The 230686-nt window shown below is 41.2% G+C and carries 253 protein-coding genes, 2 other RNA genes, 2 pseudogenes and 3 riboswitches (2 of these 260 only partly in view); of the genes and pseudogenes, 208 read left to right on the top strand and 49 right to left on the bottom strand.

The window, feature by feature from the left end; genetic code table 11:
* The 8 genes from MKY18_RS10650 to lysA all read left to right on the top strand — a co-directional run.
* Positions 1 to 215, top strand: the 3' end of a protein-coding gene (locus tag MKY18_RS10650) for a stage V sporulation protein AA (RefSeq protein ID WP_034661143.1). The gene continues 406 nt to the left of window position 1, outside the view; the window shows 215 of its 621 coding nt (coding positions 407–621); the start codon falls outside the window, past its left edge; the stop codon is at positions 213 to 215.
* Positions 205 to 621, top strand: a complete 417-nt coding sequence (locus tag MKY18_RS10645; RefSeq protein WP_044141069.1) for a stage V sporulation protein AB — start codon at positions 205 to 207, stop codon at positions 619 to 621. The genes MKY18_RS10650 and MKY18_RS10645 overlap by 11 nt, the downstream gene beginning before the upstream one ends.
* A gap of 19 nt (positions 622 to 640) precedes the next feature.
* Positions 641 to 1093 carry a stage V sporulation protein AC gene (spoVAC, locus tag MKY18_RS10640; RefSeq protein ID WP_065098331.1) on the top strand — a complete coding sequence of 151 codons (453 nt, stop codon included), beginning with the start codon at positions 641 to 643 and terminating at the stop codon, positions 1091 to 1093.
* Between the two features lie 12 nt (positions 1094 to 1105).
* Entirely contained in the window at positions 1106 to 2122 is a 1017-nt protein-coding gene (gene spoVAD / locus MKY18_RS10635) for a stage V sporulation protein AD (RefSeq protein WP_044141070.1), read from the top strand.
* The gene (gene spoVAE, locus MKY18_RS10630; RefSeq protein WP_007501045.1) at positions 2122 to 2472 is read left to right on the top strand and encodes a stage V sporulation protein AE; all 351 of its coding nucleotides are present in this window, start codon (positions 2122 to 2124) and stop codon (positions 2470 to 2472) included. The genes spoVAD and spoVAE overlap by 1 nt, the downstream gene beginning before the upstream one ends.
* A gap of 6 nt (positions 2473 to 2478) precedes the next feature.
* Positions 2479 to 3087, top strand: a complete 609-nt coding sequence (locus MKY18_RS10625) for a stage V sporulation protein AE (protein WP_003216039.1) — start codon at positions 2479 to 2481, stop codon at positions 3085 to 3087.
* Complete coding sequence (locus MKY18_RS10620) at positions 3032 to 4513, top strand: spore germination protein (RefSeq protein WP_106067110.1); 1482 nt, start codon at positions 3032 to 3034, stop codon at positions 4511 to 4513. Before MKY18_RS10625 ends, MKY18_RS10620 begins: the two co-directional genes overlap by 56 nt.
* A gap of 116 nt (positions 4514 to 4629) precedes the next feature.
* The gene (gene lysA / locus MKY18_RS10615; RefSeq protein WP_065098330.1) at positions 4630 to 5955 is read left to right on the top strand and encodes a diaminopimelate decarboxylase; all 1326 of its coding nucleotides are present in this window, start codon (positions 4630 to 4632) and stop codon (positions 5953 to 5955) included.
* Positions 5956 to 5994: 39 nt separating this feature from the next.
* Here lysA and MKY18_RS10610 read toward each other — a convergent pair whose 3' ends face one another.
* Entirely contained in the window at positions 5995 to 6879 is an 885-nt protein-coding gene (locus MKY18_RS10610; protein ID WP_003215933.1) for a DUF1002 domain-containing protein, read from the bottom strand.
* A 320-nt stretch (positions 6880 to 7199) separates the two neighbouring features.
* Here MKY18_RS10610 and MKY18_RS10605 point away from each other — a divergent pair, with 320 nt between their 5' ends.
* Entirely contained in the window at positions 7200 to 7637 is a 438-nt protein-coding gene (locus tag MKY18_RS10605) for a peptidylprolyl isomerase (RefSeq protein WP_003215505.1), read from the top strand.
* Positions 7638 to 7673: 36 nt separating this feature from the next.
* On the opposite strand, the gene MKY18_RS10600 is transcribed toward MKY18_RS10605, so the two are convergent.
* Positions 7674 to 8930 (bottom strand): MFS transporter, encoded by a 1257-nt coding sequence (locus MKY18_RS10600; RefSeq protein ID WP_065098329.1) that lies wholly within the window; start codon positions 8928 to 8930, stop codon positions 7674 to 7676.
* A 250-nt stretch (positions 8931 to 9180) separates the two neighbouring features.
* On the opposite strand from MKY18_RS10600, the gene MKY18_RS10595 reads away from it, so the two are divergent.
* The 7 genes and pseudogenes from MKY18_RS10595 to MKY18_RS10565 all read left to right on the top strand — a co-directional run bounded on the left by MKY18_RS10595 (position 9181) and on the right by MKY18_RS10565 (position 13467).
* A complete protein-coding gene (locus tag MKY18_RS10595) occupies positions 9181 to 9762 on the top strand; it encodes a TetR/AcrR family transcriptional regulator (RefSeq protein ID WP_065098328.1) in 582 nt (193 codons plus the stop codon).
* A gap of 156 nt (positions 9763 to 9918) precedes the next feature.
* Complete coding sequence (locus MKY18_RS10590) at positions 9919 to 10152, top strand: DUF2164 domain-containing protein (protein ID WP_003215556.1); 234 nt, start codon at positions 9919 to 9921, stop codon at positions 10150 to 10152.
* A gap of 224 nt (positions 10153 to 10376) precedes the next feature.
* The gene (locus MKY18_RS10585) at positions 10377 to 10721 is read left to right on the top strand and encodes a hypothetical protein (RefSeq protein WP_003215701.1); all 345 of its coding nucleotides are present in this window, start codon (positions 10377 to 10379) and stop codon (positions 10719 to 10721) included.
* A gap of 103 nt (positions 10722 to 10824) precedes the next feature.
* Positions 10825 to 10966, top strand: a riboswitch (FMN riboswitch).
* Between the two features lie 254 nt (positions 10967 to 11220).
* A complete protein-coding gene (ribE, locus tag MKY18_RS10580) occupies positions 11221 to 11871 on the top strand; it encodes a riboflavin synthase (protein ID WP_065098326.1) in 651 nt (216 codons plus the stop codon).
* 11 nt (positions 11872 to 11882) lie between these two features.
* Positions 11883 to 12461 (top strand): annotated as a pseudogene (ribB, locus tag MKY18_RS10575) (3,4-dihydroxy-2-butanone-4-phosphate synthase); the annotation flags it as partial.
* A 74-nt stretch (positions 12462 to 12535) separates the two neighbouring features.
* The gene (ribE, locus tag MKY18_RS10570; RefSeq protein WP_012010433.1) at positions 12536 to 13000 is read left to right on the top strand and encodes a 6,7-dimethyl-8-ribityllumazine synthase; all 465 of its coding nucleotides are present in this window, start codon (positions 12536 to 12538) and stop codon (positions 12998 to 13000) included.
* Between the two features lie 113 nt (positions 13001 to 13113).
* Entirely contained in the window at positions 13114 to 13467 is a 354-nt protein-coding gene (locus MKY18_RS10565) for a GNAT family N-acetyltransferase (protein WP_003215830.1), read from the top strand.
* Between the two features lie 24 nt (positions 13468 to 13491).
* Here MKY18_RS10565 and MKY18_RS10560 read toward each other — a convergent pair whose 3' ends face one another.
* Together MKY18_RS10560 and MKY18_RS10555 are read right to left on the bottom strand one after the other, a co-directional pair.
* Complete coding sequence (locus tag MKY18_RS10560; RefSeq protein WP_044141077.1) at positions 13492 to 14016, bottom strand: DUF309 domain-containing protein; 525 nt, start codon at positions 14014 to 14016, stop codon at positions 13492 to 13494.
* Between the two features lie 87 nt (positions 14017 to 14103).
* Positions 14104 to 14196 (bottom strand): YjcZ family sporulation protein, encoded by a 93-nt coding sequence (locus MKY18_RS10555; RefSeq protein WP_012010430.1) that lies wholly within the window; start codon positions 14194 to 14196, stop codon positions 14104 to 14106.
* Between the two features lie 208 nt (positions 14197 to 14404).
* Between MKY18_RS10555 and MKY18_RS10550 the strand changes: the two genes are divergently transcribed.
* The 15 genes from MKY18_RS10550 (at position 14405) to MKY18_RS10480 (ending at position 28215) form a co-directional block, all read left to right on the top strand.
* Positions 14405 to 15163: a segregation/condensation protein A gene (locus tag MKY18_RS10550; RefSeq protein ID WP_106067109.1), complete on the top strand. Its 759-nt coding sequence runs from the start codon at positions 14405 to 14407 to the stop codon at positions 15161 to 15163.
* On the top strand, positions 15153 to 15746 hold the full coding sequence (scpB, locus tag MKY18_RS10545; protein WP_034661126.1) for an SMC-Scp complex subunit ScpB: 594 nt from the start codon (positions 15153 to 15155) through the stop codon (positions 15744 to 15746). The genes MKY18_RS10550 and scpB overlap by 11 nt, the downstream gene beginning before the upstream one ends.
* Positions 15747 to 15859: 113 nt before the next feature.
* On the top strand, positions 15860 to 16339 hold the full coding sequence (locus MKY18_RS10540; RefSeq protein WP_065098324.1) for a YpuI family protein: 480 nt from the start codon (positions 15860 to 15862) through the stop codon (positions 16337 to 16339).
* Positions 16340 to 16452: 113 nt separating this feature from the next.
* Positions 16453 to 17604, top strand: a complete 1152-nt coding sequence (locus MKY18_RS10535) for a D-alanyl-D-alanine carboxypeptidase family protein (RefSeq protein WP_065098323.1) — start codon at positions 16453 to 16455, stop codon at positions 17602 to 17604.
* On the top strand, positions 17592 to 18179 hold the full coding sequence (locus tag MKY18_RS10530) for a nucleoside recognition domain-containing protein (protein ID WP_012010425.1): 588 nt from the start codon (positions 17592 to 17594) through the stop codon (positions 18177 to 18179). The genes MKY18_RS10535 and MKY18_RS10530 overlap by 13 nt, the downstream gene beginning before the upstream one ends.
* Before the next feature lie 4 nt (positions 18180 to 18183).
* The gene (locus MKY18_RS10525; protein ID WP_003216139.1) at positions 18184 to 18720 is read left to right on the top strand and encodes a spore maturation protein; all 537 of its coding nucleotides are present in this window, start codon (positions 18184 to 18186) and stop codon (positions 18718 to 18720) included.
* A gap of 137 nt (positions 18721 to 18857) precedes the next feature.
* Positions 18858 to 19592, top strand: a complete 735-nt coding sequence (rluB, locus tag MKY18_RS10520; protein WP_065098434.1) for a 23S rRNA pseudouridine(2605) synthase RluB — start codon at positions 18858 to 18860, stop codon at positions 19590 to 19592.
* Positions 19593 to 19682: 90 nt separating this feature from the next.
* A complete protein-coding gene (locus MKY18_RS10515) occupies positions 19683 to 20213 on the top strand; it encodes a thiol-disulfide oxidoreductase ResA (protein ID WP_106067107.1) in 531 nt (176 codons plus the stop codon).
* A gap of 1 nt (position 20214) precedes the next feature.
* Positions 20215 to 21894 (top strand): cytochrome c biogenesis protein ResB, encoded by a 1680-nt coding sequence (locus MKY18_RS10510; protein WP_106067106.1) that lies wholly within the window; start codon positions 20215 to 20217, stop codon positions 21892 to 21894.
* Positions 21878 to 23056, top strand: coding sequence for a c-type cytochrome biogenesis protein CcsB (ccsB, locus tag MKY18_RS10505; protein WP_050943828.1), 1179 nt, complete (start codon positions 21878 to 21880; stop codon positions 23054 to 23056). Before MKY18_RS10510 ends, ccsB begins: the two co-directional genes overlap by 17 nt.
* An 87-nt stretch (positions 23057 to 23143) precedes the next feature.
* A complete protein-coding gene (locus MKY18_RS10500) occupies positions 23144 to 23866 on the top strand; it encodes a response regulator transcription factor (protein ID WP_003215596.1) in 723 nt (240 codons plus the stop codon).
* Positions 23863 to 25644 carry an ATP-binding protein gene (locus tag MKY18_RS10495; RefSeq protein ID WP_003216141.1) on the top strand — a complete coding sequence of 594 codons (1782 nt, stop codon included), beginning with the start codon at positions 23863 to 23865 and terminating at the stop codon, positions 25642 to 25644. The genes MKY18_RS10500 and MKY18_RS10495 overlap by 4 nt, the downstream gene beginning before the upstream one ends.
* Before the next feature lie 202 nt (positions 25645 to 25846).
* Positions 25847 to 26455 carry an RNA polymerase sigma factor SigX gene (gene sigX / locus MKY18_RS10490; protein WP_003215976.1) on the top strand — a complete coding sequence of 203 codons (609 nt, stop codon included), beginning with the start codon at positions 25847 to 25849 and terminating at the stop codon, positions 26453 to 26455.
* Complete coding sequence (locus MKY18_RS10485; protein ID WP_065098318.1) at positions 26367 to 27470, top strand: sigma X negative regulator; 1104 nt, start codon at positions 26367 to 26369, stop codon at positions 27468 to 27470. Before sigX ends, MKY18_RS10485 begins: the two co-directional genes overlap by 89 nt.
* 100 nt (positions 27471 to 27570) lie before the next feature.
* Complete coding sequence (locus MKY18_RS10480) at positions 27571 to 28215, top strand: M23 family metallopeptidase (protein ID WP_106067104.1); 645 nt, start codon at positions 27571 to 27573, stop codon at positions 28213 to 28215.
* A gap of 35 nt (positions 28216 to 28250) precedes the next feature.
* Here MKY18_RS10480 and serA read toward each other — a convergent pair whose 3' ends face one another.
* On the bottom strand, positions 28251 to 29825 hold the full coding sequence (serA, locus tag MKY18_RS10475) for a phosphoglycerate dehydrogenase (RefSeq protein WP_044141087.1): 1575 nt from the start codon (positions 29823 to 29825) through the stop codon (positions 28251 to 28253).
* Positions 29826 to 30112: 287 nt separating this feature from the next.
* Positions 30113 to 30244: riboswitch (FMN riboswitch) on the top strand.
* Between the two features lie 144 nt (positions 30245 to 30388).
* Here serA and MKY18_RS10470 point away from each other — a divergent pair.
* Entirely contained in the window at positions 30389 to 30970 is a 582-nt protein-coding gene (locus MKY18_RS10470; RefSeq protein WP_012010414.1) for an ECF transporter S component, read from the top strand.
* A gap of 34 nt (positions 30971 to 31004) precedes the next feature.
* Here MKY18_RS10470 and MKY18_RS10465 read toward each other — a convergent pair whose 3' ends face one another.
* Positions 31005 to 31253 carry a ferredoxin gene (locus MKY18_RS10465; RefSeq protein ID WP_003215700.1) on the bottom strand — a complete coding sequence of 83 codons (249 nt, stop codon included), beginning with the start codon at positions 31251 to 31253 and terminating at the stop codon, positions 31005 to 31007.
* A gap of 267 nt (positions 31254 to 31520) precedes the next feature.
* On the opposite strand from MKY18_RS10465, the gene MKY18_RS10460 reads away from it, so the two are divergent.
* The 17 genes from MKY18_RS10460 to fni all read left to right on the top strand — a co-directional run bounded on the left by MKY18_RS10460 (position 31521) and on the right by fni (position 47548).
* Positions 31521 to 32573: a helix-turn-helix domain-containing protein gene (locus MKY18_RS10460; protein WP_278175483.1), complete on the top strand. Its 1053-nt coding sequence runs from the start codon at positions 31521 to 31523 to the stop codon at positions 32571 to 32573.
* Positions 32566 to 34074: an ATP-dependent DNA helicase RecQ gene (locus tag MKY18_RS10455; protein ID WP_342497510.1), complete on the top strand. Its 1509-nt coding sequence runs from the start codon at positions 32566 to 32568 to the stop codon at positions 34072 to 34074. Before MKY18_RS10460 ends, MKY18_RS10455 begins: the two co-directional genes overlap by 8 nt.
* Positions 34071 to 34712, top strand: coding sequence for a CPBP family intramembrane glutamic endopeptidase (locus MKY18_RS10450; protein ID WP_044141090.1), 642 nt, complete (start codon positions 34071 to 34073; stop codon positions 34710 to 34712). The genes MKY18_RS10455 and MKY18_RS10450 overlap by 4 nt, the downstream gene beginning before the upstream one ends.
* Positions 34657 to 35418: a LysM peptidoglycan-binding domain-containing protein gene (locus MKY18_RS10445; protein ID WP_278175478.1), complete on the top strand. Its 762-nt coding sequence runs from the start codon at positions 34657 to 34659 to the stop codon at positions 35416 to 35418. Before MKY18_RS10450 ends, MKY18_RS10445 begins: the two co-directional genes overlap by 56 nt.
* A 64-nt stretch (positions 35419 to 35482) precedes the next feature.
* Positions 35483 to 35935, top strand: coding sequence for a DUF2663 family protein (locus MKY18_RS10440; protein WP_003215549.1), 453 nt, complete (start codon positions 35483 to 35485; stop codon positions 35933 to 35935).
* Positions 35936 to 36022: 87 nt separating this feature from the next.
* Positions 36023 to 36811 (top strand): metallophosphoesterase, encoded by a 789-nt coding sequence (locus tag MKY18_RS10435; RefSeq protein ID WP_050943977.1) that lies wholly within the window; start codon positions 36023 to 36025, stop codon positions 36809 to 36811.
* A 165-nt stretch (positions 36812 to 36976) separates the two neighbouring features.
* Entirely contained in the window at positions 36977 to 37558 is a 582-nt protein-coding gene (locus MKY18_RS10430) for a genetic competence negative regulator (protein WP_050943836.1), read from the top strand.
* 195 nt (positions 37559 to 37753) lie between these two features.
* Complete coding sequence (locus MKY18_RS10425) at positions 37754 to 39028, top strand: Glu/Leu/Phe/Val dehydrogenase (RefSeq protein ID WP_012010406.1); 1275 nt, start codon at positions 37754 to 37756, stop codon at positions 39026 to 39028.
* A gap of 124 nt (positions 39029 to 39152) precedes the next feature.
* Positions 39153 to 40145: a YpdA family putative bacillithiol disulfide reductase gene (locus tag MKY18_RS10420; RefSeq protein WP_340911782.1), complete on the top strand. Its 993-nt coding sequence runs from the start codon at positions 39153 to 39155 to the stop codon at positions 40143 to 40145.
* Positions 40146 to 40278: 133 nt separating this feature from the next.
* A complete protein-coding gene (prsW, locus tag MKY18_RS10415; RefSeq protein WP_044141093.1) occupies positions 40279 to 40941 on the top strand; it encodes a glutamic-type intramembrane protease PrsW in 663 nt (220 codons plus the stop codon).
* Positions 40942 to 41068: 127 nt separating this feature from the next.
* A complete protein-coding gene (gene sleB, locus MKY18_RS10410; RefSeq protein WP_106065510.1) occupies positions 41069 to 41980 on the top strand; it encodes a spore cortex-lytic enzyme in 912 nt (303 codons plus the stop codon).
* Positions 41981 to 41996: 16 nt separating this feature from the next.
* Positions 41997 to 43346: a germination protein YpeB gene (gene ypeB / locus MKY18_RS10405; protein ID WP_044141095.1), complete on the top strand. Its 1350-nt coding sequence runs from the start codon at positions 41997 to 41999 to the stop codon at positions 43344 to 43346.
* Between the two features lie 102 nt (positions 43347 to 43448).
* Positions 43449 to 44096 (top strand): flagellar brake domain-containing protein, encoded by a 648-nt coding sequence (locus MKY18_RS10400; protein ID WP_044141096.1) that lies wholly within the window; start codon positions 43449 to 43451, stop codon positions 44094 to 44096.
* Positions 44097 to 44159: 63 nt separating this feature from the next.
* Positions 44160 to 44342 carry a YpfB family protein gene (locus tag MKY18_RS10395; protein ID WP_034661090.1) on the top strand — a complete coding sequence of 61 codons (183 nt, stop codon included), beginning with the start codon at positions 44160 to 44162 and terminating at the stop codon, positions 44340 to 44342.
* A gap of 71 nt (positions 44343 to 44413) precedes the next feature.
* Positions 44414 to 45091, top strand: coding sequence for a (d)CMP kinase (gene cmk / locus MKY18_RS10390; RefSeq protein WP_044141097.1), 678 nt, complete (start codon positions 44414 to 44416; stop codon positions 45089 to 45091).
* 223 nt (positions 45092 to 45314) lie between these two features.
* Positions 45315 to 46466 (top strand): 30S ribosomal protein S1, encoded by a 1152-nt coding sequence (gene rpsA / locus MKY18_RS10385; RefSeq protein WP_003215529.1) that lies wholly within the window; start codon positions 45315 to 45317, stop codon positions 46464 to 46466.
* A 14-nt stretch (positions 46467 to 46480) separates the two neighbouring features.
* Positions 46481 to 47548, top strand: coding sequence for a type 2 isopentenyl-diphosphate Delta-isomerase (fni, locus tag MKY18_RS10380; RefSeq protein WP_185108477.1), 1068 nt, complete (start codon positions 46481 to 46483; stop codon positions 47546 to 47548).
* Positions 47549 to 47600: 52 nt separating this feature from the next.
* Here fni and MKY18_RS10375 read toward each other — a convergent pair whose 3' ends face one another.
* Positions 47601 to 47732 carry a YpzI family protein gene (locus tag MKY18_RS10375; RefSeq protein WP_003215762.1) on the bottom strand — a complete coding sequence of 44 codons (132 nt, stop codon included), beginning with the start codon at positions 47730 to 47732 and terminating at the stop codon, positions 47601 to 47603.
* A 348-nt stretch (positions 47733 to 48080) separates the two neighbouring features.
* Between MKY18_RS10375 and MKY18_RS10370 the strand changes: the two genes are divergently transcribed.
* The 36 genes from MKY18_RS10370 to ypjB all read left to right on the top strand — a co-directional run bounded on the left by MKY18_RS10370 (position 48081) and on the right by ypjB (position 79605).
* Positions 48081 to 48455 (top strand): hypothetical protein, encoded by a 375-nt coding sequence (locus tag MKY18_RS10370; protein WP_342497509.1) that lies wholly within the window; start codon positions 48081 to 48083, stop codon positions 48453 to 48455.
* A complete protein-coding gene (locus MKY18_RS10365) occupies positions 48452 to 49336 on the top strand; it encodes a YIEGIA family protein (protein ID WP_003215905.1) in 885 nt (294 codons plus the stop codon). Before MKY18_RS10370 ends, MKY18_RS10365 begins: the two co-directional genes overlap by 4 nt.
* Before the next feature lie 6 nt (positions 49337 to 49342).
* Positions 49343 to 49537: a hypothetical protein gene (locus tag MKY18_RS10360; RefSeq protein WP_342497508.1), complete on the top strand. Its 195-nt coding sequence runs from the start codon at positions 49343 to 49345 to the stop codon at positions 49535 to 49537.
* A gap of 159 nt (positions 49538 to 49696) precedes the next feature.
* The gene (der, locus tag MKY18_RS10355; protein WP_003215663.1) at positions 49697 to 51007 is read left to right on the top strand and encodes a ribosome biogenesis GTPase Der; all 1311 of its coding nucleotides are present in this window, start codon (positions 49697 to 49699) and stop codon (positions 51005 to 51007) included.
* A 14-nt stretch (positions 51008 to 51021) separates the two neighbouring features.
* A complete protein-coding gene (locus MKY18_RS10350) occupies positions 51022 to 52059 on the top strand; it encodes an NAD(P)H-dependent glycerol-3-phosphate dehydrogenase (protein WP_003216041.1) in 1038 nt (345 codons plus the stop codon).
* 267 nt (positions 52060 to 52326) lie between these two features.
* Positions 52327 to 52530 (top strand): DUF2768 domain-containing protein, encoded by a 204-nt coding sequence (locus MKY18_RS10345; RefSeq protein ID WP_034318888.1) that lies wholly within the window; start codon positions 52327 to 52329, stop codon positions 52528 to 52530.
* 18 nt (positions 52531 to 52548) lie between these two features.
* A complete protein-coding gene (locus tag MKY18_RS10340; RefSeq protein ID WP_185108479.1) occupies positions 52549 to 53274 on the top strand; it encodes a hypothetical protein in 726 nt (241 codons plus the stop codon).
* Positions 53275 to 53478: 204 nt separating this feature from the next.
* Positions 53479 to 54957: a stage IV sporulation protein A gene (gene spoIVA, locus MKY18_RS10335; protein ID WP_003215616.1), complete on the top strand. Its 1479-nt coding sequence runs from the start codon at positions 53479 to 53481 to the stop codon at positions 54955 to 54957.
* Between the two features lie 374 nt (positions 54958 to 55331).
* Positions 55332 to 55610, top strand: coding sequence for a non-specific DNA-binding protein Hbs (gene hbs / locus MKY18_RS10330; RefSeq protein ID WP_003215863.1), 279 nt, complete (start codon positions 55332 to 55334; stop codon positions 55608 to 55610).
* A gap of 190 nt (positions 55611 to 55800) precedes the next feature.
* Entirely contained in the window at positions 55801 to 56370 is a 570-nt protein-coding gene (gene folE / locus MKY18_RS10325) for a GTP cyclohydrolase I FolE (protein WP_003215789.1), read from the top strand.
* Positions 56371 to 56394: 24 nt separating this feature from the next.
* On the top strand, positions 56395 to 56625 hold the full coding sequence (mtrB, locus tag MKY18_RS10320) for a trp RNA-binding attenuation protein MtrB (RefSeq protein WP_003216082.1): 231 nt from the start codon (positions 56395 to 56397) through the stop codon (positions 56623 to 56625).
* 114 nt (positions 56626 to 56739) lie between these two features.
* Entirely contained in the window at positions 56740 to 57507 is a 768-nt protein-coding gene (locus MKY18_RS10315; RefSeq protein WP_003215666.1) for a heptaprenyl diphosphate synthase component 1, read from the top strand.
* Between the two features lie 3 nt (positions 57508 to 57510).
* Positions 57511 to 58215 (top strand): demethylmenaquinone methyltransferase, encoded by a 705-nt coding sequence (locus tag MKY18_RS10310; protein WP_034661076.1) that lies wholly within the window; start codon positions 57511 to 57513, stop codon positions 58213 to 58215.
* 24 nt (positions 58216 to 58239) lie between these two features.
* Entirely contained in the window at positions 58240 to 59202 is a 963-nt protein-coding gene (gene hepT / locus MKY18_RS10305) for a heptaprenyl diphosphate synthase component II (protein ID WP_044141101.1), read from the top strand.
* Positions 59203 to 59332: 130 nt separating this feature from the next.
* The gene (ndk, locus tag MKY18_RS10300; protein ID WP_003216015.1) at positions 59333 to 59779 is read left to right on the top strand and encodes a nucleoside-diphosphate kinase; all 447 of its coding nucleotides are present in this window, start codon (positions 59333 to 59335) and stop codon (positions 59777 to 59779) included.
* Between the two features lie 145 nt (positions 59780 to 59924).
* Positions 59925 to 60704: a protein-glutamate O-methyltransferase CheR gene (locus MKY18_RS10295; RefSeq protein ID WP_342497507.1), complete on the top strand. Its 780-nt coding sequence runs from the start codon at positions 59925 to 59927 to the stop codon at positions 60702 to 60704.
* 73 nt (positions 60705 to 60777) lie between these two features.
* Positions 60778 to 61950: a chorismate synthase gene (aroC, locus tag MKY18_RS10290; protein WP_342487362.1), complete on the top strand. Its 1173-nt coding sequence runs from the start codon at positions 60778 to 60780 to the stop codon at positions 61948 to 61950.
* Positions 61950 to 63041: a 3-dehydroquinate synthase gene (aroB, locus tag MKY18_RS10285; protein ID WP_342497506.1), complete on the top strand. Its 1092-nt coding sequence runs from the start codon at positions 61950 to 61952 to the stop codon at positions 63039 to 63041. Before aroC ends, aroB begins: the two co-directional genes overlap by 1 nt.
* Positions 63038 to 63421, top strand: a complete 384-nt coding sequence (gene aroH / locus MKY18_RS10280) for a chorismate mutase (protein WP_058014812.1) — start codon at positions 63038 to 63040, stop codon at positions 63419 to 63421. Before aroB ends, aroH begins: the two co-directional genes overlap by 4 nt.
* Positions 63422 to 63652: 231 nt before the next feature.
* A complete protein-coding gene (gene trpE, locus MKY18_RS10275) occupies positions 63653 to 65200 on the top strand; it encodes an anthranilate synthase component I (protein WP_342497505.1) in 1548 nt (515 codons plus the stop codon).
* Entirely contained in the window at positions 65172 to 66194 is a 1023-nt protein-coding gene (trpD, locus tag MKY18_RS10270; RefSeq protein ID WP_342497504.1) for an anthranilate phosphoribosyltransferase, read from the top strand. Before trpE ends, trpD begins: the two co-directional genes overlap by 29 nt.
* Positions 66187 to 66939, top strand: a complete 753-nt coding sequence (trpC, locus tag MKY18_RS10265) for an indole-3-glycerol phosphate synthase TrpC (RefSeq protein WP_044141107.1) — start codon at positions 66187 to 66189, stop codon at positions 66937 to 66939. Before trpD ends, trpC begins: the two co-directional genes overlap by 8 nt.
* A gap of 5 nt (positions 66940 to 66944) precedes the next feature.
* Complete coding sequence (locus tag MKY18_RS10260) at positions 66945 to 67604, top strand: phosphoribosylanthranilate isomerase (RefSeq protein ID WP_217012304.1); 660 nt, start codon at positions 66945 to 66947, stop codon at positions 67602 to 67604.
* Entirely contained in the window at positions 67585 to 68784 is a 1200-nt protein-coding gene (gene trpB / locus MKY18_RS10255; RefSeq protein ID WP_095117833.1) for a tryptophan synthase subunit beta, read from the top strand. Before MKY18_RS10260 ends, trpB begins: the two co-directional genes overlap by 20 nt.
* Complete coding sequence (gene trpA / locus MKY18_RS10250) at positions 68781 to 69584, top strand: tryptophan synthase subunit alpha (protein WP_106067092.1); 804 nt, start codon at positions 68781 to 68783, stop codon at positions 69582 to 69584. Before trpB ends, trpA begins: the two co-directional genes overlap by 4 nt.
* A gap of 10 nt (positions 69585 to 69594) precedes the next feature.
* Positions 69595 to 70692 carry a histidinol-phosphate transaminase gene (hisC, locus tag MKY18_RS10245; protein ID WP_106067141.1) on the top strand — a complete coding sequence of 366 codons (1098 nt, stop codon included), beginning with the start codon at positions 69595 to 69597 and terminating at the stop codon, positions 70690 to 70692.
* A gap of 113 nt (positions 70693 to 70805) precedes the next feature.
* Positions 70806 to 71921, top strand: coding sequence for a prephenate dehydrogenase (locus MKY18_RS10240; RefSeq protein ID WP_106067140.1), 1116 nt, complete (start codon positions 70806 to 70808; stop codon positions 71919 to 71921).
* Between the two features lie 10 nt (positions 71922 to 71931).
* Entirely contained in the window at positions 71932 to 73218 is a 1287-nt protein-coding gene (aroA, locus tag MKY18_RS10235; protein WP_106067091.1) for a 3-phosphoshikimate 1-carboxyvinyltransferase, read from the top strand.
* 291 nt (positions 73219 to 73509) lie between these two features.
* On the top strand, positions 73510 to 74781 hold the full coding sequence (locus tag MKY18_RS10230) for a tetratricopeptide repeat protein (RefSeq protein ID WP_065098301.1): 1272 nt from the start codon (positions 73510 to 73512) through the stop codon (positions 74779 to 74781).
* A gap of 75 nt (positions 74782 to 74856) precedes the next feature.
* Entirely contained in the window at positions 74857 to 75396 is a 540-nt protein-coding gene (locus tag MKY18_RS10225; RefSeq protein WP_003215573.1) for a ReoY family proteolytic degradation factor, read from the top strand.
* A 61-nt stretch (positions 75397 to 75457) separates the two neighbouring features.
* Positions 75458 to 75904, top strand: a complete 447-nt coding sequence (locus MKY18_RS10220; protein WP_106067090.1) for a YpiF family protein — start codon at positions 75458 to 75460, stop codon at positions 75902 to 75904.
* 144 nt (positions 75905 to 76048) lie between these two features.
* Complete coding sequence (locus MKY18_RS10215) at positions 76049 to 76555, top strand: ubiquinol-cytochrome c reductase iron-sulfur subunit (protein WP_007500911.1); 507 nt, start codon at positions 76049 to 76051, stop codon at positions 76553 to 76555.
* 2 nt (positions 76556 to 76557) lie between these two features.
* Positions 76558 to 77232 (top strand): menaquinol-cytochrome c reductase cytochrome b subunit, encoded by a 675-nt coding sequence (gene qcrB, locus MKY18_RS10210; RefSeq protein ID WP_003215804.1) that lies wholly within the window; start codon positions 76558 to 76560, stop codon positions 77230 to 77232.
* A 42-nt stretch (positions 77233 to 77274) separates the two neighbouring features.
* Positions 77275 to 78042, top strand: a complete 768-nt coding sequence (locus tag MKY18_RS10205; protein WP_003215888.1) for a menaquinol-cytochrome c reductase cytochrome b/c subunit — start codon at positions 77275 to 77277, stop codon at positions 78040 to 78042.
* 100 nt (positions 78043 to 78142) lie between these two features.
* Positions 78143 to 78736, top strand: a complete 594-nt coding sequence (locus MKY18_RS10200) for a DUF1405 domain-containing protein (RefSeq protein ID WP_065098299.1) — start codon at positions 78143 to 78145, stop codon at positions 78734 to 78736.
* Between the two features lie 65 nt (positions 78737 to 78801).
* The gene (gene ypjB / locus MKY18_RS10195) at positions 78802 to 79605 is read left to right on the top strand and encodes a sporulation protein YpjB (RefSeq protein WP_106067089.1); all 804 of its coding nucleotides are present in this window, start codon (positions 78802 to 78804) and stop codon (positions 79603 to 79605) included.
* Positions 79606 to 79636: 31 nt separating this feature from the next.
* Here ypjB and MKY18_RS10190 read toward each other — a convergent pair whose 3' ends face one another.
* Entirely contained in the window at positions 79637 to 80509 is an 873-nt protein-coding gene (locus tag MKY18_RS10190) for a YitT family protein (protein WP_003215598.1), read from the bottom strand.
* A 137-nt stretch (positions 80510 to 80646) separates the two neighbouring features.
* Between MKY18_RS10190 and MKY18_RS10185 the strand changes: the two genes are divergently transcribed.
* The 18 genes from MKY18_RS10185 to MKY18_RS10100 all read left to right on the top strand — a co-directional run bounded on the left by MKY18_RS10185 (position 80647) and on the right by MKY18_RS10100 (position 96866).
* A complete protein-coding gene (locus tag MKY18_RS10185; RefSeq protein WP_003215805.1) occupies positions 80647 to 80982 on the top strand; it encodes a nucleotide pyrophosphohydrolase in 336 nt (111 codons plus the stop codon).
* Between the two features lie 5 nt (positions 80983 to 80987).
* Entirely contained in the window at positions 80988 to 81791 is an 804-nt protein-coding gene (gene dapB / locus MKY18_RS10180) for a 4-hydroxy-tetrahydrodipicolinate reductase (RefSeq protein WP_058014826.1), read from the top strand.
* Between the two features lie 17 nt (positions 81792 to 81808).
* Positions 81809 to 82228: a methylglyoxal synthase gene (mgsA, locus tag MKY18_RS10175; RefSeq protein WP_050943855.1), complete on the top strand. Its 420-nt coding sequence runs from the start codon at positions 81809 to 81811 to the stop codon at positions 82226 to 82228.
* Complete coding sequence (gene bshB1 / locus MKY18_RS10170; protein ID WP_058014827.1) at positions 82215 to 82919, top strand: bacillithiol biosynthesis deacetylase BshB1; 705 nt, start codon at positions 82215 to 82217, stop codon at positions 82917 to 82919. The genes mgsA and bshB1 overlap by 14 nt, the downstream gene beginning before the upstream one ends.
* A 2-nt stretch (positions 82920 to 82921) precedes the next feature.
* A complete protein-coding gene (bshA, locus tag MKY18_RS10165) occupies positions 82922 to 84067 on the top strand; it encodes an N-acetyl-alpha-D-glucosaminyl L-malate synthase BshA (protein WP_113767358.1) in 1146 nt (381 codons plus the stop codon).
* A complete protein-coding gene (locus MKY18_RS10160) occupies positions 84060 to 85262 on the top strand; it encodes a CCA tRNA nucleotidyltransferase (RefSeq protein WP_185108490.1) in 1203 nt (400 codons plus the stop codon). Before bshA ends, MKY18_RS10160 begins: the two co-directional genes overlap by 8 nt.
* Positions 85235 to 86218, top strand: coding sequence for a biotin--[acetyl-CoA-carboxylase] ligase (locus MKY18_RS10155; protein ID WP_185108492.1), 984 nt, complete (start codon positions 85235 to 85237; stop codon positions 86216 to 86218). The genes MKY18_RS10160 and MKY18_RS10155 overlap by 28 nt, the downstream gene beginning before the upstream one ends.
* Positions 86219 to 86416: 198 nt before the next feature.
* Entirely contained in the window at positions 86417 to 87256 is an 840-nt protein-coding gene (gene panB, locus MKY18_RS10150) for a 3-methyl-2-oxobutanoate hydroxymethyltransferase (protein WP_065098293.1), read from the top strand.
* On the top strand, positions 87253 to 88119 hold the full coding sequence (gene panC / locus MKY18_RS10145; RefSeq protein ID WP_185108494.1) for a pantoate--beta-alanine ligase: 867 nt from the start codon (positions 87253 to 87255) through the stop codon (positions 88117 to 88119). Before panB ends, panC begins: the two co-directional genes overlap by 4 nt.
* Positions 88112 to 88495 (top strand): aspartate 1-decarboxylase, encoded by a 384-nt coding sequence (panD, locus tag MKY18_RS10140; protein ID WP_034620444.1) that lies wholly within the window; start codon positions 88112 to 88114, stop codon positions 88493 to 88495. Before panC ends, panD begins: the two co-directional genes overlap by 8 nt.
* A gap of 113 nt (positions 88496 to 88608) precedes the next feature.
* Positions 88609 to 91401: an ATP-dependent DNA helicase DinG gene (gene dinG / locus MKY18_RS10135; RefSeq protein WP_185108496.1), complete on the top strand. Its 2793-nt coding sequence runs from the start codon at positions 88609 to 88611 to the stop codon at positions 91399 to 91401.
* 132 nt (positions 91402 to 91533) lie between these two features.
* Positions 91534 to 91704: a YpmA family protein gene (locus MKY18_RS10130; protein ID WP_003215469.1), complete on the top strand. Its 171-nt coding sequence runs from the start codon at positions 91534 to 91536 to the stop codon at positions 91702 to 91704.
* Between the two features lie 12 nt (positions 91705 to 91716).
* On the top strand, positions 91717 to 92202 hold the full coding sequence (gene tseB / locus MKY18_RS10125) for a cell wall elongation/penicillin-binding protein regulator TseB (RefSeq protein WP_065098290.1): 486 nt from the start codon (positions 91717 to 91719) through the stop codon (positions 92200 to 92202).
* A 115-nt stretch (positions 92203 to 92317) separates the two neighbouring features.
* On the top strand, positions 92318 to 93610 hold the full coding sequence (gene asnS, locus MKY18_RS10120; protein WP_185108498.1) for an asparagine--tRNA ligase: 1293 nt from the start codon (positions 92318 to 92320) through the stop codon (positions 93608 to 93610).
* A gap of 98 nt (positions 93611 to 93708) precedes the next feature.
* Positions 93709 to 94413: a DnaD domain-containing protein gene (locus MKY18_RS10115; RefSeq protein WP_065098288.1), complete on the top strand. Its 705-nt coding sequence runs from the start codon at positions 93709 to 93711 to the stop codon at positions 94411 to 94413.
* A 17-nt stretch (positions 94414 to 94430) separates the two neighbouring features.
* Positions 94431 to 95093, top strand: a complete 663-nt coding sequence (gene nth, locus MKY18_RS10110) for an endonuclease III (protein ID WP_034661035.1) — start codon at positions 94431 to 94433, stop codon at positions 95091 to 95093.
* Positions 95090 to 95599: a YpoC family protein gene (locus tag MKY18_RS10105; protein ID WP_185108500.1), complete on the top strand. Its 510-nt coding sequence runs from the start codon at positions 95090 to 95092 to the stop codon at positions 95597 to 95599. The genes nth and MKY18_RS10105 overlap by 4 nt, the downstream gene beginning before the upstream one ends.
* A 116-nt stretch (positions 95600 to 95715) precedes the next feature.
* Positions 95716 to 96866, top strand: a protein-coding gene (locus tag MKY18_RS10100; protein WP_185108217.1) for an IS3 family transposase whose coding sequence is annotated in 2 segments (ribosomal slippage) — positions 95716 to 95989 and positions 95989 to 96866 — 1152 coding nt in all. Because the reading frame shifts where the segments join, the coding sequence is not laid out codon by codon here.
* Positions 96867 to 96924: 58 nt separating this feature from the next.
* Here MKY18_RS10100 and MKY18_RS10095 read toward each other — a convergent pair.
* Positions 96925 to 99639, bottom strand: a complete 2715-nt coding sequence (locus MKY18_RS10095; protein WP_185108935.1) for a PBP1A family penicillin-binding protein — start codon at positions 99637 to 99639, stop codon at positions 96925 to 96927.
* A 43-nt stretch (positions 99640 to 99682) separates the two neighbouring features.
* Entirely contained in the window at positions 99683 to 100294 is a 612-nt protein-coding gene (recU, locus tag MKY18_RS10090) for a Holliday junction resolvase RecU (RefSeq protein WP_044141132.1), read from the bottom strand.
* Between the two features lie 46 nt (positions 100295 to 100340).
* Between recU and MKY18_RS10085 the strand changes: the two genes are divergently transcribed.
* A complete protein-coding gene (locus MKY18_RS10085) occupies positions 100341 to 101297 on the top strand; it encodes a DUF2515 domain-containing protein (RefSeq protein ID WP_185108933.1) in 957 nt (318 codons plus the stop codon).
* A 23-nt stretch (positions 101298 to 101320) separates the two neighbouring features.
* Here MKY18_RS10085 and sspM read toward each other — a convergent pair whose 3' ends face one another.
* Complete coding sequence (gene sspM / locus MKY18_RS10080; RefSeq protein ID WP_012010346.1) at positions 101321 to 101425, bottom strand: acid-soluble spore protein SspM; 105 nt, start codon at positions 101423 to 101425, stop codon at positions 101321 to 101323.
* Between the two features lie 196 nt (positions 101426 to 101621).
* Here sspM and MKY18_RS10075 point away from each other — a divergent pair, with 196 nt between their 5' ends.
* From MKY18_RS10075 to MKY18_RS10065, 3 genes are all read left to right on the top strand, one after another.
* On the top strand, positions 101622 to 101855 hold the full coding sequence (locus MKY18_RS10075) for a DUF5446 family protein (protein WP_223251159.1): 234 nt from the start codon (positions 101622 to 101624) through the stop codon (positions 101853 to 101855).
* 57 nt (positions 101856 to 101912) lie between these two features.
* The gene (locus MKY18_RS10070) at positions 101913 to 102284 is read left to right on the top strand and encodes a YppE family protein (RefSeq protein ID WP_044141136.1); all 372 of its coding nucleotides are present in this window, start codon (positions 101913 to 101915) and stop codon (positions 102282 to 102284) included.
* Between the two features lie 106 nt (positions 102285 to 102390).
* The gene (locus MKY18_RS10065; RefSeq protein WP_065098283.1) at positions 102391 to 102843 is read left to right on the top strand and encodes a YppG family protein; all 453 of its coding nucleotides are present in this window, start codon (positions 102391 to 102393) and stop codon (positions 102841 to 102843) included.
* A gap of 20 nt (positions 102844 to 102863) precedes the next feature.
* Here the strand turns inward: MKY18_RS10065 and MKY18_RS10060 are convergent, their stop codons facing one another.
* Positions 102864 to 103283 carry an Hsp20/alpha crystallin family protein gene (locus tag MKY18_RS10060; RefSeq protein ID WP_003215994.1) on the bottom strand — a complete coding sequence of 140 codons (420 nt, stop codon included), beginning with the start codon at positions 103281 to 103283 and terminating at the stop codon, positions 102864 to 102866.
* A gap of 167 nt (positions 103284 to 103450) precedes the next feature.
* Here MKY18_RS10060 and MKY18_RS10055 point away from each other — a divergent pair, with 167 nt between their 5' ends.
* The gene (locus MKY18_RS10055) at positions 103451 to 103957 is read left to right on the top strand and encodes a PTS glucose transporter subunit IIA (protein WP_003216086.1); all 507 of its coding nucleotides are present in this window, start codon (positions 103451 to 103453) and stop codon (positions 103955 to 103957) included.
* 52 nt (positions 103958 to 104009) lie between these two features.
* On the opposite strand, the gene MKY18_RS10050 is transcribed toward MKY18_RS10055, so the two are convergent.
* Positions 104010 to 105128, bottom strand: a complete 1119-nt coding sequence (locus MKY18_RS10050; protein WP_065098282.1) for an NADH-dependent flavin oxidoreductase — start codon at positions 105126 to 105128, stop codon at positions 104010 to 104012.
* A 154-nt stretch (positions 105129 to 105282) separates the two neighbouring features.
* Here MKY18_RS10050 and MKY18_RS10045 point away from each other — a divergent pair, with 154 nt between their 5' ends.
* The 12 genes from MKY18_RS10045 to pbuX all read left to right on the top strand — a co-directional run bounded on the left by MKY18_RS10045 (position 105283) and on the right by pbuX (position 118238).
* Positions 105283 to 107529: a DEAD/DEAH box helicase gene (locus tag MKY18_RS10045; RefSeq protein ID WP_106067083.1), complete on the top strand. Its 2247-nt coding sequence runs from the start codon at positions 105283 to 105285 to the stop codon at positions 107527 to 107529.
* Positions 107530 to 107552: 23 nt separating this feature from the next.
* Positions 107553 to 108800 (top strand): ribonuclease H-like domain-containing protein, encoded by a 1248-nt coding sequence (locus MKY18_RS10040; RefSeq protein ID WP_283923786.1) that lies wholly within the window; start codon positions 107553 to 107555, stop codon positions 108798 to 108800.
* 315 nt (positions 108801 to 109115) lie between these two features.
* Positions 109116 to 109352 carry a spore coat protein CotD gene (gene cotD / locus MKY18_RS10035; RefSeq protein ID WP_080984739.1) on the top strand — a complete coding sequence of 79 codons (237 nt, stop codon included), beginning with the start codon at positions 109116 to 109118 and terminating at the stop codon, positions 109350 to 109352.
* Between the two features lie 49 nt (positions 109353 to 109401).
* Positions 109402 to 109944: a DUF1273 domain-containing protein gene (locus MKY18_RS10030; protein WP_221450818.1), complete on the top strand. Its 543-nt coding sequence runs from the start codon at positions 109402 to 109404 to the stop codon at positions 109942 to 109944.
* 75 nt (positions 109945 to 110019) lie between these two features.
* The gene (gpsB, locus tag MKY18_RS10025) at positions 110020 to 110325 is read left to right on the top strand and encodes a cell division regulator GpsB (RefSeq protein WP_044141143.1); all 306 of its coding nucleotides are present in this window, start codon (positions 110020 to 110022) and stop codon (positions 110323 to 110325) included.
* 61 nt (positions 110326 to 110386) lie between these two features.
* An RNA gene (gene rnpB, locus MKY18_RS10020) (RNase P RNA component class B) lies at positions 110387 to 110770 on the top strand.
* Between the two features lie 110 nt (positions 110771 to 110880).
* Positions 110881 to 112035, top strand: a complete 1155-nt coding sequence (locus MKY18_RS10015) for a class I SAM-dependent RNA methyltransferase (RefSeq protein ID WP_065098229.1) — start codon at positions 110881 to 110883, stop codon at positions 112033 to 112035.
* Positions 112036 to 112140: 105 nt separating this feature from the next.
* A complete protein-coding gene (locus MKY18_RS10010) occupies positions 112141 to 112338 on the top strand; it encodes a hypothetical protein (RefSeq protein ID WP_003215966.1) in 198 nt (65 codons plus the stop codon).
* Positions 112339 to 112412: 74 nt separating this feature from the next.
* Positions 112413 to 114350: an ATP-dependent DNA helicase gene (locus tag MKY18_RS10005; RefSeq protein WP_265208206.1), complete on the top strand. Its 1938-nt coding sequence runs from the start codon at positions 112413 to 112415 to the stop codon at positions 114348 to 114350.
* 128 nt (positions 114351 to 114478) lie between these two features.
* A complete protein-coding gene (locus MKY18_RS10000) occupies positions 114479 to 115984 on the top strand; it encodes a carboxypeptidase M32 (protein WP_003216050.1) in 1506 nt (501 codons plus the stop codon).
* Between the two features lie 136 nt (positions 115985 to 116120).
* A riboswitch (purine riboswitch) is annotated at positions 116121 to 116220 on the top strand.
* 117 nt (positions 116221 to 116337) lie between these two features.
* Complete coding sequence (gene xpt, locus MKY18_RS09995; RefSeq protein ID WP_065098227.1) at positions 116338 to 116922, top strand: xanthine phosphoribosyltransferase; 585 nt, start codon at positions 116338 to 116340, stop codon at positions 116920 to 116922.
* Positions 116919 to 118238: a xanthine permease PbuX gene (gene pbuX, locus MKY18_RS09990; RefSeq protein ID WP_065098226.1), complete on the top strand. Its 1320-nt coding sequence runs from the start codon at positions 116919 to 116921 to the stop codon at positions 118236 to 118238. Before xpt ends, pbuX begins: the two co-directional genes overlap by 4 nt.
* A 62-nt stretch (positions 118239 to 118300) precedes the next feature.
* On the opposite strand, the gene MKY18_RS09985 is transcribed toward pbuX, so the two are convergent.
* Positions 118301 to 119155 carry a polysaccharide deacetylase family protein gene (locus MKY18_RS09985; protein ID WP_065098225.1) on the bottom strand — a complete coding sequence of 285 codons (855 nt, stop codon included), beginning with the start codon at positions 119153 to 119155 and terminating at the stop codon, positions 118301 to 118303.
* A gap of 307 nt (positions 119156 to 119462) precedes the next feature.
* On the opposite strand from MKY18_RS09985, the pseudogene MKY18_RS09980 reads away from it, so the two are divergent.
* The 7 genes and pseudogenes from MKY18_RS09980 to MKY18_RS09950 all read left to right on the top strand — a co-directional run.
* Positions 119463 to 119789: pseudogene (locus MKY18_RS09980) on the top strand (IS5/IS1182 family transposase); the annotation flags it as partial.
* A gap of 313 nt (positions 119790 to 120102) precedes the next feature.
* The gene (locus MKY18_RS09975) at positions 120103 to 121203 is read left to right on the top strand and encodes a 3-oxoacyl-[acyl-carrier-protein] synthase III C-terminal domain-containing protein (RefSeq protein ID WP_340911279.1); all 1101 of its coding nucleotides are present in this window, start codon (positions 120103 to 120105) and stop codon (positions 121201 to 121203) included.
* Positions 121200 to 121709, top strand: a complete 510-nt coding sequence (locus MKY18_RS09970; protein WP_126741485.1) for an isoprenylcysteine carboxyl methyltransferase family protein — start codon at positions 121200 to 121202, stop codon at positions 121707 to 121709. Before MKY18_RS09975 ends, MKY18_RS09970 begins: the two co-directional genes overlap by 4 nt.
* 64 nt (positions 121710 to 121773) lie before the next feature.
* A complete protein-coding gene (fbpC, locus tag MKY18_RS09965; RefSeq protein WP_306172627.1) occupies positions 121774 to 121881 on the top strand; it encodes a Fur-regulated basic protein FbpC in 108 nt (35 codons plus the stop codon).
* A gap of 133 nt (positions 121882 to 122014) precedes the next feature.
* Entirely contained in the window at positions 122015 to 125614 is a 3600-nt protein-coding gene (locus tag MKY18_RS09960) for a dynamin family protein (RefSeq protein ID WP_342497503.1), read from the top strand.
* A gap of 41 nt (positions 125615 to 125655) precedes the next feature.
* Positions 125656 to 125919, top strand: coding sequence for a YpbS family protein (locus MKY18_RS09955; protein WP_265208210.1), 264 nt, complete (start codon positions 125656 to 125658; stop codon positions 125917 to 125919).
* Between the two features lie 275 nt (positions 125920 to 126194).
* Entirely contained in the window at positions 126195 to 127082 is an 888-nt protein-coding gene (locus MKY18_RS09950) for a 5'-3' exonuclease (protein ID WP_106065474.1), read from the top strand.
* A 138-nt stretch (positions 127083 to 127220) separates the two neighbouring features.
* Here the strand turns inward: MKY18_RS09950 and MKY18_RS09945 are convergent, their stop codons facing one another.
* The 3 genes from MKY18_RS09945 to MKY18_RS09935 are packed head-to-tail and all read right to left on the bottom strand — an operon-like array spanning position 127221 to position 128477.
* Positions 127221 to 127346, bottom strand: coding sequence for a small, acid-soluble spore protein L (locus MKY18_RS09945; protein ID WP_265208211.1), 126 nt, complete (start codon positions 127344 to 127346; stop codon positions 127221 to 127223).
* 44 nt (positions 127347 to 127390) lie between these two features.
* The gene (locus MKY18_RS09940; RefSeq protein ID WP_113768501.1) at positions 127391 to 127786 is read right to left on the bottom strand and encodes a reverse transcriptase-like protein; all 396 of its coding nucleotides are present in this window, start codon (positions 127784 to 127786) and stop codon (positions 127391 to 127393) included.
* 1 nt (position 127787) lies between these two features.
* Positions 127788 to 128477, bottom strand: coding sequence for a queuosine precursor transporter (locus MKY18_RS09935; protein WP_003215661.1), 690 nt, complete (start codon positions 128475 to 128477; stop codon positions 127788 to 127790).
* Positions 128478 to 128571: 94 nt separating this feature from the next.
* On the opposite strand from MKY18_RS09935, the gene MKY18_RS09930 reads away from it, so the two are divergent.
* The 3 genes from MKY18_RS09930 to MKY18_RS09920 all read left to right on the top strand — a co-directional run bounded on the left by MKY18_RS09930 (position 128572) and on the right by MKY18_RS09920 (position 129779).
* Positions 128572 to 129243 carry a ribonuclease H family protein gene (locus MKY18_RS09930; RefSeq protein WP_265208212.1) on the top strand — a complete coding sequence of 224 codons (672 nt, stop codon included), beginning with the start codon at positions 128572 to 128574 and terminating at the stop codon, positions 129241 to 129243.
* A 1-nt stretch (position 129244) separates the two neighbouring features.
* The gene (locus tag MKY18_RS09925; RefSeq protein WP_003215998.1) at positions 129245 to 129427 is read left to right on the top strand and encodes a zinc-finger domain-containing protein; all 183 of its coding nucleotides are present in this window, start codon (positions 129245 to 129247) and stop codon (positions 129425 to 129427) included.
* 169 nt (positions 129428 to 129596) lie between these two features.
* On the top strand, positions 129597 to 129779 hold the full coding sequence (locus MKY18_RS09920) for a hypothetical protein (protein WP_003215507.1): 183 nt from the start codon (positions 129597 to 129599) through the stop codon (positions 129777 to 129779).
* Positions 129780 to 129824: 45 nt separating this feature from the next.
* Here the strand turns inward: MKY18_RS09920 and cspD are convergent, their stop codons facing one another.
* On the bottom strand, positions 129825 to 130025 hold the full coding sequence (gene cspD, locus MKY18_RS09915; protein WP_003215784.1) for a cold-shock protein CspD: 201 nt from the start codon (positions 130023 to 130025) through the stop codon (positions 129825 to 129827).
* 259 nt (positions 130026 to 130284) lie between these two features.
* Between cspD and MKY18_RS09910 the strand changes: the two genes are divergently transcribed.
* Positions 130285 to 130986, top strand: coding sequence for an AIM24 family protein (locus MKY18_RS09910; protein ID WP_044141159.1), 702 nt, complete (start codon positions 130285 to 130287; stop codon positions 130984 to 130986).
* A gap of 34 nt (positions 130987 to 131020) precedes the next feature.
* On the opposite strand, the gene MKY18_RS09905 is transcribed toward MKY18_RS09910, so the two are convergent.
* On the bottom strand, positions 131021 to 132172 hold the full coding sequence (locus MKY18_RS09905) for a diglucosyl diacylglycerol synthase (RefSeq protein WP_044141160.1): 1152 nt from the start codon (positions 132170 to 132172) through the stop codon (positions 131021 to 131023).
* A 228-nt stretch (positions 132173 to 132400) separates the two neighbouring features.
* Positions 132401 to 133309 carry a homoserine O-succinyltransferase gene (gene metA, locus MKY18_RS09900; protein WP_113768498.1) on the bottom strand — a complete coding sequence of 303 codons (909 nt, stop codon included), beginning with the start codon at positions 133307 to 133309 and terminating at the stop codon, positions 132401 to 132403.
* Positions 133310 to 133447: 138 nt separating this feature from the next.
* On the opposite strand from metA, the gene MKY18_RS09895 reads away from it, so the two are divergent.
* From MKY18_RS09895 to MKY18_RS09840, 12 genes are all read left to right on the top strand, one after another.
* Positions 133448 to 135130, top strand: coding sequence for a formate--tetrahydrofolate ligase (locus MKY18_RS09895; RefSeq protein ID WP_342497502.1), 1683 nt, complete (start codon positions 133448 to 133450; stop codon positions 135128 to 135130).
* A gap of 74 nt (positions 135131 to 135204) precedes the next feature.
* Complete coding sequence (locus tag MKY18_RS09890; RefSeq protein WP_003216059.1) at positions 135205 to 135687, top strand: glutathione peroxidase; 483 nt, start codon at positions 135205 to 135207, stop codon at positions 135685 to 135687.
* Between the two features lie 13 nt (positions 135688 to 135700).
* A complete protein-coding gene (locus tag MKY18_RS09885; RefSeq protein WP_268455163.1) occupies positions 135701 to 136312 on the top strand; it encodes an HD domain-containing protein in 612 nt (203 codons plus the stop codon).
* A 30-nt stretch (positions 136313 to 136342) separates the two neighbouring features.
* Complete coding sequence (locus tag MKY18_RS09880) at positions 136343 to 137479, top strand: conserved virulence factor C family protein (RefSeq protein WP_106067077.1); 1137 nt, start codon at positions 136343 to 136345, stop codon at positions 137477 to 137479.
* A 306-nt stretch (positions 137480 to 137785) separates the two neighbouring features.
* Positions 137786 to 139462 (top strand): dihydroxy-acid dehydratase, encoded by a 1677-nt coding sequence (ilvD, locus tag MKY18_RS09875; protein WP_044141166.1) that lies wholly within the window; start codon positions 137786 to 137788, stop codon positions 139460 to 139462.
* An 81-nt stretch (positions 139463 to 139543) separates the two neighbouring features.
* Entirely contained in the window at positions 139544 to 139978 is a 435-nt protein-coding gene (locus MKY18_RS09870; protein ID WP_003215999.1) for a BrxA/BrxB family bacilliredoxin, read from the top strand.
* 66 nt (positions 139979 to 140044) lie between these two features.
* Positions 140045 to 140842 (top strand): class I SAM-dependent methyltransferase, encoded by a 798-nt coding sequence (locus MKY18_RS09865; protein WP_268455167.1) that lies wholly within the window; start codon positions 140045 to 140047, stop codon positions 140840 to 140842.
* Positions 140843 to 141066: 224 nt separating this feature from the next.
* Positions 141067 to 141684, top strand: coding sequence for a YpjP family protein (locus MKY18_RS09860; RefSeq protein WP_044141170.1), 618 nt, complete (start codon positions 141067 to 141069; stop codon positions 141682 to 141684).
* Positions 141685 to 141702: 18 nt separating this feature from the next.
* Positions 141703 to 142230 carry a phosphatidylglycerophosphatase A gene (locus MKY18_RS09855; RefSeq protein WP_044141171.1) on the top strand — a complete coding sequence of 176 codons (528 nt, stop codon included), beginning with the start codon at positions 141703 to 141705 and terminating at the stop codon, positions 142228 to 142230.
* A 107-nt stretch (positions 142231 to 142337) separates the two neighbouring features.
* Positions 142338 to 143132 carry a thymidylate synthase gene (locus tag MKY18_RS09850; protein ID WP_044141172.1) on the top strand — a complete coding sequence of 265 codons (795 nt, stop codon included), beginning with the start codon at positions 142338 to 142340 and terminating at the stop codon, positions 143130 to 143132.
* On the top strand, positions 143129 to 143614 hold the full coding sequence (gene folA / locus MKY18_RS09845) for a type 3 dihydrofolate reductase (RefSeq protein WP_044141173.1): 486 nt from the start codon (positions 143129 to 143131) through the stop codon (positions 143612 to 143614). Before MKY18_RS09850 ends, folA begins: the two co-directional genes overlap by 4 nt.
* A gap of 19 nt (positions 143615 to 143633) precedes the next feature.
* Positions 143634 to 144257 (top strand): acyltransferase, encoded by a 624-nt coding sequence (locus MKY18_RS09840; protein ID WP_044141174.1) that lies wholly within the window; start codon positions 143634 to 143636, stop codon positions 144255 to 144257.
* Positions 144258 to 144292: 35 nt separating this feature from the next.
* Here the strand turns inward: MKY18_RS09840 and MKY18_RS09835 are convergent, their stop codons facing one another.
* Both MKY18_RS09835 and MKY18_RS09830 read right to left on the bottom strand, forming a co-directional pair.
* Positions 144293 to 144931, bottom strand: coding sequence for a hemolysin III family protein (locus MKY18_RS09835; protein ID WP_044141175.1), 639 nt, complete (start codon positions 144929 to 144931; stop codon positions 144293 to 144295).
* A gap of 14 nt (positions 144932 to 144945) precedes the next feature.
* Entirely contained in the window at positions 144946 to 145914 is a 969-nt protein-coding gene (locus MKY18_RS09830; RefSeq protein WP_113768493.1) for a sigma 54-interacting transcriptional regulator, read from the bottom strand.
* A 181-nt stretch (positions 145915 to 146095) separates the two neighbouring features.
* Here MKY18_RS09830 and ilvA point away from each other — a divergent pair, with 181 nt between their 5' ends.
* The 7 genes from ilvA (at position 146096) to ypmT (ending at position 150924) form a co-directional block, all read left to right on the top strand.
* The gene (ilvA, locus tag MKY18_RS09825) at positions 146096 to 147364 is read left to right on the top strand and encodes a threonine ammonia-lyase IlvA (protein ID WP_278175253.1); all 1269 of its coding nucleotides are present in this window, start codon (positions 146096 to 146098) and stop codon (positions 147362 to 147364) included.
* Between the two features lie 36 nt (positions 147365 to 147400).
* The gene (locus tag MKY18_RS09820; RefSeq protein WP_003215729.1) at positions 147401 to 147652 is read left to right on the top strand and encodes a YpmP family protein; all 252 of its coding nucleotides are present in this window, start codon (positions 147401 to 147403) and stop codon (positions 147650 to 147652) included.
* Positions 147653 to 147839: 187 nt separating this feature from the next.
* Positions 147840 to 148682: a DegV family protein gene (locus MKY18_RS09815; RefSeq protein WP_003215944.1), complete on the top strand. Its 843-nt coding sequence runs from the start codon at positions 147840 to 147842 to the stop codon at positions 148680 to 148682.
* Between the two features lie 24 nt (positions 148683 to 148706).
* Positions 148707 to 149297, top strand: a complete 591-nt coding sequence (locus MKY18_RS09810) for an SCO family protein (protein WP_044141179.1) — start codon at positions 148707 to 148709, stop codon at positions 149295 to 149297.
* 69 nt (positions 149298 to 149366) lie between these two features.
* A complete protein-coding gene (locus MKY18_RS09805; RefSeq protein WP_065098210.1) occupies positions 149367 to 150128 on the top strand; it encodes an SGNH/GDSL hydrolase family protein in 762 nt (253 codons plus the stop codon).
* 9 nt (positions 150129 to 150137) lie between these two features.
* Positions 150138 to 150704, top strand: a complete 567-nt coding sequence (locus MKY18_RS09800; RefSeq protein WP_113768492.1) for a YpmS family protein — start codon at positions 150138 to 150140, stop codon at positions 150702 to 150704.
* Between the two features lie 22 nt (positions 150705 to 150726).
* The gene (gene ypmT / locus MKY18_RS09795) at positions 150727 to 150924 is read left to right on the top strand and encodes a protein YpmT (protein WP_044141182.1); all 198 of its coding nucleotides are present in this window, start codon (positions 150727 to 150729) and stop codon (positions 150922 to 150924) included.
* A gap of 30 nt (positions 150925 to 150954) precedes the next feature.
* Here the strand turns inward: ypmT and MKY18_RS09790 are convergent, their stop codons facing one another.
* The 3 genes from MKY18_RS09790 to MKY18_RS09780 form a co-directional block, all read right to left on the bottom strand.
* Positions 150955 to 151620 (bottom strand): DUF4397 domain-containing protein, encoded by a 666-nt coding sequence (locus MKY18_RS09790; protein WP_342497501.1) that lies wholly within the window; start codon positions 151618 to 151620, stop codon positions 150955 to 150957.
* A 119-nt stretch (positions 151621 to 151739) separates the two neighbouring features.
* Positions 151740 to 152000, bottom strand: coding sequence for a hypothetical protein (locus MKY18_RS09785; RefSeq protein WP_044141184.1), 261 nt, complete (start codon positions 151998 to 152000; stop codon positions 151740 to 151742).
* Positions 152001 to 152054: 54 nt separating this feature from the next.
* Complete coding sequence (locus tag MKY18_RS09780; protein ID WP_012010292.1) at positions 152055 to 152486, bottom strand: MarR family transcriptional regulator; 432 nt, start codon at positions 152484 to 152486, stop codon at positions 152055 to 152057.
* Between the two features lie 137 nt (positions 152487 to 152623).
* Between MKY18_RS09780 and msrA the strand changes: the two genes are divergently transcribed.
* Together msrA and msrB are read left to right on the top strand one after the other, a co-directional pair.
* The gene (gene msrA / locus MKY18_RS09775; RefSeq protein WP_044141185.1) at positions 152624 to 153160 is read left to right on the top strand and encodes a peptide-methionine (S)-S-oxide reductase MsrA; all 537 of its coding nucleotides are present in this window, start codon (positions 152624 to 152626) and stop codon (positions 153158 to 153160) included.
* Complete coding sequence (msrB, locus tag MKY18_RS09770; protein WP_065098207.1) at positions 153157 to 153588, top strand: peptide-methionine (R)-S-oxide reductase MsrB; 432 nt, start codon at positions 153157 to 153159, stop codon at positions 153586 to 153588. Before msrA ends, msrB begins: the two co-directional genes overlap by 4 nt.
* A gap of 51 nt (positions 153589 to 153639) precedes the next feature.
* On the opposite strand, the gene MKY18_RS09765 is transcribed toward msrB, so the two are convergent.
* Complete coding sequence (locus MKY18_RS09765; protein WP_113768491.1) at positions 153640 to 154668, bottom strand: SDR family NAD(P)-dependent oxidoreductase; 1029 nt, start codon at positions 154666 to 154668, stop codon at positions 153640 to 153642.
* Positions 154669 to 154911: 243 nt separating this feature from the next.
* Here MKY18_RS09765 and MKY18_RS09760 point away from each other — a divergent pair, with 243 nt between their 5' ends.
* Positions 154912 to 155634, top strand: a complete 723-nt coding sequence (locus MKY18_RS09760; protein ID WP_113768490.1) for an acylneuraminate cytidylyltransferase — start codon at positions 154912 to 154914, stop codon at positions 155632 to 155634.
* Positions 155635 to 155662: 28 nt separating this feature from the next.
* Here the strand turns inward: MKY18_RS09760 and MKY18_RS09755 are convergent, their stop codons facing one another.
* Both MKY18_RS09755 and MKY18_RS09750 read right to left on the bottom strand, forming a co-directional pair.
* On the bottom strand, positions 155663 to 156625 hold the full coding sequence (locus tag MKY18_RS09755) for a DUF3880 domain-containing protein (RefSeq protein ID WP_342497500.1): 963 nt from the start codon (positions 156623 to 156625) through the stop codon (positions 155663 to 155665).
* Between the two features lie 15 nt (positions 156626 to 156640).
* Positions 156641 to 157042 carry a hypothetical protein gene (locus tag MKY18_RS09750; protein ID WP_065098203.1) on the bottom strand — a complete coding sequence of 134 codons (402 nt, stop codon included), beginning with the start codon at positions 157040 to 157042 and terminating at the stop codon, positions 156641 to 156643.
* A gap of 207 nt (positions 157043 to 157249) precedes the next feature.
* On the opposite strand from MKY18_RS09750, the gene cgeC reads away from it, so the two are divergent.
* The 12 genes from cgeC (at position 157250) to MKY18_RS09690 (ending at position 166508) form a co-directional block, all read left to right on the top strand.
* A complete protein-coding gene (cgeC, locus tag MKY18_RS09745; protein WP_065098202.1) occupies positions 157250 to 157570 on the top strand; it encodes a spore maturation protein CgeC in 321 nt (106 codons plus the stop codon).
* 17 nt (positions 157571 to 157587) lie between these two features.
* Entirely contained in the window at positions 157588 to 158883 is a 1296-nt protein-coding gene (locus MKY18_RS09740; protein ID WP_342497499.1) for a glycosyltransferase family A protein, read from the top strand.
* A gap of 158 nt (positions 158884 to 159041) precedes the next feature.
* Positions 159042 to 160418, top strand: a complete 1377-nt coding sequence (locus MKY18_RS09735) for a sigma 54-interacting transcriptional regulator (protein WP_268508430.1) — start codon at positions 159042 to 159044, stop codon at positions 160416 to 160418.
* 117 nt (positions 160419 to 160535) lie between these two features.
* The gene (gene ablA / locus MKY18_RS09730) at positions 160536 to 161936 is read left to right on the top strand and encodes a lysine 2,3-aminomutase (RefSeq protein ID WP_044141193.1); all 1401 of its coding nucleotides are present in this window, start codon (positions 160536 to 160538) and stop codon (positions 161934 to 161936) included.
* Between the two features lie 2 nt (positions 161937 to 161938).
* Entirely contained in the window at positions 161939 to 162220 is a 282-nt protein-coding gene (locus tag MKY18_RS09725) for a YokU family protein (protein WP_012010281.1), read from the top strand.
* Positions 162221 to 162299: 79 nt separating this feature from the next.
* Positions 162300 to 162524 carry a YozE family protein gene (locus MKY18_RS09720; RefSeq protein ID WP_044141194.1) on the top strand — a complete coding sequence of 75 codons (225 nt, stop codon included), beginning with the start codon at positions 162300 to 162302 and terminating at the stop codon, positions 162522 to 162524.
* Positions 162525 to 162668: 144 nt separating this feature from the next.
* On the top strand, positions 162669 to 163349 hold the full coding sequence (locus tag MKY18_RS09715) for a hypothetical protein (RefSeq protein WP_012010279.1): 681 nt from the start codon (positions 162669 to 162671) through the stop codon (positions 163347 to 163349).
* A gap of 250 nt (positions 163350 to 163599) precedes the next feature.
* Entirely contained in the window at positions 163600 to 163770 is a 171-nt protein-coding gene (locus MKY18_RS09710; RefSeq protein WP_003216084.1) for a YozD family protein, read from the top strand.
* 50 nt (positions 163771 to 163820) lie between these two features.
* A complete protein-coding gene (locus MKY18_RS09705) occupies positions 163821 to 164429 on the top strand; it encodes a phosphatase PAP2 family protein (RefSeq protein ID WP_113768486.1) in 609 nt (202 codons plus the stop codon).
* A 54-nt stretch (positions 164430 to 164483) separates the two neighbouring features.
* Positions 164484 to 164801 carry a YodL domain-containing protein gene (locus MKY18_RS09700; protein ID WP_044141196.1) on the top strand — a complete coding sequence of 106 codons (318 nt, stop codon included), beginning with the start codon at positions 164484 to 164486 and terminating at the stop codon, positions 164799 to 164801.
* A 112-nt stretch (positions 164802 to 164913) separates the two neighbouring features.
* Positions 164914 to 165609 (top strand): purine-nucleoside phosphorylase, encoded by a 696-nt coding sequence (deoD, locus tag MKY18_RS09695; RefSeq protein WP_012010274.1) that lies wholly within the window; start codon positions 164914 to 164916, stop codon positions 165607 to 165609.
* Between the two features lie 68 nt (positions 165610 to 165677).
* The gene (locus tag MKY18_RS09690) at positions 165678 to 166508 is read left to right on the top strand and encodes a M15 family metallopeptidase (protein ID WP_044141197.1); all 831 of its coding nucleotides are present in this window, start codon (positions 165678 to 165680) and stop codon (positions 166506 to 166508) included.
* Positions 166509 to 166558: 50 nt separating this feature from the next.
* Here MKY18_RS09690 and MKY18_RS09685 read toward each other — a convergent pair whose 3' ends face one another.
* On the bottom strand, positions 166559 to 166810 hold the full coding sequence (locus tag MKY18_RS09685) for a hypothetical protein (protein ID WP_003216113.1): 252 nt from the start codon (positions 166808 to 166810) through the stop codon (positions 166559 to 166561).
* A 92-nt stretch (positions 166811 to 166902) separates the two neighbouring features.
* A complete protein-coding gene (locus MKY18_RS09680; RefSeq protein WP_044141198.1) occupies positions 166903 to 167601 on the bottom strand; it encodes a class I SAM-dependent methyltransferase in 699 nt (232 codons plus the stop codon).
* A 151-nt stretch (positions 167602 to 167752) separates the two neighbouring features.
* On the opposite strand from MKY18_RS09680, the gene MKY18_RS09675 reads away from it, so the two are divergent.
* On the top strand, positions 167753 to 169138 hold the full coding sequence (locus MKY18_RS09675) for a S41 family peptidase (protein ID WP_044141199.1): 1386 nt from the start codon (positions 167753 to 167755) through the stop codon (positions 169136 to 169138).
* Between the two features lie 243 nt (positions 169139 to 169381).
* On the opposite strand, the gene MKY18_RS09670 is transcribed toward MKY18_RS09675, so the two are convergent.
* From MKY18_RS09670 to MKY18_RS09660, 3 genes are all read right to left on the bottom strand, one after another.
* Positions 169382 to 170875 (bottom strand): sodium:solute symporter, encoded by a 1494-nt coding sequence (locus tag MKY18_RS09670; protein ID WP_185108247.1) that lies wholly within the window; start codon positions 170873 to 170875, stop codon positions 169382 to 169384.
* Positions 170875 to 171078 carry a DUF3311 domain-containing protein gene (locus MKY18_RS09665; RefSeq protein WP_185108249.1) on the bottom strand — a complete coding sequence of 68 codons (204 nt, stop codon included), beginning with the start codon at positions 171076 to 171078 and terminating at the stop codon, positions 170875 to 170877. Before MKY18_RS09665 ends, MKY18_RS09670 begins: the two co-directional genes overlap by 1 nt.
* A 237-nt stretch (positions 171079 to 171315) precedes the next feature.
* Positions 171316 to 171933 (bottom strand): nitroreductase family protein, encoded by a 618-nt coding sequence (locus MKY18_RS09660; RefSeq protein WP_044141202.1) that lies wholly within the window; start codon positions 171931 to 171933, stop codon positions 171316 to 171318.
* 139 nt (positions 171934 to 172072) lie between these two features.
* Between MKY18_RS09660 and MKY18_RS09655 the strand changes: the two genes are divergently transcribed.
* Both MKY18_RS09655 and MKY18_RS09650 read left to right on the top strand, forming a co-directional pair.
* Positions 172073 to 172405, top strand: coding sequence for a winged helix-turn-helix transcriptional regulator (locus MKY18_RS09655; protein WP_044141203.1), 333 nt, complete (start codon positions 172073 to 172075; stop codon positions 172403 to 172405).
* Between the two features lie 75 nt (positions 172406 to 172480).
* Positions 172481 to 172696: a hypothetical protein gene (locus tag MKY18_RS09650; RefSeq protein WP_044141204.1), complete on the top strand. Its 216-nt coding sequence runs from the start codon at positions 172481 to 172483 to the stop codon at positions 172694 to 172696.
* A 40-nt stretch (positions 172697 to 172736) separates the two neighbouring features.
* Here the strand turns inward: MKY18_RS09650 and MKY18_RS09645 are convergent, their stop codons facing one another.
* Entirely contained in the window at positions 172737 to 173210 is a 474-nt protein-coding gene (locus MKY18_RS09645) for a hypothetical protein (RefSeq protein ID WP_003216069.1), read from the bottom strand.
* Between the two features lie 86 nt (positions 173211 to 173296).
* Between MKY18_RS09645 and rarD the strand changes: the two genes are divergently transcribed.
* From rarD to bshB2, 4 genes are all read left to right on the top strand, one after another.
* Positions 173297 to 174211: an EamA family transporter RarD gene (rarD, locus tag MKY18_RS09640; RefSeq protein ID WP_044141205.1), complete on the top strand. Its 915-nt coding sequence runs from the start codon at positions 173297 to 173299 to the stop codon at positions 174209 to 174211.
* 78 nt (positions 174212 to 174289) lie between these two features.
* Positions 174290 to 174571: a hypothetical protein gene (locus tag MKY18_RS09635; RefSeq protein WP_003215525.1), complete on the top strand. Its 282-nt coding sequence runs from the start codon at positions 174290 to 174292 to the stop codon at positions 174569 to 174571.
* Entirely contained in the window at positions 174568 to 174918 is a 351-nt protein-coding gene (locus tag MKY18_RS09630; RefSeq protein WP_342497498.1) for a YojF family protein, read from the top strand. Before MKY18_RS09635 ends, MKY18_RS09630 begins: the two co-directional genes overlap by 4 nt.
* Positions 174919 to 174936: 18 nt before the next feature.
* Positions 174937 to 175602, top strand: a complete 666-nt coding sequence (bshB2, locus tag MKY18_RS09625; protein WP_012010261.1) for a bacillithiol biosynthesis deacetylase BshB2 — start codon at positions 174937 to 174939, stop codon at positions 175600 to 175602.
* A gap of 46 nt (positions 175603 to 175648) precedes the next feature.
* Here bshB2 and MKY18_RS09620 read toward each other — a convergent pair whose 3' ends face one another.
* Positions 175649 to 177010, bottom strand: coding sequence for an MATE family efflux transporter (locus tag MKY18_RS09620; RefSeq protein WP_113768484.1), 1362 nt, complete (start codon positions 177008 to 177010; stop codon positions 175649 to 175651).
* A gap of 58 nt (positions 177011 to 177068) precedes the next feature.
* Positions 177069 to 177194 carry a hypothetical protein gene (locus tag MKY18_RS09615; RefSeq protein ID WP_258395179.1) on the bottom strand — a complete coding sequence of 42 codons (126 nt, stop codon included), beginning with the start codon at positions 177192 to 177194 and terminating at the stop codon, positions 177069 to 177071.
* Between the two features lie 78 nt (positions 177195 to 177272).
* On the opposite strand from MKY18_RS09615, the gene cdaS reads away from it, so the two are divergent.
* The 7 genes from cdaS (at position 177273) to odhB (ending at position 187479) form a co-directional block, all read left to right on the top strand.
* The gene (cdaS, locus tag MKY18_RS09610; RefSeq protein WP_113768483.1) at positions 177273 to 177899 is read left to right on the top strand and encodes a sporulation-specific diadenylate cyclase CdaS; all 627 of its coding nucleotides are present in this window, start codon (positions 177273 to 177275) and stop codon (positions 177897 to 177899) included.
* A gap of 404 nt (positions 177900 to 178303) precedes the next feature.
* Positions 178304 to 179599, top strand: a complete 1296-nt coding sequence (locus MKY18_RS09605; RefSeq protein ID WP_185108864.1) for a peptidoglycan endopeptidase — start codon at positions 178304 to 178306, stop codon at positions 179597 to 179599.
* Positions 179600 to 179674: 75 nt separating this feature from the next.
* The gene (locus MKY18_RS09600) at positions 179675 to 180253 is read left to right on the top strand and encodes a superoxide dismutase family protein (protein WP_106065440.1); all 579 of its coding nucleotides are present in this window, start codon (positions 179675 to 179677) and stop codon (positions 180251 to 180253) included.
* 89 nt (positions 180254 to 180342) lie between these two features.
* Positions 180343 to 181221 (top strand): MoxR family ATPase, encoded by an 879-nt coding sequence (locus tag MKY18_RS09595; RefSeq protein WP_003215912.1) that lies wholly within the window; start codon positions 180343 to 180345, stop codon positions 181219 to 181221.
* An 11-nt stretch (positions 181222 to 181232) separates the two neighbouring features.
* On the top strand, positions 181233 to 183149 hold the full coding sequence (locus MKY18_RS09590) for a VWA domain-containing protein (RefSeq protein WP_065098195.1): 1917 nt from the start codon (positions 181233 to 181235) through the stop codon (positions 183147 to 183149).
* A 224-nt stretch (positions 183150 to 183373) separates the two neighbouring features.
* Positions 183374 to 186208: a 2-oxoglutarate dehydrogenase E1 component gene (gene sucA, locus MKY18_RS09585; RefSeq protein WP_106065437.1), complete on the top strand. Its 2835-nt coding sequence runs from the start codon at positions 183374 to 183376 to the stop codon at positions 186206 to 186208.
* Between the two features lie 14 nt (positions 186209 to 186222).
* A complete protein-coding gene (odhB, locus tag MKY18_RS09580; protein ID WP_342497497.1) occupies positions 186223 to 187479 on the top strand; it encodes a 2-oxoglutarate dehydrogenase complex dihydrolipoyllysine-residue succinyltransferase in 1257 nt (418 codons plus the stop codon).
* Between the two features lie 34 nt (positions 187480 to 187513).
* Here the strand turns inward: odhB and MKY18_RS09575 are convergent, their stop codons facing one another.
* The 4 genes from MKY18_RS09575 to MKY18_RS09560 all read right to left on the bottom strand — a co-directional run bounded on the left by MKY18_RS09575 (position 187514) and on the right by MKY18_RS09560 (position 192886).
* The gene (locus tag MKY18_RS09575; protein WP_106067071.1) at positions 187514 to 188464 is read right to left on the bottom strand and encodes a bile acid:sodium symporter family protein; all 951 of its coding nucleotides are present in this window, start codon (positions 188462 to 188464) and stop codon (positions 187514 to 187516) included.
* 146 nt (positions 188465 to 188610) lie between these two features.
* Complete coding sequence (locus MKY18_RS09570) at positions 188611 to 189432, bottom strand: superoxide dismutase (protein ID WP_065098192.1); 822 nt, start codon at positions 189430 to 189432, stop codon at positions 188611 to 188613.
* Positions 189425 to 191299 carry a prenyltransferase/squalene oxidase repeat-containing protein gene (locus tag MKY18_RS09565; RefSeq protein WP_113768480.1) on the bottom strand — a complete coding sequence of 625 codons (1875 nt, stop codon included), beginning with the start codon at positions 191297 to 191299 and terminating at the stop codon, positions 189425 to 189427. Before MKY18_RS09565 ends, MKY18_RS09570 begins: the two co-directional genes overlap by 8 nt.
* A gap of 102 nt (positions 191300 to 191401) precedes the next feature.
* Positions 191402 to 192886 carry an aldehyde dehydrogenase family protein gene (locus tag MKY18_RS09560; RefSeq protein WP_065098190.1) on the bottom strand — a complete coding sequence of 495 codons (1485 nt, stop codon included), beginning with the start codon at positions 192884 to 192886 and terminating at the stop codon, positions 191402 to 191404.
* A 213-nt stretch (positions 192887 to 193099) separates the two neighbouring features.
* On the opposite strand from MKY18_RS09560, the gene MKY18_RS09555 reads away from it, so the two are divergent.
* From MKY18_RS09555 to MKY18_RS09520, 8 genes are all read left to right on the top strand, one after another.
* Entirely contained in the window at positions 193100 to 193312 is a 213-nt protein-coding gene (locus MKY18_RS09555) for a DUF6501 family protein (RefSeq protein ID WP_003215772.1), read from the top strand.
* A gap of 49 nt (positions 193313 to 193361) precedes the next feature.
* Entirely contained in the window at positions 193362 to 193499 is a 138-nt protein-coding gene (locus MKY18_RS09550; protein ID WP_223250615.1) for a DUF4025 domain-containing protein, read from the top strand.
* A 449-nt stretch (positions 193500 to 193948) separates the two neighbouring features.
* Positions 193949 to 194287 carry a PH domain-containing protein gene (locus MKY18_RS09545; protein WP_024422682.1) on the top strand — a complete coding sequence of 113 codons (339 nt, stop codon included), beginning with the start codon at positions 193949 to 193951 and terminating at the stop codon, positions 194285 to 194287.
* Positions 194288 to 194461: 174 nt separating this feature from the next.
* Complete coding sequence (locus tag MKY18_RS09540; protein ID WP_065098189.1) at positions 194462 to 195109, top strand: SDR family oxidoreductase; 648 nt, start codon at positions 194462 to 194464, stop codon at positions 195107 to 195109.
* 91 nt (positions 195110 to 195200) lie between these two features.
* Positions 195201 to 195701, top strand: coding sequence for a TraR/DksA C4-type zinc finger protein (locus tag MKY18_RS09535; protein WP_065098188.1), 501 nt, complete (start codon positions 195201 to 195203; stop codon positions 195699 to 195701).
* A 132-nt stretch (positions 195702 to 195833) separates the two neighbouring features.
* Positions 195834 to 196019, top strand: a non-coding RNA gene (gene ssrS / locus MKY18_RS09530) — 6S RNA.
* A 133-nt stretch (positions 196020 to 196152) separates the two neighbouring features.
* Positions 196153 to 197934 (top strand): DNA helicase RecQ, encoded by a 1782-nt coding sequence (recQ, locus tag MKY18_RS09525; RefSeq protein WP_065098187.1) that lies wholly within the window; start codon positions 196153 to 196155, stop codon positions 197932 to 197934.
* Positions 197935 to 198190: 256 nt separating this feature from the next.
* Positions 198191 to 198982: a 3D domain-containing protein gene (locus MKY18_RS09520; protein WP_003216022.1), complete on the top strand. Its 792-nt coding sequence runs from the start codon at positions 198191 to 198193 to the stop codon at positions 198980 to 198982.
* 154 nt (positions 198983 to 199136) lie between these two features.
* Here MKY18_RS09520 and MKY18_RS09515 read toward each other — a convergent pair whose 3' ends face one another.
* Positions 199137 to 199643: a hypothetical protein gene (locus MKY18_RS09515; protein WP_080773011.1), complete on the bottom strand. Its 507-nt coding sequence runs from the start codon at positions 199641 to 199643 to the stop codon at positions 199137 to 199139.
* 204 nt (positions 199644 to 199847) lie between these two features.
* On the opposite strand from MKY18_RS09515, the gene MKY18_RS09510 reads away from it, so the two are divergent.
* From MKY18_RS09510 to prpB, 4 genes are all read left to right on the top strand, one after another.
* The gene (locus MKY18_RS09510) at positions 199848 to 200387 is read left to right on the top strand and encodes a DUF420 domain-containing protein (protein ID WP_003215636.1); all 540 of its coding nucleotides are present in this window, start codon (positions 199848 to 199850) and stop codon (positions 200385 to 200387) included.
* A gap of 168 nt (positions 200388 to 200555) precedes the next feature.
* Positions 200556 to 201698: a citrate synthase gene (mmgD, locus tag MKY18_RS09505; protein ID WP_342497496.1), complete on the top strand. Its 1143-nt coding sequence runs from the start codon at positions 200556 to 200558 to the stop codon at positions 201696 to 201698.
* Between the two features lie 2 nt (positions 201699 to 201700).
* A complete protein-coding gene (locus MKY18_RS09500) occupies positions 201701 to 203137 on the top strand; it encodes a bifunctional 2-methylcitrate dehydratase/aconitate hydratase (protein ID WP_342497495.1) in 1437 nt (478 codons plus the stop codon).
* Positions 203138 to 203150: 13 nt separating this feature from the next.
* Positions 203151 to 204068, top strand: coding sequence for a methylisocitrate lyase (gene prpB, locus MKY18_RS09495; protein WP_044141294.1), 918 nt, complete (start codon positions 203151 to 203153; stop codon positions 204066 to 204068).
* 232 nt (positions 204069 to 204300) lie between these two features.
* Here prpB and MKY18_RS09490 read toward each other — a convergent pair whose 3' ends face one another.
* The gene (locus tag MKY18_RS09490; protein WP_044141293.1) at positions 204301 to 204963 is read right to left on the bottom strand and encodes a lysozyme family protein; all 663 of its coding nucleotides are present in this window, start codon (positions 204961 to 204963) and stop codon (positions 204301 to 204303) included.
* Positions 204964 to 205060: 97 nt separating this feature from the next.
* The gene (locus MKY18_RS09485) at positions 205061 to 206386 is read right to left on the bottom strand and encodes an APC family permease (protein WP_044141292.1); all 1326 of its coding nucleotides are present in this window, start codon (positions 206384 to 206386) and stop codon (positions 205061 to 205063) included.
* A gap of 186 nt (positions 206387 to 206572) precedes the next feature.
* Here MKY18_RS09485 and czrA point away from each other — a divergent pair, with 186 nt between their 5' ends.
* Positions 206573 to 206902 carry a Zn(II)-responsive metalloregulatory transcriptional repressor CzrA gene (gene czrA, locus MKY18_RS09480; protein ID WP_007500691.1) on the top strand — a complete coding sequence of 110 codons (330 nt, stop codon included), beginning with the start codon at positions 206573 to 206575 and terminating at the stop codon, positions 206900 to 206902.
* Between the two features lie 34 nt (positions 206903 to 206936).
* Here the strand turns inward: czrA and MKY18_RS09475 are convergent, their stop codons facing one another.
* Complete coding sequence (locus MKY18_RS09475; protein ID WP_044141291.1) at positions 206937 to 207461, bottom strand: hypothetical protein; 525 nt, start codon at positions 207459 to 207461, stop codon at positions 206937 to 206939.
* A 118-nt stretch (positions 207462 to 207579) separates the two neighbouring features.
* Here MKY18_RS09475 and MKY18_RS09470 point away from each other — a divergent pair, with 118 nt between their 5' ends.
* The 7 genes from MKY18_RS09470 to MKY18_RS09440 all read left to right on the top strand — a co-directional run bounded on the left by MKY18_RS09470 (position 207580) and on the right by MKY18_RS09440 (position 213599).
* The gene (locus MKY18_RS09470) at positions 207580 to 208512 is read left to right on the top strand and encodes a YafY family protein (RefSeq protein WP_065098182.1); all 933 of its coding nucleotides are present in this window, start codon (positions 207580 to 207582) and stop codon (positions 208510 to 208512) included.
* 54 nt (positions 208513 to 208566) lie between these two features.
* Positions 208567 to 209040, top strand: coding sequence for a GyrI-like domain-containing protein (locus MKY18_RS09465; RefSeq protein WP_065098181.1), 474 nt, complete (start codon positions 208567 to 208569; stop codon positions 209038 to 209040).
* 37 nt (positions 209041 to 209077) lie between these two features.
* A complete protein-coding gene (locus MKY18_RS09460; protein ID WP_065098180.1) occupies positions 209078 to 209797 on the top strand; it encodes an MBL fold metallo-hydrolase in 720 nt (239 codons plus the stop codon).
* A 3-nt stretch (positions 209798 to 209800) separates the two neighbouring features.
* Entirely contained in the window at positions 209801 to 210373 is a 573-nt protein-coding gene (locus tag MKY18_RS09455) for a TetR/AcrR family transcriptional regulator (RefSeq protein ID WP_065098179.1), read from the top strand.
* Positions 210374 to 210525: 152 nt separating this feature from the next.
* Positions 210526 to 211407 (top strand): membrane protein, encoded by an 882-nt coding sequence (locus MKY18_RS09450; protein WP_044141286.1) that lies wholly within the window; start codon positions 210526 to 210528, stop codon positions 211405 to 211407.
* Positions 211370 to 211975, top strand: a complete 606-nt coding sequence (locus tag MKY18_RS09445; RefSeq protein ID WP_113768472.1) for a DUF4166 domain-containing protein — start codon at positions 211370 to 211372, stop codon at positions 211973 to 211975. Before MKY18_RS09450 ends, MKY18_RS09445 begins: the two co-directional genes overlap by 38 nt.
* The gene (locus tag MKY18_RS09440; protein WP_342497494.1) at positions 211968 to 213599 is read left to right on the top strand and encodes a YndJ family protein; all 1632 of its coding nucleotides are present in this window, start codon (positions 211968 to 211970) and stop codon (positions 213597 to 213599) included. The genes MKY18_RS09445 and MKY18_RS09440 overlap by 8 nt, the downstream gene beginning before the upstream one ends.
* Here the strand turns inward: MKY18_RS09440 and MKY18_RS09435 are convergent.
* Entirely contained in the window at positions 213589 to 214068 is a 480-nt protein-coding gene (locus MKY18_RS09435) for a site-2 protease family protein (protein WP_003216048.1), read from the bottom strand. The two genes, MKY18_RS09440 and MKY18_RS09435, sit on opposite strands and share 11 nt — an antisense overlap.
* 231 nt (positions 214069 to 214299) lie before the next feature.
* Between MKY18_RS09435 and csaA the strand changes: the two genes are divergently transcribed.
* From csaA to MKY18_RS09420, 3 genes are all read left to right on the top strand, one after another.
* A complete protein-coding gene (gene csaA / locus MKY18_RS09430; protein WP_044141283.1) occupies positions 214300 to 214635 on the top strand; it encodes a chaperone CsaA in 336 nt (111 codons plus the stop codon).
* A 513-nt stretch (positions 214636 to 215148) separates the two neighbouring features.
* Positions 215149 to 216540 (top strand): MFS transporter, encoded by a 1392-nt coding sequence (locus MKY18_RS09425; protein WP_065098176.1) that lies wholly within the window; start codon positions 215149 to 215151, stop codon positions 216538 to 216540.
* 23 nt (positions 216541 to 216563) lie between these two features.
* A complete protein-coding gene (locus tag MKY18_RS09420) occupies positions 216564 to 218171 on the top strand; it encodes a glycoside hydrolase family 43 protein (protein ID WP_340960991.1) in 1608 nt (535 codons plus the stop codon).
* Positions 218172 to 218215: 44 nt separating this feature from the next.
* On the opposite strand, the gene MKY18_RS09415 is transcribed toward MKY18_RS09420, so the two are convergent.
* Positions 218216 to 219376 (bottom strand): ROK family transcriptional regulator, encoded by a 1161-nt coding sequence (locus MKY18_RS09415; protein WP_065098174.1) that lies wholly within the window; start codon positions 219374 to 219376, stop codon positions 218216 to 218218.
* Positions 219377 to 219589: 213 nt separating this feature from the next.
* On the opposite strand from MKY18_RS09415, the gene xylA reads away from it, so the two are divergent.
* The 3 genes from xylA (at position 219590) to MKY18_RS09400 (ending at position 223239) form a co-directional block, all read left to right on the top strand.
* The gene (gene xylA / locus MKY18_RS09410) at positions 219590 to 220927 is read left to right on the top strand and encodes a xylose isomerase (protein ID WP_065098173.1); all 1338 of its coding nucleotides are present in this window, start codon (positions 219590 to 219592) and stop codon (positions 220925 to 220927) included.
* Between the two features lie 35 nt (positions 220928 to 220962).
* Complete coding sequence (gene xylB, locus MKY18_RS09405; protein WP_185108878.1) at positions 220963 to 222462, top strand: xylulokinase; 1500 nt, start codon at positions 220963 to 220965, stop codon at positions 222460 to 222462.
* Between the two features lie 90 nt (positions 222463 to 222552).
* The gene (locus tag MKY18_RS09400) at positions 222553 to 223239 is read left to right on the top strand and encodes a glycoside hydrolase family 11 protein (protein ID WP_126741847.1); all 687 of its coding nucleotides are present in this window, start codon (positions 222553 to 222555) and stop codon (positions 223237 to 223239) included.
* Positions 223240 to 223288: 49 nt separating this feature from the next.
* Here MKY18_RS09400 and MKY18_RS09395 read toward each other — a convergent pair whose 3' ends face one another.
* Entirely contained in the window at positions 223289 to 225325 is a 2037-nt protein-coding gene (locus MKY18_RS09395; protein WP_342497493.1) for a molybdopterin oxidoreductase family protein, read from the bottom strand.
* A gap of 130 nt (positions 225326 to 225455) precedes the next feature.
* On the bottom strand, positions 225456 to 226652 hold the full coding sequence (locus MKY18_RS09390; RefSeq protein WP_342497492.1) for a cytochrome P450: 1197 nt from the start codon (positions 226650 to 226652) through the stop codon (positions 225456 to 225458).
* A gap of 423 nt (positions 226653 to 227075) precedes the next feature.
* On the opposite strand from MKY18_RS09390, the gene proC reads away from it, so the two are divergent.
* From proC to MKY18_RS09375, 3 genes are read left to right on the top strand one after another with little or no spacing between them, the layout of a single operon-like run.
* Complete coding sequence (gene proC / locus MKY18_RS09385; protein ID WP_185108699.1) at positions 227076 to 227921, top strand: pyrroline-5-carboxylate reductase; 846 nt, start codon at positions 227076 to 227078, stop codon at positions 227919 to 227921.
* 27 nt (positions 227922 to 227948) lie between these two features.
* Positions 227949 to 229067 (top strand): glutamate 5-kinase, encoded by a 1119-nt coding sequence (gene proB / locus MKY18_RS09380; protein ID WP_044141275.1) that lies wholly within the window; start codon positions 227949 to 227951, stop codon positions 229065 to 229067.
* An 18-nt stretch (positions 229068 to 229085) separates the two neighbouring features.
* A complete protein-coding gene (locus MKY18_RS09375; RefSeq protein ID WP_065098169.1) occupies positions 229086 to 230354 on the top strand; it encodes a glutamate-5-semialdehyde dehydrogenase in 1269 nt (422 codons plus the stop codon).
* A 58-nt stretch (positions 230355 to 230412) separates the two neighbouring features.
* Here the strand turns inward: MKY18_RS09375 and MKY18_RS09370 are convergent, their stop codons facing one another.
* Positions 230413 to 230686, bottom strand: the 3' end of a protein-coding gene (locus tag MKY18_RS09370; protein WP_065098426.1) for a GNAT family N-acetyltransferase. It continues 296 nt past the right edge of the window; only the last 274 of its 570 coding nucleotides appear in the window; its start codon lies off the right edge, out of view; it ends in the stop codon at positions 230413 to 230415.

Below are 230686 nucleotides of genomic sequence, written 5' to 3'. Positions count from 1 at the left end.
GAAAAACGGTTGAGCATCCTTATTTATTGCAAATTCCATATAGCTTCGGTCTAGGCTTTGGCATGATTTTATTTTTCAATCATGTATTTAAAAAGCGTTTAAATGAAGAACCAAGTCCGCTCGAAGTGGAGATGTTTAAATATCAGCTCGATCTCGATCATTATGTCGCCCTTAAAGAAAATAAAGAGACAATGAAAGATATCCATGATCGGTAAGTGGCTTTTTGTCGCGTTAGTTGGACTTGGCGGCGGTTTAACGGTAGGAGCAGGATTTGTAGCATTTCTCACAGTGCTTGGCATCATCCCTCGTTTAATGCAATTAACGAAAACGCAGCGCTTCATACAAGGATACGAGGCAGCTGTCATCACCGGGGCGGTCGTTGGCGGCTGGGCAACCTTGAGCGAGGTGCATTTGCATTTATCCAAATGGCTGGCGCTCCCGATCGGTCTTTTGGCTGGCATTTTCGTCGGCATGCTTGCGGCTGCGCTGACTGAAGTATTAAATGTACTTCCTATATTAACGAAAAGAATTGGAATGGACGGGAAAATTGTTTTGCTTCTCATGGCCATTGTCTTAGGCAAAGTATTTGGTTCACTATTCCATTGGCTGATTTATATTTAAAAATTTGGAGGGAACAACCGTGTCGAGTTTAAAAGAGAACTATCCATCTAAGGTGAAAACGTATCAGCCCAAACCTCCTTATGTCCTCAACTGCATCAAGGCTTTTCTTGTTGGTGGATTGATCTGTGCCATAGGCGAGGGGCTGCAAAATTTCTATATTCACTTTTTTGATTTTAATGAAAAAACAGCAGGGAACCCAACAGTGGCGACCCTCATTTTAATTTCTTCTATATTAACTGGTATCGGTATTTACGATAGAATCGGCCAGTTTGCCGGAGCGGGATCGGCTGTTCCGGTGACAGGATTTGCAAACAGTATGACAAGTGCTGCCCTTGAGCATAGAAGTGAAGGGCTTGTTTTAGGGGTTGCCACCAATATGTTTAAGCTTGCTGGGAACGTCATTGTATTTGGTGTCGTTTCGGCATATGTCGTAGGGATCATTCGATACGTCTTGGAAAAGATGTTTTCGTAGGAGGAATGAAACGTGAAACTAACAGGTAAACAATCTTGGGTTTTTGAGCACAAGCTTTACGTCAATGCAGAGGGAACAGCTGCAGGGCCGAAAGAAAAAGAAGGACCGATTGGTCATTTAATTGATAAAACGTATGACGAAATCCATTGTGATCAAAAGAACTGGGAAATGGCTGAAAGAAAACTTATGGAAGATGCGATATCCAGTGCTTTATCAAAAGCAAATTTACAAAAAAGCGATATTGATCTATTGCTGGCAGGAGATTTACTCAATCAAAACGTCACAGCAAACTATGTGGCAAGAGAATTGAAAATCCCGTTTCTTTGTTTGTTTGGGGCATGCTCAACCTCAATGGAATCGGTCGCCATTGCGTCAGCACTCATTGATGGCGGTTTTGCCAATAGAGCCATTGCAGCGACAAGCAGTCATAATGCAACGGCAGAACGCCAATTTCGTAATCCAACAGAATACGGGGGACAAAAACCAGATACAGCCACAAGTACCGTCACTGGTAGCGGGGCCGTTATTATTAGCCAAGAGCCCTCTCCAATTCAAATTACAAGCGCTACAGTAGGCAGGGTGATGGATCTTGGAATTACAGATCCATTTGACATGGGATCGGCCATGGCTCCGGCAGCGGCAGATACCATCAAGCAGCATTTAGAAGACCTCGGAAGAACGGTGGACGATTACGATCTGATTTTAACAGGGGATTTATCTGGTATTGGTTCACCAATTTTAAAGGATCTTCTGAAGGAAGAAGGCATTCAGCTTGGGAGGAAGCATGATGATTGCGGTTTAATCATCTATACACCCGATCAAAATGTATTCGCTGGTGGGAGCGGCTGTGCTTGTTCAGCTGTTGTGACATTTAGTCACATTTTTCAAGAAATGAAAGCAGGAAATCTGCAAAGAGTACTCGTTGTGGCAACCGGAGCGCTTCTAAGTCCAATGATGGTCCAGCAAAAAGAGACCATTCCAACCATTGCGCACGGTGTCGTATTTGAGCGTGCAGGAGGAGAGAGCTAATGGATTATCTTATCGCTTTTGTTGCAGGCGGACTTATTTGCGTCATTGGCCAGCTTTTACTAGACGTACTCAAACTTACGCCTGCACATGTCATGACCACCTTTGTTGTGGCGGGTACCATCTTAGACGGATTCGGTATTTATGATAAATTTATTGAATTTGCAGGTGCGGGCGCAACCGTACCAATCGTCAGTTTTGGTCATAGCTTGCTTCATGGGGCGATGCATCAGGCAGATGTACACGGGTTCATCGGAATCGGGATCGGTATTTTTGAATTAACTTCTGCTGGAATTTCAGCTGCGATTTTATTCTCGTTTATTATCGCTCTTATCTTTAAACCGAAAGGATAACCTAATATGGGGCAAAGACGGAAAGTCATTTTAGTGACAGACGGAGATATATATGCTGCCAAAACCATTGAGCTTGCTGCTAAAAATGTCGGTGGGCGATGTATTTCCAGCTCAAAAGGAAATCCAAGCAAACGAACAGGACCTGAACTTGTGCAGATGATTTTAAAAACGCCGAATGATCCAGTGTTTGTCATGTTTGATGATTCTGGTCTGACAGGTGAAGGAACAGGGGAGATAGCGATGAAGCATGTGGCGCGTCATCCTGAAATTGAAGTCATTGGGGCGATCGCCGTTGCATCCAAAACACATCAAGCTGAATGGACAAAGGTTCATGTTTCCATTGACCGGGAGGGTGAACTGACAGAATACGGTGTCGACAAGCATGGTCTTCCTGAGATGGAGCCTCATAAAATGAGTGGAGATACCGTGTATTGTCTTGATTCGCTCGATCTTCCGTTTGTTGTTGGAATTGGAGATATTGGCAAAATGGGACGGAAAGATGATCTGAGCAAAGGGTCTCCGATCACAATGAAAGCAGTCGAATTAATTTTAGAAAGGAGTGGTTTCCATGAAGAAAGACAAGGTAAACGTGTACCGAGATCCGAAGAAAAATGAAGATTACTTTAAAGAAAATGTCGGAATGGGTCTCAGCTTTGACCTTGGCGTGCGGAAAATTTATATACACGATCAGGAAATCCAACTTTACTATGTAAATGGACTGTGTGACACACAGTATGTCATCTACTTATTAAAAGAGCTAGTTGAAATCAATGACAACGAACCTGAATCAGATGACATGGCTCGTGTGATTGAGAATCGTCTTGTTAATCAGCAGGTCTCAAAGGTTGAAACACTTGATGAAGCGGTAGACCAAGTGCTGTCGGGCCTTGTGGCAGTTGTAGTTGAAGGTGAAAACTACGCATTTATCATTGATGTCAGAAGCTATCCTGGCAGAATGCCAGAGGAGCCGGATACAGAAAAGGTTGTCCGGGGCGCAAGAGACGGTTTTGTTGAAAACATTATTGTCAATACAGCACTCATACGAAGACGGGTGCGAGATGAAAAACTGAGATACAAAATGCTCAAAGTAGGCGAACGTTCGAAAGCGGATGTATGTGTTTGCTACATTGAAGATATTGCGGACCCAGATCTTGTCGATATCATAGAGAAAGAAGTGTCAGGAATCAAAGTCGACGGGCTAACGATGTCTGATAAAACAATTGAAGAATTCATTATTAAACAAGGATACAATCCCTTTCCCCTTGTACGTTACACTGAGCGTCCAGATGTCGCCGCTAACCATATACTAGAAGGGCATGTCATCATCATTACGGATACATCTCCTAGTGTCATCATTACGCCAACCACCATTTTTCACCACGTTCAACATGCAGAAGAATACCGCCAAGCACCCGCAGTTGGTACGTTCCTAAGATGGGTACGCTTTTTAGGCATTTTATGTTCAACGTTTCTTTTACCAATTTGGTTTCTGTTTATCCTTGAACCAAGTCTTCTGCCAGATCATTTAAGCTATATTGGCTTTAACAAACCGTCCCATATTCCAGTGATTTTACAAGTATTTCTAGCTGATTTTGGGGTGGAATTTTTAAGGATGGCTGCAATTCATACGCCAACCGCATTGTCGACCGCCATGGGGCTGATTGCGGCTGTTTTAATTGGGCAAATTGCCATTGATGTCGGTTTATTTACACCAGAGGTTATTTTATACGTCTCACTAGCGGCAATTGGTACATTTACAACCCCAAGCTATGAGCTGAGTGTCGCCAATAAGATTGTACGACTCATCATATTAGCGCTCGTGGCGATCTTTAAGCTGAATGGACTCATCATTGGTTTTACGTTGTTACTCATCTACTTAACATCCATTCGTTCATTGCAGACGCCTTATATGTGGCCATTTATTCCTTTTAATGGGAAGGCTTTGTGGCAAGTGCTGATTCGGACGTCTGTTCCTGGCTCAAAAGTAAGGCCAAGCATTGTTCACCCTCAAAACAGATCAAAAATTCCGCCAAATTCTTAACGCTCATTGAAAGTGGCTGAAGATTGTGATATTGTATTTTTAACTTTGAGAAACGGCAAAAAGGCAGCTCACGCAGCTGTCTTTTTTCAGCCGAGGCGGAGAAAGAGGGAATGACATTGTATTTACACGGCACTTGCAGACAAAATGAACTCGGTCATTTAGAAATTGGTGGTGTTGATGCCGTTTCTTTAGCTGAAACGTATGGGACACCACTTTATGTATATGATGTGGCTTTAATACGGGAGCGTGCAAAAAGCTTTCAAAAAGCATTTATAGAAGAAGAGTTAAAAGCGCAGGTAGCATATGCGAGTAAAGCATTTTCCTCCATCGCGATGTTTCAGCTTGCCAAGGAAGAAGGATTATCTCTTGATGTCGTATCAGGCGGGGAGCTTCACACAGCCATTTGCGCTGGGTTTCCGGTAGAAAAAATTCATTTCCATGGCAACAATAAAAGTAGAGATGAATTAAAAATGGCGTTAGAGCACGAGATCGGCTGTATCGTTGTAGATAATTTTTACGAAATGAAGCTCATTGAAGAGCTTGGTCAAGAGCTGTCAAAACAGGTGAAAGTGCTGCTGCGTATCACACCAGGTGTCGAAGCGCATACGCATGATTACATTACAACAGGCCAAGAGGATTCCAAATTTGGCTTTGACCTTCACAATGGACAAGCAGATGAAGCGGTGAAACAAGTACTTGGATCAGAAGTGATCGAGCTGTTAGGCGTTCATTGCCATATTGGTTCACAAATATTTGATACAGCTGGTTTTGTCCTTGCAGCAGACAAGATCTTTTTGAAGCTGGATGAATGGAGAGAATCATTTGGTTTTATTTCGACCGTGTTAAACTTAGGCGGCGGCTTTGGCATCCGTTATACAGAAGAAGATGAACCACTTCCTGCGACAGAATACGTCGAGAAAATTATCCAAGCTGTAAAAGAGAACGTGACACGCTATGCGTTTGATATGCCGGAGATTTGGATTGAGCCAGGCCGTTCTCTTGTTGGTGACGCAGGGACAACGCTTTATACGATCGGTTCATCAAAACACGTACCTGGCATTCGCGATTATGTTGCGGTAGATGGGGGAATGAGTGACAACATTCGTCCAGCTTTATATCAAGCGAAATATGAAGCGGCAAGTGCCAACAAAATGAGCCAATCGCACAATCAAACAGTTTCTATTGCAGGGAAATGCTGTGAAAGCGGAGATATGCTTATTTGGGATATCGATCTGCCAGAGTTATCACAAGGAGATTTATTAGCTGTCTTTTGTACCGGAGCTTACGGCTACAGTATGTCAAATAACTATAACCGCATCCCGCGCCCGGCTGTTGTATTTGTAGAAGACGGGGAAGCGCAGCTTGTGGTTGAACGTGAAACATATGCGGATATTGTCAAACTTGATTTACCGTATCAATCAAAAGTGAAATCATCTACGTAAAAAAAGCTGCCTGTACATCAGGCAGCTTTTTATAATGACTTATTTTCCTCCAGTAAATACAGAGACGATCGCGTTCCAAATGGAGACAAAGAAATCCCAAATCTTTTGAAGTAGGTTTTTCCCTTCATCTGATTCTATGAATTTCGTAATCTTGTCTTTTGCTTTATCGATTTGAGATCCTACCTGGTTCCAATCGATATTGATGTTCTTCATTTTATCGAATAGAGAAATAAGCTGATCCTTTTGATCTTGCGTTAGATTTAAGTTTAAATCAGAAGCAGCCTGATCCACTTTTTCTTCTACTTCTTTTGTTGTTTTAGGGACACCATTTTTCGCAATGTCATCCTTGATTTTTGCGATAAGGGCAGAAGCATTGTCTTTCCCGATGGAGTCACCCAATTTAGACGTTGTCACAAGCTCTTCGTTTGCTACCTGCTTCACATCTTCTGGAATGGCTTTGTCGCTAGACACTTCATAGGCTTTTAATAAACCCGTCAGTGCGGCTGTACCAGAAACTTCAAACGGTGCAGTCACAACAACCTTAGCATCCTTGACACCGGCTGTCATTAAAGCATTTAAATACATCTCGTCTGTAATGGTCTTGATGTTATGTGTATCCACAGTCAGACCAGTACCTGATTTTTCAATGGTGATAGATGAAGATGATAATGCTCTCGTCCCGATAGAAGAACGGGGGATATACTTTCCTAAATATTCATGCTCTTCTTTATTGGTTACTTCAATTTTTGTCGCATTTTCAGGTGGATTCAACTCGTCAAGCACCTTCTGGCGATCAGCCGGAGTTAAGTCTTGCCCAAGTGTGACGATGACATCGCCGACAGCTGCATCCGCTAAGCTGACTTTTGGCGCACCAATGAGGAAAAGGAGCGCTGCCATCATACTAAGCATTGATTTTTTAAACATGTTGACCTCCTTCAAGTCGAAAGGGTTCCTCTTTCAAGAGAAACTCATCTTTTGAGTACACGTAAAGAAATGTACTCCATCATATAGACGTAACAAATCGATTCGACGTTTCAATTTTCTTTTTAAGATGTTTTCCTTTTCCAAAAAATAAAGACATGTTGCTCATTCTGTCACCAATTTAATAGGAAAAAAGGATCAAGCTCTTCTATTGTATCAATCCTAAGAAAAGAGGTAAATCACAATCAAGAGCAGGGGATGTTTAACATGACCGAAAATGTGCTATAATGAGCGTTGTTTAACCTGAAAGGAGAATGTGAAAAATGGCGAAAAAAGGATACATACAACTAACGAATGGTAAGAAACTTGAGTTTGAACTATACCCAGAGGCTGCTCCAGGTACAGTAGCAAACTTTGAAAAATTAGCGAATGAAGGCTTCTACGATGGATTGAAATTCCACCGCGTTATCCCAGGCTTCGTAAGCCAAGGTGGCGATCCAAACGGTAATGGAACTGGTGGTCCTGGTTACACAATTAAATGTGAAACAGAAGGGAATCCACATCAACACGAAAGAGGTTCATTATCAATGGCGCATGCTGGTAAAGACACGGGCGGTAGCCAATTCTTTATCGTCCATGACCCGCAGCCGCACTTAAACGGTGTTCACACTGTTTTTGGCAAAGTAACATCTGGTATCGAGGCTGTTCTAGATATGGAACAAGGCCAAGGAATGGAAAAAGTCGAAGTTTTCGATGCTTAATCCAAAACACCGCTTAAACGCGGTGTTTTTTTATTATCAATCTGATTTTACGGTTATTTGTTCCGTGAGGCGGTAGGTGATGAACCAATATAAAAGGGCAATGGCGCTGACAGAGGCGCCAAATAAACATACTCCGCTCCAGCCATTGTTTGCGTATATGCTAGTGGAAGCAATGGAACCAGTCGCACTGCCGATGGAGTAAAAAATCATATAAGCAGCAGTGAGCCGGCTTCTCGCCTCAGGCAGCACTGTGAAAATCATACTTTGGTTGGTCACATGTACGGCCTGCACAGATAGGTCAAGAATAATAATACCGATGATTAATAAAATAAGTGAATATTCAGTGAAAAAGATAAAAAACCATGAAACGAATAATAGGACAAGGGCTATACAAGTTGTTAATTGTCCTAAGCCTCGATCAGCAAGGCCTCCAGCCCGAGCCGCGCCTAATGCACCAGCAACTCCGGCAAGACCAAATGCACCAATCGCCGTATGTGAAAGATTGTATGGCGAGCTGCTGAGAGGCAGCACGAGCGAAGTCCACAACGTGCCAAACACGATAAAGATCAGTAAACCCAGAATGCCTCGGATGCGAAGAATTCGTTCTTGTCTGAACAATGTAAACATTGAAGCGAGCAGCTTCATATAGGATATAGACGCTCTCTTGCTGGCAGTGCGCGGGAGATACCGGTATAACACAGCGGTTATGATGAGCATCATAACCGCAGACACGAGATAGACTGACCTCCAGCCGGCGAGATCAGTTAGTACACCAGCAAACGTTCGTGCGAGAAGAATACCAATCACAATGCCACTTTGAACCAAGCCCACGATACGGCCTCGTTCTTCAGGAGCAGCCCATGTCGCTGCGAACGCTACGAGTACCTGAGTGACCACAGCAAGCATGCCGACGGCAGCCAGCCCTATAAACAGGACGGTGGCAGTAGGGGCGATGCCGACTAGAATCAGAGATAACACGGATACTAGCATCTGAGCCATGATGAGCCGCCTTTGATTGAACAGATCACCAAGTGGTACGATCAGTACCAGTCCTAGTGCATAACAAAGCTGAGTAATCGTAATGACGATGCCAATGGATGAATAGGAGATGCCAAACTCGGATGCGAGGGAGTCTAATAACGGTTGTGCAAAGTATATGTTTGCAACTGCCATCCCGCAGGCTGACGCAAAAAGCAGAACCATATAGCGAGTCATCGCTTGTTTCGGTTTGTTTTGTAAATGAGTCGTTTCTAATTCAAGATGTTCTATGGAAGTGATTTTTTCTTTCACCATGCATGTCGTCGTCTCCTTTTGTACTAAAAAGTATAATATACTGATCGGTATATTATGATTCTGGTTAAGGATAACCAACAAAACATTTTAAAGTCAATACTTTCATCTTGAAAGAGGAAGGCAATTTGACAATCATACGTCGATAAAATAAAATTATAATATACCGATTGGTAATCAAATAGAGAATAATATCAAAAAATAGATGTCTGACTTTGTGAAGAAATTTTAATGTTGAAATGAGGAATTGCTGATGGTTCGACAACGGGAATTTGACAAGGAAAAAGCGTTGGATGAGGCAATGGTGCTTTTTTGGGAAAAGGGGTATAGGGCCACTACATTAAGTGATTTGACTGAAAAAATGGGAATACAGCGGCCAAGTTTATACTCAGCGTTTGGAGATAAAGAGGAATTATTTGAGGCCGCATTACGCAAATATACAAAGCAGCATGCTGCTCATATTCGAACAAAACTTCAAAACAATCTTTCTGTCAAGGAAGCATTTCATGCATTATTTGCAGATTTAATAGACGAGGAATATAGAGATGGTCCGAGTAAAGGGTGTTTTTGCATCAATACAATAGTGGAACTTGCGCCACACGAAGAGAAATTTGAAATTCTTACAAGAGAGCATCAGATGTATCTTTCCGTCATTTTCGAAGAAAGAATTGTTCAAGGTATTCGCTCGGGTGAGCTCAAAAGAAGCCTGAATGCTAAAGCTTTAGCACAAACACTGGTCGTTTCTTTCATTGGACTGACCGTCCTCATGAAATCTCGTCCAGAGCGTTCATTTGTAGATCATTCTGTAGCGACGATACTTTCCATATTAAAATAATGACAACATGCTATGGCATCCTCCTACTATAAGAGTGATGGACAAAATTCGATTTTGTGATATGATAAGAGAACAAACATTCGTATTTGTGGGTGTCGCCACATTGTCAGTACAAATCTAAAAAGCGGGTCATGCTGAAAGAAAGCAGGAGATAATTTGAAACCATTAACAAAAGAAGAAAAAAATCAAATGATGATTGCCATTCAGCGTTATTTTGCCGAAGAACGAGAAGAAGAAATTGGTGAATTAGCAGCCATCAATATACTAGAATTTATCACAAAAAACCTTGGAAGCTATTATTATAATCAAGGGGTTCGTGACAGCCGGAACATCGCTGTTCAGAGATCGCAATTGTTAGAGGAAGATTTATTCGCACTCGAAAAAAGATGATCATTAATGATGTGTACCTTGCTAACCGATAAAGAGGAAAGAGACCCCCTTAATAAAGAACGCATATTCGTATCATATGTAATGATGAAAAGGTGGAACCAAAGGTCCATCTCAATCGTTATATAAGTAACCATTAATGGAAATCAGCTTTTTTGGTTTTATTTCATCAAAAGAAGGAATAAAACATACAAATAGGCGAAGTGCAGATGATGGAGGTTCTAAATATGGGGAAAATTAAATTGAAAATGGCCATCTTATTTGTTTTACTGCTTTGTTTAGGTGCAGGTTATTTATACATGAATGGCATGAAAATTGAAGATGTGCCAACAGCCATTGGTGAAAGCTTAACAAATAATGATAAAGATTATACCATCTATGAATATACCATTACGAAAATTGACGGAGATGAATATTACGGTCAAGCAAAAAACGGCACAAAAATCATTTTTAGTGGAAAGAAATTCGAAGATGATGTGGCCGACTTGAAGAAAGGTGATCGTATTAAAGCCTACTTTAGTAATGAAAAGAGAATAGATGGTCTTATAAAAGTAGTAAAAGTCGTTAATTAACAAGTCTCCTTTCCTATAAGGAGGCTTTTTTGTGAGAAATCTTGATTGTTGCATTTGACAACAAGGATCGCTATAATAGCCCCAAGGACAGCTAAATATCGATTGTATCCTTCGGGGCAGGGTGAAAATCCCGACCGACGGTAATAAAGCAAATGCTTTACAGCCCGTGACCCGTTAATTTATTAACGGTTGATTCAGTGAAAAGCTGAAGCCGACAGTGAAAGTCTGGATGGGAGAAGGATAAAGAAAGCTATGAACAAAAAATATTTGTTGATCATAGTTTTATTTCTGATGCAAAAAAGCCAAAGCCCCGGAATTTATTCCGGGGCTTTCTGTATGTACATGTAGTTAATAGACCGGCATGCAGTGTTTATTAGGTGATCCCTCATCTACCTTGTATGGACCATAAAAAGCGACGAAGGTGCTCAATCGATCACATGTCCCTAACATCGCTTTTTTATAAAGTGAGAAATACAAATGAAAAGAAAGGGAGGATCACATGTTTACGGGGATAATTGAAGAAGTAGGCACGGTTCAGTCATTAAGCAAAAAGTCAGCAGATGCCATGGAAATTGTCATTCAGTGCAGCCGTGTGCTAGAAGATGTTCACCTTGGAGACAGTATTGCGATCAATGGTGTATGTCTTACAGTCACAAGCTTTACAAAAGCACAGTTCACAGCAGATGTGATGCCAGAGACGGTCAAAGCGACATCACTGGATCAGCTGACATCAGGCAGTCCAGTGAATTTAGAGCGGGCCATGTCCTCGAATGGACGATTCGGCGGTCATTTTGTCTCAGGACATGTTGACGGGACAGCAGTCATTACCCGAATAGAAAAGAAAAGTAATGCCATTTACTATGATTTAGAGATGGAAAAGACCCTCACAGATATGCTCACGCAAAAGGGTTCGATCGCAATAGATGGTGTCAGCTTAACCATTTTCGATTTGCAAGATTCACACGTCACAGTCTCTATTATTCCCCATACGCTTGAAGGAACTATTTTCCCGACTAAATCTATGGGAGAGATCGTGAATATAGAGTGTGACATGATCGGTAAATATATTTATCGCTTTTTAACAAAAGAACAAGGCGAAAAGCAGCCATCCCGATTGACCCCATCATTTTTAAAAGAGCACGGATTCTAGGAGGCGATTGTATGTATCATTCAGTAGAAGAAGCAGTAAATGCTCTAAAAGAAGGAGAAATCATTATCGTTGTGGATGATGAAGACAGAGAAAACGAAGGAGATTTTGTGGCACTTGCTGAGCATGCCACGCCTGAAGTGATTAACTTTATGGCTTTACATGGAAGAGGCCTCATTTGTACACCGGTCCATGCGTCGATTGCCAAACACCTGAACCTGCATCCAATGGTAGAAGAAAATACAGATGCTCACCATACAGCATTTACAGTGAGCATTGATCATGTAAAAACGACGACTGGTATTAGTGCTTTTGAGCGCTCTACGACTATGCTTGCCATGTTAAATAAAGACGCAACACCAGAAGAATTTGCCCGCCCAGGTCATGTATTTCCGCTCATTGCAAAAGAAGGCGGTGTACTAGAAAGACCAGGTCATACGGAGGCGGCAGTAGATCTTGCGAAACTGGCAGGTTCAGAGCCAGCGGGTGTCATATGTGAAATTATGAATGTAGATGGCTCAATGGCGCGCGTTCCAGAACTAAAAGAGATCCAAAAACAGCACGGTTTAAAAATGCTGACAATAGAAGCATTGCAGACCTATTTAAATAATAAAGAAACAGCAACGATCGAAACAAAATAAAAATCACAAAAAAGGATGATCAACATATGAATACAATACAAGGGCATGTAGTAGCAGAAGGACTAAAATTTGCAATTGTCGTCGCAAGATTTAATGACTTTATTACAAGTAAACTGCTTGATGGAGCAGAAGATACATTGCTCAGACACGGAGCAAACGGTGACGATATTGATGTCGTGTGGGTACCGGGTGCTTTTGAAATTCCGTACATGGCAAAAAAACTCGCTGAAACAGAGAAATACGATGCCGTCATTACACTTGGAACTGTAATCCGGGGCGCAACAACTCACTACGATTATGTTTGTAATGAAGCCGCTAAAGGAATTGCTCAAAGTGCCATGTCAACAGGGGTACCGATTATCTTTGGTGTACTAACAACAGAATCCATTGAACAAGCTATCGAAAGAGCCGGTACAAAAGCTGGAAATAAAGGCAGCGAATCGGCTGCAGCTGCCATTGAAATGGCGAATCTCAACCGTACCTTTCGTTAATTTAGTGAAAAAGAGTTTAAAAACGGTATAAAAATGTTTATAATGTGTGATGAGCAAATGATTCGTGAGACATTTGCTGGACATAAGGATAATTTGAATATTGAGGGGTATATATGTTAATTCGTTATAAGAGGTCTTTTGAAAAAATTGCCATGGGGCTACTCTCCTTCATGCCGGGTGAGAAAGACGTCAAACAGCTTCAGCAGACGATGAAGTCATATGAAATGGATGAAAATCGGCAGCTGTTCCTTTGGAAAGATGGCGAGGATATCGTAGGTGCTATTGGTGTGTTGAAAACAGACGACCAAGTACAAATCGAGCATATTAGTGTGAATCCATCCCATCGAGATCAAGGAATCGGCAAGGAAATGGTTTTAGCCGTGGAAGAGGTATTCAAAACCAAAACACTCATTCCAAATGAATTAACGCAAGGCTTCTTTCATAAGTGTCACAGCGAAACAAACTAAATATCACACATGTAAAAGCAGAGGCTACAGTCCTCTGCTTTTTTTACGTTCGATTTGCTTTTTTCGTTCAAGCAATACATCTGTCCGGTCACGCAGTCTATGTTTTTCGATCAAAAATGTGTGGGATAAGTTGCTCTCCTGACCAAAGATCAGTCCTTCTTTTTGAGCCGTTTCTTGGCATAGAGACAGGAGCGCTTCATCTTTAATCGGGAGCATCACACTTTCGTAGGGCATGTCTTCAGCCATTTTCTTCTTCAGCGTTCTCAGAAGTTTGAGAAACGCCTCATCATCCAGACCGAGGTTCGATAATACGGGCCGGTTTGCTTCCAGCAAGTGGAGGCTATTTGAAATGAGCCGTTTTGCACCTTTTCCATTTCCCCGTCTTTGATGATACAAAGCAACGGCAAGCTGAATGAAGCCAACCCAATATTCTTTGCGCTGCTCAGGCGGGTCTTCCTTCCAATACTCCTCAAGAATTTCATGACACTCAAAATAATCTCTTGTCGTATGAAATTCATGTAAAAAAGCCACGTACGCTTCAGGATACACAGTGGTCATCTCCTTTTCCACTCTCAGTCTAACATATTGAAAAGAAAAGAAGAAAGAGCGCCCTTCGTGAAAGGACGCTCTGTTTCTTTAATAAACCCAAGCCGCGCCAACGATGATCAGCAAGATGAAAAGCACGACAATAAGCGCGAAACCTCCGCCAAAGTTATAGCCATCTCCCATAATGATACGGCCTCCTTTTTCATCAGTTCTGTTTACAATGGTATTCTATGTATAAATGCCCTGAGTGGTATGGGCGAAACCACTGTTTTTCTTATTTCGCCTAGGACATCATGGTCGAAATTATATTGGACGAGAGCTTTATCCTGTCTTATACTAAAGGTTAGCCGGTGAAACGGTACTTAGAAGACAGTAGAAATGGTGAGAAAAAATGCTGGAATATCAGGTGAAAATAGATTCGTTTGAAGGTCCTTTGGACTTGCTTTTACATTTAATCAACCGGTTGGAAATTGATATTTATGATATTCCCGTTGCTAAAATTACGGAGCAGTATTTATTATATGTGCATACCATGAGGGAGCTTGAACTTGATGTGGCAAGTGAATATTTGGTGATGGCTGCAACCCTCCTGAGTATTAAAAGCAGAATGCTCCTTCCGAAACAAGAGGAAGAGCTATTTGATGAAGACCTGCTTGAAGAGGAAGAGGACCCTCGAGAAGAGCTGATTGGCAAACTGATTGAATACCGAAAGTATAAAGATGCAGCACAAGAACTAAAGGAACGCGAGGAAGAAAGGCAAAATGCCTTTACAAAACCTCCGAGTGATTTAAGCGAATTTGCAAAAGAATCGGAAGCGAAGGACACAAACCTGCATGTCACGGTGTATGATATGTTAGGTGCGTTCCAAAAGGTATTGAACCGAAAGAAAATAACGAAACCAGCACCATCTAGGATTACAAGACAAGAAATCCCGATTGAAGACAAAATGAATGAGATTATGAAACATTTAAAAAAAACGAAAAAGCGGACCAATTTCATGACTCTATTTCAACATGATCAAAAGGAGCACCTTGTCGTGACGTTTCTTGCTGTTCTTGAATTGATGAAAAGTCATCAAATCATGTTAGAGCAGGAAGGAAACTTTGAAGACATTTATATAATAGGGAGTGAAACGATTCATGACGCTTGATATCGTGAATTGGAAAGCCATCATAGAAGCGCTGCTTTATGCAGCAGGTGACGAAGGCTTAACAAAAAAACAGCTCATGTCTGTTCTTGAAGTAGAAGAGGCAGCGTTACTCGACATGATGTCTGCCGTAAAGGAAGAGTATCAAAAACAAGAACGTGGAATTGAGCTCATTGAATATGCAGATTCTTATATGCTGCTGACGAAAAAGGAATACAGCATTTATTTGAAAAAATTAGTCGAGACCCCATCCAAAGGTTTGTCTCAAGCAGCACTTGAAGTACTCGCAATCGTTTCTTATAAACAGCCGATCACACGCAGTGAGGTAGAAGAAATCAGAGGAGTCAAATCAGAGCGGGTGCTCCATAGTTTAGTAGCCAAAGCGCTGCTCTGTGAAGTTGGACGTGCCGATGGCCCTGGGCGAGCAATTCTTTATGGGACAACACCTACCTTTTTAGAGCAGTTTGGCTTAAAGGCATTGGATGAATTACCGCCGCTTCCAGAGAATGTGGAAGCAGATGGTGTACAAGAAGAAGCTGATCTATTTTTTGAAAACTTCAATCAAACATTTGAAGAAATAAAATAGTTCAAAAGAATGAAAAATGTATGATAAAATATAAAAAAGATTTTAGGTCTAACATCTATTGATGTCAGATAAAATGGTCATAAAGCCATGAGGGGAAGGTAAACACAAAACAAATGGCACATATGAATGTAAAGGCTCAAGTTGATCAAGCAGGCGTCTTTTTATCAAAGGTTGCAACTGAAATGAATGGTTTTCTGAACGAAGCTACCTTATCAAGTATGAAACGATTAAACCCTGAAGCGGAAGCCTATTATTGTGACATATTGAATACATTACGGAAGCTTGCAGTGTACAGCGAGGATGCAGCGGCAATTTGCAGGAAAATCAGCCAGCAACAGACATTCCCGCAGCAAGCCGCGCAGCAGACGCTTCACCGTATTTATCATCAATGTATTGAAGAGTTTTTCACGCCGAAAAAGGATACATGGTATGAAGACAGCCGTTCCGCATATACAGGAAAGAGCAGCATTGTTTTCCACCATGAAGTATCCGCTGAGATCAAACGATTATTTTCTTCATTAGAAAAAGATTTTTTAGCGATGAGAGAAGAGCTAGAATATACGACATCTCATCAGCAAATGAAAATGGTATAAGCAAGAGGAAAAAGCGTCTCTACATTATAGAGACGCTTTTTTTATGGACGAGGCATCATAACTTTTTCAGCCGCGCATACACTTGTACAAAACGGACAAGGACGTGAATGAACATGCCCTATTTAAAAATTGGAACAGCAGTCCTTCTTCTATTTACACTCTTACTGCCTTTTTCCTCACATGCCAAAGCAGATATGTCATTATCGGTGAGTGCAAGAAGCGCCATTTTAATAGATGGACAGTCAGGCAGAGTCCTATTTGGAAAGGACGAGCATGAAAAAAGAAGAATCGCCAGTATTACGAAAATTATGACGGCAGTATTAGCCATTGAATCAGGAAAAATGAAAGACACCGTCAAAGTATCAAAGCGCGCGATTCAAGCAGAGGGCTCATCGATTTATTTAAAAGAAGGGCAGAAGGTGAGCCTAGAAGACTTGACATACGGACTTATGCTGCGTTCTGGAAATGATGCAGCTGTTGCCATTGCAGAGCATGTGGGCGGCAGCTTAGAAGGATTTATTTTTATGATGAATCAAAAAGCATCTGAACTAGGAATGGAGAATACGAATTTTCAAAATCCGCATGGACTCGATGATCATAAACATCATTATTCATCAGCCTATGACATGGCTATCTTAACAAAATACGCCATGGAGCATAAACAATATCAAAAAATTGCGGGCACGACTTTCTATAAAGCGAAAACGATGGAAGGCTATTGGAAAAATAAAAACAAGCTACTCACCGGATTATACAAATATTCAACTGGTGGGAAAACGGGGTATACGAAGCTTGCAAAACGGACACTTGTCTCTACTGCGGCAAAAGGGGATGCGGCGCTGATCGCTGTGACCATTAATGCGCCAGATGATTGGAAGGATCATATCTCTATGTTTGAATATGCATTTGATCACTATAAAACATACGAACTTGCTGAAAAAGGAAGACTCGCTTCATTAAAAGGAACCTTTTACGAAAAAAAGGCATTTATCAAACGTGATGTGGACTATTTTTTAAATGAAGATGAGAAAAAACTAGTAGAAATTGAAACGGAAATGCTTACTCCTCAAAAGAAGTGGAAAAAAAACGCCGAAACCATCCCAGATGTTGTAGGGCAAATGACGTTTTTATTAGATGGTCAGGTGATCGAGCAAGTACCGATTTTTTATGAAAATAAACGAAATCGAATGCCTCAAAAAAGCTTCCAAGAAATGTTTAAGTCTGTCTTTCAGACATCTATAGGCGGATCTTCATGGTCAATCTAATTTGGGTATTCCTCACTGTCATCGGTCTTGTGTATGCGATGTTCAACGGAACGATGGAGGAAGTAAACGAAGCTGTATTTAAGGGCTCAAAAGAAGCAGTGACCATTTCAATTGGTTTGATTAGTGTCCTCGTTTTTTGGCTCGGACTGATGAAGATTGCAGAAGAGGCTGGTCTGTTAAATTTCTTTAGTAAATTGTGCCGTCCCTTTATTTCAAAGCTATTTCCGGATATTCCGCCTAACCATCCCGCGATGGGATATATTTTGTCCAACCTTATGGCGAATTTCTTTGGGCTCGGGAATGCCGCTACACCGCTTGGGATTAAGGCGATGGAGCAGATGAAAGCATTAAACGGCGGGAAAAATGAAGCAAGCCGGTCCATGATTACATTTTTAGCGGTCAACACATCCTCTATCACACTCGTGCCAACAACCGTCATTGCGATTAGAATGACCTATGGTGCAGATCAGCCAACAGACATTGTAGGACCAACCATTTTGGCGACACTCATTTCAGGAATCGGTGCCATTCTCATTGATCGCTATTTCCACTATCGCAGAAGCAGGCGGGGGTGATCTCGTGTCATTTATTAACTGGCTGTCACTTGCTTTGATCCCACTGATCATCGCAGGAATTTTAATTGCGGGGACCATTAAAAAGGTACCGACCTATGAAACATTTGTTGAGGGCGGGAAAGAAGGTATTCAAATTGCCTTTTCAATTATTCCTTATTTAGTCGGCATGCTCGTGGCCATTACGATATTCCGCGCGTCTGGTGCGCTTGATTTTGTCATGGGACTGTTAAAACCCGTGTTTACAGCGATCGGCTTCCCGGCAGAAGTGGTGCCGCTTGCGTTTATTCGTCCGATATCTGGCACGGCTGCACTCGGGATGACATCAGACCTCATTGCGACATATGGACCAGATTCTTTTATCGGACAGCTCGCAGCTGTCATGCAAGGGTCAACTGATACCACTCTCTACATTTTAACGGTCTATTTTGGGGCAGTCGGTATTAAAAAAATGGGAGATGCGCTGAAAGTAGGTCTGTTAGCGGACCTCATTGGAATCATTGCATCTGTCATCATCGTCAGTTTGTTATTTAGCGGCGCCTAAAGAGGCGCTTTTTTGTCTTTCAATGGATGGGAAATTGCTTTTTAGCTGAAATTAAACAGACGAATCGCTTATTTTTCCACGAATGCTTGTTTGTTTTAAGTCAAGCAAGTAAGATAGTACATGAGGTGAAAGACAAAATGGAACGTTTACAGAAAGTAATTGCACATGCCGGCGTCGCTTCTAGACGAAAGGCAGAAGAATTAATTAAAGAAGGACGAGTTACCGTTAATGGTAAAACAGTGACAGAGCTCGGAGTAAAAGTGGGCTCTTCAGATAAAATTGAAGTCAACGGATTAAAGCTTGAAAGAGAAGAACCGGTTTACTTTATGCTTTATAAACCGCGCGGCGTCATTTCAGCTGCCGAGGATGATAAAGGACGTAAGGTTGTCACAGATTTCTTTGATGACATCCCGCAGCGCCTTTATCCAATCGGCCGCTTAGATTATGATACGAGCGGTTTGATTTTAATTACAAATGACGGGGAATTTGCCCATAAGCTCATGCATCCGAAATACGAAATTGATAAAACATATGCAGCGAAGCTAAAAGGCATCCCATCAAAGGAATTGCTTAGAAAGCTAGAAAAAGGGATTATGTTAGATCATAAAAAGACTGCACGTGCTCGTGCCAAGATGCTTTCTATCGATAAACGAAAGCAGACATCTATTGTTCAATTAACCATTCATGAAGGCAGAAACAGACAAGTGCGCCGCATGTTTGAAGCGATCGGTCATGATGTGTTAAAGCTAAAAAGAGAGCAATATGCGTTCCTTCATATTGAAGGTATGAGACCAGGAGACCGCAGAGAATTAACACCGCATGAAGTAAAGCGCCTGAGAGCAATTGCAGATCACGGGAAAAGCGCTTTTTAATTTTCACATAAACTTCAAAAAATGAAGAAGCATCAAAAGAAGGAGAATGCTATAATTTACCTGAATGTCTATGGGGAAGGGGTACTTCAGATGAAAAAAAGACGGTTTTTCATAAGGACGGGCATTCTCCTCGTGATGCTTGCTGCACTATGTTATACCATGTATAACTCAGTATTTGCCAAACAGGATCGGGTCAAAGAAGGATCTATTGCGCCAAACTTTGTCCTTCAATCTGTGGATGGGGAACGGATTGAACTAAAGGACTTAAAAGGCAAAGGCGTCTTTCTTAATTTTTGGGGGACCTGGTGTGGTCCGTGTAAACAAGAATTTCCTTACATGGCAAATCAATATGAAGTGTTCAAGGATCGCGGTGTGGAAATTGTTGCAGTCAATGTTGCAGAATCCAAGATTGCCGTGAAAAATTTTATGGAATCCTATGGCGTGAATTTTCCTATTGCCATGGACAAAGATCGTCAAGTAACAGAGGCATATGATATTGGACAACTACCAACCACGCTTTTAGTTAATCCTGAAGGCAGGGTAATCAAAGTCATAAAGGGAACCATGACAGAACGTCAAATCTATGATTATATGAATTTGATTAAACCAAAGGGGTCATAGAATGAAAGAGGTAAAATGCGAGTGTGGACATATTAATCCAATCGGTACTGTTTTATGTGAATCTTGCGGGAATCCTATTGCGACTAAAGAAAAAAACTCTTCAAAGCTGCTTGATATGAGATATGACGGCAGTGCGAGACGCTCGCAAACATACAACAAAACGATTGTTGATAAAGTATGGAACTTTTTTTCTTCCGTTAAGGTGGGTGTGTGGCTGATTGTCATCACACTGCTTGCTTCCTCATTAGGAACGATTTTTCCGCAGGAGCGATTTATTCCGCCAGGTGCATCTGCTTCCACCTATTATGAAGAGCAATATGGGTCGTTTGGCAAGCTGTATTACATACTTGGATTCCATGATCTTTATAATTCTTGGTGGTTTTTAGCTTTAGTTGCATCCATCGGAATCTCCCTTGTCATTTGCAGTCTCGATCGGGTTATTCCTCTTTATCGAGCACTCAAAAACCAAGGGGTTATCAAAAAAGAAGGCTTTATGAGAAGACAGCGTCTGTTCAGTGAGACAGATAAAACGTTAGATCAGCATACATATGAAGGCATCAAGAAAGCAATGAAACAAAAGCGTTACCGCGTGCGAGAAGAAAACGGACATATTTTAGCGGAAAAAGGCCGCTTCTCACGCTGGGGCCCTTACGTCAATCACATTGGACTAATCATCTTTCTCATTGGATCAATGCTCCGGTTTGTCCCAGGCATGTATGTGGATGAAACGCTGTGGGTTAGAGAGGGTGAAACTGCCCCAATTCCAGGCACAGATGGTCAATATTTTTTGAAAAATAATGCATTTTCAATTGACCGCTATGAAACTGGAAATGAAAAAGAAGTGTTTGAGAATGCGATTGAAAGAGCTGGCGACGGTCAAGTAGTGAAAAGTTATAAAACCGATGCCACTTTATACAAACGTGAAGGGGAAGTTGTGTTTGGTGAAAAGCCCAAGCTGAAGCAGGTATCAGAACACGATATTAAAGTGAACGAACCGCTCAAGTTTGATCAATTCTCACTATATCAAGTGGATTTTAAACAAAATGAACTCGATCAAATGGTCTTTCAGCTGATTCGTAAAGATACAGAAAAATCTTTCGGAACAGTGAAGATTAATTTGCTGGAGCCTAAGTCAGAATATGATCTTGGTAGCGGTTACAAAGTCAAAGTGATGAGCTATCTCCCTGATTTTTATTTTGACGATGATGGAACACCGAGTACGAAAACAAGGAATCCAAATAATCCTGCTTTCGTGTTTGAAATGGTTTCTCCTGAAAAGCCTAAAGGTGAAAAAAGCTTTGTGGCGATTCAAGAGACAGTAGAGGGCTCTGATAATAACCTATATAAAATGAAGTTTGATCGAGTGGAAACGAAAAACGTCACGGGATTGACGGTGAGAAAAGATTTAACTCTTGGGGTGCTCATCGTAGGCGGGATCATCTTCATGATTGGTGTCGTGCAGGGGATGTATTGGCAGCATAGAAGAATTTGGCTGTCTGCAAAGGATGGAAAAGTATTTGTGGCAGGACACACAAACAAAAACTGGTTTGGCTTAAAGTCTGATCTTGGCGTGTTACTAAGTGACAGTGGCATCAAACAGCCAGTTGATCAAAAAGAACTGCCTGATACAACAAGTATCAGCAAAAGCAAGGGGGAAGGATTAGATGGCAGCAGTCAGTGAAAACCTGTTATTTGCAGCTTTTCTATTGTATTTAGCGGCAGTTCCTTTTTTTGGTGGTGCCATTAAAGGAAAAAAGAAAGTTGATGGACCGCGCAGGAATAAGGCGGCACTTATCGGCATTACGCTCACCATCATCGGTTTTTTAAGTCAATTTGGCTACTTTATTTCAAGGTGGATGGCGTCTGGTCATGCACCAGTCAGTAACTTGTTTGAATTCACAACGGCTTTTGGCATGATGCTTGTGCTCGCATTCATCATTTTATATTTTGTGTATCAAGTGTCGGTACTTGGTTTATTTACACTTCCAATCGCTTTATTGATTATTGCCTATGCAAGTATGTTCCCGTCTGATATATCACCGCTAATTCCTTCATTACAAAGTAATTGGCTTTATATTCACGTGACAACAGCAGCACTAGGGCAAGCCATTTTAGCGATCAGCTTTGTGGCAGGTGTCATCTTCTTATTAAAGCATGTCGATCAAACAAAGCCAGGGAAGAAGACATTTGGTTTGGAGCTCGTCATGTTTATGATTGTTGTTACACTTGCATTTATCGCAGTCACGTCCATCTTTAGAATGACAGGATACGAAGCAAAATTTAATTGGGTCGATAAAAATAAAGAGGAAAGTGTGATGGTCTATGAGCTCCCGGCTCTAGTTGGACCTCATAAAGGAGAGCTTGTGACGCAAGATCGTTTGGAACCGTTTGTTGATTTGCCGCCTGTTTTTTCAGGAAGAAAGGTCAATACGGTGTTATGGTCATTCGGCACGGGGCTGATTTTGTATGGACTGATTCGCTTGATCATTCGCAAACGACTGAGCGCTCTGCTTCAACCGCTCGTGAAACAAGTGAACCTAGATTTAGTCGATGAAATTGGATACAGAGCTGTTTCCATTGGTTTCCCTGTATTTGCGTTAGGCGGGCTCATTTTTGCAATGATTTGGGCGCAAATTGCATGGACTCGGTTCTGGGGCTGGGACCCGAAGGAAGTATGGGCTTTGATTACGTTTCTCTTTTATGCAGCCTACCTTCATCTTCGCTTATCCAGGGGCTGGCATGGCGAAAAGTCCGCTTGGTTAGCTGTCATCGGATTCGCCATCATTATGTTTAATCTCATCTTTGTCAATCTTGTGATTGCAGGGCTTCATTCTTACGCGTAATCACATGAAAAAGGCCAACTTTTTATGAATCGATTCGGCTTTTTGTTAAAATGAATGTAACAACGGAGAAAGCAGGAGGATTGTCTAATGGAACACACAACTCAAACGAAAATATTAGTCGTAGATGATGAGGCAAGAATTCGCCGCCTTTTAAAAATGTATTTAGAACGTGAAAATTATGAAATCGATGAAGCTGAAAATGGAGATGAGGCTATTCAAAAAGGACTCCAAACAGATTATGATCTCATTTTGCTCGATTTAATGATGCCTGGCACAGATGGGATCGAAGTGTGTAATCAAATTCGAGACAAAAAAGCGACTCCAATCATTATGCTGACGGCAAAAGGAGAAGAAGCCAACCGCGTGCAAGGGTTTGAAGCAGGTACGGATGACTACATCGTCAAACCTTTTAGCCCACGTGAAGTTGTTTTACGTGTGAAGGCATTGCTCAGAAGGTCTTCTCAAACGTCTTATCTCAATACTGGTACAACAACAAAAGATGTACTTGTGTTTTCTCATCTTTCAATTGACCACGACGCGCATAGAGTGACAGCTGATGGCAAAGAAGTCAGTCTCACGCCGAAGGAATATGAGCTTTTATATTTCCTTGCGAAAACACCGGATAAGGTTTATGACAGAGAGAAGCTGTTAAAAGAAGTATGGCAGTATGAATTCTTTGGAGACTTGAGAACAGTCGATACTCACGTCAAACGACTTCGCGAAAAGCTGAATAAAGTGTCACCAGAAGCTGCGAAAAAAATCGTGACGGTATGGGGTGTCGGGTACAAATTTGAGGTCGGCGCTGAATGAAACTGTGGAAAAGTGTCGTTGGAAAGCTATGGTTAACCATTCTCTTCCTCGTCCTAATCGTTTTATCTATTTTAACCGTGCTTCTTTTAGAGTTTATTGAAAATTACCATGTAGAAGAAGCAAAGTCAGATTTAACGCAAATGGCAAATAAAGTGGCGGTCATTTTAGAAAGCCACGACGATCAATCGCTCGCAAGGTCGATTACATCAGAGCTTGCTGACAAATTGACGAGTATTGCGATTATCCAAGAGGACGGGCTAGAGTGGTATTCGTCTGAAAAAGACGGGAAGCTTCCTGCGATTACAAAGAAACAAATTGAAGCAGACGGTGATTTGAATCAAGCGCTAAAAGATCGTAAAAAAATCAGTAAACGTGCAGAACCAAATGCAGGCAATCATAAAGATGAACGAATTGTTGTCGGTGTTCCATTTGAGGCAAACGGAAAAAAAGGCATGGTCTTTCTTTCTCAATCATTACTTGCGGTAGAGCAAACAACAAAACATACGACGCGTTATATCTTCCTAGCAGCCGGAATTGCCATTGTTCTGACCACTATATTCGCTTTCTTCTTATCAACACGTGTCACCTATCCTCTTAGAAAGATGAAAGAGGGAGCACAGGATCTGGCGAAAGGGAAATTTGATACAAAGATTCCTATATTAACGCAAGACGAAATTGGAGAACTGGCCATCGCCTTTAACCAAATGGGCAAGCAGCTTAAATTTCATATCACAGCTTTAAATCAAGAAAAAGAGCATTTGTCCAATATTTTAAGCAGTATGGCCGATGGTGTGATCACCATCAATATTGATGGAACGATCCTCATGACGAATCCTCCTGCAGAACGATTCTTGCAGGCATGGTATTACGAGCAAAATATGAAGATCAAAGATGGAGATGAACTGCCTCCAGAAGCGAGAGAACTATTTCATACAGCCGTCAGTACGGAAAAAGAGCAAATGATTGAAGTCACACTGCAAGGACGTACTTGGGTTCTTCTCATGTCTCCGCTTTATAATCAGCAGGACGTTAGGGGAGCAGTTGCGGTCCTTCGTGATATGACAGAGGAACGAAGACTTGATAAGCTGAGAAAAGACTTCATTGCCAATGTCAGTCATGAACTTCGTACTCCAATTGCAATGCTGCAAGGATATAGTGAGGCGATTGTAGATGATATTGCTGGCTCAGAAGAGGAAAAGAAAGAGATTGCGCAAATTATTTACGACGAATCACTTCGAATGGGACGTCTTGTGAACGATCTTCTAGACCTAGCGAGAATGGAAGCTGGCCATATTACACTTAATCTTGAATCAACAGATACAGAAGAGCTGACCGAGAAGATTTACCGCAAGTTTCTTGGCATAGCAAAAGAAAAGCAAGTTGATCTCACATATGACATTCAAGTGGATGAACCGTACTTTGTACTCGATCCGGATAAGATTGAACAGGTGTTTACGAATCTCATTGATAACGCGATTCGTCATACACCAGAGGGCGGAGAGGTTCACTTCTCGGTTCAATCGGTGGAAAGCGGTTTGAAAATGGATGTGAAAGATTCAGGAAGCGGAATCCCAGAAGAGGATCTGCCATTTATTTTCGAACGTTTCTATAAAGCGGATAAGGCAAGAACAAGAGGGCGTTCTGGTACTGGACTTGGCCTTGCGATTGTGAAGAACATCGTAGAAGCACATCAAGGTTCCATTCATGCACATAGCAAAGCGGGTACAGGTACACACTTTACCTTTTATATTCCGAGAAAAAAGCAGGAACTCGTCTAATCCTGACGAAGAATCTTGTTACATGAGAAACACTTCTTTTCGAAAGAAAAAGAAGTGTTTTTTTTATTTTCATATTTTTAAGGAGAAGTTAAACAAAAAGCCCTTCCCAAATTGTCGAACTTGTAATATATTTGTCATAAAGTTGTAATGTAACGTTTTGTAAGAGTCACTCGACAAAAATAAGTGAACGGAGGGGTTTCCTATGCATGAAACCTTTCAAAAAATATATGATTCGTACCATCAAGATTTGTACCAGTTTTTATTTTATATGGTTAAAGATAAAAATCAGGCAGAGGATCTCGTTCAGGAGGTTTACATCCGGGTACTTCACTCATATAAAACTTTTGAAGGAAGAAGCAGCGAGAAAACATGGCTGTTTTCAATTGCAAGGCATGTGGCAATTGATTGGTTTCGCAAACAGCAAACCATTAGACAACGGGTACTCGGCACGTTTGATTGGGATAAGCAGGATGTTAAGGACCCAGACTTGCTCCCAGACGAACTGGCTGTACAAGATGAAAATGTAAAAGAAATCTATGCCGCACTTGATCAGTGCACGATTGATCAACGAGCTGTCATCATTTTAAGATTTATCCAGGGCTACTCAATCATGGAGACGGCAAAGGCGCTAAAGTTCTCGGAAAGCAAAGTCAAAACAACGCAGCACCGAGGCCTGAAAGTGCTCCGAAAACATATGGAGCTTTTGAAGGAGGAGCTAGTGAATGAAAACGAACAGGTCCGATTGGAGCGAAGAACGAATCAAGGTGTTACTAAGTCAGCTTCCAAAGGTGGAGGACAACCGTTCATCTAAGCAGATATACCAGCAGATGCTGATGGCAAGCGGGCAGAAAAAGAAAAGTGCCAAATGGATCGGTCCAGCGGTCGCAACCGTTGTGGTTTTATTTATGGCGTTTTTAATTTCTCCTCATTTATTTCAGCCGGCTGCTCAAGATCAGCAAATGAAAATGGATTCAAGTGCTGACAAAAGTCAGGTGAACGCCACATTAGAGGCGGTCAAACAGACAGATGGGCCCTCACACGTTGTGTCTCGTAAGCAGCAGCAAAAGTATATGACCATCGCATACATAGATGAATCAACCTCTCAAGTGGTTCCAATTAGCATTGAAAAAGAGGATGAGTATGATCATTTGCAGGATATGGTGAACACATATGAGCAGGTGCAGCTGCCTGAAATGACAAAACCTCTTCAATCTTATATGGATATGGTGGACCTTCGCGAAAAAGGAGATACACTTATTTTTCAATTAAAAAGTGATTTGTCCCTTGATACGTTAAAAGAAGCCAACCGGTTTAAAGATATGGTAAAAGAAACGCTAAAATGGAGCAGGTATAAGCAGGTGCAAGTCAAGACAGCCAAAGGGTCTCACCTTCAATTAGGAGCAAATGGACGCATTGGAACAATATCGATTGAAAAACAAACAAAACACGCTTATTATGTTTTAGAGAATAAGAGCGGGACTTTTTTGGTGCCTTCAAAAACGCACTATTCATCGTATGAAGATGCGGTAGAAGCTATGAAGCGTACAAGCGATGCAGGACTTGATCCACTAATTAAAGACGAACCGATTAAAGAAGTGACGTCTAAAGGAAAACATGTGACCATTACGTTTGGAGCATCAGCGCAATTATCGGACTCAAATGATCATATTTTACTTATTGAAGGTCTGCTGCTCTCAGCGAAAGATTTTGGTTTTACAGAGGTCACCATTCAACAGGCGGGAACAGATCAAGTTGGTCCGTATGAATTAGAAGAACCGATAGAGGTGCCGGCTCTGCCGAATCCAGTTGTCATAAAAGACCGTTAAAGGACGCGAGAAATTGCGTTCTTTTTTGATGTATAGAAAATAGCTTCCTTGCTGTATACTAAGCTGTCATAAAAAGAACCTCAAAGAAGGGGAGTCACTGATGAAAAGGTATTGCTTCATATGTGCCAGCTGTTTTTTGATGGTCTTTTCGCCTGTTGCTCATGCACAGGAAACAAGCGAATGGGTGGAGCCGATAAAAGGAGAAGTCACAGATTTGTTTGGGACAAGAGGCGGCTCGCACAAGGGATTAGATATAGCTGCGCCAGAAGGAGAATCCATCTTTGCTGCAAGTGAAGGTGTGGTCTCGCGTTCGTATGTATCTGCTACATATGGCGAGGTTGTGTTTATTCAGCATCCAAATGGATATGAAACCGTCTATGCACATTTACACGAGCGTTTTGTTAAAAAGGATGACCATGTAGAAGCAGGACAGCCGATCGGCATTATCGGCAACACAGGGGCGTCTAGAGGCACTCATTTGCATTTTGAGGTGCACAGGGGTCATTGGTCAGTCAGCAAAGAAGATGCGGTAGATCCACTCACAATCATTGCAGTGGATCGCTTCCAAGAGCCGGCTCTACATGTAAACGGACAAGAGAACAATACATATCTCATTAAACAAGGAGATACCCTTTGGTCGATTGCAAAGGCGCATGAGATGACTGTGGAACAATTGAAGCAGATGAATGAGCTGACCACTCATCTCATCCGAACGGGAGATCGTTTAATGGTTTCAAAAAAATAAACCTCATGCATGTGCATGAGGTTTATCATGATTTTTTATAGGTCGATCAGACGGACAGAAAGTATATCTTGCACTTCGGTTAATTCTTTAACAATTTCGTCCTCGAGATGCTTGTCGAAAGAAAGCATCATAATGGCTTCGCCGCCTTTTTCTTTACGTCCTACCTGCATTGTCGCAATGTTAACATCATGATCGCCTAAAATTTGTCCAACCTTTCCAATTACACCAGGTGCATCAGTATGCTGGATGTAGACAAGGTGTCCATCTGGATAAAAATCAATATTAAATCCATTAATGGAAACAACGCGTTCTCCTAAATGCGGGATATAGGTTGCTTTTAGAGTAAAGGTTGAAAGGTCGCCTTTGACTTCAATAGAAATGCTGTTTTCGTAACCAGATTCGCTAGAAGAAATCTTTTCACTAAAGCTAATGCCGCGTTCTTTTGCCACCATTCCAGCATTGACTTCATTTACAGTCGAATCAACACGCTCTTTTAAAAAGCCTGACAGAAGACTTTTTGTAATAAAGGATGTTTCGAGTTTTGAAATAGAGCCTTCGTAAGAGATGCCTACTTCTTTTACCGGTTCTCTCATTGATTGAGAGACAAGACGTCCGAGCTTCCCTGCAAACTGATGATAAGGCTGAATTTTTTTGAACTCGTCTTTTGTCATCGCTGGTAGATTAATAGATGACATAACAGGGAGTCCTTTTGCAAATTGAAGTACTTCTTCAGATACTTGCGCCGCCACATTTAATTGTGCTTCCTTCGTCGATGCGCCAAGATGCGGAGTCGCAATGACGAGCGGATGGTCTACAAGCGGATTATCAGTAGGAGGTTCTACTTCAAATACATCGAGTGCAGCTCCTGCAACATGGCCGCTTTCAAGCGCTTCAAGAAGGTCGCGCTCGTCAATAATACCACCGCGTGCACAGTTCACTAGGCGAACGCCTTTTTTCGTTTTTGCAATTGTTTCTTTATTGAGAAGTCCTCTTGTTTCTTTTGTTAACGGGGTATGTACAGTGATAATATCTGATACTTCGAGTACTTCATCAAGTGATTTGGCGTTGACACCGATTTTTTCTGCGCGTTCCTTTGTCAGAAACGGGTCAAATACGTTGACTGTCATGCCAAATGCTCTTGCACGCTGGGCAATTTCGCTTCCGATTCTGCCAAGTCCAACAATCCCAAGAGATTTTCCATAAAGCTCTGCACCAACATAGGCACCTCTGTTCCATTCTTTTGATTTCACAGAAATGTTGGCTTGTGGAATATGACGCATGAGCGAAGAGATCATCGCAAATGTATGCTCAGCTGTGGAGATCGTATTACCGTTTGGTGCATTGATGACAATGACGCCATGCTTGGTTGCTTCATCAATATCAATATTGTCTACTCCCACACCGGCACGGCCGACAATTTTTAATGAAGTCATTTTTTCATAAAGCTCTTTGGTCACTTTCGTAGCACTTCTGACAAGTAAGGCATCAAATGTGTGTAATTCATCTTCTGCTTCTGTTACATTTTTTTGGACAATTTCAACAAAATCTGATTCTAAAAGTGGTAAAAGACCATCATTGCTCATCTTATCTGAGACTAATACTCGAAACATCGTAAGATTTCCTCCTAAAATAAACGTCATAAATATCTGATAATTTACCATATTCCTTTTCACTGTGTCAATCAAATTAAAGCAGTAAAGCGAAAAAGAAAACACGAACATTTCTTGGTGTCTTTATAAAGAATGGACACCTTTAAACAAAAGATAACCAATTTTTTCGTATTTGTCATTATAATTTTTAAGTTTTTTACGTTTTCTTAAAACTGATCAAATTGCTCAGGATTTTTATCTGTACAAATGCTCATATATCATATATAATGATGTCGAATTGAATAATGATCAATCTTCGGGGCAGGGTGCGATTCCCTACCGGCGGTGATGAGCATAGTCTCTAAGCCCGCGAGCCTTTTTTGGCAGGATTCGGTGTGATTCCGAAGCCGACAGTATAGTCTGGATGGGAGAAGATGGAGGTTCGTAAACGTTGAAAACTTGGTTTTTCACACGTTTATTTGTCTAGCCTAAATTCCCCGCTCCTGTTTTCATGAGCGGTTTTTTTGTGGCTGAAATTGAACAATCCTCTTTTCGAAAGATTTGATCGAAAAGGAGAGAGAATATTGAATCAAAGTAAAGTAAAACGTTTAGTCGTCACCAGTATGCTTAGCAGTATTTCGTTTGTGTTAATTTTATTGGATTTCCCTTTCCCAGGGCTTCCAGCGTATTTGAAAATTGATTTCAGCGATATCCCAGCGATTATTGCGATTTTAATTTATGGGCCAGGTGCAGGAATTGCCGTTGAGGCATTAAAAAATGTTCTGCATTATCTCATTCAAGGCAGTATGTCCGGCGTTCCAGTTGGGCAAGTCGCGAACTTCATTGCAGGCACACTATTCATCTTACCAGTCGCCTTTATGTTCAAAAAAATTAAATCAGCAAAAGGAATGGCTTGGTCAATGATCATGGGTACATTACTTATGACTGTGATGATGAGCATTTTAAATTACTTCTTATTCCTGCCAGCTTACACATGGTTTTTAAACGCACCTGAACTATCAGATCATGCGCTCAAGACGACCATTACAGCAGGGATTTTACCTTTTAACTTTATTAAAGGAATCATCATTACCATCGTATTTAGCTTCATTTTTGTGAAAATGCGTCCATGGTTTGAAAATAAACGCCGACTTCAAAATAGTTAATATAAAAAAAGCCCCTGCTTAAGGGGCTTTTATACTATTCATGCTTAAGTGGATCACCCTCGAAAGATTCGTCCGCAACTTTGATTGAGTCAGTTGGACATCCTTCAAATGCATCAAGCATATCTTCTTCAAGTACTTCTGGAACTTCTACAGTCCCTTGGTTGTCGTCAAGCGTAACAAATGCAATGCCTTCATCATCATAATCATAAATGTCTGGAGCAGCTGCACCGCATGCGCCGCAAGCAATACATGTGTCTTTGTCTACAATTGTATATTTTGCCATGTTAAAAAAATACCTCCCAAATAGTTCGATGGAACACATGGTTTAACTTTTTTAGTTTCACCGATAAAAAACAATTTCCTCAAACCTTATTGTAATGATTTTAAATTCACATTTCAACTGTAAAGTGATTGAGAATGCTTATCACATAAGGGTTTGTTCATAACTTTCCCCTATAAATTGAGTTTAAACATTTCTTCTTGTATGAAATCTGTTAAAATAAAGGGAGAAAATATTCGAATTTTGTCAGGAAGACAGGTGCTTTGATGAATGACTCTTCATTATTTGGATGTCATGTTAATGGACAGCGTATATAAATTGAACGGCGAACGCTCCATTAGTGCTGTCTACCATCTTTTTAAAGGAAAAAAATCATCTCAAACCATACAGGATGCCAGCTTGTTTGAGCTTTCCAGGTACTTCGGCTGTTACCCGGGATTTACGAGAGATCAGCTGAATCGTTCTGCTTTAAAGCTTGAAGAGAAGCACTATATTAGAAAAACCGATGAGACACTGAGTATCACTGAAGCAGGGCAGCGAATGCTACACCAACATTTTTCTGAAAAACCGATGCCTGCATATTTTCATGGTGCAAAATATCATGATAAAGCAAAGATGCTATGGATGAGGCTCTCTTTACTTGTACAAGTGCTTTCTCACCATATGGCTGGATCACATCAATATGTTCCAATACAAAGAGATGTCTCGGTTCAAAGCTGGACGAAATCTTTTTTGAAACAGCATCAGCAGAAAAGCAAGCTTTCAGAAGAGCTGCATCATGAACTAGAAAAACTCCTAATGAGCCTAAGTGATCACGAGGCACTGATTTTTGTTTACTCATTGACCTCAAATGAACGAATCGGGCGTACGTATCAGCAAATGGCGGAGTGGATGAAAGAAGATGTGTGGTATGTGTACTTGCTTTTTTGGAATGTACTCCATTATTTTATTCAATCTGCCCAAAAAGGTGAGGCGCCGATTTTGCAGCAGCTCGTAGGTGACCTTGAATTTAAACGCGTGTTAACAACTTCTACTCACAAAACACTTGAGCTTGTCCAAAAAGGATTTGATATTGAACAAATTGCTCACATTCGTTCATTAAAAAAGGCAACGATTGAAGATCATATCGTGGAGCTGTCGATACATGAGCCAAGCTTTTCAATAGATCCCTATGTGAGTATAAAAGAGCAGCGGGAGATCCTTGCTGTAGCCAGAGAGTTGCAAACAAATAAAATGAAGCTGATTAAAGAAAAGCTCGAGCATCCATTTACTTATTTTCAAATACGCTTGGCACTGACAAGGATGGTGAAAGCAAATGGATAAGCTTCATCAGACGCTCATGCGATACTTTGGCCACGACACATTTAAAGCAGGTCAAGAGGACATTATTCGAAGTGTACTGCATCAAAAAGATACGGTTGCCATGCTGCCTACTGGTGGAGGAAAGTCGCTTTGCTATCAAATTCCCGGTTATATGACAGACGGGTTGGTTCTGATTATTTCGCCGCTTTTATCGCTTATGGAGGACCAAGTAGAACGAATGAAAATGCGCGGAGAAAAACGAGTAGCGGCGCTTAATAGCACATTGTCTTTTCAGGAGAGGCGACATATCATTCGGCATTTGCCATCATATAAATTTCTATTCGTCGCACCTGAGGCATTAATGTCAGAATTGCTGCTAGAACAGCTCAAATCGATGCGTATTGGTCTGTTTGTCGTCGATGAAGCGCATTGTATATCAGAATGGGGGCATGATTTCCGTCCTGAATATTCGAAGCTTGGAGAATGGAGAGAAGCGTTAGGTCATCCTGTGGCTTTAGCTCTTACAGCTACAGCAACGAAACAAACGCTAAAAGATACTGTGCAAACGCTAAGATTGCAGCATCCAGACTTTCATATACATTCCGTCAACCGCCCGAACATTGCCTTAGTCAAAGAAATGCACGAAACGAAAGAAGCAAAAGAGAAACGGGCTATTGAGCTTGCGGATTTCCTGCAAGGACCAGGCATTATTTATTGCCCGACCCGGCAAATGACAGAAGAGCTTGCTCTCTGTATGAAACAAAAAACCAATCAGCGTGTTGAGTTTTATCATGGCGGAATGGATGCAGGAGAGCGTATGCTCATTCAGCAGCAATTTATCAGCGGTCAGCTTGATCTCATTTGCTGTACGAGTGCTTTTGGCATGGGAATTGATAAAGCAAATATCCGATTTGTCATTCATATGAGCCCTCCGCAATCGATTGAAGCATTTATGCAAGAGATTGGAAGAGCGGGAAGGGACGGGAAAAATAGTGTGAGCATTCTTTTATATACAGAAGAGGATGCAGATATTCAGCAACACTTGATCCAAACAGAAGGATTTGACGAACCAGAAATTGATTTCTATTTAGCACAACTGACTCAAATGCAGACAAATGATGAAAAAAAATTACGTGCACGATTGATGGAAACAGGGCTTCAGGAGACGCGTGCAAGAATGCTGACGCACTATTACATGATGCATGAGTCCGAACAGCGCCCGGCAATTCTGATGAATCTAAAAGAAAAATTGCAGGACAGGCAAACAGAAAAGCTGAGAAAAGTGTGGCAATTTAAAGAGCGGGTCATGGATCATGACTGCTTTAGACAATCTCTGTTATCATACTTTCACGAACAGCTTGATCAAACAGAGCGCGCGTCCTCTGATGATTGCTGCTCTTCTTGCGGACTGAACCTGTCTGATTATGAAAAAAAAGAACAATCATTGGAGCTGAATGAAATGAAACACTGGAAGACTGTGCTGGATCACATGTTTCATCTGACAAAAGAGGCGCAGCATTGATTGAACAACATCGCCGAATCATTGAAAAATTAACCGATCGACAAGTCGTAGAACAGCTGTATTTCACGCAGCTGCTCATGCTTATCGTTTCTTTTTTACTAGGCATATTTATGTTCGATCAATGGACGGATTTTACAGCCCTTTGGCAGATTCAGGATATGCGCATTCTAACATATGGAATTGGCGGTGCATTGCTCGTCATTATTATAGATGCAATTGTCATGAAGGTGTTTCCCGCTCATATGTATGATGATGGCGGTTTAAATGAAAAGATGTTCAAAAACCGAAGCATCCCGCATATTGTTTGGTTAGCACTACTCATTGCCTTTTCAGAGGAAATACTATTTCGCGGAATTGTTCAACAGCAATTTGGGCTTGAGATTGCCAGCATCGTGTTTGCGCTTCTTCACTTTCGCTATTTATCAAAAATACTCTTGTTTATCCTCGTGGTTTCCATTAGTATTTTTTTAGGACTTTTATACGAGTGGACGGGGAATTTATTTGTTCCTGTCATGACACATTTTGTCATTGACTTAGTCTTTGCTTGTCAAATTCGTTTGAAATATAAGGGGAGGGATGAACATGGAAGAAATGTCGAGAATGCAGAGAAAGAAGGAGCAGCTGACAAACAACCATGACGACAATGTAGAGGAAATTCTTGAAGAAAAAGTACATCCTTCTGATGACTCTCACTTTCCTACGCGAGAAGACTTTCATGAATATAAGAAGCAGCGTACGAAAAAAGTGCGCAATCCTTTGTTTACGACATTGGCTATTATCTTTCCTATCATCGTCATCACTGTTTTCTTTCTATTGATCTACTACACTTCAAAGGAAATTAACGATAATAACAATCAGGGTGTATACATTGATAAAACCTCAAGTGCTGACACAGACCCAGTTCCGTCAGCACTAGCCGAAACAAAAAATGACGCAAACGCTGATAAAGCGGATGCGTCTGATGAAGAGAAGAAAAAGAAAGATGAAGAAAAAGAAAAGAAGCGATCAAAAGAAAAAGCAGAGCAGAAGAAAAAAGAAAAAGCTGCTAAAGAGAAACAAGAGCGTGAAAAAGCCGCAGCTGCGAAAAAGCGTGAACAGCAGCAGCTAGCCCTCCAAAAACAGCAAGAAGAGAAAAAACGAAAAGAAGCCGAAGAGAAAAAGAATCAGGAAGAAAAGCCAGTTCGTGTCGTGCAGCATACTGTTGGACCAGAGGAAAACCTGTATCGAATCTCGATGAAATATTACAAAAGCCGATCGGGTGAAGAGAAAATAAAAGCTTATAATCATTTAAATGGGAACAGTGTATACAGTGGTCAAGTACTCAACATTCCATTGGAAAACTAATTACCTGACATGAACGAATGAAAAAGCACATACATATGTAGAAAAAAGGGACAGGGTGTATGTGATGACTTTGCACGCAATCAGCCGCTATATGGATCAGCCGACACAGAAAATGATGGAAACGTTGATCAAAAGAAAGCACAAATATGAGGGCTTTGCCAAGCAGTGTAAAAGGTGGCAATGGACAGCCCTTTTGTCGCTGGCGATTCTTTTGTTTTATTTTGTGATAACGGCAAATAAGGGAGGCTCTCTTCAGCCAGAAGCGATGATTGCAACACTGCTCGGTCATGAGGTCTTTCTATTTTGGATAATGGCTGAGGTGTTTGCTTTTTATGCTTCTTATTATTATAAGAAAAAAGAAGAAAAGGCTGAGGATGAATATCATCGCCTCAGATGTGAGATTATACAAAAAAGCACAGACTTATGGCCGCAATCAGACCAGTGGAAAGAGCGTGAAGCGGTTTTTCGCTATATGCAGCAGCAATATGACATTAATCTCTATTATGAAAGTAAATAAATGTGTAAAAAGACGTTTTAATAGTTGAAACGTCTTTTTTCATTCAAGCGTCTTATGAACGACACATATGCAAGGGAGCCATTTATGATGAAATATGCCATCGGATTTACTGCCGCCATTGCGGCTGTTACAACAGGTGTGTGTGTAACGGCAAAAATGGTGAAAACGGCAAAACAAAACAACATCAAAAAGCATTACTTTACAATAGAAGCACTTCAATCAGATCGACCAGCAGTGATTTTCTTTATTTCTGATACACACCGCCGGCTGATTAGTGACTCATTATTAGCTGAGGTCACACAAGAAAAACCGGATGTCATTATGATAGGCGGGGACTTAGCAGAAAAAGGTGTACCCTACGCCAGAATTGAAGAAAATGTGAAACGTTTATCAAGAATTGCGCCCGTTTATTTTGTTTGGGGAAATAATGATCACGAGCTGCACCAGCAAAAGCTTAAAGAGATTCTTCATGCTTACGATGTGACGACTCTGCAAAATGAAACAGCTGTGTGGGATTTCGAAGGCCAGTCAATCAAAATTGGAGGCATCGATGATATTCGGCTTGAAAAGGCGGATTATGAAGCGATACGACCTGAGTTTGTGAAAGATGACGTAAATATTCTCTTATCACACAACCCAGATGTACATCATTTAATGAGTGAAGATGAGGGGATCGACCTTGTTCTGAGCGGTCATACGCATGGAGGTCAGATTCGAATTGGGAAATTTGGTCCGTATGAAAAAGGAAGAACAGGTCAGGTCAAAGGCGCATTTTTTCTCATTAGTAATGGCTATGGAACAACAAAGATTCCAATGCGTCTCGGGGCAGAACCGGAAACGCATCTGATCTATTTAATGCCTGTCAAAACGCGATGACTTGCTGCGCCCTCAATATTTTCCATAAAAGTCACCGTAAGCATAGCTTCATGCTTGTCTTCCGTCTTGACACAGTGTAAACTGAATACAAAATTAAGAACCTATGACTCATCATCTCATATACTACAGTATGATGTGTGTTTAGAAGAGGCAGGAGGGAACGTTATGCGACTGGAGCGTCTGAATTATAATAAAATCAAAATTTTTCTCACACTAGATGACCTGACAGACCGGGGTCTTACGAAAGAAGACCTTTGGAAAGATTCGTTCAAAGTCCATCAGCTGTTTAAAGACATGATGAACGAAGCGAATCAGGAGCTCGGTTTTGAAGCGAGTGGACCGATTGCTGTTGAAGTATTTTCACTTCAGGCGCAGGGGATGGTCGTCATTGTCACAAAGAGTCAGCAGGATGATGCTGATGATGATGAGTTTGATGAAGATTACATTGAGATGCAAGTCAAGCTCGACGAGAGTAATCATGTGCTCTATCAATTTGCCTCGTTTGAAGATGTGATTCAACTGTCCCATAGTTTAAGTCGTATTGGACTTTTAGGGGGTACAGTTTACCATTATGAAGGTCAATATTTTCTCAGCCTAGATGATTTTGAAGAACTGTCTGCTGATACGGTTATTTCCATTTTAGCGGAGTTCGGTTCACCTACGACATTAACGATTCATCGGCTAAAAGAATACGGAAAAGTGATCATGCAAGATGATGCAGTGAAAACGATTCAAATGTATTTTTAATCACTTTTTTCTATTATATTTAATACTGTTGTGATGAAACAACAGTATTTTTTTATATCCTTTTTATATTTATAAACGCTGATATTTTATTTTGATAAAAAACGTTTTTTACCTTTGCTTTACCAGTACGAAGGTGTATACTATTGCTTGAAAGGGAGCAGTAGATCATGAAAGATTTCTAGGGGGTTTATTTTAATGGCAGCCGATCAAAACGCCGCTCATAACGCAGAAGATAAGCTAGATGTTTTAAAGTCAACTCAAACCGTCATACATAAAGCGCTAGACAAATTAGGGTATCCGCAAGAAGTGTATGAATTGCTGAAGGAGCCAATTCGTCTATTAACTGTGAAAATTCCAGTACGAATGGATGATGGATCAGTGAAAATTTTCACTGGTTACCGCGCGCAGCACAATGATGCTGTCGGACCGACAAAAGGCGGTATTCGTTTCCACCCGAACGTTACTGAAAAAGAAGTAAAAGCGCTTTCAATTTGGATGAGTTTAAAATGTGGTATTGTGGATCTTCCTTATGGCGGAGGAAAAGGCGGTATTATCTGTGATCCAAGAGAAATGTCATTTAGAGAGCTTGAAAAACTGAGCCGCGGCTATGTTCGCGCAATCAGTCAAATCGTTGGTCCAACGAAAGATGTACCAGCACCAGATGTGTTTACAAACTCTCAAATTATGGCATGGATGATGGACGAATATTCTAGAATGGATGAATTTAACTCGCCAGGATTTATTACCGGAAAACCAATTGTTCTTGGAGGATCACACGGACGTGATACTGCAACAGCAAAAGGTGTGACGATCTGCATCAAAGAAGCGGCGAAGAAAAAAGGAATTGACATTAGCGGGGCACGTGTTGTCGTACAGGGATTCGGAAATGCAGGAAGCTACTTGGCTAAATTCATGTATGATGCCGGAGCGAAAATCGTAGGGATTTCAGATGCTTACGGCGGGTTATACGATGAAGATGGTCTTGATATTGACTACTTGCTTGACAGACGTGACAGCTTTGGAACGGTTACTAAATTATTTAACGATACCATCACAAACCAAGAGCTGCTTGAGCTCGATTGTGATATCTTAGTACCTGCAGCCATTGAGAACCAAATCACTGAAGATAATGCGGCAAACATTAAAGCTAAAATTGTCGTAGAAGCAGCGAATGGTCCAACGACACTTGAAGGAACAAAAATTCTTTCAGATCGTGGAGTACTGCTTGTCCCAGACGTACTTGCGAGTGCGGGTGGTGTAACGGTTTCTTACTTTGAATGGGTGCAGAATAACCAAGGGTTCTACTGGACTGAAGAGGAAGTCGAAACTCGTTTAGAAGATATGATGGTGAAATCATTTAATAATATTTATGAAATGGCGCAAAATCGCCGCATCGATATGCGTCTTGCAGCATATATGGTCGGCGTACGTAAAATGGCTGAAGCTTCTCGATTCAGAGGCTGGATTTAAGCGGCTCATTTGCATCGTGCCTTAAAATCTCCTATCCTTAAATAGGAGATTTTTTTTATGGAATGGAACAACTCATGAAACAGCTAGCAATTGTTATTGCATTGAAACGACAGGAGTGGAACAAATGAAACAAGAAAAAGCGATCATAATAGGAGGCGGCCCATGCGGGTTATCAGCTGCCATCGCATTCAAGCAAATTGGAATTGATGCACTTGTCATTGAAAAGGGGAATGTCGTCAACAGTATTTATCATTACCCAACACATCAAACCTTTTTCAGTTCAAGTGAAAAGCTTGAGATTGGTGATGTCGCGTTTATTACTGAAAATCGCAAGCCTGTTCGTATCCAGGCACTTTCTTATTATCGAGAAGTAGTCAGACGAAAAAGCCTGCGTGTACATGCCTTTGAAAAAGTGAACGCTGTGACGAAAAAAGACGGTCATTTTACCGTGAGCACATCAAAAGACGACTATGTATGTGATTATGTCGTGATTGCTACTGGCTACTATGACCATCCAAACTATATGAATGTCAAAGGGGAAGACCTTCCACATGTGTATCATTATTTTAAAGAAGGACACCCATACTTTGATAAAGATGTAACGGTGATCGGCGGGAAAAACTCAAGTGTCGATGCTGCGCTAGAACTTGTGAAATGCGGAAGTAGAGTCACTGTACTTTATCGAGGAACTGAATATTCATCTAGCATCAAACCTTGGATTTTGCCAGAGTTTGAAGCACTTGTGCGGAATGGAACGATTCGAATGGAGTTTGGAGCGCAGGTGAAGGAAATTACAGAAGAAGAAGTGATTTTTACTAACCAACAAGAGCAAACGGAGCGAGTGAAAAGTGATTATGTTTTTGCCATGACAGGCTATCATCCAGATCATTCTTTCTTAGAAAAAATGGGTGTGACAATTGATCAAGAATCAGGCCGACCAGCATTTGATGAACAGACGATGGAGACAAACGTAGAAGGTATTTTCATCGCAGGAGTGATTGCAGCTGGAAATAATGCCAATGAAATTTTCATTGAAAACGGGAGATTTCATGGGGGGCTAATTGCAGAAGAAATCAACAAAAGAATGAACGATAAAAAAAGAACTGGATCCTTCTAAGGGATTCGGTTCTTTTTGATATAAAATGGGATTATATAGAAAGTAATTTTCATAAAAATGGGCTCGAGTCATATAAAAAAAGGGTAAATCATGGTACGATAATGAAGGATAATGTAGGGAAAGAGGTCTGGTTATGATCGCAATCATCTCAGCAGGTTTAGCTCCCGGCATCGCACTTTTAAGTTATTTTTATTTGAAAGATCAGTACGACAATGAGCCGGTACACATGGTCATCAGATCTTTTATGCTAGGTGTTATACTTGTGTTTCCAACCATGTTTATTCAATATGTCCTTCAAGAGGAGCATATCACAACGAACCCTATCTTGATTTCATTTGTGACGTCGGGCTTCTTAGAGGAATCTTTAAAATGGTTTATTTTAATGGTCAGCGTCTATGCGCATGCCCAATTTGACGAACACTATGATGGAATTGTATATGGAACCAGTGTCTCACTTGGTTTCGCAACACTTGAAAATATTCTTTATTTGGTCGGTCACGGAGTTGAATATGCATTCACCCGTGCTTTATTACCCGTCTCAAGTCATGCTTTATTCGGTGTTGTGATGGGATTTTATATCGGCAAAGCCCGCTTCTCTGATAAAAAGGAGCAGCGCAAATGGCTGATCCTTTCTTTAACGCTTCCTGTGCTTTTTCACGGCCTATATGATTTCATATTGTTAGGAATGAAAAATTGGGGATATATCATGCTGCCATTCATGATTTTTTTGTGGTGGTTTGGCCTGCGAAAAGCAAAAAAAGCTCGTTCAGTGAAAATGGTGCAAAATTTAATGTAGAAAACGTCTTATCAGTTGATAGGGCGTTTTTTTGTCTTTTCATCCATTTCTCTCCTGTGATGAATGTATAAAAATAGGGATTGGAAGAAATATATATTCAAACATCAAAAGTACAGGAGGATCAAATATGGACAAAGCTCGTTTCATGAAACAAATCGTCCTTATCTTCTCAATCGTTCTACTCGCAACCTCACTGATGACAACTGAAAAAAGTGAAGCCTTCACCAGTCAAGTCATCCAGCGTGGTGCGACAGGAGAAGATGTAGTCGAGTTGCAAGCACGGCTCCAATACAATGGCTTTTACAATGGCAAAATTGATGGTGTATATGGCTGGGGAACGTACTGGGCCGTTCGCAACTTTCAAAGCCAATATGGTGTAAAAAAGGTCGACGGACTTGTAGGTAAACAAACAAAAAGCCTATTAGTTCAAAAGACAAAATACTATAAAGACTTTGTTCAGCAGCAGCTGCAAAAGGGGAATGAGTTTACCCATTATGGCGGGAAACCTCTTGATCAGCAAACAAAAGCTCCTGCGAAAAGAAGCTCACAAAAAAAGACTGCTCAAGGTGCAAAAGAGAATCAAAAAAGTCAAAGCGGAGCATCTGGAAAGTCTGCGAAACAGTCAGGTAATCAGCAAGCAAATCAAACACCGAAACAAACGGCAGCCAACATGCCAGGTGGTTTTTCTAGTAATGATATTCAGCTCTTATCACAAGCGGTTTATAGTGAAGCAAGAGGTGAGCCGTATGAAGGACAGGTGGCGATCGCTGCCGTCATCTTAAACCGTTTGAACAACTCGACTTTTCCAAATACAATCGCAGGAGTTATTTTTGAACCGCTTGCGTTTACAGCTGTGGCGGATGGTCAATTTTATATGTCACCAAATGAAACTGCAAAAAAGGCTGTGTTTGATGCCATTAACGGCTGGGACCCGTCTGAGAGCGCCGTCTATTACTTTAATCCTGATACAGCAACAAGTCCATGGATTTGGGGAAGACCACAAATTAAACGAATCGGGAAACATATTTTCTGCGAATAAAAAGAGGTGTAAATAAATGATCAGAGGAATATTGATTGCCATTTTAGGAATTGCTGTCATCTCAACAGGTTATTGGGGCTATAAAGAGCATCAAGAAAAAGACGCAGTGCTGCTGCACGCAGAGAACAACTATCAGAGGGCCTTCCACGATTTAACGTACCAAGTGGATCAGCTGCACGACAAACTTGGGGCAACGCTTGCGATGAACAGCCAATCGTCGATTTCACCAGCACTTGCAGATGTATGGAGAATGTCATCAGAAGCACATAACAATGTGAGTCAGCTTCCGCTCACATTAATGCCTTTTAACAAAACGGAAGAATTTTTGGCGAATGTCGGAGACTTTAGCTACAAATCATCAGTTAAATCCTTATCAGATGAACCATTAAACAAAAATACGCACAAAACCATTTCGTCCTTATATCAACAAGCATCTGATATCCAAAACGAACTGAGACAAGTGCAGCATCTCGTCCTCAACAAAAATTTAAAATGGATGGATGTTGAAATGGCACTTGCTGATGGTGACCGAAAGAATGATAACACCATCATTGACGGCTTGAAAACAGTCGAGAGAAATGCAGATGCATTTGCAGATGTCGATCTCGGACCGACAAATGTGTCGACAGAAGCAGAAACACGCGGCTACAATCATTTAAAGGGCAAAAAGATTTCAAAGAAAGAAGCGATACGCATTGCTCAGCAATTCGCACCTGATCATAATCAACATTTTAAGGTGAGAAAAAGCGGAAGCAAAACCAATCGAGATGTGTACAGCTTATCGATGTCAGATCCTGATAGTAAAGCGAATTTTTATTTAGACTTAACTGAAAAAGGAGGACATCCAGTCTACCTTCTTCAAAATCGAGACGTGAAAAAACAGAAAATCAGTTTAAATCAAGCATCAGAAAAAGCACTCAGCTTCTTAAAGAAGCAAGGATTTGATGCAGAGTCATTCCATTTAGATGAAAGTGCGCAATTTGATAATATCGGTGTATTTACCTATGTACCTCTTCAAAAAAATGTACTGCTTTATCCAGATAGTATACGCATGAAGGTCGCATTAGACGATGGTGAAGTGGTTGGATTTTCAGCGAAAGACTATTTAACGAATCATAAAACAAGAGACATCAAAGCACCTAAAATCTCGCAAAAAGAAGCGAAGAAAACGCTCAATCAGCATGTAAAAATCGAAGATACTCATGTAGCGATTGTTCAAAACGATATGTCAGAGGAAGTTTTATGCTATGAGTTCCTTGGAACGATAAAAAATGATACGTACCGAATGTTTATTAATGCGGATACTGGAAAAGAAGAACGAGTAGATAAACTAAAAAACGCAGAACCTATATATAAAGACCTATAGAAAAGGAAGCGAGGAAAAGGCGAATAAGCCTTTTCCTTTTGTTTTATACATGGTTTAATATAGGAGAGGATATGATTTCACAGATGAAAAGAGTGATGAGGAATGTTACAAATAGGGGATGCAATCACAATTGAATATGTCAATGAGAACAAAGAAGTGAAAACTGCAAAATCGAAAGTTTTGGAAAATAATAACGATGATATTTGCATTAATTATCCAGCTGATAAAGAAACGGGACGCACGATCTATTTAAACCAGCAAACAGAAATCACCGTTTTCTTTTTCGATGAAAATCAAATTCCATACAAATGTACAAGCGAAGTCATTGGGAAGAGGAAAGAAGATATTCCGATGATCGTCATTTCCATTCCCCCAAAAGAAGAAATGATTCGGCTTCAGCGTAGAGAATACCTGAGAGTCGATACAATGGTCAAAACCACGATCACGCAAACAGGTGAAGCATCCTTTGACACGTTTATTGTCAATATGAGTGCTGGCGGCTTAGCAATTGCTGTTCCTGAGGGTGTCTCATTGAAAGAATACGGAGAAGTGATCACAGAGTTTGAACTTCCGCTGAAAGAGCCTGTCAAAATTAAAGCGGTTGCAGAGATGAGCCGAGTCTATCAAGATGAGCAGACTGGCAAAACAAGAGCGATCATGGAGTTTTCTGAGATCACAAATGACCACCAGCAACACATTATGAAGTACTGCTTCCAGCAGCAGCTTTTAACACGTGTAAAAAAAGCATAAGAATAAAGGATGTTAAAAGCTTCCATACTAGAGGTGATAGAATCTAGCGTGGAGGCTTTTTGTATGAAGACAATGGAAAGATGGTTATTGAAAGCGGTGCTCATTCAGCTTGTCTTATTATTAGCCGTTCAGATCACACTTCATTTGACGAAAGGAGAACTATTTTTGTCAAAAGTCGTGCAATACGAGGGTGTAAATAACATGAGCATTGAAGATTGGATCGAGACGTTTAAGCAGAAGGATTGATAGAAAATTCCCCCGTTTGACCGGTGATCGTGTTACAATTTATAAGGGAGATTCAATCAAGGAGAGGTATTATGAAAAAGAAATTATCTATCGCAATTGACGGTCCTGCTGCAGCAGGAAAAAGCACTGTGGCAAAAATTGTCGCAGCAAAAAAATCATATATTTATATCGATACAGGTGCCATGTACCGTGCGATTACGCTTGCGGCACTTCATCATGGTGTAGATCTTGAAGACGAGCAAGCACTTGATGCATTACTGAAAAAAACGGTGATTGAACTTGTCTCAACAGACGAGGGTCAAAAAGTTCATCTAGACAATACCGATGTGACAGAGGAGATTCGCACTGACCGCGTGAGCAACCAAGTATCGGTTGTCGCAAAGCACAGAGCTGTTCGGGAAGAAATGGTCCGCAGGCAGCAAGAGCTTGGTAAAAAAGGCGGTGTCGTGATGGACGGAAGAGACATAGGTACGCACGTTCTTCCAGATGCCGAAGTGAAAATTTTCTTGCTTGCATCTGTAGAAGAAAGAGCAAAACGCCGCTTTGAAGAGAATCAGAAAAAAGGCTACGATGTCAATTACGATCAGCTGATCGAAGAGATTGCAAGACGTGACAAGCTTGACTCTGAGCGCGAAGTTTCGCCGCTAAAGAAAGCGGATGACGCCATTGAAATTGACACCACTTCTCTTTCCATTCAAGAGGTAGCAGGTAAAATTTTAGATGCAGCAGACCGTGTGGAGAAACAGTAAGAAATTTTAGAAAACTTTTATAAGTTAGAGGTTTATCTCTTGACAAACAAGGTCTTTTATTAGAAGTTTATACTAATACTATTTTTATTGATCATTCAAGCAATTCTGTTGATTTGAATGTTTCTATAATACATACTCGGCTGGTAATCATCATGCTTAAGACACATATTCACCCAGTCGTTTTAACTAAGCTGTGTAGGTTTGGACCAAGGAGGTTATCGAAATGACAGAGGAAATGAATCAAATCGATGTTCAGGTACCAGAGGTTGGAGATGTAGTGAAAGGGATTGTTTCTAAAGTTGAGGACAAGCATGTCAATGTAGATATCGTCAATGTGAAACAGCCTGGGATCATCCCAATCAGTGAATTATCAAGTCTTCACGTTGAAAAAGCATCAGATGTCGTGAAAGATGGCGACGAATTAGAGCTTAAAGTAACAAAAGTCGAAGACGATGCTTTGATTTTATCGAAACGTGCTGTTGATGCAGACCGCGCTTGGGAAGACCTAGAGAAAAAGTTTGAAACAAAAGAAGTATTTGAAGCTGAAGTAAAAGACGTTGTAAAAGGTGGTCTTGTCGTAGATATTGGTGTGCGTGGATTTATTCCTGCATCTCTTGTAGAAGCGCACTATGTTGAGGACTTTTCAGACTACAAAGGTAAAACACTCTCACTTGTCGTGGTCGAACTTGACCGCGAAAAAAATCGTGTGATTCTCTCGCATCGTGCAGTAGTGGAGCAAGAGCAATTAGACAAAAAGCAAGACTTCCTGCAAAAGCTTGAGGTTGGCAGTGTGATTGATGGTAAAGTGCAGCGCCTTACTGATTTTGGTGCATTTGTAGACATTGGCGGCATTGATGGATTGGTTCACATTTCTCAACTATCCCATGCGCATGTTGAAAAGCCATCTGACGTAGTGGAAGAAGGCCAGGAAGTCCAGGTCAAAGTACTTGCTGTTGATCGTGATAACGAGCGTATCTCACTATCTATTAAAGAAACATTACCAGGACCTTGGAGCCAGATTGGTGAAAAGGTAAAACAAGGTGATGTGCTTGAAGGAACTGTTCAACGTCTTGTGAGCTTTGGTGCATTTGTTGAAATTCTGCCAGGCGTCGAGGGACTTGTGCATATTTCCCAAATCTCTCATAAACATATCGGTACGCCGCATGAAGTCCTTGAAGAAGGGCAGACTGTGAAAGTAAAAGTGCTTGATGTGAATGAAGATGAAGAGCGCATTTCACTAAGTATCCGTGATTTAGAAGAAAACCCCGAAAAACAAATCGAAGAGAATTATCGTCAATATCAGGCGAAAGAAGAAAACACAAGTGGATTCCAGCTTGGTGACCTGATCGGAGATAAGCTCAATAAATTAAAATAATTTGGTGATCAAAATTGACGCGAGCAGAAAGAAAGAAACAGCATATTGAACATGCCTTGTCCACTGGACAGCATGCAGCAACAGGTTTAAAAGATGTTTCCTTCGTTCACGCCAGTTTACCAGATCTTGCGACATCACAAATTGATACACATACAACAATTGGCGGACTGACTTTCGGTTCGCCAATTTTTATCAATGCAATGACTGGCGGGGGCGGAAAATCGACCTATGAGATTAATCGCTCTTTATCGATCGCAGCGAAGGAAACCAATATTCCGGTGGCAGTTGGATCACAAATGGCTGCACTGAAAGATAAAGAAGAAAGACGTACGTATGAAGTTGTTCGTAAAGTTAATCCAGATGGAATTGTCTTTGCGAACTTAGGCAGTGAGGCAACGATGAAGCAAGCGAAGGAAGCCGTTGAGATGCTGGAGGCCAATATGCTCCAGATTCATTTAAATGTGATTCAAGAGATTGTCATGCCTGAAGGAGACCGTGATTTCAGGGGGGCACTTGAGCGCATCACAGCCATCAATGAATCAGTTGGTGTGCCTGTTGTCGTAAAAGAAGTTGGATTTGGCATGAGCAAGGAAACGGCCAAAAAGTTATTTCATGCTGGGGTTGCGGCCGTTGATGTAGGCGGATTTGGTGGTACGAACTTTTCTAAGATCGAAAATCTTCGACGTCAAAAAGCACTTCATTATTTTGATCAATGGGGGATTCCAACTGCAGCGAGTCTTGCTGAAGTACATACAAGTTTTCCAGATCAAACGGTTTTAGCCTCCGGAGGTATACAAGACGCCCTTGATGTAACAAAATCAATTGCTCTTGGCGCATCCGCTGCTGGTCTAGCTGGCTTTTTCTTAAAATCACTGACTGACGGAGGGGAGAGCGGTCTCATCGCGGATGTTATAGATCTTCAAGAAGATGTGAAGATGATGATGACAGTCCTTGGCGTGAAGACCATTGAAGAACTGAGACAAACCCAACTTGTCATTTCAGATGCAACAAGTCATTGGCTCAAAGAAAGAGGCATCGACACAACGTACTATAGTTTAAGATCAAATAAGAAAAAGGACTAAAAGCAAGTTTAGCCCTTAAACATCTAAGGCATGTGGTTATCACATGCTTTTTTTATTGATTTCTTTTTCGCGCGCTATCTGGACCTTCTAATGCTGTTGCCCCTTTATAATGAATGGATTGATCACGGTCAGATTCCACTCTTTTTGATGCCTTTAAACGTTTTTCCTGTCTATCTTTTCCCATCATACATCCCTCCTCAACCATTAGGGTGTCACCTCTTGTTTATTTCATACAATGCCCAAAGTGATCCCTTACGTTTAAAAATTGGGGATTTTCCCATAATGTAATTGAGGTGATGAGACGTTGGAGGCTTTGTACTATTATTGGTCCATATGGTTCGTTTGGATTATCGTGACATTTATTATGGAAAAAAGCTCATGGCGCAATGTACTAGGTGTCTTTGTCCTTGTCCAGATTATATGTAGTCATTTCATGATATCCATATTTGATATGAGCCTAAATGCAGGATACTTGATGACCTTTTTATATGCATGTGCGGGTTTCGTTATATGCCGCTCTGGTCATCGAATAATGAGAATCATACAATTAGGTTCTATGGTAAGCGCATATGCCTTTTTTATGATTTTTGCATTATATGACCCGGTTTGGTTCACGCTAATAAAAGTGGATTGGGTCGTATTTGCCTTGTTGATCTTGATGTCTTTGACATATGGACATCATTTCACAGAACGAGTCACCTTATGGATGATGTCTGTATGTCTTGGCGAAGCCCTTTATGCGCTCACGATTCACCGCCTGACATCATCGATTGTCATAGGAGATCTCTCTTTTCTATCCCTTGTTGTTCAAGGGTCTATCTTCCTATTAGGTGTCGATCAGCTTGAAAAGCTCTTGAACGCCCGTTCATCTAGAAAACCAGTAAAAGGGGCTGCAAAATCAACATGACGGATTATACGTTTCCTGTGATTATTGGTGTCATCTTTGGGATGGCGGCCAGGCTTTATATGTTAAGAACAGATTACCGACAATACCCTACATATATTCATGGACAAGTGATTCACATTGCGCTTGGTTTTATCGCTTCAGGACTTGGTGCGATCATTATGCCAGCACTCATTCAGGAGGAATTTACGGCGATTACCTTTCTCACGCTGGCGGCCACGCAATTCAGAGATGTCCGCAATATGGAAAGAAATACGTTAACTCAAATGGATTCATATGAGCTAGTCTCAAGAGGCAGTACATATATAGAAGGTATTGCCATTGCCTTTGAAAGCCGAAATTATATTGCGATTCTCACGGCACTGATTACGACCACAGCTTGTATTTTCTTCTCGCTCGTTATTGGGACAGTGGTCGGTATTCTTTGTTTTTTCTTGGCAAAGCTATTAATGTCTGGCAGCCAATTAAAGGATATCGTCAACATACAAAAAGGAGAGCTTCGCTTTGATGGGGCAGGGCTTTATGTGAACGATATTTACATCATGAATATCGGATTGCCCGAAAAGCAAAAGCTCATATTAGAGCATGGGATGGGCTTTATTTTGACACCGAAAAATTTCAACGCAGCCACAACGATTGCCAACCTTGGGCAGCGGCAAGCCATTTTATTTGATTTATCCAATGTACTTGGTGTGTATCGCGACTCTGGTGAACCATCCCTCTGTCCGCTCGCAAAGCGTGATTTGAATAACGGCACACTTGGTGTGTTCATTTTACCGCAATGGTATCGTGAAGATTTGGCTGTCCGTGTATTAGAAGAAGTACCCATTTTAGAAAATGCCATCAGAATGCCGACAGAGTTCATAAAAAAGAAAGTGAGGTAATAGGGCATGACGAACACCATTGAACAATTTATACTCGCTGTGGCTACAACAAATAAAGAGCGGGTCATGGGCGGTACAGCCGTTTTTTTCTGTGAAAATAAAGAAGAACTCGACATGTACGCCATGAATTTAGAGGCCATTTTAGATGGAATTGCACACGGAATTGGAGAAGATCTTTACTTGATTGTCAAACATTTTTAAGTTATTCATTGTGGTCTGATTAAAAATTGATATAATATATAAGTTGAACCCTTCATGTTTGAAGGGTTTATTTCATAAAACTGAATGAAAATTTTAAATCCCGGTTGAAACATGATGATGAACATATTGAATCGCGGCTGGATTGAAAGGAAGGGTACTATGGGTAAACCTGTCGTAGCCATTGTTGGAAGGCCCAACGTTGGAAAATCTACAATTTTTAATCGAATCGCAGGCGAAAGAATATCGATTGTAGAAGACACACCTGGTGTAACAAGAGATCGAATTTATAGCTCTGCTGAATGGTTAAATTATGACTTTAACTTAATAGATACTGGTGGAATTGATATTGGAGATGAGCCATTTTTAGCGCAAATTCGCCATCAGGCAGAAATCGCAATGGATGAAGCGGATGTCATCATCTTTATGGTAAATGGCCGAGACGGTGTGACATCTGCGGATGAAGAAGTCGCAAAAATTTTATATCGCACGAAAAAGCCAGTTGTACTTGCTGTCAATAAACTGGACAACCCTGAAATGAGAAGTGACGTGTATGACTTTTATGCACTAGGGTTTGGCGAGCCATATCCGATTTCTGGAACGCACGGATTAGGTCTTGGTGATCTACTTGATGCAGTTGCAGAACACTTTAAGAACTTACCAGATACGCAGTATGACGAACAAGTTGTCCAGTTCTGCTTAATCGGTCGCCCGAATGTAGGGAAATCTTCTTTAGTGAATGCGATGCTCGGAGAAGACCGCGTCATTGTCAGCAACATCGCTGGTACAACAAGAGATGCTGTCGATACGATGTTTACGTACAATCAGCGTGACTTTGTCATTGTTGATACAGCAGGTATGAGAAAAAAAGGAAAAGTATACGAAACAACAGAGAAATACAGTGTGCTTCGTGCATTAAAAGCCATTGATCGTTCTGATGTTGTCGCTGTTGTTCTTGATGGTGAAGAAGGTATTATTGAACAGGACAAACGTATTGCAGGCTATGCACACGAAGCTGGTAAAGCCGTTGTGATCGTTGTGAACAAATGGGACGCTGTTGAAAAAGATGAGCGTACGATGAAGGAATTTGAGCAAAACATTCGTGAGCATTTTCAATTCTTAGATTATGCACCTGTCTTGTTTATGTCTGCTCTCACGAAAAAGAGAATTCATACGTTAATGCCGTCCATTATTACAGCTAGTGAAAATCATGCGATGCGCGTTCAAACGAATATTTTGAACGATATCATCATGGATGCAGTAGCCATGAATCCAACGCCGACTCATAATGGACAGCGCCTGAAAATTTATTATGCGACACAGGTGGCAATTAAGCCTCCGTCCTTTGTTGTGTTTGTAAACGATCCAGAGCTTATGCACTTTTCCTATGAACGTTTCCTAGAAAACCGCATTCGAGATGCGTTTGGTTTTGAAGGAACACCGATTAAAATATTTGCGAGAGCTAGAAAATAAAAAGGGTGAGCAGAATGAAGAAAATTTCAGTACTTGGAGCAGGAAGCTGGGGAACAGCTCTTGCTCTTGTATTAGCTGATAATCATCATGATGTACACATGTGGGGACATAGACAAGAGCTCATTGACCAAATCAATGAGAAACATGAAAATCATGATTACTTGCCAAATGTCGCACTGCCAGCGTCTATCCAGGCGACGACAGACATGAAGCAGGCGTTAGAGGGGACAGACGCTATTATTGTCGCTGTGCCAACAAAGGCCATTCGTGAAGTGTTGAAGCAGGCAAATGAGCTGATCACATCGAAAGTGCCGTTTGTCCATGTCAGTAAAGGGATTGAACCAGATACACTTCTTAGAATATCTCAAATGATTGAACAAGAAGTCCCAGATGAGAAAAGAGAAGCTGTCGTCGTCTTATCAGGACCGAGCCACGCTGAGGAAGTAGGCTTGCGTCATCCGACAACTGTCACTGTCTCATCAGAAAATATTGAAGCGGCTCAATTTGTTCAAGATTTGTTCATGAACAACAACTTTAGAGTATACACAAACCCTGATGTGATTGGTGTAGAAATTGGCGGCGCACTGAAAAATATCATTGCTCTTGCGGCAGGGATCACAGACGGGCTTGGGTATGGTGACAATGCGAAAGCGGCGCTCATCACTAGAGGACTCGCTGAAATCGCACGTCTCGGTACAAAAATGGGAGGGAATCCTCTGACATTTGCCGGCTTAACGGGCGTTGGAGATTTGATCGTGACATGTACAAGTGTTCATTCACGTAACTGGCGCTGCGGAAATCTGCTTGGTAAAGGGTATAAGCTTGAAGAAGTGCTTGAAAAAATGGGGATGGTTGTCGAAGGCGTCCGTACAACAAAAGGCGCTTATCAGCTCTCCAAAGAATACAAGGTCAGCATGCCGATTACAGAGGCGCTTTACCACGTCCTGTTTGAAGGGAAAAAGGTCGACGATGCGGTCGAATCATTGATGGCACGTGTGAAAACACATGAAATGGAAGACCTTGTGAACATGTTTGAGAATCAAACAAAATAAATGGAAGACTGAACTTAGGCATGTAGAGGATGCAAGAAGGGGAAGACTTGCATAACATAGCAATGAAGTTTGAATAGAGCTTTGCCTCTACAGAATGAGGAAAAATAGTCGACCTAATGACTGAAGCAGAGTCCCCCTCTTTGCTTCAGTTTTTTTTATGTGCTTTTTTCTGAATGATTGGAAAAATGATTGATATTTACCTTATTTTTGGTTTAGAATGAAATATAAACGCTTACAATTTGTTCGTTTTAAAGGGGGACAGGCACGATGAGTTTTGCTTTAATCAAGATGTGGTTTGCACTTGGTTCAATGGGGCTCATGTTTTTAGCTGTAGTAACCATTTATTTCAGTCGATTTAAGCTGAAGAGTCGGTTTCTTAAAATAACAGCCTCGACCGTCGCATACAGCTTGATGCTGATATCAGGTATCATTGTGTTTTTAGTTGTATTTAGCGGGCCGGTCAATGAATAAAGAAAAAGGAAGAATGTGATGATCAAAGCAAAAGTCAGTGTCACGTTGTTAGCACTTATTTTACTAACAGGATGTCTGTATCCAGAAAATCGCAAAACTGAAAACCGTGTGCCATATGAAGAGCAGCTGCAAAGCGTTCAGACAGCAATTGAGGAATTTCAAAAAGCAACAAATGGTCTTTTGCCGATTGAAACGAAAGAAGCAGACACGCCGGTTTATCAAAAGTACGTCATCGACTTTAAGCGCTTGTCACCAAGATATTTACACGATGTACCGTCGACATCTTTTGAAGGCGGGGGTGAATATATGTATGTCCTCACAGACGTCGAAAAAAAACCAACTGTGAAACTACTTGATGTCAAAATGACGCAAACCATCAGTGAATTACGGCTTAGAATCAAAATATATCAAGATGAACATACATATCCGCCATACGGCAAAGTAGTATCAAACAATTTATATACGTTAAATGAAAAAAAGCTAGGCTTAAAATCGCCGCCTACGGTCATGAGCCCGGTGACAGGGAATTCCCTCCCATTACTGATTTCATCAAATGGCGAAATCTATGTGGACTACCGCAGTGACTTTGCTCATATTTTGAAGAATACGAAACAAAAGCTGAAATCAGGTGAAAACATTCAAGATGTCTATTGGCAGGAAACCCCGTTTGTACCCGCGTTTTCTGTCCCATATACCATCAACAAAAAAGGTGAGCCTGACTTTTTAGAAAAAAAGACGTCATAAACAAGAATGAACCTTTTTCCTCTGCATATAAATGAGGAGAAAGGTTTTTTTATGGCTAAACATACTCTCAAAACAAAAAAGGTGTCATATTCAAATAGGACAACGTCATACACATATATTGTCCAGACACCTTTCAAGCAAGTTTGATTGAAGAATAGAGTATTTTATTTGAAAACGAGGATAGCAAGTCCGGGAGGGGATCACTTGGAAAAAGTCGATATTTTCAAGGATATCGCTGAACGAACAGGAGGCGATATATATTTAGGAGTCGTTGGCGCTGTTCGTACAGGGAAATCTACGTTTATTAAAAAGTTTATGGAGCTCGTGGTGCTCCCGAATATCAATAATGAGGCAGATCGTGCAAGAGCACAGGATGAATTGCCGCAAAGCGCAGCAGGAAAAACCATTATGACCACTGAGCCAAAATTTGTACCGAATCAAGCGGCATCGATTCATGTGAGTGACGGTCTTGATGTCAACATCAGGCTTGTCGATTGTGTAGGATACACAGTCCCTGGTGCGCGCGGATATGAAGATGAAAATGGTCCAAGAATGATCAACACGCCGTGGTATGAAGAGCCAATCCCGTTCCATGAAGCAGCGGAAATTGGCACACGCAAGGTCATTCAAGAGCATTCTACCATTGGTGTTGTGATTACAACGGATGGTTCTATAGGAGAAATTCCAAGACATGATTATATTGAATCTGAAGAACGTGTGATTGATGAACTCAAAGAGGTTGGAAAGCCGTTTATTATGGTGATCAACTCTGTGAGACCCTATCATCCTGAAACAGAGGCGCTGCGGCAGGAACTGAGCCAAAAATATGATATTCCAGTACTCTCCATGAGTGTAGAAAGTATGAGAGAGCAAGACGTCCTTAGTGTGCTTCGTGAAGCATTATATGAATTCCCAGTCCTAGAGGTGAATGTCAACCTTCCAAGCTGGGTCATGGTGCTGAAAGAAGATCATTGGCTGAGAGAAAGCTATCAGGACTCAGTGAAGGAAACCGTAAAGGATATTAAAAGATTAAGAGATGTTGACCGTGTTGTTGGCCAGTTCAGTGAATTTGACTTTATTGAAAGAGCGGGCTTAGCAGGGATTGAAATGGGTCAAGGGATTGCGGAGATTGACCTGTACGCCCCAGATGATCTATATGACCATATTCTAAAAGAAGTGGTTGGTGTAGAAATTAGAGGGAAAGACCATCTCCTAGAGCTCATGCAAGATTTTGCGCATGCGAAGACAGAATATGATCAAGTATCAGACGCCTTAAAAATGGTGAAGCAGACGGGATACGGAATTGCGGCCCCGGCCTTGTCAGATATGAGTTTAGATGAGCCAGAAATCATAAGACAGGGCTCGAGATTCGGCGTAAGACTAAAGGCGGTTGCACCATCGATTCATATGATTAAGGTAGATGTAGAAAGTGAATTTGCACCGATTATCGGAACAGAGAAACAAAGTGAAGAGCTCGTCCGCTACTTAATGCAAGACTTTGAAGATGATCCGCTTTCGATTTGGAATTCAGATATATTTGGGCGCTCACTCAGCTCCCTTGTCAGAGAAGGCATTCAAGCTAAGCTGTCTCTGATGCCAGAAAATGCAAGATATAAACTGAAAGAAACACTTGAAAGAATCATCAACGAAGGATCAGGTGGTTTGATCGCGATTATTCTATAGCATGTGAGACCTCTCATTGACAGGGGTCTTTTTTTGCGTAAGGAATGAGTCATAAAAAGACAATTGTATAAAGATTAGTCAGATTCAGGCTGAAATTAGGAATATTCGTTCGTAAAAGTGCCCTTAATCCTTGACGAATAAGGATTCTTCCCTTTAAAATGCTTGATATGGTATTTCATATGTGTTAATCTACTTACAGAAAATCTTCACTTTGTTGGACAAACATTCCTTCAAAGAGTTGTTTTCTAATGAAAAGCCATGTATACCGCTTTCTAGACGCTCTTTTTTTCGAAAAAAGTGTATAGAAAGAAGATGAATTGTGAAGAAATGATAACAATCTACTGAATGCATATTTTTGGGAGGAGGTGAAAGGCATGAACAAGACAGAACTTATTAACGCGGTTGCTGAAGCAAGCGAGTTATCTAAAAAAGACGCGACAAAAGCAGTTGATTCTGTTTTTGATACAATTTTAGATGCACTTAAAAATGGTGACAAAATCCAACTTATCGGTTTTGGTAACTTTGAAGTACGTGAGCGTTCAGCTCGTAAAGGACGTAACCCACAAACTGGTGCAGAGATCGAAATCCCTGCAAGCAAAGTACCTGCTTTCAAACCAGGTAAAGCACTTAAAGACGCGGTGGCAGGTAAATAATCGTTATGTGTAATGATCCTATTGTAGGAGTTATACATATACAGTTTCACACTGGTCTAGAAAAGCCCCTTTCATAAGGGGCTTTTCCTTTTGAATCAAAAGGTTCGTTTAGAACGCTCTCCTTTGCTTTTAGGATCTGAAGTGTGCTAGAATCTGATTGAAATGTAATCGCCTTTGGAGGATATAATACATGAGTGAAATAAATAAAGAACTAATCGAACACGCAGTACGCGATATATTAAAAGCCATCGGAGAAGATCCAGATCGTGAAGGACTTCTTGATACCCCTAAACGAGTAGCAAAAATGTATGAAGAAGTGTTCTCGGGATTAAATGAAGATCCAAAAGAACATTTTAAAACCATTTTTGGTGAAGACCACGAAGAACTCGTTCTTGTAAAAGATATTGCTTTCCATTCAATGTGTGAACATCACCTTGTACCTTTTTACGGAAAAGCGCATGTCGCTTATATTCCGCGCGGCGGAAAAGTGACAGGACTTAGCAAGCTTGCAAGAGCTGTAGAGGCTGTTGCCAAACGCCCGCAGCTTCAGGAACGCATCACATCAACCATTGCAGATAGTATGGTGGAAACACTCAATCCGCATGGCGTGATGATTGTCGTTGAAGCAGAGCATATGTGTATGACGATGCGCGGAGTGAAAAAGCCAGGCGCAAAAACAGTGACTTCAGCAGTACGCGGTACATTTGCAAATGATGCAGCGGCAAGAGCAGAAGTGCTTTCCTTTATTAAAAACGACTAATTCAATAGATGGAAGGTGAACAGATTGAGTGAAAATAAAGCATCTGATTTTGTAGTGATTAAAGCCAATGAAAATGGTGTAAATGTCATCGGCTTAACTAGAGGCTCTGATACAAGATTTCACCATTCCGAAAAGCTCGATAAAGGTGAAGTCATCATTGCACAATTTACTGAGCATACGTCAGCGATCAAAGTAAGAGGCGATGCTGTCATTCAAACAAGCTTCGGGGAAATTCAAAGCGAAGCAAAGAAATAAATACTTGAATGCACTTGATAGCATAAAAGTGAGAGCTGATATGGTATAATAAATCTCTATACAATGTGCAGGGCTACATATGAAACTGTAATTTTTGGGACAAGGGTGATATCTTTGCAAGACATCTACGGAATTTTATCTAATCTAAATATAAAATTAAATAAAAAGCTTTCTCATCCTTATTTGGCGAAACATTTACGTGCGCCACTCATCGATGAAGATAAGCTCCTTCTTTTTCATGCAATGTTTGATGAAGCTCAAATTGATGCAGAGAAAAAAGAAAATTATATTTTAACGGCGATGCTTGTGCAAATTGCCCTTGATACCCATGACGAAGTCACAACTGCTGCAGCGATCAAACAAGACGAATTCAAAAATCGTCAGCTGACTATCCTGGCAGGAGACTATTTCAGCGGTCTCTATTATTCTCTTCTCTCTGACATGAAAGACATCTACATGATTCGCACGCTCGCAACGGCGATCAAAGAAATCAATGAACATAAAATTAGACTGTATGATCGATCCATTCAAGATGCGGCGCACTTTTACAAAAGTGTAGCAACGGTTGAGTCTGCGTTATTCCAAAGGGTTTCTGAGCATTTTCAATTAACGCATTGGAATGAGATTGCAAGTCGTTTCCTTGTTTATAAGCGTTTCATGAAACAAGCAGAAGATGACAAACATTTAAAACTTTTTTTGAACGATAGCTATACGGACGCCTATACATGTTTTGACAACTTTGAGAATGAAGGCTATGAAAAGGCCAAACGATCAATCAAGGAGCATCTTGTTTCATCTCCGGTCGTTCAAAAAGAGCTATTAAATCGCCTGGATCATATGAAAAATGAACCTGCGTATCATCAGAAAGTGGAAGAAGGGTAAGTCATGCAGCAATCAAAAGAACAGCGAGTACACGGTGTATTTGAAAAAATTTATAAAAACTATGATCAAATGAACTCCGTCATCAGCTTTAAGCAGCATAAAAAGTGGCGCGATAAAACAATGAAACTGATGAATGTTCAAAAAGGAGCCAAAGCATTAGACGTATGCTGCGGAACAGCCGATTGGACCATTGCGCTTGCTGATGCTGTAGGCGAAAAAGGTGAAGTCAAAGGCCTTGATTTTAGTAAAAATATGCTGAGTGTTGGAGAAACGAAGGTGAAGACTGGGGGCTATAATCAAATTGAATTGCTTCACGGCAATGCGATGGAGCTTCCTTTTGAGGATAACACATTTGATTATGTCACGATCGGTTTTGGCCTACGGAACGTCCCTGATTACTTAACAGTGCTAAAAGAAATGACAAGAGTCGTGAAGCCTGGTGGAATGGTTGTCTGTCTAGAGACATCACAACCTGAAATGATTGGGTTTAAACAAGGCTACTATGTCTATTTCAAATACATCATGCCGCTCTTTGGTAAACTGTTTGCCAAAAGCTATCAGGAGTATTCATGGCTTCAAGAATCAGCCAAAGCGTTCCCTGGCATGAAAGAACTGGCGGCTCTTTTCGAAGAGGCGGGTCTGTCTGATGTCTCGTATCATCCATTTACGGGCGGTGTAGCAGCAACACATATCGGAAAGAAGCTTTGAATAAACGATATTTGGGTGAAAATAATGAAACTAAAAGCAATGATCTCTTTTTTAAATCATGATATCGATATTATTGAAAAAGAGCTTGAACAAACAGTTCGCTCTGATTATGCATTATTAAGTGAAGCGGGTCTTCATTTGCTGCAAGCGGGCGGAAAACGAATCCGCCCCGTTTTTGTTCTCCTTTCAGGCATGTTTGGCGACTATGACATTAATAAAATTAAATATGTTGCCGTTGCGCTTGAGCTCATTCATATGGCATCGCTCGTTCACGATGATGTCATTGATGATGCAGAGCTGAGAAGAGGCAAGCCAACGATTAAGGCAAAATGGGACAATCGAATTGCCATGTACACAGGAGATTATATGTTTGCAAGATCTCTTGAGTATATGACAAAGATCAATCACCCAATGGCGCATGAAATTTTGTCAAAGATGGTCGTCGAGCTCTGTCTTGGTGAAATCGAGCAAGTGAAAGATAAATACAATATGGATCAAAACCTGCGTACATATTTAAGAAGAATCAAACGAAAAACAGCCTTGCTCATTGCAGGCAGCTGTCAGTTAGGTGCGATAGCAGCAGGTACAGATGAGAAAACACATAAAGCCCTTTACTGGTTTGGCTACTATGTCGGGATGTCCTATCAGATCATTGATGATGTGCTTGATTTCACATCAACTGAAGAAGAGCTTGGTAAGCCTGTTGGAGGAGACCTTTTACAAGGAAATGTCACACTCCCGGTCTTATATGCACTGAAGAATCCTACACTCGAAGGACAATTAAAGCTGATTAATAGTGAAACAACAGAAATGCAGCTAAAGCCTGTGATTGAACACCTCAAACAAACAGATGCGATCGACCGCTCGATTCGAGTGAGTGAAATGTATTTGAAAAAGGCATTCGAACAGCTAGACAAACTTCCTCGAGGACGAGCGAAAACGTCACTCGCTTCCATTGCCAAATATATTGGAAAACGAAAATTCTAATCAACATATTGTTGATTGGTTTTTTTGTGAAATTTTTTGTCAAAAATTGATTATTATATAAAAAAATGATACGATCACTTTGTAACAATGTAAGCCTATACATACATAAACGACGGGGTGGAGAACGTATATGGACAAAACATTTCTTATGGTCAAACCTGATGGTGTGGAAAGACAATTAATCGGTGAAATTGTGTCAAGATTCGAAAAAAAAGGGCTTCAGCTTGTTGGTGCAAAACTAATGAGTATTCCAAAAGAAGTAGCAGAAACACATTACGGAGAACATAAAGAAAAACCATTCTTCGGGGAATTGGTTGACTTTATTACGTCAGGACCAGTATTTGCAATGGTATGGCAAGGTGAGCAGGTAGTAGATGTCACAAGACAGATTATCGGCAAAACAAACCCGAAGGAAGCGCTTCCGGGCACAATAAGAGGAGACTATGGATTGACGGTTGGAAAAAACATTATCCATGGCTCAGACTCACCAGAAAGTGCTGAAAGAGAAATCAACTTATTCTTCAAACAAGAAGAACTCACAAACTGGGATCAAACCATCTCAAGCTGGATTTATTAAAATTTAAGCCAAGGTGTTCATCAAATGAGCACTTTGGCTTTTTTTATATGAATATTTCTACACGAAATTTCGCATGAGATGATACAAATTTTCGATAAAAACAGCTATACTAGGACAAAGATAGATGAGACAGGAGAGGACTTTGATGGATCAATATCAAGTATTTGTCGGAAAATGGAAAAAACTAACCGGGGTGGATCTGAATTTATATAAAGAAGCACAAATGAAACGAAGATTAACGTCACTTTATGATAAAAAAGGATATAGAGATTTTGAAGCGTTCGCGGCTGCCCTTGAAAAGGATAGAGCACTATTAGACGAGACGATGGATCGAATGACGATCAATGTGTCAGAATTTTACCGAAACTATCAGCGCTGGGAAGTGCTTGATCAAAAAATTCTTCCGTTGCTTTTGAAAAACAGCGGGACCCTAAAAATATGGAGTGCAGCATGTTCGACAGGAGAGGAGCCGTATACACTCTCAATGCTGCTATCAAGCCATCCGCTTGTGAAGGACTTCCAAATTATTGCAACTGATATTGATGATAAAGTGCTGCAATCAGCTCAAAAAGGAAAATATCATGAACGATCACTGCAAGAGGTACCAGATCAAATCAAGCAAAAATATTTCACAAAAGAAGATTCTTCATTTTACACTGTGAAGGATGAGGTGCGAAAGCACATTCAATTTAAAAAACACAACCTTTTAGCAGATCCTTATGAAAAACAGCTTGATCTTATCGTGTGCCGAAATGTCCTTATCTACTTTACAGAAGAGGCAAAAGAAGAGATTTACATGAAAATGAGCAGCAGTTTAAAACCAAATGGCGTATTATTTGTTGGTTCAACTGAACAAATTTTTCACCCAGAAAAGTTTGGACTGACATCTGCCGATACTTTCTTTTATCAAAAGAAGGGGTTGTAGCTGACTTTTTAGCAGTAAGTGTGTTATCATAGTTTTACTTAAAAGCGTTAATGCGATGAAGGGAGATCGAGTCATGAGATACTTAACAGCAGGTGAATCACATGGTCCACAATTGACCACAATTATTGAAGGCGTTCCGGCGGGACTTTACATAGAGCAGGATGACATCAACTATGAATTGGCTAGAAGACAAAAAGGCCACGGCCGCGGCAGAAGAATGCAGATTGAAAAAGACCAAGCAAAAGTGTTAAGTGGTGTTCGCCACGGGAAAACATTAGGTTCTCCTATTGCACTTGTCGTTGAAAACAACGACTGGAAGCATTGGACAAAGGTGATGGGGGCAGAGCCGATCACAGAAGAAGAAGAGAGTGAAATGAAGCGTCAAATTTCACGCCCTAGACCAGGACATGCGGATTTAAATGGTGCGATTAAATATGGACATCGTGATATGCGTAACGTATTAGAGCGTTCATCAGCCCGTGAGACAACCGTTCGCGTAGCAGCAGGCGCAGTCGCTAAACAAATCTTGGCTCATTTAGGAATCAAGGTAGCTGGCCACGTTCTTGAAATTGGCGGAGTGAAAGCAGCTCATACGGCATATGAATCGATTGAAGATTTGCAAAAGGTAACGGAAGAGTCACCTGTTCGCTGCTACGACAGTGAAGCAGGTCAAAAAATGATGGATGCCATTGATGAAGCGAAGAAAAACGGTGATTCAATTGGCGGTATTGTGGAAGTCATCGTTGAAGGAATGCCGATTGGAGTCGGAAGCTATGTTCACTATGACCGCAAATTAGACAGCAAGCTTGCAGGTGCTGTTCTGAGTATCAACGCTTTTAAAGGGGTCGAATTTGGTATTGGCTTCGAGGCGGCTTCTAAAAATGGTAGTGAGGTCCATGATGAAATCATCTGGGATGAAGAAAAGGGCTATACGAGAAAAACAAATCGCTTAGGTGGTCTTGAAGGCGGAATGTCAACTGGTATGCCAATTGTCGTAAGAGGGGTCATGAAACCAATCCCAACGCTTTACAAACCGCTTCAAAGCGTTGACATTGAAACAAAAGAACCTTTCTCCGCAAGCATTGAGCGTTCTGACAGCTGTGCTGTTCCTGCCGCAAGTGTTGTCGCAGAAGCAGTCGTGGCTTGGGAAATCGCCAATGCTGTAGTGGAGCAGTTTGGCCTTGATCAAATTGACCGCATTAAAGAAAATGTTGAAAAAATGCGCCAGCTTCAGAGGGAATTTTAATGAAAACACTGGAAGTTAAGACGTCTTCAGCCACTTATCCTGTATACATCGGTGATGGGATTAAATGCAATATCGTCGACTTGATGACTTCCACGGGGCATTCCTATACGAAGCTCTTAATCGTGACAGATACAGCGGTTGATGCCATTTACGGCGATGAAATGATTCGATTACTTAAGCAGAAGTGGTCTGTGCATAAAGTGGTTGTGCCAAGCGGAGAGCAGTCGAAATCTTTTGCTGAGTTTGAGCATATTCATACGAAGGCTATTCAGTTTCAGCTGGATCGCTCCTCGTGCATCATTGCGCTTGGAGGCGGCGTAATTGGCGATTTGGCTGGCTTTGTTGCTGCTAGCTATATGAGAGGCATTGATTTTATTCAAGTTCCGACGACACTACTGGCACATGACAGTGCAGTTGGCGGGAAAACGGGGATTAACCACCCGCTCGGTAAAAATTTAATCGGTGCGTTTCATCAGCCGAAAGCCGTGATCTATGATACGAGCATGCTTGAGACTCTATCTCAAACTGAAATGAGGTCAGGCTTTGCTGAGGTCATCAAACATGCCCTCATTTCAAGTGAAGACTTTTTATCAGAGCTGATGTCTATTCGTTCTTTGGCGGAATGTTCAAAGAGCGAGCTGGCACATATGCTGTATCAAGGGATTGAGGTCAAAGCGTCGATTGTTCAAAAAGACGAAAGAGAACAAGGCGTGCGTGCATTTTTGAATTTAGGTCATACACTTGGGCATGCCATTGAAGCAGAGTATGGATACGGCGTTATTACGCACGGAGATGCTATTGCAATCGGCATGCAGTTTGCGCTATATGTGAGCGAAAAGAAGCTGGGACTCAGCCTCAATCGGACGGAACTAAAAGAGTGGATGAAAGGACTCGGATTTCCGGTACAAGTCACTCAAGATATTTCCACGAAAACATTTGTTGACCGGATGATTGGTGATAAAAAGGCAAGAGGCGGAACCGTTCAATTTGTTTTATTAAAGGAGGTTGGGGAGGCTGTCTTGCAGTCTTTCACAAAAGATGATCTGCATCAATGGCTCGAAGAATGGAAACGGGAGGAGGGATGTCTATGATGTTTCGCGGGATACGTGGGGCTACAACTGTGAAAGAAGATACAGAAACAGAAGTGTTAAATAAAACGAAACAGCTGCTAGAAGCGATTATTTCAAGAAATCAAGTAGATCCAGAACGTGTCGTGCAGATCTTAATTTCAGCTACACAAGATATTCACTCCGTTTTTCCGGCAAAAGCCCTTCGTCAGTTTGAAGGGTGGACGTATGTGCCTGTTACTTGTATGCAGGAGCTGGACATTCAAGGCGGTCTTAAGCATTGTATTCGCGTTTTAATGACGGTCCAAACAGACACAAAGCAGGAAGATGTGCAACATGTGTACTTGGAAGAAGCTGTGACGCTTCGCCCTGATTTACAGTTGACAAAAAACAAGGAATTATAATACGATATGAACAGCCGAAGTTTACACACAGGTGTAAACGGCATTGCAAGTTTAGAGAAGATGAGAATGAGACTAGGGTAGTTGAGATGAGTAGAGTTGAGCAGAGATACGATACGTCTATTTCATCATACTGCCTAAAAGAGCACCCCTCTTTTAGGCTTATTTCGTATACTCATACAAACCCTCTATATGTCCCCTCATTCTCCTTAATCCCATTTAAGGAGTGTGTTTATGAATTCCCAATCAAATTTGACCCAATTTTTAAGGGACAGCGAGTCCCACAAAACGATTCCAATTGTTGAAACCATTACAGTTGATACGCTCTCACCGATTCAAATTGTCGAAAAACTCAAGCAAGATATTGTGTATCTACTAGAAAGCAAAGATGAGTCTTCTAGCTGGTCGAGATATTCCTTCATCGGATTACATCCTTTTTTAACCTTACACGATGACCAAAACGAATATATTGCACGTGACGCTGCTGGGCAGGAGGTCATGAAAAAACAAGAACTGAAAGACTTATTAGACTGGATGAAAGGGCAATATCAAATCAAGACACCGGACGTTGACATCCCGTTTACAGGCGGGGCAGTTGGGTACTTAAGTTACGATCTTATTCCAAGCATTGAACCCTCTGTCAGGCCTCACCTAAGCGCACCAACGACAGACAATTGTACTCTATTTGTCTGCCAAACGATGATTGCCTTTGATCATGAAACGAATCATGTTCATTTTATCCAATACACCCAGCTAACCGGAAATGAAACAGAAGACGAAAAAATACGAGCTTACAAAGAAAATCAAAAGCGGCTTGAACAGATGATTCACAAGCTCCATACAAAGGTCGATATGAAAGAACTGATTTTATCAGGGAATATGAACGAATCACCGTCCTTTGAACATGTGACATCAACCTATGAAAAAACACAATTTCTAAAGGACGTAGAAACAATCAAAGAATACATTCGAGCGGGTGATATTTTTCAAGGCGTACTCTCACAGCGCTTTGATATCCCAGTGTCAGTGAGTTCATTTGAATTATACCGTGTGCTTCGCATTGTGAATCCATCTCCATACATGTATTTTATGAAATTAAAAGACCGTGATTTAGTCGGAAGCTCACCAGAACGATTAATTCATGCCAAAAATGGGCACCTAGAAATTCATCCAATTGCAGGCACTAGAAAAAGAGGAGCAACAAAAGAAGAGGACGCCGCACTGGCAAGAGAGCTGCTAGAAGATGAGAAAGAAAAAGCAGAACATTACATGTTAGTAGATCTAGCCAGAAATGATGTCGGCCGCGTAGCAGAATACGGCAGCGTGTCCGTACCGACCTTTACAAAAGTTGTGAACTTTTCACATGTCATGCACATCATTTCCATTGTGACAGGGAAGTTAAAGCAGGATACACACCCAGTTGATGCACTCATGTCCGCATTTCCAGCAGGCACATTAACAGGGGCACCGAAAATAAGAGCGATGCAATTATTAAATCAAATGGAGCCTGAGCCAAGAGAAACGTATGGCGGCTGTATTGCCTATATTGGATTCGATGGTAATATCGACTCTTGTATTACCATTCGCACCATGAGCGTCAAAGATCAGACCGCTTCCATACAAGCAGGCGCTGGCATTGTCGCAGATTCTGTTCCAGAAAATGAATGGGAAGAGACGTGTAACAAGGCAGGAGCGCTTCTGAGGGCCATTCAGCTTGCTGAACATATTTTCTCAGAAAAGGAGAGTGTGCAGGATGAATCAGCGACTATCAGCTCTTGTTAACGGAGGCTTCCTATCAGAAAATGAAGCACATAGACTAATGTATGATATGATGAGCGGCTCTTTAACAGATGCTGAAGTCGCTGCAAGTCTATCGATTTTAGCGCATAGAGGAGAAACAGCTGAAGAAATGACAGGCTTCGTGAGGGCCATGCGGCAAAAAGCAGAACCAGTGGAAAGGTCGCTTGATGTCGTTGACACATGCGGCACAGGAGGCGATGGACTCTCCACATTTAATATATCAACTGCAGCTGCTATTGTAGCTTCCGCCGCTGGTGCTAAAATCGCAAAACACGGAAATCGTTCAGTCTCTTCAAAAAGCGGAAGTGCCGACGTGCTAGAGTGTCTTGGGATTCACATTCAATCCACTCCAGAAGAAACAAGAAGGCAAATACAAGAAAAAAACATGGGCTTTTTATTTGCACCACTGTACCATTCATCTATGAAACAAGTAGCAGCAGTCCGCAAACAGCTTGGCTTCAGGACGGTATTTAATCTATTAGGACCGCTTTGTCACCCGATGCAAGCCAAAAAGCAAATCATCGGTGTGTATGCAAAGGAAAAGGCAAAATTAATGGCGGAAGCCCTTGCTCCATTAGAGCCAGAGCATGTCCTGTTTGTATGCGGGGAAGACGGGCTGGATGAATTAACGATTACAGCCAATTCATATGTGATTGAACTCAAAAAAGGTGCCATGACAGAATATACGCTAAACCCAGAAGACTTTGGACTGGAAAAAGGATACTTATCAGATATTCAGGTCCAATCACCGGAAGAGAGCGCGAAATTGATTCAGAATATATTGAATCATCAAACAGAAGGGGCGCCGCTTCATATTACAGCTCTGAATGCAGGCGCGGCTTTATATATCGCAGGCAAGTCAGAAAGCCTCATGGCAGGAACATTAAAAGCATTAGAAACGATAAAAAACGGAGCAGCCAAAGAACAATTGGCTCGTTTAAAACAAAAAACGAAAGAGGAAGAGATCTATGCTTAATCAAATTATTGCACGCAAAAAAGAACATATCCAAACGTTGCAGTTACCTCATGATGGACACTATGAAAGACGATCATTTAAAGAAGCACTCATGAACCCTCACCGCTCGATTGGGCTGATTGCTGAGGTGAAAAAGGCTTCTCCTTCCAAAGGAATCATTCAGCCGAATTTTGATCCTCTGCAAACAGCAAAAGCATACGAAAAATCGAATGCTGATTGCTTATCAGTCTTAACAGATGAACCATATTTTCAAGGGAAGAACGAGTATCTTTCATTAATTAAAGAACACGTCGCACGTCCAATTTTAAGAAAAGACTTTATCATCGATTCAATACAAATAGAAGAGTCAAGACGTATCGGTGCAGATGCCATTTTATTAATTGGAGAAGTACTTGAACCGCAACAGCTGTATGAATTCTATGCTGAAGCGAAGGAAAAAGGACTAGATATTCTTGTTGAAGTTCATGCAGCAGATACACTGGAACATATCTTAAACCTATTCACCCCCGAAATCATTGGCGTGAATAACCGAAATTTAAAGACATTTAAAACAACAGTTGAGCAAACAAAAGAGATTGCACCACTTGTTCCAAAGGATGTCTTACTAGTAAGTGAAAGCGGTATTCAGACATTTGATGATCTAACCTTTGTCAAAAAACATGGAGCGAGTGCTGTCCTTGTAGGTGAATCATTAATGAGAGAACCCTCACAAGAAAAAGCCGTTCAGACGTTATTTGGAGAATGACCACGATGAAGCCTTTTTTAAAATATTGCGGGGCGGTCTCACTAGAAGATGTAGAATGCATTGCGCAATCTCAAGCAGATGCGATTGGATTTATTTTTGCTCCAAGTAAAAGACAAGTCGATCCAGATCAAGTGAAACAATGGCTCAACGAGTCGCAGTGCAGGAAAAAGATTACGGGTGTATTTGTAAATGAAAAAATCCAAAAAGTGTGTGACATCACAAAGCATATTCCTTTAGATATCGTGCAGCTGCATGGAGATGAAACAAAAGAGGATGCAAAAGAAATAAAACAACAAACAGGAGCGGTAGTGTGGAAAGTCTTTCATCACGATCGCAATATAAAAGAAACACTTGATCAAATGACGGCATTTGCGCCGTTTGTCGATGGTTTTCTCATTGATGCGAAAGTAAAAGGGATGAGAGGCGGTTCTGGCACAGCTTTTACATGGGAAGCGGTACCTGTATACAATCAGCAAGCGAAACGACTGGAGAAGACATGCATCATTGCAGGCGGAATAACACCAGAAACACTGCCAGAACTTCTTGCCTATGGCCCAAAAGCGATCGATCTTTCAAGCGGCATAGAAGAAAACGGGAAGAAAAGCAGCGCTAAGATCAAAGCGCTCGAAGAAAGGATGTTAAACGATGTACGCATATCCAAATGAGCTTGGCAGATATGGAGAATTCGGAGGGAAATTTGTTCCCGAGACGCTCATGCAGCCACTTAAAGAAATCGAACAAGCATTTAACGAATTAAAAGAAGACCCAGCTTTTAAGCAAGAATATCTTTCTCTATTGCAAAACTATTCAGGCAGACCGACTGCGCTGACATATGCTGATCAATTATCTGCATACCTCGGCGGCGCAAAAATCTATTTAAAAAGAGAAGATTTAAACCATACAGGTGCTCATAAGATCAACAATGCACTTGGTCAGGCACTGCTTGCAAAAAAAATGGGGAAATCAAACATCATCGCAGAAACAGGCGCTGGACAGCACGGAGTAGCAGCTGCAACGGTGGCCGCCAAGTTTGGATTATCGTGCACGGTATTTATGGGAAAAGAGGATGTGGAGAGACAATCTCTCAATGTATTCCGAATGAAGCTCCTTGGCGCTGAAGTCATACCTGTCACAAGCGGAAACGGCACATTAAAAGATGCAACGAACGAAGCGATCCGTTATTGGGTCCAGCACTGTAGTGATCATTTCTATATGATCGGTTCAGTTGTAGGACCTCATCCATATCCCCAAATCGTCAGTGAGTTCCAGCGGATGATTGGTGATGAAGCAAAAGAGCAGATGCTTAAAAAAGAAGGCAGGCTCCCTCATAAAGTCATTGCTTGTGTCGGCGGCGGAAGTAATGCTATTGGAATGTACCGAGCGTTTTTGGATGATGAGATTGATTTGATTGGTGTAGAAGCGGCTGGAAAAGGAATCGATACGCCGCTTCATGCAGCAACCATTACGAAGGGGACAAAAGGGGTCATTCATGGGTCTTTGACCTATTTAATCCAAGACGAATTTGGCCAGATTATTGAGCCCTATTCCATTTCAGCTGGTCTAGATTATCCCGGGATCGGACCAGAGCACGCATATTTACATGCGAGCGGACGCGTTCAATATGTGAGTGCTACAGATCAAGAAGCACTGGATGCACTAAAGCTGCTGACAGAAAAGGAAGGAATCCTGCCAGCGATTGAATCAGCACACGCTTTAGCCAAGGCGTTTGAGATGAGCAGGACAATGAGTGAAGATGAAATCATCCTTGTCTGCCTGTCAGGAAGAGGAGATAAGGATGTGCATACATTAATGAATGTGCTTGAAAGTGAGGGCAAAACCAAATGATCACATTTCGATTAGAGCAAGACGAGAAATTATTCATCCCATTTATTACAGCAGGGGATCCGTCAGAAGAAATCACGATCGATTTAGCTTTGTCCCTTCAAGCAGCCGGTGCACATGCGATTGAGCTAGGTGTTCCTTATTCCGATCCGCTAGCAGACGGTCCTGTCATTCAAAGAGCCTCCAAAAGAGCTCTAAATCATGGCATGAATATCGTAAAAGCGATAGAATTAGCAGGGAAGATGAAAAAAAACGGTGTAAAAATTCCTGTAATTCTATTTACGTATTATAATCCTGTGTTACAATTAGACACAGAATACTTTTTCGCTTTACTGCGCAAAAATCATATTTCGGGACTCTTAACACCCGACTTGCCTTTTGAAGAAAGCAGTGAGCTGCAAAAGAACTGTCAAACATATGACATTTCATATATTTCGCTCGTTGCACCAACCAGTAAGGAACGATTAGTAAATATAGTAGAGCAGGCAGAAGGTTTTGTGTATTGTGTTTCATCTCTTGGTGTAACAGGTGTCAGACAAACCTTTGACGAATCGATTACTGATTTTATTCAACAAGTGAAACAGCTGAGTCACATACCGGTTGCGGTCGGTTTTGGTATCTCAACAAGAGAGCAGGTAGACGCAATGAATAAACTGAGTGACGGCGTCGTTGTAGGCAGTGCACTTGTAAAAAAAATTGAAGAACTTCAGGATCAATTGTTAGCAAGTGATACTCGTCAAGACGCTTTAAGAGAGTTTGAAACCTATGCAAAAACATTTAGTCCCCTCTATTCATTCAAATGAGGTGAAACTTTTGCAAATCAAAGATCAATTAAAACAACTAAAACCGTATCAACCTGGGAAACCAATTGAAGAGGTCAAAAAAGAATATCAATTAGACAAAATTGTGAAATTGGCTTCAAATGAAAACCCTTTTGGATGTTCCGCTCATGCAAGAGAGGCGATACAAGCTGAGCTTGAACATTTAGCGATCTATCCAGATGGATACAGCGCAAGTTTAAGAACAGAGCTCGCTGAGTTTCTTCAAGTAAATGAAAAACAATTAATATTCGGGAATGGCTCAGATGAACTTGTGCAAATTATTGCTAGGGCATTCCTTGACCAACATACAAATACCGTCATCCCAGCTCCGTCTTTTCCGCAATATCGTCACAATGCGATCATTGAGCGGGCAGAGATTCGAGAGGTGCAGCTTTTAGACGGAGGAGCTCACGATCTGAAGGGCATGCTGGATGCGATTGATGAGAACACGAAGGTCGTCTGGGTATGCAACCCGAATAACCCGACGGGAAATCATTTGTCAGAATCTGAGCTTGTGGCGTTTTTAGATCAAGTACCAGCTCATGTGCTTGTAGTACTAGATGAAGCATATGTCGAATACGTTCGTGCGGAAGACTTTCCGAACAGCTTATCTTTATTACACAACTATCAAAATGTTATCGTACTCCGTACGTTTTCTAAAGCGTATGGACTGGCCGCGCTTCGAGTAGGCTATGGCATTGCATCAGAAGAGTTGATTACTGCGATTGAACCAGCGAGAGAGCCGTTTAATACGAGTCGTATCGCTCAGGCAGCAGCTCGTGCAGCGATAAAAGATCAGGACTTCATTCAATCATGCAGACAAAAAAATGAAGCAGGTCTCAAGCAATATCAAGAATTTGCTGACCGTTTTGGACTATTTATTTATCCGTCTCAAACAAACTTCGTGCTGATTGATTTTAAAAGAGATGCAGATGAATTATTCAATGCATTATTGAAAAAAGGCTACATTGTTCGTTCTGGTAAAGCACTTGGTTTTCCAACGTCTTTACGTATTACGGTCGGAACAATGGAGCAAAATGCAGAAATTCTAAGTACACTTGCTGATTTAATGCAAGGCATTCGTGCGTAGCATAACCATAAAGTCATATCCTTTTACAGGATATGGCTTTCATTGTACCAACCTCATACATATAAGCTGTTGAAATGGCTTTTTTAATTTTCGCGAAAAAACAGGTGATGAACATGAATGATGCAAATGAAACAATATTAATCGCTGGACTTGGTTTAATTGGAGGTTCCATCGCACTGTCGATTAAAAAAGAGTATCCTCATAAAAAAATTGTTGGATACGATGTGTCCAAAGAACAAATGGTTGCAGCAACAAAGCTGGGTATCATTGATTTAGCAGCTGATTCATTTGCGGCAGGTTTGGCTGAATCTGCGACTATTATTTTGGCAACACCAGTTCAGCAAACAGTCAAGATGCTTCGTGATATTGCAAACTCTGGAATTGAGAGAGAGCTCACAATTACCGATGTTGGCAGCACAAAGCAAAAGGTCGTCGATTTTGCTGAAAAAACGCTTCCTAAGCACTATCAATTTATTGGTGGACATCCAATGGCAGGCTCTCACAAGTCAGGTGTTATAGCAGCGAAAGACTTTTTATTTGAAAATGCGTTCTACATTTTAACGCCGGCAAAGGAAACAAACCGCGAGGCTGTTGATCGTTTGAAGGGCTTGTTAAAGGGGACAAATGCTCATTTTATTGAGATGACCCCAGAAGAACATGATGGTGTAACAAGTGTGATTAGTCATTTCCCTCATATTGTTGCAGCCAGCCTTGTGCATCAAGCACATCATTTTGAAGAACAATTCCCACTTGTCAAACGGTTTGCTGCTGGAGGCTTTCGTGACATTACACGTATTGCTTCAAGTAATCCTGCAATGTGGCGAGATATCCTTCTGCACAACAAAAACAAGATTTTAGACCGGTTCCATGAATGGAAAAAAGAGATCGATCGCATTGAGGCCTTTGTACAGCAAGAAGACGCTGAAGGCTTGTTCTCTTATTTTCAAGAGGCAAAGGAATATCGTGATGGACTTCCTCTGAGGAAAAAAGGTGCCATTCCTGCTTTTTATGACCTTTATGTGGATGTTCCAGATCACCCTGGGGTCATTTCGGAGATTACAGGACATTTAGCAAATGAGAGCATCAGTATTACGAATATCCGTATTATTGAAACGCGGGAAGACATTAATGGGATTTTGCGCATTAGTTTTCAAACGGAAGACGACCGTAAACGTGCAGAGATCTGTATAAAAAATAGAGCGAATTACGATACATTTTATGCTGACTGAGGTGACAAAGATGAAAATTCATAAACATGCTCCTATGAATGGAGTCATTCATATTCCAGGTGATAAATCCATTTCTCATCGATCAGTGATGTTTGGAGCAATTGCTGATGGGACGACAGTGGTGAAAAACTTTCTCCCTGGAGCCGACTGTTTAAGTACGATTGATTGTTTTAGAAAAATGGGCGTTGAAATTGAACAAAAAGGGACAGATGTTGTGATCCATGGGAAGGGACTGAAAGAGCTCAAGGAGCCGTCTGACGTCCTCGATGTCGGGAATTCTGGTACAACCATTCGATTAATGATGGGAATATTAGCTGGTTGTGAGTTTCACAGTACACTGATCGGTGATGAGAGTATTGCTAAAAGACCAATGCAGCGAGTAACAGGTCCACTTAAACAACTAGGAGCGAAAATAGATGGCAGAGCAAACGGCGAGTATACGCCGCTTTCTATTCGTGGCGGCCATTTAAAAGGTGTCTCATATGAGTCTCCGGTGGCAAGCGCCCAAATTAAGTCCGCTGTCCTTTTAGCAGGTCTTCAAGCAGAAGGAACAACAACATTAACTGAACCGCATAAATCAAGAGATCATACAGAAAGAATGCTCTCTATGTTTGGTGTGAAACTAGACGAAGATGAACAAAGTGTTTCTATTGAAGGTGGTCAAACATTAAAAGCAACAGATATATTTGTTCCTGGAGACATCTCCTCAGCTGCATTTTTCCTTGTTGCTGGATCTATTGTTCCTAACAGCCGAATTGTCTTAAAAAATGTCGGGCTAAACAAAACAAGAACGGGTATTATTGATGTTCTGAAACTAATGGGTGCGAATCTTGAGATCAATGAAGTAGATGCAAAAGGCGGAGAGCCATATGGCGATTTAACGATCTCTACCTCTTCATTAAAAGGCATCGAAATTTCTGGTGATATGATTTCAAGACTTATCGACGAGATTCCAATTATAGCGCTTCTAGCGACACAAGCAGAGGGAACAACGATCATTAAAGATGCTGCTGAGTTAAAAGTAAAAGAGACCAATCGAATTGATACAGTCGTGTCAGAACTTAAAAAACTAGGTGCTGATATTGAAGCAACAGATGATGGTATGAAGATTCATGGTAAAACCACACTTCAAGGCGGCGCTGTCGTGTCAAGCTACGGAGATCACCGAATCGGTATGATGCTTGGGATTGCCGCATGTATCACAAAGCAAGCTGTTGAGATTGAAGATACAGATGCTGTACGCGTCTCATACCCGAATTTCTTTGAACACATTGAATACTTAACCAAAACAGTCTGAGGATGTCCTCAGGCTTTTTCTTTCCTTTTGCATATTTGTAAGGAATATAGCATAGCTTGTCTCAAGATGAAACCTGGAAAAAAATCATTTTATCTGATCAAAAAATGAATTTCAGGTGTTTTCAGTTTACAAAACTTCCGTTTCGTAAAGGATGAAATGAAAACCAGTCTTTAAAACACAAAAATGGGTTCATTTTAAAAGTGCAACATATTTGCTGGATGAGTACCTGTCGATTATGATATGAAGTAACAATAGTTTAGGTTTTTGGAAAACAGAAAGGAACGGTTTGATTTGAATAGTTCATTACAAGAAGCCATAAAATTAGTTGAGGCGGGTGAGACTGAAAAAGGACTTCAAACACTTGCTCAGGCTGAAAAGCATTTGCATGATGAAGAAAAGGCGCAGGCAGCTCAGTTATATTATGATTGGGGAGATATCGATAAAGCGAGAAATCTCATCAGTGATTTACATGATTTATATCCAGAGGAAACAGGGTTAACATGTTTTTATGCAGAACTGCTGATTGACTCTGATGAAGAAGAAAAGGCGATTTCGGTATTAGAGACGATTCCTGAAGATGATGATGCCTATCCAGAAAGCCTACTGTTAATGGCAGATTTGTATCAAATGCAAGGACTATTTGAAGTCAGTGAACAAAAGCTCTTAAAAGCAAAAGAGATGCTTCCGAATGAAGCCATTATTGATTTTGCGTTAGGTGAATTGTATTTTTCTCAAGGTCTTTCAAAGAAAGCGGCCGACTATTTCTACAAGGTCGCAGATCAACAACATGAGGTTGGCGGCGTCAATGTTTATCAGAGGCTCGCTGAATCACTCAGCACAGCTGGAGAATTTGAAGATGCGCTTGAATGGTACGAAAAGGCAGTGAAAGGTCAAACAGATCCGAATACACTTTTTGGCTACGGATTTACAGCGATGAGGGCTGGTCGAACGAAAACAGCCATTCAGCAGCTTTCAGAACTAAAAGATATTGATCCATCTTATTCGTCTCTATATATGCCTTTAGCGAAAAGTTATGAGGAAGAAGGACTATATCACGAGGCTTTAGAGGTAGTAAAAGAGGGTATTAAAATTGATGAGTATAACAAAGAATTATATTTATATGGTGCAAAGATTGACTTGAAAAATGGGGATTCAGAAGATGCGAAAAAGCTACTTCAAGAAGCACTTGCTCTTGATCCGGGATATATTGAAGCGATTCAAACATTGCTCGCGATCTATTTAAATGAAGAGCTTTTTGATGAAATTTTGGATGTCATAAAAGAGGTTAAAAGCTTTGGGGAAGATGATCCAAAATGGAATTGGTATGCTGCATCTGCATCTGTTGGACGAGAAGAATACAAAGAAGCAGCTGAGTACTTCAAGCTGGCTCTGCCTGATTTTGATGAGGAACGTGACTTTTTATATGAATACGCATCGTTCCTTTTAGAAGAAGGCAGACAAAAAGAAGCATTGCCGCTATTACGCAAAGTTCTTCAGAAAGATGGCACGAATGAAGAAATCGAAGAAACGATTTTAAGAATTGAAGACGAAATTTCCTTATAGTTTGCAGGAATGAAGAACTGGTTTGTTGAATAATTCATGTATAGCAATTTAATTTACGATAGAGGAGGGAATAACATGCAGACCCCTGTTTCTGTCAATGAAAAGAAGGAATTCATCCGGTGGTTTTTAAACCATTATCAGTTAAAGCGAAGAGAGTGTGTTTGGATATTAAATTATTTAATGAGTCACGACTCTTTGATGGAAAAGGTTCATTTTGTAGAGCAAGCAGAATTTTGCCCAAGGGGAATCATTATGTCAACACACTGTGTGGATGAAGTTCCCTTTAGATTTTATAAAGAGAATATCATGACGACAGATGCTGAAAAGTCATTCCATGATATTCGTTTGAATAAACAGCAAGATTTGTTTATTCAATTGAATTTCCGTTCTGCTTATCGTTCGCCGGAATATGCAGCTGTGCTTGAAACAAATCCTCATATTCCAAAGGATCTTTATGAGAACGAAAAAGATAAGGATCTTGCGGAGAAAGTGCTTGAACACTCGATCGCAACTTTCCAAAAAGAACGACTTATGAAAGAGATAGATGAAGCACTTGACCGTCATGATCAAGAAACATTTAATAAGTTAGCAAGAGAATTAAGCCTATTGTCATAAACTGAACGAATAAGCCTTGCCCTATCCAGGCAGGGCTTATGTCATGAAAGAGGGGAAATAGATGAAGTTTCAAGCGGAGGATGCAGATCGCTTTTTGCAATCTAGAGATTACATTGATACCGCTATCATTCCATTAGTTGGAATAGATGTGAATCAAATCAAACAAACCGTATCTTTAGGGGAGTTTACCATTCTTGTAACAGAGGAACTTGAAAGACAGCTGAAAGGGCGGGTCTTTCTTTTTCCACCACATACATATGTAGAAGCCAATGACCGAAAACTAGAAGACATCTTCACGATGAAGCAGTCGCTAGAAGATCATTTTCAGCATGTTGTGTTGATCTCATCTGATCACCAATGGAAAGAGCATGCGGCGGTTAGTGAATCACTATTTTTGTTAAAGGCGGTTCCGCTCGAGCATTTAAAGGTAGAATTAAAGCAAAAAATTGTTCAAGACAGTGTAGAACAAATTTTGAACTTTTTGTTACAAAAGTGGAACCCTTCATAAAAACCCTTACATTTGCATTGTACATAGCTTTTTAGGCTGTTGACCTTGTGAATAGATTGATATATTATGAGGGTGTCCTAGTTTTATGAAATTTTTTCTAATTCAGTTATAAAGTAGCTGACGACCTGAGGGGGGGAGAAAAAAATGAGCGAGAAGAGACATGGAGTGTCCAGACGTCAATTTTTGAATTACACGTTGACCGGCGTGGGGGGATTTATGGCCGCTGGAATGCTCATGCCTATGGTTCGCTTTGCGCTTGACCCTGTGCTAAAAGGAACAGAGGATCAGGATATGGTTCAAGTTGTCAGTGTAGATGAACTGACGAAGGAACCGAAGCGCTTTGACTTTAAAATTGATCAAGTAGATGCATGGTATGAGTCAAAGGAATCTAGGTCAGCATGGGTGTACAAAGAAGGGGATGAAATTGTCGCTTTATCGCCTATCTGTAAACATTTAGGATGTACAGTGAACTGGAACAGTGATCCGAAAAATCCAAACAAATTTTTCTGCCCATGCCACTATGGGCTGTACGACAAGGATGGTACAAACGTACCCGGAACTCCGCCACTTGCACCGCTTGACCATTATAAGCAGCAAGTGAAGGACGGATACCTCTATCTTGGAAAAGCTGTGCCGAAAGGGGAAGGGTAACGATGCTTAACAAGATTTATGATTGGGTAGATGAGCGGCTAGACATTACACCAATATGGAGAGATATTGCGGATCATGAGGTGCCAGAGCATGTCAATCCAGCACATCATTTCTCCGCTTTTGTGTACTGTTTTGGCGGTTTAACGTTTTTTGTGACAGTCATTCAAGTCCTTTCGGGCATGTTTTTAACGATGTATTACGTGCCGGATATTAAAAACGCCTGGGAATCTGTCTATTATTTACAAAATGAAGTGGCATTTGGTCAGATTGTCAGAGGGATGCACCACTGGGGTGCGAGTTTAGTTATTGTCATGATGTTTTTACATACGCTAAGGGTCTTTTTCCAAGGGGCGTATAAAAAGCCTAGAGAGCTCAACTGGATTGTTGGTGTGCTCATTTTCTTTGTGATGCTTGGACTTGGTTTTACAGGTTATCTCTTGCCATGGGATATGAAGGCGCTATTTGCAACGAAGGTTGGTCTTCAAATTGCAGAAGCGACGCCTTTCATTGGTAAAGAGATCAAAACGCTGCTTGCAGGTCATCCTGACATTGTAGGGGCACAAACGCTGACGAGATTTTTCGCTATCCATGTCTTTTTCTTGCCAGCGGCATTATTTGGGCTGATGGCTGCCCACTTTATTATGATTCGTAAGCAAGGAATTTCTGGACCGCTATAAAAAATTTGCGTTTGATGAATGTTCAATGAGGAGGGGATGACTTTGCATAGGGGAAAAGGGATGAAGTTTGTCGGAGACTCTAGAATTCCGGCAGAAAGAAAACCTAACATACCTAAAGACTATTCCGAATATCCGGGAAAAACAGAAGCCTTTTGGCCGAACTTTCTTTTAAAGGAATGGCTTGTAGGTGCCGTTTTTTTAATTGGATTTCTTGTCCTAACTGTGGTTCATGCACCTCCGCTTGAGCGGATGGCTGATCCAACAGATACCGGCTATATTCCGCTGCCAGACTGGTATTTCTTATTCTTGTACCAGTTATTAAAATATGAATTTGCTGCAGGTGGCTATACGGTAGTTGGTGCGATGATTATGCCTGGGATTGCGTTTGGTGCACTGTTGCTCGCACCATTTCTTGATTCTGGTCCTGAACGCAGACCGTATAGAAGACCGGTTGCAGTGGGGATGATGATCCTTGCAGTCGGCGCAGCAACATATTTAACGTGGGAGTCTGTTGCTACTCATGATTGGGAAGCAGCGGCAAAGCAAGGTGAAATTAAGAAAGAAGCAGAGATTGATACCTCAGCGGAAGAGTATAAAATTTATCAGGAGCAGACATGTATCTCCTGTCACGGGGATAACATGCAGGGCGGAGCAGCCGGGCCGTCACTTGTTGACAATGGTCTTGCACCTGAGGAGATCGCTAAAATCGCTGTTGAAGGTAAAGGCAACATGCCTAAGGGTATCTTTAAAGGCAGCGATGAAGAACTTGAAAAGCTGTCTAAATATTTATCTGAGGTCAAATCTAAATAATTCAGTTGTTTAAATGCAAGTACAAGGATATACTCAAAAGAGAAAAAGCTGGCGCTGTCAGCTTTTTTCTGATTTTAATAGATCGTGAGTGAAGAGACGTATGAGATGGATTCAATATCTGCTAGCCACACGCTATATGCTTGTGCTAGTCTTGATGATCAATTTCCTTGGCACTGTGTACGGCTACTATTGGTATATTCCACAGCTTGTAGAGACGCCGGCTATCTTTTTAGCTTTTGTTCCAGACAGTCCAACGGCAAGCTTTTTCTTTTTATTTGTTCTACTTGCGTTTTTGATGAAACGAAACGCTCCTTATTTTGAAGCACTTGCCCTCGTGACCTTAATTAAGTATGGGTTATGGGCTGTAGGAATGAATATCTTTGTCCTTTTATCTGTGGATGATTTTCCGTGGGAAGGGTACATGCTGATTGGGTCCCACTTTGCGATGGCGGTTCAAGCCGTATTGTTTGCACCGTATTATCGTTTTAAAATGCGTCATTTGGTGGTAGCTGGCATATGGATTTTACATAACGATGTGATTGATTATGTATTTGGTATGATGCCGCGTTATTCTATGCTGTCTGCCTATACAAACGAGATCGGCTACGTCACGTTTTGGTTAAGCATTGCCGTTCTTCTTGTTTCATATTATCTCGTCCTATCGAAAAAATCGGTCAAGCTCGAACTCCCTTAACAATCTTGGTCTAACCTTGTCCTTTTCTTCATACGCTGTATGGAGAAGGGCTAGGAGGGACTTGCATGAAACGAAAGCCAATCGCGATGATTCTATTATTTTTTCTCGTATTACAGCCATCTGTTGCCAAAGGGGAGGAAACAGCCGCTAGTGTGCTGCAAGAATTAACGGAACTATCAGATTCAATCTTTCAATTAACGAGACAAGCCAAATATGATGAGGCGTTACAGGTCGCATTGTATGTTGAAAAGACATTTAAAGCTGAGAATTGGCGCGGAACGCTGACAAATACGCAGATTCGGCAAATTACAGTTGGCTATCAAGATATCATAAAAGGGCTGCCGCAGGAAGAATTGAATGAGCGCGAAAAGCTTCGTTATGCCTCTCAGTTTAGAATGCTGCTCGATGCGATCCAGTCAGACTCTGAGCCTCTTTGGGGTTCGCTGGAGAAGCCCATTATGGGGTCTTTTCCTACGTTGAAAAAAGAAGTGAAGGATCCGGAGTCAACGACGTTTTATGAAACTTGGAATGAGCTGGTTTCTTTATACGATATGATCTATCCGAGTTTAACCATTGATGTTTCGCCTGAAAAGCTGCAAACGATTAAGCAGCATATGGAAGTGATTGAGCAAGGTGAATTTTTAAAAGCATCAAGTGGGACAAAGCTTGAGCGCCTCACGAAGCTTGAAGAAGATTTATCGAGTGTGTTTGCCCACGTTGATCAAGATGAGGCTGACCCATCGCTTTTATGGGTCATTTTAACAACAGGAAGCATCATTTTATTAACGTTAACGTATGTTGGATTTCGGAAATACCGCGCTGAAAAAGAGAAGAAGCAAAAGCGACAAGTTGATTATCCGAAATCATAAAAAAAGAAGCACCATTTTTGGGCTTCTTTTTTTAATGCGGATTGAGCGGCTTTTTGTGTTCATCTAATGTGAAGCCTTCACCAAGCACATCATGCACGTCACTGACGGATACAAACGCATGAGGATCGACTGAGGTCACGACGCTTTTGAGATGGACAAGTTCATTTTTCGGGACGACGCAATAAAGAACGTTGCGTTCCTGTTTTGTATAGGAACCGACCCCTTTTAAAATGGTCACACCCCGCTCCATTTCCTCTGTGATTTTCTTTTGAATGATGTCATCTTTTTCAGATATGATCATGGCGCCTTTGGCTGCGTAAGCGCCTTCTTGCATGAAGTCAATGACCTTCGCAGCAACAAATACTGCGACGAGTGTATACATGGCTTCTTTGTAATTTAAATAAGTAAGAGAAATCGTAATGACGCAAGCGTCGAAGATGAACATTGTTCGTCCCATAGCCACCTGATAATGCTTGTTGATGAGTCTTGCGATGATGTCCACACCGCCTGTAGTACCGCCGAACTTAAAGATGATCCCGAGGCCTGTTCCGATAAACACACCAGCAAAGAGCGCGGCTAGGGCCAAATCGTGCTGGAGAGGCATATGTATTTGAAAGCGCTGGAAAATGGCAAGAAAGACAGAAAGACTGACGGTCCCTACAATTGTATAAGTAAACATGGTTCTGCCGAGCATTTTCCAGCCGATAAAAAAGATCGGAATGTTTAAGACAAGGTTTGAAATGGATGGGTCAATGTGGAATAGAAAATATAAAAGCAGTGTAATACCTGTAAATCCGCCTTCCGCCAAGTTGTTCTGCATATTAAAATGAACAAGACCGAAAGAAAAAATCGCAGATCCTATTAAAATAAAGACGATATTTTTAAGACGAATTTCTTTTAGCAAGAGACCACTCCTTTTTTTGCTTAGACAGCGATAATATTATATGGTATGGGAGAGAAACAAGCAAACTGAGTTTTAAACATTTGTCAAATATTTATGATTTCGCTAACATGTAAGAGATGGATAGGAGGATGAGCTTCATGACGAATGAAAAAACGCTGCGTCACGTGCAGCAAGAAGTAGATGATTACATAGGACAATTTAAAGAAGGCTATTTCAGCCCGCTTGCCATGATGGCCCGTCTGACAGAAGAATTAGGTGAGCTAGCAAGAGAGGTCAACCATTACTATGGAGAAAAGCCGAAAAAAACAACGGAAACAGAAAAAAGCATGGAAGAAGAAATTGGCGATGTGTTGTTTGTGTTAACATGTCTCGCTAATTCACTAGATATATCACTAGAGGAAGCACATGATCGTGTGATGCATAAATTCAATACAAGAGACAAAGACCGCTGGACGAAAAAAGAAGGGAAGTAGAGACGATGACGAACCAAACCATCAAAGTAGTAATCGCTGGAGCAAGAGGAAGAATGGGGATAGAAGCTGTGAAGCTGGCAGAAGAAACGAGCCATTTTGAGCTTGTGGCAGCCCTTGATCACGCGCACGAAGGAAAAAAATTATCTGATGTGATTCATACGACATCTGAGGCGCCGATTTATACAGATATTGATGTGTGTCTTTCAGAGACAGCACCTGATGTATTAATTGATTTGACGACACCAGAAATCGGGAAAGTACATACAAAAAAGGCGCTTGAACATGGCGTGCGTCCAGTCGTCGGAACCACTGGTTTTTCTGAAGCTGACCTGAAAGAGCTACAGCAATTAACAGAAGAAAAGGGCATAGGCTGTATTATTGCGCCAAACTTTGCTGTCGGTGCGGTCTTAATGATGAAGTTTGCCAAAATGGCAGCGAATTACTTTCCTGACGTTGAAATCATTGAGCTTCATCATGATAAAAAACTAGATGCTCCGAGCGGTACTGGGCTTAAAACAGCTGAAATGATTGCAGAAGTCAGAGAAAGCAAAAAGCAAGGACATCCAGAAGAAAAAGAATTAATCGAAGGTGCACGAGGCGCAGATTATGACGGTATCCGTCTGCACAGCGTAAGACTTCCGGGTATGATCGCACATCAAGAAGTACTGTTTGGGATGGACGGACAGACGCTCACCATTCGTCATGATTCTTATAATCGTGCCTCATTTATGTCAGGTGTAAAGCTTTCAGTTGAACAGGTTATGCACATTGATCAGCTCGTCTATGGTTTAGAAAATATCATCGACTAATAAGGAGTGGATTCCTGATGAACATTGCTTTAATCGCTCACGATAAGAAAAAAAGTGACATGATCCAATTTGCCATTGCGTACCGTGATATATTGGCAAATCATACACTTTACGCAACAGGGACAACAGGTTTGAGAGTGAAAGAAGCGACGGGGCTTCCCATTCATCGTTTCCAGTCAGGGCCGCTTGGAGGAGATCAGCAGATTGGTGCTTTAATTGCTGATAATGCAATGGACCTTGTACTCTTTTTTAGAGACCCGCTTACCGCGCAGCCGCATGAACCAGATGTATCTGCACTCATTCGGCTTTGCGATGTGTATACCATTCCACTTGCCACCAATATGGGGACCGCTGAAATTTTAGTCAGGAATTTAAATAAAGGTACGTTTGATTTTCGAGATGTAGCAAAAAACGGAGGAACAAATGAAACGACTTGATATCCTTGCATTCGGAGCCCATAGCGATGATGTAGAGATCGGTATGGGCGGAACGATTGCAAAATACGTAAAAAAAGGGGCGCGTGTCGGGATTTGCGACTTGACCCAGGCCGAATTATCTTCGAATGGAACGGTAGAGAGCCGTAAAGAGGAAGCAAAAGCGGCTGCCGCCATTTTAGGCGTGTCAACGAGAATCCAGCTCACGCTGCCAGACAGAGGGCTTTATTTAAATGACGAAGCAATGAAGGACATTGCGGGCGTGATTCGTACATACAAACCGAAACTAATTTTTGCTCCGCATCACCAAGATCGGCATCCAGATCATGGTCATGCGGGCTCACTTGTAGAAGAGGCTGCTTTTTCGGCAGGTATACATAAATTTGAAGATTCATACAAGCAGCCAGCGCATAAAATAAGTCAGATGTATTATTACATGATTAACGGCCATCATCGTCCAGATTTTGTGATTGATATTTCTGAGGAAATGCACCAAAAGATTGATAGCTTACATGCGTATCAAAGCCAATTTGTGAAATCGGCGAATTCGGTTGAGACACCTCTTGTGAACGGCTATATTGATTTTGTGAAAATGAGAGAGTCTATGTATGGAAGGGAAGTCAATAAAGCTTATGCAGAAGGGTTTATCACAAAGAAACCACTTTTGATCGATGACGACTTACTTGGGGGGTAATTATGAAAAAACTGAAGGTCGGAATCACTTGTTATCCAAGTGTCGGCGGCTCGGGCATTATTGCGACGGAACTTGGAAAACGTTTAGCTGAAAAAGGGCACGATGTTCATTTCATTACCTCAAGTATTCCGTTTAGGCTCAATAAAGTGTATCCGAATATTTATTTTCATGAGGTGAATGTCAATCAATACGCTGTTTTTCAATATCCGCCTTATGACCTTGCATTAGCAAGTAAATTGGCAGAAGTCGCAAAACGAGAGAAGCTTGATATTATTCACGCGCATTATGCGGTGCCTCACGCCGTCTGTGCGTACTTAGCGAAGCAAATGACGGGACACACAGTGAAAGTCGTTACCACGCTTCACGGGACGGATATTACGGTTTTAGGCTATGATCCATCTTTAAAGGAAGTGATTCGGTTTGCCATCGAATCATCAGACCGGGTAACAGCTGTGTCGCATTCATTAGCTGCACAGACGTATGATCTGATTAAACCGGATAAAAAAATTGATACGATCCATAATTTCGTCGATGAGCGTGTGTATTTGCGTGAAGATCATGAAGTGCTGAAGAAACATTATGGTCTCATGCAGGACGAAAAGGTCATCATCCATGTATCGAACTTCCGAAAGGTAAAGCGGGTGCATGACGTGATTCATGTCTTTAAAAAGATTTCTGACCAGGTGCATGCAAAGCTGCTGCTGATTGGTGATGGTCCTGAAAAGTCTGTCGTATGCGATCTTGTGAAAAAGCTGGAACTAACTGATCGTGTGTTGTTTTTAGGAAAGCAAGAGAAGGTAGAGGAGCTTTATTCAATTAGTGATTTGAAGCTGCTGCTTTCTGAGAAGGAGAGCTTTGGGCTTGTACTTCTTGAAGCAATGGCCTGCGGTGTCCCTTGTATTGCAACAGATGTTGGCGGAATACCAGAGGTCATTGCACATGGAGAGACAGGATTTCTTGTCCCGCTCGGTGATATAGACGGGGCAGCAAAACATGCGGTGTCGTTACTCAAAGACAAAGCGCTTCATGAGCAAGCGTCAGCGGCGGCCCAGTCTAGCGTTCAAGCCCATTTCTCTTCTGAAAAAATAGTGAGTGAATATGAAGAGCTTTACCTAGAATTGATCGAAGGTGATGATGAACATGAATGAACCATTCACACATGCGATCCCTATTTTACATACACTGCACGAACATGGGCATCAGGCTTACTTTGTCGGCGGAGCAGTGAGAGATGTCCTTTTAGGCAGGGAAATCGGAGATATCGATATAGCAACCGATGCAACGCCTGATATGGTCGAGTCTTTGTTTGAAAAAACAGTTGATGTTGGCAAAGAGCATGGCACTGTCATTGTGTTACATGATGGGATCAGTTATGAGGTGACGACGTTTCGAACTGAATCAGAATATGAAGATTTTCGCAGACCGAAAGAAGTGGCGTTTATCACATCCTTGAAGGAAGACCTTTTAAGAAGAGATTTAACGATCAATGCGATGGCCATGGATATAAATGGGGAGATCATTGACCATGTAGGAGGCAAACAGGATATTGAGCGGAAACGAATTCAAACCGTAGGAGATCCTGCGTGCCGCTTTCAGGAAGATGCGCTTCGTATGATGAGAGCGGTCCGTTTTTTAAGCCAGCTTGGCTTTGATCTCGCTACAGAAACGGCTGAAGCAATGGAAAAAGATAAGCACCTCCTTGCCAACATATCCGTTGAACGCAAAAAGATTGAAATGGAAAAGCTTTTAAAAGGCCGTTATTGTGAGCGGGCGATCAAAGTGCTCATTTCTACCAAATTGTATGAAGAATTGCCGGGTCTCAAAAAGGATTGTCTGCAAGAATCCTTTCAGTCATTTCCGTATTATTTACTGGATGGACTGGAAGAAGTATGGGGGGCTGTCATCCATTTGCTTGGCTTAGATGAAGCGGAGGCTGTGCTCTTCTTAAAAGAATGGAAGCTGTCAACAAAGCTTTTGAAAGACGCTGTGGCTATTAGTCAATACGTCGATTGTGACTGGAATGCGGAGAAGATGTTTGAGGCTGGTGAACACGTGCTCTTATCTAGCTTGAAGATCTCACAGCTAATACATGAGCGTCGCATTTTCTTTGACGAGCTGGAGGCAGCGAAGCGTTCTTATGATGCACTGCCGATTAAAACGCTTCAAGACCTCGCTGTTTCAGGAAAAGATTTAATGGCCTTTCGGCAAAAGACATCAGGAAAATGGATCGCAGAAGAGCTTGATTTGGTGAAAAAAGCCGTTCTGCAAAATCATTTAGAAAACCGAAAAGAAGCCATAGAGGAGTGGCTTACAGCATGCGATCAGCAATTAGAAAACGATTAATTGAACTATTTACAGCATCTAGCCAGGATTTTGTCTCGAGTCAGCAAATTTGTGATGAGCTTGGCTGTTCTCGAACGGCTGTCTGGAAGCATATAGAGGACCTCAGAAAAGAGGGGTATGAGGTAGAAGCCGTCAGAAGAAAGGGATATCGCCTGCTACGTAAACCGGACAAAATCAGTGAGGACGAAATTCTGTTTGGTCTAGAAACAGAGAGCTTTGGCAGGCACATTTATTTTCAGAAAGAAGTCGCCTCCACCCAGCTGATTGCCCATGATCTTGTAAATGAAGGTGCGCCCCACGGCACGATCGTGGTCAGTGATCATCAGACAAACGGGAAAGGCCGCCTTCAAAGAACGTGGCATTCACCAAATGGGACAGGCATTTCGATGAGTCTCATTCTACGCCCTGAAATTCCGCTGCACAAAGCGCCGCAGATGACGCTTTTGGCATCTGTAGCCATCGCAGAAGCCATTGCAGAGCAAACAGGACTCAGTCCCTCTATTAAATGGCCAAATGATATTTTGTTAAAAGGGAAAAAAGTTGTTGGCATTTTGACTGAATTAAAAGCAGAGGCGGACCAGGTTCATGCGGTGATTATTGGACCGGGCATAAATGTGAACCAAACGGCAGATGACTTTCCGGATGAACTAAAGGATGTCGCCACGAGCCTGCGAATGGAACTGAATGAAAAAGTGGACCGTGCTGCGCTCATCCAACAGATCATGTCCACATTTGAAAAAAGGTATGCTGATTATATGAAGCATGGATTTGCGCCCATTAAACAATTATGGGAATCGTTTGCGATGACGATCGGTCAGCATATTGTAGCCCGCACCGTCAATGGGCAATACACTGGAAAAGCGCTCGGAATCAATGGAGAAGGTGTTTTATTGCTTGAAACGGAGGAAGGGATCCAAAAAATCTACTCCGCAGACATCGAGATCAAGTCAACTTAAGTGGAACACCCGGCACATTTTTGATATACTTCGTGTGGACAGTATCTGAAAAAGAGCTGTACCTGTTAGAAACAAAAATTTGATAAATTTCTGCCTTGATCCTAAGGGACTTGGACAGAGGGATGATTCGCCGCGCATGAGAGTTCAAAACATGTGATGTGAGGCAAGCCATTTCCTCTCCAGAATGAGGAGGAACAAATGAAGACAAAGCTAGATTTTTTCAAAATGAAAGAACAAAATGAACCGATTGTAATGCTGACAGCATACGACTATCCATCTGCAAAGCAAGCAGAAAAAGCGGAAGTCGACATGATCTTAGTCGGTGATTCACTTGGGATGGTTGTACTTGGACTCGATTCGACAGTACAAGTCACGATCGATGACATGATTCATCACACAAAAGCAGTGAAAAGAGGCGCAAAAGACACATTTATTGTGACGGATATGCCATTTATGTCTTACCATTATTCATTAGCAGAAACATTGAAAAACGCAGCACGCATCATGCAAGAAAGCGGTACGGATGCCTTAAAGCTAGAAGGCGGAGAAGGAGTTTTTGAATCCATTCAAGCTCTCACAAGAGGCGGGATTCCTGTCGTCAGTCATTTAGGCCTCACACCTCAGTCAGTTGGAGTACTTGGCGGGTATAAAGTGCAAGGAAAAGACCACGAAAGTGCGCAGAAATTGATTGAAGACAGCTTGAAATGTGAGGAAGCTGGTGCGATTGCACTTGTGCTTGAATGCGTACCTGGTGAACTGACAAAACGAATTACCGACATGCTGAAAATTCCTGTGATCGGGATTGGTGCAGGGGCTGAGGCAGACGGACAAGTTCTCGTTTACCATGATGTGGTAGGATACGGGGTGTCTAGAACACCTAAGTTTGTGAAACAATACGCGCAAATTGATACTGTATTAGAAGAAGCGCTTATTCAATATACGAAAGAAGTAAAAGCACACACATTTCCAGAAGACAAGCATACATTTCATATCAAAGAAGAAGTCCTTGATGGTTTATATGGGGGTATCAAAAAATGAACGTTGTCACCCATATTCACGAGTTGAAGGAATTGATCAAGCTGCATCAAGAAAAACAGCATTCCATCGGCTTTGTCCCAACGATGGGCTTTCTTCATGAAGGACATCTGACGCTTGCGAAAGAAGCAAGGGATCAAAATGACATTGTGGTAATGAGCATCTTTGTCAATCCTTTGCAGTTTGGACCGAACGAAGACTTTGAATCCTATCCAAGGGATATGGAAAGAGATCAGCGCCTTGCAGAAGAAGCAGGGGTAGATATTTTATTTACACCTGATGTGAAAGAAATGTATCCAAATGAACCATCGATCACGATGACGGTTCAAAAGCGGACTGATGTCTTATGTGGGAAAAAACGCCCAGGACATTTCGACGGTGTTGTGACTGTGCTTACAAAGCTATTTCATCTTGTAGCACCAACAAATGTATACTTTGGTCTAAAGGATGCACAGCAAGTCGCTGTGATCGATGCGATGATCAAGGATTTCTTCTTTGATCTTCATCTTGTCTCAGTGCCGACAGTTAGGGAAGAAGACGGTTTAGCGAAAAGTTCAAGAAATGTGTACTTGTCTGATAAAGAAAGACAAGATGCTCCTGCTTTGTACCGCGCATTAAAAAAAGGACAGTCAGCGGTTGAAAAAGGTGAACGTGACATCAGTCGCATTTATCAGTTGATAGAAGAAGAAATTCTTCAAACGAGCGGGGAAATTGATTATATTGAGATTTACTCCTATCCAGAGCTTGAGCCGCTTCAGCAGTTAGCAGGTCAGGTCATCATTGCGATTGCGGTGAAATTCTCACGGGCAAGACTGATTGATAATGTGATATTCCATGTTCCTGAAAGCGGTGAAAAGCATGTATAGAACCTTTATGACTTCTAAACTTCATAAAGCGACAGTAACAGAAGCAAACTTACATTATGTAGGAAGCATCACCATTGACGAAGATTTACTTGATGCGGCAGGTATGATGGCAAATGAGAAAGTACAGATTGTCAATAATCATAATGGCGCGAGGCTTGAAACATATATTATTCCCGGTGAAAGAAAGAGCGGTGTCATTTGTCTAAATGGCGCAGCAGCAAGATTGGTTCAGCCGGGGGATGAAGTGATTATTATCGCTTATGGGATGCTTTCAGAAGAAGAAGCAAAGACACATACACCAAAAGTGGTCGTGTTAAATAAAGAAAATCAAATTGAACAAATGATTGGGCAAGAGCCTGCGAGAACGATTTTATAACGCATGCTGCAATGAAACAGAACAGTTTAAGAAAAGGAGCTGTTCTGTTTCAGCTATTTTTGCCCAGAGCGTGTTTCACTTCGAGTGGAACGAGGAATTGAGGTGTCCATTTTATGGCCGATCAAAGGTTTGTTGTCGTTGATATTGAAACCACCGGAAATTCACCTAAAAAGGGTGATAAAATCATTCAAATTGCTGCGGTGGTCATTGAAAATGGACAAATTGTCGAACGGTATTCAAAATATGTGAACCCGGGAAAAGCAATCCCTGGATTTATTGAACAGCTGACAGGCATTCAGCAGCATATGGTAGACGATGCAGTGTTTTTTGAGGACATTGCCCAAGAGGTGTATGATCTCATTCAAGGCGCTTATTTTGTTGCGCACAATGTTCATTTTGACTTGAATTTTTTAAATGATGAACTAAAAGCATGCGGGAAAAATGAGCTGGATGTGCTAGCGATTGATACAGTTGAAATTTCTAGAATTCTTTATCCAGAGCTTGAAGGCTATAAGCTCACTGAATTAAGCGAAGAGCTCATGCTTCCACATGACCACCCGCACAGGGCGGATAGTGATGCGGAAGTTACTGCCATGTTATTTTTAACCTTACTACATCAATTAACACATACACCGCCAAATGTGCTAAAGCAGCTGCGTAGATTATCCTCTTATCTCTTAAGTGATATAGGACTTTTAATCCAGCAGCTTGAAACGAGTGATGCTAGACGCGAAGATTCTTTGGTAGAAGTCGGCTCTTTTGCTGTAAAAGATGTGACCAATTCTGAAAAGGATACGACAGATTCAGTAGGGGAAGACGATGAACAACTGTTTGAGGAGATCAAAAAGAAGCTTCCCCAAACAGTGGAAGGTTATGAAGTAAGAGAAGGCCAGCTCAAGATGATGAATAAAGTGAGAGATGTGTTTCATGAAAGAGCTTATGCTTTAATTGAAGCGGCACCAGGTATTGGAAAAACGCTCGCATACCTCATACCCGCTGCATTAGAAGCAAAGAAATCAGGAAAACCTGTCATTATTAGTACATATTCCATTCTTTTGCAGCAGCAAATGCTTCAGCGTGATGTGCCGATTTTAAATCAATTGCTTCCATTTGATCCAGCAGCCTGTGTATTCAAAGGTCGGGCGCATTATATTTGTTTAGATAAGTTTGAGCATGTGCTACATGAGGAAGATGATAACTATGATGTGGTCTTAACGAAGGCGCAAATATTAATGTGGCTCCTTGTGACAGAAACGGGTGATTTATCTGAACTAAATTTACCGTCGGGAGCTGCCAATATAAAAGACCGAATTTCGTGTGTGCACATGCCGTTTACATCGAAAAAGCGCCGCTTTAAAGAATACTGCTTTTATGAGCGTGCGAAAAGAAGGGCCAAAACAGCCGATTTAATTTTAACGAATCATCGCCTGCTCTTATCACAAACGGAAGCATCATCTATCTTTCAGCATGCTGACGTATATGTGATTGACGAGGCTCACCAATTTGAGAAAACAGCCAATGAAACGCTAGGGGATAGTGCGTCGTATATTCAGCTTCATGCGAAATTAACGCAGCTTGGCTCCATGCAGGGCGGTCTGTTAAAGAAGCTCAAAAAGAGATTTCACGGTGCCGGCTTACAGACGGACACCTTTATCGAAATGGATGAGTATCTCAATCAGCTTCAACTGGAAAGTGACGCCTTCTTTAGTACCGTTCATTCTTTTGTCAAAAGGACAAAACCAAAAGCAGACATCAATCGTCTCATTCATAGAGTCCGTCATCAGTCGAAGCATGCGCAGTGGAAACGGATTAAAGAGACGGCAAGTAAGCTTTGTTCCTTGTTAATTGCTTGTGAAAAGCTATATGAACAGCAAAAAAACGAGCTTCTTCAAAAAAGTGATCAGCTGACAGAGCACTTTGCGTTTGAAGCAGAGGAATACGATCAAGTGATGTCGTTTATGCATACATTTTGCAGTACGCTGTACCGATTCATTTTTGAACCGAAAAACGATGAAACGGTTTGGATTGAGATCGATGCAAAGGGTGCCAAAAATGCTGTCTTTATGCATGCACAGCCGCTAGATACTGGAGAGCTTTTAGCGGATCGATTTTTTATGAACAAAAAAAGTGTTGTCCTCACATCAGGGACACTCACAATCAATGGTCGCTTTGATTATTGCTTAGAACGATTTGGTCTGCAGGATTTTTATCCGCATCTTGTACAGATTGAGTCACCGTTTGAACTTGAAAAACAGCTCAAGGTAATCGTACCAGCTGATATGCCGCCGATTACGAATCGTGATGAGCGCGACTATGTAAAGCAATCAGTACGGTACATTAAGATGATGGAAAAGCAACAACAAGCGAAGATATTGGTGTTATTTAATTCACATGAGATGTTAAAAGCAGTATATGATGAACTGAAAACAGAAGGGATGCAAGCCGCCCTTTTTGCTCAAGGTCTGACGGGCGGTAGCCCTGTTAAATTAACGAAGATGTTCAAATTAGCAAAACATGCGATTTTACTTGGTACGGGTAGTTTTTGGGAAGGTGTCGATTTTCCTGGATCAGAGCTGACAACAGTCATTATGGCACGTCTCCCGTTTCGGCCGCCTGATTCACCGCTCATTGAAGCAAAATGTGATGCCGCTAAAAAACAGGGAAAGAACCCGTTTAAAGCCGTTGCTCTCCCAGAAGCTGTGTTAACCTTTAAACAAGGTGCAGGACGCTTGCTGCGCTCTGAAAAAGACATAGGGACATTGCTCATTTTAGACCGCCGAGTGAAAACCGCGTCATATGGAAAGCTATTTTTAGAATCACTCCCTCATGCGCCGGTCCACGAGATGTCAAAAGAATCACTTGAGGCGTATATAGAGAAACTCAACAACGAAAAGCCGCTGTCATAAGCGGCCTTTAGCTGGTGTGGGTTTGGAGTTAATTTATCGTAACGGCTTTTTGTGTTCCGTTGTAAAAATAGTATCGGTTCCCGCGCCGAAAAGTATGACTAACAATATTTACGTACCGAGGAGGAATTAGAAGTGGAAAGTAAAATAGAGGTACTTTCAACTGTTCACATTAAGCATTCAGAGGACCTGTATAAAATTGTTGACTTATTGAACAGAACGCTAAAAAGAGAAGATCTCATGTTTGGATTGGCATTAGATCAAGAAGATCAAAATCAAGCGATATTTACAATATATCGCACATAGGGGAAGCTTGACATGAAAAAAATAGTTTGGATCATTTCATCCGTTGTGGCTCTTGTTTTGCTCATTGGCATCATCAGCTTTACGTGGATTTATCAGATTGCCATGGGGCAAAAAGAACAAGGTCATGAGGCGGCGATTGAACGAGCAAAAAAACAAGCAAACATCGTACAAGTGGAGCAAGTAGAAACCTTTGTCGGAAAAGAAAAACAATTTATTGTTGAAGGGAAAAACAAACAAGACGAAACAACCTATGTTTGGGTACCTGCCAGCAAAAAAGAAAAAGTGATTGAAAAAAAAGCAAAAGAAGGCATTACCTCAAATCAAGCAGTACAAGCCGTTCAAAAGGAGAACACGGTCTCTAAGCTAAAGGACGTTCAATTAGCAAGAGAAGGTGACGTACTCCTTTGGGAAGTGACGTACTTAAATGAAAACAATCAATACAGCTTTAGCTATGTCGACTTCTCGACAGGACACGTGGAAAAAAATGTAACACCATAGTTTCTCCTGTCTTGCGTTGACCATGCTGATTTAGAACGGTTATAATAAAATGTATGAAAAAAGAATCACACCTATCGAAAAGGTGAGTTTCTTTCTGGCTTTGGAGGGAATTATGTTGAAAACAACGATTAATCAAGTGTTCAAACATGTCGATGAAGATGTAACCATCGGCGCATGGATTGCCAATAAACGTTCAAGCGGTAAAATTGCATTCTTGCAGCTGCGTGACGGGACAGGCTTTATTCAAGGAGTCGTAGTAAAAGCAGAAGTGGAAGAGGAAGTCTTTAAGCTTGCGAAATCAGTTACTCAAGAAACATCTGTCTATGTGACAGGACAAGTGACAAAAGACGAGCGTTCACCTCTTGGTTTTGAATTGCAAGTGAAATCCATTGAAGTGATTCACGAAGCAACTGACTACCCGATTACACCAAAAGAGCATGGAACAGAATTCTTAATGGATCACCGTCATTTATGGCTTCGTTCTAAAAAGCAGCATGCCATTATGAAAATTCGTAACGAAATCATTCGTGCTACATATGAGTTCTTCCATCAAGAAGGTTTTGTGAAAGTAGATCCGCCAATTTTAACTGGAAGTGCACCTGAGGGCACAACGGAGCTGTTTGCGACGAAATATTTTGATGAAGATGCGTACCTTTCTCAAAGTGGACAGCTTTACATGGAAGCTGCGGCAATGGCACTCGGAAAAGTATTCTCATTCGGACCAACATTCAGAGCAGAAAAATCTAAAACAAAACGTCATTTAATTGAGTTTTGGATGATCGAGCCTGAGATGGCTTTTGTCGAATTTAATGAAAACCTTGAGTATCAAGAAAATTATGTGACTCATGTGGTTCAAAGTGTACTTGAAAACTGTAAAGTGGAACTGCATACACTAGGCCGTGATACAGCAAAATTAGAAAATATCAAAGCACCATTCCCGCGCATCACTTACGATGAAGCAATTAAATTCTTGCAAAAAAAAGGATTTGACGATATTGAATGGGGAGATGACTTCGGCGCGCCTCACGAAACAGCGATCGCTGAAAGCTACGATAAACCGGTGTTTATCACTCATTATCCAACATCATTAAAACCATTTTACATGCAGCCTGCACCAGATCGTGATGATGTCGTTCTTTGTGCAGACTTGATTGCACCAGAAGGCTACGGAGAGATCATTGGCGGTTCTGAGCGTGTCCATGATCTAGAGCTGCTTGAAGCAAGATTGAAAGAACATGGGCTAGATCAAGAAACATACAAATGGTACACAGAATTAAGACAATATGGTTCTGTACCGCATTCAGGTTTTGGTCTTGGACTTGAACGTACAGTTGCTTGGATTAGTGGAGCGCCGCATGTGCGTGAAACCATTCCTTTCCCAAGATTATTAAACCGTTTATATCCTTAAGACGTGAAAGCCTCCAACATATGGAGGCTTTTTCAAACGTTTTTTGAAGGGGCACGTGAAATAAAACGTGATATACTTAAAGTGAAGAGGTGTATCCGATGAATAGGCAGCAATTTATTAATATGCAGCAAATGGGTTTGACCAGTTTGCCTAATTTGCTGATTGCTCATTATGAGCAGTTAGGACTGAATGAATCACAAATGATGGTGATGCTTAAGATTAAAATGAATGAAGAACAAGGTGTGTTCTTTCAAACATTTGAAGAGCTATCCCATGGCATGACCATTTCAGCTGAAGAGTGTGCGTATATGGTTCAGCATTTAATTCAAAAAGGATTTATTTCGATTCAGCCGTTTGAAGATGGGTCTGGTATTCAGCATGACCGTTACTCAGTTGAGCCTTTATGGGGCGTGCTGTATGACTTTTTAGAGGCAAAACAAGCGAAGGAAGGTCAAAAACTTCACGTACAGGCTGAAAAATCTTTATATGCTTTATTTGAAGATGAATTTGGCAGACCGCTCTCTCCTCTTGAAGGAGAAACACTCTCGATCTGGATGGATCAAGATCATCATGATGCTGAAATGATTCGCCTAGCATTAAGAGAAGCGGTTTTATCAGGAAAATTAAATTTCCGTTATATCGACCGAATTCTGTTTGAGTGGAAAAAGAAAGGGCTGAAAACAGCGGAAGAAGCAAAAGAGCATAGTCAGCATTTCCGTTCTCAGCAAAAAACGCCACCTTCAAAAGAAGAGACGTCAACATATAAGCGACAAGTTCCTTTTTATAATTGGCTGGAACAATAACCAATAAAGGAGAAGTCATGTTATCAAAAAAACAAATCAATGAATGTTTAGATATTATAGGAGATATGTTTCCAGAGGCTGAGTGTGAACTTGTTCATTCGAATCCATTTGAACTTGTGATCGCTGTAGCACTCTCTGCGCAGTGTACAGACGTGCTTGTCAACAAAGTGACCAAAACGTTATTTCAAAAATATCAAACACCAGAAGATTATTTAAGTGTACCGCTTGAAGAATTGCAGCAAGATATTCGTTCGATTGGCCTTTATCGAAATAAAGCCAAAAACATTCAAAAGTTGAGCAAAATGCTGATTGAAGAATATGGCGGCGAAGTACCAAAGGATCGGGACGAGCTTGTGAAGCTTCCTGGGGTGGGCCGGAAAACAGCAAATGTCGTCGTTTCAGTCGCTTTTGGGGTGCCGGCAATTGCAGTGGATACACATGTAGAACGTGTCAGCAAGCGACTGGGAATCTGCCGCTGGAAGGATTCTGTTCTCGAAGTAGAACAAACCTTAATGAAAAAAGTGCCAGAAGAAGATTGGTCTGTGACGCATCACCGCCTGATCTTTTTTGGTAGATATCACTGCAAGGCGCAACGTCCGCAGTGCGAGTCTTGTCCGCTTCTTGATATGTGTAGAGAAGGGCAGAAGAGGCTGAAAAAAGGATTGGTGAAGCTGGCATGAGCGGGGCAGTTGTTTTTTCCTCATATGTCGAAAAACTAAAAGGGAAAAAGGTAGAGATGAAAGGCGGTCGAGTAGACATACTTAGAGATCATCCACTCGCATATGATCTATCATCAGAACCTTTAACAGATGAACTTCCATGGCAGAAAACAGAAGAATTTGTTCCTGTGATGTTCGAACTGTGGAATGAATTAAAAGAAAAAATGCTTCCTCGTTTTCAAACAAGAAAGTCCCGGTGTGAAGAAGATGATATGCTGCAAGGGATTGTCAGTATGATTGCGATGTTTTACTGGATCAAAGGGGAGAGACTGCAAACGCTTGATTGGGAACATATTAAGAAAGAGATATTTCCTGTTGCTCCTATTAATTGGACAGAACGTTTAGAGTTCATTTTGCTAAAACCGACTCAATATCACTGCTTCATTCAACTGGACGAGCTATACACAGAACTAAAAAAGCAGTATGGAAAATATGAAGCACTTAAAAAGATTAGACAAAACCGTTAAAAAAAAGCACTTGCCATATAGGGAACTGACCCCATAAGATGAGACAAATAAAAAACACCTTCAAGTTTGAAAATGGATCGTTGTGATCCGAAATAAAACATGGAGGTGTTTTTTCTATGGGGACAAGAGTGAGTTATCCGGTTGAAGTCAAACAGAAGGCTGTAGAAATGAGATTGGCAGGCGTACCTATGAAAGAGATCATGCAGAAATTGAATATCAAGAATAAGACGCAGGTTCAGACATGGGTGAGGTGGCATAAAGCTGGGGATACACACCGGTTCGAACAGCCTGTTGGAAAACAATATACCTATGGAAAGGGTCCCGAGTACTCTTCCGAATTAGAGAGACTGCAGGCAGAAAATCGCTATTTGAGTCAACAGAATGAAGTTTTAAAAAAGTACAACGAATTGGAAAGGAAGTTGATAAGGAAACGTCAATCAAACTGGTAGAAGAATTGTGCAAAACGATGACGGTACAGGACATCTGTGTCCATTTAGGCATCTTACGTACTTCGTATTATAGATGGAAAAAGGATCTGACTCAGAATCATTCTAAAAGACAACTAGAGAAACAGGTCGGCACGTTGTGCCGAAAGCACAAATATCGATATGGTTATCGAAAAATCACAGCTATACTAAAAAGGAGAATGCGTATTAACCATAAAACTGTTCAACGCATCATGCAGAAAAACCAGTGGCAATGCCGGGTTAAAATGAAAAAGCGTAAGAAGAATGGGCAGCCCTATGCCGTGGCCAGTAATATACTGGATCGGAACTTTCAGTCTGATCGCCCTCTTGAAAAACTAGTAACGGACATCACGTATTTGCCTTATGGACAGAAACAATTGTACCTTTCCAGTATATTGGATTTATATAATGGAGAAGTGATTGCTTTTACGATTGGTGATAAGCAGGACACAGACTTTATCTTAAACACACTTAATCAGCTCCCAGCACTGCCTGAGAATTGCGTGTTACATAGCGATCAAGGTTCTGTGTATACATCTTACGAGTATCAGAAAGCTGTTCATATAAAAGGCATTACCATGAGCATGTCCCGTAAAGGGACGCCCGCTGATAATGCCTCCATCGAATCGTTTCATTCCTCACTAAAGTCTGAAACGTTCTATCTTAACAGGATTGACCGCACTACGACCAGCATCGTAGAACGCACTGTCAAAGAATACATTTATTATTATAACAACATTCGTATTCAAACGAAACTAAACAACCAATCACCGATAAACTATCGGCAATTGGCTGTATAAAGGTGTTTTGATCCCTGTCTCAAAAACGGGGGTCAGTCCCTAGGCAAGTGCTTTTTCATTATTCATTTTCTTTTCGATTAGGAGAAGTTGATTGCGAACTTGAGTTTTGAGAGTTCGTTTTCGCATCATCTTTCTTTTTATCTTTATTGTCAGTTTGTGAGTTGCCGTTCCCATTTGTACTGTCTGAGCCATCATCGGCAGAACCATTATTTCCGTTTTCCGTATTTCCGCCTTGATCCTGATCCTTATCTTTGTCTGGATCTTTTTTATCATCTGGCTTTTGCTCATCAGTGCCTGGGGGTTGATTTTTGTTATCGTCAGTCTGGTCTGTCTGCTCGTCATCAGGCTGCTGCGGTTCTTCTTCTTCTTTGTTCTCATCATCTGCTTTTTCTTCCTCATCTTCATCATCCTTGATGGTGAGGAAGGTAGAAGCTGCTTTACTTGTGACATCCTCTACAGTGGCTGTCACTTGGAATTTATAAGTAGAGCCAGGTTTTACACCAGAGATGACGGCTTCTTTAGCAGAACTGTTTTGAATCTCTTTATAGCCGCCGTTATCAACCGCTTGTTTTACATTAAATGTAGCATCTGCGTCGTCATCATAGCCCCAAGTCAGTGTGATGGATTTTTTCTCTTCATCATACACCGCTTTTAAGTCAGAAGGCTTATCGGCTTCTTTTTTCTCATATGTGTCAGACACTTTTGTCGGAACCGTACCTTTGACAAAGTATTCTGTTGTCTTCTTCTCACTAGGTGTATTTGGTCCGGCTAATTTAGCTGGATCTGATCCTTTTTCAACCGTAGCTTCAACGACACTGTCTGGTTTTTCAAATGAGCCGCTTCCATCATCAATTTGAGAAATTAATCGCTGGAAGACAAGTTTGGCAACACGCTGTTCATAATCTGTGAGCCACATTTTGCCGTCCGCATCTTTGGAGTTACCGATCCCAGTCCAAACGGCTGCTGTATATTGCGGCGTATAACCAACAAACCACGAATCTTTCGCACCGCCAGAAGGAATATTGTATTTATTGATATCATCTTGTGTAAAGTTCGTTGTACCTGTTTTACCAGCTACTTGAACGTTCGGTACTTGTGCAAGTGTACCAGTTCCAGATTGGACAGCAGTTTTCAGCATATCTGTAACCATAAAGGCTGTGTAATCACTCATAGCCGCTTTGGAATCTGGCGTAAGGTCCAGCTTTGTACCGTCATTAAATTCAACAGACTTGACAGCATGCGGTTCGTTATAATATCCATTATTACCGAATGCACTAAAGGCCCCAGCCATTTTTAGAGAGGACACGCCATCGTCAAATCCACCGATTGAGTAAGACTCAGGAATGTCAGACGGTAAGTCCATACCTAAATTATTGGCGAATTGAACGGCATTGTCTGTCCCAGCTTCTTGGAAAGCTTTTAGGGCAGGGATGTTTCGTGATTGTGCCAAAGCACTTCTTATCGACATTTTCCCTAAATGTCTTCTGTCAAAGTTATTAATTGGTGTACCGTTTGAGTACGTATACGGTGCATCATCAATTTGCTGATACGTTGACCATTTTTTGTTTTCAATGACTGGACCGTAATCTAAAATTGGTTTGATTGTTGAACCTGGCTGGCGTTTTGCATCAGTCGCATAGTTAAAGCCGCCGGCTGGTACATCTCGTCCACCGCCAATAGCTCGGATCTCACCATTTTTCGTATCAAGCAAGGTAACACCTGCCTGCATACCTTTCGTAAATCCAACTGAATCCCCATTGATAATATCATCTAGGTGATCCTGTGCTTTTCGATCGAGTGAAGTATAGATTTTTAATCCATCTGTAGATACATCTACTTTGGCTTTTTTCTGTACTTCTTCCATGACTTCTTCAATGTAAGCAGAATACTTACTTGAGTTTTGCTTCTTATATTTATCAGCAGGGATGACAGTTTTGCTGACAGGGGTTGCTTTTGCAACATCATAGTCTTTCTCTGAAATATAGCCTTGTTTTTTCATGAGCCCTAACACGATATTGCGGCGTTTTTCCGCTGCCTCAGGATTTTTCACTGGGTTATAAGCAGAAGGACTCTGCGGCATACCTGCAAGTGTGGCAGCCTGTGCAACCGTTAGTTTATTTAAATCTGTCACGCCGAAAAATTGTTCAGCCGCTTTCCCAACACCGTAAGCATAAGGTGAGAAGAAAATGCGGTTTAAATACATTTCTAAAATTTCATCTTTAGAGTACTTTTGCTCAAGTTGAATCGAGAGCCATACTTCCTGTACTTTACGTTTTAACGTTTTTTGATTGTTAAGTAGAGTGTTTTTCACAACTTGCTGTGTAATTGTACTTCCACCTTCAGCTCCAAAACCGTCCTCGACGTTTGCGACAAGGGCACCGCCAATACGGATTGGGTCAATCCCGTGGTGTTTATAAAAACGTGCATCTTCCGTTGCGATAAATGCTTCTTTTACCACATCGGGTATATCTTTAATCGAGACATACGTTCTTTTTTCCGCACCGACTTCTGCAAACACTTTCTTGTCTATGTCATAAAGCTTTGAAGAATACGGTGTTTTGAGCTTACTATCATCAATTGAAGGAGCGCTCGATGCAAAAACGGCAAAAGTTGTGATTCCGGCTACTACACAAAGAAGACCGATCACGAGTAAAGATAAAAATATTTTTTTAAATAGGCCTGTTTTCTTTTTGCCTTTTTTGTTCTTTTGCTTCTTATTGTTTTCTTGACTTGCTTTACGTCGCTGTTCACGACTTGTAAATTGATCAGACATCACATCTCAACCTTTCGTGTTAAACCTTTTTCGAACGTCATTGCTACTCACTTTCATCCGAAAAATGAAGTGTCTCCACTACTTTAATATAATCAATTCTTGGCGAATATCCAAGTGTCATTAAGTGGCCGGCTTCCATTAATTCGTCTTTACTAATGGATTTCCGGCCGTTTAGCTTCTGCCGCTCCCAGAAGAAAAAGAGATCTGAAGCGGGCAAATAATAAACGGAGCCAAATGCGGATATAATAACGAAACAAATACCGCCTTGCTTTTCAACCTGTTTCATATGCTCAATTTGATGGTCGTGAAAATTTTTGAGCGGAAACGAGGTAGTGCTTTTGGTTTCCTTTGCTTCAAAATCGATATAGCGCCCTTTGTACACTCCATTATAGTCTGTTGTGGATGATTGTTTAAAATAGGCTTCTTTGATCACAGCAGCGCTTCTTTTTGGATAATCCACATTCACAATTTGAACGGGGGTAGGCTTTTTATGAATGACTGCGATCCCGTTGACCAAATAGTACTGGTTGGTTTCATTTAAGTCAGCCTCAAGCGTCATCCCGCGGTTACTATAAGAGGATTCGCCGCTGATTCTTTTTTTTGTCCCAATTGGTTGAATGGGCTGATACGATTTTCCGTTTGGATACCGAATCATCAAGTTTCAGCCTCCTTTTAATGCATTTTGTATTGGAGAGATACCTATGTTGTCACAAGAAGAGCACATCATCACTCAGCATATATTGCGTGAAACGAAAGTGAAAAATAAAGACAACCTGACGAGGACAAATGCTTATAAGCGCTTTTATGACCGTCATCCAGAGATGAAATGGTCGCTGCTTGCTTCCTTTGTCTCGAGAAATGCTGGATGGTCTATGACGGATTTAAAGGGCGAGCTCTTCCATCCAGGTTTAACAGATCAGCAGGGGCACCTTTTTTTCACAGCATATGAAAGAGCGAATTGGCTGATATTTTCGGATGCTTACCCTCAGCTTCTTTTGTATGAATGGTCTAAGCGGTGCGGCAAACCCTTGTTCCATCTGCTTCCGTATTTTTCTGTATCTCGTTTTATGAGCACTGAGTGGGAACGTTTTTGGCTAAAGCGTGACAGAGAGCGCCTTCTTTATGCACTCATCATAAATGAACAATATACTATACAATCTCCTATTATACAAAATCCTCTTCTGAAAAAGAATGTTTTTCACTCGATTCAATATCTGTTTAGCGAGTGGGGACATTTTCAAACCGTTGTTTTTCCAACGGTGGACGGGCATTTGTACGGGTTAACCATACGGAAGTTTTCCCACGTAAAGGAGCGTATTTCATTAGGGAAAAAACTAGCGAAACTATTATTTCGGGCCGATTTATTTTCGGATTTTTATCATTTTTTGCATACTGTTCCGCATACCGGATCACGGTTTGATTTTGAGCCGTTTTTAGGGATCGCTAGAAGGTCAACACCTTTTCTTCGAACTGTTTATCCAGTGATGACACATTCATTAGACGATCAAAGAGAAGATTGGTTTCAAAAGAAATTGAGCCCATCTTTGTTTGATGCAGAGACGTTGCCAAAACAAATTGAGCTGACCAACTGGTATTTTCATAAAAAAAGACAGCTTCGTTTTCTTTTCTCATTAGAGCACTATTTTTTGCATAAATAAAAAGCAGGGGGTACCTGCTTTTTTTACGTGGATGGTCGATTAGGACCGCCGAGCTTTTTATCAAGCTGATCTGTACTGTTTTCTTTCCCTTTTGGCTTTTGCTCTTTTGGTGCTGGCTGCTTTTTCATGAAATCTACCTCCTTTGTCCTTAGAATTTACACAATCGGACGCAATCATACAAAGAAGGACAAGCAGATGTCGAAAAGGAAGAAATAGCGCTCATCTACACTTAGATTGGCGATTTGCTTCTAGTTTTGTCATGTGTGAAGGAGGGTGTGAAAGAAAAGAGAATGTAACGAGAGACGATAAAGGAGGAATCTGATGATGAGCGAATTTGTATCAAAAGAATCCATTTTGCAGTTATTAGAGGAAATCGAGCGAAAAATTGATGCGGTGGAAGAAGAGCTGTCTCTTGCTGTGAACGAAACAACACGTGCAGCCATAGAGGAGCAAGAACAAATGATAGACCGGCTTGAATCAGAAGTAAAGGACTGTGAAGTGAAGATTCACGCAGCTGAGTATCAACTGGCGGCAAGACCGGCATACCACGCAGGGTAGCTTTCTATTTGAGCAATAAGTAAACGTTTGATAGGATGGTTCATAGAGGTGAACACTTTGGATAATCAAACATTACTTGAACATACACAAGAGCTGAGAATATGGATCGAAGAGGCGTATGAGCAGTACCAAAAGGGAAAGGCTGAAGAGGAATACCCCGTATATGATTTTCACACAGAAATTCAGCCGGCCGTTGAGACATTTGATCAGAAAATGGAAGAGTGGCTCACTGCTGCGATCTCGTTTATTCATCTGGCGAAACCTAGATATTTACACGAAGAACAGCTTGAAGCCGTCAAAGAAAATGGGAAAGAGGTTGTCCTGCAATCTTATTTTGGCAAACAGCATGCACCCCGTGTGAAAAATTTAGTTGAGTCAGTGATTTACACCCTGAACCTTTTAATAGAAGAAATCAACAAGCGCAGCTGAAGACATCGCTGCGTTTTTCTTATGGTTGCTTTAGGCACATCTTCTGCTTTTCATCATAATATATGAGTGACAAGACTATGTGTTGAGAGCGAGAGGAGCGAGATATATGATCCCTTATTCAAACCAGCAGCCGTATGAATTCAATCCATTCAATCAAGGGCCATTTCCGTATCCAGAAATGCAGCAGCAGCCTCCGCAGCCTCCAGAATATTTCATGCCGCCACATCAAGGTGGCATGAGCCAGGCATCACCTGCTGTCTATCAGCCGCCTTATGGATACCAAGAAAATGTGCCGCCTTATCAGCCGCCCGAAGCAATCAATCAACCCCAGATGCAGCCACCAGGCATGATGCCCATGCAGCAGCCTATGAACCCTTATCCTTTGCCCAGACCGCAAAAACAGCAATCATCTCAATTTAAAAGTGTGCTATCGCAATTCAAAAAAACGAATGGACAATTCGACTTTAACAAAATGTTTGATACAGCTGGGCAAATGATGAGTACGATGAATCAAGTAGGCTCATTAGCGAAAGGATTTACGAGCATTTTTAAAGCATAGTTAAAACCCAATAGAAGGATCTATTGGGCTCTTTGCTTTGGTGCCGTCACACGAAGCGTTTGATCTTTCCACACGCTTTTCATGTTCGTTTCATCTATTTTTGCCGGCATTAAAATGGTTTTTGTAAAGCTCGAATACGAGGAAGTTGTATCCGTTTTAATTGTTTCCTGCACGGATAAGTGTAAATATTGGGCTTTTACTTCTAGCGCGATATCGCCTTCGACAAAATGGTCTGGAAATTGGATTGCGATATACACAAACTGCTCATCCTCTGTCACATCGGTCGTAATCGATGCAAGTGAATGCGATGTGGTCATGAGCGCCTCCGCACTATTTAATATCTCATGAAACGGGGAGGATGCGAAAAATTGTTCAATCGCTTCATAGAGAATATCTTCATTTGCCAGCAATTCATGTTTCTTTTCGCCTTCATGTTCCATTTGAATCACCTCTCATCTACAGCCTATGCAGAAAGGACTCAGGCGGTTATCAATTGATGAGAGGAAAAAATTATGATTAAATAGTGTTGAATGAAGCAAGGTGTATGAGTGCAGCGTTTCATACACGGAATAGATCTAGAAGCAAAGCTTGAAGGGAGCAATTGACATTGCTGAAAAAATTATTCGGTTTCGGGAAAAACCAAGATGATGTAAAGGAAGAAATCATTTATTCTCCAGCTGATGGAGAGTTAATGGATATGACGGATGTACCAGACCCTGTTTTCTCTCAAAAGATGATGGGAGACGGCGTAGCAGTCAAACCAAATAGTGGCACGATTGTGTCACCAGTAGAGGGTGAAATCATTCAGCTCTTCCATACAAAACATGCAATTGGCATTCGAACACTCTCAGGGCTTGAGCTTCTGATTCATATCGGACTTGAAACAGTGGGATTAAATGGTGAAGGATTTGAAGCGCACATCAAAGAGGGAGATAAAGTGAAGATCGGTGACCCTCTCATTACGTGTGATTTAGAACTGATTGAAGAGAAAGCGGCAAGCACAGTGACACCGATTGTCATTATGAATGGAGACTTGATCGAGCATCTCGATAAAGAACCAAAGGGATCTGTTGAAAAACAGACATCTAAGCTTTTTACCGTTAAATTGAAATAATCAGGACACAAAAAAACTACCCAATCGTTTGAGGGTAGTTTTTTTGGTGACATTAATCTTCCATCGGAACCCAGCCTTGACTTGCTTCCATAACAGACCACAATCCTTCTGGAATCAAATATTGATCTTTTTGGCTTCGTTTAATGACAGTTTCAATCTCGCTTTCTCTGCCTTCTTTAATCTTCTTTGCCCAATCTGGGTCGACGATCAGCTCACGTGCGATAGCGATAAGCGGAATTCCTTGGTTATAGGCACTTAGTGCATCTTCGGCTGTAATGACGCTGCCTACACCGATGAGCGGAAGGGTATCGCCGCAGCGATCTTTTAGCAGCTCCATACGGGTCTTATCCGTATCTGCACCGCGTCTTGCTTTAGAGTCAATCTCCATTAAAGAGATATGCAAATAATCAAGGTTTTTAGTTTTAAGAACATCGACTAAGGTAAACGTCTCTGTCATCGTTAAACCAGGCGTTTCTGGTTCTTCAGGGGATAATCGATATCCAAAGATAAACGGTTTTTTCGCATGCTTTTCGATTGCTTCTTTCACTGCATCCACAACAGCGATAGGGAAAGCTAGACGCTTTTCTTCATTTCCTCCCCACTGATCTGTCCGCTGGTTGCTATGCGGAGAGTAAAATTGCTGTAATAGATAACCGTTTGCACCGTGGATTTCCACGCCGTCAAATCCTGCTTCGACCGCTCGTCTTGCCGCTTCTTTAAAAGAGTCAATGATATGGACAATTTCCTCTTCTTTTAAAGCGCGTGCAATCTGCTTTCCATCTTTAAACACATCACTTGGCGCAACCACATCACCATTTGGAACTAAGTGAGGGAGAGCCTGAGAGCCGCCGTGATGAATTTGAATGATGGCTTTTGTTCCCTTTGCCTGAATCGCAGAAGCTAGTTTTTTCAGGCCGGGTATATCTTCATCTCTTGCGATAGAAGGCTGTCCTTCAAATGCCTTACCATCTGGAGTCACGTTCGCACATGCTGTAATCACCATGCCCATATCACTAGATCTAGCTGTAATGAAATCAATTTCCTCTTTAGAAATAGTGCCATCCTCGTGAGAACCGAAGTGTGTCATTGGCGCAACGACTAACCGGCCATTAATAGACGCACCTCCTGGAAACGTAAATGGTTCAAATAATGGCTCAAAATCTTTTTTCATACGATTTCCTTCTTTCTTGAAATGTTTTCTCATCTGAAGTGTAATTGATATGGTTACATGCAAACAAATAATTTGCTCAAAAAAACATATCGAAAATTGTCGTCTAGTCATGCAAACAAATATTCGGTACACTATGTAAGAGAGGTGATGCGATATGAAAAAGAAAACAATGAACGAACTCATAGAAGAATTAAAAAAAGACGAACAGGTAGAACATTGGCATGAAATTGAAGCGAAGCCTGCACAGACCTCTCCGGTTCCTGAAAGAGTGAACGAAAAGCTGAAAAAGGCGCTTGAGAAACGAGGCGTGAGCGAACTCTACATTCATCAAAAGGAAGCCTTTGAACGTGTGATGGACGCAGAGCATGTGGTAACTGTCACACCAACAGCTTCAGGTAAAACACTTTGCTACAACCTGCCAGTCCTTCAGTCGATCGTAGAAGATCAGACAAGCCGCTCCCTTTATTTATTCCCAACAAAAGCGCTCGCACAAGACCAAAAGAGTGAACTTAACGAGATCATCCACGAGATGGATGTTCCGATTCATAGTGAAACATATGACGGAGATACCTCTCCCGCCATTCGGCAGCGAGTCAGACAAGCAGGACATATTGTCATCACAAACCCAGATATGCTACATTCAGCCATTTTGCCTCATCATACGAAATGGGTCAGCTTGTTTGAGAATTTGAAGTATATTGTCATTGATGAGCTTCATACATATCGAGGCGTATTTGGCAGTCATGTGGCCAATGTCATTCGCAGGTTAAAACGAATTTGTGCATTTTATGGAAGTGATCCGATTTTCATTTGTACGTCCGCAACGATTGCGAATCCAAAAGAGCTTGCGCAGCAGCTAACGGGAAGCAAGATGCATTTGATTGAGCGAAACGGGGCACCAAGCGGTAAAAAGAATTTTGTGTTTTACAATCCACCAGTTGTGAATAAACCACTAAATATTAGACAAAGTGCCGCCACTGTCGTTAATCAACTGGCTAAAACTTTTTTAAAGGAAAAAATCCAAACGATTGTTTTTGCTAGAAGCAGAGTAAGAGTTGAAGTGATTTTAAGTCATATTCAAGAGCTAGTGAAAAAAGAGATCGGCCCAAAATCAATTCGTGGATATCGCGGAGGCTATTTACCAAAAGAGCGGCGTGTGATTGAAAAAGGATTGAGAGAAGGAGACATTCTAGGTGTCGTCAGTACGAACGCACTAGAATTAGGTGTGGATATAGGTCAGCTAAAGGTCTGTATCATGACCGGGTATCCTGGCAGTGTAGCGAGTACATGGCAGCAGGCTGGCCGTGCTGGAAGGCGTCATGAGGAAGCACTTATTATTATGGTGGCAAGCTCCGCACCTCTTGATCAATATATTGTCAGACACCCTGAATATTTCTTTAATAGACCACCTGAAGCTGCCAGAATTAACCCTGAAAACCTCATTATCTTAGTGGATCATTTAAAATGTGCATCCTACGAGCTTCCGTTTCGGGAGGATGAACAGTTTGGCGGTATGGACGTAGAAGAGATTTTGCAATACTTACATGAGGAAGGCGTTCTCCATTTTAGCGGGAATCGGTATTATTGGTCAGATCAATCGTTCCCGGCGCATGGCATCAGCCTTCGATCTGCAAGCCAGGAAAATGTCGTGATTGTGGATCAATCAGATGTGGCAAATGTTCGGATTATTGGAGAGATGGATCGATTCAGTGCGATGACGCTGCTTCATGATGAAGCCATTTATTTACACGAAGGGGTTCAGTATCAAGTGGAAAAGCTAGATTACGAGCATCTGAAGGCTTATGTGAAACAAGTAGATGTAGAATACTATACAGATGCGAATTTAGCCGTCCAACTTAAGGTGCTTGAAATCGATCAGACGACAGAGAAGAAAGCTGTATCTGTTCACTACGGTGATGTGACCGTCAACGCAATGCCGACGATTTTTAAAAAAATCCGACTAAGTACCGGTGAAAATATCGGGTCTGGACCGATTCACTTACCGGAAGAAGAAATTCATACGAGTGCGGCTTGGTTTGAATTACACGAAGCAGAGCGGAGATTTGAAGAGAAGACACTTGAACAGCTGCTGCTAGGCATCGCAAATGTTCTTCAGCACATTGTACCTGCTTTTGTGATGTGTGACCGTTCTGATATTCATGTGGTTTCACAAATTAAAGCGGCACATACCGGAAAACCGACGGTCTTCTTATATGACCATTATCCTGGCGGCATCGGCTTAAGTAAGGAAGTACAAGCTCGTTTCGATGAAATAGCAGGCGCAGCCATTCAGCTCATTGAGCGGTGCCGCTGTGAAAATGGCTGTCCATCCTGCATTGGCATGGAAATGAAAGAAGTCAACGGAAAAAGCAGCATCGTTGAATTGATGTCCGTATTTTAAGGAAAGGAGGGGGACACCTGCTCATGTCTTTAAAAGGGAAATTAAACAGAATGAAAAAGCATCTATCACACAATCAGACACATGAAAACCGGCAGAAAACATCGGAAGGAAAACCTCAGCCTGTAACTTCAGAAAATATCCCATTTTTAAAAGAATGGGAAGCATTAGGTGTGTCTCCTTATCATTTTGAGGATTCCTTTTGTCTGATTCGGGAAGTCACCTATTCATTAGATGATCAGCATGGACGCTATTCGTTTGCGGAACTGCCGAAGATCATCGAGGCATGGAACGAAAGCGGCATCCAGCATTCGCTATCGGCTAAAGGGTACGAGCCGCACGAGCTGTTTTTCTTTGATACTGAAACAACAGGATTATCTGGCGGTACAGGAAATATGATTTTCTTGCTTGGACACGCACGTGTCTTTTCAGGCAAAGTGGTGGTGAAACAACACCTGCTCACCAATCCAGGAAATGAAGCGGCTCTTTACAAAAGCTTTCTGGATGAAGTAAATGTAGAATCGTTAGTTACATATAATGGTAAATCGTTCGATTGGCCGCAAGTGAAAACGAGACATACACTTTTACGAGATCAAATCCCTGCACTTCCTGAATTCGGCCATTTTGATCTACTGCACGGATCAAGACGATTGTGGAAGCATAAATATGAACGAATGGCGCTATCCGTTGTGGAAAAAGAAGAGCTGCACGTGCAGCGTGAAAACGACACGCCGGGGTTTTTGGCACCGATGATTTATTTTCATTTTTTAAAGGAACAAAACCCAAAGCTGATTGAAGGAATCTTGACTCATAATGAACTAGATGTCTTATCGTTAATCAGCCTCTACATCCATCTATCCAAAAAAATACTATCTGAGGATGCGGTAAAGGAATACAATGAGAAGTATGCGCTCGCTAGGTGGCATCTTGCTCATCGTGATGTACAGGAAGCAACGAAGCATTTGCAAGAATTAACGGATGCTGATTTTGAGCATGCGAATCAGGCGTCTTATGATCTTTCCTTGCAATATAAACGACAAAACGAGTGGGATGAAGCGGTTCAAATATGGGGGGGATTATTTGAATCAAGCGATCTCCATTTAGCATTAAAAGCGGGTATAGAGCTTGCGAAGTATAAAGAACATCGTGAAAAAGATGCAAGCTCTGCTCTATCCATCACTGAATCTTTGTTATCATTCTCATCGTTAAGTCAGCGAGACATAGAAGAACTTGAAAAGCGAAAAAAACGACTTTTGAGAAAAGTTGGGCAATAAACATTATTGCCCGGGAAAGCGCAAAACATGACAACGTTCGGCTCTCGGCCGAAAATAAAAATTGTTTAGCACTTTTATTGTAGAAAAGTCATGAATCCTGTAAAATAACGTTAGATATTGAATGAGGAGCGTAGAGCATGTATAAGGGTCTTTTCTACTTGTTTTTTCTTGTTGTCATTTTGGTCGCATTTGTGTTTTCAAACTATAAGGATGTTTTCCTTGCAAACTTTTAAAATAGGTTAATGCATTAGTACATGTACACCTCTTAATTCATACATTGTTAATGTAAGAAAATTAAGGAGAGGGGAATGCTACATGTACCATCATCATCATTGCCAACCAAATGTTACACAGCCAATTGTTCATCCGACGAATCATTGCTGTACACACAGTGATTCAACAACAATTGTGCCGCATATCCATCCGCAACATGTGACAAATGTTCACCATCAAAATTTCAAACATGTTCACTACTTCCCGCATACGTTTTCTCAGGTGGACCCAGCAACACATCAACACTTTAACTGCGGTGGACCTTGCTGTAACAGATAAAGTGGAATGGGACTTTTATAAGTCCCTTTTTTTAAAAGCAGGTGGAAAAATGAAAATTATTGCTGTCACAGGGTACAAGCCATTTGAGCTTGGGATATTCAAACAAGACGAGCCTGCACTTCAATACATAAAAGCGGAGCTTCAAAAAAGGCTGACAGCCCTGATTGAAGAAGGCCTGGAATGGGTTCTCATATCAGGCCAGCTTGGGGCAGAAATCTGGACAGCTGAAGTGGTATTTGAGCTTCAAGAAGAGTATCCAGCGTTAAAACTTGCCGTCATTACGCCATTTTATGAACAGGAAGAGCGCTGGAATGAACAAAACAAAGAGTTGTATGAAGGAATTCTTGCACAGGCCGATTTTGTAGAAAGTGTCACGCATAGACCGTATGAAAGTCCGGCACAATTTAAACAAAAGAACCGTTTTTTTATTGAAAAAACAGATGGACTACTCGTCCTTTATGATCCGGAGCATGATGGCTCACCAAAGTACATGATCAAAGAAGCGGAAAACTATACCGATTACCCCATTATGTACATCACAATGGATGATTTGAGAGCGCAAGTTGAGGCGGAAGATCCGTTTTTTGACTAAAAGCAAGAGAAAATTTGACAACGTCACGTATTTCTGAAAAAATATACTATGAATTCACGATATGAGGTGAAAAAGATGCTTGCTGATAAAGTAAAGCTTTCTGCAAAAGAAATTTTAGAAAAAGAATTTAAAACAGGTGTCAGAGGATACAAACAAGAAGAAGTCGATAAATTTTTAGATATGGTCATTAAAGACTATGAGACCTTCAACCAAGAAATCGAAAAGCTTCAACAAGAAAACCTCCACTTGTCTAAACAGCTTGAAGAAGCCGTTGAGCAAGGGAAAAGACAGCCTGCACAGTCTAATACAACAAACTCTGATATTTTAAAAAGACTATCTAACCTTGAGAAACACGTTTTCGGCAGCAAACTTTATGATTGAGCATTGCTGAAAAAAGCTTGTGCCTGATGTCATTGTCGTTTATAATAACGCTTGTTGATTAACGTTCGGGTAATCGCTGCAATGCTTTTAGACATTGCAGAGGAAAGTCCATGCTCGCACGGTGCTGAGATGCCCGTAGTGTTCGTGCCTGGCGAAAAAATAAGCCAGGGCAGCCTGGGAAAGGCTGACGGCAGGAAAAATGCCTACGTCCTTTTAGGATATGGCAAAGTATCCTTGAAAGTGCCACAGTGACGAAGTCTCACTAGAAATGGTGAGAGTGGAACGCGGTAAACCCCTCGAGCGAGAAACCCAAACTTGGTAGGGGAACTTTCTCAAAGGAACCAAACGGAGAGAAGGACAGAGAATTCTGTAGATAGATGATTACCACCTGAGTACGAGGCATTTGCCGTTTGCAGTACAATGGAACAAAACATGGCTTACAGAACGTTATATCCGTTATGATAAACATGATGAAAACAAAGCTCTCCTATTTCAACATATGGAGAGCTTTTATCTTGGAATACATAAAAGGACGAGAAAACAGGTGATAAATTAATGAAAACCTATACACTTATCGCAACGGCTCCAATGGGAATTGAAGCGATTGTTGCAAAAGAAGTAAGAGACCTTGGCTATGACTGCACAGTAGACAACGGAAAAGTGATTTTCGAAGGAGACGCTCTTGCGATTTGCCGTGCGAACCTTTGGCTGCGTACAGCAGACCGCATAAAGGTACAAGTTGCTGAATTTTCGGCAAAAACATTCGATGAGCTGTTTGAACGCACAAAGGCGATTGACTGGGCCGCTTTTTTACCGAAAAACAGCACGTTCCCAGTCATCGGTAAATCTGTGAAATCGCAGCTTGCCAGTGTGCCGGATTGCCAGCGTATCGTCAAAAAGGCGATCGCGCAAAAGCTCATATCCACTTACAACATACAGTCTGAATGGCTTGAAGAAACAGGACCTGAGTATAAAATTGAGGTTGCTCTTTTAAAAGATAAAGCTGTGCTCACGCTTGATACATCTGGTGTAGGTCTTCATAAACGGGGGTACCGCATGGATCAAGGTGGAGCACCTATTAAAGAAACCCTTGCGGCTGCACTCGTGCTATTAACGAACTGGACACCTGACCGTCCGTTTGTTGATCCTTTCTGCGGATCAGGAACAATCGCTATTGAAGCGGCCATGATTGGACAAAACATTGCCCCAGGATTTAACCGGGAATTTGCGTCCGAGTCATGGGAATGGATTGGTGAAGATGTATGGAACAAAGCGCGTCACGAAGTGGAAGAAAAAGCAAACTATGATCAGCCGCTCCACATTATTGCAAGTGATATCGACCACCGGATGATAGACATTGCAAAAATGAATGCAGAAGAAGCGGGACTAAGTGAATTGATTGAGTTTAAACAAATGCAAGTGAAAGACTTTCAAACAAAAGAAGATTACGGTGTGATTGTCGGAAATCCGCCTTATGGAGAACGACTCAGTGATAAACCAGCTGTTGAAAAAATGTATCAAGGAATGGGCGAAGCATTTAAAAGCCTAGACACATGGTCCATTTACATCTTAACGTCACATGAAAAGTTCGAAGAGTGCTTTGGTAGAAAAGCAACGAAAAAGAGAAAACTGTTTAATGGTTTTATTAAAACAGACTATTACCAATATTGGGGAAAACGCCCGCCTAGAAAACAGACAACTGAATTATAAAAAATGTCACACCTACAGAAGGTGTGGCTTTTTTTATCCCAGAAAGGTATAAACCTTCACGGGACGGAATAAACTGAACTTGATTTTAAAAAAAGAGGTGTCTCCATGATACAATATGATCAATTTCAGTTAATCCAAAAAGCACTCGCTTCGACTGCTCAAGAAATTGAAGGGCAAGAAGGTGGACAATCTGCTCAGCTGACAGCAGCCATCGAAGATTTAGCGCTTGCTCAGGCTTACATAGAGCGTTCTGAGCATGCATTTTTAATGAAAGAAACCTATCAACATCGTTTGCGGTCGTAAAAAAGATTGTCATTCCCCAGCAAAAATGTTACTATAGAATGTCTGAATGATTCAAAAGTTGGGGGTTGAAGCAGGTGACAGCATCTCGTTTGCCTTTTTCATTATCAAAAGAACATAATTTTTACGAAGAACTGGGCAACTGGATTGGTGATGTGTTCTATGACATTTTGCCAGAAAAGGGCTTTGATCTTCGAGATGAACAAATATTCATGGCTTTTCAACTAGAAAGAGCCTTTAAAGAAAAAAGTGTGATGTTTGCCGAAGCTGGGGTAGGCACAGGCAAAACCATCGTTTACCTATTATTTGCGGTCACATATGCAAGGTATACAGGGAAACCTGCGATTATTGCATGTGCAGACGAAACGTTAATTGAACAGCTAGTGAAACAAGAGGGTGATATCTATAAAATTGCCAATCACCTTGATATTCAAATAGATGCGAGATTAAGTAAATCACATGATCAATATTTATGCTTAAAGAAATTAGAGAAAACCATGCAGCGTGAAGATGATGAGAAGTGGCTCGATATTTATGAATCGCTTCCTTCGTTTGTTCATGAATCACATGGGATGCAGAACTTTTATCCGTACGGTGATCGAAAAGAGTACCCAGAGCTATCCAATGATGAATGGTCACGCATTGGCTATGACTCGTTTCAGGACTGCTTGACGTGCGATATGCGTCATCGCTGTGGTCTGAATTTATCAAGAGATCATTACCGGAAAGCAGCAGACCTTATCATCTGTTCTCATGATTTTTATATGGAGCATGTGTGGACGAAGGAATCTCGCAAACGCGAGGGCCAGCTTCCGCTGCTTCCAGAACATAGCTCCGTTGTATTTGATGAAGGCCACCTTCTTGAATTTGCCGCACAAAAAGCACTGACATACCGAGTGAAGCAATCAATGCTCGAAACCTTTTTAGAGCGCCTGCTTCAAAACGATATACGCGAAGAGTTTGCCGAGCTCGTTGAAGATGCACTTGCCACAAACGATGAGTTCTTTTATCTCTTAAAAACACATGCCAAAGAAATCAAGGGCTCGCATCGACTTGAAATTGGACGTGTGGATGAGGTGAAGCGTTCTGCAAGTGAATTGTGTGATTTACTTGAAAAAATTGGAGAAGCACTCGTATTTGAATCAGAGATGTATACAATCGATCAATACGAATTGTCTGTTGTGGAAGAGTACATTGAACAAATGGCGTATTCTCTGTCGCTTTATCAAAAAAATGCGATTAGCTGGCTTGAAAAGCAGGAATTAGATACGACATTTGTTGTGATGCCAAAGACTGTCGCAGAGGTGCTTGGTGAAAAGGTATTCTCGCAAAAAAGACCATACATTTTCTCTTCTGCTACATTGTCTGAAAATCAATCCTTTGATTATTTAGCTGAAAGTCTTGGGATTAAAGATTACTTATCAATGAGTGTCGCTTCGCCGTATGATTACGATGAACAAATGAAGATTTATTTCCACGGGATTCAGCAGCTTCAAGAGCAAGAAACAAAAGGACAGCAAGTGATCACTCAGCTGAAAGATAATGGAGGACGCTCTCTCATTTTGTTCCCTTCATTTGATGAACTTCATTTCTTTAGAAAGCATCTTGAGGCATCGAATGAATCACTGCCTTTCCATGTGTACTTTGAGGGAGACGAGGAAATCAGCACGATTGTTCAAAAGTTCCAAGCAGATGAGACATCTGTGTTATGCTCTGTTCACCTTTGGGAAGGGCTGGATATTCCAGGACAATCATTAACAAATGTGATCATCTGGGGACTTCCTTACCCGCCTCATGATCCGGTATTTGAGGCGAAACGGAATGAAGCAAAGGATGCTCGTGCAGAAGTCGACCTTCCGTATATGCTGTTGCGCTTACGACAAGGTATTGGAAGACTGATTCGGACAAGCCAAGATGCAGGAACCATTCATATTTACTTTGACCGCAAGGAAGATACAGAGCTTCAAAGTAAAATTGAATCCGTTCTGCCAGTAAAGGCAATCATCACATCTTAAATAACACCCGAACGAGAAAAAGAGGAGGATACCATCTGTGTATCCTCCCTTTTTCATTGACAAAAGAACATTTCTTGAAGTAGCCTTGAAACGTACATACATATTTTATCGATTGGGGGAACAAACATATGAGTCTTGAAGCAAAAGAGAAAGCGTTTTATCAATTACTAGGAAAAATCGCCCACTATACGGAGGCGCTCCATTTACTTTATTGGGACTCTAGAACACAGGCGCCTAAAAAAAGCGCCGATTTCAGAGCTGAAACGATCGGTCAATTATCAAGTGATATTTTTAATATGAAGACTTCTGATGAAATGAGAGATCTTCTTCACGCATTAAATAAACACCGAGATGAGCTGTCAAAAGATACACAAAAGGCGCTCGAATTATCACAAAAAGAGTATGATGAAAACAGCAAAATTCCGAAAGAAGAATTTAAAGAATACTCCATTTTACAATCAAAAGCAGAGCATGTCTGGGTAGAAGCAAGGGAGAAATCAGACTTTTCACTCTTTGCACCATACTTAAAACAGCTCATTGATTTTAACAAGCGTTTTATTCAATATTGGGGCGTGAAACAAACGCCATATGACGTGCTGCTCAATAACTATGAACCAGATATGACGGTTGAACAGCTCGATCAAAAGTTTGGTGCACTTCGTGATGCCATTGTTCCTCTCGTGAAAAAAATCGAAGCCTCTCCTCATAAACCGGATACTTCATTTTTATCGAAAAGCTTTCCGATCGACAAACAAAAGGAACTGAGTCTTTTCTTCTTAAAAGAATTAGGGTATGACTTTGACGCAGGACGTCTGGATACAACAGTTCATCCGTTTGCTGTGACATTGAGCAGAGGGGACGTTCGTGTGACGACCCGTTATGATGAGCATGATTTTCGGATGGCGATCTTTGGCACGATTCATGAGTGTGGTCATGCCATCTATGAGCAAAACATTGATGAGGCACTGAGTGGAACGTTATTATGTGATGGCACATCAATGGGGATCCATGAATCACAGTCTCTTTTCTTTGAGAACTTTATTGGCAGACATGAAGACTTCTGGAAAACGTATTATCAAAAGCTTCAAGAAGCGTCTCCTGAGCAGTTTAAAGATGTCTCTTTAGAAGACTTTGTGCATGCAGTGAATGAATCGAAGCCGACTTACATTCGAATTGAAGCAGATGAGCTCACATACCCACTTCACATTATCATCCGCTATGAAATTGAAAAAGCGATATTTAATGAAGAGGTGGCGGTCGAAGACCTGCCTGCACTGTGGAATGAAAAATATAAGGCATATCTTGGCATTACGCCTCCTAATGATGCACTCGGCATCTTGCAGGATGTTCACTGGTCTGATGGTAGCTTTGGATATTTCCCTTCATATGCCCTTGGTTATATGTATGCGGCGCAACTAAAGCACCAAATGATCAAAGATTTACCGAATTTTGATGAGCTAATTCAAAATGGGTCTTTTGCACCGATAAAAGAATGGCTCACAACACATGTTCACCAACACGGAAAACGCAAAAAGCCATCTGAAATCATTCAAGATGCGACTGGTGAGGAATTAAATGTACAATATTTAATCGATTATTTAACTGATAAATATACGAAACTGTATTTATCTTAAATAAAAGGCACCCTTTGCTTAGAAGGGTGCTTTTTTGATGCTTGAATATTCTAAAAACGAACGTTTTGATCTGATCTATTATTTAAGTTCGGTATTTTTCTAGAAAAGTGCTTTCCAAGCGTCTGAAATCTTGTTATAATTTGAACACTATAACACTCATATAATCGCGTGATGATGGCACGCAAGTTTCTACCGGACACCGATACCGTCCGACTATGAGTGAGCAAATGAAACAGCTCTTGTTTGAGCTGAAGATCCGTGGATCGTTTTCGCATTGCTTGCTCCTCATGGACAGCAATGCTTTTTTTATGCGAAAAATGAAAATGTTTGCCAATATGCTGGGAGGAAGAATGATGGAATTGTTACGTCAAAAAATTGAGAACGAAGGAATCGTTCTGTCAAATCAAGTGTTAAAGGTTGATGCCTTTTTAAATCATCAAATCGATCCTGTCTTAATGCATGAGATCGGGCAAGAGTTTGCTAGATTATTCAAGCATGATGGCATTACAAAAATTATCACAATCGAATCTTCGGGCATTGCACCTGCTGTGATGGCTGGACTAGCTCTTCAAGTACCCGTTGTTTTTGCTCGAAAACGTCAATCACTAACACTAACAGAAAACCTATTAACAGCGAGTGTGTACTCTTTTACAAAAAAAGTAGAAAGCACGATCGCTGTCTCAAATACGCATCTCGGTGAAAAAGATTGTGTATTAATCATTGATGACTTTTTGGCGAACGGTGAAGCCGCTAAAGGACTTGCGGCAATCGCAAAGCAGGCGAAGGCAAAAGTAGCCGGATTTGGCATTGTCATTGAAAAGTCATTCCAGCCGGGAAGAGATGTACTTGTTCAAATGGGCTACCGCGTCGAATCCCTTGCACGGATTGAATCACTTGAGAAAGGGAAAGTCACGTTTGTACGAGAGGTACAATCATGAGTGCTACTAAAAAAGTCAAAACGCTCTCGCTAGGGATTCAGCATGTGCTGGCGATGTATGCAGGGGCCGTTCTTGTGCCGCTCATTGTGGGAGATGCACTCGGCCTCACGCCTGCACAACTGACTTACTTAATCTCAGCAGATATTTTCATGTGCGGGGCTGCCACGCTTCTTCAAGTTTGGAAAAACCGTTTCTTTGGTATCGGTTTGCCTGTTGTATTAGGCTGTACATTTACTGCGGTTTCTCCTATGATTGCGATTGGCTCTAAATACGGGATTTCGTCTATCTATGGAAGTATTATTGCTTCGGGGTGTATCATCATTCTACTTTCTTTTTTCTTTGGGAAGCTTGTGAAATTTTTCCCGCCTGTCGTGACAGGGTCTGTCGTCACTATTATTGGCATTACCCTTATTCCAGTAGCGATGAACAATATGGCAGGAGGAGAAGGAAGTGCTGATTATGGTTCTTTTGAAAATCTAGGTCTCGCCTTCCTTGTGCTGTTTATCATTGTGCTGCTCTATCGATTCACAAAAGGCTTTATGAAGGCGATCGCCATTTTAATTGGTATTCTCCTTGGGACAGCCGTCGCTGCATTTATGGGGAAAGTGGAAACAGCTGAGGTGGCGAACGCACAAGTTTTCCGCATGATTGAACCATTTTATTTTGGCATGCCTACCTTTGAATTTGCGCCCATTATGACGATGACGTTAGTAGCAATTGTGTCACTAGTTGAATCAACAGGTGTTTATTTCGCACTAGGTGATTTAACAAACCGCTCATTAAAAGAGAAAGACTTAGCGAAAGGCTATCGGGCAGAAGGGATTGCTGTGTTATTAGGTGGTATCTTTAATGCTTTTCCTTACACAGCCTACTCGCAAAACGTTGGGTTGATCCAGTTGACAGGGGTCAAGAAAAATCAAGTCATCGTTGTGACAGGCGCATTGCTCATGTTATTTGGACTTTTTCCTAAAATTGCTGCATTTACGACGATTATTCCAAAGTCAGTTCTTGGCGGCGCAATGGTTGCCATGTTTGGGATGGTCATTGCCTACGGTATTAAAATGCTCTCGCGTGTGGATTTTGCCAAACAGGAAAACCTACTGATTGTTGCTTGCTCAGTTGGGATCGGCTTAGGTGTCACCGTGGTGCCGCAAATGTTTGAGCATCTGCCAGAATCAATCAAATTATTAACAAGTAATGGCATCGTGGCCGGCAGCTTTACCGCTATTTTCCTTCATATTATTTATCACATGATTCCTTTTAAAAAAGAAACCGGGCAGGACCTGATGGAAGAGCCTAAGAAATCTGTTGTGTAAATACTTCTCTTGGAGCTGAAAGCCCGCATCTTTTGGATACGGGCTTGTTGTGATTAGCGCTATTAATGTTGTACCGGCTGCATTGTTTCGGTTATGACTGCAAATGTATAGCCCCTTGCTTTTAGCTGTGTAATCAGGCTATCTAAATAGTTTGTGGTAGAGGGTTGATCATGCATTAAAATAACTTTTGGTTCCCATGGTTTATTTTTCTCAAACATTTGCAGTTGATTCAATACCTCTGGAACATATTGTGAGTTTTTATATCTCCAGTCAAGGCTATCAATCGTCCAATCCCAGTAAATAAAGCCATTTTGGTTTAAACGTACTTTTTGATGATATGTTAAATTTGGAACACTGCCATAGGGTGTTCTCACAAGACGGGTGTAAACGCCTGTAACAGAAGCAAGAATGCGCTGAGCTTCTCTCATTTCATTTGCGGGAGACTCACTGTTCTGATAAAAGCGGTTTATATCATGCGTCATGCCATGAAGCCCTAATTGATGTCCTTCTTGATAAAGTCTTTTCACAGCTGCTTGGTGTGCTTGGATTTGCGGTCCAAGCATGAAGAATGTCGCCTTCACGTGATGTGCTTTTAATACATTTAACAGCTGATTTGATGTAGCAGAAGGACCATCATCAAATGTTAAAAAGACCGTTTTATTCGTTGTCTGTTGGTTTGGATTGGTCTTAAAATGTGTATCCAATGTTCTTGTAGAATGATCTTTTGCTTTCAGACTGATGCTTGTGTCTCGGAAGTCACTGTTGGCAACAATTTTTGCTTGCCCATGTGTCGCCTGCAAATGGGGTTTAGACATATCCCAGATAAAAAAGAGAAACAGTGTAAGAAGCACTAAACCAATTATCTTCGAGAGAAGTATCGTGTTGTAGGGTGTCTGTTTTTTGGACACCTTTTTCATTACAATCACTCCAGTCAATTAAATTTTGTGCCGAATCATGTAGTAGATTCTATCTTTTTTCACTGTTTTTCATGGTGTTCATATTGATTAAGTATACAGGAAAAAAACGCCTTTTTATATATAATAATCAAATAAATTAGCATTTTATGGTTATTGATTTGTATTGATCAGAAAAAAAGGTGATCCATTCATGTTTAAATGAAATAATTCCGAAACGTTGATATTTATACGCTAAGATAGCATCAGATTTAACCATTAATGCGAAGCGAAGGGAGATTCCGTATGAAAGTGTTGTATAATGACGATTTCATTGAAAAAAAAGATGCTCATGTGGATATTGGAGATAGAGGCTATCAATCGCGAAAAACATGGAGAAAAGCTCTTACCCTTACAAAATAAAGAAGAAACAAAAGAGATCAAAGTCAGTACAACTAAATCAGAGATTGGCTACTATGTAAAAGGTGAACGTGAAAAGTCATTTGCTTATTCCTTTCATACAGCTTGTGATTCAAAAGGATTTATTTTTGGATCACTGGTCACAGGTGGAAATGTTCATGATACTCGTATGTTAGATTCACTCGTAAAACAGGTGACAGAGAAAATCGGAAAACTAAATGTAGACACGGTAGATGCTGAATGTCCAGCGTACCCCTTTATAATTATGTGAAAACCCCACTTTTACTTGAAGTAAAGGTGGGGTTTGTCTACGGTCTGCACTTCTCTTTTAGAGGTGTTTTTTTCATAAAAAAAGCAGGTTCGCTTGGCTTGGAACGAACCTGTGAAGGAGGAAAACTACATCATGTTTTCACCTATATTATCCAATATTTATCAATTGTCGTCAAGACAAAAAGTTAGACGGAGGAAAATGTTTTGACTGAATTGTGACGATTTGGCATGTATATCCTTTTTTCGATAGGGGATATTAACCGAAAAAAGAGGTGAAGCCGATGGCGTATATTCTTTCAGTTGGAACGAGTCACCCGAAGCATCACGTGGATCAGAAAACCGCTGCCGAATTTGCAAGGTCTCAATTTAAACGATCGTTTAAAGATATTGACCGCCTGCTGAGAGCTTTTCAAAATGGAGAAATTGAGAGCAGACAATTTGTTCAGCCCATTGAATGGTATCAGACGCACCACTCTTTTGAAGAGAAAAACAATATCTATTTGGAAAAGGCATTGACTCATGCAAAGGAAGCGATCATACATTGTCTTCAAGAGCAGGCGTTTCTAAAAAAATCAGTCCCTTTTGAAGAGATTGATGCATTGTTTTTTATTTCAAGTACCGGCTTATCAACCCCAAGCCTTGATGCAAAGCTCATGAACGTCCTTCCTTTTTCTCCTTATACGAAACGAGTACCGATCTGGGGCTTAGGGTGTGGGGGCGGTGCGGCAGGGCTGTCTCGGGCTTATGAATACATAAGGGCATTTCCAGAAGCAAAGGTACTTGTCGTTGCCTGTGAGCTGTGCAGTTTAACTTTTCAGCCGCAAGATCAATCAAAAAGCAATTTAATTGGCACCTCCTTGTTTGGAGACGGGACGGCAGCGGTTCTTTTAGCTGGAGAAAAAGCTGCTCTTGAATATGCCCATTTAAAAACGGTCCCTAAAGTATTAAGCACGCAATCCGTCACGATGAAAGATTCTGAGGATGTGATGGGCTGGGACTTTACAAGTGACGGCTTTCGGGTTATTTTCTCCCGCGACATTCCGTCTATGATTTCCGGCTGGTTAAAAGAGCAGGTGGATCAATTTTTAGAGGAGCATGGATATTCAACTAAAGACTTGTCCGTTTTTCTAGCCCATCCTGGAGGAAAAAAAGTGATTGATGCCTATGTTGAGAGTCTATCTTTACGAGAGGATCAGCTGTTTTCTTCAAAAGAAGTACTCAAACAACACGGAAATATGTCCTCTGCCACAGTTTTGTATGTCATCAAGCATTTCCTAAAACATCAATCAGCTGAAGCGGGGGAGATGGGCCTTTGCGGTGCGCTTGGTCCGGGCTTTTCCTCAGAGCTGCTGCTTATGAAGTGGGAGGAGGTCTTGTCATGATCATTTGGCTTGTCATCGGTTTCTTCGTTTGTCAGAGGCTCATTGAAATGCTTGTGGCCAAAAGAAATGAAAAGAAAGTAAAAGCAATAGGTGCCATAGAATTTGGTGCTGGTCATTATCCCTATATGGTCGCTATGCATATGGCTTTTTTTCTTTCACTTATAGTTGAGATAAGGCTTTTACATAAAGGGTCATCCCAGTATTTTCTTGTACTGCTCCTTTTCCTGATGGCTACACAGCTCATTCGGTACTGGGCATTGTGCTCCCTTGGGACGTACTGGAATACGAAAATTTTAGTCGTGCCAAACGCAACGATTGTAAAAAAAGGTCCGTATCGCTGGTTGAAACACCCTAACTATGTAGTCGTGGCGATTGAGCTTTTGCTGATCCCGCTATTGTTTGAAGCGTATGTGACTGCCATTTTGTTTACATGTTTAAATGCATGGATGATGACTGTAAGAATTCAAACAGAGGAGAAAGCATTAAATCAGTATTTGCTAAATTAATATTGAAAATCATTATCAATTGTGCTACACTTTCATTAATGATAAGCATTCTCAATCATGAAGAATGGACGGTGATCACATGACAATGATATTCTTACTCGGTACGGTGTGTGTATATAGCCTATTAATTGGCTTCGTATTAAAAGGTGTGTCCAAAAAATCTGCTTCCTGATTTCAGTCAATTGCGACTGATCGGGCAGCAGATTTTTTTTATTTCCTCAGATGAGAAGAAAATTCTCTTTATTTTGTGTAAAATGGTATCACATACATAACTGACTTTTCTAAAAACAAAGGGGTTTATCGTCATGAAAGACTTGTCTATTCGAGATTCGCTCGTTCAAACTACAGGAGCTTTATATCAAAGCTTTCTCAAAAGGGATGATCATGAGCGCGCTGCCAAACTTGCATCGATTATCAAAAAGGAAGCAGAAGAAGAAGTATATATCGCATTTACCGGTCACTATTCTGCTGGAAAGTCATCACTTGTGAATCATCTGCTTCATGATCACATTTTGCCAACGAGCCCAATCCCTACAAGTGCAAACTTGGTCGTCGTGAGGAAAGGCGAAAGTGAAGTGCAGCTTCACACCTCTGATGGCCGTTTTGCAAAAATGAACGGCTCTTATGATAAAGAAGCAGTACAGCGTTTCTGTAAGGATGGAGAACAGATTGAGATGGTGGAAATTAGCGGTGACTATAGAGGTCTTGAAGAAAAGGTGGCACTGATTGATACGCCAGGAATTGATTCAACGGATCATGCCCACTTTATGTCTGCTGCGTCTATTCTTCATCAAGCAGATGCTCTTTTTTATGTCGTTCACTACAACCATGTTCATTCTGAAGAAAACATTCGTTTCATTCGCTCCATTAAAGAAAAAGTGCCAAATCTCTATTTCGTCGTGAATCAAGTGGACCGGCATGATGAGCATGAGACAGCATTTGAAGACTACAAAAATCAAGTGGTTGACATGCTCCTTAAAGAAGGCATTGAAGAAGATCATCTATACTTTACATCTGTAACCGATGAGACGCATCCAAGAAATGAAATGATTCGTTTAATCAAAAAACTGCAAGAATTACAGACGTTGCCGAAAGCCTCACTTCGGGCTTATACGGAGCAGAAAATTGAGCATGTCTTAAAAGAACACATTGACTCGTTAAAAGAAGAGCTGCAAGGTGAAGAGCTTGAGTCACAGCTCCAAGAAAAAAGAAAAGAAGTAAAGGATTTGGAAACGAAAAATCACTTCATTGAAAATGGAGCCAAACAGTTAGAAGAAGAAGTATCTACTGAAGTCGAGAGCATTTTGAAAAATGCCAACCTAACTCCATTTAAAATGAGAGAACTCGCAAGCGACTATATTGAATCAAAAGCACCTGGCTTTAAAGTGGGACTGCTTTTTGCTAAAAATAAAACTGAGCAGGAAAAAGAAAAACGGGCAACTGACTTCTTAACAGATGTCAAAGCGAGAATGAAGGCAGAAGTGGACTGGCATATTGCTGAGCTACTAAAAAAAGAAGTCAAGAAACATCAACTTGGTGAAGAGTTATTAAATCAAGTGATGTCGTTTGAAACACCTGTACAAGAATCACTTCTTGAAAGTGTGATTCATCATGGAGCAACGTTCTCCAATGAATACGTACTGCAATATGCAAAAGATGCTGGCGAAGCCTTAAGAAGACAGGCTAAGCAGCAAGCGATGCCACTGATTGAACAAATGGTGGAGTCGCTGAAAGCCAAGCTTATGGAAGATAAAGCAGAGCAGCAAGTCAAATGGGTTCAGTCTGCAAAAGAGCTCCAAACGCTCGAGCAATGCATCAAAAAAAATGAACAAATGAAGCGAGATATTCAGCATGTATGGGATATTTGGCAAAATGGAACGAATGAACAGATCGAAGAAGATTGGTTTTATGCGAAAAAGAGACAAATGCAGCATGACCAGCTAAAGCAGGATCAAGCGACCATTCATCCTGAAGAGAGCGACCAAGAAAAACCGAACAAGCAGATTGATCAACCTCAAATGCGTCAGTCACAGCATGTCACGACGGCACAGTCGATTGCCCAGTTTGAGCAGCTTTCTCAGATTTTATTGCCATTAGATGCGCTCCAATCTCAAAGAAAGTCCTTTGAAAAACGAACAAAACGGCTGCAAGCGAAAGAATTCACACTCGCTTTATTTGGGGCTTTTAGTTCGGGGAAATCTTCCTTTGCAAATGCCCTCGTCGGGAGAAAGGTGCTGCCATCCTCTCCCACACCAACAACGGCAACCATTAACAAGCTAACGCGGCCGACGGAAGATCACCCTCACGAAAGTGTCAAAGTGGTATTCAAAACAGAACAGGATATATTAGAGGAGCTCAATCAGATTCTAGGATTTCCGATCTCAGAAGAAAAAGGGGAGACGTTTACATCCAAGCTCAAACGAACGCTCAAAAAAAGACAGCTTGAACAAGATCACCGCGTCATTGTAGAACATTTTTTACAAGCACATATCCGTTTCCTTGATCACATTACTAAGCAAACGCCGCTTCATGTCACCCTTCAAGAACTGAGGCCATATGTGGCGGAAGAAGCTGTTTCTTGTGTGGTGAAGGAAGTGACGGTTTATTTGAGTACACCTCTAACAGATAAAGGGCTGACTATTGTTGATACGCCAGGCGCTAGCAGTATGAATAAGCGTCATACAGAGATCGCTTTTCAATATATGAAGGACGCAGATGCGCTTCTTTATTTAACTTACTACCAGCACTCTTTTTCGAAGGCAGATCGGTCATTTTTACGTAAGCTTGGGCTTGTAAAAGATTCATTTAGCATGGATAAAATGTTCTTTATTATCAATGCAGCTGATCTCGCAAAGGATCAAGCAGAGCTAGACACCGTCTTTGACTATGTAAAAAATGAGCTCACAAAAGAAGGCATAAGAAACCCAAACCTTCATCATGTGTCCAGTAAGGAAGAGATCGAAGGAAAGGGAGAGACAGCTTATAATCAATACGCAAAGCTTAGAAAGCAGCTCGACTATTTTATAGAGGAAGAATTAACGAAAGATGCGATCGAGCTGTTGTATTTTGAAGCACGTACGTTATGTAGAACAGTCGACAAACTGCATGCGACGCTGCATCAGTCAGAAGATGAGAAGCAAGAGGAAAAGAAAAAGATAAACGCATCCTATGAAGCAATTCTTGATCAAATGAGTCATATTAAACAATCTAAGCTAGTGACAGAAAGCGTGAAAAAGGACTTACATGAACAGCTCTATCATATTGTGCAGCGCCTATCACTATTTGCGAATGATCTGTTAAAGACAGCCTTTTATCCTGGAATATCTCAAGGGAATTTCGGACAGCAATTGAAAAAAGCACTTGAGAAGGCACTAAAGGATTATGAATTTGAATTTGTACAGGAGTTAAAGGCACTTGATATCCGGATGGAATCGTTTATTCATCAATACTTCCAAGAGGAGTGGGAGAAAGGATTGCAGGCGGCATGTGCAGAAGACCATTACTTTTCTCTCTCTTTGTCGCCGCCAGAAGAGAAAAATGCTGAGCTGAAACAAATTGAAGTCGAAGCTGAACTAACGCCATTCGAACCGCTCTTAAAGAAACAAAAATCAGCGAAAGTTTTCTTTGAACAGAATGGAAAGGCTGCGTTTATTGAAGCGATTCGAGATATTCTTCATCAGTTAACCACGAAATGGGCTGATAAAGAAAAAAAAGAATTACTGAGCAGGTACGACATGATGGTGAAGACGTTTACGGAAAGATATGAAACAGAAGCGCTCGAGCAGCTAAGTGAACAAAAACAAACATTTATCACGAGCCTAACGACAGATGCCAAAGAGCAGGCGGTTATTGAACAAGTTTATGAACAAACAACCGAATGGAAGAACCAGTTGAAAACCATTTGATTCATGGTAGACTAAATAAAAAAGAAAGCAGTTGATAGAAAATGACGAGCGTACACGAAGAGATTTCAGCACACTCACAAAAACAGCATGCTCATATTCAGTCCTTTCTTGAGCTTGAACAGAAAAGAGAACAAGCAATAGAGACGGCTGTCGTCAAGTGTGAGCAAAACGAGCCATTTACAACAGACGAGATCAACGCCATTACGTCGAAGATGAATGAGCTTGCACGAGGCGGTATTGTTCCGCTGCGTAAGCTTGTGACGAATGATATGGTCAGGGAGTATGTCGAGCAGAAACAGAAGTAAAGAGTAACTTTCTCTTTTTTGGTCATCTTAATGAATGTACCGAGAAAGGGGAATGATCATGAAAAAAAAGCAACAGACAAAGCAGCAGGATGAGCGTGACCCTAAACAAAAAGACATGCCGTCCTATGCAGAAGCAGAGTCGAAAAAAATGCAATACGGTCAAAAGTAAACGGGCTGCCTCTTCTTTTCTAAAAGAAGAAGGCGCCTTTTTTATGTCTAGTTTTGCGTTCTGTGATAGAATAGGAGTATTGTTTTGAAAAAGGGAGTTTATAAGAATGAATAAACACGTACTGCTTGTAGATGGAATGGCGCTTTTGTTCAGATCGTTTTATGCAACGGCTGTCCATCGCAATTTTATGATAAATGACCACGGTGTGCCGACAAATGGAGTCAATGGCTATTTGAAGCACTTATTAACAGCTGTACAGACATTTGAGCCAACTCATATTGTGTGCTGCTGGGATATGGGAAGCCAAACCTATCGAAACGAATTGTTTCAAGATTATAAAGCGAATCGAGGAGAGGCGCCTGTCGAGCTCATTCCGCAATTCGATTTAGCAAAAGAGGCTACAGAAGAACTAGGAATTGTGAACATTGGTTTAAAGGGCTTTGAAGCAGACGATTGTATTGGTACACTTGCTGCGCTTTACGAAAAAGAAGCACGCGTGACTGTCCTAACTGGTGACAAAGATTTGCTGCAAATTTTGAATGAACAAGTGACTGTTGCCTTGATGCAAAAAGGAATTGGCAATTATAAGCATTATACAAAAGCCTTATTTGAAGAGGAAATGGGAATCTCGCCAAAGGCACTCATCGATATGAAAGCACTTATGGGAGATGCAAGTGATAATTATCCAGGTGTCAAAGGAATCGGAGAAAAAACTGCTTTAAAATTTATTCAAACATATGAAACGATTGACGGTTTGTTAGAAAATGTCCATGAACTAACGGCTGCACAGCAAAAAAAAATGCAAGCAGGATTAGAAGATTTGAAGCTTTCTCGTCTATTGGCAGAGATTAAATGTGATGTCCCGCTCAGCTGTCCAATGGATGAGACGAAAATGAACATCAATCAAGAACGTGCTGCTGCTATGCTGAGGCACCATCAAATCAAAGGAATCGAACCGATGATGAATCGTTTAAGTACAATAGAGATTAGCTAAAGCCGATCTCTTTAGCGTGTAGACAAACCCTCGCATTCGGTGTCAGGTCTGCGTTTCGGTGCTCACGAATGTTCAATTCGCTCCGCTCCGGTACTCGGCCTTCCTAGACTGCAAAGGTTTTCTATCACGCTGACAGGTTCATCTTTTTGTATTGATTTTCTTCGCTCTATTTTCCAGCTGAGATAGTGGCTGTTTATCTTTTGTTTGCGCATCACCTTGTGGGGTTGTCCCATTTGTGACACGACCTTTATTTTCTTTATCCAATCAGTATCACCTCACACACATTAGCATAACCGAAAAAAAGCGATTCATCCTTTAGATAGGTGAATCGCTTTTCTAGCGAGCTGATCTGCTACTTGATTTTCCTTACTCGGAATCCATTTAATAAAAAATAAATCAAACTGGCTTTGAAGCTCGATCATCTCTTTGATAAAGTGCTGAAAGGCTGGACTTTTAGCAAATCCTGCATTCGCTGCCCGGTCAACTACTTGTGAATCTGTTCGAAATGAAACGGTACGCAATCCTTTTTCTACGCATATTTTCATCCCCTCGATCAGAGCAGAAAATTCTGCTTCGTGATTGCTCATGGGTTCAAGAGGAATGGAAAAGGATTCAGCCTTTCCATCATATTTGATGAAAATGCCGATGCCAGAGGGACCTGGATTCCCTGCACTGGCACCGTCAATGTATATTTCTGCAGGCACATCATTTCACCCTTTCATCAAGCGGAACCATTTTTTTCGCTGCATACGCGTAAGGTGTTGCAATTGCAGCGACGATAAATTTAATGACATATGTCGTGATGAAGATTTCTATCCATACATGAAATGGATACGTGCCAAGAAAGGCAATGGTCGTGAAAATCAATGTATCAAGAAGCTGGCTAATCATCGTACTTCCGGCATTGCGCACCCAGAGTGCGCCATCGGAAGGAAATATCCGGCGAATAAACGAATATACATAAACATCTAGCATTTGACTGATGATATAAGCAGCGAGACTGCCAAGTGCAACCCTTGGCATAAAGCCAAATATGGTTTCCAGCGATGATTGTGAGATATCAGATGGAGCGGGGTGGAAAAGCAAAGCTTCCTGCATGACAACAGTTAGTGTTAAAAGGGTGGCAAAACCAATCCAGACAGCTTTTCTCGCTTCATTTTGTCCATATTTTTCATTCAATACGTCCGTTGCAAAGAACACACTGCCATATAAAATATTTCCAAGTGTTGCCGTTAAGCCGAATAATTCAACGGTTTTGACAACTTGTAAATTTGCGGCAACCGTCGCAAAGCCAATCCAGACAAAAAGGCCCATCTTGCCAAATCCTTTATAAAATAGAAGAACAATGATAAAATTAATGATCGCAAATAAGATCCAAATACCTTCATTAAACAAGTGACATGAACTTCCTTTCTCATTGTAAAATGTAACTTTTTGATTATAGCATAACGTATGTTTACCTTAAAAGCACGGGAAGGCGATGTGATCGATGAAATTAAGAGCACACTACACAATGAAAGTGAAATCAATTGGGTCCGTTGCTTTTTACCAAGAAGATTGGTTGGAGCTAAAAGAGGCCTTGAGGTTAGCAAAACATATCGACAAAAAAGAACCCCAGTCTCTTCTGTCATTTGAAGATGAAAAAGGGGCTATGTGGTCTATAAAAGAACTTGAAAAGCTAAATGAAGAATTAAAGCTTGAACCGGATCAGCTTCAAGTCTATTTTGATGCAAGTTTTCACAAAGAAACAGGTGACTCTGGTCTTGGGGTTGTCATCTACTATAAGCTAGGAAAAGACGCTTATCGATTGAGAAAAAATCAGCCTTTCCAAGGGAGTACCAATAATGAAGCCGAGTATGCGGCTTTATTTGAGGCAGTAAAAGTTTTAAAAGACCTGGGGGCAAGCAGAAATTCTGTCACGATTAGAGGAGATTCACTTGTTGTCATGAATCAGTTAAAAGGAGAGTGGCCTTGTTATGATGATGTACATAACAAATGGCTTGATCAAATTGAAGCGGCTTTAAAAGAGCTGAAGCTGACGCCAACCTATGAAGCCATCGATCGGAAACAAAATGCAGAAGCGGATCAGCTTGCAAGACAGATTCTTGCAGACGTCCCAATCGAAAGTACATTGAAATTAGAAGCAGACGGAGCTGAATAATGTGGATAAAAAAACAGCAGTACAAGAATTGACCGATCTTCAAGACACGTATTGTTCAGATTGTTTGATTAAGAAGCATTTTCGAAAAGAATTTGGCAAAAAATACGCCCATTCCTTTTGTATACAGCAATGCACCGTTGGAGAGAAGATAAAAGAATATGGTCAGACTCTGCTCAAAAAATAAACGGACGCACCGGTTTTCCCTGCTCAAACATTCGCTCTTGAAAAAAAACGGATAGAATGTGTAAAAAAAGAACATATTCCGAAAAATGAGCCGATATAACTATAGAAAGTTTTGGTTGAGTTACTTTTTGACTAAGTGACGGATATTAGAGGAAAAGGGGAAGGCCGGTATGAATAATAAGGAGTTCGAAACGGTATTACATCGAACATTTCAAGAGGTGTACAGCGATCTAGAGCAACTTGTAGATGTAGCAAAGAAGGGAAGACCTTTTCTCGAAAAAGATATCTCTGAAATTGAACAACGACTGAAGCAAAATATTTTAGCAATTGAAATTCAGCTGAAAATCAAATAAGAGAGGCATAAGCCTCTCTTTATTTTGCATCATTGATTTGGTTGATTAGATTTTTGTTACGTTTGCAGCTTGAGGTCCACGATTACCTTCAACGATTTCAAAAGAAACTTCTTGTCCTTCTTCTAAAGACTTGTAACCGTCACCTTCGATAGCTGTGAAGTGAACGAATACATCGTCTCCGCCTTCAACTTCAATGAAGCCGAAACCTTTTTCATTATTGAACCATTTTACTTTACCGTTTTGCATATTGCTTTTTCCTCCTAGTACTGTAGCATACCTTTTGGCATACTAAAAAAAATTTTCATCACCTAACGACTTTGCAGTTGTTAAATGATGGTTCCACTATACACCATCAAAAGTAAAGCGTCAAGCGGGAGAGCCAAATTTTGAGCAGAATGTTTGATTTTTTTTGACAAATAACAATAATAGCTAAACCGTCCCCATTTTCTGAAACTTTATGCACAGTTTGTCCGTATATAAAAAAAATATAGAAAGAGGTGCTATCATGAATCGTTATACACTCGAAGAATTTGTTCAGAATACGCAGCAGGAAGATAAGGGAGAAGGGGTCTTCGAACTTGAAACACCAAGACTTTTAGAAATTAATTTGACTGATACCATTTGGGCAAAAACAGGTTCCATGGTTTCGTACCGAGGCAAAATCAAATTTGAACGTGAGGGCGTGTTTGAACATGGCGTCTCAAAGATGTTCAAAAAAATGCTGTCAGGAGAAGGCACTTCACTCATGAAGGCAACAGGTGATGGAAAATTATATGTGGCAGATCAAGGCAAAAAAATCTCAATTCTTCGTTTGGCTCAAGGCGAATCCATTTTTGTGAATGGGAATGATTTGCTCGCATTTGAGCCTTCAGTCCGCTGGGATATCAAATTGATGAAAAAAGTATCGGGGATGATTGCAGGCGGATTATTTAATGTCAAATTAGAAGGACCAGGCCTTGCTGCGATTACGAGTCATTATGAGCCGCTCACATTGATTGTTCAGCCGGGTGACTCTGTCTATACAGATCCAAATGCGACAGTTGCATGGTCAGGGGATTTAAAAACTGAATTTGTAACAGATGTTTCATTCAAAACCTTTATTGGCAGAGGAAGCGGAGAGTCTATTCAAATGAAATTTAGCGGAAGCGGATTTGTTGTCGTGCAGCCGTTTGAAGAAGTGTACACAACAAATGGAAATCAAGGATAAAGAAAAAAGGTGTCCGTCATTGACGGACACCTTTTTATGATAATGCGCGAGCATACGTTTTGTTATTCGTGATGAGATCTGATTGCTCAACGATATCTTCCAAAATGGTTTGAGAAGAATGCTTTGAGTGAAGATTTTTCATGTTTTGTTTCATGGTTTCTAACTTTTCTTCATCTTGAAGCAAGTTGGTCACAGATTCTAAAATGTCTTCATGTCTGTTGATGACGATGGCTGCACCATAATCTTCAAAGAAATGAGCATTTTCCTTTTCTTGTCCAGGGACAGGCTTGTAAAGAATGACTGGGACGCCGATTGCAGTTGCTTCTGTTAAAGTAATGCCACCTGGTTTTGTGATCATACAATCTGTTACTCTGAACAATTCATCAATTTGTTCCACATATCCAAGCGCCTTCAATTGATCTGGATGTGCTTGTTCAAGATCGCTTAGTGATTGTTTCAGCGCTGCGTTCTTTCCGCATACAACAACAATTTGTACTTCACTGTCTAGAAGCAACGCTTCACATAATTCCTTGACATTTTTCAGTACACCATGAGCACCGGCCATAATCAGAAGAACTTTTTTGTTTGATGATAATCCATATTTTTTATAAATCTTCGATTTTGGCACGTCTGCTTCAAATTGTGGTCTAATAGGAATGCCTGTCACTTTGACATCGCTTGGATGTGTGCCGATTTCCACTAATTTTTGTTTCACATAATCGGTTGCAACATAGTACCGGTCGATGTTTTCATGTACCCAAATCTTATGAAGACAGAAATCTGTCATGACATTAAATGTCGGGATGACTTTTCCTGTTTTGTTCCGGTATTCAGGAACAACAATCATCGGGAATGTAATAATAATGATATCCGGATTGTGTAATTGAATAAGTTCATCAAGACGCTTATTTCCCATTTTTAAATAAATGTTAAATTTGCGTTTATTGTAAATTTTATCTACACCGTAATAAAACAAGCGATAAAATTGTTTCCCAATGGAAAAGCTCTTCAAGTATAAATATTGAGTCACTTCCGACACAATGGGATTTGATTCTTGATACAAATTAGAAACTACAACATGCTCAAAGCCTTGAGATTTGCACTCATCATACAGTGTTTTAGCCACCTGCATATGTCCATTTCCATAATTTGCGGTCAAGATTAATATTTTTTTATTGGTATTCAAGAATATTCACCTCAAATGTAATCAACAACAACAAAACTTCGTACGAAAACTATTAATCTCATAGGTCTACATATACATAAAGATAACATATAAACAGCGAGAGCATATCATTCGTTACGAAAGAATTAAACTAATTTTAAAAAACAACAAGACTAAATTGATAATGGAAGACAGAGCCATTTGTATTTTAACACATTTTGGCCATTTATCATCAGACTACAGTCTATTTTATTCCCAAACGTATGGTGTTTCCTGATAAACATAATAATTGAGCCAATTCATAAACAGTAAAGTGGCATGGGCTTTCCATCGATTCACTGGGACTAATATGTCACCATCTTCTATAAAATAGTGGACAGGTTTTTGGACTGTATCATCCTTCAACAAATCTCTTTCATATTCCTGCTTCAATGTGTCCGTATCATATTCAGGATGTCCAGTTAAAAATACTTGTTTATCATCATCTGAAACAATTAAACAAACACCCGCTTCTTCAGAGACACTCAATACTTTTAAATTCGGCGTGTTTTTTAATTGTTCTGTATTAATATCTGTATGCCTCGAATGTGGGACATAGTATACTTCATCGAAACCTCTGACTAATCTTTCTTTTTTCTCTTTCACAAGATGCTCAAATACACCAAATTTTTTCTCAGCAAGCTTGATTTTCTCAATACCATAATGGTGATATAGGCCTGCCTGTGCACCCCAGCAAATGTGAAGAGTAGACGTCACATTCGTTTTACTCCAGTCCAAGATGTCCTGCAGCTCTTTCCAATAGGAAACTTCTTCAAAAGCTAAATGCTCAATTGGTGCGCCGGTGATGATCATTCCATCAAATTTCTTATGGCGAATCGATTCAAAGGTCGTATAAAATTCATCTAGATGCTCTCTCGACGTATTCTTCGGTGTATGCGTACTTGGAATCAAAAACGTAAAGTACACTTGCAAAGGAGAATTTCCGAGCATTCTTAGCAGCTGCGTTTCAGTTTGTATTTTTTTTGGCATTAAATTTAAGATCACGATATTCAAAGGACGGATATCTTGCTTGAATGCCCTTGTCTCATCCATGACGAAAATGTTTTCGCTCTCTAGTATTTGTTTTGCCGGCAGATGAACTGGTATGTTAATAGGCAACTCGCCACCCCCTGAATCAAAGCTAATTTCACTTCATTATAGGAACTTTCTGGCGATATTTCAATGTTTCAATTATGTTACAATGAAAAACAGAGCAAAAACAAAGCTGTTTCTCGAAAAAAAGGAGGCCGTTTATTTATGATCACAAAGCATTTATCAGATATTGACATCGCCCAAAAGGCAAAGCTGAGACCTATTCAAGACATCGCAGCAAAGCTGCAAATACATGACGAAGAATTAGAATGCTATGGTTTCACAAAAGCGAAAATATCTTTGACTATTTTTGACCGTTTAAAAGAACAAAAAGAAGGACATGTGATCCTTGTCACATCGATCAATCCAACGCCAGCAGGTGAAGGGAAGTCCACCGTCACAGTCGGGCTCGGTCAAGCCTTTGAAAAAATAGGGAAAAAAGCAATCATTGCAATGCGAGAGCCTTCATTAGGTCCTACAATGGGCATAAAAGGCGGTGCAGCAGGTGGAGGATATTCACAGGTGCTACCAATGGAAGAAATCAATCTTCATTTTACAGGAGATTTTCATGCCATTACTTCTGCACATAATGCCTTATCTGCGTTCATTGATAACCATATCCATCACGGAAATGAACTTGGCATCGACGCGCGCCGCATTGTATGGAAGCGAGTGCTTGATTTAAACGATCGTGCTTTAAGACAGGTCGTTGTCGGACTTGGTGGACAGGTAAATGGGTATCCTAGAGAAGACGGGTTTGACATCACGGTTGCCTCCGAAATGATGGCCATCCTTTGTTTAGCAGAAGACTTAACCGACTTGAAAAAACGTCTTTCTTCTATTGTTGTTGCCTATAATCAAGATGGGGAGCCAGTCACTGTTGGTGCACTTGGATATGAAGGTGTTTTGACGTTACTTTTAAAAGACGCACTCAAACCGAATCTTGTACAAACGATTGAAGGAACTCCGGCCCTCGTTCATGGCGGTCCTTTTGCCAATATTGCGCATGGATGTAATAGTTTAATTGCAACTAAAATGGCGGCGAAATTAGCCGATTATGTCGTAACAGAAGCTGGATTTGGAGCAGATCTTGGAGCGGAAAAGTTCCTGCACATTAAAACAAGAGCTGGTGATTTCAAGCCTGGTGCAGTTGTCATTGTGGCGACTGTCAGAGCATTAAAGATGCATGGCGGAATGAAGAAAGCAGAACTCAAAGAAGAGAATGCACAAGCCGTATTAAAAGGTATACATAATTTAGAAAAGCATATTGAAACTGTGCAAGCCTTCGGTCTTCCGTACATTGTCGCAATAAACAGGTTTATCACTGATACAAAAGAAGAGATTCAAGCGATAGAAGATTGGTGCCTTGCACATGACCATCCAGTCAAAGCTGTGAATGTATGGGAAGAAGGTGGCGAAGGCGGGACAGCACTTGCCGAAGAACTCGCAACACTTATTGAAAAGAAGAAGAACAGCTTTTCCTATTTGTATGAAGAGCATGATTCCATCGAAGAAAAATTATCTAAGGTTGCCAAAGTGGTTTACGGAGCAGACGGGGTCACACTCACTTCAAAAGCAAGAAAGCAGCTGGTAGCCATCGAGGAAAACGGCTGGAGGCATTTACCGGTGTGTATGGCAAAAACGCAATATTCACTTTCGGATGATCCAGCTTTAATTGGGAGACCAAAAGGTTTTACCATTACGATTCGTGAGTTAAAACCATCTGTAGGAGCAGGATTTATTGTTGCTTTAACCGGAAGCATTCTGACAATGCCAGGATTACCTAAAAAACCAGCGGCGCTCGAGATGGATTTATTAGAAGACGGCAGTGTGACAGGACTCTTTTAACCGGAAGCATAAAAAGCGATTTTATAAAAGAAGCATGTTACGATAGGGAAAAGTGAATCCTAGGAGGCTATGAGATGTCAATTTATGATATTCAGGTCAAGACCATTAACGGTCAAGAAAAATCAATGGCAGATTACAAAGGAAAAGTACTCATTATTGTCAACACAGCAAGCAAATGTGGGTTAACTCCTCAATTTAAACAACTGCAGGAGCTATATGATCAATATCATGAAAAGGGCCTTGAAATTTTAGGATTTCCATGTAACCAATTTATGAACCAAGAACCAGAAGGAGAAGAAGCCATTCAAGAATTCTGTTCTTTGAATTATGGGGTGACCTTCCCTATGTTTGCGAAAGTAGATGTCAATGGTGACAACGCGCACCCGCTCTTTAAACATTTAACAAGTCATGCAAAAGGTGTACTTGGCACGAAAACAGTGAAATGGAATTTCACAAAATTTATCGTGGATCAAAACGGAGAAGTCACTGAGCGGTTCTCTCCGAAAACATCACCAAAAGAATTAGAAAGTTCCATCATCGCTCTTTTGGACAAATAAGGTGCTTACCGTCATGCAGAAAAAACAATTGGAGGCAGCAGCCTCCTTTGTTTCAGATCGGCTGAAATATGAACCGACTGGACACGATGCGGCTCATATTGATCGTGTGCGGCAGCTTGCCCGCCAGATTGCAAATCAAGAAGGCGGCTCTCTTTTTGTAATTGAAATGGCAGCGATTGTTCATGATATCATTGATGAAAAACTGTCGAGTGAATGGAAGCTTTCACCACAGCAGCTTGAGCATCAGCTCCTTTTTTGGGAAGTTAATACGCGAGATATTCGTTATATCATGGACATCATTACAACGATGTCTTTTCGTCATCGACATAAGCAGAATAGACCAATAACGTTAGAAGGGGCCATTGTTCAAGACGCAGATCGGCTCGATGCGATAGGAGCAACCGGTATTGCGAGGGTGTTTACTTATGCAGGCGCAAAAGGGGAACCCCACTATTCAAAGGACACGCAGCAGGGCTCCGTGCTAAAACATATGGAAGAAAAACTGCTCAAATTAAAAGACTTAATGAACACTCATGCAGGAACGCAGCTTGCTGAGGATCGGCACGATTTGATGAGCCTATTTATCAAGACATGGAAAGAAGAATGCGGCCTTACAGATGAGTAGGGTCTTTATGTGTGTAAGGAGGATGTATAGATGAAAATAACAGCGATAGAACCGACGCCAAGTCCAAATACGATGAAGGTCATTTTGACAGAAGCACTTGCCGGCGGTAAAAGCAACAACTACAAAAAGGATCAAAAAGACGAAGCGCCAGAGATGATTAAGCGTATTTTGAACATTGAAGGTGTAAAAGGTGTTTATCATGTCGCAGACTTCTTAGCGGTTGAGCGTAATGCAAAGTTTGACTGGCAGGGCATCTTGCAGCAGGTCAGAGAAGCCTTTGGTCAAGAAACAGAAGGCCTTCAGGAAGGATCGCAGTCTGGCGGTGACACATTTGGCGAAGTCAAAGTGTTTGTCCAAATGTTTAATGGGATTCCGATGCAAGTCAAATTAACAGACGGTGAAAGAGAAGAGCGATTCGGCATGCCTGAACGCTTCCAAGCAGCCATTTTAAAGCTCAGAAGCAGTTCAGACAATGTCGTATTTGAACGTGTGTGGAAAGAACATGGCGTTCGTTTTGGCGACTTTGCAGATATCGGTCAGGAAGTGACAGAAGAGCTGCAGGCAGCCTATGATGATGAGCGTTTAGCTCGCTTAACAGAAGCGGTCAAAGAAGGGCAAGAAGCTGTAGATCGACAGGTGAACCGTAAGGCATATGACGTGACAGAAGAAATGCTGCGTGAGGAAGATTGGAAAAAGCGCTTTGCCCATCTAGAGCAAATGCAGCCAGAGCAAAAGGATATACCTGTTTTAATGAAAGCAATGGAGGACCCTAAAACATCGATTCGCAGACAAGCCGTTGTGAATGCTGGAATGATTGAAGATCCTGCTATTCTGCCTATTTTATATAAAGGGCTTAAAGATAAAACAGTGACGGTCCGCAGAACCGCTGGAGACTGCATTTCAGACCTTGGTGACCCGAGCGCTATAGAAGCAATGATCGAATCATTAAAGGACCCAAGTAAACTTGTTCGCTGGCGTGCAGCGATGTTTCTTTACGAAGAAGGTGACGAAACAGCACTTGACGCATTAAAAGAAGCTGAGCAAGACCCAGAATTTGAAGTCAGCCTTCAAGTGAAAATGGCGATTGAGCGCATTGAGCACGGAGAAGAAGCGAAAGGCTCAGTATGGAAGCAAATGACAGAAAGCAGAAAAAATGCATCAGAATGATGAGACTTATGAACAAGCTGCCAATGATAGGCAGCTTGTTTTTCTAAAATCATAGACAGAAAAATTTTTTTAGAAAAATTATTTTGAATATTGTTGAAATATACGAAAAAACTCTATATAGTAGTACCAATATAGAATATTGGAGGTCAGATTTTATGACACGAACCTTGCTGAGCGCTAGATTCAGCAGCCATGTTGGTCATCGGTCATTCATCGGTGGCTAAATAAACAGAAAATTTGTAAAATAAAATCAACTCAAAATCATACAGTCAACAAGACTTGTAGTATAGGAGGCTTTTTAAACAGATGGCAGAACTTCGTAGTAATATGATTAAACAAGGAATTGACAGAGCACCTCACCGAAGCTTACTAAGAGCAGCGGGGGTAAAGGATGAGGACTTCGGCAAGCCATTTATTGCTGTATGTAATTCCTATATTGATATTGTCCCGGGTCATGTCCATCTTCAGGAATTCGGAAAGATTGTGAAAGAAGCCATTCGTGAAGCTGGCGGGGTCCCATTTGAATTTAATACGATTGGGGTCGATGATGGAATTGCAATGGGTCATATCGGGATGAGATATTCACTACCAAGCCGTGAAATCATTGCTGACTCTGTCGAAACCGTTGTATCTGCTCACTGGTTTGATGGAATGGTTTGTATTCCTAACTGCGATAAAATTACACCGGGGATGATGATGGCAGCAATGCGTGTCAATATTCCGACGGTCTTTGTCAGCGGTGGACCGATGGAAGCGGGTAGAACAAGTGATGGCAGAAAGATTTCTCTTTCTTCTGTATTTGAAGGCGTCGGTGCTTACCAGTCAGGTAAAATTAACGAAGAGGAATTAAATGAATTAGAACAGTTTGGCTGTCCGACCTGCGGATCTTGTTCAGGTATGTTTACAGCAAACTCAATGAACTGTTTAGCAGAGGCACTTGGAATTGCTCTTCCTGGAAATGGAACGATTTTGGCGACATCACCAGAGCGAAGAGAATTTGCGAAAAAGTCAGCAAAACAACTAATGGAGCTCATTAAAAAGGATATTAAACCACGTGATATTGTGACTGAAAAAGCAATTGATAACGCATTTGCATTAGATATGGCACTTGGTGGTTCAACGAATACAGTTCTTCACACACTGGCGATCGCAAATGAAGCAGGTGTTGAATATTCACTTGAACGTATCAATGAAGTAGCAGAGCGTGTGCCTCATTTATCAAAACTTGCTCCAGCTTCGGATGTTTATATTGAGGATTTACATGAAGCAGGCGGCGTTACAGCTGCGCTAAATGAATTGTCCAAAAAAGAAGGCGCACTTCATTTAGATACAATGACCGTCACAGCGAAAACACTTGGTGAGAACATTGCAGGTCATGAGGTCAAAGACTATAACGTCATTTATCCAATCGATAAGCCATTTACTGAAAAGGGCGGTTTAGCCGTTTTATTTGGAAACCTTGCGCCTGATGGAGCCATCATTAAAACGGGCGGGGTACAAGATGGAATCACACGTCACGAAGGACCTGCAATCGTATTTGAATCCCAAGAAGAAGCTCTTGAAGGCATCATTAATAGAAAAGTAGAAGCAGGACATGTTGTCATCATTCGCTATGAAGGACCTAAAGGCGGACCTGGTATGCCAGAAATGCTTGCTCCTACTTCACAAATTGTCGGGATGGGACTTGGACCAAAGGTTGCTTTAATTACGGACGGACGTTTTTCCGGCGCTTCTCGTGGCTTGTCTATCGGACACGTCTCTCCTGAAGCAGCTGAGGGCGGCCCGCTTGCCTTTGTTGAAAATGGTGACCATGTCGTCGTCGATATTGAGCAGCGCATTTTAAGCGTAGAGGTTCCAGAGGAAGAATGGGAAAAACGAAAAGCGAACTGGAAAGGCTTTGAGCCAAAAGTGAAAACGGGCTATCTTGCCAGATATTCAAAACTTGTGACCTCAGCCAATACAGGCGGAATCATGAAAATTTAATCTGAAATAGAACATTTGAAAATTGGCTCTCTCTATAGTATCCTTTATTCACAACATAAGGATTTTAGAGGGGGCTTTTTTATGTCAATGGCATATGAAGAATATATGCGCCAGCTCGTTGTGCCAATGCGCCAAGAGTTGACAAGTGCAGGATTTCAAGAACTAACGACGGAAGAAGAAGTAGAACAAACGATGCAAGAAGCTGAAGGAACAACATTTGTTGTTGTTAATTCTGTATGCGGCTGTGCTGCCGGCTTAGCACGCCCAGCAGCGACTCAAGCTGTGATGAAGGCAGAAAAAGCGCCCGACAAAATCGTCACAGTATTTGCTGGGCAGGACCGGGAAGCAACAGCAAAAATGAGAGAATACTTCACTGGTGAAGAGCCATCATCTCCTTCTATGGCCCTTTTAAAAGGAAATGAACTCGTTCATTTTATCCCACGTGACGAAATTGAAGGTCATGAAATGGAAGATATCATGAAAAATGTCTTAACTGCATTTGAAAAACATTGCTAATACACGTGTTGAAATGCCCTGGAACTAGATCAGGGCATTTTTTCTTGATCATGATGGAGGAACGATATGCTCATTACAACAAGCTTTAGAGCAAATGAACAAACGATTGGAACAGCAAAGGCACTTGCAGAGGATTTACATGGTGAGTATGTAGAAAGACGCAAACAATCTGTCAAACAGCTTGCGATAAAACGAGGAGATGTCCTTGTTGTCGGGAAAGAAAGATTTGAATGGTATCAGCCAAATGGTGAAAAGTTCTTCTTTCATCCAAGCTCAGCGATGTTCAGGGTGAAGCGGATCTTGCGCGAAGAAAAGGATCCCTTAATTGAAGCAGCACAGCTAAAGCCGGGCGATTCCTTTTTAGATTGCACACTTGGCTTAGGGTCTGATGCGATAACTGCAAGCTGTGCGATAGGCAGGAATGGAAGGGTCGTCGGTATTGAAAAGAATCCCATTACGGCATTACTTGTGCGAGAAGGACTGAATACATGGGAGACGGGGATAGAGGAAGCTGATGAAGCGATGAAACGGATTTCTGTTATTAGTGGAGACAGTATCGAGCAACTAAAGAAGTATCCTGACTGTTCATTTGATATCGTCTATTTTGATCCGATGTTTGAGGAAACGATTCAAGAATCTACAAGTATAGCGCCGCTGCGTCATGCGGCAGAGCACGACTTTGATCACGAAGCAGCCGTGCAAGAAGCATTAAGGGTGGCAAGAAAAAGAGTGGTGTTAAAAGATCATTGGAAAAGCACACGATTTACAGCGGACTGTTACCAATTTCATGTCATCAAACGAAAAACAGCCCAATTTCATTATGGATATATCGAGAAAGAAAAAGCCCTCTCTAAGGGCTTTTAATCCGTAATCTCCATATAGACAAAATAAAACAGTGTCAGCAAGGAAGCTGTGACGAAAAAGCCTTCAAGCATACCCATTCCTCCCAAATTTTAGTTGCCTGTACTGTCATTGTAAACGTTTTATTATAAAAAAGAAAGTCTCAAATCAGTGACCAAATTGAATGACTGAAAATTCATTATATGCTAGAATAGCAGTATGATAACTTATGGAAGGAATTAGATATCATGAAGATGTGGATGAGAAAAACGCTTGTTGCGCTCTTTACAATTGCAACTTTTGGTTTGGTCTCTCCTCCGTCGGCTTTGATGACAGACAAGCCATCTGAACTTTCTTCACCTGATAAAACGCCTTATACAGCGGTTTATGATACATCAGATGAATTGCGCAGCTGGGAACGATCGCAAGAGGCAAGCAAAGAGCAGGTAGACCCCTTTGAGCAATATAAGGAAGAGGTTCTATCAAGTGCAGAAAATCAATCCTTTCTCAAATTCGGCCGTAAAATCACACCTGTCATTGAAGACGAGTACAGAGAAGAGATTCAACCGAAAATTGAACAAGTGTTAACCGATGTTTTAACAAATTTCAAAGATGACGAAAAATTTCAAGATGTTGTGTTAACTGATCAGCCTTCAAGCGGAAATGGCGAAAAAATCTTTCACATCTACAACCGGAAGACTGGAGAAGATTTGCTCCGTTTTCATGTGAGAAGAGATCAGCCGCCACACAGCGGATATTGGTTTAACTTTCACTACCATACAGCAGAAGATGGATTCCAGACGCATCATGAACTCGGTAATATTTACTGGGACAAAAACACCCCGCCGAGCTGGATGAGCCACTAGAAGGAGATGTCATGCCAATTGAAAAAGTATACAATGAACGAAATGGTGCAGATTACAAAACGAATGTTAAACGAACGCGGAGTGAAAATTGAAGATATTGCACACATTGTGCTAAAGCTTCAAGAAAAATATCATCCAAACCTTCCACTTAGTGTCTGTATTGAAAATGTTGAAAAAGTGTTGAATAAAAGGGAAATTGTCCATGCTGTTTTAACAGGACTTGCCCTTGATCAGCTGGCTGAAAAAAAGCTGTTGCCAGAACCTTTGCAGCACTTAGTTGAAACAGATGAGCCGCTATATGGAATTGATGAGATTATTCCGCTTTCCATTGTCAATGTATATGGATCAATCGGTTTGACCAACTTCGGTTATTTAGATAAAGAGAAATTTGGTATTATCAGGGAATTAGATGAAGGTCGTCCAGGTGAAGTGCATACCTTCCTTGATGATCTTGTCGCCGCGCTTGCCGCAGCAGCAGCTAGCCGTATTGCTCACTCACACCAAGATATTAAGGACGAAGAGCAGGATCGAGTGAATCAAGTATAAAAGAAAAACATGTCTGCTCATGATTATGCAGGCATGTTTTTTTGGTGTTTAAACAAAAGCAGAAATAAGGTAAACTACAACAAGAACATAAATAAAGGATGAAAAAAATGAAACAATACAAAGAGTTATGCCGTCATGTATTACAGCACGGGGATGAAAAAGGTGACAGAACGGGAACAGGCACAATCAGCACGTTCGGTTACCAGATGAGATTTGATTTGCAGGAAGGATTTCCGCTGTTAACAACAAAGAAATTGCACCTGAAATCAATTATTCATGAGTTACTGTGGTTTTTAAAAGGTGATACAAATGTCAAATATCTTCAGGAAAATGGTGTCCGTATTTGGAACGAATGGGCAGATGAAAATGGCGAACTGGGCCGTGTATACGGAGCGCAGTGGCGATCTTGGGCTAGCGGGGACGGTGAGACTGTGGATCAGATCACAAAGCTGATCCACGATATCGAGCATAATCCGAATTCAAGAAGACTGATCGTCAGCGCTTGGAACCCGGCTGAAATTGATCAAATGGCACTGCCACCATGTCATTGTCTGTTTCAATTTTACGTATCAAATGGGAAGCTTTCTTGCCAGCTTTATCAAAGATCGGCAGATATCTTTTTAGGCGTGCCATTTAATATTGCTTCATATGCTCTTCTCACGATGATGATTGCCAAAGTCACAAATCTTGAGCCAGGAGAGTTTGTTCATACGCTAGGAGATGCACATATTTATCAGAATCATCTTCCGCAGGTGAACATGCAGCTAGAGCGCGAGGAACGCACGCTTCCGCAGCTTCGCATCACAAGAGATGTGAAGAGCATCTTTGATTTCACGTTCGATGATTTTGTACTTGAGAACTATGATCCGCATCCGCATATCAAAGGAGAAGTCAGTGTATGATTTCGATGATTGTGGCGACAGGAAAAGACAGAGTCATTGGTCAAGATAATCAAATGCCTTGGCATTTACCAGCTGATTTAGCGTATTTTAAGAAGGTCACAGGCGGTCATACGATTGTCATGGGCAGAAAAACGTTTGAATCAATTGGACGAGCGCTGCCTAACCGTCGAAATATCGTTTTGACAACAAGTTCTTCTTTTGAAGCAGAAGGATGCGAGGTTGTCCATTCCATTGCCGATATTTTGGCAATTGGGGAAAGCGAGACAGAGTTATTTATCATCGGCGGGTCTAAGCTGTATGAAGAAATGATGCCATATGCGGATCGTCTATATATCACGCATATTCACCATGCGTTTGAAGGAGACCGCTACTTTCCTGATTACAATGAAAACGAATGGACGGTTGTATCACGCGAAAAAGGCCATCGTGACGAAAAGAACCCCTACAATTATGAATTTGTCGTATATGACAAAAAAGGATAAATGAGTAGGAGGAGTACGGTTGTTTCGTTATTGGGTTTTAACGCTTTATGTTGTTGTATCCTTTTGTAAAAGTTTGAGGCATTTGCATGCCCATGAATTAACTGATCCACGCATTTCCTATACGAAACGAATGCATCTCATTCATGAGCATGCAAAAAGGTTTGCCCGGGGATGTATTGACCAGTCAGGATCAGTCATGACCATTCATCAGCAAAAGAAGCTGCCAGATGGACCCGTTATTTATATCACACAGGCACTGAATCCAGTCACGACGACATTATTGATTGGTCACCTTGAGAAGCCATTTGCTTTCATGGCAAAGCCGAATCTTTTTCGATATCCGATTTTAAAACAATGGCTGAAGAAGATGGCGGTTATGCATCAGAATCAATCTGATGATGCCTTGTTAGAAGAAGCAAAGGAAAGAATCTTATCGGGGCAGAGTGTATTGCTTTCAGAAGCACATCGTCACATGGCAGAGGCACTTGCTGAAGATTGTGATTGTCCGCTTGTACCGATTGAAACAAGTGGAACGGATCGTCTATTAGCTGGAAAAGTCGTGAAAAGGCTGCGGCCTGTTAACGTTGATATTCATATTAAAGCGCCTGTCATGATGAGCGATTACGCCCAAAAGCGCGCATAAAAAAACCAGCATCCATTTTCGGATGCTGGTTTTTTTCATGCAGCAGGAATGTTCACACAATAGAAGAGAATGCAGAAGAATATCGACGCACTTCCGCCGAGCACAAAGCTGTGCCAAATCGCATGATGATAAGGGATTTTACGCCAAATATAAAAGATGGTTCCGACCGAATACAAAAGACCGCCTAATAGTAAGAGGCCAAATCCTGCGCCCGTTAATTGAATGTAAAGTGGTTTAATGGCAATGATAATCATCCAGCCCATTAATAAATAAACGAGGGTGGACACAATGATAAACCGTTTGACGAAAAAGATTTTAAAGACAATCCCGCCAGCAGCAAGAGCCCATACAATTGCAAGAAGCGTATAGCCGAGTGCGCCTTTTAATGGTCCTAGTAAAAAGGGCGTATAGGTACCAGCAATCAATACATAAATAGCCGAGTGGTCGAGGATTTCAAATACATCTTTTGTTTTTTTGTGCCGAATGCTATGAAGCAAGGTCGAGCTTAAATAAAGCAGCAACATGGACGCGCCAAATATCGAAAAGCTGATGATCTCTGTGACAGTGCCGTATTGAACAGCGAATAACACGAGAAAAACAATGGCTGGTATGGATAAAATAACGCCAATGCCATGTGTAATGGCGTTGGCAATTTCTTCTTTTACAGTAAACAATGGATGTCCTCCTTTTATTGAACCGGTATATAACCATCAAGTGACTTCAGGAATGAAAGACCTTCAAGTGTAATCTTCGTGCCGGCCCTGCCTTTTCCTTTCGTCACGTATGCTTTTTTCTCAAGATCATCTAATCGGCTCCTCACCTGCTGAGGGGTCAGCGGAATGTCGCCTTGTTTGCTTAATTCAGATAAGATGCGTCTGCTGGCTGCTTCACCTTTCTCATTGAGAGATTTAATGGCTTCTAGCAGGAAAACAAACTCTTGTTTTTCCATTAGTGTGAGCTGATGATCTTCCTTTTTTCCTTTTACCTCCGGCGAAAGAGGGGTTAACACAAAAGGCGGCAGGTGGTGTAAAAATACCGTTTGCCCCTCGAGAATGACTGCAGCATAATGAACGATATTTTTGAGTTCCTGTACGTTTCCTTCAAACGGATACTCCTGCAAGGTTTCCCAAACACTTGGATCAATATCAGGCGCCATGCTCAGCTCCTGAAAGAAAGCAGTTGTTAACACAGGAATGTCAGTTTTTCGATCTGCTAATGACGGTAAAGGCAAATGGAAAACATTTAAGCGATAAAACAGCTCAGGTAAAAAGGTAGATGAAACCCTCAATGCCTCTATTGATAAAGACGAAGTGGTAATGATTTTTGTTGCAGGAGAGATTTCCAGAAAACGAATGACCTGATGCTGCATAGGAATACTTAATGCGGCGATTTCGTCTAAATAAAGGATTTGACGGGTCTTTTCCGTGAAGGCTTTCTGCAAGGTATCTTCATCTAAAATGGGGCAATATAGATGTGTCAGTGAAGCGTTTGGAGCCGATGCATGAGCAATTTCATGGGCAAATCGTGTTTTGCCTGTGCCAATGTCTCCTGTGATCAAGACCGGCTGCTCGTGCTTTGTGAATTGCTTTGCCAGGTGAATGGCACGCTTCATTTCTTGATGTTCTCCATATATAGACGTAAACGAATGTGTGGTCATCGGGTGGTTCCTTTCTTTATGGTTCTTATTGGTTCAATTGTAACACCCAATAAAACCAAATGTACAGAAAAACGAAAAAGTTTATGAAATTTATACTTGATCCATGATCTATCGATTTATTTTTTGAATATTCATGTTATAATGACAAATTAAATAAGGTTAAAGAGAAAGGATCTTGTACATGAAACCGTTGCTCAAAGAAAACACGCTAATTCAAGTGAAAGATATTTTAAAGGCCCATCAAAATTTGAAGGATGTAGTGATTCATACACCTCTTCAAAAAAATGAGCGACTTTCTGAACGATATGAATGTAATGTCTACTTAAAAAGAGAGGATCTGCAAGTAGTTCGTTCCTTTAAATTAAGAGGCGCTTTTAATAAAATGAGTCAGCTTCCAAAAAATAAACTAAAAAACGGCATTGTCTGCGCAAGTGCAGGAAATCACGCACAAGGTGTTGCCTATTCTTGTAAATATCTAGGTATCCATGGGAAAATCTTTATGCCTGCTACGACACCAAGACAAAAAGTATCTCAAGTGGAGCTTTTCGGCAAAGAATATGTTGAAATTATCTTAACCGGAGATACGTTTGATGATTCATATCATGAAGCAGTTAAATGCGGAGATGAAGAGAAGCGCGAGTTTATCCATCCGTTTGATGATTTGGATGTGATGGCAGGACAAGGAACGACTGCTGTAGAAATATTAAATGATATCGAAGTGGAGCCTCACTTTTTATTTGCAAGTGTTGGAGGTGGAGGTCTGTTATCTGGAGTTGGTACATATATCAAAAATATCGCCCCAGAAACCGAAATCATTGCCGTCGAACCGCTTGGCGCAGCTTCACTCCATGCTTCCCATGAAAAGGGCAAGGTTGTGACACTTGATTCCATTGATAAGTTTGTAGACGGAGCAGCGGTTCAGCGGATTGGTGAAAAGACGTTTACATCGCTACAGTCTGTTGTCGATAAAATTAGTCTTGTACCTGAAGGAAAAGTATGTACAACCATTTTAGAGCTTTATAATCAATGTGCGATTGTAGCAGAGCCGGCAGGCGCACTTCCGATCGCTGCGCTGGATGCCCATCGCGAGGAGATTAAAGGGAAAAATGTTGTCTGTATTGTCAGTGGAGGAAATAATGATATTGGCAGAATGCAGGAAATCAAAGAACGGTCGATGATCTATGAAGGGCTTCAACATTATTTCATTGTCAATTTTCCGCAAAGAGCAGGTGCGCTTCGAGAATTTTTAGATGAAGTATTAGGGCCAAATGATGATATCTCCCGCTTTGAATATACGAAAAAGAATAACCGAAGCAAAGGACCCGCGCTTGTTGGCATCGAATTGAAAGAAAGAGATGACTATGCGGCGCTCATTGAACGGATGAATAAAAAAGGATTCCATTATGTTGAAGTGAATAAAGATCAAGATTTATTCCACCTATTTATTTAGGCGTAACAGAACATTGGAAAAGAGGATTGATCGTTTGTGCTGCTCAAAACAATATGTTTTAGACGGATGGATGGAGCTCAGATCAAGGTAACAGAAGTTCCTGTACTAAAGGGAGATGAGCCGTATCGTTTCATGCTCACCTTTAGACTTGAAGCTTTCTTGAAAAAAGTCTATGTATCTAAAGGAAAGAGAGCTGTGTACTCTTTCAGAGAGGATGTGAAACGTAACGTCAAGTGGAGCACATATGAGCAGATCTATCAGGAGCCTACACTGAAACACAATGCGTAAAAAGGAATCTTTGTCAAAGGGAGTGAGCGGCTGTTTTAAAATGGCTGCTGCTCAGCTTGGCAAGGATTTTTTTCATGAAAAGAAGAAAATGTGACAATTTCCAAAACGTCATGACAGTTGTTTTCAAGTAAGCACGAAATAAGGTAATATCATAAGTAAAGACTAAGACAGCAAGGATGAGACGATAGTGAAACAAATTAAAATTGTAACAGATTCAACTGTGGACCTTCCGCAAGAAAAAATCAATGATCTTTCCATTCACGTGATTCCGCTCAATATCTCCATTTCTGGGGTTGATTATATTGACCGAGTAAATATACAGCCAGATGAATTTATTGAAAAAATGGAGGCTGCTGAGGAATTGCCGAAAACGTCTCAACCTGCGATCGGTCAATTCGTCGAATTATATGAAAGGCTGACGGCAGATGGAAGCGAAGTCATTAGTATCCATTTAACGGGTGGGATGAGTGGTACGGTTCAAACTGCTGAAAGCGCTTCGAAAATGGTAGACGGAAACATCACGGTGATTGATTCAAACTTTATTTCATATGGATTAGGGTTTCAAGTCACCAAAGCAGCTGAACTTGCACAAAATGGTGCAAGCCGTGAAGACATCATCAAAGAAATGGATAAAATCCGACTTGGAACAAAGCTATTTGTCACAATTGATACATTAGAAAATCTCGTGAAAGGTGGAAGAATTGGAAGAGGGAAGGCGCTGATCGGCTCACTTCTACACATCAAACCAATTGCCAGCTTAACAGACGGGGTATACACGCCAGAAGCGAATGTGCGAAGCTATTCTGCTCTTGTCCGCTATTTAACCAAACAGTATGTACAGGCGGTGAAAGGAAAAACAGTTCAAGCCATTGGGATAGCGCATGCAGATGCATTAGAACTCGCTGAAAAGCTTAAATCAGCGCTGCTTGATCATACACCTGAAGCACCTGTTGACATCGCCTACACAACACCGATTATTTCGTGTCACACTGGAAAAGGCGCAATAGGCTTTACTTTTTATACCGATTGACTTGAAAAAGGGGATGGACGTACCATGCTTAAAAAAAGGGGAGCCTCACTTGGTGCGCTTATTACCATAAGCGTGCTTCTTTTAGTCTCATGTTCAAATGGACAAATCAAAGATGCGTTAAATTATCAAATACAGCCGTTTGAATATGAAAATCAGGATGGACAAAAGGTGTCATTGGATGATTTGAAGGGGAAAGTATGGGTGGCAGATTTTATTTTCACAAGCTGTGAAACGATCTGTCCGCCGATGACTGCACATATGACAGAGCTGCAAAAACGGTTAAAAGAAGAAAAATTGGATGCGCATATCATTTCCTTTAGCGTGGACCCGGAGGTAGATTCACCGAAAAAGCTAAAAGAATTTGCAAAAGCATATCCTTTATCCTTTAAAAATTGGGATTTCCTCACTGGCTATTCACAGTCTGCGATCGAAAAATTCGCAATGAAAAGCTTTAAAACCATTGTGAAGAAACCTGAAGATGAAGACCAAGTGATCCATCAGTCATTGTTTTTCCTAGTTGATCAAGAAGGGAAAGTGATGAAAAATTATGATGGTGTACAAAACACACCATATGATGACATCATCAAGGACATCAAAACGCTGATCCGAAGCTAGCATAAAGATGTTCAAATGAGCAAAAACATGATACACTTTTTTAATCAGAAAAAGGAGGGACATCATCGTTTGAAGGCTCGTTTGATTTTGATTGTGATGTCTCTAGCTTTTGTTCTTTCTGCATGTTCCGCGCAAGAGGCTGGCATAAAGGATAAACTAGAAGACACACAAGACGTAAAAGAACATATTACCATCGCAGCGGTTGGAGATTCTTTAACAGAAGGAATCGGAGATCAACAAAAAAAAGGATATGCAGGCATGACTCGTGACAAGTTAGAAGCGGTGGACGGCGTGCAATCTGTCACATTAAAAAACTATGCCATTAAAGGCAGTAGAACGGTAGATTTATTAAAAAGATTAAAAGAAAAAAAGGTGCAAGACGGCCTGAAAGATGCTGACTATATTTTCTTTACGATCGGCGGCAATGACTTAATGCATGTCGTTCGTCAAAATGTGCTCAATTTGACGTTTGCTCCTTTTCAAAAAGAGCAGGGGCCTTTTGAGGAGCGCTTTAAAACCATTCTTGCTCAACTGAGAGAACATAATGACCATGCGAAGATCATGTATGTAAGCATGTATAACCCCTTTAAATTCAGTCTCACTGAGCTAAGAGATATTGATGAAGTCGTCAAAGACTGGAATGCCGTTGCCAAAAAAGAACTGAAAAAAGACGGCAACGCTGATATGATCAATGTGGCCGATTTATTTGAAGAAGATTCTGATGAAAAATTACTGGCAGATGATGATTTCCACCCAAACCAAAAGGGGTACTCTCTTATGGCAAATCGTTTATTCTCCAAAGTGAAAAAAGAAGGACTGCCGAAGGAATAGGGTGAACGTATGAAAAAGTGGAAAAGCTTATTTTTTATTTTACTTGCAATCAATCTATTGATTGTACTTGCCTGCGGTATTTTGATGTTGCTGCCAGGCGGTCAATCCGCTTCAACTAAAGAATTGAAAAGCGAGTATTCTTTTGATATATCTAGCTCAAAGGAATCACTCACTAGCTTTATCAATGATTACTTGAAAAATCAAGGGTCTAGTGATATGCCAGACTTTCATGTGGCGATCGATCAAGATGTGAAAGTAACAGGCGCCATTAAAGCTTTCTCTTCGACGATTGATGCAAACGTCTCATTTACGCCAACTGTCGAAGATAATGGTGATGTGCTTTTGAAAGTGGATGGCCTTTCAATTGGACAATTGAGCATTCCGATTAGTTTTGTTCTAAGCTACATGGGTCAGTTCTATGAACTGCCAGAATTCGTTCATGTGAAACCGGATCAAAAAACGGTTGAAGTGCGCCTTTCAGAAATGCCACTGACGAATGATATGTATGTGAAAGCAAACAAAATTGATCTACAGAACGATGAAATTGAGTTCTCATATTATCATCCAAAGCAATAGAAAGTGAGTCAGGAGTGAAATCATGAAGCGAGTCTATCAATATTTTAGTTTACTGTCGTTTTTATTTGCTGCGTATTTTGGCATGACAGCTGCCACTGATTTAAGAGCAGAAAATATCGATCAGTTTTACTTAAATATTGCCTATTGTGCATTATTTCTAGGTATCATGATTCTTGCTTTTGATTTTCAAAAGCAAGAAAAAGCTGAAGATGTCTCGTAAAGAGCCTTTCCTTTATGGAAAAGGCTCTTTTTATATTTGCTGAGACAAGACCACCTTCGCCATGAGCTCTGGCTCTCCATTAGCAAATCCATGAAGCAGAATGAGGTATGCGCGATTGGCTTGCAGATGAACTTTTGGGATATCAAGCAGTATACTTTGAGTGCCGGCGGCTTTCAATTCAAAATGATATTTATTCGGGGAGAAATGATGAATGTGAGTGCTGTTTACATAGTGAAGCTCCTTAGCTAACACCCCTTGATCACGTTCATATATATCAATGGAAGGAAGGTCTGGAGAAAGGTGGACAAATGTAAGGGCTGACAGATCCTCATGTTGAATCAGAGGGTCTTGCCGCTCTGTCAGCAACGCAAAACCTGCATGCGCACCTGTGATACATAGGGTATAAATCTCGTCACGTTTAATCATCATACGAGCATGAAGAACTCTTTGTTTTGTAGCTAGCTTGAACACTTCTATCTCATACATTCCCTCATCCCACTCCATATAAGCTGTTAACTGGCTGTAAGGCATTTTTTTCAAAACCTCATTCCGGTTCACATAAACAGCGAGCTCACTAAGATCTGGGGCAGCGTGAAAGAGCCGAACAAAGGCTTTGGATGAAGGGCTGCTTTGAGGGTGCTCGAAGCCCGCAGCGAGTGGACGGTATGGATGGTTATGATAAAAGAGCTGCTGCATGTATCAATCCCTACTTTCTTATGCGATGGTGTTTTTTGTAGCGTATGCATGAAAAAGACGATCTGTATAGGCAAAAGAAGCATAGAAAAAAGCCTGACGTTTTCCGTCAGGCCCGCATGTTAAGAAGGAGAAGAATATTGATGATATTCAGCTAGCTTAATGAACGTTTTTTCATCCTCAATGAGACCACAAACACCGCACTGGACCTTTATTTGAGGACCTTGATAGCTCATGTGAAAAGGAGAAAGCTGCTCTCCATCGTATCTTTCGACAACTTCTCCGGTCGCAGGGTCCAGCTTCACAGGTTCTGAAAGCTGCTCAATCAGATTAAAGCGCGTTCTGTTCGTTTTACAGTTTGGACAAAGATAAGGGCTTGTCATGGTTCATTCCACCTCTTTTTATCCGTAGCATGTCCAATGCGCTAAATTCTATGCTTAATCCTTTTGACTTTTATCCAGCTTTTTAAATAATTTAATCATTGTTTTTAGTTCCTCGTCGTCGAATGACTCAAATCGCTCCATAAAGTATTCTGTTTTCTTTTTCTCAAAATGCTCAGTAATTTCCTTACCCTTATCGGTTAAGTGGATTTTAATGATGCGGCGATCCTCTTTAGAACGGATACGGGTGATCCAGCCTTTTTCTACGAGTGTGTCGGTCACAGCTGTGATATGGCTTGCTGACACCCCTAGAATGGACGCAAATTCCGTTACTTTTTTTGCACCTTGCTCACGAAGCAGATTTAAAATAAGAAATTCATTCCGAGATAATTCGTTTTCGAGCAGGCTGTTAATCTCATAACGGATCTGCTTAAATACGGTTCTCAGTAAAGTATCCATTTCATACATCATTTTTTTTCTTTGTTCCAATCATCAAACCCCCATTATATTGTAAAATACGACAAAATGTTTTCTTATATTTTAGGTATACAAGTCGTATCATTTTCATTATTTTTCATCATGTTATAATATGATGATACCATTTTTTAAATGAAGGGGGCACTAATATGTCTGAAAAACAAGAATTAGCCACATTTGCAGGAGGCTGCTTCTGGTGTATGGTTAAACCTTTTGATGAACAGCCGGGCATTATCAAAGTTGAATCAGGGTATACTGGCGGACATACAGTGAATCCGACCTATGAAGAAGTATGTACAAATACAACGGGACATAGAGAAGCGGTTCAAATCACGTTTGATCCAGACGTTTTCCCGTATGAAAAGCTATTAGAACTGTATTGGCAGCAAATAGACCCAACAGATGATGGCGGGCAATTTGGTGATAGAGGAGAGTCCTACCGCACAGGTATTTATGTTCATCATGACGAGCAGAGAAAGCTTGCAGAGGCATCGAAAGAGAAGCTGAACGAAAGCGGCACTTTCCAAAAGCCAATTGTGACAGAAATTTTAGATGCTGCTCCTTTTTATCCCGCAGAGGAATATCATCAGCATTATTATAAAAAGAACAAAATGCACTACGAACGATATCATGTCGGTTCTGGCAGAGCGGGTTTTATTGAGTCCCATTGGAGTGATAAATCATGACAAACGATAAAGAAAAAAGACTAAAAGAATTAAACCGAATGCAGTACGAAGTTACACAAAATAATGGCACTGAGCCGCCATTCCAAAATGAATTCTGGGATCATAAAGAAGAAGGCATTTATGTAGATATCATTTCAGGCAAGCCGCTTTTTTCTTCTTTAGATAAGTTTGATGCCCATTGCGGCTGGCCGAGTTTTACAAAGCCGCTTGAAGATGAGGAAGTAGCGGAGAAGGTGGATAAGAGCCATGGGATGGTGCGGACAGAGGTGCGCAGCAAGACAGCAGATTCTCATCTAGGGCATGTCTTCCCTGATGGACCAGGACCAAATGGTCTTCGGTATTGTATTAACTCAGCCGCTTTGAAGTTTATCCCAAAAGATGATCTTGAAAAAGAAGGCTATGGGGATTTGAAACATCTATTTAATTGATCTATTGAAAAATCGTCACATGGAAAGCATCTGCTTCCGTGTGACGATTTTTTATTTTTTATGATGAGTGTGATGTAATTGTTCAATGATGCGGAATAGCTTTTCTTTTGTAATGAGAGGCGCTTCATTGGATGTGTAATTAGTTAAGTCGACTTTTTGAAAGTCAGCGTGCAGTTTTGGTCGTGGTAAAATGGCATAAAATTGTTCATGCTCAAATAGTGCATCTGCTTCGTGCGGAAATGTAAGCTCTTCGTGAAGCTTTTCTCCAGGTCTTTTCCCGACAACGAGAACTTCCGGAGATGTGACATTGATTTGAGTAGCATATTCATGAAACGCTTTTAAGAGATCAGCAAGCTGTAATGACTCCATCTTGAGAATGAACGTTTCGCCGCCTTTCATCATGATGGCTGCTTGAAGTGTGAGGGAGACAGCCTCTTCGATGGACATAAAAAAACGTGTCATATGAGGATCAGTTACGGTCAAAGGTTTTTCATTTAACAACTGCTGAAGCATGATGGGAATGACGGAACCTCTTGATCCAAGCACATTGCCAAAACGCACAGAGCAAAACATTGTTTTTTGGTTCGCAATACTTTCGTTTGCTTGGAAAAATAGTTTTTCTGAAATCAATTTTGTTGCACCCATGGCATTTGTCGGAGAAACTGCTTTGTCAGTGGAGATGTTGACAACATGACTGACTTCATGTTCAATTGCGGCTTCAATGATGTGCTGCCCGCCGATAATATTTGTTTGTACGGCTTCAAACGGATTGTCTTCACAAGTGGGTACTTGTTTTAAGGCGGCTGCATGGAAGATGATATCAACGCCTTTGACGAGCTGTCTCACGCGGCTTGCATCTCGTACATCGCCTAAAGCGAAGGCAACTTCTGGGTGATCCCCATACTCATTTTTCATCATGTATTGTTTGCTGTCATCTTTGCTAAAGACGATAATCTTCTTTGGAGAGCATGATGTTAATTTTTTTACAATTTGACGGCCGATCGAACCTGTACCACCTGTGACTAATATCGTTTTGTCACGAAAAAAAGCCTTCAAACTCGTTTCTATTTTTTTGGACATATCTAATCCCCCAACTCTCATTTCTCTACTTTGCATCATATGTGAAAGAGTGGTATCCGTTTGAGGAAAAGAACCACTTTCTATCTAAATTAGGTGAACACATTATAACCATCTGCTTGACGTTTTAATAGAATATGGAGAGATAAGAGAATAAGTAGAAAAATGAGAGACCTGAACACTTCAGTACTGCGATCAGCTCGGAAGATAATGAAGAGAGCTGTGCGCGAGGGGAGAAGGGAATACATGTATAGGGGAAATCGTATTTTAGCCTTGATACCAGCTTTTAGAAGCAGGCGCGATCAGCATGATGAACACATTCGCGTATTGGCGGAGCGGCCGCTCATCTATTGGACCATTCAGCCGTTACTGCAAATGATTGAGTTAGACGAAATCATCGTCTCTACAGAGGATGTCAATACACAAATCATTTCTTCTCACTACGGGGCTCGTGTGATTGAACTGCCAGACAGTCATGTAACAGAACAAACATCATCACTCATAGCGGTGAAACACGCGCTTGCTTATTTAGAGCGTGAGGGGAAGACCTTTGATATTGTTCTATATTTGCATCCATCGTCTCCTTTAAGAGAGCCGGAAGATATTGAGAAATGCTTGCAGCTTCTAGTAGAAGGGAGCTATGATTGCATGGCATCTTTTACAGAGGCGCTAGAAAACCCAAATGAAACATGGACACTGCATGAGAATAATGAAGCCACTTTATATAAGGACAATCATTACTTTTTCATGCCAAAGCATGAGCAGCCATATACGTATGGTCGTTTAAATGGAGCAGTGTATGCTTTTCATGTTCCATATGCAAAAGAATGCATTCATTCCTTTTTAGAGGGATCTGTTGGAGCGTATATCATGGATCCCGAAAAATCACTCGTGGTGAAACAGGAGGAAGACCTTGAGAAAGCGGAGAAAGTCTTATTGGCTCGCCGAGATGCGGAGGGTTATGTATAAGATGAATTTCAACGAGAAAAGCGCCCAGTCATAGGGCGCTTTTTACGATTTCATAAAGTCTGTGTGGAAATGACTCAAATGTATTCCAGGAAACGACTTGTTCGTAATTGTTTCGTGCGATTGCTTTTCTTTTCTCAGCATTTGATCCATAATATTCAACCTGTTCCAGCAAATCGTCCTCATCTTTATAAAAAGCGAAGCTTGAAAAAGCTTGAGGTGGTTGTAGATCCGTCAATTGAAAGCTTCCAGCTGCAGCGATATCAAACGCTCTATTGTTCAGGCTTACATTTTGAATCATGGCTTTGTTTTTGTTATAGGCAAATTGTGCCGGTCTGTGCGGGTTAAGAACAATCGCTGATTGCTGATAGATGTCCGCCATTTGCTGAGGGCTCAGCCAATTGGTCACTAATGTGAGACCTCGATCATGTCTTCGTGACTTATTTAAAAGACGATGCCATTCCTTACCTGCAACGAGAATCCGCCATTTGTTCTGTTGTAAGAGTGTATCGATGGCTTTCATGCGATTGGGATAAGGGTAGCCAATGAGTGTAATGTCATAGCTGCACATCTCTTCAGGCGATTCGTTTTTTTGAAAAATACTTGTATTTGTCGGAATGGGAAAGTAGTGGGCGTGACCTATGCCCAATCGTTTGTAAAGTGGCAAAGCTCCTTCATCAATCGTTAATATGAGCCGCGCATCACGTGTGCAAGCAGCCGATACATCTGTATAAAAGGGATCTTCTGTCATCCACAAAACAATCGGGATCTTTTCTTGTTTGAATTGATGAAGCACTTCGCTCGGAACATGATCACCGATCATCATCAAAACAAAATCCGGAGAAAATGTCCGGATTTTGTGCATGTGAGCGGGTAGAGATTCTCGATCAATCTTTACACATGAAAAGGAGGAATCAATGAAGCTCTCTTCTACCCATTGATCAAACATGTGATAGATTCCGCCGTAGCCAGAGCTGATATAAAGAAACTTCATGATGGCCCTCTCACATTAAGATGTGAACGTAACACTTTCAACTTTATCTACATCTAATAAAGTCGTTGCAGAGCCTGTTGGTGTAACTGAGCTTTCTTGTGTAACAAATACAACACCCGTTAAAGCATTGAATGCTACGAATTGAACTGGCCCGATTAAATCTCCTGAGTCAGTGACAATGCTAATGACGGTTCCTGGTGCAAGTCTTGCAAAAATCCATCTTGCTGGCTGAGATACATCGAGTGTTGTAGCAGAATCTGAAGGTGATGCCTCGGCTGCCACTTCACTTAATAAATCATTCAATTTTTCTTCCATTTGTACTCCTCCTTCTTCAAGATTAACTGTTAATGTACGAGTAAGCGGTTTGAAAAACACTTTCAATAGTTCTTTTTTTAATTCGGCACGCTTGTCGCTCATTTTTTTCCCATCCTTTCTTCATCAATTCAAACTCACCCCTATGTATATGCCGTTCATTTTTTTTGGTATAAGCAGAGCGCTGATTCCTTGTTCTTTTTATCATTTAATCACTTCACACATTTTTAAAAATGTTTTCAAATGCTGAGGCTAAATGAAGTGAATCTCATACTCTAGTAAAGATTAAATGCGAAGAGAGAGGGATTATGAATGGAATTTGATCAATTATTAAATGGTTGGAACGAAGAATTACTAGAAACAGAAGGAGTACTTGAAGTCATCTTGATTTTACTTCTTCTTCGTCTTTTAGAAGAAAGTGAGGAAGAGAGTGTGTCAGATATTAAAGAATTACTTCGTCCGTGGCTTGAACTTGGCATTCCAGTGCCACGCGTTCATTTAGTCAATGGAGATGTCCTTCAAAACGTAGTTGTTGTGCAACTCTTTGATACAGTAGCGGTCTTTAAAAACGCGACAAATCAGCTGAGAGTGAATGTACCTTACGTGAACATCGTCAGCTGGGGGGCTTTTTAATCTAACTAAAAAGGATAATGATCATGAAAGTATCGGTGATTTTAACAAGCTACAATAAACCTGATTTCATTGATCGTGTGCTAAAGAGTATGGTGGAACAAACGTATTCGAATTGGGAGCTTCTGATTATGGATGATGGCTCAGAACAAGGCACCATCCAAAAGATCCAGCCCTATTTAGACGATGAGCGCATTCATCTGTATTCACGCACGGTTCATCCTGCAAAACGGCTGTTAACCGTACGGTATGCGACGCTTATTAATGAAGCGCTAACCCGTATAACAGGTGAGCTCATTTGTTATTTAACAGATGATACTGTGTATCATCAAGATCGTTTGCAGAAAATGGTGGATGTTTTTCAGTCGAAGCCTCATATCGATATCGTGTATTCCTCGCAGCGGGTCGTGCATGTTAATAAGCAATTAGTAGAGACGATGAGTTTTGTGCGTGAAGCAGACCAAATATTGGAGCATGCGTCCTTTCAAGTGGACCATTGTTCGGTCATGCACAGAAGTCGTTTGCTTCCGCTCATTCATGAAAAATACGGACAATATTGGGCTGATGAGCCTAAATACTGGCATCATGCAGATTCTGTTTTTTGGATGAGGCTGAATGATTTTGCTGCTTTTTTTCCATTAAGAGATGTACTTGATACAACGTATAAAACGCCTCATTCCTTTCATCATTTGTTTTCGAGTATGCCGTATGATCTCATTGACGGAACGGTGATTGAAAAGGAAGGGGGTTACTACCAAATCGCAGGCGGGAATCTTCATGAAATTGAAAGGTGCTGGGTGAACGAAAAAAACAGGCGCGCCATTCGGGTTCCGTCGTTATGTGCAATGAAATATGAGATGAAAGACATGCTGGTAGTACCTAATTATACAGTTGTCACGGCAGATCATGGGAAAACGTTTTATTATATTGAAGGTCAGAAAAAAAGGCGGTTTGCTTCAAAGCGTGACGTGCAATATTTTCAGTTTCATCCTAAGGATATCTATACGATTTCAAATGAACGGCTTCAGATGTATGAAGAGGGCGGCATGATTCAAGTGTCACCAGTATTTAATCCGCCAAACAGGCGGCTCTTTAAATGGAAACAAGATGTCTATTTACTGATGCATCATACTTTTTGCCGTATTGACCCTGGGGTTGTAAAGCGATTTGCTTTTTATCATCAGCCAATTAATTTATACCCTTCCCAATTTACGTTATTCGAGGAAGGAAAGTCGATCGTGCCACTGTATATGGAATCGCTGCAAGAATTCGATATGTCTCTTTATCAAACATCAGGGCGAAAGCACTCCTCATAAGAGGGGTGCTTTTTTGACGCTATTGACAAAAAAAGCAGGAAGTTACAAGGAAAAAGCGAAACATGAAAGGACAGGAGAACGTGTGATGAAGATGATCAAGCCGCTGAAAATCCGGCAATAGATGCCGGTTTTTCGGCACTGAAAGTGAGGGGGAAAGAATGGGGAAGGTTGTCGAAAGAGCGGACTGGTTTGAATTAATTTTAGAAGCCATTGATGAAGCCATCCATGTTGTAGATGATCAAGGAATGACGATCTTTTACAATCATAATGCCGCTAAGTTTGACTGTTTACAAAAAGAAGAGGTGATTGGCAAGTACATCCTTGATGTGTATCCCTCTTTAACAGAAAAAACAAGTACACTCATGCATGTTTTGAGAACAGGGAAGCCCATTTATCATTCGCTGCAAACCTATTTGAATAAAAACGGCGAAAGAATTGAGACCGTCAACACGACATTGCCTATTATTGAAGACAGCCAGTTAATAGGTGCGGTCGAAGTCGCAAAAGATGTATCGAAGCTGTCAGCCCTTTCAAATCGTTTAGATCAAAAAAAACGAATACACGATGCGGCTGGGGCTGAACAAATGCATGATTTTTCTTCATTTTTAACAAATGATCCACTCTTAAAAGAAATGCTTGAAAAGGCAAAAAAAGCTGCTGCTTATCCGTCATCAGTTGTTGTCTACGGGGAAACAGGGACAGGGAAAGAAGTGCTCGTTCAAGCCATCGTTCATGAATCTGACCGGAAAAACAAAGTGTTCATTCCGCAAAACTGTGCAGCACTCCCAGAATCGCTACTTGAGAGCCTATTATTCGGATCTGTCAAAGGGAGCTATACAGGCGCAATTGATCGCAAGGGGCTCTTTGAATTGGCTGATGGAGGCACGCTTTTTCTTGATGAGCTGCAAGCGATGCCACTCACGCTGCAGACGAAATTATTACGTGTGTTAGAAGATGGCGTGGTGCGCCGCATTGGGGATGCAAAAGCGATTCAAGTAGATGTAAGACTCATTACGGCACTCAATATGGACCCATTTGAAGCGGTGAAAAAGCAAATATTAAGAGAAGACTTATTTTATAGACTGCATGTGTCATCTTTTCATATCCCGCCGCTTCGTGAGAGAAAGCAAGACATCCCGCTGCTTTCCCGCCATTTCATTCAAACCTATCATCAGCAGTTTTCAAAAAACGTCAAACGCCTTTCTGAAGAAACAAAGCAATTGTTTATGGCTCACCACTGGCCAGGAAACGTTCGAGAATTAAAACATACCATTGAGCATGCCGTATTGATGATGCCAAAGGAAGCGGAAGACATCACACCTTCATACCTTCCTGCTCATTTACGTACGCAGAATCTTGAGGAAGAAACACTCGATGCCTCCTTAAAAAGTCAGGTTTCTTCATTTGAACAAACACTTATTCAAGAAGCTTTAAACAAGCATCATGGCAATATTAAAAAAACCGCCGCCGCTTTAAAAATCCCTCGACAAACACTGCAATATAAACTGAAGAAATATGCAGATGCCGAAATATAGGCATCACCATCCATTGAATACCACGGGTAAAGCTCCTTTTATAAAGAATAGGGGCATTTTCCCATGTTGGCACATAACTTGCATAGTATAAGGTGAATGCTGATAGGGGGAATGGATATGAATCAAAAACTATATGAACCGGCGCGTCATTGGAAGGACATTGAGCTTTGGAAAGATGTACCTGAGGAAAAATGGAACGACTGGATTTGGCAGCTGACGCATACCGTGAAAACGCTTGAAGATTTAGAGAAAATCGTAAACTTAACAGAAGAGGAAAGAGAAGGGGTGAAGATCTCCACCAAAACCATTCCACTCAACATTACACCCTACTATGCCTCATTGATGAATCCAGACGATCCAAGATGTCCAGTACGTATGCAATCTGTGCCAATTGCTGAGGAGCTTCATAAAACAAAATATGACTTGGAAGACCCGCTGCATGAAGATGAAGACTCACCTGTCCCGGGGTTAACACATCGGTACCCAGATCGTGTGCTCTTTCTTGTAACAAATCAGTGCTCCATGTACTGTCGCTATTGTACGAGAAGACGTTTTTCCGGCCAGATCGGTATGGGCGTGCCAAAAAAGCAGTTAGATGCTGCCATTGGATATATTAGAGAAACACCTGAGGTGCGGGATGTGTTAATTTCCGGCGGAGATGGGCTCTTAATCAATGATCAAGTGCTTGAATACATTTTGAAAAACTTACGAGACATTCCGCACGTTGAGATCATTCGGATAGGAACCCGCGCGCCGGTTGTCTTTCCGCAGCGCATTACAGATGAGCTGTGCGAGATTTTGAAAAAATATCATCCGGTTTGGCTGAATACCCATTTCAATACAAGCATTGAAATTACAAAAGAAGCAAAAGAAGCGTGCGAACGACTTGTAAATGCCGGCGTTCCTGTTGGTAATCAGGCCGTCATCCTCGCAGGTATTAACGACAGTGTGCCGATTATGAAGAAGCTGATGCACGATCTCGTGATGATACGGGTCAGACCTTATTATATTTATCAGTGTGATTTATCTGAGGGAATTGGCCATTTTAGAACACCAGTATCAAAAGGTCTTGAAATCATTGAAGGCTTAAGAGGGCATACGAGCGGCTATGCCGTGCCAAGCTTTGTTGTGGATGCACCAGGAGGCGGAGGAAAGATCGCCCTGCAGCCCAATTATTTATTATCGCAAAGCCCTGACAAAGTCGTCCTTCGTAACTTTGAAGGTGTCATCACCTCTTACCCTGAACCAGAGCATTACGTCGCAGGTCAGGCAGATGCGTATTTTAATGAAATTTATGAAGAGAAACAAGATCCCGCAATTGGTATTACCGCACTTTTTGAGGATGAAGCGAAATCGTTTACGCCAGAGAATTTAAGCCGGATGAAACGAAGAGAAGCATATGAGACAAATCCTGAGCATGACACACTCAAAAACAAACGTGAAAAACGAGATGAATTAAAAGAGAAAAAATATCAAGCGCAGCTCAAAAAAGATCAAACTGTAAAGGAGGAGAAATAACCTTGCTGACATGTGATTGGTGTGAGGAAAACAAAGCAAACGCAGAGCAGACAACCGTCTATTGGGAACTGATCACTGGCACACAATCCATTGAAATCATCGAAACACCGTCCATTTCCTGCACGCACTGCGGTATGACATATCAAAAGGATGAGACGGTCAAAGAGATAGAGGATCAATTAATTTTAGTGGATCAGACAAAACTTCCAGAAAAAATTTCATACGAAGAATTAATGAGCATGGAGCGGTTATTAAAGCGAAATTACTTTGACTTTTCATCATAAGTTGTACCTCCGCCTATACAAGTCATCAAATTGCTGTATAATATAACAACAAAATAGAGTGTCGCGGAGGGAAAAACAGGTGAAGTCGTTTTACCATTATTTAATGAAGTACAGACATCCAAAACCGAAAGATGAAATCAGCCATTTTGCAAATGCTGCTTATGAGGATCACAGCTTCCCGAAAGCGTCCACTGATTATCATGAGCTGTGTGCCTATTTAGAATTAAACGGCGATTATTTAAGCTCAATGACAACATTTGACGAAGCGTTTGAGCAATATGATGTAGAAGTCAAAAAAAAATAACACACAACCGCTTTTTCCAGATGGGAGAAGCGGTTTTTTGATGAGAAATAAAATGGCGTTTTGCATGGTGTGGTTGCCCATGCAGAATTCCTTGCGCCGGCATACGATACGTTAAGACCAAAAGTCGGGCAAGGGGGAGACAGAATGAAGGCGAAAGCACCAAAATATCAAGTAGGGGATATTGTCGTCGTTGTCATGTACGGCACAGTCGGAACGATTACAAAAGTCCATCAAATTGACCAGCACTATTTGTATGAGGTCAATCATAATGAGGTGCTTTATTTTGAAACATCACTTCAGCTTTACGATGAGTACGACGGGGTGATTGTGGATACAGAAAAGCTGGACATTGAATATGAGTTCCTCATTGGCGATGTTGTATATGTAAAAGATTACGGAAAAGAGCTATTTAAAATTATTGGCCATCGGACTGAAATATGGCGATACCTTGATGACGGCTGGGAAGATGTCATTTACGAACTCACAAGGCTAAAGGACGGAGAGTGGCTGGAAACAGAAGAGGAAGACTTAACGCTTGTCCTGAGGAAATATGAGATGGACCAGTTCGTGCATCAGCTTCTTTTTGTGCATTACGTCGGTGAAACCTCAAAAGAAATGGAAGAAGATATGGTGCAAACGGCTCTATTACAATTAGAAGAGAAACAAGAAAGCGAAGCATCACTAGAATTTCTCGCTGTATCTATAGTGGATGAGCTTCTTGATATTTATAATGACTATAAAATTCTCTACGAATTTTTCGAAGATCCAGAATACAAGGACATGATGGATTTTATATTGGAAAGTTTACACGAGCATTTTGGTTAAAGAAAGACTTGTCCTAACACGAATAAAAAATAAGGCACACAGAAAAAAACAATCACATAAAACCATCCCCTCAAGATACGGCCCATCACCTGATCAAACGTTTCTCCATCTAATATGCTGAACCATTTCATTGCCTCAAACCCCTTTTCTTTTTGTTTATTGCATTTATATGTATGGAATGAGCCATTATGACAAACTGTAATAAAAAACAGGCGTCGTTCATACATCATAAAAAAGGAGGCGGAATGTCATGAAAGAAGCAGATTTGGTGATCGATACAGAGGAAATTGCGGAATTCTTCTACATGGAGCTGGTCAAAAGAGGGTACATACCTGCTGAGCTGGAAACGTTTGAGCTGGCTGACATTACGTTTGAATATATGCTGAAAAAAACAATGATAGTTGAAGAAGAGGCGTGGTAGGCACTATACTTTGAAGAGATTCTGAAGAGAGAGGGAGGAGAATCTTTCGCGTGTACATCCTATTTCTTTTGATTTTATTTGGCGCCATAGCTGCGCTCATGGTATCTGGAGCTGGTCAAGCATTGGACAACCAGATCATCTTATGGTTTGAGAGCATCAGACTCCCTTTTTTAAATGATGTCATGCTGACTTTGACGGACTTTGGCATTAGTGCGCTTCTCGTGCCCATCATGCTCATTTTTAGTGTCGTCCTATTCATGTATAAGCGCTATTACTCTATCATGATGCTTTTTCTATTATATCTCACAGAAAAAACCATCAATCATGAACTAAAGGGGCTGTTTGCTAGAGAACGCCCGGCCTTTGATCATCTTGTCAATGAAACGTATTACAGCTTTCCGAGCGGACATTCGATGAATGCAGCCACAATCTATCCATTTATAGCTTATCTATTCGTTGAACTGATTCCATGGCTGAAAGAAAGACAAAAAATCGTCTACTTGATCACAGGGATCTGTGTTCTTATGATTGGGATCAGCAGAATGTATATCGGCGTTCATTTTTTGACAGATGTTGCAGGCGGTTTTGCGATAGGACTTGCTTTATTTCTCATTTGTAAAAAGATTGACGAAAAATTGTCTGTCATTCGACAAAAATAGAAGAAGGAAATTGACAGATCCCAGCCAATTTTATATAAAAGGGGAGGGATTTGAATGCAATTGACGTTGAGATTTTTTCAAAAGAAACCTTCAGCATTTCACTTAACCATTTATCAGACACCTGAATATGGCGCTGCAAGCGGGCATCAGCCTGTGTACCGGACAAAGATTGGCGGCAGAACACACCTGGATGTTCTGGAAAAAGCATTCTCGACATTTAATGTACATGATACAGTCCCTAGTGATTACAATGCACGGTTTATGACAACAGGCGATATTGTTGTGATTGATGATAAGAAAAAAGGAAAGTGCTATTATCAGCTTTTTCCGGCAGGATGGAAACGCAGTGAGCGACTGTTGACGATGAGTTAAATAGAGAATTTCGATGCCAGCTTGAGCTTCAGCTGGTATTTTCTTTTTTGGGCTCAATCGTTTATACTAAATAGGACAAATCACATAGTAAACGTAAGTGGAGGCTAAAAAAATGAGTGTACATATTGGAGCAGAAAAAGGACAAATTGCAGAAACGGTATTGCTGCCAGGCGATCCGCTTCGTGCGAAATATATTGCAGATACATATTTAGAAGATGTCGAATGCTATAACGAAGTGCGCGGAATGTATGGTTATACTGGGACCTACAAAGGAAAGCGCGTTTCTGTACAAGGGACCGGAATGGGCGTACCTTCTATTTCGATTTATGTGAATGAACTCATTCAAAGCTATGATGTTCAAAACTTAATCCGCGTCGGATCTTGCGGGGCTATCAAAAGGGATGTCAACGTACGTGATGTCATTTTAGCTCAGACATCTTCAACAGATTCACAAATGAATCGTGTGGCGTTTGGACCGATTGATTACGCACCTTGCGCTGATTTTGGACTGCTTAAGAAAGCATACGACACAGCAGAAGCAAAAAATGTCGCTGTACGTGTCGGTAATGTATTTACAGCAGACCAATTTTACAATGAAAAACCACTTGAGCTCATGGCTCAATACGGAATTCTAGCAATTGAAATGGAAACAACCGCTCTATATTCGCTTGCAGCAAAATTTGATCGAAAAGCGTTATCCATTCTGACAGTGAGTGATCATGTTCTCACAGGAGAAGAAACAACGGCTGAAGAGCGTCAAACGACATTTGACGAAATGATCTTAATTGCGCTAGACTCCGTTTTATAATAGTATAAAGGGTGTGCTACGATGTAGCGCATCTTTATTTTTTTAGAAGAGCAAAAGGAAGGTATGTCATGAAGAAAAGCTATAAAATACTCTCAATCGCATCGATTCTTGGTTTGACAGCCGCACTATCGGGCTGCCAGTTGCTGGATCAAAAAAGCGGTACATCTGAATCGAACAAAACAAACGAACAAAAGAGCGCAGCAAATTCATCTACCCAGCAAAACTCAAACAATACAGCAGATTCATCGGATCAAGAGCTGACATTAAAGAGTGAATATTTCAATGACATCAAAGTGGTAAGCGGGCTGAAAACCATTCAAAATCCTGCAAACGTGCTAGCACTTGTCAACAAAGAATACGCATTACCAGGAACCTATAAACCTTCTGACCTCGTTGTACCAAAAGTAGAATTCTCTTTTTCAGAGGATATTGAAAAACGATATATTCGTAAAGAAGCAGCGGAAGCACTTGAGACATTATTCAAAGATGCGAAAAAGAAAAACTTCGAGCTGGCTGCCGTATCTGGCTATCGCTCCTATGACCGTCAAAAGGTCATTTTTGATAGTGAAGTCAAGTTAAAAGGCAAAGACAAAGCGCAAGAAGCAGTAGCTTTACCAGGCGAAAGTGAGCACCAAACAGGCCTTGCGATGGACATTTCCTCAAAAAGTGCCGGTTTTGACATCTCTGAAAAGTTTGGTGAAACACCTGATGGCAAATGGGTGGCTAAAAACGCCTATAAATATGGTTTTATCATTCGTTATCCAAAAGGAAAAGAAGACATTACAAAATATGAATATGAACCGTGGCATCTGCGCTATGTTGGAAAAGAAGCAGCAAAAGCGATGCATGATCACGATTTAACATTTGAAGAGTACATGAACAAAGTGAAGAAAATTTAATCAAAGTAAAAGGCCTCCCAGCTATTCGGGGGGCCTTCTTTATTCTTCTTTTAAAAAAAGAACAATCCTGCTAATGCGAAACCTGTAATGAAACCAAGCCCGATGCCATAAGCGGCACCCCAGCCGTAATACCCTCCGTAATAACCAAAGCCAAAGCCGCCGCGAGAACCGCCGACTGGACGAATATACACTTTGCGGTTTGTCACCCGCTCAATGCGTCCGACATGTACTCTGCCATTACGATCTGTGATTCTAGCGACTTTCCCCATATGCTGCTGACAAAGCTTTTGATAGCGCTCCATATTTTTCCTCCTTATGACAAACTCTATTCACTCTTATCCTATGCGAGAGACCTCATAGAGTTTGGACAAAACATATAGGAGATTCGCTCATTTTATACGGTACATTCAAATAGAATGTGGCTTAGCTGCTTTCGGTGCGCTTGAATCAGATCGTAGTGTGTTTGCATCGTTTCGTAAAGAGAAGGCGGGATATATTCAGATAATTCCATTTCCGTCGGCTCCTCTTGTACCATGTGTTCATCAAATGAGAGAATGCGAACGTCATGAAATCCTGCTGCTTTTAGCTGCTCCTTCCATTCTTCAAGTGAAAAGAGTGCGTGAAACCCATAAAAATCTCGAACGGCGGCAAGCTCCTTCTGTGTAAGGGGAGCTTTTAATACCGCTTCATTTGCAATCATTTGACTTCCAGGGGAAAGCACGCGTTTGATCTCAGCAAGTGCAACAGGAAGGTTGGTGAAGCTCAAAACAGATTCACTGATCAGAAGAGTGAACGCTTCATCTGGAAATGGCAGCTGTTCAATCGATGCTTGCAATGCGCGGATCGGCAGTTCTTCTCGCTCAAATCGCAAATTGGCCTTTTCAATCATCAAAGGGTGTGTATCAATCGCCTCTACCTGATAACCGATATTGCCTAAATATGCCGCCGTTTGTCCTGTCCCGCATCCCGCATCCAGTATGCGCGCATCAGGCATCAATTTTATATGCTCAAGCATCGTTTTTGTTAACTCAATTCCACCAGGATGGGCACTAGATACGCCAAAATAGGCAAGCATTTCTACATAATCACTCATAAAATCCCTTCTTTCCTTATCAAGTTCCTCTTTAAAGATTATGCAATGTAAGGTCAAATGGCTTATCTTTTCAAAGAGAACTTCGATCCTTTGGTTGACGGATGATGCATCGTCCTTGATAATAATGAAAGGAGATAAAGGTGGTGTTTTTTTGAAAAAACAATTTAAGATCGTCATCGCTATTTTGGTGACAGCGGCACTGTCCTCAGCGATTACATTTGTGATCACAAAACAAGGGACTGTCAATGTCTCAGGAGATGAGAAGTTTAGTAAACTCATGGCTGCGTATACGAAAGTAAAAGATGAGTATTACGAAAAAACGGATGATCAAAAACTAGTAGATGGTGCGATTCAAGGAATGATCGCATCACTTGATGATCCATACTCTACATATATGGATCAGGAGGAAGCCGAAGGATTTAACAACACCATTTCTTCATCATTTGAAGGAATTGGTGCACAAGTAGAAGAGAAGGATGGACAAATTTTAATTGTCGCACCGATTAAAGGCTCTCCTGCTGAAAAAGCCGGGTTGAAACCTCATGATCGTATTTTAAAGGTGGATGGAAAAAGCACAAAAGGCATGTCGGTCAATCAAGCAGTCTCTCTCATCAGAGGGAAAAAAGGAACGGATGTCAAGCTGCACCTTAACCGTCAAGGAGTGGGAAATGTTGATGTGACCATCACAAGAGACACCATTCCAGTTGAAACAGTGTATGCAAAACTCACAAAAGACAAAATAGGGGAAATCCAAATTACGTCCTTTGCTGAAACAACGTCAAAAGAGTTAGATAAAGCCATTGATGACCTCGAGAAAAAAGGGGCAAAAGGGTTTGTCATTGACCTGAGAGATAATCCTGGCGGCATTATGACAGAAGCGATTGAAATGAGTAATGACTTTATCGATAAAGGGAAAGTCATCATGCAAGTTGAAGAAAAAGGGAAGAAAGAAGAGTACAAGGCTGAAAAAGAACGTAAAGTTCATCAGCCGGCAGTTGTCCTTGTAAATGGAGGCTCAGCCAGCGCTGCAGAAATCATGGCGGCGGCTCTGCACCAATCTTCAGGTATCAAAATTATTGGTGAAAAGACATTTGGTAAAGGAACTGTTCAAAATGCACAAAGCTATAATGATGGTTCTAGCGTCAAATTAACCATTGCCAAGTGGCTGACACCGGATGGTTCGTGGATTCACAAAAAAGGAATTGAACCACAGGTTAAAGCATCGCTCCCAAGTTATGCAAAGCTGCCATACTTAAGCCCGAAAAAAACGTATCAGTTGAATGACAATGGAGATGAAGTCAAAGCGGCTCAAAAAATGTTTCAAGCGCTTGACTACAAAGCAAAAGCAAATGGTGAGTACGATCAAGCCTTCCAGACGATCGTCAAAAGCTTCCAAACAGACAACGATCTGAAAGCAGACGGAATTCTGACGGGAGATACAACGACAGTACTGATGACAAAGATCCAAAATAAGCTAAAGAACAATGATACTCAAATGAAAAAAGCCATTGAAGTCTTGAAAAAAGAAATGAAATAAAGAAAGAGCAGTCCTCTTAGGGGGACTGCTCTTAGATTGTTGACAAAGTGCTAAAATGATGTTTATTTTAGCACTTTGTCTTCTTTTCACCGTGATAGAAAACCTTTGTAGTCTAGGAAGGGCAGCTACTTTTGCGGAGCGAATTGAACATTCGTGAGCACCAGCGCGCAGACCTGACAACGAATGCGAGGGTTTGTCTACATGCTGAGAGCAGTCCTCCTAGGGGGACTGCTCTTTCTATGTTTACGCGTTGTTTCCAATCGCTTCTGTTTTGTCTTGATCTTTTTCAAATAGATCATTCATGACAGAATTGGATGTGACCTTCTTTTGGAAGAATGGATTTAAGATTAGGATGACCACAACGTTTGCTAGTAAACCAAGAAAACCTTCATAAAGACCGAACGTGACTTGTGAGATATTGGCTGTAAAGGTGACAATGATGCCAACAACTAGCCCCGCAATCGTTGCTTCTCTCGATTGTTTTTTCCAGAACAAGCTGATCGCAATGGCTGGGAAGATTTGAACCATCCCTGAAACACCAATGAGCTGAAGCGTCACAAGTGCTGTTGGGAAGAGCATTCCGAATAGAAGAGCCAGTCCGATCACGATAAACACCATTGAACGAGTGATGATGGTCAATCTTTTAGGTGATACATTCGGATGAATTAAGTCACGATATAAATTATTGGCAAATAAATTCGATGCACCAATGGCCATGATCGAGCATGGAATAAGGGAAGCCAGTGCAATCGTTGAATAAGCAAGACCCTGCATCACGCCGCCATATGATGTTTGAATTAAATGAAGAAGTGCAAATCTTGGATTCGTATCTTCTGGTAAGACCAAAAAGGCAATAAATCCAAGGAAGATGACCAAAATCAATACGATGTTATAAAGAGGCAAAAACATGCTGTTTTTACGGATAGCATCTGCACTTTTTGCTGTAAATACGCCTGTTGCCGCATGTGCCCACATAAACAAAGCAAGGGCAGAAACACCTGAAGCGGTAATGAACCATAAAATGCCTTTAGGACCCCCGTCAGGAATTGTCAGAAGCTGTGGCGCTTCCTTAGCTAACGTATTCATCATCGGAGTCCAGCCGTTAAAATGAATGATTGGCAGTGAAACCACCATAAACAGCATGATGACCCAAACGAGAATATCCTTAATAATGGCTGTATATGTAGGGCCTTTAATCCCGCTGAAAAATGTATAAAGTGCGACTAAAATAAATGAAATAATAACAACTGCATTCACATTAATATAACTAGTTCCAGCGACAGTTAACGTATCTTGAATCCCGCTCAGTTGAAGACAAATATAAGGAATGAGCATAAGTACTCCAATAATTGCAATTAGACTGGATAACAGCTTGCTGTCAAAGCGCTCACGTGCATAATCAGCGAGCGTTGTGAGATTGTGATTTTTCGCCACCGTCCATAGCTTTGGTAAGAAGAAATAAGCAATAAAATACGCTAGAACTGAATAGGGGATAGCGAAAAAAGCGACACTTCCAGCTGTATAGGCTGTACTAGTGAGCCCTAAAAAGGTATAAGCTGTATATAAATCTGCACCAACGAGGAACCAGACGAGCAGCCCGCCAAATTTTCTCCCGCCGACAGACCATTCCTCTACTGACTGTCTGGATGATTTATCATGGCCAGCGGCAAATCCAATGACCACGACGATGAAAATGATACTTGCTGTAATCAATAAAGCTGTCAAATTTCCTTGCATTAGTCAGTTCCTCCATTCGAATGTTGCATCCGGTAAATGATGAATGTACAGACTGGTGTGAGAACAATCCATAGTAAGAGCCAGAAGTGGAAATAAGGCAGGCCTATTACAAATGGATGGATACGATTCGCAAAGGGCAGCAGTGCGAGCTGTCCGATGAATGGAATCGCTATAAGTAGTGCGAGCATCAATTTTTTATTCATGATTTCCTCCTGAATTTTTTGTAATTTCATAATAATAGCAGTTGTCAGATTAGATCACAAGACCATTTTCAGAAAAAACAATCATTTTGAAGAATATCATACTAATATAACGCTTTCATTCTTAAAAAGGAGAAAAAGTGGAGGTGAAAAAGGGGTAAAGCGAAAAGAAAATATGCAGAAATAATATTTAAACCAAATAAAAAAAGCCCCAGTATGAAAGCTGAGGCCTTGCTATTTCTAAAGAAAATCAGATACTTCTTCGATGTCGAAACGATTGCTTTTATGAGCTTCTTTCGCTGCTTTACCAACTGAAATCAGCATGACTGGCTCATAACGTCCGCTTACATTGAATTCTTTGATATAGGCGTCTTTACTGAAACCACCCATTGGACATGTATCATAGCCCATTGCTTTTGCAGCAATCATTAATTGCATAGCAGCTAATGAAGCATTTGAATACGCAGCTTCACGTGCATACTGCTCGCTTTGGTATGCGCCATTGATTTGAGTCATCAATGTTTCTTTGATGTCCTCAGTAATGAACCCTTGTTCTGCCAGCTCACTGTAGATTTTTTCTCCATTTTGATTCGCTTCAAGATCACCTAGTACAGCAATAACAGCTGATGCTTGTGAGATTTGCTTTTGGTTATAAGCGATTGGAAGTAACTTCGCTTTGGATTCAGCACTGTGGAAAACAGTAAAATGCCAATGTTGAAGGTTCCACGCAGATGGTGCTTTTGTTGTGATATCAAGTAGCTCTGTTAGCTCTTCTTTTGTCATTTCATGAGTTGTATCATACTCTTTTACTGAAGCTCTTTGTTTTAAAATGTCAAACGTTTTTTGATCAGTCGCCATATGGATATTTCCTCCCGTTTTTGCATATAGTATGGTACAATAACTAAAAAAGTGAGAAACTTACTTATTGTAACTAGTGATATTTTAAATTGTATACCGTTAGTTTGTCAAACAATCATGAAAAGAAAGGCTGAAATTTATGGAATTTCAATTATGTCCACACATTCAGCAAGCTTTTTTACTGCTAGGCAAAAGGTGGAATGGTCTCATTATTCATGTATTGCTTGATGGTCCAAAGCGATTCAAAGACATGACGGACATTATCCCATCTATCAGTCAAAAAATGCTCGCAGAGCGTTTAAAGGAACTTGAGCAAGAAGGGATTATAAAGCGAACTGTATTGCCTGAAACGCCTGTGAAAGTCATTTATTGTTTAACTGAAAAAGGAAATGCGCTAAATGATGTGTTTCATGAGGTATCTAGGTGGGCAGGGGAATATACAGAATCTCATGAAAAAAAGGAACAAGCCTAGTTTCAGGTTTGCCCAAACGTTTTGACTCCTGATGAATATGCTGATCTTAGGCACATGACAAAGGAGGAGAAATGCATGTACCCTCATACTCCGTATTTCCGAGGCGGCGCCCCTGGCATTCCGCCATATGAATCCAGAGTCCCTTTGTTTTTTGGTTTTGGCGCTCCTTTAGTCGGCGGACTGCTTGGCGGATTTTTAGGAAGTGCGATTTTTAATTATCCCCGTCCCTATTACCCACCACCACCGCCTGTTCCACCACCTTATGGCGGAGGATATCCACCATACTATTAAGAAAAAAGAGTAAGCCTGCTTCTATATCAAAGCAGGCTTTTTATAATGGAATATCGATTTCAGAAATCCCCGGATCATCATGCTTTAAAAACATAATCTCCAAAATACCGTCCTGATACGAAGCCTTCGTTCCTTTTCTTTTGACAGCAGCAGGGAGGACGACTTTCTTCTGCGTGCCTTCCTCAGGAAAATGATCAATAAACAGCAGGTTGGCTGTATGTTTGATTTTTACTTTTTCTGTGCTCGGCCGAGCAAGCTCAATCTTAACGAACACGTGATCAGTGGTTTCGAACACTTCCACTTCGGGTTCTTTTTCTTTTTTGACGTCTGTTTCTCTCGTTTTTTGATGTTGAGAGAGTGGGTCCTGAAAAGGGAACTGAGCAGGATAATTGGATCCGAATACACTTTCCATCACTTGATTGACGTACTGCTCGACGTCTTTAGGGTCTGAATTCTTTAAGGCTTCTTTTGAAAATTGCTTTTGAAAAGGGAATAATCGGTTCCAGTCAAACATGCAAATCATCCTTTCTAAATGCCCTGAATTAGTATATGCCCATTCGCTTGAGTGCGTGCTATAATATACGATAGGTTTAGAAAGGAATGGTTAGATTGAACGAACAACAGCAATCAAAAGGTGTTCTCTACACGGCAGCATCTTTTACATTATGGGGATTATTCCCGTTATATTGGAAACTGATGGAACATATTTCGTCAGGCGAAATTTTAGCGCACAGAATTTTATGGTCATTTGTTTTTATGTGCGGTATTCTTCTGTATTTAAAACAAGTCCGGCCGGCAATGCAGACAGTGAAGGGTCTCATGCTCGATGGTAAGGCACTTTTTTCATTACTATTATCTGCTATTTTAATATCGGTTAACTGGTATGTGTACATTTGGGCAGTCAACCATCATCTTATGCTAGAAGCTAGTTTAGGGTATTATATTAATCCGCTTGTCTCTGTTTTACTAGGGATCATTTTCTTGAAAGAGCGGCTCAATAAATTACAAACCGTTGCGATTCTAATTGCCGCCGCTGGGGTGATTCTTTCTACGATTCAGTACGGTTCATTTCCTGTCGTTGCAATATTACTTGCCTTTAGCTTCGGTTTTTATGGATTGATTAAAAAAAGAATGAGCTTCACGAGTGCCATTGGTTTGACAATTGAAACGCTGCTTCTAGCCCCGGCAGCTCTTGTGTACTTATTGTTCTTCTTAAAAGAACCTGTGGTGACAATGAATCCTAACAGCTTCGGATCGCTTGGTCTCTTATTCTTTGCAGGGGTCTTTACTGCGGTGCCGCTTCTTTTATTCTCTGAAGGGGCAAAAAGAATTCCTCTTTATCAAGTGGGCATTTTGCAATACATTGCACCAACGATTACGCTGTTTTTGGGGTTGTTTGTGTATCACGAGCATTTATCTTCAGCTAAAATCGTGACGTTTCTTTGTATCTGGGTGGCGATTTTATTGTTTACGACCTCTCAATTACGCATGAAAAAAACAGCGAATTCTCATTAAGTCCTACGAGCAGTTTGCTTTTTTTTGAAGGCGGATCATGTCATAATAAGTTGTTACCAAAACTGTAGAGGTGATTACATGTCATCAGCCAATGAGCTTACAGCTGCTTATCAATCTTTATGGAAAAATCGTCAGCTTGATGTCGATGATATGTCTTCTTTACACGAGGCAATATGTGATGATTTAAGCGATGCGCGCACTCATCCGAGGGCGAGAAAATCATTTCATCAAAAATATGTACTCGCTGTAGAGAGAATATTAGAAAGTGGGCTTCGGCATGATCATCAGCTGCAGCTGATCAGCTTACATACAAAAAAGCTGCGCGAATTAATTCAAAATGAAGGAAGGAACCACTCATGAAACCAATTCAAACGGAAGATGTCACAGCATATCTTGAATCGTTTTTAAATCGTCCAGTCTTCGTTCATCTTGAAACGACCACTGGTTCTTATTCAGCTCATGTAAATGAACAAAATATGACGGTCGTTGCCTATATCCGCAATGCGAAAGTCGTCTATTCACAGGCGAAAATAAAAGGACAAGGTCCGTACCGTGTTGGAATGAAAACAGAAGATGGCTGGATTTATGCAGAAGGATTAACCGATTATGAGTTTGATGACCATGGCCGCCTGCTGTTAGCAGGGCACTTGCCAGACGGGAAACTAGCGATCTCATTACAAATTAGTGAAACACCATTTCAGGTGTAGAAGAAAGGGTGACGAGTCATGAATGAACATGTACTAGTGATGCTGCCTCACCCAGATGATGAATCGTTTGGGGTTGCAGGTCTCATTGCACAAAGCAGAAAACGCGGCATCCCAGTCACGTATGCATGCGGGACACTTGGGGAAATGGGCAGAAATATGGGCAGCCCAACATATGCCAATCGCGAAACACTTCCTGAGTTAAGAAAACAGGAATTAATCAATGCCTGCAAAGAAATGGATATCACAGACTTACGTATGCTTGGACTTCGTGATAAAACATTGGAATTTGAAGACGACGAGTATTTAGCTGATGTGATGGAAACCATCATTGATGAAGTCAAACCGACACTGATTGTGACGTTTTATCCTGGACACGGTGTACACCCTGATCATGATGCGACAGGGGAAGCAGTTATTCGCGCTCTTTACCGTAAGAAAAAAGAAGACCGTCCTGTCACATACTGCATGGCCATTACGAAAAATAGAGAAGAAGTGCTGGGTAATGCAGACATTACGATCGACATTACAGATGTAGCAGATATCAAATTAAATGCACTGAGAGCACATAGAACGCAAACAGAAGGCATGCTGAGAGAGCTTGAACAGAAGCTGAAAAACAAAGAACCTGTTGTTCAAAAATGGTTCGATGAAGAAATTTTCTGGACGTATCAATGGAATGACTAAATAAAAAAGCAGCTGACATCGATCAGCTGCTTTTTTTGTGTCGTATTTAGTGATTGGGCGCTTGCTGAAGCAATCGTTTTTCCATCAATCTGAGACGGATAAAGAGGACAATGGCACCTGCGGCAAGTCCGGCAATGAGACCAATCCAATAGCCAAATGCTCCAAATGAAGTATAGGTGCCAATCAGATAGCCGGAAGGAAGACCGATCACCCAGTATGAAACAAATGCGGCAATGAGCGTATAGTTCACATCTTTATAGCCCCGCAGTGCCCCTTGAATGGGTGCAGCAATGGCATCTGACAGCTGGAAAAAGATCGCATAAATCAAAAAGTGCTGTGTCATTTGTAAAACAGCCGATTCAGCTGTGTATAAACCAGCAATCTCTGGTCTAAATAATAAAATGAGTGCTGCCGTACACAAGGAGAATAATACCGCCGTTCCAATTCCGATATAGCTATAGCTTTGCGCGTCTTTATAACGCTTGGCACCGGCTTCAAACCCAACGACAATCGTTAAAGCCATCGAGATACTGAGCGGTAAAATATATAAGATAGAAGCAAAGTTCATTGCAGCCTGGTGACTTGCAATCGTCACAGTATCAAAGTGACCCATTAATAGTGTGACTGCTGCAAAGATACTCGTTTCAAAAAAGATCGCAAACCCGATAGGAAGACCGATTTTCAGTATTTGTCCCATACGGGAGATATTGATTCGAGGCAGTTTTTGAAACAAACGAAATGAGGCAAATGGTTCTGCTTTCATGACAATACAAATACTCATGATGAAAATCGCCCAATATGTCATCGCAGAAGCAAGACCAGCTCCCGCGCCGCCAAGCTTTGGGAAGCCGAAATTCCCAAAAATAAATACATAGTTTAAAACAAAGTTAATAGGAAGTGCTGTTAACGTGATGAACATCGTTACACGTGTTTTCCCTAATGCATCAATAAATGACCTGAGCACCGAATAACCAAACAGCGGGATGATACCAAAAGCAAGAAAACTTAAGAAATGCCGCGCAATATCTTCTACGGATTGCTCAAGTCCAAGTCCCCCTAATACGTAAGGGATGCTAATTGTTCCAATAGCAATCACACAGATACTTAAAAGAAAGGATAAATAAAGCGCCTGAAAGACAGCCTTGGGAACATCCTTTTTATGCCCTGCGCCCATCAGTTGAGCGACAATTGGCGTAACGGCCATTAATATACCAGCAAGCCCTGTATAAACGGGTGTCCAAATACTTGAACCGATCGCAACACCCGCAAGGTCTTCTGCACTCACTTTTCCAGACATCACAGTGTCTAAAAACGTAATAAGCGAAAGACCCGCTTGAGTGATTAAAATCGGAATTAAAATGGTTAAAAATAGTGTCACCTTGGCTCGAATGCTATTTGTTTCTCTCATCATAAGTTCCTCTCTGAACAGAAATAACGAGAGGATTATATCATGCTATGTAAAAAAATCAATTCTCTGTCGGATTATTTTTCTTAGTTGGCTTCGTTTTTTTAAACATTTGGGCATAAATAAAGGAAAGACTGACAACACCTAAAATGCTGCAAGCATATTGAATCACTTTCTGAATGGTCATATTAAGTCACCTCCATAACAATAGAATGCGCATAACTTGTTATTTTATGACAACGAAAAGGAGGAGGGAAAAGGTCCAATGATCAATCGTACGAATGAAGAAGTCCAATTTAAAGTGGGCATGAGAACACACTTGATGAAAATCATGAAGGATGCAAGTGACATTATCGATTCCCTTGATGAGATTGAGCAATGTCTACTTTGTGATCTCGAATCATTACATGATGAGTTTAATGAAATGCATGCAGAGGCTTCCTCGTTTTATTTGCAATCGTATATGGAAGAATTCACACCTGGATTTGCGCAATTTTCGTTAGCCATTGAGAACTTATCAAAACAAAAGCACGGGGCACTGATTGTGATTCAAAGGCGGGATGAGGTCGAGGATTTTATTCAAAAAGGGACAAATCTTCATGCGAAAATTAGTGCTTCATTAATAGAAAGTATTTTCTACCCAGGAAATCCACTTCATGATGGTGCTCTTTTAGTCAAAGAAAATACACTTGTATCTGCGGCAAATGTGCTGCCGCTTACTTCAAAAAAAGTCAGTCCTTCTCTCGGGACAAGACACAGGGCTGCGATCGGACTCTCTGGTATGACCGATGCACTTGTTCTCGTCGTTTCAGAGGAAACGGGAAAAATGTCATTTGCGAAAGAAGGAATCCTTTATCCGCTCACTGTAAAAGAACCTGAAATAAGGAAATAAAAATGAATCGCTGCATTCTTCATTCGGAAGAATGCTTTTTTCATTCAAGGAGAAAAAACAGGCAATTGAGTAAAAAGTCATTTGATACAGAAAAATTTGTCATGTAGAATAGAACTATGAAACTAGCAGCGTGCTTGTTTTGACAAATTTCTAAACGTCAACTTAAAAATTCCTTAAAAAATGTTTATAAATAAAGCAAACTGCCGATAGAAACGATATGGCTTTGTTTTAGCATTTTGAGTTGACTGCTTTAGCCTATTTGTTATTGCCCAACGTCTACATGTCTAGTAATATAATAGAAATAAAGATAAAATAGTGCAAGAGAAGCAGAATCATTAAATGCCAAACTTAAAACTAGTACATAAGTCTTATTGAATGAAATCATGAAAGGCGGAGATTCATCTATGAAGAAAAAAGTAGTAACCGGCCTCACAGTTTCAGCGATCGCTGGCTCAGCTGTGTTTGCTGCACCGGCAGAAGCACAGACGATCAAGGTGAAAAGCGGTGACTCACTTTGGAAGATTGCCGAACAGTACAATACAAGTATTTCGGAGCTTCAATCTCTTAATCAACTAAAAACGACGATGATTTTTGCAGGACAAAGCTTGAAAATTCCTGGCGCAAAAAGCAAAAAATCTAGCTCGTCAACTGGATCAAAAGCAACGAAATCAAATGCTTCAACGACATCAAGCTACACTGTAAAGCTTGGAGATTCTTTATGGCTCATTGCAAAAAATCATAAAATGTCAGTCGCAAGTTTGAAAAGTCTAAACAGCTTAAACAGTGACTTAATTCGTCCTGGACAAAAGCTAAAGGTATCTGGAAGCACGAAGACAAGCGGGGGCCAGTCATCAAACTCCTCTTCAAATTCCAGCACAAACAATAAGACAACGAACTCAAATAGTTCATCATCAAGTACATACAAGGTCAAATTAGGGGATTCTCTCTGGAAAATTGCGAATTCGCTCAATATGTCGATTGGTGAAATCAAAACATTGAATGGGATAAAATCTGATATGATTTATCCAAATCAAGTATTGAAAGTAAAAGGGACGGCTACATCAAAACCAAGTCAGCCGAAAGCACCTGCTAAACCAAGCAACCCGCCTTCAAATGGGAAAGCGACATCTTATACTGTAAAATCAGGCGATTCTTTATGGAAAATTGCGAATCAATTTAAAGTGCAAGTTCAATCCATCCGTACAGCTAACAGCTTAAAAAGTGATGTGCTTAGAATTGGACAAGTTCTCAAAATTAATGGTGCAGCTTCAGGGTCGAATGGTTCTACGTCTAACGGTTCGACAACACCGGTCAATAATAACAAAAATGATGTGCCGATGAATGCAAAAATCACGACGATGATCCAAGAAGGGAAAAAGCTGACAGGCATTCCTTACAGATGGGGCGGCAATACACCATCTGGATTTGACTGCAGCGGCTTTGTTTATTACCTCATTAATAAAGTTTCGTCTGTATCCAGATTAAGCACAGCAGGCTACTGGAGTATGATGAAACCTGTGAGCACACCTCAAGTTGGCGATTTTGTTTATTTCACAACGTACAAAGCGGGTCCATCTCATATGGGGCTATACCTTGGCGGAGGAGATTTCCTTCATGCAAGTGACAGCGGTGTGGGGATCTCGAACTTAAGCAACTCATATTGGAAAAAAGCCTACTTAGGTGCAAAACGTTTCTTCTAAAAAAGCCGATTTTCGGCTTTTTTTGTTTGCCTATTGATCAGGTTGTCCATACTGATATCAAAAGGGGGCAGTCATATGAAAAAGTCAATGTGGTTGATCATGATGTGTCTGGTCTTTGTCGCAACAGCATGTCATGCACCGCCGAAAAAAGAGACGACAGAAGAAACCATTGAAGTTGCAGCGCCTAAACAAGCACCAGTTACCACGTCACTCATCAATGAAAACGGCCAAAAAATAGGAAGTATCGAAGTAAGAGACTCCTCAGAAAACGGACTGGATTTACATGTGAAAGCGAAAAATCTGCCGCCAGGTCCTCATGGCTTCCATATTCACGAAACAGGAAGATGTGAAGCGCCAGATTTTGAAACGGCAGGGGCTCACTTTAATCCAACACACCGGGAGCATGGCTTTGATAACCCAAAAGGCCACCATGCTGGAGATATGCCTAATTTAGAAGTTGGGGCAGATGGACAAATTGATGTTGTCGTGAATGTACCAGATGTGACGTTAAAGGGAGGATCGAACCAATTAATCGATCAAAATGGGCGTAGCTTTATCATTCATGCAGAAGCAGATGATTACTTAAGCAACCCTTCTGGAAACTCAGGGAAACGCATCGCATGCGGAGCGATCACAAAAGAAATGGTAAAATAACAGATGTCTAGCCTTTATGTATTGAGTGCATAAAGGTTTTTTTAGTATACTTGGTGAGGAAAATGATCGAAGAGAGGAATTAATCACACATGTTTAACGAACAATCACTCCCAGAAGAAATTCAAGCAATGATTGAAGCAAAAGCAAAAGGACTAGAAGAAGAATTCCGTCCGCTTATTGGAACAGGCGGCTATGAATCACAGGATACGTCTATCATACAAGATGCGATGATTGCACTAGCACTCGGCAAAAACGTTCTTTTAAAAGGGCCGACCGGTTCAGGTAAAACAAAACTAGCAGAAACTTTATCTGCTTTCTTTCAGCAGCCGATGCACAGTGTGAACTGCTCGGTTGATCTTGATGCAGAAAGCTTGATTGGCTATAAAACCATTCACAATGATGGTCAAGTTGCTTCTATTGAATTTATTGAAGGACCCGTAACGAAAGCAATGAAAAAAGGCCATCTTTTATATATTGATGAAATCAACATGGCAAAGCCAGAAACTCTGCCTATTTTAAACGGTGTACTCGACTACAGAAAAATGATGACAAATCCATTTACAGGAGAGGTCGTTCGAGCAGATGAAGGCTTTGGCGTGATAGCGGCAATCAACGAAGGCTATGTCGGCACAGTGCCTCTAAATGAAGCGTTAAAAAACCGTTTTGTTGTCATTGACGTTCCATATATCGGCGGCGGCATCTTAAAGGATGTACTGCAATCTCAATCTGTATTAAAGGATGAACGTTTAATCGATCAATTCGTGCAGCTCTCATCAGACCTCATTACACAGGCACACAACGGGCAGGTAAGTGAAGAAGCAGCATCCATTCGCGCACTTCTAGACACATGTGATCTTGCGCAATACATCCCGCCGCTTCGTGCAGTTGAACGAGGGATTGTTGAAAAGCTAGAAGATGACCGGGAAAAAGCAGCGGTAAGAAATATTGCCCAAACATTATTCGAGTGAGGTTCTGAGTTTTGAAATTCATCAAATTTAATGACAGCAGAATCGATTCATTTTTATTTATGGAATTAACGGATTTAGCCAAAACGTTAGCAAAAAGTGATGATGTCGAGCTTGAATACGGGGTGCAGTCCTACTATGATCCTTTTGAAAAGAAAATTTTCATCAGTCATTTTTGGGATGACCGTAAACAAGAAGACATGACAACCGGACTGAAAAGTGATGTATTCCTCCGTGCAGTTGGAACCGTTTATAGTGATCTGACTGTCTTTCAGGAAATCATTCGCTATGCTCATACAATGTCCATTCCTGACCTGTGTAAACAATTGTTTATGCTCTTTGAAGATATCCGGATTGAAGAGCAGATTAAACGAGACCGCCCAGGAACAAAAAAGGTATTTAAACGAAGAAGAGAACTGTACCGGCGTCATTTTAAGACGCAATTAACGATTAACCAAGAGCGGAGCATTTTAACGGATGCACTCTATTGTGCAATGTATGTGAAGCTGACAGCGGATTCACCGCTAGAAGAAATTCCGCCTCTTCACGAGCGGATCAACCCAATGATTCCATTTATTGAATCAAGTCTTGAGCGTGTATATGAAGCGCGTTCAACCGGAGATATCGCAGTCATCGTCAAAGAATTAATGGAAGGCTTTGATGAGCTTCTTGATAAAGATATGCTGAATACGTACTTTTTCTTCCCAGAATTGGACTATGAAAAAGCGGCAAAAGAACCGCTGTTTCATGACTTAAAAAGAAAACCTAAATTAAGTGAAGACATCAAAGTCGACCGGGAAAAAGAGGGCGATGAAGACATCCACCAAGAGTATATGGAAGTGTGGCATCGAGAAACAGAAGCGCCGTCAAAAAGCTTCCTTCAATTTGATTTAGAGCACGGCGGGAAAAGTGATCTCGGGAAGGATGCAGCAAGAGAAGGCGATGACGGAGATCAAGCACTTGGCACTGTCCAAGGCTCTGCCAAGCAGACTCACCGAAAAGATTATTCAAAGCTTGAGGCGCTGGAAGAGGCTGAAGGCGAGGAAAGCGGAGCGGATGCTCATGAGAATGGAAAAGAGAACAAATACGCGTTTCCAGTCATGATGTCACCAGATCCTCCCGCGCCAGAACAAATTGTTGTATACAAGCAGCACGCCAAGGAGATTGAGCCTTATCAGAAACGGTTAAAACAGATGATTCAAAAAACGCTCGAACATAAAAAAACATGGCCAAAAACGGATCTTCATGCAGGACGTCTGAGTAAAAAGCTCATTCGTTACTTTACAGAGTCGAATCCGCGTCTTTTCTATAAAAAACAGGCACCTTCTTCGGAGATTGATGCTGTTTTCACTTTATTAGTGGATTGTTCTGCCAGCATGTTTGACAAGATGGATGAGACGAAAAAAGGCATTGTTCTATTTCATGAAGCCTTAAAGTCCGTTCAAGTCCCACATCAAATTGTGGGGTTTTGGGAAGATACAAACGATGCATCAGAAACAAGTCAGCCGAACTATTTCAACACAGTCGTGTCGTTCAAAGATTCTTTATTTGATGCAGGTCCTTCCATTATGTCTCTTGAACCAGAAGAGGATAACCGGGATGGCTATGCAATTCGCCAAATGACAAAAATGATATTAAAACGAAGAGAAGAGCAAAAGTTTCTCATTGTTTTTTCCGACGGAGAGCCAGCTGCATTCAGCTACGAACAAAATGGGATCGTCGATACACATGAAGCAGTTCTTGAGGCGAGGAAAAAAGGCATTGAGGTAATCAATGTGTTTTTATCCAATTCACCGATCGAAGAAGCGCAGATGAAAACCATTCAAGATATGTATGGCAAGTTCAGCATTTTTGTACCAGATGTCGATACATTGCCAGATGTTTTATATCCATTACTGAAGAAATTACTGCATAAAAGCATTGGGGCATAAGGTTTTGCCCCTTTCTTCAAAATATTTTTCGGAATGATTTAAATTTTTTGTTTTTCTGTGAATTTTTTATCTTTAATTGAACAAAGAATGTAGAAAGTAATCCGAAACAGTGGTAGAATATTATTGGAAGCGTTTTATTACATAAATTTGGTCATTGTGTTCTGGAAGTTATATCGAGATAGTGTTCAATCACTTGATGATCAAAGTTGGGGGTAGTGTTCAAAATGTTTCAAAATGATGTGAAACAACCGTTGAGTTGGGAAGAATTTCATGGTCCGAACCTCGGCTATGTGCTCGAGCTCTACGATCAGTATGTCCAGGATCCTACTAGTGTTGATGAAGATCTAAGAGGCATATTTGATGAACTTGGTGCACCACCGAGTGAAATGAAGGAGGAAATTGGGAAAAAAGAAAATAGCGTAGTTACTTCTGAACAAATCCAAAAGATAGCATCAGTCGTTAAACTGGCAGAAGACATCAGAACGTATGGCCATTTAAATGCTTCCGTCAATCCTCTTCGCAAAGAAAAGGAATTACAAGAGCTGTTTCCTTTAAAGGAATACGGTTTAACAGAAGATGACGTCAAGAATATTCCAATCTCTATTATTAGTCCTGACGCACCAAAACACATTTCAAACGGCATAGAAGCCATTAACCATTTGAGAAATACGTATAAGCGTACCATTTCATTTGAGTTTGATCACGTACATGATTTCGAAGAACGGAACTGGCTCTCAAAATCAATCGAGTCTGGTGAACTATTTAAGAAAAAACCAGCCGATAAACTAGTTTCTGTATTCAAGAGATTAACAGAAGTTGAGCAGTTCGAACAATTTCTTCATAAAACATTTGTTGGGCAAAAGCGCTTCTCGATAGAAGGTTTAGACGCACTTGTCCCAGTACTTGATGAAATTATTTCAGAGTCTGTTACACAAGGGACTTCAAATATTAACATTGGAATGGCACACAGAGGCCGTTTAAATGTATTAGCACATGTGTTAGGAAAACCATATGAGATTATTTTCTCAGAATTCCAGCATGCGCCAAATAAAGAGCTTGTTCCATCAGAAGGCTCTATTGGCATCAGCTACGGTTGGACAGGTGATGTAAAGTACCATCTTGGAGCAGATCGTCAAATTAAAGACGAAGATACAAAGAGTGCGAGAGTCACGCTTGCTAATAACCCAAGTCACCTGGAATTCATTGATCCAATCATTGAAGGAAGCACACGTGCTGCTCAGGAATTACGTACTCAAAAGGGCTATCCAGTACAAGACGTTGAAAAGGCATTAGCCATCTTAATTCATGGTGATGCGGCATTTCCTGGAGAAGGAATTGTGGCAGAAACATTAAATTTAAGTCAACTTGTAGGCTATCAAGTTGGTGGAACCATCCATATCATTGCAAACAATATGATCGGGTTCACAACGGAAAGCAATGAATCTCGTTCGACGAAATATGCAAGTGACCTTGCAAAAGGGTTTGAGATTCCAATTGTTCACGTCAATGCAGATGATCCGGAAGCATGTTTAGCGGCTGTTCAATTAGCTGTAGAATACCGCAAACGCTTTAAGAAGGATTTCTTAATTGACTTGATTGGTTACCGCAGATACGGTCATAACGAAATGGATGAGCCTTCTACAACTCAGCCAATGCTATATGATGCAGTCAGAAAGCATAAAACGGTCAAGAATATCTTTGCAGATAAACTTGTCACAGAAGGTCTTCTGACAAAAGAACAACGAGAAGAAATCGAGCAGGCTGTAGCGACAAGAATAGAAGAAGCCTATCAAAAGGTGCCTTCAAAGAAAGAGCATACGATTCAAGAAATTGAACTGCCAGAACCAGTATCAAATGGCTTCCCAGCAGTGGATACATCCGTAGAGTTTGATGTATTACGAAAGCTGAATGAAGAATTGATCAGCTGGCCGGACGATTTCCAAGTATTTGGTAAGCTTAAACGGATCCTTGAAAAACGTGCAAAAGTGTTTACAGATGACCGTAAAGTAGAATGGTCACTTGGGGAAGCACTTGCATTTGCATCTATATTAAAAGACGGTACGCCAATTCGAATGACCGGACAGGATTCAGAGCGCGGTACTTTTGCTCAAAGAAACCTTGTTCTTCACGACAGTCAAACTGGAGATGAATTTATTGCTCTTCATGAGCTGAGTGATGCAAACGCATCATTTACTGTTCATAATAGTCCACTGTCAGAGGGCTCAGTCATCGGGTTTGAATATGGTTATAATGTCTATTCTCCTGAAACGTTAGTCATTTGGGAGGCTCAATTTGGAGACTTCGCAAATGCGGCTCAAGTGTATTTCGATCAATTTATTTCAGCTGGACGCGCAAAATGGGGACAAAAATCAGGTCTAGTGATGCTCTTGCCTCATGGATATGAAGGACAAGGTCCTGAGCATTCAAGTGGAAGAACAGAGCGATTCCTGCAATCAGCTGCTGAGAATAACTGGACAGTGGCGAACTTGACTAGTGCAGCGCAATACTTCCACATTCTTAGAAGACAGGCGAAAATGCTGCTTCGTGAAGAGATTCGTCCGCTTGTCATCATGACACCGAAGAGTTTGCTTCGTAACCCGAACACATTGTCTGAAGTCCAGGAATTAACGGATGGACAGTTCCAACCAGTTCTTGAACAACCAGGCCTTGTGCATGATCACGAAAAAGTATCTCGACTCGTGCTATCTAGCGGGAAGGTATCAATCGATATTAGTGATCGTTTTACTCAAATGGAAGAGCCGAAAGATTGGCTTCACATTGCGAGAGTGGAACAACTATATCCATTCCCAGCCAAAGATATTAAAGCGATTTTATCAAAACTAACAAACTTAGAAGAAATCGTATGGGCGCAAGAAGAGCCACAAAATATGGGGGCTTGGGGATACATTGAGCCATATTTACGTGAAATTGCGCCTGAAAAAGTAAAAGTACGTTACATCGGCCGAAGAAGACGTTCAAGTACGGCTGAGGGTGATCCAACTGTGCATAAAAAAGAACAAGAACGAATTGTATCTGATAGCTTGACTCGCAAAAACTAAGGGGGAAATGAAAAATGGCGGAAATTAAAGTACCTGAATTAGCGGAATCGATCTCGGAAGGAACGATAGCTCAATGGCTAAAGCAGCCGGGCGATTATGTGGAGCAGGGAGAGTACCTGTTAGAACTTGAAACAGATAAAGTCAATGTCGAACTGACAGCAGAAGAATCTGGTGTACTCAAAGAAGTGCTGAAAGGTTCTGGTGACACTGTACAAGTTGGAGAAGTCATCGGAACAATTGCAGCGGGTGAAGCTGGCGGAAGCGAGTCCGCAGCTCCAGCACCTGAGCAAGAGTCTGCACCAGCTCCGAAAGATGAACCGGCAGCTGCTCAAAAAGAAGAAGCAGTGAAAGAAGAGCCGAAATCTGGTAATGGCAGAACTATCGCTTCTCCTGCAGCTAGAAAACTAGCGAGAGAGAAGGGACTAGACTTATCTGAAATTCCAACCGTAGATCCGCTGGGCAGGGTACGAAAGCAGGATGTCGCTTCTTATCAAAAGAATGAAGCACCTGCAAGTGCACCAAAAGCCGCGCCAAAAGCAAATGCTGCGGTGCAAAATGAACAACCAGGAAAGCCAATTGAACGTGAGAGAATGTCGCGCCGCAGACAAACGATTGCAAAACGTTTAGTTGAGGTTCAGCAAACGGCTGCAATGCTGACGACATTTAATGAAGTAGATATGACGGCTGTGATGGACTTAAGAAAACGCCGTAAAGATGCCTTCCTTGAACAAAATGATGTAAAGCTTGGCTTCATGTCTTTCTTCACAAAAGCAGTTGTAGCAGCACTGAAGAAATATCCGCTGCTTAACGCAGAAATTCAAGGTGATGAGCTCGTCTTGAAGAAATTCTATGACATCGGCATCGCTGTTGCTGCTAACGAAGGACTTGTCGTACCGGTTGTCCGTGATGCAGACAGATTGTCGTTTGCAGGGATTGAAAAGGAAATTGGTCATCTTGCGAAAAAAGCACGAGATAATAAATTATCTCTAAATGAGCTGCAAGGTGGATCATTCACGATCACAAACGGCGGAACATTTGGTTCACTGCTTTCGACACCAATTTTAAACAGCCCTCAAGTTGGAATTTTAGGGATGCACAAAATTCAGCTTCGACCTGTGGCAATTGATGAAGAACGTTTTGAGAACCGACCGATGATGTATTTAGCTCTTTCTTACGACCACCGGATTGTCGATGGTAAAGAAGCAGTTGGATTCCTTGTCACGATTAAAAACTTACTTGAAGATCCAGAGCAGCTATTGCTTGAAGGATAATCTTCAATTTGAAAAGCTAGCACCCATTAAGGTGCTAGCTTTTTTTCTTTTCATTTTCAGCATTTCCTCTCTTTGACCAATACGTCGCAAGCCAGGAACCAGATAAATTATGCCACACACTAAAAATGGCACTTGGTACGGCTGCAAGTGGCGAGAAGTGTGCTGTCGCTAGAGCTGCACCAAGTCCAGAGTTTTGCATGCCTACTTCAATCGAGATGGCTCTTCGAGAAGGGATATCCATTTTGCACCACTTTGCAATAAGGTAACCAAATAAAAGACCAAGTCCATTATGTAAGATCACAACGGCCAATATCAGCAGCCCAGATTGAAGAATCTGCTCTTTATTTGCACTAACAACCGCTGCAATGATCACTACAATTCCGGCGACAGATACAAGCGGCAGTGCTTGAACCGCATAGGTCACTTGTTTTTTGAAAAACAATTTAACGATAACGCCTAAGATAATTGGGATCAACACAACTTGTACAATTGACAAAAATAGCGCTTCTGGCGATACAGGTAACCATGATCTTGCAAAGAGTAAAATAAAGACAGGTGTTAAAAATGGAGCAAGAAGGGTCGATAAGGTGGTGACGGCTACAGATAATGCCGTATTTCCTTTCGCCAAAAAGGTCATCACATTGGATGCTGTACCGCCTGGGCAGCAGCCCACAAGAATAACGCCTACTGCAATTTCAGAAGGAAGCTGTAATCCGTAAGCTAATAGAAAGGCGATAAGCGGCATGAGTGTGTATTGCGCTAGAACCCCAATCAGCACATAGAGAGGTTTTCGAAACAGCTCTTTAAAATCTTCAGCAGACAGGGTAAGCCCCATCCCAAACATAATAATACCGAGTAAAAAAGGAATATAAGGTCCAATCTTAGAAAATTCGGCAGGAAAGGCAAATCCAAGACACGCAAATAAAATGACCCAAATCGCAAAGGTTCTTCCTGCAAAGTGACTAATGGTTAATAAAATCTTCATTCATTGCTTCAGCTCTCTTTCCTCACATATCTTTCTTATTTTAAATGAATTTTCTGAAAAAACAACCCGTTCTTTTAGTTTTGATAATAATATTATGTAAACTATAAATACTCCATATAAGCAAATGCCTACATGGAGTAGCGTTTTTAAAAAGGGGCCCATTTCACTTGCTGAGCTTGCTTAAGACGTGCTTCTGGCTCACGCCAGTCAACGACATTCCACCAACGATCTACATATGTCGCTTTTTCATTAAGATATTGCAGATAGTAGGCGTGCTCCCATACGTCAAGAGTTAGAAGAGGGATTACATCCCATTGTGATAAAAATTGATGGCGTTCTGCTTGTAAAATCTCTAATCGCTGAGATCTTGGTGCCCATACGAGAATGGCCCATCCAACACCTTCAACTTGTTTGGCTGCAGCTGAAAATTGGGATTTGAATGCATCATAGCTTTCAAACGACTGTTCAATAAGACGAAGCATTTGCCCAGTGGGCTTTTGTTTCCCTGAAGGACTCATAGAAAACCAAAAAATGCAATGTAAATAGTGTCCCGCACCATTGAAGGCAAGCTCCCGTTCCCAATGCTTGATCATTTTAAAATCATTGGTTCTTCTTGCTCTTTTTAAGGCAAGCTCAGCTTGGTTCAGACCATCAACATATGATTGATGATGCTTCTGGTGATGCAAATACATAATCTCTTTTGAAATAAACGGTTCTAATGCATCATAGCGGTACGGGAGAGGGGGTAATTGATGGCCGCCAACTGCAACATCTCGCATTGCATCTTGTGGGATTATATCCTCTGCAATACTTTCAGCCAATTCGTACCACTCTTCTTCACTGGAATGTTCATCATTCATGATGAACGATAAATGTTCTGCTTTCTGACGGATGTTTTCATCTTGAACTGCACCTTGAATGGAGCTAAGCCAATCTTTAAGCTGCATGCGATATTCTTCCTTATTCATTTTTACGCCTCATTTCTTCTAAAAATGTGGAACAAGCCACCATTGGAAAGACAAATGGATAGCTATGATAGGTGATATAAAATTGCTTTGGAAGACCAATGCCTACTGGATAGTGCAAGGCTTCACTCGAGTGCTGATGTTGAATCAAAAATGAGATGGCTTTTAAAATCACTTTGTCATCTGGCTGCACATATTGTAAAAGTGCCTCAGCAGCCCAAGCCGTTTGAACTACTGTCCCAAATGGAAGCGGGACGTACCTTTTAACCTCTGCACTTTTACACGATTCTCCGAAGCTGCCATCTTCTAATTGAATTGTTTTTAAAAATCGACATGCTTTTTGAACAGCAGGATGCGATGAGGAGATGCCAGCAGCCTTTAGTCCTGTTAACGCAGCCCAAGTACCATAAATATAGCAAACGCCCCATCTGCCGAACCACGATCCGTTTTTCTCTTGATGATCAAGCAGCCATTTCACACAATGATCTTTTTGCCTTTGCATGAGTGGTGACTTGTTGTTCTCTTCAAGAGCGATAAGATGGAGCACACGACCTGTAATATCAGGAGTAGAAGGATCAATGGCCGCATCCTCAGCAGATTCGAGCGGGAGATGACGAAGCAAGAAGTGATTTTGATTTTTTTCAAAAGCTGAAAAGCCGCCATCCCGGTTTTGCATGGAAAGAAGCCAATCAAATCCTCGTTTCCACTGAACGGGAGCGTAAGTTTGAGGAATGGCTTTTAACACAATTTGCGTATCATCACAATCTGGGTTATTTGTGTTCAAATCTGAAAAACCAAAGCCTCCCGGAGCCGCATGCCGGTTATGGATCGCCCAATCTGCTTTCTTCATTTGCTGCCGGTTCAGTAAGTACGTAAAAGACTTTTTGATAACTGGATCATCTTGTGTTCTGCCTGCTCGCTGAGAAGCATAACTGACAAGCGCTGTATCCCAAACAGTGGATGTAGAATTCTCAGCATATTTCCTGCACCCACAGTCAGTGACTAGCTGTTTCATCCCTTTGACTGCTTTTAAAATGAGATGATGGCCCGGAGAGTATCCAAGACTCATGAGTGCATAGACCATAAAAATACTGGCACTTAAATAGCTGTACAGCGTGCCATCTTTTTCAAGGCGGTCAAACATATACCCCTTCGCTGCCTCATACCCGAAAAAGTCGAGCCGGCTGTCGAGTGCAGTATACGACCGCATGTATGCTAGAAAGTGGTGAGTGGAACGTTCTTCTCTTGCCATAAACCAGTCAAAAGGATTTTTAGACATGTTTGCATCAAGATGTGCTAAGTTTGGAAACTGTTCATGAGAGGTATATCGTTTGTTGAGTGCGATCATCATTGGGACAAAATGAATTCTTGCATATGCACTAAGATGATAGAAGTGAAGCGGGAAGTATGTAGGGATGAGTAAAAATGAAAGTGGTGCATAGAAGTATGGCCAAGGGTGCATGCCATTGACAGCAAGCATCCACTTTGTCATAAAATGAACGTTCTTCAAGCCGTCATTTGATCGAATAAAATGTGCTGCTTTTTCCATATGCGGCTCATCTTGTTGATACCTGCCTGACACGAGCATTCCACAATAGCCTTGCACAGTCGCGGTTACATGTCCCGCCTGATCATGATACAAAGAAAAAGAACCATCCTCATTTTGCTTTTCGCGTATAGCTTCTGCCAATTGATGAACGAGTGCCTGATCCGAATCGCCGACAGCCTTTAACAGCATAATCAAAAAAGCATTTGTCATCATTGGCCCTTCAAAGCAGAAGACAAAAGCACCATCTTCTCGTTGTCTGCTCTGCAGTTGCATGTGCAATTCATCAATATATTCGTTTACTTTTGTTTTAAAATCTTGCATATTCGGCCATGCTCCTTTCCTTTATTACTATATTCAGGAGCCTGCCTGTCACATGCAATCACAAAAAAGCCGATGACATAGTCACCGGCTTTATAGGCGTCATTAGTCTTGGAGATTAATCCACACACTTTTGACTTCTGTATAGTTGTTAAGAGCGTATGATCCCATTTCTCTGCCTAAACCTGATTGCTTATATCCTCCAAACGGGGAGGCAGCATCAAAGACGTTATAGCAGTTGACCCAAATCGTGCCTGCTTCAAGACGTGCAGCAATATCATGGGCATGCTTTAAGTTTTCTGTCCAAAGTCCTGCGGCTAATCCATAGTCAGACTGGTTGGCTCTTTCGACCACTTCATCAATGGAATCGTAAGGAATCGCAGATAGGACAGGTCCAAAGATTTCTTCTTTTGCGATGGTCATGTCATCTTCTACATCTTTAAAAACAGTAGGGGAGACAAAATAACCAGCCTCATAAGGGCAATCGCCACCGACAACGGCTGTTGCACCTTCTGATTTACCTTTTTCAATATAGCCTAACACGCGCTCGTGCTGTTCTTTACTTACGAGAGGTCCGATTTGCGTATCTTGATGAAGACCGGCTCCTTGTTTGAGGGATGTCGCATATTCAGCCATTTGATCGACAACCTCATCATATTGACTCCGGTGAACAAAGACCCTCGAACCTGCAGAGCATACCTGACCTTGGTTAAACATGACGCCGTTTAAAGCACCTGGAATGGCTTTCTTTAAATCTGCATCTGGTAAAATAATGTTTGGTGATTTTCCGCCAAGTTCTAATGTGACCCTCTTAATGGATTTGGCTGCTTTCTCCATGATGAGTTTCCCAACACTTGTTGACCCCGTGAAGGCAAGCTTATTCACATCAGGGTGATCGGTTAACGCATTCCCGGCTGTTTCGCCAAATCCAGGTACGATGTTAATCACACCTTCTGGGAAGCCGGCTTTATCCACTAATTCAGCTAAATAAAGCGCAGAGAGGGGTGTTTGTTCTGCTGGTTTTAACACGATGGTGCAGCCTGTCGCAAGTGCAGCACCCATTTTCCACATGGCCATAAGCAGCGGGAAGTTCCAAGGTATGATTTGTCCAACAACGCCAACAGGCTCATGACGGGTATAATTAAAGTATCCTTGGCTGACAGGAATGGTTTGCCCACTTATTTTGGTTGTCCAGCCCGCATAATAGCGCATATGCTCGATTGCGAGAGGGATATCTGCATTTGTTGTTTCATTAATTGGTTTTCCGTTATCTAAAGTTTCAAGCTGAGCGAGCTCTTCTAGGTTTTCTTCCATTAAATCAGCAAGCTTAAACATGAGGCGGGCGCGTTCGGCGGCAGACATGGAGCGCCAAGGACCATGAAAGGCTTTTTTGGCTGCTTTTACTGCCTCATCAATGTCTTTTGCACCTGCTTCATATACATCAATAAGGGTTTCACCTGTGGCTGGGTTAGGAGTTGAAAAGGTTTTGTTATCGTGACTTGTGACAAACTGACCATTAATGTAGAGTTTTTTCGTCCCTTGGAGAAAAGATTCGAGTTTTGAACTAATTTGAAGTGTTGTAGAGCTCATAAATAAACAAACCTCCTTAAAGATATGGATTGTTCTGCGAGTTCTAGGTGAAAAAGCGGACCTGAAGCAAATGATCTAGTATACGCACATGGATGTAAACGTATACATTCATCATATTACACCACATGTACGAAAGCAATCCATAACACTCATTGCATTTCATGAAAAATTGGCTACAATAAATGTATAGATGAAAAAAGGAGTTTTTAAATCATGATCCATCAAAACTGGCAAACGGCTCAAACGTTAAAACAAGTAAAATGTATACATACGAATGCGAAAAAATATATGGTCGACCGTGCACTAACGGTTGGAAGCACATATGAAGTGAAAAATGAAACAGAAGAATTCCTGTTTGTCGTTGATAATACAGGTAAAGTAGGCGGGTATTATAAAGAGTATTTCGAAGACTTTTCTGCTGAATGATTTTGGTGATCATCACTCATACTAAGAAAAACAGTAAAGGGTGATGATGATGAAAAAGAAGCAAACAGATGAGCAGAATCAACAAAATGCTTGGCATGATAACGAAGATGCTGATATGGCAATTACGCTTGAGCAGATTTCCGATGTATATGCCGAGGGAACCATTGAAACACCAAAAGACGAATAGTCCAGATTGTTGACAAAGTGCTAAAATGATTTTTATTTTAGCACTTTGTCTTTTTTTTCAGCGTGACATGAAAACCTTTGCAGCCCTAGGAAGGACGAGTACCGGCGCGGAGCGAATTTGACATTCGTGAGCACCGGCTCGCAGGACTGACAAAGAATGCGAGGGTTTGTCTACACGCTGACAGTGATTTGAAAAAATCACTGTTTTTTTATTGGTCACAATTCAACCATTTTTCTCAAAAAGAACTGAAACTTTTTTCCTGCTTTAACTGTCTAAATAAGTAGAGGAAAGAGCATCGAATCAAAAAGAAAAAGTTAAATGAAATTTAATCTATTCGTAATGGAATAACGACTATTTATAGCGTATTCTATAAGTGAGAACAAAACGTACCCACAGAGCGTGTGGCCGTTTTTTCATAAAGGAATTTGATGGAGGAAGAGGGGGTTTACGTGGGTATTTTTTCTGTCAGTAAACAAAATGATAAGAAATTCGAATCCTTACTAATTGAAGGGGAAAGAATTGAAGCTGTTTACAGACTGCGTCACGACCAAATTTGTTTCACCAATAAACGACTGATCTTTGGCGATAACCGCGTATTTTCTAAGAAGAAAGTCAGGGTCTCCTTGCCGTATCGATCAATTGAAAGTTTTGCCATTCAAGAAGCTGGCGTGTTTGATCAGGACACAGGTATGCTGCTTGTCACAAGCTCAAAAGTATTTGAACTCGATTTTTCAAAAGAGACGGATTTGAGTGATGTGCAAGCCATTTTGACAAAACATCTTTGCTGATCAACCTTGCGATTACATAGATCACATGCACTTTTCTCATTCTACTTTTTTTTATAGATCGCACATTGCCTGAGCCCTTCCCCATATTTGCTGGGAGGGGCTTTTTTTGTTTAGGTGTTTGAATGATAGCAAAAAAGGATAAAGATGAAACAGATACAGAAAGGAGAATGAACAATGAAAGTATTAGTTGCTGGAGCAAATGGACATACAGGCAGGCTCGTCATTCGTTATTTAAAAGAAAAAGGACATGAACCTTTTGCTCTCATTCGAGATGAAAAACAAGCGGATGCGCTAAAAGAACTTGGTGCAGCACCTGTCATCGGTGATCTTGAAAAGGATGTGACAGATGCTGTGAAACAAGCAGATGCTGTCATCTTTGCAGCTGGTTCAGGCTCAAAAACAGGTGCAGATAAGACGATTGCAGTGGATCAAGAAGGTGCAAAACGTCTTGTTGACACAGCGAAAAAAGAAAACATTCAGCATTTTGTGATGCTAAGTTCCTATAATGCCGATGATCCAAACCAGGGAAAAGGGCAAGGAAGTATGGAAATTTATTATGAAGCGAAAAGAAAAGCAGATGAACATTTAAAACAGTCTGGGCTTTCCTACACCATTGTCCGTCCAGGTGCTTTGCTGCATGAGGAAAAGACAGGAAAGATCGAAGCAGCGGAGCATATTCAAGATGATCAAAACATTGAGATTTCAAGAGAGGACGTAGCCGCTGTACTTGTGGAAAGCTTAACAGAATCCAATGTGAAAAATAAATCCTTTGACTTAATTAAAGGGGATAAACCAGTAGAAGAAGCACTTCGCACCCTGTAAGAGAAGAAAGCTGCTGCCAAAAAGGCGGCGGCTTTTTTGATGTTTTCATTTCGTTTGCAGCGGGTAGGTAATAAGAAAGGAGTGATTGACCGTGGGCTTAACGAAAGAACAAAAAGCTGATTTATACGAAAGATTGAATCAATTAAAGGAAGATGTAAAAGGGTCAAAAAAGAAAGAAGAATCTATGCTAAGTGAATCCAGCGAGATTTCAAATGGTGTTGGAAACCATATCGCTGATCATGGGAGCATCTATTTAGACCGCATGACCGAACAAACACTGGACCAAGTTGATGGCCAGCTTGAAGACGAAATTGATGCAGCACTGAAACGAATGGAAGACGGAACATATGGGGTTTGTGAGAAAACAGGGAAAGACATTCCATATGAACGTTTAAAAGCAGTCCCATATACACGTTATTCAATTGATGCGAAGAAAAATGAAGAAACCACTCAAGACCCAAACGAGTTTGACCGTAATTTCTCTGATCAAATGCGTGATTTAACAAATAGACAAACAATGGATCAGATGCATTCAGATACGTATGAACGATTAGAGGAAGAGCAGGATGTTGACATAGACGATGAAAAATAGGGAAATAAGTGTAAGTTACATTTTTTTAGAATAATTTTTTCTTATGTGTACAAGGACAAAACTTTTGTATACACGAGTCTTTTATAGAAAAAAGATCTCTTGAAATTTAATAAACTTTCGTGTAATATAGTTTAAAGGCTGCGATGCGCGTAATGTTAATTAAGTTTTAACCTTTAAGCTGTAATAGGGAGTTTTATATTGAAGCCGGAATGTCATGCCTCTTTAGAGAGGAAGACAGGAACGTTTCTGCAAACACCCACTTTGAGGAGTGGTGGTTTAAAACTTTCTTACTTAGATTACGGCATCCGCAGCTTTTCCTAGGATGATTCAAGCCATTTTCCATTTCGGAAAATGGCTTTTTATTTTGTAAAAAGACGAAATTCAACTGATCGCCTGTAGAGGCAAGAATCTATGTTAAAATGGACAAAACAAATGACAGAGAGGGAATTGAATGTTAGAACAAGCAGAAGCACTCCTGAAACAATATTATGGCTTTGATGCCTTTAGAAAAGGACAGAAACAAGCCATTGAAGCGATTGTAAATAAACAAAAGGATACCGTCTGCATTATGCCGACAGGCGGAGGGAAGTCAGTTTGCTATCAGATCCCTGCACTAATGATGGAAGGTACAACGATCGTGGTATCTCCGCTTATTTCTTTAATGAAGGATCAGGTTGATGCGTTAAATGAGATGGGCATCCGTTCTTCCTTTTTAAACAGCACTCTGTCCGCAGCTGAAATGAATGAAAGGCTGAAAAAATGCGAAAAAGGGGAATATGAACTGCTTTATATCACACCTGAACGCTTACAAAATGAACGTTTTTTTCAGCTGTTAGATCGGTTAACGATTCCTTTAATTGCGATTGATGAGGCGCACTGTATATCCGAGTGGGGACATGATTTTAGGCCAAGTTATCGCTTCATTCAAGAATGCTTGAACAAGCTGTCAAAAAGACCGGTGATTGTCGCATTAACAGCTACAGCGACGAAAAAGGTCCATCAAGATATATGTGAACAGCTTGGTATCAACGAAGAAGAAACCATCTTTACTGGGTTTGCTAGAGAAAATTTGTCCTTTCAAGTGATCAAAGGAGAAAACAGTGAACGTTTCATCACACAATATATGAAGAAAAACAGTCTTGAGTCTGGCATTATTTATACCGCCACTCGTAAAGAAGCGGATAACATTTATCATCGACTAAAAAAACAAAAGATCAAAGCTGGTGTTTATCATGGTGGATTGGATGATCATACGAGAGAAGAGCAGCAAAACCTCTTTTTAAATGATGATATCCAGGTGATGGTCGCCACATCAGCATTTGGCATGGGAATCAATAAGTCGAATGTACGTTTTGTGATCCATCATCAAATTCCAAGGGATATTGAAAGCTACTATCAAGAAGCTGGTCGTGCCGGCAGAGATGGGCTTGAAAGTGAATGCATCTTACTGTTTTCACCTCAAGGTGTAAGAGTGCAGCGCTTTCTCATTGAGCAGTCAATAGAAGATGAGACACGCTACCAGCATGAGCTGCTTAAATTAAGGCAAATGGTGGATTACTGTCATACTGAGCAATGTCTGCAGCAATTTGTGATGGATTATTTTGATCAAACAGCTAGTTCGCCTTGCGGTAAATGCAGCAACTGCCTTGATGAAAGAGAGCGTGAAGAGGTCACAAGAGAAGCACAGATGGTGTTATCTTGTACAGTGAGAATGAATGAGCGATTCGGTAAAATGATGATCGCCCAAGTATTGGCAGGCTCTAAAAATAAAAAAGTGCTAGAGCTAGGTTTCGATCGTCTCCCTACATATTCTTTAATGAAACAACATTCGGCTCAGCAAATCAGTGACTTCATTGAATTTTTAATTACAGAAGAGTATTTGCACATGTCTGAAGGTGCTTACCCAACACTTAAGGTGACCCATAAAGGGAAAAAAGTGTTAGTTGGACAAGAGACAGTGTATAAAAAGCAGGCGATCAAAGCAGAGGCCATTCAAGAAAATGATGCATTATTTGAGCGATTGAGAGCGTTGAGAATGAAGCTAGCTAGAGAGCAAGGCGTCCCGCCATTTGTTGTATTTTCTGATCAAACATTGAAGGAAATGTCAGCTGTAGAGCCTAAAACAGATGATGAATTACTCCAAATTAAGGGGATTGGCGCTCAAAAAAGAGAGAAATATGGAGATGTTTTTCTAGAAGAAATTCGTTTATTTATAGAAAAAGAGAAAAAATAAAGAGTTTGAAGAAGAAAAATAAATTTTTTTCGCTGCATTTGGACGCGTTTTCATCAGGTCATTTTCAATCCTTGTAAAACCTTGATATGACGGGGAATCAAGCCGTTTTGTGGTCTGATTTACCAATGGAGAGAGATGTTTCATGTAAAGGAACTGTAATCTAAAACATATCGTTTTGTTATTGAATTGACATTTACATATGTTACGATAGCACTCGTTAGCCGCCATAAAAAGCTAACAAGGGAGGATTTACTTTATGAAGAAGACTATTATGTCCTTGGTTGCTGTTGCAGCAATCTCAACAACAGCATTTGGAGCGCAGCAAGCTTCTGCAAAGGAAATCACTGTACAGAAAGGTGATACACTTTGGGGAATCTCACAAAAAAATGATGTGTCTCTAAAGGACCTAAAGGGTTGGAACAATTTATCTACTGATATGATCTATGTAGGTGATAAATTGACAATCTCTTCAAAAGAGAAAACTCAGGAGCAGTATAAAGTCCAGAAGGGGGACAGCCTCTGGAAAATCGCTCAAAAATTCAATGTGTCAATTAGCGATATTAAGTCTTGGAATAACTTAAACTCAGATATAATTATGGTTGGTTCAACACTAAGTGTTGCTGGCCAAAGCTCGGCTCCGGTAAGCTCAGAACCTGTTCAAAAACAGGAACCTGTCCAAAAAGAGCAAACAACGAAAAAAGCTGCTCCTAAAAAGGAAACAGCTAAAGCAGAATCATCTTCTGCTAGTCAAAGTGTACAAAAAGAAATGACTGTTACGGCTACGGCTTATACAGCAAATGATGGTGGCATCTCAGGTATCACTGCAACAGGGGTAAACTTAAACAAAAACCCAAATGCAAAAGTCATTGCAGTAGATCCTAATGTCATTCCATTAGGAAGTAAGGTTTATGTTGAAGGCTACGGTGAAGCCATCGCAGCAGATACTGGCGGCGCAATTAAAGGTAACAAAATTGATGTACATGTACCAAGCAAATCCCAAGCGAAAAATTGGGGCGTAAAATCAGTCAAAGTAAAAGTACTTAACTAGTAAACAATTGTTTTTTGGAAGAAAGCATCAGGTGGCGGCCTGATGCTTTTATTGTACCCTTTTTTTGGTCAAAAATACACATATTTTTCTGAAAAATTTGCATTTTCGACAAAAAACCAGCGCATATCTTATGATACACGCTGGTTTTTTGTCGTTAGCTGTCCACCCAATAAATTTCTCCGCTTTGTTCTTTCCAATTGATCTGGACATCAAATTGATGCTTTTCATAAAAATGAATCAAGCGGTCCACGTGATCCCAGTCTCTTTTGACGAGGTCGCCAGTAATCACGGGGATGTTCTGATCTCTTGCGATTTCTTTTAAATGCTTCATGCAGATGGAGCCATACCCATTATCTGGCGGACCTTTAATATCGGCAATATGAATCTTTCCTTCTTCAGGATATTCCGCAATTAAGGAAAAATCAGATTGTCCGCGAAAAGCTTTTTCACAATCGCTGAGCATAATTTTACATGTATCTGCACTTTCAATGGCAGAGACGATCAGCCACTCATCTTCTTTCGCTTGATCGATGCCAATGATTTTTGCTTTTTTCGAAATATCTTTCATATTTTCTTGCATTCGATACATTTGGAACTGCAATTGCTGTAATTCTTGCTCTAACGTCTTCACATCTTTGGCTGTTTCCTGTAAGATTGACAAGTCCATTACTCCTTTCCTATCAGAAATGATAAAAATCACATAAATTCCAATTTTAAAGGAAGTGGATGGATCTTTCAAGCCGTTAGAACGCCTGCAACCTGCAAGTTTGTCTAAAATTCGACGAAGACAGCGAATTCATTGACTTTATAGAGAAATTTAAATAACATACTCTTAGTCGGAACTAATAAAGAGAGGTTTTCAAACATGAACGAACAGAATCAAAAACCGAAAAATTTTACTGGTATTGTGATCATTTTAACAATTGCCATAAACGGATTAATCGCTTTATTATTTTTAATGCCAAAATCAGATAAATTTAGCCATCTGGATATTACATTTTTGCCGTTACTTAATGCCGTGATGAACAGCTTTACGTTTATCTTTTTACTTTCAGCACTCATCATGATTAAACAAAAGAACATTAAAGCGCATCGACGATTTATCTTTGCTGCATTTTCAACGACACTTGTCTTTTTAATTTCGTATGTGACCTATCACTCAATGGCAGCTGATACCCATTTCGGAGGAGAAGGGATCATCCGTCCAATTTACTTCTTTATTTTAATCACACATATCGTCTTATCAGCAGTCATTGTACCGCTTGCCCTGATTACGCTGTTTAGAGGTGCACAGATGCAAGTCGAGCGTCACCGTAAAATTGCTCGCTGGACCATGCCGCTATGGCTTTATGTCAGTCTCACTGGCGTCATTGTGTATATGATGATTTCTCCATACTACAGCTAACGTATGTCCAACTGGACATACGTTCTTTTATTTACAAGATGCAGTGCTTTGGATAAAATGGGAATTGGGTATCCGACTTGCACGGTATCTTCCCATCTATAGACTCACATCATTTCTGGCCGTTTGCTCGTTTGGAGAACAACAATTGAACGAAACGGGGGTTATATGATGACTGAACAACTGCAGTATAAACCGGGGCTTGAAGACATTGTGGCAAGCGAAACGTCTATCTCATACTTAGATGTGCAGCAAGAAGAGATTGTAATTCGCGGGTATGACCTCATCAAGTTGGCACAAAAAAAGACCTATTTAGAAACAGCCTATCTGCTTATTTATGGAAGATTGCCAGATGCGATGGAATATCACCAATTTCAGCAAGACATTTCCTCACAAACCAACTTACATCCAACCATTCAAACCATTTTAACAAAGCTGCCAAAAACCACCCATCCGATGGATGCCATGAGAACATGCATATCTGCTCTAAGTGGGTACGATGATGCATTACAAGATCGATCAGAAGCATGCCAGCAAAAGCGTGCTGTTCGATTACTCGGCCAGCTGCCGGCCATTGTCGCTGGAAGCTACCATATTCTCACAAAAGACGCCGCTATTTCTCCAGATCAGACCAAATCCTACACTGAAACCTTTTTAACCATGCTAACAGGACGCACGCCAACCCAAGACGAAATCACCGCTTTTGACCAAACACTCACATTATATAGTGAACATGAGCTTCCTAATTCAACGTTTGCCGCTAGAGTCATCGCATCCACACATTCTGATATGTATGGTGCTTTTACTGGAGCAATTTCTTCATTAAAAGGTGACTTGCACGGAGGAGCGAATGAAGCTGTCATGCATATGCTTCTCGAAGGGAAAACAACGGAAGGCTTCCTTGCGCTGATTGAGCGAAAATTAGCAGCAAAGGAAAAAATGATGGGCTTTGGCCATAGGGTATACATGAGAAAAATGGACCCAAGAGCCGCTCTTTTAAAACGATCATTGAAAACGCTTACGGAATCAAAGGGAGATACAGCGCTTTATGACATGTGTGTAGCAGGAGAGGCATACATGAAAGAGAAGAAAAACCTCTATCCGAATCTTGATTATTACGCCGCACCTATTTATTACGAGCTCGGGATTCCAATTTCACTTTATACACCGATTTTCTTTGCTGCAAGGGCAAGTGGATTAGCTGCTCATGTCATTGAACAGCATTTGCATAATCGCATTTTCAGACCGAGAGTTCGTTATTTAGGGCCAAGAGGATTAAAAGTTTCAGATGATGATGGAAAAATGGGGGAATGAACATGAATAAAACAGCAGTCGCCAATCAAACGGATCAGCTATTAGAAGAAATCGCAGCCTATGCAGTAGACGGGGAAATTACGAGTAAAGAAGCCATTGAAACGGCACGCTATGTGCTCATAGACACACTTGGCTGCGGAATGCTGGCGCTCAATTTTCCTGAATGTACGAAGCATCTTGGACCGATCGTACCTGGAACAGTTGTACCTAATGGAGCAAGAGTTCCAGGTACTTCCTTTGTGCTAGATCCTGTTCAAGCGGCTTTTGATATAGGCTGTATGATTCGCTGGTTAGATTATAATGACACGTGGCTTGCAGAGGAGTGGGGACATCCGTCAGATAACTTAGGCGGAATATTAGCTGTAAGTGATTACATCAGCAGAACACGGCTTGCAAACGGAGAAGAGCCGCTTTCGATGAATGACGTACTGCATGCGATTGTCAAAGCACATGAAATTCAAGGCGTGCTGGCTTTAGAAAATTGTCTGAATCGCAATGGTTTGGATCATGTGCTATTTGTCAAAGTAGCAACAAGTGCTGTTGTATGTGCATTGCTTGGCGGAACAAAGGAAGACGTGCAGCATGTTTTATCGCAAGCGTTTGTTGATAATTCACCGCTTAGAACATACCGTCATGCCCCGAACACAGGATCAAGGAAATCATGGGCAGCGGGTGATGCAACAAGCCGCGGGGTGAGACTCGCAATGATGACACTCAAAGGGGAAATGGGCTATCAAACACCGCTTAGTGCAGAGAAGTGGGGCTTTGAAGGTGTTCTGATGAAAGGGAAATCTCTCACACTTGCTCAGCCGCTAGGATCATACGTCATCGAAAATGTGCTTTTCAAAATTGCTTATCCTGCTGAGTTTCATGCCCAAACGGCTGCAGAGGCTGCTATGATCCTGCATGACGCTGTAAAAGGTCGATTAGATGACATTGACCGAGTAGAGATTACAACACATGAATCAGCGATTCGGATTATCGATAAGAAGGGACCGCTGTATAATCCAGCAGACCGCGATCATTGCTTGCAATATATTACTGCGATTGGATTGATCTATGGTGAGCTCACAGCTGACCATTATGAAGAAGAAACGGCGCAAAATCCGGTCATTGATCGTCTCCGGGATCAAATGGTCATCAAAGAAGATAAACAATATACAGCGGATTATTTAGATCCGAAAAAGAGATCCATTGCAAACAGTGTGCAGATCTTCTTTAAAGACGGGACGATGACAGACCGAATCGAAATTGAATATCCACTTGGTCATCGCAGAAGAAGGCAGGAAGGCATTCCTCTGCTTGAAAAGAAATGGCTCTATCATTTGAAAACGAGATTTCCACAAAAACAAGTGGATCAAATTGTGTCACTCTGTCAAAATCCAAATCAATTAAAAACAACAACCGTACCAGCATTTATGGACCTATTCGTCATATAAGGGGGGAACTAGTGTGTGGATCGTGAATGATGAATCAAGTCAAGCAGAATTAGCCGCAGCCTTTCAAGAACAAATGCACAAATCAGCTTTATTTCAAATCCCAGGCGTTCACGATGGAATGTCTGCGCTCTATGCAAAAAAAATGGGCTTCCAAGGGCTCTATTTATCCGGAGCCGCTTTTTGTGCCAGCAAAGGATTGCCTGATCTCGGCATGATCCATTCAACGGAAATGGCTGAAAAAGCGAAGGAAATCATTCGAGCTTCTCAGCTGCCGCTTTTGGTCGATATGGATACTGGCTATGGCGGTGTATTGAATGCTGCAAGGGCTGCAAAGGAAATGGTAGAAAGTAAGGTGGCAGCTGTTCAAATTGAAGATCAGCAAATGCCAAAAAAATGCGGACATTTAAACGGAAAATCGCTCGTTCCAGTAGAAGAAATGGTCGCAAAAATCAAAGCCATCAAACAAGCGGCACCAACGCTTTTGGTGATTGCGAGAACCGATGCAAGGTCCGTAAATGGGATGGAGGATGTCATCCGCAGGGCCAATCTTTACGTAGAAGCAGGAGCTGACGCTATTTTTCCTGAGGCACTCATCACAGCAGAGGACTTCACGCATGCGTCAAACAATATTAAAGGACCGCTTCTTGCAAATATGACGGAGTTTGGTAAGACGCCTTATTATCATGCAGACGAATTTTCTGTATTTGGCTTTCAAATGGTCATTTACCCTGTGTCATCACTCAGAGTTGCTGCAAAAGCGTATGAGCGTTTATTTACAGAAATCATGGAGAAGGGGACGCAGCAAGGAATGCTAAAGGACATGCAAACGAGACAAGAGCTATATGAAACGATTCATTATGATGAATATGAGGAAATGGATCAGCATTTAGCGAAAACGATCCTGCCGGAAATCGGAAAAGAACAGCGATAAAATGAAAAGCACTTCCATTTAGGAAGTGCTTCAGCATGTAGACAAACCCTCGCATTCGTTGCCAGTCCTGCGCTCCGGTGCTCACGAATGTCAAATTCGCTCCGCTCCGGTACTCGTCCTTCCTAGACTTCAAAGGTTTTCATGTCACGCTGAAAAGAAGACAAAGTGCTAAAATAAACATCATTTTAGCACTTTGTCCAATCTAAGCACTTCCATTTAGGAAGTGCTTTTTTTACGATGATGGTGAGGATGACGAAGCCAATTTCATCTTTTCTTCAACTGTTTTCGTTTTTTCTTTAACTTTTTCAGCATATGTGAAGTCACCGAAGCAATATGGGTAGCGGAAGTTATCTTTGTTGCCTCCGCACGTATAGACTTCTGGGTTTCGTTTCACTTGCTTTTTAGAGTATTGCTTTGCCAATTTCTCGGAATGTTTTCCCCCGTTTTTTGCAACAAAATCAATATAGCCAATTCCCATATTATAGCTTTGGATAATGGTTTCCAAATCAACGCCTTTTTTCTTCCCATGCTTGTACATAGTAGAAAAATGATGGACTCCTTGTCTAATGCTTTTCTGAGGGTCATTGATTTCATTTCGTTTCAAACCAAGAGATTCAGAGGACTGCATTGGATCTCCGCCTCTGCCTTTTGATTCTTGATACATCATACCGAGGATTAACGCGGTATATTGATCTAAATCTTGATCTCTTAACTCTGTTTCTACAAGCGGTTTGAAATCATCCAATCTCGACAAAACAATTGATTCCGTATCAATCGGCAGCTTTTTTAACTCCTTTTGATTAAAGGACATGACAATGGCTACTAATACGAAAACAAACAGAAAAATCGTGAAGCAGCCTGAAATGGCAAAACATCCTGTTTTTTTCTTTTTCAAGGTCAGTTCACCCCTGTTTTGCCCCGCTTTTAAAAGGGAAGTACAGCCTTTTTATTATGCCATATCCTGCACAAGATACCAAGTGAAAACCTTATAATCAATCGTACCCAAATGTAAATTCGGGTCTTGTTTTCAGTCTGTAGCAGAAATAAACAAAACCGATAATCAGCCAAAGCAAACCAATGATTAATGCATTTGTACTGATGCTCGTTAACAGCCATATACAAAAGGCCGTCCCGCACAGAGGAATCACTGCGTATCTCAATGTATTGAGTACACCTCTTTGTTTTTGTCTAATGAAATAGTACGCAAAAACCGATAAGTTCACTAATGTGAATCCAATCAACGCGCCGAAGCTGATAAAGGAATAAATGACTTCAAGTTCGCCAACGACTGCGGTTAAGGAGAAAGCACCAATTAATAAAATGTTAAAAACAGGGGTTTTTAATCTCGGATGAATATATCCGAAGAAACGCTTCGGTAACGACTCATCTCTACCCATTGCATATAATAGCCTTGCTGCACTTGCATGTGACGATAAGGAAGAAGAGATAACAGCGACCATTGTGCCAGCTAAAAAGAACGAGTGGAGAAAGGCGCCGCCCACAAATTCCGCAATTTCAAGTGAGGCCGCATCGGGATGCTTGAACTGCTGAAAATTTGGAAATACTTGCTGCAAAAAATAAGACGTCAAGGTAAACAGTACGCCTCCAATGGCGACGGTTAAAAAGATGGCAAGTGGGATCGTCTTTTTTGGCTTAATGGTTTCCTCAGAAAGGGTCGAAATCGCATCAAATCCTAGAAACGAAAAACATAAAATGGTTGCTCCTGAAAAAATAAGCGCTGGATCTAAGCTCGCCGAATAAAAAGGCCGGGCGGACAATAATTCTCCGCTGCCTGCATTTTGCGTGAGCCCATACATAATAAACCCAACAAAAGTGACGGCGACAATGACCTGAAAGGTCACAAATAGTGCCGTGATGTTGGCTGTAAGCCGGATACCGATTACATTGACAGTCGTTATGGCGATAGCAAGTATGATGATCCAAATGTAATGAGGTACATCAGGAAAGGCTGCGGTTAAATAAGCACTTCCAATCGCAAAATTCACCATAGGCAAAAATAAATAATCCAGTAAAAGTGTCCAGCCTACAAGAAAGCCAACATGAGGATGTATACTTTTTTGCGCGTATGTATAAGCAGATCCTGCTTTTGGAAAAGCCTTCACCATATTCCCATAGCTAAGCGCTGTCAATAGTAATGCAAGTAACGTAAATATATAAGCTGTAGCGACGTGTCCTTTCGTCAGTTGAGCCACAATGCCGTATGAATCAAATACGACAAGTGGATCCATATAAGCAAGCCCGATCACAACAAGTGGAAAGACAGTCAGGCTGCGTTTTAGTCTTGGCTCTTCAGTCAATTTGCCTATCAGCTCCTCTAAAAAAATGAATAAATAATGCTCATTTTAAAAAGAATGCTACCAAGTGTCAATGCTATTTGAGTAAATCTTTTTTCTAAAGTGTGCTCTCTTTGCACGCCGGACGTTTTGGTATATGATGATACATAGAATAAGTCGTGATTTGACGGACAAGAAAGGTGAAGAAAAATGAAGGAAGAACTGAATACAAATCAAGAACAGGAACGGATGGAGCTGGATGAAGAAAGTCTATTTCTTGTCTCCCAAACCTTTAAAGCTTTATCTGATCCGACACGTATTCGAATTCTGCACCTGTTGTCTCAAGGTGAACACTCGGTAAATGATATAGCAGAAACACTGAATCTCATGCAATCAACCGTTTCTCATCAGCTGCGCTTTTTAAAAAACCTTCGTCTCGTGAAATCTAGACGAGCAGGGACTTCGATTTTCTACAGTCCTGAAGACCAGCATGTGATGGAAGTGCTTGAACAGATGATTCACCATGCACAGCACGATTGATAAAAAACCTTCCTACTTTCATATAGGAAGGTTTTTATGCATGATGCACATGAGTTGATCTTTTATTTGCTTTCATCATGTGATAAGAAAAAACAATATAGTAAGCAGCTAGCAGAAAAAAGCTGAGCATGGTCAAGGCATCATCACTCACTATATGCTGATACAATTCAATGACATCGATCTTTGTCATTGAATGTTTTGTCAGTTCAACCAATTTAAAGGCAAATCTAGATAAAAACAAACATAAAATGAAGCTTTCAATCCATTTACTCGTTTTCATATACAGCCGGCCATTTTCTTCTTTCATGCGAATCGTCTGATAGGCATGAACAGCGAGGCTGCTTCCAAAAAGCATACCAATAGCGGCATAGATGATGATACTATGATTTTGCCATCCTTCTGATAGGAGAATAAGGGCAGAAAGTCCAAAGAGATACATTCTCATCAAAAGCCTGATAGGGCGTACAAGCTGATAGCGTCTCATTCGATTCATTCGAATGATCATGCAGATCAATATGATGAGCCCAATCATGAACAACTGCCACACGTTATGTGTCATGATGCAACCTCCTCCTGCACGTGCAGGGATGTAAACGAATGCTGGCTGTTACTTATCTTTACCATTCTTTCTTTTTTTATCAAATCAAAACCTACATTTATGAAAAAGAGGAAAAGTCATGAAAATTGATCGCATTTTGTCTATTGTGATGCTGCTCATTAGCAAGAAGCAAGTTCAAGCGAAAGAGCTCGCTGAACTTCATGAAGTGAGCGTGAGAACCATTTATCGTGATATTGATACCATCAATCAAGCCGGGATTCCTGTTGTGACAACGCAAGGAGCAGGAGGGGGCATTTCACTTGTTGAGGACTATCGTTTAGAGAAAAAATTATTTACTGATGATGACATCGAGGTCATTTTAACAGCCCTCGAAAGCATGACGAGTGCGTACTCCTTTAAAGAAAGCGAACATGTACTGAAAAAAATCAAATCGCTTATTCCCACGCATACGGATGAAAGCGAAAAGCAGCACCATATCTTCATTGATTTAAGCTCCTGGGGAAAAGACAGCCAGGCAGAGAAGAAGCTCCAGCTCATTCATACAGCTGCGGCAGCGCACCAATACATTCAGTTTACTTACCGCAATGCGAAAGGTGAAACACTTCCACGCAAAGTGGAGCCTTATACACTCGTTTTAAAAGGGAGACATTGGTATTTGTATGCGTTCTGTTGTGTGAAAAAAGCTTTTCGTCTGTTCAAGCTGACTAGAATGACGGGTCTTGTCACCATTTCAGGGTATTTTCAACCGAAAAGAATCAAAAACGAAGAAAAGCCTTGGAATGATTCATGGCAAAAACAACCGTCGGTCAGCTCTGTCACGCTCAGGTTAACGGAAGCATCAGTGGGGAAAGTGAAGGAATGGGTAGATGAGAACGAATTGAATGTTTGTTCAGACGGCACTTACCTTGCCACCATTACCGTACCTCTTGATGATTGGTTAAATAGTTTCCTATTCCATTTAGGTCCAGATGTTGACATTCTTTCCCCGAAGCATGTCAAAGAAGCGTTTGACATTCAGTTGAAACAATTTCTCAAACGAATAGAAACTTGACACAATGTTGTCAGGTTTCTTTTTATATGATAGAAAAAAAGGAGATGAGAATGTATGTACGATATCGTGACATTAGAGAAACAATGGATGAAAGGATTGTCTGTTCGAACAACAAACGAAATGGAGCAAACAAAAGAGCGGAAGATTGCTCCACTCTGGCAACAATTTTTTGCGCAGCAGCTTCACGGAGGGCAAGCGCCCGTCATAGGATTATATTCAGATTATGAAAAAGATGAGCATGGCTCTTATTTATTTACTGCTGGGCAATTCGTGGATCAGCAGTTAGAACATATCATAGAGATTCCTGCATCCACCTACGCAAAATTCCGAACGAGAAAGGGACCAATTGAGGAGGTTGTGTTGGAGACATGGCAGCAGATTTGGGCGTGGGATGAGCGACATTACCGCACATATACAGGCGACTTTGAATGGTATGATGAAAGATCTATAGATCCAAAAGAAGCGCAAATTGATATTTATATTGCGGTTGATGAAGAAATGCTCGCTAAAACTAATAGCATTAGTTAATATAAAACTAACAACATTAGTTTTAGGAGGACATATGATGAGATTGACAACTTTTGATCGCCTGCACCAGCTCACATTGATGCCGCGTCTATTTCCGGTAAATTGCTATGTATTTGAGGAAGAGAATGGACTGATATTAATTGATGCTGCTTTAAAAATGGCAGCAAGCTCGATCATTGAATTTGCGCACAAAAAAGACAAGCCAATCGATAAGATTATTCTCACTCATAGTCATATGGATCATATCGGTGCACTAGATGAAGTGAAAAAGGCTTTTCCAGAGGCAGTCGTTTATTTATCAAAACGCGATGCCCTCCTTTTTGAAGGTGATTTTTCCTTGCTTCCTGGTGAACCTCAGCAAAAAATTAAAGGCAGTTTTTCAAAAGACATTCACACAAAACCAGATGTGCTTGTCGAAGAAGGGGACGAGATTGGGTCACTTAAAGTCATCGCAACACCAGGACATACACCTGGAAGCATTTCTTTATACGATGAAAGGTCAGGGGTTGTCATTGCAGGAGATGCACTTGTGACAAAAGGCGGTTTATTCGTAACGGGTGAGTTTCGCTTGACCTTCCCGTTCCCGGCTTTTGCCACTTGGGATGCAGAAACAGCACTCAAAAGTGCCGAAAAATTGCTGGCACTTCCCTTATCTTGTCTTGCAGTAGGACATGGTGATCTTATCATGGAACCTCATGCAAAGCTTCAAGCTGCCATTACAAAAAGGCAACATCAGTTAAAGAAAGGGAGGCAGTAAATCGTGTCTCCAAGAATGGGTATCACGCAAGAAAAAATCATCGATACAGCTGCTGAATTTGTTGATGAAGAGGGCTTTTCTGCATTGACCATTGCTACATTGTCTAAAAAGCTGAACATCAGACCACCTTCTCTTTATAATCATGTATCTGGTCTTCATGAGATTCAGGCGGCTCTCTCAGTCAGAGGGCTGTCAATGCTTTGTGAAAAAGGAATTCAGGAAACGGAAGGGCTAGAAAAAGAAGTCGCCGTTTTAGCCTTTGCAAGACAATATGTTCAATTTGTCCGTGAACATCCAGGTCTTTATGAAGCCGCCTTTTCACAGATGAATGAAAAAGAAGTGAGTGTTGCTGCCGAGCGCCTTACTGAGTTTGTCCAATCCATCATGTCACGATTTGGTGTAAAAGAAGATGAAATGACGCATGTAGTAAGAGGACTCAGAAGCTTACTGCACGGCTTTGGAGACATTTCAAATAAAAAGGGATTTCAACGAAAAGAACAGCTTGAAGATAGTGTGAGTTATGCGGTCCGTCTTTATATCGCAGGCGTACAGCAAAAAGAAGATCTGTCTCATTGACAGGTCTTTTTTATGTAGTGAACCGATATCATGAAGGGGACGGCAATGTGGAGACCAAATTCTTTTGACAGAAAACCAATAAAGATTTGACAGTTTTGTGAAACATGGTATGCTTGTTATGTGAAATAATTCACATAGAGGAGTAGAGGCAGATGAAAAGAAAGCCTGTTTATGTGGAAACAACCATTCATGCACCGATAGAGAAAGTATGGGAATATACGCAAAATCCAAAGCTTCATGAACAATGGGATTTGCGCTTTTCAACCATTTCATTAAATGAACCTCAAAATGAACAGCCCCAATCCTTTTTGTATGAAAAGCATCTTGGGTTTGGTTTAAGTGTCACAGGGACAGGAGCTTATCGAACAAGAATGATGGATGAACGGAATGAGAGGGCATCCTCACTTCATTTCAAATCGTCACACCCATTGTCTTTTATCAAAGAAGGCAGTGGCTACTGGAAGTATATGAAAACAAGCGACCACATTGTGTTTCAAACTCAATTTGATTACAAAACGAAAGAAGGAAAAGGATGGACATGGGCAGACCGGATTCTTTTTCGCCCAATGATCGGGTTTATGACAGCCTTTAGTTTTGGTGCATTAAAGACGTGGCTTGAAAAGGGAACGCATCCTCGGTTATTACTAGAGAGAACACTTGCTCATTACGGGATTTGTTTGCTGTTTGCCATCGTCTGGCTATGCCAAGCGGTCATTCCTTTTTCACATTCGGCTTTTGATCATAGCACGAGTTTTCGATTGTTTTATGCGCTTTTAGGCGTATTATGGCTAATTCCCAAGCTATCAAAGAAATATCTCTACATTTTACAAAGTTTGTTTCTTCTCATTATGCTTTGTATAGGCATCCTATCCCCGCAAACGACGCTTCATGAGCCGCTTGTGATGAGTGCATTTTTCATTTTGTCGATTGCAGGTATGATCAACCTAAAAGATTGTGTAGATGTATTTTCTATCAAACGAAAAAGGGGAGGTAGACATGGTCGTTCATCGTCATCAAGTAAAGGATTACGATAAACTGCATCCAAAACTAAAAGAGAGATACAACTGCGCGTTTACTGCCGAAGGTACTATGGAGGAAATAGGCGGCGGGTCAAGACTCATTCGATTGATCTTCAGAATGGGTCCACTGTTTCGTTGTTTTTTCCCCGAGAGAGGGAAAAACATTCCTTTCCAAATTGTCAACGAGCCCTTTGTGACAAATAAGGGGGAGGAAGGGATGCACTGGTATCGAACGTTTTATTTCCCAAAGAAGGAGCGGCACTTTGATGCTGATATGATCATTGATCAGAAGAGTCATACAGTACTAGACTACTTTGGAAAGCCTAGACTTCTTGTGTCAGAGCTTCATTTTACAGTAACAAAGCATGGTTTCTTGCACATCCAATCCGGCCGGCAGAAGTTTTTGATGTTCGGCAAGGAATGGCCGCTGCCTTCATGGCTTTATGGTGTGTCAGCTGTAACGGAAGGCTACGATGAGCATGCAGGTGAATATACCATTGATGTCCACGTGAAAAATCGACTGTTTGGTACTCTTTTTACATATAAAGGCCGTTTTACAGAAAGGGTGTCTCATGATGAATAAGTGGCATTTGATATCCAGTCTGATCTTCATGTCTTGTTTTATCGCCACCCGTTTCATGACAGGCCGGGTAGCAGAATTTTTTGTTCTCATGGCAATTCTATTTTTTCTTCCCGCTGCCTTACACTTTTTTGAGAAAGAAGGGAAGAAACACAAGCCAGAGAGGCTGATCGGCTTTTTAATGAAAGCCTTTCCACTAGCAGCTCTTTGTGCAACCACTGCTTTTATCTATCATTCTGCTTGGTTTGCATCGGGATGGCTTTTATATACAATGTTATTGGCGTTATTTGGCTTTTGTCGTTTGCTGAAAAGAGGAATCTTTCCGCTTCATGAGCTGATGATTGATGGCGCATGGATGTATCTCGCTTTAGGCGGTCTGTGGTTTTGGCTGTACACAGCAGATATACAGGTGATGACATTTTCGCCGATCATTGTTCTTTTGACCGCTATTCATTTTCATTACTCTGCTTTTTTTATCCCGCTTTTTTATGGATTATTAGGAAGGCAGCAAGCAAAAGAGACAGCTTTATACAAAGCGGCGGGCTGGGTGATTTTGCTGTCGCCTGTGATGATTGCTGTTGGGATTAGCTTTTCCCGTCTATTTGATACGTTCAGCGTCATTCTTTATGTGATGGCCCTCTACATATATGGCATCCTTTGTATGAAAACAAGATTTCGGTCGACTTTGGCAAAAGGACTTGTTGTGTTTTCTAGCTTAGTTTTAATGGGGACGATCGTGTTATCACTTCTTTATTCCGCTGGTATGCTGATGCGTGTGACCTACATCAGCATTGATCAGATGATTTGGTTTCATGGCAGTATCAATGCTTTTTTTGTGATTTTGCCGGGTTTGATTGGCTGGCTGATTGAAGGGCCGAAGGATCAATTAAAGCAGAAGAACTTTCCGATTTCGAAAGTGCATGGCCGGTTTCAAATGATCTCTTTTCAAGAGGAAAGCGTGCATAACCCTGAGAAGCTGGGTTTAGTCGATTCGCTTGATGAATTAAATGGAACGACGTTTTCAGCTGATAGGGTCTCACCTGTGATTCGCAGATTTTATGAAGACCCTATGGCTTTTACATTAAAAGCAGCCGTCAGCTTTCATTGGTGGGTAAGGCCGTTCGTCTTTTTACTTCAGCTACTGTTTAAGAAAATAGGTCAGCTATATTTGGGGTTATCTCGTCATCCATATGAGATGAAGGGACGTCTGACTAGATTTCAACATCCGAAGGAAGAAAGGGAAAATGTTCGGGCTTGGATACGTCACAATGTAAAAGGAGAGCAAGTCTTTTTTGCACTTTATGCTCTTCATTACGATGCAGCTGCGGGTTATATGAATATTGCGCTGCCACTTCCGTATTCTCAGCTGACAGCTATTTTAAAACCTTTTAATGAGAAAGAAGATTTTCTATTAAAAAGCGCATGTCCAAAAGGCAGTACCGGTGACGAAGGATTGTATTTGCATACGCCTTTTATCACCATGAAACTGCCAATGGAAGAAAGCTTTCATATGAAGCCGGAGACGGATCAAAGTCTCACAGCGGTACATCAAATGAAGCTGTTCAGTATTCCTTTTTTAACGATTCATTATCATATTGACAGTGAAAGTCATCATGTTAGTCAATGATGTCACATGGTTCACCGTGCCGAATGATGTTCACAATCGCTTGCCCATCACTCGGATGATGATCTGCATACTGGACTGGCAGCAGTGCAAAAAATACATAGTAGACTGAGAAATAAGCAAATTGATAGAAAAATTGGTGCTCTGGCAGGAAATCATTGGCGATCATTGTATTCAGTATGAGAACACTGAGCAGGTTGCATAATGAACCGCCTAAGTAGACAAGAATGTGCGACAATCGGTTATTTTTCCTCATTTCTTCATAGTGGCAAAATGCATCTAGAAAATAGATTCGTCTAATTTCAACGACGCCTACTTTCAACACTTTTTTCCCTCTGCCAAGCGCAAAGGATACCTTTGCTCCAAACATCCACGCGACCACAATATGGCCAAGCTGATGAAGGATGGCAACAATAGGAAGAATGACAAAAAACGACCAGCAAAACGTCCACATATCCGATAATGTAAACAAGTGTGAACCCTCCCCAATATATTTGGGAGGAAGCAGTAGGATTATTTGCCATTTTACTGAATTCATTTTCAGGATGCAAACATTTAATACATGACAATAAATTTATTATGTAAACTATAAAGGCGATTTTAACGCTGTATAGGCTTTTTGAACCTCCTCTATGACAAAATGAATGTGCTACAATGGATAATCAATAGATGACGTTACCTTTTATGAAGGGGAGAGAGTCAGATGGCAGATATTGAACAGTTTTTGGCGTTAGATATTCGCGTTGGGACGATCATAGAAGCAGAATTTTTTGCAGAGGCAAGAGTGCCTGCGTTGAAGCTCAAGATTGATTTTGGTGAAGAAATTGGTGGTGTAAAGCAATCTAGTGCTCAGCTGACAAAGCGTTATACTGCGGAGAATCTTATCGGCAAACAAATCGTAGCGGTCGTTAATTTCCCGCCAAGAAGAATTGCAGGGTTCAAATCAGAAGTGCTTGTCTTAGGAGGCATGCCGTCAAAAGAAGACGTGGTGTTGTTAGCGACAGATGAACCGGTTGAGAATGGAACAAAAATAGGGTAAGAAAAAAGACATCTTCCTAAGAAGATGTCTTTTGCGTATTGAGGCGGAATAACCACACGCCACATTCGTGTGTGTCTCAAAGAGACATGTTACCCGACTTACACAATTCAGCTCATCGCTTGATTAATATAGCATGGGATGAGCTTGAATGCAACCTTTAAATGAATTCTTTCAGATTTTCTTATCATTTAACAAGACGAATGACAAGAAATCAATTATTTGGATTATTTTTTCAAAATATATTGAAAAGTCAGATCAGATTTTATAAAATGAATTCATCTTAGTTTGTTTGGTCAATAAACTAAGATGAATTTCAAGTATTGATCCCTATATTGAAGGAGATGATTCTGTCATTCGACTGTTTTGCTGCGCATTTGGGCTAAGCTGAAAGGAAGAGATGTTCAGCTACATTTTTATAACAAATTGAAAGCGCTTTATATTTCCTGTATTGATTGCTGCTGCCCTCCATCATCTGTTCGTTAGAAGAGGTTAAGTGAAGAAGGGAGAAAGCTCATGGTTAGTGAGAATTTAAAGAAGATTCGTATGTCTGAAAAAGTGGGATATGCTTCAGGGGATTTCGCATGTAATTTGATTTATGCAACTGTCTCTACGTATCTATTATTTTTCTATACAGATGTGTACGGTTTATCAGCGGCAGCAGCAGGGACGATGTTTTTGGTTGTTCGCGCCATCGATGCGCTTGCAGATCCATTTATTGGTGCAATGGTGGACCGGACGAACAGCCGTTTTGGCAGGTTCAGACCTTATTTGTTATTCGGTGCGTTTCCTTTTGTCGTACTTGCCATTCTTTGCTTTACAACACCTGATTTTTCCGAAATGGGTAAACTCATTTATGCCTACATCACGTATGTTGGTTTATCGCTTACATACACATTCATCAACGTTCCTTATGGTGCTTTAACTTCTGCAATGACAAGAAATAACCAAGAAGTTGTCAGTATTACGTCCGTTCGTATGGTGTTTGCCAATCTAGGCGGTCTAGTTGTGGCTTTTTTTGTACCTTTTCTTGCGACCTTTTTAAGTGATACGACAGGAAATACAGCACTTGGCTGGCAGATGACGATGGCTTTTCTCGGCGTTCTTGGCGGCGCATTACTGATTTTCTGTTTTAAAAGCACGAATGAACGTGTCACGCTTCAAAAGCCAGAGGAAAAGATTAAATTCAGTGATATCTTTGTCCAGTTACGAGTGAATCGCCCGCTTGTTGTATTAAGCATTTTCTTTATTATTATTTTTGGTGTGAACTCAATCAGCAACTCTGTTGGGATCTATTATGTGACGTATAACCTTGGCAGAGAAGATTTAGTGAAATGGTACGGACTCATTGGCAGTCTGCCAGCTTTAATGGTGCTGCCGTTTATTCCGAAGCTGCACAAGCTGTTAGGAAAGAAAAAGCTGCTGAATTATTCTTTATCGCTGAATATCGTAGGTCTTCTTGCTTTACTTGTGATACCGCCGAGTCAAATCACTTTAATACTGATTTTCAGGCTCGTTGCTGCTGCTGGGAGTATTACAGCCGGTGCTTACATGTGGGCACTCATTCCTGAGACTGTTGAATATGGCGAATATAAAACTGGAAAAAGGATGGGCGGACTGATCTACGCAGTCATTGGATTTTTCTTTAAATTTGGAATGGCATTAGGCGGAATTGTTCCGGGGCTTGTACTCGATCGATTTGGCTATGTTGCAAACCAAATACAGACGCCAGAAGCATTGCTTGGCATTTTAATCACGGTAACAGTGATTCCTGTATGCTTACTGATTTTAGCGATGATTGATATTAATTTTTATAACCTAGATGAAGAAGAGCACCAAAAAGTCGTGAGGGAGCTTGAGAATAGGGATCAAGTATATATCGATCATATGGACGATTTTAAAATGTAGGTCGTGAAAGAGGAGGAAGTTGAATGAAAATTACCAATCCAGTACTCAAAGGATTTAACCCAGATCCAAGTATTTGCCGTGTAGGAGAAGATTATTACATGGCGGTCTCTACATTTGAATGGTTTCCAGGTGTGCAAATTTATCATTCGAAGGATCTCGTCCATTGGCGGCTTGCTGCGCGTCCTTTGCAAAAAACGTCGCAGCTGGACATGAAAGGGAATCCTGATTCTGGCGGAGTATGGGCACCGTGCCTAAGCTATGCAGATGGTCAGTTTTGGCTTATTTATTCAGATATCAAAGTAGTGGATGGTCCATTTAAAGATGGTCATAATTATTTGGTTACGGCAAGTGAAGTTGACGGTGATTGGAGTGAACCGGTTAAGCTTAATAGCTCTGGCTTTGATCCCTCTTTATTTCATGATCAAAGCGGGAAGAAATACGTCTTAAATATGCTGTGGGATCATAGGGAAAAGCACCATTCCTTTGCGGGTATTGCTCTGCAGGAATATAGCGTGACGGAAAAGAAACTCATTGGTGAGCGGAAGGTCATTTTTAAAGGCACACCGATTAAATTGACAGAAGCACCGCATCTTTATCACATCGGTGATTACTATTATTTATTAACAGCAGAAGGAGGCACCAGGTACGAGCATGCGGCAACAATTGCCCGTTCCCCGAAGATTGAAGGGCCTTATGAGGTTCATCCTGATAACCCAATTTTAAGTGCTTTTCACACGCCTGAACATCCGCTTCAAAAATGTGGGCATGCTTCCATTGTTCAAACGCATACAAATGAATGGTATCTCGCCCATCTGACTGGCCGCCCTATTCAATCAAGCAAGGAATCTATTTTTCAACAGAGAGGGTGGTGTCCTTTAGGAAGAGAAACAGCGATTCAAAAGCTTGAATGGAAGGATGGCTGGCCGTATGTTGTGGGCGGAAAAGAAGGAACGCTGGAGGTTGAAGCGCCAGCGATCAACGAAAAGGTTTTTGCTCCTACCTACCATACAGTCGATGAGTTTAAAGAATCAACGTTAAATAGACACTTCCAAACATTAAGAATTCCTTTTACTGAACAGATCGGTTCATTAACGGAAAAACCTCAGCATTTAAGGTTATACGGTCAGGAATCTCTAACATCTAAGTTTACTCAAGCTTTCGTTGCAAGGCGCTGGCAAAGCTTTTATTTTGAAGCAGAGACAGCTGTGTTGTTCTTTCCAGAGAATTTTCAGCAAGCCGCTGGTCTTGTGAATTATTACAATACGGAAAATTGGACAGCGCTTCAGGTGACATATGACGAAGAACTTGGCCGCATTCTTGAATTATCTGCCTGTCAAAACCTTTCCTTTTCTCAGCCATTGACACAAAAAATCGTCATTCCAGAGGATGTCACCTATGTGTATTTAAAAGTGACCGTTCAGAAAGAAACATATACCTATTCTTATTCTTTTGATCAAAAAGACTGGAAGGAAATTGATGTGATATTCGAATCTAGCCATCTATCTGATGACTTCATTCGAGGAGGAGGATTTTTTACAGGGGCATTTGTCGGCATGCAGTGCCAGGATACAAGTGGTGAGCGCCTTCCTGCTGATTTCAACTATTTCCGTTATGAGGAAACAGATAAATAAAAAAGACAACACGGTAAGAGCTGTCTTTTTTATCTATGAATCTGTCATGGTGAGAGGGTGGCATCTTGCAGAAAAGCTTCAATGACGAGAGATGTCATCCCTAATACCGGTGCGTTGTGTCCTAATGACGAAGGAAGCAGCTCGACATGTGAACTGAATAGAGTGTCTATCCTTGAGGATACCTCCTCTTGAATCACACGTAGAACCGTTGGCTGCGCTTCAATCACTTTGTTTCGTAAAATAATCGCTTGCGGGTTAAAGGTATGCAGGACGTTAGTGAGGCCGACTCCAAGATAAAAACCAAAGTTGCGCAAGGCATTGAGCGTTTTCATGTCATTTAACATTGCCAGCTGTTCCACATCTTGGTGAGAGATGGGTTGATCATTTGTTTGAAGGGACTGAAACAAGGCTTTCTCAGATGCATACAGCTCCCAGCATCCACGGTTTCCGCAGCTGCAAGTTGGTCCATTAAAGTCGATGGTCATATGTCCCATTTCACCAGAAAATCCGTATGCACCTCTGTATAAATGATGATTGATAATGATCCCGATTCCAATGCCAGTGCCGATGCTGGCATAGATCAAATGATCATAATGTTTAGCGGCACCAAAGATTTTTTCACCATATGCACCAGCATTTGCTTCATTTTCAATGAAAACGGGTACTTGGAATGCGTCTTGGAGCGTTGTTTTTAGGTCAACATTTTTCCATTTAGAATGCGGCGTAAACACGATTTGTTGATCGGCATCCACTAGCCCGGGTATACATAGGCCAATACCTATGAGCCCATATGGGGAAGAGGGGATTTGTGCCATCAACTGCTGGATTAATTCAGTTAATATGCGTATGGTCACATCAGGAGCGCTTGATGGGAGCCTGATCTGCTCTTCTTGAAGGATGGACCCTTCAAGGTCGGTTAAAATGCCATTGACATAATCAACGCCGACATCAATCCCGATGGAGCAGCCAGCACGTTTATTAAACATCAGTAAAACCGGTCTTCTCCCGCCGCTAGACTCACCTTGGCCGATCTCATAGACGAGTTGCTCTTTCATTAATGTACTCACTTGAGAGGAAACAGTCGATTTATTTAACCCAGTGCGTTCAGATAATTTGGCTCTAGAAATTGGCGCATGCTGGAGAATTTCTTTTAATAATAGCTTTTGATTTATTTTTTTCACAAAGTTCTGATCAGCGATATCCATGTTATCCACTCCATTTGTTTCGTCTTTAGATTAAGTGAAGAAAAAAGCTGTTTTTCTTCGCCTGTAATCTGTAAGAAGGATGATTTTAACTTTATTATAACGAAAATATTTCTAAAAAACTAAAAAATGTGGAAAATTCAAAGTGAATTGATCATCAATTGAACATTAGTTTGTTGAATCAACTTACAAAGATATTCATAGGAGGAATAAAAGATGGCCAACTCAAATATGAAAACGTTACACAGCTTAGAAGGGATCGGTAAAATACAATTTGAAGGAAAACAATCAAAAAACCCACTCGCTTTTAAACACTATGATCCAAGCGAAGTGATTGGCGGAAAAACTATGAAAGATCATTTGCGCTTCTCAGTCGCTTATTGGCATACATTGACTGCTGATGGAACAGACATGTTTGGAACTGGTACGATGCAGAGGGCCTGGGACTCCTATAGTGGGATGGATTTAGCAAAAGCTAGATTGGAAATAGCCTTTCAACTGTTTGATCTATTGGATGTTCCGTATTTTTCCTTCCATGACCGTGACATTGCACCGGAGGGAGATACGCTTCAAGAGACGAATCAGCAATTAGACATCATTTTAGAAAGAATGAAAGAATACATGCGGGATAGCGGAGTCAAGCTGCTGTGGAATACGGCCAATATGTTCAAGCATCCTAGGTTTGTACACGGCGCAGCGACATCTTGTCATGCAGATGTCTTTGCTTATGCAGCCGCACAGGTGAAAAAAGGCATCGAAACAGCTAAAGAACTTGGCGCAGAAAATTACGTTTTCTGGGGAGGACGAGAAGGATACGATACTCTGCTGAATACTGATATGAAAAGAGAGCTTGACCACATGGCGTCATTCTTGCATATGGCTGTTGATTATGCAAAGGAGATTGGATACACTGGCCAATTTTTAATTGAGCCTAAGCCAAAGGAGCCAACCACTCATCAATACGATGCAGATGCAGCGACATCTATTGCCTTTTTAAAGCAATACGGACTAGATTCACATTTTAAATTGAATATCGAGGCCAATCATGCGACGCTTGCTGGTCATACGTTTGAGCATGAATTACGCGTCTCAAGAATACATGGATTGCTCGGTTCTGTAGATGCGAACCAAGGGAATACGCTGCTTGGCTGGGACACGGATGAATTTCCAACCGATTTATATGCCACAACTCTTGCCATGTATGAAATTTTGCAAAATGGCGGACTAGGAACTGGCGGTCTCAATTTTGATGCAAAAGTGAGAAGAGCTTCTTTTGAGCTTGAAGATATTTTGTATGCCCATATTGCGGGTATGGATGCATTCGCAAAAGGACTGCGGGTCGCTCATAGACTCATAGAAGATCGTGTGTTTGAAGATGTGATCAAGCACCGGTATCGCAGTTTTTCTGAAGGGATTGGCCGTGACATTTCAGAAGGAAAGGCAAACTTTCATACATTAGAAGAGTATGCGCTCAAACACCCTTTAATCAGAAACGAATCGGGAAGAGAGGAACAGTTGAAAGCCCGGTTAAATCAATACTTGTTAGAAGATTGATTGAAGAAGCGGACCTGTTTTGAAGGAGTGAAGACATGAAGTATGTGATGGGAATTGATCTTGGAACGAGCGGAGTCAAAGCCATATTAGTCGATGAGAATGGAAAGGTGTGCGGCGAGGCCACTAAGCCTTACCGCCTCATTCAACATAAACCTGGATATTGTGAACAGAACCCAGAGGATTGGGTTGAGCAGACAGTGGCTGCGATGAAAGAACTGATGGCAAGACAGCCTGTTCTTTCAAAGAAAGTAGAGGGCATCAGCTTTTCTGGACAGATGCATGGTCTGGTTCTTTTAAATGAATCCCGCGAGGTGCTCCGCCCTGCGATTTTATGGAATGATACACGAACGACTGCACAATGTACACGCATCACAAAAAAGCTGGGGAAACAGCTGCAAAAGATCACGAAAAATCAGGCGTTAGAAGGATTTACACTGCCAAAATTATTATGGGTAAAGGAACATGAACCAGAAATTGATCAACAAATCGACATGTTTTTACTCCCAAAAGATTATGTCAGATTTCGTTTAACAGGTACTGTTCATATCGATTATTCTGATGCGGCTGGCACATTGCTGTTAAATATTGGAGAGCAAGCGTGGAGTAAAGAAATTTGTCAGGCATTTGATATTCCTCCTCATATTTGTCCGCCGCTTATCTCATCAGAGGAAGAGGTTGGTACACTATTTCCGCACATTGCACGTGAGACGGGGATCGAAGAGGGGGCAAAAGTCTTTGCTGGCGGGGCAGACAATGCTTGCGGAGCAATTGGTGCTGGTATTTTATCCTCTGGCCGCACGTTATGCAGCATTGGTACATCTGGCGTCATTCTCTCTTACGAAGAGGATCATGAAAGAGAGCTTAAAGGAAACTTGCATTTGTTCCATCATGCAAAAAAAGACGCTTTCTACACAATGGGTGTCACCCTTTCAGCAGGATATAGCCTTAATTGGGTAAAACATTTACTGGCTCCAGAGGAATCGTTCCAATCACTTTTAGAGGGTGCAGTTGATGTCGCGCCAGGAGCGAATGGATTGCTCTTCACGCCATATTTAGTAGGGGAGAGAACACCTCATGCGGATTCTACCATTCGTGGAAGCTTGATTGGTTTAGACAGCCGACATGAAAGGGCGCATGTCGTCAGGGCTGTGCTAGAAGGGATTACCTTCTCGTTAAATGAATCTATTTCCTTATTCCGGCAAGCAGGAAAACACATAGATTCTATTGTGTCCATTGGGGGCGGTGCAAGAAGCCGGACATGGCTTCAAATGCAAGCAGACATTTTTCAGGCTGAGGTCATCCAGTTAGACAATGAACAAGGGCCTGCTTTAGGTGCAGCTATGCTGGCCGCCGTTGGTTGCGGCTGGTATCCATCGCTTGAGACATGTGCAGATCAGTTTATTCATCAAGCTGCTGTCTATGAACCAGAGCAGCAACATGCAAGTATATATGCTGATCTATTTCATCTGTATCAAAAGATCTATACACAAACAAGAGACATCCATGCCGGGTTAGAACAATACCGTTCCGTCTAGCAGAGAATGGTGACATGAAAGGAGGTGATGAGCTCGCTTCATCTTAGAGAAGGCAGAACAATTTTAATGAAAAAAGGAGAGGGATGGAAAATGAATTTGAAAAGATTGAGGCTATTGTTTGTGATGTGTATTGGATTTGTGCTGACACTGACTGCTGTACCAGCTTATGCGAAAACGATTTATAATAATGAAGTAGGTACACATAGCGGGTATGATTACGAATTATGGAAGGATCATGGAAACACCTCGATGACACTTAATAACGGCGGGGCATTTAGTGCAGGCTGGAACAATATTAATAATGCTTTATTTAGAAAAGGAAAGAAGTTTGATTCCACTAAAACTCATCATCAGCTTGGCAACATCTCTATCAATTACAACGCAAACTTTAACCCAGGTGGGAATTCCTACTTATGTGTCTATGGCTGGACACAATCTCCACTAGCAGAATACTACATTGTTGATTCATGGGGCACCTATCGCCCAACAGGAACGTATAAAGGATCATTTTATGCAGATGGGGGCACGTATGACATTTATGAGTCGACCCGTGTCAATCAGCCTTCCATTATTGGAATTGCGACCTTCAAGCAATATTGGAGTGTACGTCAATCGAAACGTACGAGTGGAACGGTATCTGTCAGTGCACATTTCAAAAAATGGGAAAGCTTAGGGATGCCAATGGGCAAAATGTATGAAACGGCATTTACTGTAGAAGGCTATCAAAGCAACGGAAGTGCGAATGTAACGACCAACCAGTTGTTTATTGGTCAATAGAAAGCATTAAAAAGCCAGCAGCTTTTGCTGGCTTTTCTTCTGTCTATGATCATTTTTCAACTTCCACTCTGCCAGAAAAGAACGTCGCACCGCCGCCCATATCTGCTAGCCGATCAGGTGTTAGTCCGTTGACTAGTTGTTTTTTGCCTTTTTGATCTGCCCATAATCCTTGACTGACCACAACACCAGGTAATACATTGTGACCGACTGACACGACAAGCTCGCATTCTCCTCGGTCATTCAGCACACGCACCATGTCACCATCTTCAATCTCTCTTGCCTTTGCATCAACTTCATTCATGTGAAGCTTAGGAAACTTCTCGAGCTTTTGATGCTTTTCATGAAGTGAGAAGGTCGAGTTAAGGAAATTATGATTCGGTCCCGGTATAAAGGTAAGCGGATATTCGCTTTCCTGATAAAGGGGCACGTAGGTTGGCAGTGCTGGATATCCGTCTTTTTTCATTTGTTCAGAATAAAGCTCAATTTTGCCGCTCGGGGTAGAGAGCTTTAAGTCTTGGAAAGGTCCTCGTTTTGCTTTGATCCATTTCTTTTCTTTTAATGCCTCGTATGAAATGTCCTCATAATGCGGATTTTCTGGATGATGAAGGGCTTGTTCCATGAGTTCCGCATCTGTCTCGCGGAAGGCTTCATCTTCAAAGCCCATCGCATGGGCTAACAAGCGGAACACTTCCGTATTGGATTTGCTTTCTCCATAGCGTTCAATCACTGGCTCTTGAATTTGAATATAATGGTGCCAGTATGATGTATAGAAATCCTCATTTTCAAAAGCGGATGTTGCCGGCAGGACAATGTCTGCATACTTAGCTGTCTCTGTCAGAAATAGATCATGAACGACTGTAAATAAGTCATCTCTCAGCAAACCTTCTCTTACTTTATTTGCTTCAGGCGCGACAACGGCTGGGTTAGACGAGTAAACAAAGAGTGAATCAATGGAAGGCGCTGCATTTGTCAGCACACTGCCCAGCTGATTCATATTAAATGATCTAGGCATGCGTTCTTTTAATAAATCCGGCCGCTGAAGAGCTGTTTCATTATAGCTGAGAAAAGAAGAGTTTGATTTCATCGCACCGCCGCCCTTGTGGAGCCACTGACCAGTTAGGGCAGGGAGGCAGGAAATGGTTCGAATACTCATTCCGCCATTATCATGGTGCTGCAAACCATTGCCAATACGAATAAGAGATGGCGATGTTTCTGCGTACATTCTTGCAAGTGTAAGGATGTCCTCTTTAGAAACCCCCGTGATGCCCTCAACAGTGTCTGGATCGTACTGCTTCACATGCTCACGCAGCTCCTTATGACCGGTTGTATAAGTTTCTAAAAAGGCTTCATCTGTTAGTCCTTCTTTAAAAAGAACATGCATGATGCCAAGGGCAAGGGCACTGTCAGTACCAGGTCGAAGCGGAATGAACCAATCTGCCATCCGTCCAGTTTGGTTCTTGTGTACATCAATCACGACAATCTTTGCTCCTTGCTTTCGCGCTTTTTGTGCAAGGGTGATTTGGTGCATATTGGTCGACACGGCATTGATGCCCCAAAAGATGAATAGTTTCGTATGAATGGTCTCTTCTGGATCTGTCCCAATGCTTGCACCCATTGTATATTTATAGCCAGTCGTTCCTGCTGACTGACAGATGGTCCGGTCTAATTGACTTGAACCAAGACGATAGAAAAAGCGGCGGTCCATGCCTTCTGCATTCAGATTGCCCATATTCCCATAAAAGCTGTAAGGCAGAATACTTTCTGGACCTTTTTCTTCAATCAGTTTTGTCCATTTTTGCCGAATGGTTTCAATGGCTTCTTCCCACGTAATCGGGGCAAATTGTCCATCGCCTTTTCGACCAACACGCTTCAAAGGAGTGGTCAGTCGCTTTTCATCATATAAACGGGCTGTGACATTCCGCACTTTGTTACATATGTTGCCTTGGGTGACGGGGTGGTCTGGATCTCCCTGCACTTTTACGATCTTTCCATTTTCTTTATGTATCAAAAGACCGCACTGATCCGGGCAATCTAACGAACAAACTGATTTGAATATTCCGTCTTTCATTGCTGTATAATCGGGCATGAATTTTTGGCTCCTTTTCTGAAATCCGTTATCACTTTATATGGACTTTATTTTAGCATGTTCGGGGGTGGAAGGTAAGAAAGAGATGATGAATTGAAGAAAATGAAAAAAAGCCCCTCAAAAGGGACTTTTAAAAACGGGTGACCTGTACAGGAAATTCTTTTACCCCAAAAACAAATGTGCTTTGAATAGGTTTTAGCTGATCTGCCGCACAGGTGATGTCTTGAAACGTCTGGAGTAAAACCTCAAGGGCAATGTTGCTCTCAAGGCGGGCAAGCGGTGCACCGAGACAAAAATGAATGCCAAAGCCAAAGCTCATATGTGGGTTTGATTTCCGGTCAAGACGGAACGTATCTGGATCGTCAAATTTCTGTTCATCGCGATTTGCTGAAGCGACCCAACTAATGAGATAGTCTCCTTTTTTAATTTTTAAGCCTGCAATCTCAACATCCTCGGCCGCGATTCGCCCAATGGCTTGAACAGGCGGGTAATAGCGTAACGTTTCCTCGGTCAATTGAGGAATAAGAGAAGGATCTTGCCGTACTGCTTCGGCAATATGCGGCTGCTCTGTTAGCAGTCTTACTGCATTTGTAATCAAATTGGTCGTTGTCTCATTACCAGCAACAAGTAATAGAATACAAAAACCAAGTAGTTCATTCTCGGTTAAATGCTCACCATCGATTTCTGCTTGAATAAGAAGTGAGATCAGGTCATCAGCAGGGGATTCTTTTCGTTTTTGGATCAAGTGAGCAAAATAAGTGGACAGCTCTTCCTCTGCGCGTTTCTGCATATCGACTACTGCTTGAATGGCTTCTTTTGATTCATCCTTTGCACCTGCTACTAGGGCATCAGAATGTTTCTTAATGAACGCTCTATCCTTTACCTCTGCGCCGAGAAGCTCAGCAATAATCATGACAGGCAGGGGAGCTGCTAGATCTTCCGCGATATCAAACGTACGCTGATCTTTGACTTGTTGCAGCAGGTCATGTGTCAGGTCTTTAATGTTATCTTCTAATTGTTTAATCGCTTTTGGCGTGAATGCTTTATTGACGAGTGCTCTCATTTTTGTATGCTTTGGTGGGTCCATCGTTAAAATACTCGTTTTTGTCGTGCTTCTTCCTCGCTGTGATGAGAACACTTTTGGCTGCTTCAGAACAGACTGGATATCCGCATATCGAAAGAGATCCCAGCACTTTCTTGTTTCATCATATCTAATATCACTCTGCGCACGTAGCTCATTGTAAATAGGGAACGGGAAAAGAAGGTCATCGGTCGAACGGATTTCTTTCATTGGAATGACATTGATATAGTTTTCTTTCACTTTCATTATGAACGCTCCTTTTTCACTTAGTTTCCCTTTCACGGTATCACCCGTAAAATATCATTTCAACGGACATGTTTTCTAAAATATGTCAATAGTCTAATCGGAAGATTCAAGCACATTCGTCATATAGGAAAATAGAAATCCATTAGAAATGATAGCGCTTTCTATAAAATAGAATTGAAGTCACCGAAACCAAAAATAAAATGGAGAATTCAGTCGAACGAAAGGGTACTATGATGCAAATGAATATAGTTCTTTAGATCTAAATTGTTGTTTTGCAAAAGCGCAGTCAGTATACATACAGCAAGCGGTTGAACGCGTATTCGGGACTTTTGAAAAGCGCTGGCTCTTTCTTGACACGATTTCTCATCATGTTACGATAACTTACGTGCGAAAAACACGAACAAAAAGCGAACAAGGGAGAGGATCAATATCATTGATCAAAAGAAAGTTGCTTTCATTGGAGCAGGTTCTATGGCGGAAGGAATGATTGCAGGGATTGTACGATCAGGACAAATGCCGCTAGGTCAAATTTACGCAACAAACAGACAAAATCAACTTCGATTGAATGAACTAACGACACGTTACGGAATACAAACAGCCACAATGGATTCTTTTCCTTTTGAAGAAATGGATATGTTGATCCTGGCCATGAAGCCAAAGGATGCTGAAACAGCACTTGAATCGTTAAAACCTCATATTCAGAGAGACCAGCTGATCTTGTCTGTCCTTGCAGGCGTGAAGCAATCGTATATTGAAGATATGCTGCATGAAGGGCAGCCCGTGATGAGGGTCATGCCGAATACGTCAAGTACGATCGGGGCTTCAGCGACCGCTTTATGTGCTGGACGTTATGTGAAAGACGCCCATATCAGCATGAGTCAGGCTCTTTTATCTGAAATGGGCGAAGTGTATACCATTCAGGAAGAGCAAATGGATATTTTTACTGGAATTGCCGGAAGCGGACCAGCCTATTTTTATTTCTTAATGGAAAGAATCGAAGAAGCAGGAGAAGAAGCAGGTTTATCTAAGGAATTGTCTCGCCAAATTGGCGCGCAGACACTTCTCGGTGCTGCGAAAATGCTGCAAGAAACAGAGGAAAACCCTTCTACTCTGAGAGAGAAAATTACGTCACCAAATGGAACAACAGCTGCAGGACTGAATGCATTAGATGATTTTGGCGGAGGAGAAGCAATCAAGCAGGCCGTCAAACATGCTACCAATCGATCAAAAGAGATCAGCAAACAGCAAAAACAAAAAGTATCTATATAAATAGAGCTTAGGTACAGGAGTGATAAGGTGTACGCAGATAAAGAGAGAAAACGAATTGTTGTAAAAATCGGAAGCAGCTCTCTTACTAGCTTTCAAGGAGAGATTAGTTTAAAAAAACTAGAAAACCTCGTTAATCAAATTGTGAAACTCAAAGATGAAGGGCACGAAGTCATTTTGGTTTCATCTGGTGCGGTTGCAGCTGGCTACCGAAAACTAGGATTTATCGATAGACCCAAAACACTGCCGGAAAAACAGGCATCTGCCTCAATCGGGCAAGGCCTTTTAATGGAATCATATTCTACTTTATTTTTATCACACGGTTATATTGCCTCACAGCTTTTAATCACAAGAAGTGATTTTTCAGATGAAACGCGCTATCAAAATGTGCGCAACACGATGAATGTGTTATTAGATCGAGGCATTATTCCGATTATCAATGAAAATGATACAGTGACGATTAACCGCTTGAAGTTCGGAGATAACGATACATTGTCTGCAAAAGTAGCTGGACTCATTGATGCGGATTTCCTTGCCATTTTATCTGATATTGATGGCTTGTATGAAGATAACCCGCATACAAACCCAAATGCGAAGCGAATTCTTGAAGTCACAGACATCACAGAAGACATCGAAGCAGCGGCTGGAGATGCAGGCAGCAGTGTGGGCACAGGCGGAATGAAATCAAAGCTCGATGCGTTTAAAATTTCAATGGCCGCTGGTATCAATGGCTTTTTAGGAAAAGCGGATACGCCTCACATTTTAGACAAAGCCATTAATGGAACAGAGGACGGCACTTATTTTACTGCTGATGAAAATTTAGCACCGCTGAATTACAAGAAGCAGTGGATTGCCTTTCATTCTGGACCAAAAGGCGAGATCGTCATTCGTGAGAAAACACAGGAACTCCTCATGCACCGTGAGAGAAGCCTCGATTCCGATGGCATTGTCAATGTGAAGGGTTCGTTTAAAAAAAGGGATGTCGTCCGTATTTTAGATCAAGATGAAAGAGAAATCGGACTGGGCATTGTGAATTATTCGTCAGATGAACTCATCCAAAAGCGTGACTTCTTGCAGGATGAAGTAGTGCATGTCGTCGATCTTGAAGCATTTGTTTGTCATTTAGATCTATCGATACCAGTTTGCTAACCAAAAGGGAGGAATTCCATGACACTGACAGCTGAAGTTGTCACATCGGTCAAAGAAAAAGCAAAAAAAGCAAAGTACGTTTCAAAAAAACTAGGTTTACTTCATACAGAGGATAAAAACGAGGCACTGCTGAAACTAGCAGAAGCGTTAGAACAAAATAGCACGTTCATCTTGCAAGAGAATCAAAAGGATATAGATGCCGGGAAGGAAAAGGGCTTTTCAGAGGCACTCTTGGATCGTTTAATGTTAAATGAAGAAAGAATTCATGAGTTTGCCGAAAGCTTGCGGCTTGTGACGAGATTAACAGATCCTGTTGGAGAAATATTGGATGAATGGACTCTTGAAAATGGCTTGTATGTGAAAAGCCGAAGAGTACCGCTCGGCGTGATCGGGATGATCTATGAAGCGAGACCGAACGTCACTGTCGATGCAGCAGGGCTTGCCCTCAAGGCAGGCAACGCAGTGATTTTAAAAGGCGGTTCCTCCGCTATTTCTTCCAACAAAGCCATTGTGAGTGTGATTCATGAAGCATTGGATCAAACAAAGATCCCGCGTGATGCGGTGCAATTGATAGAACAAACAGACCGTTCATCGGTTCAAGCGATGCTTCATCTAAAAGAATGGATTGATGTCTTAATTCCGCGAGGCGGAGCTTCTTTAATTAAAACAGTGGTTGAACAATCTACCATTCCCGTCCTTGAAACAGGAACAGGAAACTGTCATGTCTTTATTGATCAAACAGCCAATGTGAAAAAAGCCATTGAGATTGTCATCAATGCAAAAACGAATCGTCCAGCTGTATGTAATGCACTTGAGACGCTAATCATCCATCGCGATTGGCTGAAAGAAAATGCGGCATCGCTGAATGAAGCCCTGCTAGAGCACCATGTCACCGTACATGGCGACGAGGCTGCACTGCCTCATTTTTCAAACGCCATTCCTGCTGTGGAAGTGGACTGGACAGATGAGTATTTAAGTCTTGATCTTGCCGTAAAGGTAGTCGATTCCATCGAGGAAGCGATCCACCATATTGAAAAGTACGGTACAAAACATTCAGAAGCCATCGTGACAGAGGATGAAGAGCAAGCACTCATGTTTTTAAACGAAGTCGATGCGGCGGCGGTTTATCATAACGCATCTACTCGGTTTACAGACGGCGGTGCACTTGGATACGGGGCTGAAATTGGTATCTCCACTCAAAAACTGCACGCCAGAGGTCCAATGGGGCTTCCAGCACTCACAACAACGAAGTTACTTCTGTCTGGAGACGGTCAGATTAGAAGCTAGATGAGATTCAAAAAACACTACCTTTTTTCATGGGGTAGTGTTTTTTTGATGCAGATATTTATTGGCTAGAGCAGGTTTTCTTCATCACTTTCTCAAACTTAAAAAATTCAAATTCCTCAGGTGCAGTATGCTGATTTTCTTGATCAGTTTCATGAGGTGCGTTCGGATCTGGATGTTTCATATGATAAAACTCCACAATTTGAAAGCCGCACTTATTGACATAGAAATGAATGTTGCGTTTTTCAAAATACGGAGTCACAACTTCCCAAACAATCGTTTCTGGATATTGCGCCTCGATGGCTTTCCATGCTGCCTGACCAATGCCTTTTCCG

It is taken from the genome of Bacillus sp. FSL R7-0672 (assembly GCF_038601465.1).
GTDB classification, from domain to species: domain Bacteria; phylum Bacillota; class Bacilli; order Bacillales; family Bacillaceae; genus Bacillus; species Bacillus pumilus.
The sequence above is the reverse complement of the archived record's forward strand: the minus strand, read 5'-3'. Positions and strand labels throughout refer to the sequence as shown.

Coding starts and splice junctions, on each gene's coding strand:
- MKY18_RS09375 (WP_065098169.1), top strand. CDS start 229,086: ATGACACTGACAGCTGAAGTTGTCACATCGGTCAAAGAAAAAGCAAAA.
- MKY18_RS09460 (WP_065098180.1), top strand. CDS start 209,078: ATGAGATTGACAACTTTTGATCGCCTGCACCAGCTCACATTGATGCCG.
- MKY18_RS09650 (WP_044141204.1), top strand. CDS start 172,481: ATGTACCCTCATACTCCGTATTTCCGAGGCGGCGCCCCTGGCATTCCG.
- MKY18_RS09920 (WP_003215507.1), top strand. CDS start 129,597: ATGAATAATAAGGAGTTCGAAACGGTATTACATCGAACATTTCAAGAG.
- aroH (WP_058014812.1), top strand. CDS start 63,038: ATGATGTTTCGCGGGATACGTGGGGCTACAACTGTGAAAGAAGATACA.
- MKY18_RS09635 (WP_003215525.1), top strand. CDS start 174,290: ATGTCATCAGCCAATGAGCTTACAGCTGCTTATCAATCTTTATGGAAA.
- MKY18_RS09415 (WP_065098174.1), bottom strand. CDS start 219,376: ATGGATATCGCTGATCAGAACTTTGTGAAAAAAATAAATCAAAAGCTA.
- ndk (WP_003216015.1), top strand. CDS start 59,333: ATGGACAAAACATTTCTTATGGTCAAACCTGATGGTGTGGAAAGACAA.
- MKY18_RS10015 (WP_065098229.1), top strand. CDS start 110,881: ATGAAAACCTATACACTTATCGCAACGGCTCCAATGGGAATTGAAGCG.
- MKY18_RS10185 (WP_003215805.1), top strand. CDS start 80,647: ATGACGAATGAAAAAACGCTGCGTCACGTGCAGCAAGAAGTAGATGAT.
- MKY18_RS09690 (WP_044141197.1), top strand. CDS start 165,678: ATGAAGAAAAGCTATAAAATACTCTCAATCGCATCGATTCTTGGTTTG.
- MKY18_RS09615 (WP_258395179.1), bottom strand. CDS start 177,194: ATGACCATTCAGAAAGTGATTCAATATGCTTGCAGCATTTTAGGTGTT.
- deoD (WP_012010274.1), top strand. CDS start 164,914: ATGAGTGTACATATTGGAGCAGAAAAAGGACAAATTGCAGAAACGGTA.
- MKY18_RS09395 (WP_342497493.1), bottom strand. CDS start 225,325: ATGCCCGATTATACAGCAATGAAAGACGGAATATTCAAATCAGTTTGT.
- MKY18_RS09830 (WP_113768493.1), bottom strand. CDS start 145,914: ATGACCACACATTCGTTTACGTCTATATATGGAGAACATCAAGAAATG.
- MKY18_RS09880 (WP_106067077.1), top strand. CDS start 136,343: ATGAAAATAACAGCGATAGAACCGACGCCAAGTCCAAATACGATGAAG.
- MKY18_RS10360 (WP_342497508.1), top strand. CDS start 49,343: ATGACGAACACCATTGAACAATTTATACTCGCTGTGGCTACAACAAAT.
- MKY18_RS10595 (WP_065098328.1), top strand. CDS start 9,181: ATGGTTCGACAACGGGAATTTGACAAGGAAAAAGCGTTGGATGAGGCA.
- fbpC (WP_306172627.1), top strand. CDS start 121,774: ATGGACGGTGATCACATGACAATGATATTCTTACTCGGTACGGTGTGT.
- sigX (WP_003215976.1), top strand. CDS start 25,847: ATGCATGAAACCTTTCAAAAAATATATGATTCGTACCATCAAGATTTG.
- MKY18_RS09700 (WP_044141196.1), top strand. CDS start 164,484: ATGCAATTGACGTTGAGATTTTTTCAAAAGAAACCTTCAGCATTTCAC.
- MKY18_RS10000 (WP_003216050.1), top strand. CDS start 114,479: ATGAGTCTTGAAGCAAAAGAGAAAGCGTTTTATCAATTACTAGGAAAA.
- aroC (WP_342487362.1), top strand. CDS start 60,778: ATGAGATACTTAACAGCAGGTGAATCACATGGTCCACAATTGACCACA.
- MKY18_RS09765 (WP_113768491.1), bottom strand. CDS start 154,668: ATGTCCAAAAAAATAGAAACGAGTTTGAAGGCTTTTTTTCGTGACAAA.
- panB (WP_065098293.1), top strand. CDS start 86,417: ATGAAGACAAAGCTAGATTTTTTCAAAATGAAAGAACAAAATGAACCG.
- MKY18_RS10115 (WP_065098288.1), top strand. CDS start 93,709: ATGAATAGGCAGCAATTTATTAATATGCAGCAAATGGGTTTGACCAGT.
- folA (WP_044141173.1), top strand. CDS start 143,129: ATGATTTCGATGATTGTGGCGACAGGAAAAGACAGAGTCATTGGTCAA.
- MKY18_RS09890 (WP_003216059.1), top strand. CDS start 135,205: ATGTCAATTTATGATATTCAGGTCAAGACCATTAACGGTCAAGAAAAA.
- czrA (WP_007500691.1), top strand. CDS start 206,573: ATGAAGGAAGAACTGAATACAAATCAAGAACAGGAACGGATGGAGCTG.
- rpsA (WP_003215529.1), top strand. CDS start 45,315: ATGACAGAGGAAATGAATCAAATCGATGTTCAGGTACCAGAGGTTGGA.
- MKY18_RS10480 (WP_106067104.1), top strand. CDS start 27,571: ATGAAAAGGTATTGCTTCATATGTGCCAGCTGTTTTTTGATGGTCTTT.
- MKY18_RS10625 (WP_003216039.1), top strand. CDS start 2,479: ATGGGGCAAAGACGGAAAGTCATTTTAGTGACAGACGGAGATATATAT.
- MKY18_RS10375 (WP_003215762.1), bottom strand. CDS start 47,732: ATGGGAAAAGATAGACAGGAAAAACGTTTAAAGGCATCAAAAAGAGTG.
- MKY18_RS09510 (WP_003215636.1), top strand. CDS start 199,848: ATGAACGAACAGAATCAAAAACCGAAAAATTTTACTGGTATTGTGATC.
- MKY18_RS10500 (WP_003215596.1), top strand. CDS start 23,144: ATGGAACACACAACTCAAACGAAAATATTAGTCGTAGATGATGAGGCA.
- MKY18_RS10065 (WP_065098283.1), top strand. CDS start 102,391: ATGATCCCTTATTCAAACCAGCAGCCGTATGAATTCAATCCATTCAAT.
- MKY18_RS09465 (WP_065098181.1), top strand. CDS start 208,567: ATGTACGATATCGTGACATTAGAGAAACAATGGATGAAAGGATTGTCT.
- qcrB (WP_003215804.1), top strand. CDS start 76,558: ATGCTTAACAAGATTTATGATTGGGTAGATGAGCGGCTAGACATTACA.
- MKY18_RS09450 (WP_044141286.1), top strand. CDS start 210,526: ATGAAAAGAAAGCCTGTTTATGTGGAAACAACCATTCATGCACCGATA.
- MKY18_RS09555 (WP_003215772.1), top strand. CDS start 193,100: ATGATCCATCAAAACTGGCAAACGGCTCAAACGTTAAAACAAGTAAAA.
- MKY18_RS09550 (WP_223250615.1), top strand. CDS start 193,362: ATGAAAAAGAAGCAAACAGATGAGCAGAATCAACAAAATGCTTGGCAT.
- MKY18_RS09630 (WP_342497498.1), top strand. CDS start 174,568: ATGAAACCAATTCAAACGGAAGATGTCACAGCATATCTTGAATCGTTT.
- MKY18_RS10040 (WP_283923786.1), top strand. CDS start 107,553: ATGTCTTTAAAAGGGAAATTAAACAGAATGAAAAAGCATCTATCACAC.
- MKY18_RS09850 (WP_044141172.1), top strand. CDS start 142,338: ATGAAACAATACAAAGAGTTATGCCGTCATGTATTACAGCACGGGGAT.
- dapB (WP_058014826.1), top strand. CDS start 80,988: ATGACGAACCAAACCATCAAAGTAGTAATCGCTGGAGCAAGAGGAAGA.
- MKY18_RS09655 (WP_044141203.1), top strand. CDS start 172,073: ATGGAATTTCAATTATGTCCACACATTCAGCAAGCTTTTTTACTGCTA.
- ablA (WP_044141193.1), top strand. CDS start 160,536: ATGAATCAAAAACTATATGAACCGGCGCGTCATTGGAAGGACATTGAG.
- cmk (WP_044141097.1), top strand. CDS start 44,414: ATGAAAAAGAAATTATCTATCGCAATTGACGGTCCTGCTGCAGCAGGA.
- MKY18_RS10555 (WP_012010430.1), bottom strand. CDS start 14,196: ATGGGAGATGGCTATAACTTTGGCGGAGGTTTCGCGCTTATTGTCGTG.
- trpA (WP_106067092.1), top strand. CDS start 68,781: ATGATCACATTTCGATTAGAGCAAGACGAGAAATTATTCATCCCATTT.
- MKY18_RS10105 (WP_185108500.1), top strand. CDS start 95,090: ATGAGCGGGGCAGTTGTTTTTTCCTCATATGTCGAAAAACTAAAAGGG.
- rarD (WP_044141205.1), top strand. CDS start 173,297: ATGGTTAGATTGAACGAACAACAGCAATCAAAAGGTGTTCTCTACACG.
- der (WP_003215663.1), top strand. CDS start 49,697: ATGGGTAAACCTGTCGTAGCCATTGTTGGAAGGCCCAACGTTGGAAAA.
- MKY18_RS09955 (WP_265208210.1), top strand. CDS start 125,656: ATGACGAGCGTACACGAAGAGATTTCAGCACACTCACAAAAACAGCAT.
- MKY18_RS09665 (WP_185108249.1), bottom strand. CDS start 171,078: ATGAATAAAAAATTGATGCTCGCACTACTTATAGCGATTCCATTCATC.
- MKY18_RS09865 (WP_268455167.1), top strand. CDS start 140,045: ATGCTCATTACAACAAGCTTTAGAGCAAATGAACAAACGATTGGAACA.
- MKY18_RS10085 (WP_185108933.1), top strand. CDS start 100,341: ATGTTGTCACAAGAAGAGCACATCATCACTCAGCATATATTGCGTGAA.
- MKY18_RS09885 (WP_268455163.1), top strand. CDS start 135,701: ATGCAGAAAAAACAATTGGAGGCAGCAGCCTCCTTTGTTTCAGATCGG.
- MKY18_RS09620 (WP_113768484.1), bottom strand. CDS start 177,010: ATGAGAGAAACAAATAGCATTCGAGCCAAGGTGACACTATTTTTAACC.
- MKY18_RS10550 (WP_106067109.1), top strand. CDS start 14,405: ATGCTGGAATATCAGGTGAAAATAGATTCGTTTGAAGGTCCTTTGGAC.
- xylB (WP_185108878.1), top strand. CDS start 220,963: ATGAAGTATGTGATGGGAATTGATCTTGGAACGAGCGGAGTCAAAGCC.
- MKY18_RS10215 (WP_007500911.1), top strand. CDS start 76,049: ATGAGCGAGAAGAGACATGGAGTGTCCAGACGTCAATTTTTGAATTAC.
- odhB (WP_342497497.1), top strand. CDS start 186,223: ATGGCGGAAATTAAAGTACCTGAATTAGCGGAATCGATCTCGGAAGGA.
- bshB1 (WP_058014827.1), top strand. CDS start 82,215: ATGAAACGACTTGATATCCTTGCATTCGGAGCCCATAGCGATGATGTA.
- nth (WP_034661035.1), top strand. CDS start 94,431: ATGTTATCAAAAAAACAAATCAATGAATGTTTAGATATTATAGGAGAT.
- scpB (WP_034661126.1), top strand. CDS start 15,153: ATGACGCTTGATATCGTGAATTGGAAAGCCATCATAGAAGCGCTGCTT.
- MKY18_RS09440 (WP_342497494.1), top strand. CDS start 211,968: ATGAATAAGTGGCATTTGATATCCAGTCTGATCTTCATGTCTTGTTTT.
- MKY18_RS09560 (WP_065098190.1), bottom strand. CDS start 192,886: ATGAGCTCTACAACACTTCAAATTAGTTCAAAACTCGAATCTTTTCTC.
- MKY18_RS09740 (WP_342497499.1), top strand. CDS start 157,588: ATGATCATGAAAGTATCGGTGATTTTAACAAGCTACAATAAACCTGAT.
- MKY18_RS09570 (WP_065098192.1), bottom strand. CDS start 189,432: ATGAATAAGGAAGAATATCGCATGCAGCTTAAAGATTGGCTTAGCTCC.
- MKY18_RS09470 (WP_065098182.1), top strand. CDS start 207,580: ATGAAAATTGATCGCATTTTGTCTATTGTGATGCTGCTCATTAGCAAG.
- MKY18_RS10440 (WP_003215549.1), top strand. CDS start 35,483: ATGACTTTGCACGCAATCAGCCGCTATATGGATCAGCCGACACAGAAA.
- MKY18_RS09540 (WP_065098189.1), top strand. CDS start 194,462: ATGAAAGTATTAGTTGCTGGAGCAAATGGACATACAGGCAGGCTCGTC.
- MKY18_RS09755 (WP_342497500.1), bottom strand. CDS start 156,625: ATGAAGTTTCTTTATATCAGCTCTGGCTACGGCGGAATCTATCACATG.
- aroA (WP_106067091.1), top strand. CDS start 71,932: ATGAAAATTCATAAACATGCTCCTATGAATGGAGTCATTCATATTCCA.
- serA (WP_044141087.1), bottom strand. CDS start 29,825: ATGTTTCGAGTATTAGTCTCAGATAAGATGAGCAATGATGGTCTTTTA.
- ccsB (WP_050943828.1), top strand. CDS start 21,878: ATGGCAGCAGTCAGTGAAAACCTGTTATTTGCAGCTTTTCTATTGTAT.
- MKY18_RS10420 (WP_340911782.1), top strand. CDS start 39,153: ATGAAACAAGAAAAAGCGATCATAATAGGAGGCGGCCCATGCGGGTTA.
- MKY18_RS09860 (WP_044141170.1), top strand. CDS start 141,067: ATGAAGATGTGGATGAGAAAAACGCTTGTTGCGCTCTTTACAATTGCA.
- csaA (WP_044141283.1), top strand. CDS start 214,300: ATGGCAGATATTGAACAGTTTTTGGCGTTAGATATTCGCGTTGGGACG.
- bshB2 (WP_012010261.1), top strand. CDS start 174,937: ATGAATGAACATGTACTAGTGATGCTGCCTCACCCAGATGATGAATCG.
- MKY18_RS09985 (WP_065098225.1), bottom strand. CDS start 119,155: ATGAAAAAGGTGTCCAAAAAACAGACACCCTACAACACGATACTTCTC.
- MKY18_RS10010 (WP_003215966.1), top strand. CDS start 112,141: ATGATACAATATGATCAATTTCAGTTAATCCAAAAAGCACTCGCTTCG.
- MKY18_RS10585 (WP_003215701.1), top strand. CDS start 10,377: ATGGGGAAAATTAAATTGAAAATGGCCATCTTATTTGTTTTACTGCTT.
- MKY18_RS10445 (WP_278175478.1), top strand. CDS start 34,657: ATGGAAGAAATGTCGAGAATGCAGAGAAAGAAGGAGCAGCTGACAAAC.
- sspM (WP_012010346.1), bottom strand. CDS start 101,425: ATGAAAAAGCAGCCAGCACCAAAAGAGCAAAAGCCAAAAGGGAAAGAA.
- MKY18_RS09600 (WP_106065440.1), top strand. CDS start 179,675: ATGAAAAAGTCAATGTGGTTGATCATGATGTGTCTGGTCTTTGTCGCA.
- MKY18_RS10535 (WP_065098323.1), top strand. CDS start 16,453: ATGCCCTATTTAAAAATTGGAACAGCAGTCCTTCTTCTATTTACACTC.
- MKY18_RS10540 (WP_065098324.1), top strand. CDS start 15,860: ATGGCACATATGAATGTAAAGGCTCAAGTTGATCAAGCAGGCGTCTTT.
- MKY18_RS10455 (WP_342497510.1), top strand. CDS start 32,566: ATGGATAAGCTTCATCAGACGCTCATGCGATACTTTGGCCACGACACA.
- MKY18_RS09790 (WP_342497501.1), bottom strand. CDS start 151,620: ATGCAGCAGCTCTTTTATCATAACCATCCATACCGTCCACTCGCTGCG.
- msrB (WP_065098207.1), top strand. CDS start 153,157: ATGACAAACGATAAAGAAAAAAGACTAAAAGAATTAAACCGAATGCAG.
- trpB (WP_095117833.1), top strand. CDS start 67,585: ATGTACGCATATCCAAATGAGCTTGGCAGATATGGAGAATTCGGAGGG.
- MKY18_RS09475 (WP_044141291.1), bottom strand. CDS start 207,461: ATGACACATAACGTGTGGCAGTTGTTCATGATTGGGCTCATCATATTG.
- folE (WP_003215789.1), top strand. CDS start 55,801: ATGAGTGAAATAAATAAAGAACTAATCGAACACGCAGTACGCGATATA.
- recU (WP_044141132.1), bottom strand. CDS start 100,294: ATGATTCGGTATCCAAACGGAAAATCGTATCAGCCCATTCAACCAATT.
- MKY18_RS09975 (WP_340911279.1), top strand. CDS start 120,103: ATGGCGTATATTCTTTCAGTTGGAACGAGTCACCCGAAGCATCACGTG.
- MKY18_RS10095 (WP_185108935.1), bottom strand. CDS start 99,639: ATGTCTGATCAATTTACAAGTCGTGAACAGCGACGTAAAGCAAGTCAA.
- MKY18_RS10350 (WP_003216041.1), top strand. CDS start 51,022: ATGAAGAAAATTTCAGTACTTGGAGCAGGAAGCTGGGGAACAGCTCTT.
- panD (WP_034620444.1), top strand. CDS start 88,112: ATGTATAGAACCTTTATGACTTCTAAACTTCATAAAGCGACAGTAACA.
- aroB (WP_342497506.1), top strand. CDS start 61,950: ATGAAAACACTGGAAGTTAAGACGTCTTCAGCCACTTATCCTGTATAC.
- spoVAE (WP_007501045.1), top strand. CDS start 2,122: ATGGATTATCTTATCGCTTTTGTTGCAGGCGGACTTATTTGCGTCATT.
- rluB (WP_065098434.1), top strand. CDS start 18,858: ATGGAACGTTTACAGAAAGTAATTGCACATGCCGGCGTCGCTTCTAGA.
- gpsB (WP_044141143.1), top strand. CDS start 110,020: ATGCTTGCTGATAAAGTAAAGCTTTCTGCAAAAGAAATTTTAGAAAAA.
- bshA (WP_113767358.1), top strand. CDS start 82,922: ATGAAAAAACTGAAGGTCGGAATCACTTGTTATCCAAGTGTCGGCGGC.
- MKY18_RS09970 (WP_126741485.1), top strand. CDS start 121,200: ATGATCATTTGGCTTGTCATCGGTTTCTTCGTTTGTCAGAGGCTCATT.
- MKY18_RS10645 (WP_044141069.1), top strand. CDS start 205: ATGATCGGTAAGTGGCTTTTTGTCGCGTTAGTTGGACTTGGCGGCGGT.
- prsW (WP_044141093.1), top strand. CDS start 40,279: ATGATCGCAATCATCTCAGCAGGTTTAGCTCCCGGCATCGCACTTTTA.
- MKY18_RS10565 (WP_003215830.1), top strand. CDS start 13,114: ATGTTAATTCGTTATAAGAGGTCTTTTGAAAAAATTGCCATGGGGCTA.
- MKY18_RS10200 (WP_065098299.1), top strand. CDS start 78,143: ATGAGATGGATTCAATATCTGCTAGCCACACGCTATATGCTTGTGCTA.
- ribE (WP_012010433.1), top strand. CDS start 12,536: ATGAATACAATACAAGGGCATGTAGTAGCAGAAGGACTAAAATTTGCA.
- xpt (WP_065098227.1), top strand. CDS start 116,338: ATGGAATTGTTACGTCAAAAAATTGAGAACGAAGGAATCGTTCTGTCA.
- MKY18_RS10225 (WP_003215573.1), top strand. CDS start 74,857: ATGCAGACCCCTGTTTCTGTCAATGAAAAGAAGGAATTCATCCGGTGG.
- MKY18_RS10240 (WP_106067140.1), top strand. CDS start 70,806: ATGAATGATGCAAATGAAACAATATTAATCGCTGGACTTGGTTTAATT.
- MKY18_RS10345 (WP_034318888.1), top strand. CDS start 52,327: ATGAGTTTTGCTTTAATCAAGATGTGGTTTGCACTTGGTTCAATGGGG.
- MKY18_RS09445 (WP_113768472.1), top strand. CDS start 211,370: ATGGTCGTTCATCGTCATCAAGTAAAGGATTACGATAAACTGCATCCA.
- hepT (WP_044141101.1), top strand. CDS start 58,240: ATGAAACTAAAAGCAATGATCTCTTTTTTAAATCATGATATCGATATT.
- MKY18_RS09670 (WP_185108247.1), bottom strand. CDS start 170,875: ATGCAAGGAAATTTGACAGCTTTATTGATTACAGCAAGTATCATTTTC.
- MKY18_RS10600 (WP_065098329.1), bottom strand. CDS start 8,930: ATGGTGAAAGAAAAAATCACTTCCATAGAACATCTTGAATTAGAAACG.
- panC (WP_185108494.1), top strand. CDS start 87,253: ATGAACGTTGTCACCCATATTCACGAGTTGAAGGAATTGATCAAGCTG.
- MKY18_RS09565 (WP_113768480.1), bottom strand. CDS start 191,299: ATGCAAGATTTTAAAACAAAAGTAAACGAATATATTGATGAATTGCAC.
- MKY18_RS09390 (WP_342497492.1), bottom strand. CDS start 226,652: ATGAAAGTGAAAGAAAACTATATCAATGTCATTCCAATGAAAGAAATC.
- MKY18_RS09950 (WP_106065474.1), top strand. CDS start 126,195: ATGAATAAACACGTACTGCTTGTAGATGGAATGGCGCTTTTGTTCAGA.
- cdaS (WP_113768483.1), top strand. CDS start 177,273: ATGATCAATCGTACGAATGAAGAAGTCCAATTTAAAGTGGGCATGAGA.
- MKY18_RS09680 (WP_044141198.1), bottom strand. CDS start 167,601: ATGAGTGATTATGTAGAAATGCTTGCCTATTTTGGCGTATCTAGTGCC.
- MKY18_RS10430 (WP_050943836.1), top strand. CDS start 36,977: ATGCGACTGGAGCGTCTGAATTATAATAAAATCAAAATTTTTCTCACA.
- hbs (WP_003215863.1), top strand. CDS start 55,332: ATGAACAAGACAGAACTTATTAACGCGGTTGCTGAAGCAAGCGAGTTA.
- MKY18_RS10495 (WP_003216141.1), top strand. CDS start 23,863: ATGAAACTGTGGAAAAGTGTCGTTGGAAAGCTATGGTTAACCATTCTC.
- MKY18_RS09500 (WP_342497495.1), top strand. CDS start 201,701: ATGAATAAAACAGCAGTCGCCAATCAAACGGATCAGCTATTAGAAGAA.
- ypeB (WP_044141095.1), top strand. CDS start 41,997: ATGATCAGAGGAATATTGATTGCCATTTTAGGAATTGCTGTCATCTCA.
- MKY18_RS09575 (WP_106067071.1), bottom strand. CDS start 188,464: ATGAAGATTTTATTAACCATTAGTCACTTTGCAGGAAGAACCTTTGCG.
- MKY18_RS10605 (WP_003215505.1), top strand. CDS start 7,200: ATGGCGAAAAAAGGATACATACAACTAACGAATGGTAAGAAACTTGAG.
- MKY18_RS10075 (WP_223251159.1), top strand. CDS start 101,622: ATGAGCGAATTTGTATCAAAAGAATCCATTTTGCAGTTATTAGAGGAA.
- MKY18_RS09715 (WP_012010279.1), top strand. CDS start 162,669: ATGAAGGCGAAAGCACCAAAATATCAAGTAGGGGATATTGTCGTCGTT.
- MKY18_RS09425 (WP_065098176.1), top strand. CDS start 215,149: ATGGTTAGTGAGAATTTAAAGAAGATTCGTATGTCTGAAAAAGTGGGA.
- MKY18_RS10610 (WP_003215933.1), bottom strand. CDS start 6,879: ATGTTTAAAAAATCAATGCTTAGTATGATGGCAGCGCTCCTTTTCCTC.
- ilvD (WP_044141166.1), top strand. CDS start 137,786: ATGGCAGAACTTCGTAGTAATATGATTAAACAAGGAATTGACAGAGCA.
- MKY18_RS09685 (WP_003216113.1), bottom strand. CDS start 166,810: ATGGAGCGCTATCAAAAGCTTTGTCAGCAGCATATGGGGAAAGTCGCT.
- MKY18_RS10460 (WP_278175483.1), top strand. CDS start 31,521: ATGACTCTTCATTATTTGGATGTCATGTTAATGGACAGCGTATATAAA.
- MKY18_RS10295 (WP_342497507.1), top strand. CDS start 59,925: ATGGATCAATATCAAGTATTTGTCGGAAAATGGAAAAAACTAACCGGG.
- MKY18_RS10530 (WP_012010425.1), top strand. CDS start 17,592: ATGGTCAATCTAATTTGGGTATTCCTCACTGTCATCGGTCTTGTGTAT.
- MKY18_RS09910 (WP_044141159.1), top strand. CDS start 130,285: ATGAATCGTTATACACTCGAAGAATTTGTTCAGAATACGCAGCAGGAA.
- xylA (WP_065098173.1), top strand. CDS start 219,590: ATGGCCAACTCAAATATGAAAACGTTACACAGCTTAGAAGGGATCGGT.
- MKY18_RS09870 (WP_003215999.1), top strand. CDS start 139,544: ATGTCAATGGCATATGAAGAATATATGCGCCAGCTCGTTGTGCCAATG.
- MKY18_RS09750 (WP_065098203.1), bottom strand. CDS start 157,042: ATGAGCGACAAGCGTGCCGAATTAAAAAAAGAACTATTGAAAGTGTTT.
- MKY18_RS09810 (WP_044141179.1), top strand. CDS start 148,707: ATGCTTAAAAAAAGGGGAGCCTCACTTGGTGCGCTTATTACCATAAGC.
- tseB (WP_065098290.1), top strand. CDS start 91,717: ATGAAAAAAATAGTTTGGATCATTTCATCCGTTGTGGCTCTTGTTTTG.
- MKY18_RS10395 (WP_034661090.1), top strand. CDS start 44,160: ATGAAGACAATGGAAAGATGGTTATTGAAAGCGGTGCTCATTCAGCTT.
- mgsA (WP_050943855.1), top strand. CDS start 81,809: ATGAACATTGCTTTAATCGCTCACGATAAGAAAAAAAGTGACATGATC.
- MKY18_RS09960 (WP_342497503.1), top strand. CDS start 122,015: ATGAAAGACTTGTCTATTCGAGATTCGCTCGTTCAAACTACAGGAGCT.
- cspD (WP_003215784.1), bottom strand. CDS start 130,025: ATGCAAAACGGTAAAGTAAAATGGTTCAATAATGAAAAAGGTTTCGGC.
- MKY18_RS09420 (WP_340960991.1), top strand. CDS start 216,564: ATGAAAATTACCAATCCAGTACTCAAAGGATTTAACCCAGATCCAAGT.
- msrA (WP_044141185.1), top strand. CDS start 152,624: ATGTCTGAAAAACAAGAATTAGCCACATTTGCAGGAGGCTGCTTCTGG.
- MKY18_RS09605 (WP_185108864.1), top strand. CDS start 178,304: ATGAAGAAAAAAGTAGTAACCGGCCTCACAGTTTCAGCGATCGCTGGC.
- mmgD (WP_342497496.1), top strand. CDS start 200,556: ATGACTGAACAACTGCAGTATAAACCGGGGCTTGAAGACATTGTGGCA.
- ypmT (WP_044141182.1), top strand. CDS start 150,727: ATGAAGCGAGTCTATCAATATTTTAGTTTACTGTCGTTTTTATTTGCT.
- MKY18_RS10050 (WP_065098282.1), bottom strand. CDS start 105,128: ATGAAAAAAGATTTTGAGCCATTATTTGAACCATTTACGTTTCCAGGA.
- MKY18_RS10340 (WP_185108479.1), top strand. CDS start 52,549: ATGATCAAAGCAAAAGTCAGTGTCACGTTGTTAGCACTTATTTTACTA.
- trpC (WP_044141107.1), top strand. CDS start 66,187: ATGCTTAATCAAATTATTGCACGCAAAAAAGAACATATCCAAACGTTG.
- pbuX (WP_065098226.1), top strand. CDS start 116,919: ATGAGTGCTACTAAAAAAGTCAAAACGCTCTCGCTAGGGATTCAGCAT.
- MKY18_RS10310 (WP_034661076.1), top strand. CDS start 57,511: ATGCAGCAATCAAAAGAACAGCGAGTACACGGTGTATTTGAAAAAATT.
- MKY18_RS09800 (WP_113768492.1), top strand. CDS start 150,138: ATGAAAAAGTGGAAAAGCTTATTTTTTATTTTACTTGCAATCAATCTA.
- MKY18_RS09785 (WP_044141184.1), bottom strand. CDS start 152,000: ATGACAAGCCCTTATCTTTGTCCAAACTGTAAAACGAACAGAACGCGC.
- MKY18_RS10030 (WP_221450818.1), top strand. CDS start 109,402: ATGAAAATTATTGCTGTCACAGGGTACAAGCCATTTGAGCTTGGGATA.
- MKY18_RS10515 (WP_106067107.1), top strand. CDS start 19,683: ATGAAAAAAAGACGGTTTTTCATAAGGACGGGCATTCTCCTCGTGATG.
- MKY18_RS09735 (WP_268508430.1), top strand. CDS start 159,042: ATGGGGAAGGTTGTCGAAAGAGCGGACTGGTTTGAATTAATTTTAGAA.
- trpE (WP_342497505.1), top strand. CDS start 63,653: ATGAATTCCCAATCAAATTTGACCCAATTTTTAAGGGACAGCGAGTCC.
- MKY18_RS10465 (WP_003215700.1), bottom strand. CDS start 31,253: ATGGCAAAATATACAATTGTAGACAAAGACACATGTATTGCTTGCGGC.
- MKY18_RS10045 (WP_106067083.1), top strand. CDS start 105,283: ATGAAAAAGAAAACAATGAACGAACTCATAGAAGAATTAAAAAAAGAC.
- dinG (WP_185108496.1), top strand. CDS start 88,609: ATGGCCGATCAAAGGTTTGTTGTCGTTGATATTGAAACCACCGGAAAT.
- MKY18_RS10370 (WP_342497509.1), top strand. CDS start 48,081: ATGAGAATCATACAATTAGGTTCTATGGTAAGCGCATATGCCTTTTTT.
- trpD (WP_342497504.1), top strand. CDS start 65,172: ATGAATCAGCGACTATCAGCTCTTGTTAACGGAGGCTTCCTATCAGAA.
- MKY18_RS09930 (WP_265208212.1), top strand. CDS start 128,572: ATGAAATTAAGAGCACACTACACAATGAAAGTGAAATCAATTGGGTCC.
- MKY18_RS10220 (WP_106067090.1), top strand. CDS start 75,458: ATGAAGTTTCAAGCGGAGGATGCAGATCGCTTTTTGCAATCTAGAGAT.
- MKY18_RS10160 (WP_185108490.1), top strand. CDS start 84,060: ATGAATGAACCATTCACACATGCGATCCCTATTTTACATACACTGCAC.
- cgeC (WP_065098202.1), top strand. CDS start 157,250: ATGGAATTTGATCAATTATTAAATGGTTGGAACGAAGAATTACTAGAA.
- recQ (WP_065098187.1), top strand. CDS start 196,153: ATGTTAGAACAAGCAGAAGCACTCCTGAAACAATATTATGGCTTTGAT.
- MKY18_RS09760 (WP_113768490.1), top strand. CDS start 154,912: ATGTATAGGGGAAATCGTATTTTAGCCTTGATACCAGCTTTTAGAAGC.
- ribE (WP_065098326.1), top strand. CDS start 11,221: ATGTTTACGGGGATAATTGAAGAAGTAGGCACGGTTCAGTCATTAAGC.
- MKY18_RS10425 (WP_012010406.1), top strand. CDS start 37,754: ATGGCAGCCGATCAAAACGCCGCTCATAACGCAGAAGATAAGCTAGAT.
- MKY18_RS10510 (WP_106067106.1), top strand. CDS start 20,215: ATGAAAGAGGTAAAATGCGAGTGTGGACATATTAATCCAATCGGTACT.
- MKY18_RS09660 (WP_044141202.1), bottom strand. CDS start 171,933: ATGGCGACTGATCAAAAAACGTTTGACATTTTAAAACAAAGAGCTTCA.
- ypjB (WP_106067089.1), top strand. CDS start 78,802: ATGAAACGAAAGCCAATCGCGATGATTCTATTATTTTTTCTCGTATTA.
- MKY18_RS10400 (WP_044141096.1), top strand. CDS start 43,449: ATGTTACAAATAGGGGATGCAATCACAATTGAATATGTCAATGAGAAC.
- MKY18_RS10155 (WP_185108492.1), top strand. CDS start 85,235: ATGCGATCAGCAATTAGAAAACGATTAATTGAACTATTTACAGCATCT.
- sleB (WP_106065510.1), top strand. CDS start 41,069: ATGGACAAAGCTCGTTTCATGAAACAAATCGTCCTTATCTTCTCAATC.
- ilvA (WP_278175253.1), top strand. CDS start 146,096: ATGAAACCGTTGCTCAAAGAAAACACGCTAATTCAAGTGAAAGATATT.
- MKY18_RS09710 (WP_003216084.1), top strand. CDS start 163,600: ATGAAAGAAGCAGATTTGGTGATCGATACAGAGGAAATTGCGGAATTC.
- cotD (WP_080984739.1), top strand. CDS start 109,116: ATGTACCATCATCATCATTGCCAACCAAATGTTACACAGCCAATTGTT.
- sucA (WP_106065437.1), top strand. CDS start 183,374: ATGTTTCAAAATGATGTGAAACAACCGTTGAGTTGGGAAGAATTTCAT.
- MKY18_RS10260 (WP_217012304.1), top strand. CDS start 66,945: ATGAAGCCTTTTTTAAAATATTGCGGGGCGGTCTCACTAGAAGATGTA.
- MKY18_RS10485 (WP_065098318.1), top strand. CDS start 26,367: ATGAAAACGAACAGGTCCGATTGGAGCGAAGAACGAATCAAGGTGTTA.
- MKY18_RS09520 (WP_003216022.1), top strand. CDS start 198,191: ATGAAGAAGACTATTATGTCCTTGGTTGCTGTTGCAGCAATCTCAACA.
- MKY18_RS09595 (WP_003215912.1), top strand. CDS start 180,343: ATGTTTAACGAACAATCACTCCCAGAAGAAATTCAAGCAATGATTGAA.
- MKY18_RS09645 (WP_003216069.1), bottom strand. CDS start 173,210: ATGTTTGACTGGAACCGATTATTCCCTTTTCAAAAGCAATTTTCAAAA.
- MKY18_RS09400 (WP_126741847.1), top strand. CDS start 222,553: ATGAATTTGAAAAGATTGAGGCTATTGTTTGTGATGTGTATTGGATTT.
- MKY18_RS09895 (WP_342497502.1), top strand. CDS start 133,448: ATGATCACAAAGCATTTATCAGATATTGACATCGCCCAAAAGGCAAAG.
- MKY18_RS10060 (WP_003215994.1), bottom strand. CDS start 103,283: ATGGAACATGAAGGCGAAAAGAAACATGAATTGCTGGCAAATGAAGAT.
- MKY18_RS10365 (WP_003215905.1), top strand. CDS start 48,452: ATGACGGATTATACGTTTCCTGTGATTATTGGTGTCATCTTTGGGATG.
- MKY18_RS10435 (WP_050943977.1), top strand. CDS start 36,023: ATGAAATATGCCATCGGATTTACTGCCGCCATTGCGGCTGTTACAACA.